Annotated in this window: 181 protein-coding genes and 2 pseudogenes (2 of these 183 running past the window's edge); 106 read left to right on the forward strand and 77 right to left on the reverse strand. The window is 45.0% G+C overall.

Annotated elements, in window-relative coordinates:
* The 5 genes from EYS00_RS01275 to EYS00_RS01295 form a co-directional block, all read right to left on the reverse strand.
* On the reverse strand, positions 1–915 hold the 5' portion of the coding sequence (locus EYS00_RS01275) for an alginate lyase family protein (protein ID WP_130634760.1). It extends 186 nt beyond the left edge of the window; 915 of the gene's 1,101 nt are visible here — the first part of the coding sequence; the start codon lies at positions 913–915; the stop codon falls past the left edge of the window.
* A gap of 120 nt (positions 916–1,035) precedes the next feature.
* Positions 1,036–2,511, reverse strand: coding sequence for a mannitol dehydrogenase family protein (locus EYS00_RS01280; RefSeq protein ID WP_130634761.1), 1,476 nt, complete (start codon positions 2,509–2,511; stop codon positions 1,036–1,038).
* Positions 2,512–2,513: 2 nt separating this feature from the next.
* A complete protein-coding gene (gene uxaC, locus EYS00_RS01285; RefSeq protein ID WP_130634762.1) occupies positions 2,514–3,920 on the reverse strand; it encodes a glucuronate isomerase in 1,407 nt (468 codons plus the stop codon).
* 16 nt (positions 3,921–3,936) lie between these two features.
* Positions 3,937–5,103: a mannonate dehydratase gene (gene uxuA / locus EYS00_RS01290; protein WP_307723726.1), complete on the reverse strand. Its 1,167-nt coding sequence runs from the start codon at positions 5,101–5,103 to the stop codon at positions 3,937–3,939.
* 136 nt (positions 5,104–5,239) lie between these two features.
* The gene (locus EYS00_RS01295) at positions 5,240–5,935 is read right to left on the reverse strand and encodes a FadR/GntR family transcriptional regulator (protein ID WP_130634764.1); all 696 of its coding nucleotides are present in this window, start codon (positions 5,933–5,935) and stop codon (positions 5,240–5,242) included.
* A gap of 178 nt (positions 5,936–6,113) precedes the next feature.
* On the opposite strand from EYS00_RS01295, the gene ppiC reads away from it, so the two are divergent.
* Positions 6,114–6,392, forward strand: a complete 279-nt coding sequence (gene ppiC, locus EYS00_RS01300; RefSeq protein ID WP_130634765.1) for a peptidylprolyl isomerase PpiC — start codon at positions 6,114–6,116, stop codon at positions 6,390–6,392.
* Here ppiC and EYS00_RS01305 read toward each other — a convergent pair.
* The 5 genes from EYS00_RS01305 to EYS00_RS01325 form a co-directional block, all read right to left on the reverse strand.
* Positions 6,389–7,072 carry a hypothetical protein gene (locus EYS00_RS01305; protein ID WP_130634766.1) on the reverse strand — a complete coding sequence of 228 codons (684 nt, stop codon included), beginning with the start codon at positions 7,070–7,072 and terminating at the stop codon, positions 6,389–6,391. The two genes, ppiC and EYS00_RS01305, sit on opposite strands and share 4 nt — an antisense overlap.
* A gap of 177 nt (positions 7,073–7,249) precedes the next feature.
* Positions 7,250–8,758, reverse strand: coding sequence for a tryptophan halogenase family protein (locus EYS00_RS01310; RefSeq protein ID WP_130634767.1), 1,509 nt, complete (start codon positions 8,756–8,758; stop codon positions 7,250–7,252).
* Complete coding sequence (locus EYS00_RS01315) at positions 8,748–10,247, reverse strand: tryptophan halogenase family protein (protein WP_130634768.1); 1,500 nt, start codon at positions 10,245–10,247, stop codon at positions 8,748–8,750. Before EYS00_RS01315 ends, EYS00_RS01310 begins: the two co-directional genes overlap by 11 nt.
* Before the next feature lies 1 nt (position 10,248).
* Complete coding sequence (locus tag EYS00_RS01320) at positions 10,249–11,661, reverse strand: tryptophan 7-halogenase (RefSeq protein ID WP_130634769.1); 1,413 nt, start codon at positions 11,659–11,661, stop codon at positions 10,249–10,251.
* 2 nt (positions 11,662–11,663) lie between these two features.
* Complete coding sequence (locus tag EYS00_RS01325) at positions 11,664–13,196, reverse strand: tryptophan halogenase family protein (RefSeq protein WP_130634770.1); 1,533 nt, start codon at positions 13,194–13,196, stop codon at positions 11,664–11,666.
* Between the two features lie 393 nt (positions 13,197–13,589).
* Between EYS00_RS01325 and EYS00_RS01330 the strand changes: the two genes are divergently transcribed.
* Positions 13,590–16,805, forward strand: a complete 3,216-nt coding sequence (locus tag EYS00_RS01330; RefSeq protein ID WP_130634771.1) for a TonB-dependent receptor — start codon at positions 13,590–13,592, stop codon at positions 16,803–16,805.
* A gap of 513 nt (positions 16,806–17,318) precedes the next feature.
* Here EYS00_RS01330 and EYS00_RS01335 read toward each other — a convergent pair.
* The 6 genes from EYS00_RS01335 to EYS00_RS01360 all read right to left on the reverse strand — a co-directional run bounded on the left by EYS00_RS01335 (position 17,319) and on the right by EYS00_RS01360 (position 23,077).
* Positions 17,319–17,657, reverse strand: coding sequence for a hypothetical protein (locus tag EYS00_RS01335; protein ID WP_130634772.1), 339 nt, complete (start codon positions 17,655–17,657; stop codon positions 17,319–17,321).
* Between the two features lie 384 nt (positions 17,658–18,041).
* Positions 18,042–18,713, reverse strand: a complete 672-nt coding sequence (locus EYS00_RS01340; RefSeq protein ID WP_130634773.1) for a hypothetical protein — start codon at positions 18,711–18,713, stop codon at positions 18,042–18,044.
* Positions 18,714–19,199: 486 nt separating this feature from the next.
* On the reverse strand, positions 19,200–19,733 hold the full coding sequence (locus tag EYS00_RS01345; RefSeq protein WP_130634774.1) for a hypothetical protein: 534 nt from the start codon (positions 19,731–19,733) through the stop codon (positions 19,200–19,202).
* A gap of 10 nt (positions 19,734–19,743) precedes the next feature.
* Positions 19,744–20,766 (reverse strand): glycoside hydrolase family 43 protein, encoded by a 1,023-nt coding sequence (locus tag EYS00_RS01350; RefSeq protein WP_130634775.1) that lies wholly within the window; start codon positions 20,764–20,766, stop codon positions 19,744–19,746.
* 23 nt (positions 20,767–20,789) lie between these two features.
* Entirely contained in the window at positions 20,790–22,262 is a 1,473-nt protein-coding gene (locus tag EYS00_RS01355; protein ID WP_130634776.1) for an MFS transporter, read from the reverse strand.
* Positions 22,263–22,357: 95 nt separating this feature from the next.
* Entirely contained in the window at positions 22,358–23,077 is a 720-nt protein-coding gene (locus EYS00_RS01360) for an NUDIX hydrolase (protein ID WP_130634777.1), read from the reverse strand.
* Positions 23,078–23,202: 125 nt separating this feature from the next.
* On the opposite strand from EYS00_RS01360, the gene EYS00_RS01365 reads away from it, so the two are divergent.
* The 6 genes from EYS00_RS01365 (at position 23,203) to speA (ending at position 30,268) form a co-directional block, all read left to right on the forward strand.
* Positions 23,203–24,327, forward strand: coding sequence for an endo-1,4-beta-xylanase (locus tag EYS00_RS01365; protein ID WP_130634778.1), 1,125 nt, complete (start codon positions 23,203–23,205; stop codon positions 24,325–24,327).
* 418 nt (positions 24,328–24,745) lie between these two features.
* Positions 24,746–25,903 carry an NAD(P) transhydrogenase subunit alpha gene (locus EYS00_RS01370; RefSeq protein WP_130634779.1) on the forward strand — a complete coding sequence of 386 codons (1,158 nt, stop codon included), beginning with the start codon at positions 24,746–24,748 and terminating at the stop codon, positions 25,901–25,903.
* A 4-nt stretch (positions 25,904–25,907) separates the two neighbouring features.
* Entirely contained in the window at positions 25,908–26,189 is a 282-nt protein-coding gene (locus tag EYS00_RS01375) for an NAD(P) transhydrogenase subunit alpha (protein ID WP_130634780.1), read from the forward strand.
* Between the two features lie 11 nt (positions 26,190–26,200).
* On the forward strand, positions 26,201–27,595 hold the full coding sequence (locus EYS00_RS01380; protein WP_130634781.1) for an NAD(P)(+) transhydrogenase (Re/Si-specific) subunit beta: 1,395 nt from the start codon (positions 26,201–26,203) through the stop codon (positions 27,593–27,595).
* 192 nt (positions 27,596–27,787) lie between these two features.
* Positions 27,788–28,243 (forward strand): arginine decarboxylase, encoded by a 456-nt coding sequence (locus tag EYS00_RS01385; protein ID WP_130634782.1) that lies wholly within the window; start codon positions 27,788–27,790, stop codon positions 28,241–28,243.
* Positions 28,244–28,354: 111 nt separating this feature from the next.
* Positions 28,355–30,268 (forward strand): biosynthetic arginine decarboxylase, encoded by a 1,914-nt coding sequence (speA, locus tag EYS00_RS01390; protein ID WP_130634783.1) that lies wholly within the window; start codon positions 28,355–28,357, stop codon positions 30,266–30,268.
* Between the two features lies 1 nt (position 30,269).
* Here the strand turns inward: speA and EYS00_RS01395 are convergent, their stop codons facing one another.
* Positions 30,270–31,418: a serine hydrolase gene (locus tag EYS00_RS01395; RefSeq protein ID WP_130634784.1), complete on the reverse strand. Its 1,149-nt coding sequence runs from the start codon at positions 31,416–31,418 to the stop codon at positions 30,270–30,272.
* 199 nt (positions 31,419–31,617) lie between these two features.
* Here EYS00_RS01395 and EYS00_RS01400 point away from each other — a divergent pair, with 199 nt between their 5' ends.
* From EYS00_RS01400 to EYS00_RS01410, 3 genes are read left to right on the forward strand one after another with little or no spacing between them, the layout of a single operon-like run.
* The gene (locus EYS00_RS01400) at positions 31,618–33,003 is read left to right on the forward strand and encodes a DNA-3-methyladenine glycosylase 2 family protein (RefSeq protein ID WP_130634785.1); all 1,386 of its coding nucleotides are present in this window, start codon (positions 31,618–31,620) and stop codon (positions 33,001–33,003) included.
* An 8-nt stretch (positions 33,004–33,011) separates the two neighbouring features.
* Positions 33,012–33,479, forward strand: a complete 468-nt coding sequence (locus EYS00_RS01405; RefSeq protein WP_130634786.1) for a methylated-DNA--[protein]-cysteine S-methyltransferase — start codon at positions 33,012–33,014, stop codon at positions 33,477–33,479.
* Positions 33,470–34,369: a DMT family transporter gene (locus tag EYS00_RS01410; protein ID WP_130634787.1), complete on the forward strand. Its 900-nt coding sequence runs from the start codon at positions 33,470–33,472 to the stop codon at positions 34,367–34,369. The genes EYS00_RS01405 and EYS00_RS01410 overlap by 10 nt, the downstream gene beginning before the upstream one ends.
* Here EYS00_RS01410 and EYS00_RS01415 read toward each other — a convergent pair.
* Positions 34,359–35,780, reverse strand: a complete 1,422-nt coding sequence (locus EYS00_RS01415) for a diguanylate cyclase domain-containing protein (protein ID WP_130634788.1) — start codon at positions 35,778–35,780, stop codon at positions 34,359–34,361. The two genes, EYS00_RS01410 and EYS00_RS01415, sit on opposite strands and share 11 nt — an antisense overlap.
* A gap of 238 nt (positions 35,781–36,018) precedes the next feature.
* Between EYS00_RS01415 and glmU the strand changes: the two genes are divergently transcribed.
* From glmU to glmS, 4 genes are all read left to right on the forward strand, one after another.
* The gene (glmU, locus tag EYS00_RS01420; RefSeq protein WP_130634789.1) at positions 36,019–37,380 is read left to right on the forward strand and encodes a bifunctional UDP-N-acetylglucosamine diphosphorylase/glucosamine-1-phosphate N-acetyltransferase GlmU; all 1,362 of its coding nucleotides are present in this window, start codon (positions 36,019–36,021) and stop codon (positions 37,378–37,380) included.
* A gap of 87 nt (positions 37,381–37,467) precedes the next feature.
* Entirely contained in the window at positions 37,468–38,499 is a 1,032-nt protein-coding gene (locus EYS00_RS01425; protein WP_130634790.1) for a Gfo/Idh/MocA family oxidoreductase, read from the forward strand.
* Positions 38,500–38,607: 108 nt separating this feature from the next.
* The gene (locus EYS00_RS01430) at positions 38,608–39,411 is read left to right on the forward strand and encodes a DeoR/GlpR family DNA-binding transcription regulator (RefSeq protein ID WP_242618610.1); all 804 of its coding nucleotides are present in this window, start codon (positions 38,608–38,610) and stop codon (positions 39,409–39,411) included.
* Between the two features lie 2 nt (positions 39,412–39,413).
* Entirely contained in the window at positions 39,414–41,246 is a 1,833-nt protein-coding gene (gene glmS / locus EYS00_RS01435) for a glutamine--fructose-6-phosphate transaminase (isomerizing) (protein WP_130634791.1), read from the forward strand.
* A gap of 208 nt (positions 41,247–41,454) precedes the next feature.
* Here the strand turns inward: glmS and EYS00_RS01440 are convergent, their stop codons facing one another.
* Positions 41,455–42,342 (reverse strand): hypothetical protein, encoded by an 888-nt coding sequence (locus tag EYS00_RS01440; RefSeq protein ID WP_130634792.1) that lies wholly within the window; start codon positions 42,340–42,342, stop codon positions 41,455–41,457.
* Between the two features lie 96 nt (positions 42,343–42,438).
* Positions 42,439–44,295, reverse strand: a complete 1,857-nt coding sequence (locus EYS00_RS01445; protein WP_130634793.1) for a bifunctional diguanylate cyclase/phosphodiesterase — start codon at positions 44,293–44,295, stop codon at positions 42,439–42,441.
* A gap of 160 nt (positions 44,296–44,455) precedes the next feature.
* Between EYS00_RS01445 and EYS00_RS01450 the strand changes: the two genes are divergently transcribed.
* A complete protein-coding gene (locus tag EYS00_RS01450; protein WP_130634794.1) occupies positions 44,456–45,226 on the forward strand; it encodes a ThuA domain-containing protein in 771 nt (256 codons plus the stop codon).
* 22 nt (positions 45,227–45,248) lie between these two features.
* On the opposite strand, the gene EYS00_RS01455 is transcribed toward EYS00_RS01450, so the two are convergent.
* A complete protein-coding gene (locus EYS00_RS01455; RefSeq protein ID WP_130634795.1) occupies positions 45,249–46,832 on the reverse strand; it encodes an amidase in 1,584 nt (527 codons plus the stop codon).
* Between the two features lie 227 nt (positions 46,833–47,059).
* Here EYS00_RS01455 and EYS00_RS01460 point away from each other — a divergent pair, with 227 nt between their 5' ends.
* Positions 47,060–47,674, forward strand: a complete 615-nt coding sequence (locus EYS00_RS01460) for a hypothetical protein (protein ID WP_130634796.1) — start codon at positions 47,060–47,062, stop codon at positions 47,672–47,674.
* Positions 47,675–47,714: 40 nt separating this feature from the next.
* Here the strand turns inward: EYS00_RS01460 and EYS00_RS01465 are convergent, their stop codons facing one another.
* On the reverse strand, positions 47,715–48,389 hold the full coding sequence (locus EYS00_RS01465; protein ID WP_130634797.1) for a nitroreductase family protein: 675 nt from the start codon (positions 48,387–48,389) through the stop codon (positions 47,715–47,717).
* A gap of 71 nt (positions 48,390–48,460) precedes the next feature.
* Positions 48,461–49,927, reverse strand: a complete 1,467-nt coding sequence (locus tag EYS00_RS01470) for a LytTR family DNA-binding domain-containing protein (RefSeq protein ID WP_130634798.1) — start codon at positions 49,925–49,927, stop codon at positions 48,461–48,463.
* Between the two features lie 139 nt (positions 49,928–50,066).
* On the opposite strand from EYS00_RS01470, the gene EYS00_RS01475 reads away from it, so the two are divergent.
* Together EYS00_RS01475 and EYS00_RS01480 are read left to right on the forward strand one after the other, a co-directional pair.
* Positions 50,067–51,320: a serine hydrolase gene (locus tag EYS00_RS01475; protein ID WP_165399279.1), complete on the forward strand. Its 1,254-nt coding sequence runs from the start codon at positions 50,067–50,069 to the stop codon at positions 51,318–51,320.
* A gap of 81 nt (positions 51,321–51,401) precedes the next feature.
* Positions 51,402–52,424: an isoaspartyl peptidase/L-asparaginase family protein gene (locus tag EYS00_RS01480; RefSeq protein ID WP_130634800.1), complete on the forward strand. Its 1,023-nt coding sequence runs from the start codon at positions 51,402–51,404 to the stop codon at positions 52,422–52,424.
* 15 nt (positions 52,425–52,439) lie between these two features.
* Here the strand turns inward: EYS00_RS01480 and EYS00_RS01485 are convergent, their stop codons facing one another.
* Positions 52,440–53,360 (reverse strand): AraC family transcriptional regulator, encoded by a 921-nt coding sequence (locus tag EYS00_RS01485; protein ID WP_130634801.1) that lies wholly within the window; start codon positions 53,358–53,360, stop codon positions 52,440–52,442.
* 126 nt (positions 53,361–53,486) lie between these two features.
* Between EYS00_RS01485 and EYS00_RS01490 the strand changes: the two genes are divergently transcribed.
* The 3 genes from EYS00_RS01490 to EYS00_RS01500 all read left to right on the forward strand — a co-directional run bounded on the left by EYS00_RS01490 (position 53,487) and on the right by EYS00_RS01500 (position 57,751).
* Entirely contained in the window at positions 53,487–53,738 is a 252-nt protein-coding gene (locus tag EYS00_RS01490) for a hypothetical protein (protein WP_130634802.1), read from the forward strand.
* 4 nt (positions 53,739–53,742) lie between these two features.
* Positions 53,743–55,482 carry a gamma-glutamyltransferase gene (ggt, locus tag EYS00_RS01495; RefSeq protein ID WP_130634803.1) on the forward strand — a complete coding sequence of 580 codons (1,740 nt, stop codon included), beginning with the start codon at positions 53,743–53,745 and terminating at the stop codon, positions 55,480–55,482.
* An 82-nt stretch (positions 55,483–55,564) separates the two neighbouring features.
* Positions 55,565–57,751, forward strand: a complete 2,187-nt coding sequence (locus EYS00_RS01500; protein WP_242618611.1) for a DUF1961 family protein — start codon at positions 55,565–55,567, stop codon at positions 57,749–57,751.
* Positions 57,752–57,758: 7 nt separating this feature from the next.
* Here EYS00_RS01500 and EYS00_RS01505 read toward each other — a convergent pair whose 3' ends face one another.
* The 3 genes from EYS00_RS01505 to EYS00_RS01515 form a co-directional block, all read right to left on the reverse strand.
* Positions 57,759–59,156, reverse strand: coding sequence for a sugar porter family MFS transporter (locus tag EYS00_RS01505; protein ID WP_130634804.1), 1,398 nt, complete (start codon positions 59,154–59,156; stop codon positions 57,759–57,761).
* Between the two features lie 76 nt (positions 59,157–59,232).
* Positions 59,233–60,261, reverse strand: a complete 1,029-nt coding sequence (locus EYS00_RS01510; RefSeq protein ID WP_130634805.1) for a FecR domain-containing protein — start codon at positions 60,259–60,261, stop codon at positions 59,233–59,235.
* The gene (locus EYS00_RS01515; RefSeq protein ID WP_130634806.1) at positions 60,258–60,839 is read right to left on the reverse strand and encodes an RNA polymerase sigma factor; all 582 of its coding nucleotides are present in this window, start codon (positions 60,837–60,839) and stop codon (positions 60,258–60,260) included. The genes EYS00_RS01510 and EYS00_RS01515 overlap by 4 nt, the downstream gene beginning before the upstream one ends.
* A 328-nt stretch (positions 60,840–61,167) precedes the next feature.
* Between EYS00_RS01515 and EYS00_RS01520 the strand changes: the two genes are divergently transcribed.
* Positions 61,168–64,305, forward strand: coding sequence for a TonB-dependent receptor (locus tag EYS00_RS01520; protein WP_130634807.1), 3,138 nt, complete (start codon positions 61,168–61,170; stop codon positions 64,303–64,305).
* Here EYS00_RS01520 and EYS00_RS01525 read toward each other — a convergent pair.
* The 4 genes from EYS00_RS01525 to EYS00_RS01540 all read right to left on the reverse strand — a co-directional run bounded on the left by EYS00_RS01525 (position 64,302) and on the right by EYS00_RS01540 (position 70,299).
* On the reverse strand, positions 64,302–65,036 hold the full coding sequence (locus EYS00_RS01525) for a DUF6445 family protein (RefSeq protein WP_130634808.1): 735 nt from the start codon (positions 65,034–65,036) through the stop codon (positions 64,302–64,304). The two genes, EYS00_RS01520 and EYS00_RS01525, sit on opposite strands and share 4 nt — an antisense overlap.
* A 17-nt stretch (positions 65,037–65,053) precedes the next feature.
* Positions 65,054–65,788 carry a SapC family protein gene (locus EYS00_RS01530; protein ID WP_130634809.1) on the reverse strand — a complete coding sequence of 245 codons (735 nt, stop codon included), beginning with the start codon at positions 65,786–65,788 and terminating at the stop codon, positions 65,054–65,056.
* A gap of 11 nt (positions 65,789–65,799) precedes the next feature.
* The gene (locus EYS00_RS01535; RefSeq protein ID WP_130634810.1) at positions 65,800–67,335 is read right to left on the reverse strand and encodes a tryptophan halogenase family protein; all 1,536 of its coding nucleotides are present in this window, start codon (positions 67,333–67,335) and stop codon (positions 65,800–65,802) included.
* A gap of 66 nt (positions 67,336–67,401) precedes the next feature.
* Positions 67,402–70,299 (reverse strand): TonB-dependent receptor, encoded by a 2,898-nt coding sequence (locus EYS00_RS01540; protein ID WP_130634811.1) that lies wholly within the window; start codon positions 70,297–70,299, stop codon positions 67,402–67,404.
* 578 nt (positions 70,300–70,877) lie between these two features.
* Between EYS00_RS01540 and EYS00_RS01545 the strand changes: the two genes are divergently transcribed.
* Positions 70,878–71,303 carry a hypothetical protein gene (locus EYS00_RS01545; protein ID WP_130634812.1) on the forward strand — a complete coding sequence of 142 codons (426 nt, stop codon included), beginning with the start codon at positions 70,878–70,880 and terminating at the stop codon, positions 71,301–71,303.
* Between the two features lie 60 nt (positions 71,304–71,363).
* Here EYS00_RS01545 and EYS00_RS01550 read toward each other — a convergent pair whose 3' ends face one another.
* The gene (locus EYS00_RS01550) at positions 71,364–72,440 is read right to left on the reverse strand and encodes a DUF5694 domain-containing protein (protein WP_130634813.1); all 1,077 of its coding nucleotides are present in this window, start codon (positions 72,438–72,440) and stop codon (positions 71,364–71,366) included.
* A gap of 205 nt (positions 72,441–72,645) precedes the next feature.
* Between EYS00_RS01550 and EYS00_RS01555 the strand changes: the two genes are divergently transcribed.
* Positions 72,646–73,407 carry an ABC transporter substrate-binding protein gene (locus EYS00_RS01555; protein WP_130634814.1) on the forward strand — a complete coding sequence of 254 codons (762 nt, stop codon included), beginning with the start codon at positions 72,646–72,648 and terminating at the stop codon, positions 73,405–73,407.
* On the opposite strand, the gene EYS00_RS01560 is transcribed toward EYS00_RS01555, so the two are convergent.
* Entirely contained in the window at positions 73,408–75,144 is a 1,737-nt protein-coding gene (locus EYS00_RS01560; protein ID WP_130634815.1) for an amidohydrolase, read from the reverse strand.
* Positions 75,145–75,291: 147 nt separating this feature from the next.
* On the opposite strand from EYS00_RS01560, the gene EYS00_RS01565 reads away from it, so the two are divergent.
* Complete coding sequence (locus EYS00_RS01565; protein ID WP_130634816.1) at positions 75,292–76,662, forward strand: hypothetical protein; 1,371 nt, start codon at positions 75,292–75,294, stop codon at positions 76,660–76,662.
* 23 nt (positions 76,663–76,685) lie between these two features.
* Complete coding sequence (locus EYS00_RS01570; RefSeq protein ID WP_130634817.1) at positions 76,686–77,471, forward strand: DUF481 domain-containing protein; 786 nt, start codon at positions 76,686–76,688, stop codon at positions 77,469–77,471.
* Between the two features lie 22 nt (positions 77,472–77,493).
* On the opposite strand, the gene EYS00_RS20650 is transcribed toward EYS00_RS01570, so the two are convergent.
* The 5 genes from EYS00_RS20650 to EYS00_RS01590 are packed head-to-tail and all read right to left on the reverse strand — an operon-like array spanning position 77,494 to position 84,453.
* Complete coding sequence (locus EYS00_RS20650) at positions 77,494–80,022, reverse strand: hypothetical protein (RefSeq protein ID WP_207301672.1); 2,529 nt, start codon at positions 80,020–80,022, stop codon at positions 77,494–77,496.
* A complete protein-coding gene (locus tag EYS00_RS20655) occupies positions 79,976–80,191 on the reverse strand; it encodes a hypothetical protein (RefSeq protein WP_207301673.1) in 216 nt (71 codons plus the stop codon). Before EYS00_RS20655 ends, EYS00_RS20650 begins: the two co-directional genes overlap by 47 nt.
* Entirely contained in the window at positions 80,191–81,414 is a 1,224-nt protein-coding gene (locus tag EYS00_RS01580) for an AGE family epimerase/isomerase (RefSeq protein ID WP_130634818.1), read from the reverse strand. Before EYS00_RS01580 ends, EYS00_RS20655 begins: the two co-directional genes overlap by 1 nt.
* The gene (locus EYS00_RS01585; RefSeq protein WP_130634819.1) at positions 81,414–82,592 is read right to left on the reverse strand and encodes a glycosidase; all 1,179 of its coding nucleotides are present in this window, start codon (positions 82,590–82,592) and stop codon (positions 81,414–81,416) included. Before EYS00_RS01585 ends, EYS00_RS01580 begins: the two co-directional genes overlap by 1 nt.
* A gap of 34 nt (positions 82,593–82,626) precedes the next feature.
* The gene (locus EYS00_RS01590; RefSeq protein ID WP_130634820.1) at positions 82,627–84,453 is read right to left on the reverse strand and encodes a sodium:solute symporter family protein; all 1,827 of its coding nucleotides are present in this window, start codon (positions 84,451–84,453) and stop codon (positions 82,627–82,629) included.
* Positions 84,454–84,716: 263 nt separating this feature from the next.
* Between EYS00_RS01590 and EYS00_RS01595 the strand changes: the two genes are divergently transcribed.
* The 6 genes from EYS00_RS01595 to EYS00_RS01615 all read left to right on the forward strand — a co-directional run bounded on the left by EYS00_RS01595 (position 84,717) and on the right by EYS00_RS01615 (position 90,649).
* Positions 84,717–85,709 (forward strand): LacI family DNA-binding transcriptional regulator, encoded by a 993-nt coding sequence (locus tag EYS00_RS01595; protein WP_130634821.1) that lies wholly within the window; start codon positions 84,717–84,719, stop codon positions 85,707–85,709.
* Positions 85,710–85,788: 79 nt separating this feature from the next.
* Entirely contained in the window at positions 85,789–86,949 is a 1,161-nt protein-coding gene (locus EYS00_RS01600; protein ID WP_130634822.1) for an AGE family epimerase/isomerase, read from the forward strand.
* Complete coding sequence (locus tag EYS00_RS20760) at positions 86,939–87,727, forward strand: sulfatase-like hydrolase/transferase (RefSeq protein ID WP_242618612.1); 789 nt, start codon at positions 86,939–86,941, stop codon at positions 87,725–87,727. Before EYS00_RS01600 ends, EYS00_RS20760 begins: the two co-directional genes overlap by 11 nt.
* A gap of 37 nt (positions 87,728–87,764) precedes the next feature.
* The gene (locus EYS00_RS20765; protein WP_242618613.1) at positions 87,765–88,799 is read left to right on the forward strand and encodes a hypothetical protein; all 1,035 of its coding nucleotides are present in this window, start codon (positions 87,765–87,767) and stop codon (positions 88,797–88,799) included.
* A 20-nt stretch (positions 88,800–88,819) separates the two neighbouring features.
* Positions 88,820–89,335: an NUDIX domain-containing protein gene (locus EYS00_RS01610; protein ID WP_165399280.1), complete on the forward strand. Its 516-nt coding sequence runs from the start codon at positions 88,820–88,822 to the stop codon at positions 89,333–89,335.
* 153 nt (positions 89,336–89,488) lie between these two features.
* Positions 89,489–90,649: an AGE family epimerase/isomerase gene (locus tag EYS00_RS01615; RefSeq protein WP_165399281.1), complete on the forward strand. Its 1,161-nt coding sequence runs from the start codon at positions 89,489–89,491 to the stop codon at positions 90,647–90,649.
* A 64-nt stretch (positions 90,650–90,713) separates the two neighbouring features.
* Here EYS00_RS01615 and EYS00_RS01620 read toward each other — a convergent pair whose 3' ends face one another.
* The 8 genes from EYS00_RS01620 to EYS00_RS01655 all read right to left on the reverse strand — a co-directional run bounded on the left by EYS00_RS01620 (position 90,714) and on the right by EYS00_RS01655 (position 109,577).
* On the reverse strand, positions 90,714–92,177 hold the full coding sequence (locus EYS00_RS01620; protein ID WP_130634825.1) for a phosphomannomutase CpsG: 1,464 nt from the start codon (positions 92,175–92,177) through the stop codon (positions 90,714–90,716).
* The gene (locus EYS00_RS01625) at positions 92,170–94,023 is read right to left on the reverse strand and encodes a cellulase family glycosylhydrolase (RefSeq protein ID WP_130634826.1); all 1,854 of its coding nucleotides are present in this window, start codon (positions 94,021–94,023) and stop codon (positions 92,170–92,172) included. Before EYS00_RS01625 ends, EYS00_RS01620 begins: the two co-directional genes overlap by 8 nt.
* A 48-nt stretch (positions 94,024–94,071) precedes the next feature.
* The gene (locus EYS00_RS01630) at positions 94,072–97,170 is read right to left on the reverse strand and encodes a TonB-dependent receptor (protein ID WP_130634827.1); all 3,099 of its coding nucleotides are present in this window, start codon (positions 97,168–97,170) and stop codon (positions 94,072–94,074) included.
* Positions 97,171–97,255: 85 nt separating this feature from the next.
* A complete protein-coding gene (locus EYS00_RS01635) occupies positions 97,256–100,531 on the reverse strand; it encodes a glycosyl hydrolase (protein WP_130634828.1) in 3,276 nt (1,091 codons plus the stop codon).
* Positions 100,532–100,814: 283 nt separating this feature from the next.
* The gene (locus tag EYS00_RS01640) at positions 100,815–105,866 is read right to left on the reverse strand and encodes a DNA repair ATPase (RefSeq protein WP_130634829.1); all 5,052 of its coding nucleotides are present in this window, start codon (positions 105,864–105,866) and stop codon (positions 100,815–100,817) included.
* A gap of 52 nt (positions 105,867–105,918) precedes the next feature.
* Positions 105,919–107,907 (reverse strand): flotillin family protein, encoded by a 1,989-nt coding sequence (locus EYS00_RS01645; RefSeq protein ID WP_130634830.1) that lies wholly within the window; start codon positions 107,905–107,907, stop codon positions 105,919–105,921.
* A 30-nt stretch (positions 107,908–107,937) separates the two neighbouring features.
* Complete coding sequence (locus EYS00_RS01650) at positions 107,938–108,573, reverse strand: OB-fold-containig protein (protein ID WP_130634831.1); 636 nt, start codon at positions 108,571–108,573, stop codon at positions 107,938–107,940.
* Between the two features lie 122 nt (positions 108,574–108,695).
* Positions 108,696–109,577 carry an ABC transporter substrate-binding protein gene (locus EYS00_RS01655; protein WP_141252462.1) on the reverse strand — a complete coding sequence of 294 codons (882 nt, stop codon included), beginning with the start codon at positions 109,575–109,577 and terminating at the stop codon, positions 108,696–108,698.
* A gap of 247 nt (positions 109,578–109,824) precedes the next feature.
* Between EYS00_RS01655 and EYS00_RS01660 the strand changes: the two genes are divergently transcribed.
* The 6 genes from EYS00_RS01660 to EYS00_RS21145 all read left to right on the forward strand — a co-directional run bounded on the left by EYS00_RS01660 (position 109,825) and on the right by EYS00_RS21145 (position 116,442).
* A complete protein-coding gene (locus tag EYS00_RS01660) occupies positions 109,825–112,629 on the forward strand; it encodes a trypsin-like peptidase domain-containing protein (RefSeq protein ID WP_165399282.1) in 2,805 nt (934 codons plus the stop codon).
* A gap of 254 nt (positions 112,630–112,883) precedes the next feature.
* Complete coding sequence (locus tag EYS00_RS01665; protein WP_130634834.1) at positions 112,884–114,005, forward strand: methyl-accepting chemotaxis protein; 1,122 nt, start codon at positions 112,884–112,886, stop codon at positions 114,003–114,005.
* Positions 114,006–114,031: 26 nt separating this feature from the next.
* Positions 114,032–114,859, forward strand: a complete 828-nt coding sequence (locus tag EYS00_RS01670) for a nitrate- and nitrite sensing domain-containing protein (RefSeq protein ID WP_130634835.1) — start codon at positions 114,032–114,034, stop codon at positions 114,857–114,859.
* Between the two features lie 315 nt (positions 114,860–115,174).
* The gene (locus EYS00_RS21135; protein WP_307723727.1) at positions 115,175–115,897 is read left to right on the forward strand and encodes a serine hydrolase; all 723 of its coding nucleotides are present in this window, start codon (positions 115,175–115,177) and stop codon (positions 115,895–115,897) included.
* 10 nt (positions 115,898–115,907) lie between these two features.
* A complete protein-coding gene (locus EYS00_RS21140; RefSeq protein WP_307723728.1) occupies positions 115,908–116,174 on the forward strand; it encodes a serine hydrolase in 267 nt (88 codons plus the stop codon).
* Complete coding sequence (locus EYS00_RS21145; RefSeq protein ID WP_307723729.1) at positions 116,164–116,442, forward strand: hypothetical protein; 279 nt, start codon at positions 116,164–116,166, stop codon at positions 116,440–116,442. Before EYS00_RS21140 ends, EYS00_RS21145 begins: the two co-directional genes overlap by 11 nt.
* A gap of 69 nt (positions 116,443–116,511) precedes the next feature.
* Here the strand turns inward: EYS00_RS21145 and EYS00_RS01680 are convergent, their stop codons facing one another.
* Positions 116,512–117,543: a phospholipase A gene (locus tag EYS00_RS01680; protein WP_130634836.1), complete on the reverse strand. Its 1,032-nt coding sequence runs from the start codon at positions 117,541–117,543 to the stop codon at positions 116,512–116,514.
* 241 nt (positions 117,544–117,784) lie between these two features.
* Between EYS00_RS01680 and EYS00_RS01685 the strand changes: the two genes are divergently transcribed.
* Complete coding sequence (locus EYS00_RS01685) at positions 117,785–118,798, forward strand: ABC transporter substrate-binding protein (protein WP_130634837.1); 1,014 nt, start codon at positions 117,785–117,787, stop codon at positions 118,796–118,798.
* A gap of 16 nt (positions 118,799–118,814) precedes the next feature.
* The gene (locus tag EYS00_RS01690; RefSeq protein WP_130634838.1) at positions 118,815–120,707 is read left to right on the forward strand and encodes an ATP-binding protein; all 1,893 of its coding nucleotides are present in this window, start codon (positions 118,815–118,817) and stop codon (positions 120,705–120,707) included.
* Between the two features lie 84 nt (positions 120,708–120,791).
* Here EYS00_RS01690 and EYS00_RS01695 read toward each other — a convergent pair whose 3' ends face one another.
* Complete coding sequence (locus EYS00_RS01695; RefSeq protein WP_130634839.1) at positions 120,792–121,676, reverse strand: LysR family transcriptional regulator; 885 nt, start codon at positions 121,674–121,676, stop codon at positions 120,792–120,794.
* 296 nt (positions 121,677–121,972) lie between these two features.
* On the opposite strand from EYS00_RS01695, the gene EYS00_RS01700 reads away from it, so the two are divergent.
* The 10 genes from EYS00_RS01700 to EYS00_RS01745 all read left to right on the forward strand — a co-directional run bounded on the left by EYS00_RS01700 (position 121,973) and on the right by EYS00_RS01745 (position 134,063).
* Positions 121,973–122,962, forward strand: a complete 990-nt coding sequence (locus EYS00_RS01700) for a 5'-methylthioadenosine/S-adenosylhomocysteine nucleosidase (RefSeq protein WP_130634840.1) — start codon at positions 121,973–121,975, stop codon at positions 122,960–122,962.
* A 201-nt stretch (positions 122,963–123,163) separates the two neighbouring features.
* Entirely contained in the window at positions 123,164–125,215 is a 2,052-nt protein-coding gene (locus tag EYS00_RS01705) for a TonB-dependent receptor (protein WP_130635117.1), read from the forward strand.
* 106 nt (positions 125,216–125,321) lie between these two features.
* Positions 125,322–125,714 carry an alternative ribosome rescue aminoacyl-tRNA hydrolase ArfB gene (gene arfB / locus EYS00_RS01710; protein ID WP_130634841.1) on the forward strand — a complete coding sequence of 131 codons (393 nt, stop codon included), beginning with the start codon at positions 125,322–125,324 and terminating at the stop codon, positions 125,712–125,714.
* Positions 125,715–125,828: 114 nt separating this feature from the next.
* Positions 125,829–126,251, forward strand: a complete 423-nt coding sequence (locus tag EYS00_RS01715; RefSeq protein WP_130634842.1) for a hypothetical protein — start codon at positions 125,829–125,831, stop codon at positions 126,249–126,251.
* A 342-nt stretch (positions 126,252–126,593) separates the two neighbouring features.
* Positions 126,594–129,134, forward strand: coding sequence for an RND family transporter (locus EYS00_RS01720; protein ID WP_242618614.1), 2,541 nt, complete (start codon positions 126,594–126,596; stop codon positions 129,132–129,134).
* Positions 129,135–129,143: 9 nt separating this feature from the next.
* Positions 129,144–129,968 (forward strand): outer membrane lipoprotein-sorting protein, encoded by an 825-nt coding sequence (locus EYS00_RS01725; RefSeq protein ID WP_130634844.1) that lies wholly within the window; start codon positions 129,144–129,146, stop codon positions 129,966–129,968.
* A 14-nt stretch (positions 129,969–129,982) separates the two neighbouring features.
* Positions 129,983–131,317: a hypothetical protein gene (locus EYS00_RS01730; RefSeq protein ID WP_130634845.1), complete on the forward strand. Its 1,335-nt coding sequence runs from the start codon at positions 129,983–129,985 to the stop codon at positions 131,315–131,317.
* Positions 131,318–131,331: 14 nt separating this feature from the next.
* Positions 131,332–131,547: a DUF2892 domain-containing protein gene (locus tag EYS00_RS01735; protein WP_130634846.1), complete on the forward strand. Its 216-nt coding sequence runs from the start codon at positions 131,332–131,334 to the stop codon at positions 131,545–131,547.
* A 78-nt stretch (positions 131,548–131,625) separates the two neighbouring features.
* On the forward strand, positions 131,626–132,561 hold the full coding sequence (locus tag EYS00_RS01740) for an alpha/beta hydrolase (RefSeq protein WP_130634847.1): 936 nt from the start codon (positions 131,626–131,628) through the stop codon (positions 132,559–132,561).
* Positions 132,562–132,665: 104 nt separating this feature from the next.
* On the forward strand, positions 132,666–134,063 hold the full coding sequence (locus EYS00_RS01745) for a sugar porter family MFS transporter (RefSeq protein ID WP_130634848.1): 1,398 nt from the start codon (positions 132,666–132,668) through the stop codon (positions 134,061–134,063).
* 14 nt (positions 134,064–134,077) lie between these two features.
* Here the strand turns inward: EYS00_RS01745 and EYS00_RS01750 are convergent, their stop codons facing one another.
* Positions 134,078–135,025, reverse strand: coding sequence for a family 43 glycosylhydrolase (locus tag EYS00_RS01750; RefSeq protein ID WP_130634849.1), 948 nt, complete (start codon positions 135,023–135,025; stop codon positions 134,078–134,080).
* A 429-nt stretch (positions 135,026–135,454) separates the two neighbouring features.
* Here EYS00_RS01750 and EYS00_RS01755 point away from each other — a divergent pair, with 429 nt between their 5' ends.
* The 6 genes from EYS00_RS01755 (at position 135,455) to EYS00_RS01780 (ending at position 143,352) form a co-directional block, all read left to right on the forward strand.
* Entirely contained in the window at positions 135,455–137,959 is a 2,505-nt protein-coding gene (locus EYS00_RS01755; protein ID WP_130634850.1) for a TonB-dependent receptor, read from the forward strand.
* Between the two features lie 130 nt (positions 137,960–138,089).
* Entirely contained in the window at positions 138,090–139,307 is a 1,218-nt protein-coding gene (locus tag EYS00_RS01760) for a sugar MFS transporter (protein WP_130635118.1), read from the forward strand.
* Positions 139,307–140,191, forward strand: coding sequence for an ROK family protein (locus EYS00_RS01765; RefSeq protein WP_130634851.1), 885 nt, complete (start codon positions 139,307–139,309; stop codon positions 140,189–140,191). The genes EYS00_RS01760 and EYS00_RS01765 overlap by 1 nt, the downstream gene beginning before the upstream one ends.
* A 14-nt stretch (positions 140,192–140,205) precedes the next feature.
* Entirely contained in the window at positions 140,206–141,681 is a 1,476-nt protein-coding gene (gene gtfA, locus EYS00_RS01770) for a sucrose phosphorylase (RefSeq protein ID WP_130634852.1), read from the forward strand.
* Between the two features lie 98 nt (positions 141,682–141,779).
* Positions 141,780–142,817, forward strand: coding sequence for a LacI family DNA-binding transcriptional regulator (locus tag EYS00_RS01775; protein WP_130634853.1), 1,038 nt, complete (start codon positions 141,780–141,782; stop codon positions 142,815–142,817).
* A gap of 16 nt (positions 142,818–142,833) precedes the next feature.
* Positions 142,834–143,352 carry a RidA family protein gene (locus EYS00_RS01780; protein WP_130634854.1) on the forward strand — a complete coding sequence of 173 codons (519 nt, stop codon included), beginning with the start codon at positions 142,834–142,836 and terminating at the stop codon, positions 143,350–143,352.
* Between the two features lie 78 nt (positions 143,353–143,430).
* Here EYS00_RS01780 and EYS00_RS01785 read toward each other — a convergent pair whose 3' ends face one another.
* The 7 genes from EYS00_RS01785 to EYS00_RS01815 form a co-directional block, all read right to left on the reverse strand.
* The gene (locus tag EYS00_RS01785) at positions 143,431–143,829 is read right to left on the reverse strand and encodes a DUF4440 domain-containing protein (RefSeq protein ID WP_130634855.1); all 399 of its coding nucleotides are present in this window, start codon (positions 143,827–143,829) and stop codon (positions 143,431–143,433) included.
* A 255-nt stretch (positions 143,830–144,084) separates the two neighbouring features.
* Entirely contained in the window at positions 144,085–145,380 is a 1,296-nt protein-coding gene (locus tag EYS00_RS01790) for a PAS domain-containing sensor histidine kinase (RefSeq protein ID WP_130634856.1), read from the reverse strand.
* Complete coding sequence (locus EYS00_RS01795) at positions 145,381–146,643, reverse strand: sigma-54 dependent transcriptional regulator (RefSeq protein WP_130634857.1); 1,263 nt, start codon at positions 146,641–146,643, stop codon at positions 145,381–145,383.
* 97 nt (positions 146,644–146,740) lie between these two features.
* A complete protein-coding gene (locus EYS00_RS01800) occupies positions 146,741–147,952 on the reverse strand; it encodes an ABC transporter permease (protein WP_130634858.1) in 1,212 nt (403 codons plus the stop codon).
* A 4-nt stretch (positions 147,953–147,956) separates the two neighbouring features.
* Entirely contained in the window at positions 147,957–149,243 is a 1,287-nt protein-coding gene (locus EYS00_RS01805) for an ABC transporter permease (protein ID WP_130634859.1), read from the reverse strand.
* Positions 149,244–149,252: 9 nt separating this feature from the next.
* Positions 149,253–149,966, reverse strand: coding sequence for an ABC transporter ATP-binding protein (locus EYS00_RS01810; RefSeq protein ID WP_130634860.1), 714 nt, complete (start codon positions 149,964–149,966; stop codon positions 149,253–149,255).
* 34 nt (positions 149,967–150,000) lie between these two features.
* Positions 150,001–151,275, reverse strand: a complete 1,275-nt coding sequence (locus EYS00_RS01815) for an efflux RND transporter periplasmic adaptor subunit (RefSeq protein WP_130634861.1) — start codon at positions 151,273–151,275, stop codon at positions 150,001–150,003.
* Positions 151,276–151,565: 290 nt separating this feature from the next.
* On the opposite strand from EYS00_RS01815, the pseudogene EYS00_RS01820 reads away from it, so the two are divergent.
* Positions 151,566–152,335 (forward strand): annotated as a pseudogene (locus EYS00_RS01820) (sulfite exporter TauE/SafE family protein).
* 3 nt (positions 152,336–152,338) lie between these two features.
* Here the strand turns inward: EYS00_RS01820 and EYS00_RS01825 are convergent.
* The 3 genes from EYS00_RS01825 to EYS00_RS01835 form a co-directional block, all read right to left on the reverse strand.
* Positions 152,339–152,809 carry a hypothetical protein gene (locus EYS00_RS01825; RefSeq protein ID WP_130634862.1) on the reverse strand — a complete coding sequence of 157 codons (471 nt, stop codon included), beginning with the start codon at positions 152,807–152,809 and terminating at the stop codon, positions 152,339–152,341.
* 141 nt (positions 152,810–152,950) lie between these two features.
* A complete protein-coding gene (locus tag EYS00_RS01830) occupies positions 152,951–155,032 on the reverse strand; it encodes a TonB-dependent receptor (RefSeq protein ID WP_130634863.1) in 2,082 nt (693 codons plus the stop codon).
* Between the two features lie 65 nt (positions 155,033–155,097).
* Positions 155,098–155,508, reverse strand: a complete 411-nt coding sequence (locus tag EYS00_RS01835) for a DUF2946 domain-containing protein (protein WP_130634864.1) — start codon at positions 155,506–155,508, stop codon at positions 155,098–155,100.
* Positions 155,509–155,810: 302 nt separating this feature from the next.
* On the opposite strand from EYS00_RS01835, the gene EYS00_RS01840 reads away from it, so the two are divergent.
* From EYS00_RS01840 to EYS00_RS01860, 5 genes are read left to right on the forward strand one after another with little or no spacing between them, the layout of a single operon-like run.
* Positions 155,811–157,388 carry a cytochrome ubiquinol oxidase subunit I gene (locus EYS00_RS01840; RefSeq protein ID WP_130634865.1) on the forward strand — a complete coding sequence of 526 codons (1,578 nt, stop codon included), beginning with the start codon at positions 155,811–155,813 and terminating at the stop codon, positions 157,386–157,388.
* Positions 157,385–158,521 carry a cytochrome d ubiquinol oxidase subunit II gene (cydB, locus tag EYS00_RS01845; protein ID WP_130634866.1) on the forward strand — a complete coding sequence of 379 codons (1,137 nt, stop codon included), beginning with the start codon at positions 157,385–157,387 and terminating at the stop codon, positions 158,519–158,521. The genes EYS00_RS01840 and cydB overlap by 4 nt, the downstream gene beginning before the upstream one ends.
* A gap of 10 nt (positions 158,522–158,531) precedes the next feature.
* Positions 158,532–158,645, forward strand: coding sequence for a cytochrome bd-I oxidase subunit CydX (cydX, locus tag EYS00_RS01850; protein WP_130634867.1), 114 nt, complete (start codon positions 158,532–158,534; stop codon positions 158,643–158,645).
* Positions 158,646–158,666: 21 nt separating this feature from the next.
* Positions 158,667–160,301 (forward strand): ATP-binding cassette domain-containing protein, encoded by a 1,635-nt coding sequence (locus EYS00_RS21150; RefSeq protein ID WP_130634868.1) that lies wholly within the window; start codon positions 158,667–158,669, stop codon positions 160,299–160,301.
* A complete protein-coding gene (locus tag EYS00_RS01860) occupies positions 160,294–161,847 on the forward strand; it encodes an ATP-binding cassette domain-containing protein (protein WP_130634869.1) in 1,554 nt (517 codons plus the stop codon). Before EYS00_RS21150 ends, EYS00_RS01860 begins: the two co-directional genes overlap by 8 nt.
* Here EYS00_RS01860 and EYS00_RS01865 read toward each other — a convergent pair.
* Entirely contained in the window at positions 161,844–162,590 is a 747-nt protein-coding gene (locus tag EYS00_RS01865; protein WP_130634870.1) for a sulfite exporter TauE/SafE family protein, read from the reverse strand. The genes EYS00_RS01860 and EYS00_RS01865 overlap by 4 nt on opposite strands.
* 141 nt (positions 162,591–162,731) lie before the next feature.
* On the opposite strand from EYS00_RS01865, the gene EYS00_RS01870 reads away from it, so the two are divergent.
* A complete protein-coding gene (locus tag EYS00_RS01870; protein WP_130634871.1) occupies positions 162,732–163,277 on the forward strand; it encodes an adenylate kinase in 546 nt (181 codons plus the stop codon).
* On the opposite strand, the gene EYS00_RS01875 is transcribed toward EYS00_RS01870, so the two are convergent.
* The 5 genes from EYS00_RS01875 to EYS00_RS01895 all read right to left on the reverse strand — a co-directional run bounded on the left by EYS00_RS01875 (position 163,274) and on the right by EYS00_RS01895 (position 172,361).
* Positions 163,274–164,122, reverse strand: coding sequence for a substrate-binding domain-containing protein (locus EYS00_RS01875; protein WP_130634872.1), 849 nt, complete (start codon positions 164,120–164,122; stop codon positions 163,274–163,276). The genes EYS00_RS01870 and EYS00_RS01875 overlap by 4 nt on opposite strands.
* Entirely contained in the window at positions 164,123–165,238 is a 1,116-nt protein-coding gene (locus tag EYS00_RS01880; RefSeq protein WP_130634873.1) for a DUF2891 domain-containing protein, read from the reverse strand. It abuts the gene before it with no gap.
* Between the two features lie 496 nt (positions 165,239–165,734).
* Complete coding sequence (locus EYS00_RS01885; protein ID WP_130634874.1) at positions 165,735–168,434, reverse strand: glycoside hydrolase family 16 protein; 2,700 nt, start codon at positions 168,432–168,434, stop codon at positions 165,735–165,737.
* Positions 168,435–168,565: 131 nt separating this feature from the next.
* A complete protein-coding gene (locus tag EYS00_RS01890) occupies positions 168,566–171,100 on the reverse strand; it encodes an exo 1,3/1,4-beta-D-glucan glucohydrolase (protein WP_130634875.1) in 2,535 nt (844 codons plus the stop codon).
* Between the two features lie 16 nt (positions 171,101–171,116).
* Positions 171,117–172,361: a sugar MFS transporter gene (locus EYS00_RS01895; protein WP_130634876.1), complete on the reverse strand. Its 1,245-nt coding sequence runs from the start codon at positions 172,359–172,361 to the stop codon at positions 171,117–171,119.
* Between the two features lie 618 nt (positions 172,362–172,979).
* Between EYS00_RS01895 and EYS00_RS01900 the strand changes: the two genes are divergently transcribed.
* From EYS00_RS01900 to EYS00_RS01945, 10 genes are all read left to right on the forward strand, one after another.
* Complete coding sequence (locus EYS00_RS01900) at positions 172,980–175,931, forward strand: TonB-dependent receptor (protein ID WP_130634877.1); 2,952 nt, start codon at positions 172,980–172,982, stop codon at positions 175,929–175,931.
* Positions 175,932–176,095: 164 nt separating this feature from the next.
* Positions 176,096–176,821, forward strand: coding sequence for a SapC family protein (locus tag EYS00_RS01905; protein WP_130634878.1), 726 nt, complete (start codon positions 176,096–176,098; stop codon positions 176,819–176,821).
* Between the two features lie 15 nt (positions 176,822–176,836).
* Positions 176,837–177,880 (forward strand): cupin-like domain-containing protein, encoded by a 1,044-nt coding sequence (locus tag EYS00_RS01910; protein WP_242618615.1) that lies wholly within the window; start codon positions 176,837–176,839, stop codon positions 177,878–177,880.
* 16 nt (positions 177,881–177,896) lie between these two features.
* The gene (locus EYS00_RS01915) at positions 177,897–179,381 is read left to right on the forward strand and encodes a tryptophan halogenase family protein (RefSeq protein ID WP_130634879.1); all 1,485 of its coding nucleotides are present in this window, start codon (positions 177,897–177,899) and stop codon (positions 179,379–179,381) included.
* A 188-nt stretch (positions 179,382–179,569) separates the two neighbouring features.
* Complete coding sequence (locus EYS00_RS01920) at positions 179,570–180,298, forward strand: HugZ family protein (protein WP_130634880.1); 729 nt, start codon at positions 179,570–179,572, stop codon at positions 180,296–180,298.
* Between the two features lie 316 nt (positions 180,299–180,614).
* On the forward strand, positions 180,615–181,970 hold the full coding sequence (locus EYS00_RS01925; RefSeq protein ID WP_130634881.1) for a GH1 family beta-glucosidase: 1,356 nt from the start codon (positions 180,615–180,617) through the stop codon (positions 181,968–181,970).
* 11 nt (positions 181,971–181,981) lie between these two features.
* Positions 181,982–183,310 (forward strand): glycoside-pentoside-hexuronide (GPH):cation symporter, encoded by a 1,329-nt coding sequence (locus tag EYS00_RS01930; protein WP_130634882.1) that lies wholly within the window; start codon positions 181,982–181,984, stop codon positions 183,308–183,310.
* 65 nt (positions 183,311–183,375) lie between these two features.
* Positions 183,376–184,377, forward strand: a complete 1,002-nt coding sequence (locus EYS00_RS01935) for a LacI family DNA-binding transcriptional regulator (protein ID WP_130634883.1) — start codon at positions 183,376–183,378, stop codon at positions 184,375–184,377.
* Positions 184,378–184,452: 75 nt separating this feature from the next.
* On the forward strand, positions 184,453–185,532 hold the full coding sequence (locus tag EYS00_RS01940; protein WP_130634884.1) for a methyl-accepting chemotaxis protein: 1,080 nt from the start codon (positions 184,453–184,455) through the stop codon (positions 185,530–185,532).
* Between the two features lie 214 nt (positions 185,533–185,746).
* Complete coding sequence (locus EYS00_RS01945) at positions 185,747–187,330, forward strand: PAS domain-containing methyl-accepting chemotaxis protein (RefSeq protein WP_130634885.1); 1,584 nt, start codon at positions 185,747–185,749, stop codon at positions 187,328–187,330.
* Positions 187,331–187,403: 73 nt separating this feature from the next.
* Here the strand turns inward: EYS00_RS01945 and EYS00_RS01950 are convergent, their stop codons facing one another.
* Positions 187,404–187,685 carry a YebG family protein gene (locus tag EYS00_RS01950; RefSeq protein ID WP_130634886.1) on the reverse strand — a complete coding sequence of 94 codons (282 nt, stop codon included), beginning with the start codon at positions 187,683–187,685 and terminating at the stop codon, positions 187,404–187,406.
* 452 nt (positions 187,686–188,137) lie between these two features.
* Here EYS00_RS01950 and rpsF point away from each other — a divergent pair, with 452 nt between their 5' ends.
* Genes rpsF through rplI form a run of 3 tightly spaced genes read left to right on the forward strand, consistent with a single transcriptional unit; the run spans position 188,138 to position 189,257 of the window.
* Positions 188,138–188,539: a 30S ribosomal protein S6 gene (rpsF, locus tag EYS00_RS01955; protein WP_130634887.1), complete on the forward strand. Its 402-nt coding sequence runs from the start codon at positions 188,138–188,140 to the stop codon at positions 188,537–188,539.
* 11 nt (positions 188,540–188,550) lie between these two features.
* Positions 188,551–188,778: a 30S ribosomal protein S18 gene (gene rpsR, locus EYS00_RS01960; RefSeq protein ID WP_013786397.1), complete on the forward strand. Its 228-nt coding sequence runs from the start codon at positions 188,551–188,553 to the stop codon at positions 188,776–188,778.
* A 26-nt stretch (positions 188,779–188,804) separates the two neighbouring features.
* Complete coding sequence (gene rplI, locus EYS00_RS01965; RefSeq protein ID WP_130634888.1) at positions 188,805–189,257, forward strand: 50S ribosomal protein L9; 453 nt, start codon at positions 188,805–188,807, stop codon at positions 189,255–189,257.
* A 140-nt stretch (positions 189,258–189,397) separates the two neighbouring features.
* On the opposite strand, the pseudogene EYS00_RS01970 reads toward rplI, so the two are convergent.
* A pseudogene (locus EYS00_RS01970) lies at positions 189,398–190,113 on the reverse strand (TorF family putative porin).
* A 594-nt stretch (positions 190,114–190,707) separates the two neighbouring features.
* Between EYS00_RS01970 and EYS00_RS01975 the strand changes: the two are divergent.
* Both EYS00_RS01975 and EYS00_RS01980 read left to right on the forward strand, forming a co-directional pair.
* Positions 190,708–193,833, forward strand: a complete 3,126-nt coding sequence (locus EYS00_RS01975; protein WP_130634889.1) for an efflux RND transporter permease subunit — start codon at positions 190,708–190,710, stop codon at positions 193,831–193,833.
* Between the two features lie 12 nt (positions 193,834–193,845).
* On the forward strand, positions 193,846–194,922 hold the full coding sequence (locus EYS00_RS01980; RefSeq protein ID WP_130634890.1) for an efflux RND transporter periplasmic adaptor subunit: 1,077 nt from the start codon (positions 193,846–193,848) through the stop codon (positions 194,920–194,922).
* A gap of 52 nt (positions 194,923–194,974) precedes the next feature.
* Here EYS00_RS01980 and EYS00_RS01985 read toward each other — a convergent pair whose 3' ends face one another.
* Positions 194,975–195,607 (reverse strand): MOSC domain-containing protein, encoded by a 633-nt coding sequence (locus EYS00_RS01985; RefSeq protein WP_130634891.1) that lies wholly within the window; start codon positions 195,605–195,607, stop codon positions 194,975–194,977.
* A gap of 112 nt (positions 195,608–195,719) precedes the next feature.
* Here EYS00_RS01985 and EYS00_RS01990 point away from each other — a divergent pair, with 112 nt between their 5' ends.
* The 4 genes from EYS00_RS01990 (at position 195,720) to dnaB (ending at position 199,339) form a co-directional block, all read left to right on the forward strand.
* Positions 195,720–196,295, forward strand: coding sequence for an RNA polymerase sigma factor (locus EYS00_RS01990; RefSeq protein WP_130634892.1), 576 nt, complete (start codon positions 195,720–195,722; stop codon positions 196,293–196,295).
* Positions 196,282–196,794, forward strand: a complete 513-nt coding sequence (locus tag EYS00_RS01995; RefSeq protein ID WP_242618616.1) for a hypothetical protein — start codon at positions 196,282–196,284, stop codon at positions 196,792–196,794. The genes EYS00_RS01990 and EYS00_RS01995 overlap by 14 nt, the downstream gene beginning before the upstream one ends.
* A gap of 11 nt (positions 196,795–196,805) precedes the next feature.
* Positions 196,806–197,789, forward strand: a complete 984-nt coding sequence (locus EYS00_RS02000) for a DUF4097 family beta strand repeat-containing protein (protein ID WP_165399283.1) — start codon at positions 196,806–196,808, stop codon at positions 197,787–197,789.
* A gap of 158 nt (positions 197,790–197,947) precedes the next feature.
* Complete coding sequence (gene dnaB / locus EYS00_RS02005; protein ID WP_130634894.1) at positions 197,948–199,339, forward strand: replicative DNA helicase; 1,392 nt, start codon at positions 197,948–197,950, stop codon at positions 199,337–199,339.
* Positions 199,340–199,392: 53 nt separating this feature from the next.
* Here dnaB and EYS00_RS02010 read toward each other — a convergent pair whose 3' ends face one another.
* The 4 genes from EYS00_RS02010 to EYS00_RS02025 form a co-directional block, all read right to left on the reverse strand.
* Positions 199,393–200,508, reverse strand: coding sequence for an OmpA family protein (locus tag EYS00_RS02010; RefSeq protein WP_130634895.1), 1,116 nt, complete (start codon positions 200,506–200,508; stop codon positions 199,393–199,395).
* Between the two features lie 100 nt (positions 200,509–200,608).
* The gene (locus tag EYS00_RS02015) at positions 200,609–201,049 is read right to left on the reverse strand and encodes a secondary thiamine-phosphate synthase enzyme YjbQ (protein ID WP_242618617.1); all 441 of its coding nucleotides are present in this window, start codon (positions 201,047–201,049) and stop codon (positions 200,609–200,611) included.
* Positions 201,039–201,503, reverse strand: coding sequence for a chemotaxis protein CheX (locus tag EYS00_RS02020; RefSeq protein WP_130634897.1), 465 nt, complete (start codon positions 201,501–201,503; stop codon positions 201,039–201,041). Before EYS00_RS02020 ends, EYS00_RS02015 begins: the two co-directional genes overlap by 11 nt.
* On the reverse strand, positions 201,493–201,966 hold the full coding sequence (locus EYS00_RS02025) for a transcriptional repressor (RefSeq protein WP_130634898.1): 474 nt from the start codon (positions 201,964–201,966) through the stop codon (positions 201,493–201,495). The genes EYS00_RS02020 and EYS00_RS02025 overlap by 11 nt, the downstream gene beginning before the upstream one ends.
* A 165-nt stretch (positions 201,967–202,131) precedes the next feature.
* Here EYS00_RS02025 and nudC point away from each other — a divergent pair, with 165 nt between their 5' ends.
* Together nudC and hemE are read left to right on the forward strand one after the other, a co-directional pair.
* Positions 202,132–202,980: an NAD(+) diphosphatase gene (nudC, locus tag EYS00_RS02030; protein ID WP_130634899.1), complete on the forward strand. Its 849-nt coding sequence runs from the start codon at positions 202,132–202,134 to the stop codon at positions 202,978–202,980.
* A 144-nt stretch (positions 202,981–203,124) separates the two neighbouring features.
* A complete protein-coding gene (hemE, locus tag EYS00_RS02035) occupies positions 203,125–204,219 on the forward strand; it encodes a uroporphyrinogen decarboxylase (RefSeq protein ID WP_130634900.1) in 1,095 nt (364 codons plus the stop codon).
* Positions 204,220–204,256: 37 nt separating this feature from the next.
* Here the strand turns inward: hemE and queG are convergent, their stop codons facing one another.
* On the reverse strand, positions 204,257–205,399 hold the full coding sequence (gene queG / locus EYS00_RS02040; RefSeq protein ID WP_130634901.1) for a tRNA epoxyqueuosine(34) reductase QueG: 1,143 nt from the start codon (positions 205,397–205,399) through the stop codon (positions 204,257–204,259).
* A gap of 6 nt (positions 205,400–205,405) precedes the next feature.
* Here queG and EYS00_RS02045 point away from each other — a divergent pair, with 6 nt between their 5' ends.
* The 16 genes from EYS00_RS02045 to EYS00_RS02120 all read left to right on the forward strand — a co-directional run bounded on the left by EYS00_RS02045 (position 205,406) and on the right by EYS00_RS02120 (position 222,447).
* A complete protein-coding gene (locus EYS00_RS02045) occupies positions 205,406–206,911 on the forward strand; it encodes an NAD(P)H-hydrate dehydratase (protein ID WP_130634902.1) in 1,506 nt (501 codons plus the stop codon).
* Positions 206,912–206,969: 58 nt separating this feature from the next.
* The gene (gene tsaE, locus EYS00_RS02050; protein ID WP_130634903.1) at positions 206,970–207,452 is read left to right on the forward strand and encodes a tRNA (adenosine(37)-N6)-threonylcarbamoyltransferase complex ATPase subunit type 1 TsaE; all 483 of its coding nucleotides are present in this window, start codon (positions 206,970–206,972) and stop codon (positions 207,450–207,452) included.
* An 83-nt stretch (positions 207,453–207,535) separates the two neighbouring features.
* Positions 207,536–208,858 carry an N-acetylmuramoyl-L-alanine amidase gene (locus EYS00_RS02055; RefSeq protein WP_130634904.1) on the forward strand — a complete coding sequence of 441 codons (1,323 nt, stop codon included), beginning with the start codon at positions 207,536–207,538 and terminating at the stop codon, positions 208,856–208,858.
* A 43-nt stretch (positions 208,859–208,901) separates the two neighbouring features.
* Positions 208,902–210,659 (forward strand): DNA mismatch repair endonuclease MutL, encoded by a 1,758-nt coding sequence (gene mutL / locus EYS00_RS02060; protein ID WP_130634905.1) that lies wholly within the window; start codon positions 208,902–208,904, stop codon positions 210,657–210,659.
* A complete protein-coding gene (gene miaA / locus EYS00_RS02065) occupies positions 210,649–211,584 on the forward strand; it encodes a tRNA (adenosine(37)-N6)-dimethylallyltransferase MiaA (RefSeq protein WP_130634906.1) in 936 nt (311 codons plus the stop codon). Before mutL ends, miaA begins: the two co-directional genes overlap by 11 nt.
* A 77-nt stretch (positions 211,585–211,661) precedes the next feature.
* On the forward strand, positions 211,662–211,913 hold the full coding sequence (hfq, locus tag EYS00_RS02070) for an RNA chaperone Hfq (protein WP_130634907.1): 252 nt from the start codon (positions 211,662–211,664) through the stop codon (positions 211,911–211,913).
* Between the two features lie 17 nt (positions 211,914–211,930).
* A complete protein-coding gene (gene hflX, locus EYS00_RS02075) occupies positions 211,931–213,220 on the forward strand; it encodes a ribosome rescue GTPase HflX (protein ID WP_130634908.1) in 1,290 nt (429 codons plus the stop codon).
* Positions 213,221–213,294: 74 nt separating this feature from the next.
* The gene (hflK, locus tag EYS00_RS02080) at positions 213,295–214,449 is read left to right on the forward strand and encodes an FtsH protease activity modulator HflK (RefSeq protein WP_130634909.1); all 1,155 of its coding nucleotides are present in this window, start codon (positions 213,295–213,297) and stop codon (positions 214,447–214,449) included.
* 6 nt (positions 214,450–214,455) lie between these two features.
* Positions 214,456–215,340, forward strand: coding sequence for a protease modulator HflC (gene hflC, locus EYS00_RS02085; RefSeq protein ID WP_130634910.1), 885 nt, complete (start codon positions 214,456–214,458; stop codon positions 215,338–215,340).
* 194 nt (positions 215,341–215,534) lie between these two features.
* Positions 215,535–217,136, forward strand: a complete 1,602-nt coding sequence (locus EYS00_RS02090; protein ID WP_130634911.1) for an AbgT family transporter — start codon at positions 215,535–215,537, stop codon at positions 217,134–217,136.
* A 155-nt stretch (positions 217,137–217,291) separates the two neighbouring features.
* Positions 217,292–218,608 (forward strand): alginate export family protein, encoded by a 1,317-nt coding sequence (locus tag EYS00_RS02095; protein WP_130634912.1) that lies wholly within the window; start codon positions 217,292–217,294, stop codon positions 218,606–218,608.
* Positions 218,609–218,702: 94 nt separating this feature from the next.
* Entirely contained in the window at positions 218,703–219,782 is a 1,080-nt protein-coding gene (gene hemH / locus EYS00_RS02100) for a ferrochelatase (RefSeq protein WP_130634913.1), read from the forward strand.
* A gap of 14 nt (positions 219,783–219,796) precedes the next feature.
* Positions 219,797–220,204, forward strand: a complete 408-nt coding sequence (locus tag EYS00_RS02105; RefSeq protein ID WP_130634914.1) for a DUF4112 domain-containing protein — start codon at positions 219,797–219,799, stop codon at positions 220,202–220,204.
* 64 nt (positions 220,205–220,268) lie between these two features.
* Positions 220,269–221,027, forward strand: coding sequence for a bifunctional 2-polyprenyl-6-hydroxyphenol methylase/3-demethylubiquinol 3-O-methyltransferase UbiG (gene ubiG / locus EYS00_RS02110; RefSeq protein WP_130634915.1), 759 nt, complete (start codon positions 220,269–220,271; stop codon positions 221,025–221,027).
* Positions 221,028–221,176: 149 nt separating this feature from the next.
* Positions 221,177–221,785 carry a glutathione S-transferase family protein gene (locus EYS00_RS02115; protein ID WP_130634916.1) on the forward strand — a complete coding sequence of 203 codons (609 nt, stop codon included), beginning with the start codon at positions 221,177–221,179 and terminating at the stop codon, positions 221,783–221,785.
* The gene (locus EYS00_RS02120; RefSeq protein ID WP_130634917.1) at positions 221,785–222,447 is read left to right on the forward strand and encodes a glutathione S-transferase family protein; all 663 of its coding nucleotides are present in this window, start codon (positions 221,785–221,787) and stop codon (positions 222,445–222,447) included. The genes EYS00_RS02115 and EYS00_RS02120 overlap by 1 nt, the downstream gene beginning before the upstream one ends.
* Positions 222,448–222,496: 49 nt before the next feature.
* Here EYS00_RS02120 and EYS00_RS02125 read toward each other — a convergent pair whose 3' ends face one another.
* The 3 genes from EYS00_RS02125 to folM form a co-directional block, all read right to left on the reverse strand.
* Positions 222,497–223,390, reverse strand: coding sequence for a carbon-nitrogen hydrolase (locus EYS00_RS02125; protein ID WP_130634918.1), 894 nt, complete (start codon positions 223,388–223,390; stop codon positions 222,497–222,499).
* The gene (locus EYS00_RS02130) at positions 223,371–224,441 is read right to left on the reverse strand and encodes an agmatine deiminase family protein (RefSeq protein WP_130634919.1); all 1,071 of its coding nucleotides are present in this window, start codon (positions 224,439–224,441) and stop codon (positions 223,371–223,373) included. Before EYS00_RS02130 ends, EYS00_RS02125 begins: the two co-directional genes overlap by 20 nt.
* An 88-nt stretch (positions 224,442–224,529) precedes the next feature.
* Positions 224,530–225,237, reverse strand: a complete 708-nt coding sequence (gene folM, locus EYS00_RS02135) for a dihydromonapterin reductase (RefSeq protein WP_130634920.1) — start codon at positions 225,235–225,237, stop codon at positions 224,530–224,532.
* Positions 225,238–225,389: 152 nt separating this feature from the next.
* Between folM and folE the strand changes: the two genes are divergently transcribed.
* Positions 225,390–226,073 (forward strand): GTP cyclohydrolase I FolE, encoded by a 684-nt coding sequence (folE, locus tag EYS00_RS02140; protein WP_130634921.1) that lies wholly within the window; start codon positions 225,390–225,392, stop codon positions 226,071–226,073.
* A gap of 20 nt (positions 226,074–226,093) precedes the next feature.
* Here the strand turns inward: folE and EYS00_RS02145 are convergent, their stop codons facing one another.
* Positions 226,094–226,303, reverse strand: coding sequence for a CPXCG motif-containing cysteine-rich protein (locus EYS00_RS02145; protein ID WP_130634922.1), 210 nt, complete (start codon positions 226,301–226,303; stop codon positions 226,094–226,096).
* A 341-nt stretch (positions 226,304–226,644) separates the two neighbouring features.
* On the opposite strand from EYS00_RS02145, the gene pyrC reads away from it, so the two are divergent.
* The 4 genes in view from pyrC to EYS00_RS02165 are tightly spaced (at most 35 nt apart) and all read left to right on the forward strand, a layout consistent with a single transcriptional unit that may run on beyond the window.
* Positions 226,645–227,694 (forward strand): dihydroorotase, encoded by a 1,050-nt coding sequence (pyrC, locus tag EYS00_RS02150; protein WP_130634923.1) that lies wholly within the window; start codon positions 226,645–226,647, stop codon positions 227,692–227,694.
* The gene (locus EYS00_RS02155) at positions 227,661–229,208 is read left to right on the forward strand and encodes an ABC transporter substrate-binding protein (protein WP_165399284.1); all 1,548 of its coding nucleotides are present in this window, start codon (positions 227,661–227,663) and stop codon (positions 229,206–229,208) included. The genes pyrC and EYS00_RS02155 overlap by 34 nt, the downstream gene beginning before the upstream one ends.
* Positions 229,208–230,590 (forward strand): ATP-dependent RNA helicase DbpA, encoded by a 1,383-nt coding sequence (gene dbpA / locus EYS00_RS02160; RefSeq protein ID WP_130634925.1) that lies wholly within the window; start codon positions 229,208–229,210, stop codon positions 230,588–230,590. The genes EYS00_RS02155 and dbpA overlap by 1 nt, the downstream gene beginning before the upstream one ends.
* Positions 230,591–230,625: 35 nt before the next feature.
* Positions 230,626–230,686: the 5' portion of an ACT domain-containing protein gene (locus EYS00_RS02165; RefSeq protein WP_130634926.1), read on the forward strand. 371 nt of this gene lie beyond the right edge of the window; 61 of the gene's 432 nt are visible here — the first part of the coding sequence; the start codon lies at positions 230,626–230,628; its stop codon lies beyond the right edge, outside the window.

A 230,686-nucleotide genomic window follows, 5' to 3' on the forward strand; every position in this document is an offset into this window, starting at 1 on the left:
TTGTTCAGCGCTGCCTTTCCACAAGGCTTTATTGTCGCTGTTAGCAAGAAGGTAGTTTATGGCCGAGATGAGACGGCTGTCGTCATCACTAGGGTAGCGCCACAGATCTTCTTCAAAATGCGTCGCAAGCGCCGCTAGTTGACTAAAGGCAAGTAAGTTAAATGCACTGTAGTGAAATGGGCGAGTTCTAGATAGTTCGTGTGGTTGCTCTCCATTAACCTTGATTTGGCTAACAATTCGGGCCTTGTTGCGTTCAATGGCCAGCATTACAACGTCTGATTTGCTCAGGTACACGCCAATGCCAGCCACTAGCGTATCGTGATACGTGCCATGATTATTGTGTTGGTTGGCTTCTTCCTGCCCCAATGGGCTTTCAAGCAACCAGGTTAAAAAGTCGCTCATCCAGGCATTAAGACTGTCATCAAAGCGCTTGTTTGTTGTGTTACTTATTAAAGTAACGCTATCGAGAATGGCCAGCAAATGGCGAAATTCAATGATACCGTAAGGTCTACCATTAGCCACACCGGGAACACCTTGCCCAAAGTTTAGGTGAGGTGACATTGCTGTGTCTTCATTGATAAACCAGTAATGAATGAGTTGCTCAACCTTTTCAGCGTACCGTGACTCGCCAGTGTAGTAATAGGCGAGTGATAGCCGCATGCTGGCATCAGCGAGACGATAAAACATCTTGTTGTCAGAGGTTTCACCTCGATAGGTATAGTTGCGCACACCGTCACGCTTTATCCATGGTAATCCATTCGACGTTTCAGGGTTAGGCCACCAATAGGGGCCAACGCTGTAATAGTCGTGGGCATTCCCGTCGGGTAGCAAAGGGGCGCTTTGAGTAACCGACAACAATGGCATGGCTAAGTCTCTGTCTGCCGAGGCTATCAACTCACTGAGGGCGTTTTGCAAATGTGGCTCAGTGCGTATGGTTTTTTTTAACCTGTTCCAGCGCCGCTTTATCAGTAAGAATCAATGGTGCAGCTAATACAGGCGTGCAGAGGGTGAGTAAAAGAATGAGTAACTTTTTCATTATTGGTTAATTTCTACAATGAGTTGCCTAAGTGGCAGTTCGTCTAGGGTGTATACATAGCGACTGACTAGCGCTAGAAATTCCTGATTTGACATGAGTTCGTCAGGAAATACCCCAGTTTGACTACCTAAATTCTTTACTAGTGCCATTGATGAGTAGCGGTACTTGTCCACTAATGTGTTTAATGGAGCAGAGAGTGGGTCGTTTATGGTGATGGCTTTACCCGTATTAGTACTTCCCTTGAGATAATGGATCCAAGCGGCAATAACTAGACACAAAGGTTTAGAGATCCGGCCTTTGTTAATGCACTCTAATAGAGGCTGTAAAATTCGCTGCGGCAGCTTTTTGGAGCCGTCGGTAGCCACTTGTTGTGTTGTATAGGGAATATCTGTATTGGCGAATCGGGTTTTGATAGACAACTGATATTTATCAAAATCGACACCTTCAATGGCGGGCAGTGTTGATGCTATATCTTCCATTAATGTATCGACAAATACAGACAAATCCTCATCTTGAATCGCTTGATAAATATAATCATGGTCGAGTAGCTTACCCATATACGCCAGCGCGGAATGACTGCCATTAAGTAGCCTTAGCTTCATCTTTTCGTAGTCGGACACATCAGCAACAAACTGTGCTCCAACTAAATGCCATGGCGGTTTTTCGTCGATAAAATTATCTTCAATTACCCACTGTCTGAAAGGTTCACAGCTCACCAAAGCATCATCACAAAACCCCATAGCATCGTGCAGCTGAGTTTTTTCCGCATCGGTAACTGCAGGAACAATACGGTCAACCATGGTGTTACAAAAACTCACATTCAGCGCTATCCATTCCGCCAATGTGCTATCGATACGTTCGGCGAGTTGAGATATGGCATAGCCCGCAGTTTTACCATTGTCAGGCAAGTTATCACAGCTGAGGAAAGTGAATCCCGGAAGTCCTCGTTGACGACGAATTAAACACGCGGCAACAACGTAGCCAGCCATGGTTTTCGGTGAGGACAAATTATTGATATCGTGGACGATGTCTGGATGGCGTAGATCGAGAACCGTGTTGCTAGGAGTAAGGCAGTAGCCTTTTTCCGTTATGCTGCAAGTAACCACCTTAGTTTTTATGTCGGCGAGTAATTCAATCACCGACAGAGGATTTTCTGGTGCAACTAAGACCTTGTTGATGGCGGCAATAACACGGTGTTCACTCTTACCATTATGCTTTTCGGTGACTGTGTAGAGATAGTCTTGCGGGGCAAGCTGGTCTCGCACAGTTGGACTGCGCAAGCTCACCGCATTGATACGCCAATCACCACCACATGCACTTAGTAAATCGTCGGTGTACACAGCTTGGTGCGCTTTGTGAAAAGCGCCAATACCTAAGTGAACAATCGAGGCACCATGTTCCGATGGTCGATAAGATGGCCCTTTTAAATGAGGGGGAAGCTCTTTAAGTAACTCATTATTTAATAACGCTGGCATAATCAAAACTTATACGCCTCTTTCGCTAGTCGATAACTCAAATCGTAAGCAAGTGCTTCAGCTTCGCTCATCGTTAATCTGTGATCAGCAACTAACTCAGCAAGAAAACTACAGTCCATTCTGCGAGCCAGGTCGTGACGAGCGGGAATAGAGAGAAAGGCGCGGGTATCGTCGTTAAAGCCAACGGTGTTATAAAAACCACCGGTTTCTAGGGTTTGTTGCCTGAAGCGTCTCATGCCTTCAGGACTATCGTGAAACCACCATGCAGGCCCCAAACGAAGTGCAGGATAGTGCCCTGCTAGCGGAGCAAGCTCCCGGCTGTAACTTGTCTCATCAAGTGTGAATAAGATAATCGTAATGTCGGGATTGTTGCCATACTTATTAAGCATTGGCTTCAGTGCATCGATGTATTCACAAGCAAGTGGAAGATCCGCCCCTTTGTCGGGCCCATAGTTTTCGAATACCCAATCATTGTGATTTCTATAGCAGCCATGGTGCAGCTGTATGACTAAACCATCATCAAGACTCATTGCCACCATTTCGGTAATCATTTGGCCGCGGAACAGTTCGGCTTCTTCTGGGGTGTAATTTCCTGCCCGAACTTTGAGATACAGTGCCTGTTTTTCTGTGTCACTTAAATCTGCAGTAAATGCCGTTGGGTGGCTGTGGTCAGTGGCTGTTGCACCTTGAGATTTAAAAAATGCCCTTCGTAACTTTATGGCAGCAAGAAAGCCTTCGAAATCACTGATGTCCATGCCTGTCATTGATTCAAGCTTGGTAACGCTCTCAGTAAATAAAGGATGTTCTGGATTGGTTAAATTGTCGGGTCTAAAGGTAGTCACCACCTTTCCCTGCCAACTGCTTTGCTTAATAGTTTGATGGTGTTCAAGTGTATCGAGCGGTTGCTCGGTGGTGGCAAGTACTTCTATGTTAAACCGGTCAAATAGTGCTCTAGGTTTAAAAGCTTCAGACTTTAATGCAGAGTTTATGACGTTATAGTAATGGTCAGCGGTTTGCTCTGATAGTGGTTCACTAATATTGAATACATCAGCGAACACATAATCTAGCCATAATTTACTGGGAGTACCTCTGAATAGATAATAGTGTTTGGCGAACAGCGACCATATTTGCTTTGACTGTTCGACGGTGAGTGATTTTCTACCTATACCCAGTGACTCGAGCGAGATACCTTGGCTGTAGAGCATGCGAAACACATAATGATCTGGTTGAATAAGCAAACTCGACGGGCAGCTGAAATTTTCGTTCTGGGCAAACCAACTCGGGTCGGTGTGACCGTGAGGGCTAATGATAGGTAAGTCTTTCACTTGACCATACAAAGTACGGGCTATTTCTCGGGCTTTGGTTTCGCTGGGAAACAAGCGATCAGGATGTAAGTACGCATGGCTCATAGTGTTCACACCTCTGTTATTGTTTTAGTGCAGAGTAGGCGTGGATGACGCCTCTTAGTTCAGCTAACCCTTTAAGTCGTCCCATATAAGAATAACCGGGTTTCACGCCGTCAGCGCCAATTTCGTCGGCCATCAAATGACCATGGTCTGGGCGCATTGGGATTTGGTTACCTGTGCGTTTTTCGGCGTCTAGTAGTGCACCAATAAGACCGACCATATCGTTGTCGCCGTCTAAGTGTTCGGATTCATAAAAGGAACCGTCAGCTTCGCGAATAACGTTACGCAAGTGTACAAAATAGATACGGTCAGCGAATTCATTCGCCATATCTACTAAGTTGTTGTCACATCTAGCACCATAAGACCCAGCACATAAAGTGAGACCATTCGATGGGCTAGGCACGGCTTCGAGTATTCGTCGCGCATCATCTTGGGTAGACACCACTCGAGGTAGTCCGAACAAAGAGAAGGGAGGATCATCAGGGTGGATACACATTTTCACCCCACTTTGCGCTGCGACAGGAATGACCTCAGCAAGGAACGCATTAAGATTAGCGCGTAAGCCCTCGGTTCCAAGAGTAATAAATTCACCAATCGCTTTTTTGATCGAGCCTCTATCATATGACCCTTCACCGCCCGGGAGACCAGCAATAATATTTTCTTCGAGCAGTTGTCGCTCTTCTTCTGATAGACGGTCGAAGGTCTCTTTGGCTTTGGTGAGTTGTTCAGTGGTGTAATCATCGGTAGCGTTTTCACGTTGCAACATAAAAACGTCATAGGCGATGAAATCACTCATCTCAAAACGCAGCGCATAGCTTTTGTTGTCGAGTTTGTAATTGAGGTTCGTGCGTGTCCAGTCGACAACAGGCATGAAGTTGTAACACACGAATTCGATGCCTGCTTTACCAAGGTTGATGAGAGATTGCTTATAATTTTGAATGTAGGTTTTATAGTTACCTGTCCGAGTTTTGATGTCGTTGTGAACAGGAACACTTTCCACCACAGACCAGGTTAATCCAGCATCTTCTATTTGTTGTTTTATAGTGCAAATGTCGTCGTATGACCAACACTCGCCAGTGGGTACATGGTGAAGGGCTGTTACTATGCCAGTGGCACCGGCTTGAACTATTTTGTCTAACGTAATTGAATCGTTGGGACCAAACCAACGCCAAGTCTCTTTCATCATTTTACCTTGTGCAATAAATCATCATCGGCCTTAAATTGGTAAGGCCGCTTGATTGATTAAAGCACATTATCGATGAAATTTACAATAATATGATTATTTTTGATTGGTTTTATGGTTTTTTATCGTAGCCTACCTACTATGACATTCCGTCAAAATAGGTAGTCGCTGCTTCTGTGGCAGCCTCGATGTGAAGTTTCATTGCTTCTCTTGCCCGTTCTGGATCCTGCTTCGCTAATGCGGTGACAATACGTTTGTGTTCGCGAATAGAGGGGTGTATCCCTTCTTTACGTAGTCGCTCCATAAATACTTGGCTAAGATGTGATTGATTTCGTAGTTCCCACAACCATTTGACCATGGCATAGATAGCCGAATTTTGAGTAGCTTTGGCAATAATCAAGTGGAAGTTCATATCAGCTCGCTCAGACGCATCCGCCCGTTTCTCTTCCTCTTCCATATCTTCTATTACTCGTTGTAGTTCCATTAGTTCGTCGGGTGTTATCAGCTTGGCGGCCATGGCGCAGGCCTCTGACTCCACTACATAACGAGCGTCGAGAATTTCATAAGGTCCAACACCACCATCTTGAATGGAAAGTGCCGGTTTTTGATCGGTAATATAAATTCCGGAACCCGTTCTAATCTCGACAATACCTGCAATTTCTAATGCAATCATCGATTCGCGTATTGTTGGGCGGCTAACGCCGAGTTTTTCAGCAAGTAAACGCTCAGAGGGAAGTTTTTCGCCGGGCTTTATTTCCCCGTCGTTAACCAAACGGGTGATTTGCTCTGCCACTTTTAAGTACAAACGTTGTGTTTTAACAATTTCTAACTGCACGGCTTTTCCTATGATTAGCAGGATCTATTGGTGGGGATAGGATAGAAATTGCATCGGTAGATGGCAAGGCCAAAATTGCGGTTTACATTTATCGCTTGGACATTAAAGGAGGTAAAAACATCTCAACAGCGTCGCAAGTGGGATATAATTGGAATAATTCAATGAGGTAGAGAAGATCATGGCAACGGCAGCAGCACTACACATTTTGGTGAAAACTGAAAAAGAGGCAAAAGAAATACTTATCCAATTACAAAAGGGTAAGAACTTCGGCACCTTGGCTAAGCGCCACTCGTTGTGTCCGTCGGGTAAGAAAGGTGGCGACCTAGGCGAATTTCGACGAGGTCAAATGGTTAAAGCCTTTGACGACGTTGTTTTTAAAAAAGAAATTCTCACTGTTCACGGGCCAGTTAAAACCCGCTTTGGCTATCACCTCATTAAAACTTTGTACCGCAATTAATCTTGAACGGGTTTCCACTCCTTTCCGCATAAGCCATTGGCCATCAATGGGTAGAAGGGATCTCTAGGCTGGTGCAATCCACGCTTTATCGACGCTAAGTGGTTAATTTCAATATAGGGTTCTTGCTCTGCATTGCCAGCGCTATCAAATAGGTAGTATTTGGTGGTGTATTCGGTAAGTAGCAGTGCGCTAGGTAATTGGGTATCTTCGACAAGCTTCACACTTGATACGGCTTTGAAGCGATTGACTGCGGGGTCGAGTGTTAACAGCTTACGATAAAAATATCCCTTATCAGATTGGCGCTGAGAAAAACTCGCCAGCAAATCTACCAGTGTTGTGCGGTTTATTGCTTCGCGCTGTAGCATAAAGCTGTGATATACCCCATCAGTATCTCTGCCAACGGTATAGGCTTGTTCTGACTCTAGCCCAGAAAGATAGTCCACGCCATCTTGGGTGTAATCGCTCAGTGCATCTGTGTTCATATTCACGTAATAGTCGCTGATCCCAGCAGGAATAACGTCGAATAGCAAAACATCGGGGGTTACTTTGTCCAGCGCTTCAGGGTCATTGGGCCCGCGTGCTTCACATTGGTCGGCAATGATGTAGTAGTACCTTCCGGCATTCATCGCCAGACTTTGACTGGAAAACAACAAACATAGACAGCAGAACAATAGGCGCATGTGTACTCTTAAATTTGAAAGTGTAGATTTATTAAAGACTGATTCCGACATTCGGCTTATTCAGCTACTCGGCAAGAATACTAAGGATTGGTGATGAAAACTATGCTGATGTTTGTCGGTGCATTCACATTGTGTTTGAATGTGAATGCACGCTCTGGGTTACTCTCTTAAACGTGTTTAGCTTTCAGCAATTATTCGAGAGAGATATGATTGGTGATCTGGCATGTGGTCTAAACACTTACTGGTCACCTTATGTATTTCCTCTAATCGTTTATCTAATTCGTAGACAGGTAGTTGGTTAGCAATCGGATTATAAGCTTTAGGAATAATCCCTTGCCCGTGAAAAACGGCAAACCAACTGACATGATTAAAAAGTTCATTATCGTGTCGGTACAGTCGGGCATTCTCTTTGTAGATAGCTATTCTTTGCTCCAATGAAGCGGGGATTGCCATATCTTTACAGTAGCGCCAAAACTCACTGTCATCGCGCGTTGTGGCTTTATAGTGCAAAATCAGAAAATCCCTAATCTGTTCATATTCCAATCTAGTGCGCGCATTGTAATAGTCGATATCCGGTTGATTGAAAGATTTGTCTGGGAAATTTGTCATCAAACGAGCAATAGCAGTTTGAATAAGATGAATAGAGGTGGACTCTAAGGGTTCCAGAAAACCTGCGGATAACCCGAGTGACACGACGTTTTTATTCCATACCTGTTTACGAATCCCAGTGGTAAATCTTAAATAGCGTGGGTCTGAAGTGGGTGCTTTGTCCAGCCCTGCATTTAGGGTAGTGAGTGCCTCTTCGTCGCTGATAAATTGGTTAGAGAATACATAGCCATTGCCAGTACGAGACTGCAATGGAATGCGCCATTGCCAACCCGCCGTTTTTGCTGTGGCACGGGTGTATGGTGGTAAATCATCTAGCCGTTCGCTCAACCGTGTCACTGCGCTATTGCACGGCAAGTAATGAGACCAATCGTCGTAACCAGTCTTCAGTGTTTTTTCTATTAGGAGTCCGTCGAACCCCGAGCAATCAATGAACAAATCACCCGATATCACTTCACCATTTTCTAGATGTACGGAGGAAACATGCCCATTGTCACTATTTACAGATGCATGAGTGATTTTGCCCTCTTTGCGGATGACGCCCCTTTTCTCGGCTACATTGCGCAAAAACTTAACGTATAGGGCGGCGTCAAACTGGAAAGCGTACGCAATGGTGCTTAACGGAGAGCCCTTCATGTCTGGCTTATCCCGCATAAACTTGCCCGCTTTTGCCGCCAGAATTTGCAAATTGAATTCATCTATTGGCTTGGCCTTGCCTTGTTTATGCTGCCTAAGCCATAAATGGTGAAAATGCATGCCTTCCATATCGAATCCATAGGGGCCAAACGGATGAATATAGCTGTCGCCGAGTTTGCCCCAGTCAACAAACTCGATTCCGAGTTTAAAGGTCGCATTGGTTTGACGGATAAAGTCGTTCTCATCCAGCCCAAGAAGGCGATTGAAATACAAAATATGCGGAATGGTGGCTTCACCGACGCCTACGGTGCCAATGGCTTCTGATTCGATCAATCTAATATTGATATCGTCTGCATAAAGCAATTTAGAAAGTGCCGCAGCGGCCATCCAACCGGCGGTGCCACCGCCTACTATCACTATGTTCTTAATGTCGTTACTTTGCATATTGTTTAATAAATTCAGCGTGAGTTTTCATCTTTTCAACCGCTGCGGTCATAGATACCGACATAGAGTTGAGGCTTCGTTGTATATCTGAGCGAGGAATATTCGCCAACATGGGATCATAATTGTCTGGATAGATATTTTGGCCGAGCATGACGGCTATCCAGCTGGGACGGGTAAACAATTCATTGTCGTCTCTGAATACTCGCCCTCCTGCTTTAAACAGATCGATTTTGTGTTGTAGCGTGTCAGGGATTGTCATGGCACTGCAATAGCGCCAGAACTCACTGTCATCTCTTTCAGTTGCCTTGTAGTGCAGAATAATAAAGTCTCTTACCTGTTCAAACTCGCGACACATCAAGCGGTTGTATTCATCAATAATGACTTCACTGGCGTTAAGGCTAGGAAACAGCGACATGAATCGACTAATACCTTGCTGAATAAGGTAGATGGATGTGGACTCCAATGGCTCTAAAAAACCTCCGGAAAGCCCAATAGCCACACAGTTTTTATACCAAAACTGGTCTCTACATCCGGTTGTAAAACGAATAGTGCGAGGCTCGCCGATAGGTTTAGCATCTACATTATCAAGCAATATCTGTGTGGCTTCCTCGTCATCAAGAAAGTCTCGGCTATATATATGACCATTACCTGTACGATGTTGAGTGGGAATACGCCACTGCCAACCGGCTTTTTGGGCAATGGCTTTGGTGAAAGGCAATAAAGGTTCAGTACGCTCAGTGGGTATAGCTTGAGCGCTATTACACGGTAGCCAATGAGACCAGTCTTTGTATTGAACACCCAGCGTTTTATCAATAAGTAATGCGCGTAAGCCAGAGCAATCAAAGAAAAAATCTGCTGTAATCCGTTGGCCACTTTCTAACTCTAGGGCGTCAATGTTGCCTGTTTTAGGGTTGGTTGATACCTGTCGAATGGTGCCTTCAACGCGATTCACTCCTCTTTGTTGAGCATATTCCCGAAGGAAGGTGGCGTACTTAATCGCATCAAAATGGTAGGCGTATCGTATAGATGATGTCACTGCTCGGGGGTTACTACTGGGGAAGCTGAATTTTGCTTGTTTGGCTGCAACAGCGCACATGCTGTAAGACTCTAGCGGCGGGTGGTTCGAGTCAGACAAGGAATGCAGCCAATACTGATGAAAGTCAATGCCATTCATGTCCACACCGTGTGTCCCAAAGGGATGGAAGTACTTGTCTCCCAATTTCCCCCAGTTGGAGAACTCGATACCCAGCTTAAAAGTACCACTGGTGGCTTTCAGAAAGTCAGCTTCTTGGATCCCTAGCATTTTGTTGAAATTAGCAATATCGGGAATAGTTGCTTCGCCAACACCAACGGTTCCAATGGCGTCAGATTCAACTAATGTGACGCTAACATGCTCTGGTTGCAGCATGCGCGAGAGTGCAGCTGCTGTCATCCAACCTGCTGTACCTCCGCCCACAATGACAAATGTTTTTATGGTGTTTTTCGTCATATTAAAACTGCTTATTTCTCAAATAAATTAAAAGTTTGTGAAGGTAGTCGGCATGGGTTGGCATTTTTGAAACAAGATGACGCAACCCTGCTTTTTGCTGTTTGAAATGCTCGTCAACCAAAGCAAGATCAAGCTCATCAACAAGCCTGTCATGAAACATAGGTGTGCGCCCCATACCTGCATGCTGAACAGCCCAGTCTTCTTTGTTAAACAATTCCAAATCGAAACTAACAAGCACACCGCGATGGAGGTATTGAGAGATTTTTCTGTCTAGTTTTGTCGCTAACGTTTTACCGTCAGTTCTGTAATCAAAAAATGCTTGGTGAAATAACAGGGAGGATTCAACATCGTTCTGATAACGCCGATTAAACTCTTTACGCTCGACTGCCATATCAACATCAATAGGAAAAAGCTCCATTAACCGCAGGATGTCTGCATGTAAGAGTCGCATTGGAGCATCTGTTAAGGGTTCGGCAACACACACAGAGTGACCAATGCCAATACAGTTGCCGTGCCAGGCACAGTTGCGATGGCCAACAGTAATACTTTTTGCCCAAGCGTGTTTGGGCGACCCTACGTCAAACTGCTCAGCTAACTCAATGACGTGACGCTCGACTTGAAGCGACCATTCAACTTGATAGCCATTCGAAGTTGCTTGGGCAACGCGACATGCAGCACCTATTACTCTATTTTGTTCGACGTGATGAATGTATTGCTTAGCGTGTTGGTGTTCGAACTCTCCGGCCAAAGCCGTTAGTAGCGGACTGTCTGGACCATGACAATCAATAAATAACTGCGCATTCACTACACTCCCATTATCGAGCCTGACTTCTTTGATATGTTGCTCACCGGTTTTCACGTCGACTATTGTTGCTTGCATAACATTTACACGGCGATGGTTTAGCTTTTCCCGCAGTAAGGCTTTTAGTCTCTGAGCATTAAAATGGTATCCGTATTCCGCCCGTGACAACGCATTGTTCGAATTATTCGTGGGGGGATGGGCAAACACGCCATGCTTTGCCGCTACTGCGCTAACCAGATATTCACCCATGTTTAGATCTAAACGGTTAACAAGCTGGTGAAAATCAACGCCGTGATCAGTAGCAAATGGCAGGTGATAACACTGAATCCAATTTCTTAAAGAGGGTCCCCAGCTTTTATATTCAGTACCAAACGAAAATCCCGTATTGGTTTTAAGTAGCAGGTCGGGCTCGCTAACTCCAAGTTTGAAATGAAAGTCATAGAAGTTTGGTGGAGCGATTCCGCCATACAAGATGTCGTTGCACGCGCTTGCTTTGGGTTCAACGAGCACAATGTCAATTGATGTATCTAAAGCAACGTCCAGCGCAAGTGCCGTATAGCTCGCTGCGATAGTGTTGCCGTATATTAAAATGCGCTGTACTTTCTGATTCATCTTTATACAGGCTCACCGTAGTATGCGCCAAATTTGCGCAGAAAAGCTTCGTGAGGAAGTGCTGCATCAACGGCGTTTTTGATGTCTTTTTTGATCGTTGCTGCATGTCGATGGAATTCATCCGATGAAATTGAAGCGCACCTAGGATCACAGTTTTCTGGAGAGATATTCTGACCTAGCAACACAGCGACCCAGCTTGGCGGTAAAAATGTACCGTGCTCATAACGCTGAACGTATGCGCGCTTTTTCCATAAATGAAGCTTTTCTACCAAACTACCGGGCAAAGACATACTGTTGAAGTATCGCCACATTTCGCTGTCATTACGGTCATTAGCCACGTAATGCAGTAACAAGAAATCTCGTATCCGTTCGAATTGTAATGCCATTCGCTGATTGTATTCGTCGCTGTCTAGTTCATTGATTTGTAAAACTCGTGCGCCGTCGATGTGAGCATAATTTTCATGAGGAAAAAGCGCTAATAGCTCGGTAATACCCTCTTGTATCAGGTGAATAGAGGTAGACTCCAGAGGCTCTAAAAATCCAGCGGATAAGCCTATTGCTATGACGTTGTTTTTCCAGAATGCATTGCGACGACCTGTTTTAAAATAAAGCTGTTTAGGCTCGGCGGTAGGTTTTCCATCTAACTGCATGATGAGTGTATCTAGTGCATCTTGGTCAGACGTAAATTCGCTCCAATAAACGTGACCATTGCCTGTGCGATGTTGCAGAGGTATACGCCAAATCCACCCTGCTTCCTGGGCTGTTGCCCGGGTGTATGGTGGTATGGAATCTTGGCGCTCGCAAGGTACTGCTACTGCTCTGTTGCAGGGGAGCCAAGAAGACCAGTCCTGATAACCTGTTTGGAGTGCTTGCTCTATCAGAAGGCCTCTAAAGCCGGAGCAATCGATAAATAGATCGGCTTTTACTACCCGATTATTCGACAAGGTTAAGCTTGTAACATTGCCGGAATTGGGTTCAATGGTGGTATCAACCACTTTACCTTCAATTCGTGTGACACGTAGGTTTTCAGCGAAACGCCGCAAAAACTTGGCATATAAACCTGAATCAAATTGGTAAGCATAACCAAACGAACGCTGTGCGCGTGTTTGGCCGCTGTGAGGAAACTGAAATTTGCCCTGTGTCGCTGCAACTGTGCCGAAAGCGTAATCCGATAAGTCTGAATTACTACGTGAACTTGGTTGACTAAGCCACGCTTGATAAAAATCTATGTTGTTTATTGACTGGCCAAAGTCACCAAATGGGTGGATGTAGCTTTGTCCGATCTTCCCCCAATCGACAAACTCTATTCCTAGCTTAAAGGTTGCGCGAGTTTCCTTCATAAACTCTCGTTCATCAATGCCGAGGGCTTGGTTGAAAAATCGAATGTGTGGCAGTGTTGCTTCACCCACACCCACCGTACCTATATCTTCAGATTCTACTAGCGTTACGTTTATTGATTGATTTTCAAACTTTTTCGCCATTGCAGAGGCAGCCATCCAGCCAGCTGTACCACCGCCGACAATACATACTTCCATAAGATTAATCTGACGCCTCAGGAGTTAAGGTTGTTAAAAAAATACATGCATTACTCATCAACTCAGTAAAAATCAAAGTCTATTTCCACCTCTAATAGTACATATGACAAAATCTTATAGTAAAAGTGAATATAATGTAAAGCTGGTAGAAAGTTAAGCCTTTTACAGCCAAATTAAGCTGTATATCCCATTAAAATGTCAATATACCCATCATTGAAAAGTGAAACCTCTAATATTTTACATATAGTACATTTGACAACAACTATTCCGGTATGTGAATATCATGTTAACCAAGTTGCAGTTTGAGCGATTAGAGAAAGATTTTAGTTTGCAAAAAATTCACAAGGCATACCCAGCGAGCTGGGTGAATGGGAAACACACTCGGAGACTTAAATGAAAACACAGAACAAAACGCTAATAGCATCGTCGGTGAAAGCGGCGCTATATGGCACTACAGCATTGCTATCCGTTCTCGGCGCAAACATGGCCTTCGCGCAGGAAAATCAAGATCAAGAGACTAGCGATGAAACCGTCGAAATCATCGAAGTAAAAGGTATCCGCGGTGCGCTAGCCACGGCTGCTGAATTAAAGCGAGAATCTAGTACTTTTGTGGACTCAATTACAGCGTCAGACGCAAATGCGTTACCTGATTTATCGGTCGCAGAGGCACTTTCTCGTGTTCCAGGGGTGACTGTTACTCGTGTTGGACTGGGTGGGAACTCAGGGGATTTTCCTTCACCTGAAGGCTCAGGTAACTTGATTCGAGGCCTGGGTTTTGTACGCTCAGAATTTAATGGGCGAGATGCGTTTTCTGCAAACGGTGGTCGTGCACTTGATTGGTCTGCAATTCCTCCACAGCTAATTGGTGGCGTAGATGTGTACAAAAACCAAGCTGCTAATCTCATTGAAGGTGGTATTGGTGGCACGATTAATCTGCGTACTCTTGAGCCCTTTGACAATCAAGATGGCATTGCTCTAGTTGCTGTAGATGGCACCTATACTGATTTAAGAGACGAGTGGGCGCCACAGGTCAGTGGCGTGTTTGGTAAGAATTTTGAGCTAGAATCTGGCAAGCTTGGCTTTGTTGCCTCGGTATCAACGTCAGAGTTGAAATCAATGATTCACGGCTACCAATCGGGTGCACCAATACCACGAAGTAATATTCCCGAATCGGCGTTTGTTGGAGACACTATTCCGACGGCGGGACAAACTGTGGGAATCATCGGTGCCTATCAGCTCAGAACTAACGAGGTCGATCGCGAAAGAGACAGCCTATATTTTGCAGGGCAGTTCAGAAGCGACGACGGTAACTTTGAAGCATTGGTCAAATATATCCGCGTAGAAAATGCGATAGACCGTTTAGAACGAACCACCGAATGGTTACCTGATGCCAATACCGTCAATAGTTTGCAAGTGAGTGACGTGGTTCTTACTCCCTTTAATTCAGAAGGTGTCGCTAGATGTAATGGTAGTAATGAGCCTTCACAAGGGGACTGCGACCAGTTGATTGGCATTGACGGTGGTTTGTTTGAACAAGGTATGGTCACTGATACTGACCGCTCTTGGTTTGGTGCCTATGGAACCGAGGTTACCAACCAGATTATCGGTCGTGACGATACCTCACAAACTGATGACGTGAGCATCAACTTGAAATGGCGACCAGCGGATCAGTGGGTGGTAGAGTTCGATGCGCATCACACTACCGCAGAAGCGACATTCAATGAATTAAGAGTAGGTACGCAAGGTTATCTTACTTTTTTCCACCGTCCAGATTTAGACAACCCTGTGCTTGAATTTGGTATTGACCCTAGAATGAACATTACCGGTAACGTTCGCGATGGTGGCTCGGTTCAGGTGCCGTTCCAAAACCCGACGTCTCCTACTGATTTATCGGGTTACCGCAATGGTTTTGCTAGCGATACCTTCCGCGAAGGTGACGGAAATCTCACGGCAGCCAAACTCGATCTCACCTATGAATTTGATGATAGCGAATGGTTTGAGTCGGTCAAATTTGGCGCAAGGCGTTCAGAGCGCGAGCAGTTAAATCAGGAGGTTGCAGAAAACTGGGCAGGGGTGAGTCAGCCTTGGATCGGCGGAGGCTATACGCCTTTGAATGCCCTCGAGCAAGACGTTGCGCAGCTAGTCGACTTCTCTGATTTCTTTAGAGGTGGAGTGGTACAGGGCGACAATAGACAATTCGTATTCCTACAAGATAGATTTGTGACTAATCCAGAAGAATACTGGCAGTTCATGTTAAACGAACCTGATTTTCAAGGGGCTGACTATAGTCCGTACACAGATGCGAGCGGTGCTCCTCGACGTTCTCAAGATGGCTCATTTACGCAACTTTACGATGGTGGCTCGGTTTCGGATATCGTTGAAACAACCACTAACTTATACGCCATGGTCAACTTTTCAGGCGAATTCGATAACGGCATGTGGTTGGATGGAAACATTGGTGTTAGATACGTAAAAACAAAAATAGAAAGCCAAGGTCAGTTGTCATCTACAGCCTTCGCTCCTGACGTCGACAATACGGTAAATCCCGATGGGACACCGAACCCGCTATACCCTCAAGCGGCGGAAGATAGAGATGCGCCACAAGACTTTCTACCCGAAACTACAGCGCTACTGTTATCACCCACGCAAGACCGGATAGTCGACGATGAAGAAGATTTCATACTACCGTCTATTAATCTTAAGCTAAATCTGAATGACGATATGTTAATTCGATTTGGTGCAAGTAAGGGAATTACTCGTCCAAACATTGGCGATGTTCGCTCTGGACAAACCATACAAGCTGAAACATCACGAGTAGAGTTCCCACCTGCAGATCCTAACGACCCGAACGCGGGAGTCGCTAGGGGGGCACAAGATATCACGCTTCAACGTTTCTTGATTCAAGGTGGAAATCCAAATCTAAAATCAACGGAAGCGGTAAACCTCGATATTTCGTATGAGTGGTACTGGGAAAATGGCGGCTTTCTCACTGTGGGTTTGTTCAAGAAAGATCTGAAAAACATCATTCAGTTTGGTGACGAAATTCGAGACCCAATAACCATTGATGGCGTTACAGTAAACACTGTTTATAGAGGCCAGATAAACCTATCAGAGGCTGATCTAAAGGGTACTGAAATCGCCTATCAAGACTTTTTTGATTCGCTGCCGGGAATTTGGCAACACTTTGGTGTTCAGGCTAACTACACCTACATCGATGCCAATGCCGTACCACCGACCGGAAATGGGCAGGAGTTCCGTTTTTCACCCACAAACTTGTTGGGGCAATCTAGGCATACCGCCAACCTCATCGGGATCTATCAGGATGACAAATTAGAGGTGAGACTCGCGTACAACTGGCGCTCAGAACACTTGAGCTCTTATCGAGAGTTTGTGACCGGTAACCCAGTATTCCAAAATGCCACTGGGCAGTTGGATGCATCGATAAGATACCAGGCCACTGAGAATTTGAACTTCAGCCTATTAATTGCAAATATCACCGATGAAAAAATTAAGTCTTCAACGCAAATCGACGCGTCTGGCAAACGTTACCAGCGTTCTAGCTTTATTAACGATCGCCGCTTCCAAGCGGGTATTACCTACAAGTTCTAGAAGCTAGACCAAGTTGCCCTGAAATGAGTGAATCACTTTTGGGGTGACTTGATTTGAGTGACAAGTTGTTTAATTGAAAGCACAACGTGCCTGTAATTAAGAGGGCGAGTACAGCTTTGACAAGCTTTACTCGCTCTTTTTACGTTTATGCACAGAAGCAACGTAGGGTAATACTCATATCAGTTGAGATTCTTATATGACGCGAGGTTGTGATGCAGATATGCTGAATAGTCCGAACGGCTGATGTGTACGTAAAGCGGAAGTTGCCACCTTTCTCAAGTAGAGGGCATTAATAGATTTAATTTAATCAACTATACAGTTATCTAGTACCCATCCAGCAGCATCTGCGGGCTTGCTATAAAACTGTGACTTCCCATTAGTACACTCCTCTACAGTTTCGGGCATGAACATTTCGGAAAATTCAATAGTTGTCTTTCAACCTCTCTCACTCAAGACTCTAGCCGCCGTCTCCATGATTGCGATTGTTTTTTCGTCATAACCTATCCCGTATTTCTATTTAACTGGATGACTCGATGGTGTTTTCCCATCTTGTTCACTTACATCCTGACATTTCTCTAGCGCCCAACCTGCGGCATCCGCTGGATTTCGATATCTTTGGGATTCATCACCGTAAATAACCTTGACAGTATTAAAAAGCAATTTTCCTCGATAGATTTTAGATGCATTACAACCTCTGTCTTGCAATACTCGGATTGCTGTATTAACCATATCCTCGTTGATATTAGTGCCATATTCCAACACCACTATTTCCTGTTTTTCGGTCGCAAAAATCGGGAGAGAAATAAGGGCAAATAAGAATAAAGATATAAAGTAGTTCAACATATAACCCATAACTGATAAATCCAATGATTAGTAGTTTTACATCTCTTACGGTAGATTGACAGAATCACTAAATTAATTCATTGGAATTTGGGGGCTGTAGCCGAACGACCGCTTCTTGTCTAAAGTGATCAGGCAATCCTAAGTTGACGACTGACCGCTAACGCCCATGTTCTGCCTTACCGCCAGTGGTCAGCAAACTGTGAGAAGCGGAAGTTCGAGCAAAATGTATTCAGTGATTACTATGTGCGTATAACAACCTGCCAGATTTTATAATAGCCTACATCTAAAAATATTTGTTTAAATATGAAACATAACAAACAACAGGGCTAAATCTTGACCTCACTTGTAGCTTTGATATGAGACTAGCCCTTTTGTTTGATTACAATCCCCACACTATTTAACTAAGTTTACTAGCTTTGATTTTTTGAGACTCCAAAGCAGCAAAATACTCAGAGTCATTAGAGTAATATTCCCTGGTTCGCGTATAGATGTTGAGCCAACTGAATCTGTAGCGGAGAATGTGATAGTTAGTGGTGTTATTTCAGAAGTCGAAGAGAAAACAAAACTTTCACCAGCGGCTAACTGGGGAATACCGAATTCGGAAATATCACGCAATAAACTTCCGCTCCCAGAGAACGTCAGAGTTTCTCCGTCGTCAAAACTGCCACCTGCAAACCAGCCAAAGTCATCATCACCTATATTTGAATCCCAATCTATATAAAGCCCATTTATTATGTGCTGACCCGACGTTGAACCATTAACCTGCGCTGATCCCGTTAATAGTGAAGAAGTGTCATTAAAGAATTCCGCATCTGCAAGTTCGCTTGTTGCTTCTCCAGACGAATGTTGAAAGTAATTAACTCCAGTAGATAATCTGGTTGAAGATGTAGAAGATTGAGACGGGTTTACGGTTATTTGATCAAAAGAAGTTGAGGACGTTGTGACATAACTACCTTCAAAAAACCAACTCGTTACACCACTTCCAACATCTCCAAAAACATCGATTATTAAAGCTGCGTGACATGAGTTTCCCCATAAAACAATCAGAAACAAATACTTTTTCATTTTTCCATATCCTTCAGTTCAGTGGTCCATATATGCATCAGGATACAAAGATAGTGCACATTCCTTATGCTCTAAAAAGACGATAGCACAGTCTAATTGTTTTTTCAGCCAGTGAGGAATCAGTCAAATCAAAGATACAATCACTACATTTGATTTAATCAACTGACTGCTATTCGCTAATAGCTACAAGTCACCGAGATCGTTGTGGCGGTTTGCTCACGCCCAACTTCGAGGATTTTCGCATGGAATAGAGAAGGCGAAGTAATCGGACCAATATCCATTCAAAAATCAATAATATGAACGACCGCTTTTTGTCTAAAGCAGAAATTCATAACGCAAAAAAAGACTCACATATGCGCTTGTGAGTCTCTTCAACTGATAGGTGTGTTGTTACGAATCACTGACTACTATTTTAAATCTACAGCAGCGGCAAACCAGTTACATCCACCCCTTTTCCTAAATTGAACACCAAGGTTGGACCTAGCTCTATTTTTGTTTTTGCTGGGATAGCTGCACGTGTAAACGAATTTCATTTTCTTGGTAAGACTGTCCAACTTTGACCGCCATTGCATAGGTTTGCCATTGGTCATTAAGTGCTAATTCCTCGGAAACAAGGTAACTATAGGGCTCGGCTGACAATTGAAGGCCTGCTGTCGCATCGACTGAGCTATCGGCTAGTCTGAGCCATAGAATCATGTAAATGATGTCGTCTTTTTCAATAGTTGTTTGAATGTTAGAAAACGCACCAACATCCCACGGATTTCTTCCTTTACGCTTCACGTCGACAAGTAATGAATCTCCGCCAGTGACTTCTCCGTTACTTAAAGACGTTACCGAATAATTGTCGCCATAGGTTTGCCAAGCGTTTGCGTAGGGGCTGTGAATGAGTTGCGCACTCTCAGGTAACAAACTCACTATTTTGGAATACGCCAAATCTATCTCTTTTTGCCTTTCCTGTGCTTCACCACTTGTACTACATGACAGGAGCAAGAGTAAGCAGAGCCAGTTGAATACCTTCATATCTACCCCGTTATTTGGTTAAATTTGGATAAGGCGTTACGGTTTTTATTGAGCCATCGGGTTGATGTTCGATAGGTGTGGCTTTCATCGAACGCAAATGGGTGATACCGCCAGACATTACCGAATCATGGTAGAACAAGTACCACTGGCCTTGATATTCAACAACCGAGTGATGGGTAGTCCAACCAACGACAGGCTCCAACAAGACCCCTTTGTAACTAAATGGACCATAAGGAGATTCGCTGGTGGCATAGCAAATAAGGTGGCTGTCACCGGTGGAATATGACAGGTAGTAAAGGTCGTTGAATTTATGTAGCCAAGGCCCTTCAAAATAACGACGTTGAATATCTCCAGCAGTCAGTGGTTCTCCATGTTCATCTAAGATGGTAATTTGCTTAGGCGAATGCTCGAAGGTCAACATATCGTCTGCAAGTTTAGCAACACGCGGACCAAGGGCTTGGTCCTCTGCTTTCAAATCGACTGGGGTGTTAGCGTAAGTATTCTCTGGGTAGTGCTCTAACTGTCCCCCCCATAATCCGCCAAAATATAAATAGTGGCTGCCGTCGTCATCTTCAAATACTGCAGGGTCGATAGAGTAGCTGCCTTCAATGGGTAACGGCTGGGCTGTGAATGGGCCTGCTGGGCTATTACCTACAGCTACACCTATTTGAAAAATACCGTCGGCTTTTTTGGCCGGAAAATAGAAATAGTATTTACCATTTTTTTGGGCGGCGTCCGGTGCCCACATTTGTCGCTCTGCCCACGGTACATCGTCAACATGCAATGCCACGCCATGGTCAATGACTTCACCGTTGACGTCAGACATTGAAAACACGTGGTAGTCTTCCATACCAAAGTGATCACCGTTGTCATTAAATGGGATCCCAGCATCGATGTCGTGTGACGGATAAACAAATATTCGTCCGTCAAATACATGTGCTGACGGATCGGCAGTATACACGTGGGTTACTAGAGGTTTAGAGATGGCAGCAGATTCAAACTGTGCTTTTTGATCGTGAGTAAGGTCGGTCATTTAGCTATCCGATGTAATGATGCTTAAGAAGACGCCGCGCGGCGTATAGAAAGTTCGTTTTCAATTTGTTGTTCTAGCGCCCGATTAATCTTGTAAGCGAACAAACATGCTGTGGCTACAAAGAATGGAACGGTCGGGAATACACTGACGATGAGCTTAATACCTTGTATGGTGTCATCAGATTGTGTTTGCAGTAGTGGGTCGTAACCAAAGTGCGCTAACAGTAAAGCAACACTTGCACCGCCAATACTCAACCCTAGCTTGAGCCCAAATATCATGGCTGAGAAAATGATGGCGGTAGCACGTCGTCGATAGCGCCATTCGGAATAGTCCGCAACGTCAGCAATCATCGCCCATAGCAGTGGAATAGTAACGCCATAAAACAAACCGTGAACGAGGTTGAGTCCAATGGCCAGCGCTGGATTATGACTAGGCACCCAAAATAACCCAAGAATGAACAGTGTAGAGAAAAAGAGCGCAGTCATGAATACGTCTCTTTTACCGAACCTATCGGCCAGTGGTTTTGAAAATCCAATTCCAACAATAGACGTGATTATGCCTACAGCGTTAAACAACGAGAATGCGGAGGTTGCTGGGTCTGAAGGCCATTCGAACTTGGTCAGACCTACTTGTGTTAACCATTGGTTTAACGCCGTAATTCCACCGTTGAAACCTGAACCTGAGAGAAAGTCACTCGTGGCAGAACGGTCTAAGTAATATTGAAAGAAGTAGATACTACTTCCGCCTTTAAGAGCCAAAGTTACAAAGACCAATACGGTAACAGACAACATGATCAGCCAAGGCTTGTTACCTATGAGGTCTTTAATGTCTTGATATACTGACCCGCTGTATTCACTGGGTAAAATGACCCGCTCTTTAGTAGTGAAAAAGGTAATAAGAAAGAAAACAGTACCTACAACACAAAACACTGTCATCAGACTATTGAATCCCGCAGCTTTGTCTCCGTCACCCAGTATTAGTACTAAAGGAAGCAGCAGTACTTGAATCACAAACTGGGCAATCATTACAGCAACAAAACGATAAGCAGAAAGGCTGTTTCGTTGCTTCATATTGCTGGTCATTACACCGCTTAGCGCAGCATAGGGTAAGTTGTTGGCAGAATAGATAATAACGAGTAACACGTAAGTGGTAAGGGCATATATCAACTTGCCTTCTGGAGAAAACGCGGGAGTGCTGAAGGCAAGTAATGCACTTACCCCAAATGGTACCGATGTCCAAAGGATCCAAGGTCGAAATTTACCCCAACGAGATACAGTTCGGTCGGCAATAATTCCCATGATGGGGTTAAAAAAGGCACCGACTAAACCACCCACAAAGATGATGGTGGCGGCCGCTGTTGCTGGTATTCCGTAAACATCGGTGTAAAAAAACGCAAGGAAAACAACAAGGGTTTGAAAGATCAGGTTAGCGGCTAGATCCCCTAAACTGTACCCCACTTTTTCTACCACCGATAGCGGCTTAGGCAAATCATTCATTGTGAAAGCTTTGTTATTGTCAATTTTACAATATGTGTAATTTGCGTGAAAAAGATCCCGATGTCAACAGACAAAGTCAGCGTAGGAGAGAGATATTAGTATTCGAAGCTAAACCCAAACTCTCTGAGTTTGTGGTATACGTCTAGATCAAAGCGATACAAAGACGCAGCTCTGTGAGCCACGTTTTTCTGGCGTTCTTTACAGTCTATGAGCAGATTCATTTTTAGAATTTTACGTCTGAAATTCGGCTTGTCTAACGGCTTCTGTAAGATAGCTTCGTAGATTTCTTGAAGTTGTAAGAGGGTGAATTTCTCAGGTAATAAGTTAAAACCTATAGGTTCGTGACGGACTTTGTATTTTAGGTGTTCAAGGCAAGAAGACAGAATGACATTGTGGTCAAAAATAAGGTTCGGTACTTCAAAAACGTCGAACCACGCCAACTCGTTGGTATTTTTGCCCCCAACAAGCTTTGCGTCGTCATAAATAACAAGGGAGTAAAAGGCGACTGTGATAATTCTGCGCTCTGGGTAACGATTAACTTGTCCGAAAGCTCCGAGTTGATCAAGAAACAAATTCTCTACACCACTGGTTTGCTTCACGATACGCGCTGCCGCGTCATTTAAGTTTTCGTCTAGTCGTGCCCAATGACCAATAAGACCCCATTGATTACTGGCGTATCCCTGTGTGTATTTAGCAAGGAGTACTTTTAGCTTTCCTTCATGCATAGAGAAAATTAGGTTGTCTACCGATATATTGTCGATGTAATCGTCACCTAGTATCTCTTCTTCTAAGTGAAGTACGCCTCTGTCGCTCATAGCATGTGTCCTGTAATACCCGCAGCTTACAAGCTTACACAAAATCATTCGCAGAGAAAAATCTCTTGCAGTAATAAACTACCGCGGTTAATAATATGTTATTGTCACATTAACAATAAGAGATTATGTTTAAACTTGCTACCACACTACTTTTAACAGGATTGGCGTGCGCAGCTTGCGTGAGCACGACCAATAACAACTCATCAACCTACTTGAAAGACGCCTTTGCGCCTCACTTCATGATGGGCACTGCTTTCAACGAACAACAAATATCTGGTCAAGCAACAGAAGATGTTCAGTTAGCACTGTCACACTTTAATGCGGTAACTCCAGAAAACATTATGAAATGGGAGGTCATCCACCCATCTCCCAATGAGTATAATTTTGCCGCATCTGACCAACTTGTAGCGCTTGCCAATGAGCACAACTTCTTTTTAATTGGCCATACACTCACCTGGCATTCGCAAACACCTGATTGGGTATTTAAAACGCCAGAAGGTAATCTGAAAGATAGAGAAGCGCTTTTAGCCTTGCTTAAAGAGCACATTTACACCGTTGCAGGCCGATATCGAGGAAAAATTCAAGCGTGGGACGTCGTTAATGAAGCATTAAACGAAGATGGAACACTACGAAATTCGTTGTGGCTGCAAATTATTGGTCCTGACTACATAGAGAAGGCTTTCCAATTCGCTCATGAGGCCGCACCTAACGCCAAGCTTTATTACAATGACTATAATTTGTTTAAACCAGAAAAGCGCGCTGGTGTTATAGATATGGTCAAACGACTACAGGCCAAAAATATTCCAATTGATGGTGTTGGATTACAGGGGCATTACGCGCTGGATTATCCAGATTTGAGTCTGCTAGAAGACTCGATTGTTGCCTATGGTGATTTAGGCGTAGAGGTAATGATTACGGAGCTCGATGTATCAGTGTTACCTTTTCCTGAAGAGGAAGAAATGGGCGCTGATGTGTCAATCAACTTAGCATTACAATCCAAGTTTAATCCCTATGCCAATGGTTTACCTTCGAGCATAAATTCGCAATTGAGCGATAGGTACGAGGAATTGTTCAAACTGTTTTTGAAGCATCAAGATAAAATATCTCGCGTAACTTTTTGGGGCGTAAATGACCGCCAAACCTGGCGTAATGATTGGCCGATGCAAGGCCGTAGCGACTACCCACTATTGTTCGATAGAAATAACCAACCGAAAGATGCAGCGCAATCAATTATTCGATTGACTCAATAAATATTTGAATTTTTCTTAAATAAAACACTAGTGATAAGCCACTTGTAACATTCAAGTGGCATCCTTCCTCTAATCTTCCCAAACTCTTTTTTCTCATTCATTTGTTGAATGAGAAGATATGTATTCCATTTCTCACCAGATGATATTATTGTATCAATGATGGTATCGGCATTTTATATAACCCATTGTTATGAAGCGTGATTAAATAATACTGGTTTTGATTGTTTTAATGCCGTACATTGACCGGATGATGAGTAATGTAGGCTCATCGTTGCATCCTTATCGACAGACAAAAGTTAAAAATAACAATAAAAATTAGGATATTAGTCCTTAACGGAATAATAGATAACGTGAATTGAAAGGCTAGGAAACACAGTTGGCGTGTCTCCTTCTGTCGCCTGGATGTAAGGAAAATAGCATGAAAATCATTGTGTTAAATGATTCGTCTTTGCCTGATCCCACAGGTAACGTCGAAAAACGGTGTGCAGCAACACCCGCGACAACAACACGACTATGTAAAAAAGGCATTTCGGTATACGTCGAATCGAATGCTGGATTGCTTTCTGGTTATTCAAATAAAGAATATGAAGAAACAGGAGCATCTATCATCGATGATGTGAATGATATGTTACCTGAGGCAGATATAGTTGTTGCCGTAAATAAGCCCACAGAAGAACAACTTGCCTTGCTTAAGAAAGGTGCAATCGTTGTTGGGCATCTAGACCCTTTCTTTGAGCAACCGCTAATTGAATCCATCGCACAAAAAGGTTTAACAGGGATTTCTGTGGAAATGATCCCGCGTTCCTCTCGTGCACAAAAAATGGATGCGTTGAGTTCACAAGCCAGTCTTGCTGGCTACGTTATGGTGATGCAGGCCGCGAGCTTATTGCCATCAATTTTGCCAATGATGATGACGCCTTCCGGCACTATTAAGCCTGCCAAGGTCTTTATTATTGGAGCTGGTGTTGCTGGTTTGCAGGCGATTGCAACGGCAAAACGCTTAGGTGCGTCAGTACTTGCTTACGATACCCGCCCTGTTGTCGCTGAACAAGTGGAATCATTGGGCGGTAAGTTCTTGCATATTGATATTGGCGAAACCGGTCAAACAAAAGATGGCTACGCCAAAGCCTTAACTGAAGAGCAAAAAGCGATTCAACAGGAAGCACAACGCGATGCCATAGCGAGCTCAGATATTGTCATTACTACTGCTCAGTTGTTCGGCCGCAAACCTCCTGTGTTGATTCAAAAAGACACCCTTGCCTTAATGAAGCCGGGTAGTGTTGTAGTCGATATGGCAGCGCAATCTGGCGGAAACGTCGAAGGCTCTGTTGCCGGTGAAGTAGCTAACGTTAATGGTGTTACCGTGGTTGGTACAGGCAACTGGAGTCAAAGCGTAGCGCGCGCTGCTACTGATATGTATGCGAACAATGTCTACAACCTAGTCGATGAATTTTATGACGCAGAATCGTCGGCATTCGGGCTAGATCTCGAAGACGATATTCTTTCAGGCTGCGTGATTACTCACGACGGTGCAATCACTAGTGACATGCTAACTAACGCTTACAAGGGAGCTTAAGGCAATGGAAATTATCTACCTTCTATTTATTGTATTGCTTGCAGCTTTCTTAGGCTTTGAGCTTATCCGGAAAGTACCAGCTACATTGCACACCCCGCTAATGTCTGGTTCAAACGCTATCTCTGGCATTACTCTAGTTGGCGCATTGGCGGCTGCAGGTGCTGAACAGAGCTTACTGACGACTATTTTGGGCACTGCTGCTGTAGCCTTGGCAAGCATCAATGTGGTTGGTGGTTATTTGGTTACCGACCGCATGCTTAGCATGTTCAAGAAGAAAGAAAAGTAAGGAGTATGCAAGTGAATGATATCATTACCATAATCAATATTGCATACGTTGTAGCGGCTGCACTTTTCATTCTTGGCCTTAAGTTACTGAGTCATCCTGATACCGCGAAAAAGGGTAACTTTGTATCTTCTTTAGGTATGTTGTTAGCTGTTGTTGTAACGCTTCTAGATCAACAAATCATTAGCTATCACTATATCTTGCTAGGTTTTGTGCTTGGTGGGGCCTTTGGTGCCTGGAAAGCCAAGTCGGTGCAAATGACTGATATGCCTCAGATGGTGTCTTTGTTTAACGGATTTGGTGGGGCTGCCTCATTATTGCTGGGCTGGGCAACGCTAAACGGTTTACAAGGTTCACTGCTTGGCGCGCAAACGGCGGGCGCGTTTGTTTATATTACTCTGTTTTTCACCGTACTAGTCGGGGGTATCACTTTCTCTGGCTCTGTCATTGCTTGGGGCAAGTTGTCTGGCACCATGTCATCGAAAGCCGTGGTATTTACTGGCCTCCGCGAGCTTAGCATCTTGCATTTAGTAGCAATGGTGGTCGTAGCCTATTTGTTTGTGACCGACCCTACTAATCCAGTATGGCTTTACTGCGCTATTGGCCTAGCACTTAGTTTTGGTTTGTGGGCCACTATTTCTATTGGTGGTGCTGACATGCCAGTGGTTATTGCGCTGCTTAACAGTTATTCAGGCATCGCTGCATCGGCTGCTGGTTTGGCAACAGGCAACACTATCTTGATAGTCACTGGCTTACTTGTTGGTGCGTCGGGTCTTATCCTAACCAATATTATGTGTAAGGCTATGAACCGCTCGCTGATGAATGTATTGCTGTCTGGCTTCTCGAAACCAGTGGAAGCCGCTGGAAAAATCGAAGGCGAAGTTAAAATTTTGCCTGCACAAGATGCGTTTTATGTATTAGAAGCAGCTCAAGCGGTATTGGTTATTCCTGGTTACGGTATGGCGGTTGCGCAAGCACAACATGCGGTGCGTGAGTTACAGTCATTGCTAGAAGATAATGGTTGTACCGTAGACTACGCCATTCACCCAGTGGCGGGCAGAATGCCTGGTCATATGAATGTATTGCTTGCCGAGGCAGATGTTCCTTATGACCAACTTTATGAAATGGACGACGTTAACCCGCGAATGGAGAACTATGACGTTGTTATCGTTATTGGTGCGAATGACGTGGTCAACCCTGCGGCGAAAGAGATGAAAGGTAGTCCAATATACGGTATGCCAGTTATCGAAGCTTACCGTGCTAAAACCGTGTTTGTGCTGAAACGATCTGCCAACGCTGGTTTCGCTGGTGTTGATAATCCGCTCTTTTTCAAAGACAACACTCGCATGGTATTGGGTGATGCAAAAGACACTATCAATACTATTATTCGTGAGTTTGGCGACGAATAAATTCATACCCATGGCGAGCATCAGCTCGCCATTCTTTTTTCTACCAGACATTTAACGCAATTTTCGACGTGATTGTCGAATTAATGTACGCGCTTACTAGATTCTTGTTGCAATCTCATTTTTGCACGCTACTATGGCGCCTGATTTTTAACCAGCCTGATTTTCCCGCACCCAAATGGAGTTGAGTTCGCCATGTCATCACCGCATTTTCGTATAGAACATGCTGGCAATTGTTTGCTTTGTACCCTTCGTGGAAAGTGGAGTTTGGCGACTGACATTCAGTATCTTGCGACGCTTGCTGAAGAAACGAAGAGCAAGAAAGGGCAAGCCTATATTCTGATTGCGGATATTCGCAGTTGGCAACCGCCTGAACCTGAACTTATCGAAAAAGTTGTATCTCCCCTTCAGTTCGACAGCCGGAATCAACAAGGTGAGTTTTGGTTAGAAGACGAGCACACTCGTGCAGATTATATCGCACAAAATCTAAAGCCCATGAAGAACGCTTCACTTATTCGGTCTCGCTCTCCCTCTGATTTACTGACTTTTGTTAGTGAAAATTGCGTTAAAGAGACTTATCAAGGAGTCGCTAAGTGGTTGCAAAATAACAACTATTTAATGAATTCTGAATCAAGTGATATTTTTGCGTAGCGCGTTTTAAATTGTTGTCTATAATACCGATCTTTATTGGTATTAAACTCTTATTACTGCCTAGGTCACTGATGTCCTAGCGGGTAAAGTTTCTATTGTAAGGTGACGATATTGTCTGATTGGAGCATTGACGCTGCAGAGCGTGTATATGGCGTATCCCAATGGGGCGGAGGCTATTTTCATATTGGTGAAAATGGCAATGTTCATGTAACGCCAGTACCCACTAACCCGAGTATTCGAATCGACTTTAAGTCGGTATTAGACGAAATACACCAAGAGGGTGTGCAGTTTCCTGTTGTAGTTAGGTTTCACGATATCTTGCGTTCGCAAGTTGCCAACTTAAACACCATATTCAAAGACACCATTGAAAGGGCGGAATATCAAGGACGTTATCAAGGTGTTTACCCAGTAAAAGTAAACCAAATGCGCGAAGTGGTAGAAGAGATCGTAGATGCGGGCGAACCGTTTAGCTATGGTCTTGAAGCTGGTTCAAAAGCTGAACTCATCACAGTGCTCGCCATGAATACTAACGAAGATTCGTTAACTGTATTGAACGGATATAAAGACGAAGAATTCATGCGCCTCGCCATGTTAGGCTGCAAGCTTGGTCGTAAAATGGTGGTTGTTGTTGAGAAGTACAGCGAACTACTTCTGTTGGTTAAAGTAGCAAAAGAGCTAGATGTAGAGCCTATTATCGGTGTTCGCGCCAAAATGACGGTCAAAGGTCGTGGAAAATGGGAAGGTTCTGCAGGCGACAGAGCTAAGTTTGGCTTGACGATTTCTGAAATCATTAAAACGGCCCGTTACTTAGAATCTCAAGGTATGGCACATTGCCTCAGCTTGCTGCACTTTCACATTGGTAGCCAACTCACCGATATTCGCGCTATTAAAGAAGCAATGACCGAAGCGGCACGTATCTATGCCGACCTACATAAGATGGGTTTTCCACTGGACTATGTGGATGTTGGCGGCGGGCTGGGTATTGACTACGATGGTAGTAACTCGACTAACGAGTCGTCTCGCAACTACAGCATGCAAGAATATGTGTCTGATGTAGTATATGGCCTTAAGGAAATGTGCGACCTAGAAGGCGTGCCTCATCCTAATATTGTGAGTGAAAGTGGTCGTGCGATTACCGCACATCACAGTTGCGTGGTCACAGAAATTGTTGGTGAAATCAAATCAGATGCAGCATCTGTTGATGTGACCGAGTGCGACAACGAACACGTATTTTTAAAGAATATTCGAGAGCTTGCTGAGCACTTTGAAGACCACAAAAATATGCACGAGGTTTTCAATGACGCCACTCAATACAAAGAGCAAGCGCTAGACGCCTTTAAGCTACGTGTATTGTCTCTTGAAGAGCTCGCAAAAATCGAAACCCTGTACTGGAATATCATGGCGCGCTTGCAAGCTTGGTACAGTACTCAAGAATATGTACCAGAAGAGCTACAAGAGCTAGATTACAGCTTGTCTTCACAGTATCTATGTAACTTCTCTGTGTTTCAGTCGGCCGCAGATACATGGGCGATCGACCAGTTACTGCCAGTAGTGCCCCTTACCCGTTTGGACGAGAAGCCTACGGTTAATTGCTCATTGGTAGATATTACCTGTGATAGCGACGGCAAAATCGACCAGTTTACTATCGGTCGTGAAATTACCGACGTACTGCCAGTACATCCATTGAAAGAAGACGAAAAGTACTTTATGGGGTTGTTTCTTACAGGCGCTTATCAAGATGTGATGGGCGATATGCACAACCTGTTCGGTCGTTTAAATGAAGTACATATCTTTAGTTATGACGACGATCCTGAAGATTTTTACATCGAAGAAGTCGTAAAAGGTTCATCGGTAGACGATGTACTCAATATCATGCAATACAATCCGAAAGCCATGGCATCTGACGTGAAGCGCGCCATTGATAAGCAAGTGGCAGCAGGTACTATTAAGCCGAGAGAAGGTGTGCGCTGGACCGACTTTTACGAAGATTGCCTAGGCGGTTATACCTACTTGAAAAACAAGTAAGTTAATTGTCTTCTACTTGTTCGAAGTAACGCTTCCAGAATTCTGCGGTAGTGGTGTTGATCATGTTGGTTTCGGCATTGGTCAGCATCACATACCCGGTTTTAAAGTCAGGGGCAAATGCGACATCGGCGCGATAGCCTTTTACCCAGCCGCCGTGATAATTAATGCGATGGCCATCAACATCGTAGATTCGCCAACCTAAACCGTAATGGGCATCTTTTAAAAAGCCTCGCCAACCCCTGCGATTTCTTTCGCGAACTGTTTTTACTCGTGGAGTAGTCACGGCGTCTATCATGTCTGATGAAATTACCGTTGGAAACTCGCCAAGTAACGCTTGTAAGTAAATCGTCATATCGGTGATGCTGGCATTAATCCCTGCCGCAGGTGCAAAGCGATAGTAGTTGTTTTCGACTTTGCCTTCGCGCCAGCGGTCGCGGGTAATGGCAATGTGAGGTCTAGCCCATGACTCAGACCCTTGCAAACTTGCACGCCCAGTACTTGCCGTGGACATACCCAATGGCGAAAATAGTTGTGTGTGAAGTTCACTGTGATACGACGTATTTTGATTACTCAAATAGTATTCAATGGCGCCAAATAAGGCGTTTTGGTAGGTATAGCAATCTCCGGGCGCGCAAATGGGATCAAGTTTGCCCAAAGCGGTGAGCACACGCTCCAGTGAATAATCTGCCTCAATCAAATTGTCGTAGGCATTACGCATAAATCCACTGGATTGACCCACAATATGCTGAAGTTGTAAGTCATCCATTCCCTCTGCAGAAAAGGGGATGTCGGGGAGAAGTGTGGTTATAGGTGTTTCCCAATGAAGACGCTCTTGCTCTACCATTTTGGCAGCTAATAGGCCGGTAAATGTTTTAGATACCGATGCCAACCTAAATACGGTATGTTCGGTGATCGGCGCGCCGTTTTTGTGGGTTTTGCCGTAAACAAAGACCTTGGGAACCTTGCCTTGTTCATAATAAACAAAGGCATAACCCGGTACATTGTGCTTGAGGGCTTCTTTTTTTACGTAATTGGCGTAGTCAGTAATCCAGTCGCTGGCATTGGCTTGCAATGCACAAAGGGCGCATACGCTGAGAAGCATTGTTGAGTGTAATAAACGCGAACCTACTGCGCGCAACATGGGTAACATTGTCAGAGCTCGTAAAACGACAGCCCTGAAGGTGGGTGTCTTTTTTATAATATTTGCGCCGTATTATGCGGTGAGTGTTGTTGATTATCAACTCACCCTCGACGTACAACATTAAACTCCGATTATGTCGCGTATTTCGTTATGTTCCGCGATAAACTCAATCAAGAATGATGAATGGTAGAGTTTGGGTATTAACAAGATGCAGCCATTGGACAATATAGAGCAGTATCACAAGGCGCGAATGAGTCGTGATCCGCGCTTTGATGGTCGTTTCTTTGTAGCAGTAAAAACTACGGGGATTTTCTGTCGCCCTATTTGCCCTGCACGTTTGCCCCAAGAGAAAAATGTGGACTATTACACTACAGCCGCTCAAGCCGTTAACGAAGGGTTTCGTCCGTGTTTGCGGTGCAGACCCGACAGTGCGCCTTTGTCTCCGGCATGGGAAGGCAGTAAAGCAACGTTAGCTCGCGCTCAAAAGTTGCTCAGTGAAATTCCCCTCCAATCTGTCGCACGCGTGGCTGAACGATTAGGTATAGGTGAGCGATACCTACACTCATTGGTGACTAAACACATTGGCTGTTCTCCCAAGCAGTATCAAGATATCCAACGGGTGCTATTTGCAAAACAATTGCTGCAGCAATCACGTTTACCTGTGGGTGATATTGCATTTATTGCGGGTTATGAATCCATGCGCCAGTTTCAGCGTGCGGTAAAACAGTATTTAAAAGTAACGCCGTCGGACATGCGAAAAAACACGTCGCCTAGTACTGAGCTGAAAACTGATATTCACGTGTCCATACACTTTCGCCCGCCGTATGACTGGGACAAGGTTCGCGAATTTCTTGCCCTTCGTGCAATGCATGGTGTGGAGGACGTTACGCTAAACAGTTACGCTCGATACTTTATTCATGAAGGGGTCAAAGGCTATTTGAAAGCGACCATCAATCCGGATAAAAACCGATTTGATGTGGTGATTCGTGTGGATGACTTAAAAATCATTCATGCCGTTATCACAGCGCTGAAAGGGATGTTAGACACCGACGCTGATCCCATGATGATACGTCAGAGCTTGATTGCCAGTGGTTACCCAGCCGCGGATATATGTGAGGGACTTCGACTCCCAACTACGTGGAATGTGTTCGAGAGTGGGTGTCGAGCCATACTTGGTCAACAGGTCAGTGTGAAAGCCGCCGTTGGACAACTCAACAAGGTAATAGAAGCCCTAGGTGAGCAGTATCAATCTGGCGTGTATTTCCCTTCGCCCGAAGCCATAGCGGCTAGTGATCTTTCGTTTTTACGTATGCCGTCCCGTCGCAAAGAGGCGCTTAAAGCCTTTGCTGAACTGTTCCTTCACGGAGCGACTCCCAGCCATGATGACATTTTAGACATTAAAGGTATTGGCGGTTGGACCCTCGATTACCTTAAAATGCGAGGTGAGCGTAATCCAGACGTTTACTTAGCGGGGGATCTTATCGTGAAGAAGATGGCTCAGGCATACAATTTAGTACCTGACGCTGCTGCACCTTGGCGAAGCTATCTCACCCTTCAGTTGTGGGAACGATACAATATTCAGGTACAACAATAGGTAAACCCATGGAATACAATCAATTAATGCCAACGCCCATCGGGTTACTCGAAGTACGAGCCAATGAGCTCGGCGTAACCTCCATCGCGTTTGTTGAAGCGTCTGTTGCTACCTTATCCAATGAGCTTACTGCCTTGGCATGTGAGCAGTTAAAGGAATACTTTGATAAACAGCGCACTGACTTTGATTTTCCCCTTGCTGCAAACGGGACTGAATTTCAGCGTCAGGTATGGGATGCGTTAGTGGATGTGCCCTATGGAGAGACGGTAAGTTATGCAGCTATTGCTAATGCTATAGACAACCCAAAAGCTGTCCGAGCGGTGGGCGCAGCCAATGGTAAAAACCCCATTGCTATTGTAGTGCCATGTCATAGAGTGATTGGCAGCAACAACACGCTCACTGGTTATGCTGGTGGATTAGATCGCAAACGATTTCTACTCAATTTAGAGGGAGCACAACAGGGATTATGGGATTAAAAGACCTCATTGCGTTGTTACTATTGGCCGCCATTTGGGGCGGCTCTTTTATTTTCATGCGAGTGGCAACGCCAGAGTTCGGCATTGTAGGCCTAGTGGCAGTAAGGACCTTACTGGCAACATTGGTGTTGTTACCCTTCTTACTCGCCATTCGTGGACTAGGTGATGTTGTGCGTTATTGGTGGCCCATTGCGCTGGTAGGGCTAGCCAACACAGCGGTTCCTTTCATGTTGTTCAACTACAGCAGCTTGCATTTAGAGGCTGGCGTAAATGCCATTTTAAATGCTACAGCACCTATGTTTGGTGCCATGGTTGCGTGGTTATGGTTAGGTGACAAACTGACTAAATCAGCTATATCAGGCTTGTTCATTGGTTTTGTTGGTGTTGCAGTTATCAGCCAGCATAAATTGGGTGAGGGAAGTATTAGCTTTTTGCCAATATTGACCGCCCTATTAGCCACTCTGGGCTACGGTATTGCCGCCAGCATGATGAAAAAGTGGCTACATTCAGTACGTCCACTGGTAGTGGCAACAGGAAGCCAGGCATTTGCTACGGTTATGCTTGCACCGTTCGCATTAGCTACCCTGCCAGAAACTATGCCGAGTCAAATAGCGTGGTTAAATACTATCGCGCTAGCGATTGGTGGGACTGGTATTGCTTACATCCTCTATTTTAAATTAATCGCTGATGTGGGACCTGCAAAGGCCATTACCGTTGCTTATCTGGTTCCGCTGTTTGGTTTGTTGTGGGGCGTGTTGTTCTTACAGGAGCATATTTCACTACAAACCCTGATTGGCGGTGGATTAATACTGTTAGGGGTAGCTATGACAACCGGTGTGTTACAGCGACTAAAAGGCTCATTAGGTCGTCGTCATGCGTCTAATCAATAAGCTGTAATCGCACTAGGTTTTTGCCATCACGTTTAGCTTGGTATAAGGCATCTTCTGCATGGGCTGTTACTTCGTTCATTGGGCGCATACTTGCAGTAAATGAAATACCAAACGACGCCGTTAACGGAAGCTGAGGATGAGAACTAACTGGAGTAAGTGTTGCTATACCGTGGCGCAGGTTTTGCGCCATTTCCCGTGCCTCATGTGGTCCGGTTTGCGGCAGTAATAAGATAAACTCGTCTTTATTCCAGCGACCCAGAATATCTTGCTCACGAGCATTGTCTGACAAGTAAGCAACGACTTTGTCTAATACTTCCTCGCCCGTTTCTTTGCCATAGGTGTCGCACATGGTGTAGTAATCATCAATACTGATGAGTGCAATACTGACAGACTTCTGATCTTTCACGAGTGAGTCATAGGCTAATTCGAGGTTTTCTCTTTCGGGTAATGTGCTTGCGTGTCTAACGATAATGTCTGGCTGCATGTCACGTCTGAAGTAGTACAGCAGATTGTAGATAAGCAGGAACAGCGAAAAAATAATGACCAAAATAGTCACTACGCTAAAGATAAATGCTTGAGATATTTCAGCTTGGCGATCGGTTAGCGGGCTTAATAAAAATACGGTCCAACCAAACTGATTTAGCTTAACTTCGGCAATGAGGTAATCTTTTTCGTTAATAGTTACCAATTTGTTATTTAACGCTTGGTCATTTTGTACGTTAAGCGGTAGCTCGGTGTACCACGGCAGTTCACGCAAGTTTGTGAAATTCGAATAGCTAGCGTTGAGGGATGCGTCAGACGACAGCATAATATCGCCAGTATTATCGACGAACAAAAAGTCATAGCCATATTCCTCTTTGTACGTTTCAAAAATCTCTAAAAAGCTCTTGAGACTTTTACCTACGCCAAAAAATCCAAGGAACTCTTCGTTGTCATTGTAGATTTTTATGTCGATATAAAAGTGAGTGTCTTCCCACTTTCCTATATCGGCAACGGCATCTGCCGGATAGTCTTTGTACTTAAAGTACCAACTCACATCACCTTCGACCAACGAAATGACCGAGCCGTCAGAGTTAAATTGCTTTCGTACGGTTTCACTGGCAATAAAAAAAGATAACCCAAACTCATCTTCCATACGGCTCAACGAACTCAAAACCGTTTGCTCGTCAATAATGTTACCTTCCATTAAGGCAACGAGTTCGCGAGAGTTTCCAAGGGCTTCGGAGGTGTGTAGCGGCTTAAGAATTTGTTCAACAATAAGGGAAATTGCAGGAGATAAAGACTGTTGCTGAGCGCGGCTCTGCTCTGCAACAATTTTAGAAATGCTGAAATGTACAAGAGTGACAATTGAAATAACCACCACGGCAAACAATATAAGAATACTTCGATGTAGTGTTCTAAATGTGTTCACTGTGATTGCATCTCCCTTGCACATAATATGTTTGCTGCCTTGCTTGGCGGATTATACCTGTTCAATAAGTGCACCGCTAGCAAAGGTGTAAATTACCTTCTAATAATGTGTTATTTATGAGGATTTTGTTAAAGCAACGCTTAAAAATAAAAACGGCATCTAACACGACACAAGTACTTTCCTTGGTTAAACTACTATAAAGTGCTAATTCTCATCTATTCGCTCTAAAGGAACAAACATGGCGTTTTCAGTGGTGATTCTAGCGGCCGGTAAAGGTACGCGTATGAAGTCTTCTAAGCCCAAGGTACTGCATAAAATCGGTGGTATTCCCATGGTACAGCGCATTATCAATACCGTTGATGCACTCGATGCTGACGCAATTCACTTAATATACGGACATGGTGGAGAGCAACTACAAGCAGAACTCACTGGCGACAACCTCAATTGGTGTTTACAACAAGAACAGTTGGGCACTGGGCACGCAGTGCAACAGGCCGTGCCTTTCATACAAGACAACGAGGATGTACTTGTTCTGGTGGGTGATGCACCACTGATCCAAAAAGATACCTTAGCGAGATTGAAAGCGGTAAAGGCTGAATGCGACGTAGCCTTGCTCACTGTGAATCTTGACGACCCAACAGGTATGGGCCGTATTATTCGCGAAGGCGAGAACATTACCGCGATTGTTGAGCACAAGGATGCCACAGAAGCGCAAAAAGCTATTACCGAAATCAATACTGGCATGATGATGATGCAAGGTGCTGATTTAAAACGCTGGTTAGGTAGCCTCAGCAATAACAATGCGCAAGGTGAATACTACTTAACAGATGTTATCGAAATGGCCGCTTCTGAAGGCAAGCAAATAAGAGCGGCGCACCCTGAAGAGGTGAGCGAAGTAGAGGGTATCAACAACCGCCTTCAGCTAGCTAATTTAGAGCGTGCTCTGCAATTCAGACAAGCCAAAGCGCTTATGACCGACGGCGTATATTTGGCTGATCCGCATCGTTTTGACTTACGCGGTGAAGTTACTCACGGTACTGACGTTGAGATCGACATCAACGTTGTTATCGAGGGAAAGGTAGCACTAGGTAGCAATGTGACTATTGGCCCTAACTGTATCTTAAAAGATTGCACCATTGCAGACGGCAGCGTCATTGAAGCTAATTCTATCATTGAGCAAGCGAGTGTCGGTGAAAGCTGCACCGTTGGTCCATTTGGGCGTTTGCGCCCGGGGGCTAAAATGCTCGCCAAGGCCAAAGTGGGCAACTTTGTTGAAATGAAAAAGGCGGTGTTAGGTGAGGGTGCAAAAGCTAATCACCTAACTTATCTGGGCGATGCCGAAGTTGGTGCTGGTGCAAACATTGGTGCGGGTACTATTACCTGTAATTATGATGGCGTGAACAAATCTAAAACCGAAATTGGTGAAAATGCCTTTATTGGATCGAATTCAGCGCTCGTTGCGCCAGTGTCTGTAGGCAAAGGGGCGACGGTGGGCGCTGGGTCGATTGTTACGTCAAATGTGGAAGACAATGCCCTCGCGGTAGCCAGAAGTAAGCAGCGTAATATTGCAAACTGGCCCCGTCCGACTAAAAAGAATTAGTCTCAAAAAGCTAGCCAATAAAACTGAGCAAAAAACAACACAATAAAAACAAATAACAAACCCTACTTAACAAAGGATCTAAGCCACATGATACGTACCTTATTAGTAGGGTTTGGTTTTTCCGCCACAACCTTTCATTTACCGTTTTTACGTCATTTAGACGCCTATGGCATTACTGGCGTTGTGTCATCAAGAGCAAATGATGTTAATGCTGTTCTGCCTGATGTTGACGTGTATCCCACGCTAGAGGAAGCGCTACAACAAAGCAGTTTTGATTTGGTGATCATTACTACGCCTAACGTGCTTCACGCCAAGCAGTCGCGTATAGCTCTAGAACACTGTTGTCATGTGCTCGTAGAGAAACCCTTTACTCTGTGTAGCAAAGAGGCCGAAGCCTTGGTGAACCTTGCCCGAAGAAAGCAGAAGAAGTTGTGTGTTTTCCACAATCGCAGGTTTGATAGTGACTTTCTAACGCTTCGCGCGCTAATAGAACAAGGAAAGTTTGGGCGCATTGCCCGTTTCGAGAGTCGTTTCGATAGATTCAGACCCGTACCTCGAAACCGATGGCGTGAAAATGCTGGGCCTGGCAGCGGTATTTTTTGGGACCTAGGACCTCATCTTATTGACCAAGCTCTTGTGCTATTTGGCGAACCTAATCAGGTGAGCGCGAATATTCTCACGCTGCGAGAAAACGGCCAATCAGATGATACCTTTGATATTACACTCTTTTACGACAATCTTGTGGTTAAGTTAGGTAGCTCGGCGTTTCAAGCGGGCAACACTTTGCGTTTTGATATGCAAGGCACGCTGGGTAGCTTTAGAAAATTTGGCTTAGACCCACAAGAAGACCAATTGAAAGCTAGCCTCGCTTTTGAACACAGCGACTGGGCACAAACACCTCAGGATGAACATGGAAACTTTTGCAATGAAAGTTTATGTCAAATAGTGCCAACCTTACCTGGCAATTACCTCGGATTCTTCAATCAATTGGCAGAAGCTATTGTTAATTCTCATGAAAACATTGATTTACCAGCTGATGCAAGTTCAGTTGTCGCGGTGATTAAGGTAATTGAAGCGGCAATTCGTGCGAATGAATCTGGTCAAAACGAAATTTTTTGATCTAATTTCTTGCATTGTGTAAATTATCGATCTAATTTTATTTCATATTGATATTTTATTTCTTTCGTTTTGAAAGTTTTGGTGTTGGCGAAGTAAGGTAGTCATGCGGTGAGTCAGAAGTATTCATTGAAACAACGACAAGACGGCATTGTTGATTGGGTTAACGCGAATGGGTTAACCCAAGTCGACGCATTAGCCGCTATGTTTAATACATCGGCTGTTACTATTCGAAAAGATCTGTCTATGCTTTCTAAAGCAGGGCGGTTAATTCGTCAGTTTGGCGGCGGCGCACCACTACCCAAAAGCGAACAGAATAACCTGAATGGCCCACAATCTTTGTTGGACGATACCGACGAATCTCATTCGGTGAAACAAGGCATTGGCGCTATTGCAGCTAAACAAGTAGCCAATAGTGCTCGCATTGTTATCGACAGCGGGTCAACCACTAAACACATGCTGCCCTTTTTAGACAAAGTGGCTAATTTGGTGGTGATGACTAATGCGCTGGATGTCGCAAATTACCTGACAAAGCGTGAACCCGAACCTACAGTGTTAATGACTGGCGGAACGTGGGACGCTAATTCGCAGTCATTTCAGGGGGCGATGGCTGAACAGCTGGTATCGGCCTATGACTATGACTTTGCATTTATTGGCGCAGCGGGTATTGACGTATCACGGGGCACAACGACCTTTAATGAGCTAACGGGGTTGTCGAGAACCATGGCAAAGTCAGCCAAGCAGGTGGTCGTTATGGCAACCTCAAGTAAGCTGTCTTATAAAATGCCCAATTTAGAATTGGGGTGGCAAAGTATTTCGATGTTGATCACCGACGACGGTATCAGTGAGCAAGACAAAACAACTATTGAACAACAGGGTGTAACGGTGCTTATCGCATCGCCCAGTGGAGAATAATCATGTGTGGAATTGTAGGTGCAGTAGCAGAACGTAATGTAGTAGAAATTCTGCTTGAAGGATTACAGCGACTGGAATATCGCGGCTATGACTCAGCAGGTGTTGCCTTGCTTACTCGCGACGGTGAACTCACGCGTATGCGTCGTACCGGCAAGGTAAAAGAACTCGCCGACGCGATTTCTACCGAAGAAGCGCTTGGCTCTACAGGTATTGCTCACACCCGCTGGGCTACCCATGGTGGTGTAACAGAGGCCAACGCTCACCCTCACTTCTCAAGTGATCGCATTGCGGTAGTACACAACGGTATTATCGAAAACTACGAAACCCTGCGTGCCGACCTTACCGAGAAAGGCTACACCTTCACAAGTGACACCGACACAGAAACCATTGCTCATACTATTAACGAAGCAATGAAAACCACCGACAGCTTGCTTACCGCGGTACAAGAGTCAGTTAAAACCTTTCACGGCGCCTATGGCACAGTCATCATGGACAAAGCTGACCCGAGCCGCGTGGTCGTTGCCCGTTCAGGCAGTCCACTTGTTATAGGTTTGGGTTTAGGTGAAAACTTTATTGCTTCTGACCAACTAGCACTACTTCCGGTTACTCGCCGTTTTATCTTCCTCGAAGAAGGCGACGTTGCAGAAATTACTCGTAGAAAAGTGAGTATTTTTGACAAAGACGGCAATGCGGTAACCCGTGAAATCATTGAATCAAATGTTGAGCACGACGCAGGTGACAAAGGTGGTTATCGCCACTACATGCTCAAAGAAATTCACGAACAGCCTGTGGTTGTGCGAAATGCACTTCAACACCGACTGACCGACACTGGCCTTGCCGCTGATGTATTCGGTAAAGGGGCAGATGCTATATTTGAAAACGTAAAACACGTACAAATTGTGGCCTGTGGCACCAGTTATCACGCTGGCATGACCGCCAGATACTGGTTGGAACAATACGCCAACGTAAGCTGTAACGTAGAGATAGCCTCTGAATTCCGCTACAGAAAATCCGTGGTGTATCCAAACAGCTTGTTAATCACTATTTCACAGTCGGGTGAAACCGCTGATACCCTCGCGGCCCTTCGCCTAGCCAAAGAACTGGGGTACATGGCGAGCCTTACAATATGTAACGTGCCTGGTTCATCACTGGTGCGTGAATCTGACTTGGCTTACATGACAAGAGCAGGCGCAGAGATTGGCGTAGCATCTACTAAAGCTTTCACTACTCAATTAACCGCATTTCTTATGCTCACTCTTGCCCTTGGCAAGCAAAATGGTATGAGTGATGAAGATGCCAGTTCTATTGTATCGGCGTTACACAGCTTGCCTGCCAAGCTAGAAGAAACCTTAGCCATTACCCAAGGTATCGAAGATCTCGCAGAAGAGTTTGCCGACAAAAATCACAGCTTGTTCCTTGGTCGCGGCGATCAATACCCCATCGCAATGGAAGGTGCGCTTAAGCTTAAGGAAATTTCTTATATTCACGCCGAAGCCTACGCATCGGGTGAACTTAAACACGGTCCACTCGCGCTGATTGACGACGAAATGCCAGTTATCGTTGTAGCGCCAAACAACGAGCTTTTAGAAAAGCTGAAGTCGAACGTAGAAGAAGTACGCGCTCGTGGCGGTATTATGTATGTATTCGCCGACAAGAAAGCGCCGTTTTCTGGTGACAGCACCATGCGAGTTATTTCAGTGCCCACTTGTGAAGCGCCTATCGCGCCAATCGTATACACGATTCCACTACAGTTGTTGTCTTACTACGTTGCCTTGATTAAAGGTACTGATGTAGACCAGCCGCGCAACTTGGCGAAGAGTGTGACGGTTGAGTGATTGACGTTTAATGGAAAACGGAAATATTTGGAAAGGCTCCAATTGAGCCTTTCTACGCGTAGCGCAACTTTTCTACTTTCCCATAGATATTTGACAAAAATGTCTGATTACGATTTCTCACAATACTGTGAGCATTAGTATTATCGACCGATTTGAAGTTTTCTGTCTGAAAGTATAGAAATTTCTTTATTGCTTCAGCTGCTGTTATTCAAATTTTATTGTCTGGCTTTCTTCTATACGCTGCAAAGAGTGCTAAGCCAGCAAAGACTAAAAGCTGAGAGCTAGGGCTATCAACGGTCACAGCGCTTTGTTGGACAAGGACGAATGCATCGCTTTGTCTTGCCCATGTTACATCTTGAATATCAGATATTGAGAATTGGTCTTCAATGGAGAGTCCAGATGAACCGAAGTTTAATGTTCTATTTGCGGAAGAATTGATTCCAAATGTGTTATTTTGGTCATCTAATCTCCAATAGGCACTGCCGTCGGAATAAAATCTATCGGCCACTACTTGAACAGAACCATCACTAGAAATTCGATAAGAACCTGTGTTTGTCTCTACAAACGCATCACTCTGTCTAGCCCATGTCACATTGATAATATCTGATATTGAAAACTGATCTTGTATGGAGATTCCAGAAGAGGTGAAGTTCAATGATGTATTGGCAGAAGAGTTAATTCCAAATGTGTTATTTAGGTCGTTTAATCTCCAATAAGCACTGCCGTCAGAATAAAATCTGTCGCTCATTAACTGAACAGAGCCGTTGTTGGAAATTTGAAATGAGCCAGAGTCGGTAATAACAAACGCATCAGTCTGTCTGGCCCACGTTACATCGGTAATGTCTGCTATCGAAAACTGATTTTCGATAGAGAGGCCGGAAGAACTGAAGTTTAACGATGTGTTCGCTGAGGAATTGACTCCAAATGTGTTATTTAAGTCATCTAGTCGCCAATAAGCACTGCCATCAGAATAAAATCTGTCGCTCATCAACTGAACGGAACCATCACTAGAGATTCGAAAAGACATTACACTGGCGTTTGCAACTAATGAGGTCATTAGAAGCGATACTATTGCTATTGTTTTAGAAACACTCATTTTGATACACCGCAAAATCAAAAACTATCTGGAGCAGATACAACACTACAGTGTAAAATATAAGCTACTCCTCAGTTTATGAAAATTACAATATCATTAACTTAACCACCCAGCCAATTCCTCTGCCGGCAAAGGCGTAGCCCAAAGAAAACCCTGACCTTCGTCGCACTGCAGCGCCATTAATTTGTCCAGTGTTGCTTGGTCTTCGATTCCTTCAGCAATGGTTTTTAGCCCTAAACTTGCGGCCATGTTGATTATCGCTTTTACCAGCGATTCTTGATCTTTTGATTCACATAGGCTGCTGATGAATGAACGGTCAATTTTTAGTTTACTGGCTTTGAAATCTCGCAGGTAACCCAAGTTAGAGTAGCCTGTGCCAAAGTCATCTATGGCGATAGTAATACCAAGTTGACTGAGCCTTTCTAGTTGCTGTCTGATAAGTAGTGTGTTGTCGATGAGTAAGGATTCGGTAAGCTCTAATTCTAATGCGTTTGGTGGTAAGCCTGCGTCATTCAGTGCTTTTTCAACCGTCTCTTGCAAGTGCCCACTTTTAAACTGCACCACCGATAAATTAATCGCTACTCGCAGGTCAGGCATGCCTTGTGATCGCAGTTGTGCGCAGAAAACGCAGGCTTGCTCAATAACCCAATTTCCAAGCTCGTTAATCAGGCCACTACTCTCAGCCAAAGGGATAAATCGGTCTGGACTTATCATACTGCCATCGGCTTGAGGCCAGCGCAGTAGCGCCTCAATGGTCGTAACTTTGCTGTTGCGCAAAGACATCATGGGCTGGTAATAGATTTCAAATTCTTTATTGTTCAGCGCGGGACGTAGTCGTTGTAGTAGCCTAAATTTATCGTCGTTGGTTTGGTCGAGACTTTTATCGTAGTAATGGAAAGTGTTGCGGCCATCTTGCTTGGCCTCATACATGGCTATGTCTGCTTTTCGGCAAAGTTGTCTAAAGTCGTTGCCGTCATCAGGGGCGCAGGCGATTCCAATAGAGGCAGATACCACGACTTGCGTATGCAGTATTTCAAATATTGAAGCGCACTGCTTAATAATGGCTTGAGCGAGTTCGTCGCACTGGTGTCTGTCACCGTCAAACGGCGCTAATACAATAAATTCATCGCCACCAAATCGAGTCAAATGGTGGCCCGGGGGGAGCATACTGGCTACTCGATGTGTCAAACGTTGGAGTAATTCGTCGCCTGCCGCATGGCCAAGGGCGTCATTTACTGGTTTAAAATTGTCTAGGTCTATGAACATGAGCGCGAGCTTTTGCTGTTTGCTGCGCATGTTATTTAATTCATTGTGGAAAAGATTTTCGGCATAAAATCGGTTGGGCAAGCCAGTTAACGCATCATGGTGAGCCAAGTGCTGCACTTCTCTCTGAGATTTTTGAACCTTGGCATTCTCTTTCTGCAAAGACACCATCAGCTTTTTAATGTCTCTCACCAAAATGTAAACACTAAAACCGGTAATAGTGATGATGACTGTGGAAAACACCAAATGTGCCCATGTCAACGTGGGAATATTTGGGTTAATAACGCCTTCAAGCGTCAGCCAAGTGAGCAACGCGCATTGTATTATGACGAACGAGAGCACAGTAAAGAACACACCTACGCCACCCAAGGTTGCAGCGAAAATAAGCAAGCCCGGATATCCGAGTATGGCTAAGTCGAACATACCTGCGCCAGTGAGCGCCAACGAGAACAGCATAGTGGCGAGCGAACCCAGCATGATGTAGGCAGAGAGATGCAAGCGGTCTTTAAATGCAAAAACAAGAGCAATGAAGAGGCAGCTGAGGGCCGCACAAAAAATATAAAGGGTAACGCCACGTGCAACCAACAAAGAGATAATCAAGCCGATCGAGGTGGCAATGCATATTTGCATTAACCGCTGGCGGCGGATTTGGCGGAAAGTGTCGGTATACTGCTCAACTCTCTCTGTCATAAAGTAGGTTCGCCTCAGGCTTATTCGATGTGATCATTATTTCACTAGGTCAACTTTACCTGTTTACTGGAAAAACACCAATCTGACAAGTAACCAGATACATGTAACTATGATGATGCTATCGTGTTACGCAATTGTATATTCTGCTGGGTTAATTAAGATGAATTTTTTCAAAACTAGTGTGCTCTTAGTGCTGTTAGGCTTCTCGTTGTCGGCTTACGCTGAACAATTCAAAGTGTTCTTGTTTACTAAAACGGCTGGATGGCACCACAGGTCGATCAGCGCAGGTGTCGATGCCATTGAAAGTTTGGGCCGTATGCATGACTTTGATGTTGAGTGGCAGGAAAACACTGATTTCTTTACAGATCAGCATTTAGCACAATTTGATTTGATCATTTTTCTCAATACCACCGCTGACATTCTTGACGATAAGCAGCAAGAGGTATTCAAAAGGTTCATCCGTGCAGGGAAAGGCTTTGTAGGGATCCATTCCGCGGCCGACACGGAATATGAGTGGCCTTGGTATGGCCAACTTGTTGGTCACTATTTTCTGATTCATCCCCAGATACAAACCGCGCGAATTAATGTGCTTAAACCAGACTTTCCTGGGATGGAATTTTTCTATGACAACCAGCTATGGACCGATGAGTGGTACGAATTCAAGCCAGCGAACATTGAATCACTCAACTATCTTATGACGGTAGACGAGAATACTTATGCGCCAGCAGCAGATTGGGGGCATACCCAAGGCGATGGCATGGGTGAGTTCCACCCTGTGGCGTGGTTTCACGAATTTGATGGTGGGCGAAGCTTCTATACATCACTGGGGCATTTGCCAGCAACCTACTCCAACCCACAATTTTTGAATCATCTCTATGGTGGCATTTACTGGGCTGCAACCGGGCGAGGGTTACAGCCAGATACACCTTGATAGAGCGTGCTAAATAGCGAGTCTATTGATTATAGACTCGCAACGCTTCACTGGTAGCGTCATGCTCAAAAGCATTGGGGGCAAAAGTGGGTGGTACTATTGCTTGGGTCTGTTGTTCTAACTGGTAAGCCAAGTTGAGTAGCAACCCTTCTGACCATGCGGTACCCATAAAACTGAAATTAACAGGTAAGCCTTTCATAGTACCCATGGGTATACTCACCTGAGGATAGCCCGCAATAGCCGCAAGCCAACCAGCGCCAGTACCACCATTGAAGTTGTCACCATACACTGCGTCGATAAGAAACGCCGGGTTCTGAGATGGTGCAACGATGGCGTCGACCTCATATTCACGAAGCAGCTTATCTATGCCTTCGTCACGGGTAGCTTTGCGTAAGAAGGCTCTAATATCTTCGTACGCTGCATTGTACCCATCGGTGGCTTGTGATTTTTCAAGAATATTCTGGTCGAAAAGCGCTAATTCTCGGGGTGAACTGCTGTTGAAAGCAATTAACTGTGCCAGTGTTTTTACGTTCACATTGTCACCAGTGGACGCTAGATACTTGTTTAGCTCCTCTTTAAACTCTATTAGAAGCAAATCATAGGCTTTGCTCCAAAATTCCTCTGGCATTTCAAAGCTATCAATATCGACCAACTCTACACCCATTGCCTCTAACGCGGCCAATGAGCTGTTAAATGCATCGATAATTTCTGGATGATTAGACTGTCGGCTTCGCAACACGCCTACTCTTACCCCTTCTACTGAACGCCCCAACAGATTGGTGTAGGCTTGCTTTTTCCCATCGGCGTCTTTTGTTGCTGGGTCAGCTTCGTCACTACCTGCCGCCACTTCGAGAAGCAATGCGGCATCATACACAGAACGCGTCATTGGGCCTGCCGTGTCTTGAGTCACTGAAATAGGAACAATGTGATATCTAGACCACAAACCTACCGTCGGTTTAACACCCACAATACCATTCATGGCGGCAGGGCAGATGATTGAACCATTAGTTTCGGTGCCTATGCCCATTGCTGCAAAGTTCGCTGCGATAGCTGCTCCCGTGCCCGATGATGAACCGCATGCCGTTCTGTCTAGACTGTGTGGATTTCTAGTTTGGCCGCCTACCGCACTCCATCCGCTAATACTACTTTCGCTGCGAAAGTTCGCCCATTCTGACAGGTTAGTTTTGCCTAAGATGATGGCTCCGGCATCTTTCAGCTTTTGAATGATAGGGGCATCTCTGCCTGTATCATTGTTTATCAGCGCTAGCGAGCCGGCTGTGGTAGGAAGTTCGCTCGTTTCAATATTATCTTTCGCAATCACTACCACCCCGTGCAATGGTCCCATGATATCGCCACTTTTTCGCATAGCGTCTAGTGCTTTGGCCTGGGCTAGCGCATTTGGGTTCAGGCTTATCATGGCTTGTATACTCGGCCCATTTCGATTCATCTTTTGAATACGGTCAATGTAAGCGGCCACTATCTGCTCAGAGGTAAGTTCACCGCTTTGCATAAGGTCAATTTGTTGCTTAGCCGAAAGCGATGTGATGTCAGTGACAGCACAGGCACTGGAAGCCAGAAGCACTAACATAAACGTGATTAAGCGCATGCTTTTTCCTTTTATTGTTTGAATGTGGTTTTTATTGTTTGTTGTATGACGTTATCGGTGTTTTATTACGCGCGCCATATCTTAATTCGTTCACTTCTTTTTTGTCTTTTTTACTGAGCTTTACCACGGCATTGCAACCGGCCGCGAAATACCACACTATCAACTCCGTTTGAGAAGTGCATCGGCAAATTATTAGTCATCCGGTGAAAGTAAAAAGAGAATCAAAAATGAATCAACTCATCAATACTGTAATTTGTTTAGCGCTTTTATCGAGTACATCGGTGCTGGCAAGTAGCATAGTTAAACCCGCGCCTTTGGTGTCGGTGCCAAGCCAAGACGCATTTTTTGAGGCTATTAGGCAGCATTGTGGTAAAGCCTTTGAAGGTAAGGTTACAGTTGATAACCAAGGGCCGAGCAGCTTCTCACAAGCGAAATTGGTCATGCATGTAAGAAAGTGTACGGATAGCCAACTGCAAATCCCGTTTCATGTGGGTGAAAATGCTTCTCGCACATGGATCATCACAAAAACTGGTAGCGGCCTGAGCTTAAAGCACGACCACAGGCATGAAGATGGTACCGACGATCCTGTTACCATGTACGGTGGGCATACCGTTGACGCAGGCTTTGCCCAAGTGCAGTCGTTTCCAGCGGATGCTTATTCAAAGCATATGTTCGCTGAAAAAGGGCTACCACAATCGCTGACGAACATCTGGCAAATGTATATCTACCCTGAAAAATTTACCTATCGGTTGATACGAGAGGGTCGAGAGTTTCGTGTTGATTTTGATTTAACACAGCCGATTCCCGCGCCGGCACCACCTTGGGGCTATACCGATATGTGAATGCCGACAAGTGAGTGCCGACATGTGATGATTGTCAGCCTTATAAAAAGCTGGAGATTTCGCCTAAGTCTTTTTTGATCTGTGCATGAGCAGGAATAGTGGCATCTTCAGCGGGGTATCCTGTAATGATTAACATATAGGGTCTTTCATTGTCAGGGCGCTGGCAAATTGACGATAAAAACTGCATGGGCTTAGGTGTATGAGTCAGGGTTGCCAGCCCAGCATTGTGAAGTGCAGTAATGAGCATGCCGGTGGCAATACCTACGGATTCGTGAACATAATAATTGGTTTTCTTCTCTTCCGTATTCACGCCGCCCTTCTTTTGGCTAAATATGGCAATAAGCCAAGGAGCGTGTTCTAAGTAGGGCTTGCTTGCATCGGTGCCTAATGGCTTTAGTGCTTCTAGCCACTCGTCGCCGGCACGGCCATCATAAAAACCTTGCTCGTGCAGTTCTGCGTGTTCTCTCACCTGCTTCTTTACATCATCTGAATGAATCGCGACAAAATGCCATGGCTGGTGATTTGCCCCACTAGGCGCAGTTCCCGCAGTTTTTATGCAGTTTTCAATGATTTCCTTCGGTACCGCTCTGTCGCTAAAGCTTCGAATACTGTGCCTGCGCTTCATATGGTCTAAAAACTCAGCAGAGCGTTCCAGCATTTCGCTTTGAGGGTACTCGATGAAATCATTTAACGGTGCACTGTCGTGTTGTTGCATACCTACCTCTTTCTTACCGCAATTTTTATAATAATAGTTTTAGCTGGTGATATTACACTTGTGCGCGGGCTTCACTCAAGCTGCCCTCTCAATTCGGCTACGCGATAGCGACTTACCGGTATGGTTTCGCCGTTTTGCATTTCGAGCCAGTATTTACTGCCAGTCGCCGATTTAAGTTTTACCACAGCACCAAGGTTTACTGCATATGATTTGTGTACGCGAACAAAACCGATGGGCTGGGAGTCCATGATGGCACCTAAACCGTCTTGATGAAGCAGGGATTCGCCATTGGCTAGAAGCACAGCGGTGTAATTACCTTCCCCTTTGAGTGCAAAGCATTGGTCTACAGAGATCGACGTTTCACCCGAGGCAGTTCTAATAACGAAGTGTTTTGTTTCTTCGGGACGGGTGATTTCAGGTCCGTCTGCTTTTACTTCCACATACACCCATACCCATGCACCACCAATCAATATTAATGCAGCGATGAAAATAAAGCTGTCTAAAAATAGCCCCACCGACCAATAACAAGATAACGCGCAGGCAAAGAAAAACAGAGGTAAGGTGGAGAAGTAGTTTACCTGCTTTCTGAATGCCAACACTAAGAAAACTGCTGCTGGCCCAAGTACAAATAGCACGAAATCCATAGCTAAGCGCATATCGCCACTACTCATAGGTAGGACGTGGCTGGCAACAACAATCAGTATGCCTGTAATAAGGATGAATTTGCGAAGCCGACCCGTGGTGACTTTAGCGCTGGTGTAGATGAGCGCGATGCCAGCAGCAATATTGCTCACCCATCCAAAAATACCGCGTAACTCATGGTAGTGATATGGGTAGTTCACAATGGCCCGTGATACTTCAGCCATTAACATAACAACAATGCTGAATCCGAAAAGTCCTAGCCCTATATGCATTGGGTTTCCGGCGTTGTGGCCAATTCGAAAGCTCTGGAAACTCAACACAATTAAAGCACTGAGAACAAATAGAGGTGCAAAGTAATAGCGGATATCCCGTCGACCACCTTCTCGGTATGGGCCTAGCCAAATGTAATGGAATACTGAATCATCAGGTTGAATTAAGTGGTGTGTTGAAATGCGAAGACGAATTTCATGCTGCCCGGGGGTTAGCATGCGAATGGGAATAAACACACTAACGTCGATAAGACCGATTTCCTCTTGTTCACGGGTATCTCCGGCCGCTCCCTTGTCACCAATTTTTTCTCCATCCCAATAAATATCGGCAGAGAACGGCCCGCCAATAAATAATCCTACCGGGCGTTGCCATTTTTCCGACTGGTCAATAGTCACCAAAAATCGAACATCGTGACTACTTACTGTGTCACCAATATTGAATCGATTCCCATCTACCCATTCACCTTGCTCATTGAGTTGCTCAAGGGAATATCCTGACCAGTAGATTTTTTCAAATACCGTGGTTTGGTGTGAAATTACGAGTCCGAGCCCATAAGCCAACGTGAGCAATAGGGCAAATTGCCAAATGCTCAATGAGCGTTTAACCCTTTTTTGTGAGCTACTCATCCACTTTCCGAGTCATTGGTCCATCTGTCCTTGTTCCCATGGCGCGTGGGGTTTATTGATTTACCGACAATATAAATTCATCAATTCGATATGTAAATCGACTCGATGGGACACGTTAGTAACAAAAGGTAGCAATCATATGACAACAAGCAGTAGTTCACGCAAACGAATCTTTGTAAAACTAGGTTGGGGAATAGGTGCAGTATTATTCGTTGTGGGGATGTATTTCGGCGCGATGCAATATTGGATGTGGAAATGGGACACTCCACATACACCACTACCGACAAATCATTTAAGCCATCAAGATTTAGCCAATGTAAGTGAAGGTTACATTGAGCTTTCCGACAACGCACAACAAGAAATGATAGCGCTAGCTACAGAATTACAATCGGTGTCTATGTCGGGCGCAATGATAAAAGAAGGCAATCTGGTATGGGCAGGAAGTGTAGGGCTAGCGAACGTTGAACAAGCAATACCAGCGAGTGTAGATACACAGTATCGAGTGGGTAGCGTGTCTAAAGCAATTACTGCGGTAGTGCTTATGCGCATGGTAGAAGAAGGTCTCATTGACCTAGATGCGCCAATACAGCGTTACTTACCCGACTATCCTCGCGCTCGAGGCGATATGACCGCTAGGCAGCTAGCGAGTCACATGGCTGGCGTGCGCCACTACCAATTTGATCTCACACGTTTCCCACCTACCGATGGCTACTCAAACCACGAGTATGAAAGCAGTATTGCCGCTCTCGATCAGTTTAAATGTGACGACCTGTTGTTCGCACCGGGACAAGGCTTTGCTTACTCCACACATGGCTACACCCTACTAAGTGCAGTAATGCAGGCGGCGGGTGGTAAGCGCTTCGAAGCGCTTATTGATGAGTTGGTTGCAATACCAAGTGGCCTATCGAGTACGTACGCCGAGCATTTGCTTACGAGTACCGAGCAGCTTGCCAACTTTTACACCTCCGATGACGGACTATATGGCGTAACGCCCGAGCAAAACCTATCTAACAAGGTTGCGGGTGGAGGTTTGGTGTCTACGTCCACAGATTTAGTAAAGTTAGGCGCTTTACTACTCAATGGAGGTTTGCTTCAAACATCCACACTTACCGAAATGGTGACAGTGCAGCCCATGTTCGATGGTAGTGAAAACCCACAATCTTATGGATTAGGGTGGCGACATTATGAAACCAGTCGGATCTTCGATGAAAACAACAAAGTCGATATTATTCATCACGGTGGCGTATCTGTGGGAGCCAATGCCTTTTTTATGCTGGTGCCTGAATACGATATTACTGTGGCTATCCTAACCAATGGCAAAGGACAAAGAAGCCGTGGTGAAATTCAAATGCTGGCCTATAGATTGGTCAGAATGGCTATAGAGCAACCCTAAAAGTCAGTCAGTTGCATAGTTCGCTGTTGCTGTTTACTCTGGGTATTCTTATTGGCATGTCTTGGTAAACAAGGAATTGTGATGAAACGATTATTTTTAACCGCGCTGTTAACTAGCGCATTGAGTATGGCAGGTGCGGCAACAGCAGAAGAGCAAGCGCCTGTTGCTATCGCAATTCATGGTGGCGCGGGCACTATTTTGAAAGCTAACTTAACGCCTGAGCAAGATCAGGCGTATCGCGATAAGTTAAATGAAGCCGTAATCGCAGGCTATGCAGTATTGAAAAACGGCGGCTCAAGCACCGATGCCATTATTGCCGCCATTGAAATCATGGAAGCGTCACCCTTGTTTAATGCCGGGGTAGGCGCGGTTTATACCTGGGAGGCAGAGCACGAGTTAGACGCCTCTATTATGGAAGGTGATACCTTAAACGCAGGGGCTGTGGCGGGTGTGAAAACTATCGCAAGCCCTATTGCCGCAGCCCGTGCAGTAATGGATCATTCAGTACATGTCATGCTTAGCGGTGAAGGTGCGCAAGCATTTGCAGTAGAGCAAGGGCTGGCTATGGTTGAAAATAGTCATTTTGATACCGAACGCAGAATGCGTGCACTTGAAAAGGTTAAAGCCCGTTTACTCGAGAATGACCATGCATCGTTAATTGTTGACCCAGCTACGGTGGATTACAAATTCGGCACTGTGGGCGCGGTCGCCCTAGATGCAAATGGCAATATTGCGGCGGGCACCTCAACGGGGGGGATGACTGCCAAGCGGTGGGGACGTGTGGGTGACTCGCCAATTATTGGTGCGGGAACATGGGCAGACAATAGCAGTTGTGCAGTGTCAGCCACAGGGCATGGTGAATTTTTTATTCGCAACCACGTGGCCGCAGATATTTGTTCAAGAGTGAAGTATCAAGGTGTGACCATAGCCGAAGCGGGTGAAACCGTGATGCAAGACGTACTCTTGCCCATGGGAGGTACCGGCGGTGTGATTATTATCGACGCCGAAGGAAACATTGCCATGCCGTTCAATACCGAAGGAATGTATCGCGCTTCTGTTGATGTAAACGGCGAAGTAACGGTGGCGATTTACAAAGAAAACTAACAGTCTGTTAGACTGCTAGTCTTTAAAAAACGTTCGGTAGCGCGCTGGGGTTACACCAACCATATGCTTGAAACTCTGCGTCATGTGGCTTTGATGTGTAAAACCCAACTGAGCGCTGATTTGTGAGAGAGGCAACTTAGTCTTGAGCTGCTTTTTTGCCTCTTCTATTCGCAACCAGCTAACGAAACTTGCCGGGGATTCACCAAAACTGAGCTTAAACATTTTGGCAAAATGGTGCGGACTTAGATTAACTTCCTTTGCCAATTCCGCAATAGTAATTTTATGGCCCAGTGAGTCCATGATATGAGCGAAAACTTGACGGCGATGTTGTGGTGAAAGTCCACCTACAACTTCTCTGGATTTAACGTTAAATCCATTAAATTCGCTGACTATCTTGTCGAGTAGTTTGTAGCTTACTTGTTCAGCAAATAGCTCACCGTTGGCGGTATTTAAACGTTTTGCTGAAAAGTATTTCAGAAATAACTGGTGTAGGTCGTCGTCTTTCAAAAATACTTTATCGGTGAGTTCGATAAAGCGAGTATCCATTTGGTGCGTGCTTGCGGCAAAGTGGTTGACTAGTGTTTTGCTAAAATAAATGTGTGCAAATTCAGTTCGTTGTTTAATTTGCCAGGTTGAATCTTGTGATTGAGCCATGAAGCAAAATTGGCCAGCGCTACCTTTCTTCGAAGGTTGATCAAGTCGAATATTGTTTTCGCCGCCTTGCAAATACAGGCTCAAAGTATGGAAGTCATCATTTTGATAAACAACGTTGTGGCCTTCTTCTACTTGCCAGTGCTTTAGACCAATATCACTCTTCAGCTCAGAATTCACCTTGGTTTGCGGTGTAACTAACGTATTAAAATGTCTAGTGTCCATATAGAAGTTGTTGAGCGCTGTTTGATTCAATAACCACAAGATTTTGATATTTCTAAGCACATTATAATGCCAAGCTCTAGGGTTAAAGATAACTAAACTGGATGATGAATAGAAGCTGTTTTACTTGTCAGTAGTGACAGTTGTCTGCAATCGAACCTGTTAGTAGTAGGTATAAGGACTACTCCAATGAAGAAGCGTACAGCACAATGCATTCTTATTAGTGCCCTGTTGGCACCTATGGGTGTTCATGTGTTTGCATACATGGACGATCAGCATCTAAAAAGCTATGACACACCGGAGTGCGAAGCTTTTGAAAGGATTGAAGTTCCTGAAACATACCGATGGCTACCCAGACGGTATAAGCAGGAAGATAGCGGTGTGTTTTTTACGACTAGAGAGCAATGTGAATCCTCGTTGCGATCTCATGGTGTAGGATAAAAAGATGCACCGGATAACACGTATTTTGTTATGGTTTGTCGCCATTTTAGTACTAGTAGCGGTATCTGCCCTTGTCGCTGGATTATCATTTAAAGCAGGGTTAGGCACCCCCTCCGACAACTATAAGAAAAATGCCGTGTATGCCCCTAACGGTGTTGTAGCAACCAGTCAGCCATTGGCAAGTCAAGCTGGGCTAACGGTGTTGAAAAATGGCGGTAATGCAGTGGACGCAGCAGTTACCGCGGCGGCAGTGTTGAGCGTAGTAGAGCCCCACATGACGGGTATCGGCGGCGACATGTTTGCCATTTTATGGTCCCAACAAGAGCAGCGTTTAATCGGTGTAGACGGCAGTGGTCATGCGGGCGCCCTCATGACCCGAGAAGCTATTGGTGATAGGGGTAGAGTTCCTGATGACGGTGCCAAGTCTATTACGCTTCCGGGGGCGTTGAGTGGTTGGGCAATGTTGTTAGAGTCCCACGGCACGATCTCATTGGCTCAAGCTTTGGCGCCGGCAATTGCACTAGCAGAGAACGGATTTCCCATTTCTGATGTTACCGCTACTGAGTGGGCGCTATTTGAGAGCAAGCTTAACTGGGATCAAGGGGCAAGAGCCACGTTTTTGATGAATGAAGCGAGAACACCCCACGTCGGTGAGTGGTTTTACAACCCAGACTATGCCAATACATTAACCTTGATTGCAGAGCAAGGGCCAGAGGTTCTGTATGGCGGGGCACTGGGCATAAAAATAGCAGACCGAGTGCAAGCGTTGGGCGGTTTTTTAACCCAAGAGGATTTTGCTAATTATCGTGCAAGATGGGTTACGCCTCTATCTGTACCTTTCAAAGATTATCAATTGTGGGAACTTCCGCCGAATGGTCAAGGCATCGCTGCATTGGAAATGTTAAAGATTCTTGAAGCCTACGATTTAGCTAAAATGGGACATAACTCAGTCGAGTATTTACACCATTTAATTGAAGCGAAAAAACTGGCATATGCTGATTTAGAAGCCTTTGTTGGCGACCCTGAGTTTATGCAAGTCACCCCACAGCAAATGTTATCAGATGAGGTTATTGCTAACAGACGTGCTCAGATTAATCCGCAGATGGCATTAGAAAGAGCAAATCCCGACCCTTCACTAAATACCAGTGAAACCACGTATTTAAGCGTGGCTGACAGTGAGGGAAATATGGTGTCGTTTATCAATAGTTTGGCCGGATCTTTTGGTTCAGGCATTGTGGTACCGGGAACGGGTTTTGCGTTGCAAAATAGAGGGGTTGGTTTGTCGATGCAGCCCAATCGCGCTAATTCAGTAGCGCCTGGTCGCAGACCGTTTCACACTATTATTCCAGGATTTGTCACTAAGACTAATGAGCGAGGTGAGCAAATCCCATGGTTGAGTTACGGTATCGTGGGTGGTGCGCAGCAACCTCAAGCCCATGTACAAGTGTTGTTGAACATCGTGTTGTTTGGTATGGACGTTCAAGAAGCCATTGATGCTCCAAGGTTTCGCCACTGGGAAGACAACAACGTAAGCTTTGAACAATCCATTCCTCAAAGCACCGTTGATACATTGATATCAATGGGTCATGCACCCCAAGATCCTCTCATGTCTACCGCGCAAAGGGTATTCCTAGGCAACAACCGAGGCCTGATATTTGGTGGTGGTCAAGGTGTTTTAAAATTAGAAAAAGGCTATGTGGCTGGATCTGACTCCAGACGAGATGGTGCAGCAGTCGCTCACTAGGGTAGCAATTTATCGCTATTTGCGCTTTTCATACATAACAATGCGATTTCAGCATTAAAATGTAGTGCTTAGCGGAGAATGTATGCGCGATATTAGAGTTATTGGATTAGTCTTTATCTGGTCTTTGTGGTTGTTCGCCTGCGGTAGCACTCAAAATGAGGTAGGTACCACATTACGACCAACACAGGTGGAAACTGTCGACTATTTTACCGACACCGGTCTGAGCAACCCAATAGCAAGCTTACAACATCCCGCCGGTGAACACGCCAATGGTGTGACTTACATCACCTACCAAGGCCTATACGAAGACCCTTACGTAGCGGCATATAATCACCACACCAGTGAGTGGCAGGGGCCTTTTAAGGCGGGAGTCAGCGATATGGGAAAAGATCCCAATCGCAAGATAGACAATCACGGTAAGCCCGCCATGATCATTGACGACCTAGGTTATATTCATATCGCTTTTGGTGGTCATGGTGGCGTTCCCTCAATGGGAGAAAATACCCTTGGCAACTACAATTATGGGCGGCTACAGCATGTAGTATCCAAGCGCCCCTACGATATTACAGAGTGGGAATATCTTGATAATGTCTCGCCTTTTGGTACCTACAATCAATGGGTGAAAATGAGCAATGGCGATCTCTATTTGATATATCGCCACGGCGCGCATCAAAGCGACTGGGTTTATCAAAAGTCGACAGATCATGGCCGCACGTTTTCACCACCGGTATCTATATTGAAAACTCAACGTCGTCAGGATGGGCAAGGAGTCGATGCTTGGTACGCTTGGTTTGGTGAGGCTGCAGACGACAACATTTTGGTCTCCTATAACTATCACCTATGTGGAAATAGTCATCCAAATGGACGTCATCTAGGTGCGCGTTTTAATGGTTACTACATGCAGCTTGATACTAAAACGGATACGTGGAGTAATGTGAATGATGTTCCTCTGTCTTTACCTGTAACACGAGATATTGCAAACGAGATGACCCAGGTCGTTAATACCGAAGGTACAGACGATTGGACAGGTTACTCAAGCGTATATTGGGACCAACTCAATCACCCGCACGTTAGGTTTTCGTTCGGCAATCATAGCAATCGTCACCAAGTGAGCCAATTGAAACCTCGCTATTTTCGTTGGGATGGTGAGCGTTGGAACATCAGTGAACCAAATCAACTCCCAGTGTCAAAGGGTGACGCCAATGTTATGTCTGATACTCACACCAGTTTGCTTTTAGCAAGCAAAGGCAAAAACAACACCCATGTTATCTCCTGGTGGAATACCTCAGATGGTGGGAATACCTTTACGCAAGGAGATGAAGTGCTATCAACCGCCAAAGGTAGCTTTGCTGTGAGTTCTTTTATCCGTAATGCTCACCCAGATGCATTACTGATTGCCTCAGAAAAGGTTAAAGGTACACATTTGAGAAGAATGTTTCTGGTGGGGGAAAATGGTCCCGTTCAGCGCAGCACTGCTACCGCCCATCACACCACTGAGGCACAACGGGCTTACTATGAGATTGGTAATGATACTAGCGATCCCAATGTAGCTTTCGAAAAGGCGAGTGGTGCACCTTGGCAGCAGGTTTTGTTTGATGAAGGTACTGGTGATTGGCAGGATCATTGGTTTTCTGACGGTCTTGTGGGAACGATTGAGAACACGCCAGATGGTATGCATATTAGTGCAGGCCCTGAAGCGGAAAATCACGCGCATCATTTTGTCGTGTGGTCAAAGCAAGCCTTTAGTGGAGATGTCAAAGTTGAGTACGACTTCACCCGTACCGATGACGCAGAGCTCTACGTGAACATTCTGTATCTACTGGCAACGGGAGAGAAAGCACTTGGGTTTGATGAAGATATTATGGCGTGGCGCAACTATCGCGATGAGCCCTACATGCGTCATTACTTCGACAATATGAACACCTATCACATCAGTTATGCTGCCTTTGGTTTGGGTGAACCAGATGCTCCTGATGATTATGTTCGCGCACGCCGTTACCTACCGTTAGCAAAAAGGCGTTTAGCCGGGACGGCACTAGAGGGTGACAATATCAACACCGGATTTTTCGAGAAGGGCGTACCCCACCATATTACCGTGATTAAGCGGGGCGATAACTTATGGATGCAGGTTGAGAATGCAGAGCAAAAACAAGTGTATCGATGGCAGACCAATAGCCACCCAAATGTTGAAGCGGGTAGAATTGGTCTTCGCCATATGTATACAAGAAGCGCACTCTACAAGAACTTTACGGTTTCGGTATTGAAGTAGTACAGTCTTATTGCATATCCTCAAGCTCGATGCCTTTGGTTTCGTGCACCATGAGGTAAACAAATACAATAGACGTTGCGGCACCCAGTAAATAGAGTCCGTAAGCACCTGCCAAACCTACACTGGTGAGAAGTATTGGGAAACTGATGGCAATAAGGAAGTTGCTTCCCCACTGGGCTAGCCCACTTACTGCAAGCCCTGAACCGCGAATACTATTGGGGAACATCTCTCCCAACATGACCCACATTACTGGCCCCCACGATAGGTTAAAGAAGAAGACGTAAGCGTTGGCCGCAATTAAGGTCAACGCGCCTTGTGTCCCTAAATTAAGGTTGCCGTTCACATCAACAGTGGCATTGGTAAAGGTAAATACCATGACAGCTAAGCATACTGTCATGCCCGCGGAGCCAATGATTAAAAAGGGTTTTCGTCCTAACTTGTCGATAAGCGCCATGGTAATCAAACAGGCGAGTATACTCACACCACCACTAATAATGTTGATGAGTAATGCATCTGATTCGGCAAAGCCCACCGCTTGCCACAGTACCGCGCCGTAGTAAAAGACGACATTGATTCCTACGAGTTGTTGGAAAGTTGCCAACCCCAAGCCGACCCAAACTATGGTTTTTAAACCTCCACTTTTGGCAATAAGCCCCGAAAATCCAAGTGCGCCCTGCGCTTCATTATCGAGGGATTGTTTGATGTCGTTGAGCTTGTGTTGAGCTTCAACCTCTCCGTAAAGTTTACTGAGGACCGCACTTGCTTCTCCGTGCTGATGGGTAGCTACTAGATAACGGGGGCTCTCAGGAATGACAAAGAGCAGAACAAAAAATAGGGTCGCCGGTATGAGTTCCATCCAGAACATCCAACGCCAAGCTTCGTAGTTAAGCCAGAAAGCTGTCGTTGAGTGGCCTGCTATTTCGGCTAAAAAGTAGTTGCTGATAAAAGCAGAAAACAACCCAACAATGATGGCAATTTGTTGCAAACTAGAGAGGCGACCGCGGTATTGGGCGGGAGCGATTTCACTGATATACGCAGGTGCCATTACCGAAGCGGCACCGACTGCAAGACCGCCCAAAATACGATAAATGACGAATGACATGGAAGAATCGGCAATACCAGAACCCCAGGCACTAACCACAAAAAGTACTGCCGAAACCTGCAAGAGTTTTTTCCGGCCAAATTTATCTGCCAATCGGCCTGCAGCTAGTGCGCCCGCTGCACAGCCCAATAGCATACTTGCTACGTTAAACCCTGTACCAACTGAGTCTGAGTTGAATGCGAGTTTTAAACCATCGACCGTGCCGTTGATCACACCGCTGTCGAACCCAAATAAGAAGCCACCAATAGTTGCCACCAAAGAGATGAGTACAACAAACTTCATATTATCGGCGCTATTGCTCATGAGGAATCCCCAATTATCCATTGAATTATGCTGAAAGAGTGGCCCAAAACGGAAGTGCTTTGGGCCTCGAGATAGGTTAGCGATGCAAGCGAATGACGTCGCCTTCGAGCTTTTGGTGAGAGATATCTAAGTTTTGCTCGATAGCTGCTAAAAGAGTGTCTACGTCTTGAGTTTTAAATAGGCCGGCAATACGCAGCGCTTTGATGTCATCGTCACTAAATTCAAAAGCGTATTGAGTGTAGCGGCTCACTTCTTGTAGCGCGTCTTCCAAGGATTCTCCACGAAAGATTAAGCTGCCCTGTTGCCACGATAAATTGGCATTCATGTCCTCATTACTGATTGGCGTAACGTCTGCATTTAACTCTCCGAGCTGCACCATTTGCCCTTGGCTAACGGCCAGTGAGCTAGTGGGGAGTGCTACGTTGTCCAACATTAACGGGTTTTGAGCGGGATTTTCTTCGGCTACAAGTACCTTACCGTCGGTAACAATGAGTTCTACTTCAGTATCTTGAATCTCTACATTAAATGCAGTACCGACCGCTTGAATTATCTGACCACCCGCATAGACCGACAAGGGTTGCGCTTTATTATGAGCAACAGTGACGTGTAACTCCCCGCGCTCTAATTCAAATAAGCGTTGTTTGTCGGTATAGGTGACTCTGACTTTACTGTCGGTGTTTAGTACTACCTTAGTTTTATCTTGCATGTAAAAAGTGGCTTGCTCACCCAATGTGGTTTCAAACTCTTGTTGAACAATAATCGATTGGGCTGGAGATACCTCTTGGCCAAGTTTAAAGAACACTCCACTTACCAGCATGGCAACGAGCACAAAACTGGCAGCCATAGCTTTAGCCTTGGTGCCCCAACCATTTTGCTCAGGTTCTGCTTCTGGCTCTGGGAATACTTCTGCGAGGGTACTAACTGCGTCCATTTTGTCCCACAACTTGGCGTATTTAAAAAATAGCGTGTGGTGTTGTGGTGACTGGTGTAGCCAAGAGCGAAAAGCTTTGCTTTCTTCTGGGCTGAGTTCTCTGTCGATTTTGACTATCCAATCAATGGCCTGATCTTCAATACTGGCAGTATTGAGGTTAATAACGTTGTTCATGCACGATTCCCCCTTGCGACTGCCTGACGTTTGTTCTGCGTGGTACTCATTGTTGATGTGTCGAACTGAAGCATATAGCTGGCACAGCGTTTGAACCCTGCTGAGATATGTTTTTCAACGGTGTTTTCGCTGATGTTCATTTTGCTGGCGATTTCCTTTTGTGAGTAGCCATATACTTTTTTCAATACAAACACCTTTCGGCATTGCACGGGGAGTTGTCTAATCGCTTCACAAAAATGGCCAAACTCCTCACAGCTTGCCACTTGTTCAAAAATGCCATCGGGCTCGTCAAACTCTGCTGTGTTGAATTGCCACTCTTCACCAATGTCTTCCGCTAAGCGAGTTTCCGCCCGCTTGAGGTGATCAAAGGCAAGATTGCGTGCAGTCTTCATCAAAAACGAACGTGGTTGCTGTATCTCATCTTCATGTCCCAACTGACAAACCCGCACATAGGTTTCTTGCACTATGTCTTCGATTTCTTTTGGGGGCACAATACGAGACACCATCCTGACAATGCTGTCTTTCGCGGCAACAAATACTTGATGCATGGTGGACTGTTCAGTAACGACTTTGTGCATACTCGCTCGTTTTTGGTGGCTTCATTTTCTGTTCACAGTGTCTATGACGATTGATGTTAAATAATCCGCCATAGAATTTAATGTTTTTTTAAAGAATTTGGTACAAGTTTGATAGGCAACGTATGTTTTCTATCGACAAAGTACACTTGAGAATAGAGTTTTATTACATGATGGCCTAAACATGATGTTTGTAATTTTATTGTTAACTTTGTTATGGTCGAAACACTGGGCTCTATGGCTTTAGCTTGCCTGCCTTGTCAAAAAGGCTGTGATTGCTAGCATGTAATCAATTGAATTAAAACAATAATACACATAACGCTAACGTGAAATGACACCTAGAATTCAACCGCTTTCAAACCCAAAAAGTTCACTGCGAACGACGTTGTCGCGGGTGGGTTTTGCAGTTGCGTTGGCATTCAGCAGTAATACAGTTGTCGCTCAATCCGCAAATACTCAATCTTTAGCTGAAGGGCCTTACTCACAAACCGTTACGGATTTCTCCATTGCTTCAATGCCTGTAGGAGATTCGCTCATTGCATTTGCTCAGCAAGCCAATTTAACTATCATTTTTCCTTTTGAGCGTGTGGAAGGCATGCAGTCTGCTGCGGTTTATGGCCAATTTTCACCGCAAGAAGCATTGCATAAATTGCTTGAGGGGACAGAGTTAGAAGCAACCTTTAGCAACAAAGGCGTAGTCTCCATATCTGAACGTAAAGTTGAGCATAATGTCGACATTTTATCTGCAATTAAGTCACTTTTAACCGATGATGGCGACAAAATGCTCACGACACCTGAGCCGTCTCCACCCCAAATTGAGTACGTCAAAGTGCGAGGCATTCGAGCCAGTGTACAACGTTCGCAAGACGTAAAATATCATGCACTAGGCATTGTAGATTCTATTCAAGCGGAAGAAATCGGTAAGTTTCCAGATTTAAACTTGGCTGAATCGTTACAGCGGATCACTGGGGTGTCTATTGACCGGTCCGAAGGTGAAGGGCAGTTTGTCACAGTGCGAGGATTTGGACCTGAATTTAACGCTGTGCTCATCAACGGGCGTAAGTTACCTACCGATAATTTAGGGCGGGAATTTAGCTTTGATACTTTACCCTCGGAGTTGGTTAGTGGTGTGTCTGTGTTTAAAACAACCAACGCAAGTCAAGTCACCGGTGGTGTGGGTTCTGTTATCGATATTCAAACTGCTCGCCCGATGCAAGCCAGAGGGTTTAAGGTGTCGGGTCATGTCAAAGCTATGTATGACACCAATCGTCGGTCGAGTGCTCCCCAAGGGGCCGTGGTGCTTAGTCACAGTAATCAGCGATTTGGCTGGTTGGTGTCATTATCCCATCAGGAGCGGGAAGCGCGTATTGACGAAGCGCAGATAGATGGATGGTTACCTAATACTGATGTTCCGCCAGAGGAATTGACGACCTCAGCGCCCCATTTGTTCGTGCCGCGAAACTATGACCATAGGGTACGTTTCGATACTCGCAAACGCACTAGTGGTGCCCTTGTGATGCAGTATCGTCCCAATGCTGATGTCGATATCACCCTCGACTATGTGGCGTCGTCATTTGATATTCAGACCGACTCCACGTCTATGGGGCATTGGTTTACCTCTAGTAATCTCGAAGATGTGTTGACCGATGACAATGGCACTGTAGTGCATTTTAGTCAGCAAGTCGGTCACGCCACAGATTTTCATGCACGCACCTTTAACCGCCCTTCTAAGATGGATGCCGTTGGATTTAACATCGAATGGCAGGCGACTAGAACACTGGCAGTTGAGCTTGATATTGGAAGTGCAAAGAACACTATTGACGATACCGCTGGTGGTGCGAATGCACTTACACTTATTGGTTATTTGAACCGCTCGACCTTTGATCATACCCTCGGCGACACTCTGCCAACCATCTCGGGTTTCGCATCAGCAGACCCTACTATTGTCAATGCTGAGGGCAGTGCTGCGGGTGTAGCGAACTACCTTGACCCAGCCAATGGGCGGGCACATGTCATGTTACGACGAGGATGGGAAATAGAAGACACGGTAGACCAAGTACGCTTTGATGGCGTGTATTCCCCCCGTGAGAGTGGTTCACTACTTGATGTTCAATTTGGTGCCATGTTTATTTCTCAAGAGAAGCAAAATAACCGTTGGGATAATGAGGCAAACGCTGTTCATTGTACTTACTGTGGTTATTTTTCTAACCCCGATATTCCCGACAGCTTTCAAACTGTTTTTAATACAGGGCAGGACTTTTTAGCCGGTATAAGCGGACACAGCGCAGCACCAAAAGTATGGCTAAGGCACAACGGTAACCAGTTACTCGATTATTTGGAAAGTGTGGATGGTGTGAGTTTCGCCCCTGTATTAAGGGATAGCTCTTTCGCCGTGAAAGAAGATATTACCAGTGCCTATGCACAATTTTTGTTGAATCATCAACTCGGCGACATAGAGATAGAAACCCAAGTGGGAATGAGATACGAAGCTACCGATACGCTGATTACAGGATTTGCATCTCAACTAGAACGACTGGAAATTCTGGATCAAACTGAGCTTGCACCCATTACCGTAAATACCCAGCCTGTGACTCATCAGAATAACTATCGTCATTGGTTGCCGAGTGTGCAATCTAAATGGCAGTTAAACGATGATGTTGTGATGCGGTTAGCCTATGCAAAAACCATTACTCGTCCGACGCTGACACAAATGTCACCTAGCCTTATTTTTAACACCACCCGACAAGGGGGAGATCTTCGCGCAAGCCAAGGAAACCCTATGCTCAAACCCTTCGAAGCGAGCAACATCGATGTTTCGTTAGAGTGGTATCTTAGTGCGCAAAGTTATGCGTCTTTGGCTTACTTTAGAAAGTCGGTGGATAACTTTATTGTGAGTAAAGTGGAGCAAGAGCCCTTCGACAACGTGGTGGATCCTAGCTCGGGCTCTGATGCTACGGCGCCTGATAGTGAGGACCAGCTAGCTCTTTTCGATGTTACTCGCCCAATCAATGGGCAAACAGCGGTGGTCGATGGGCTCGAGTTAGCGCTGCAATATCAGTTTAATAATGGCTTTGGCGTTATTGCCAACACTACGCTCATCAACAGTAATGCGGAATTAGATAGAGATGATTTGAGCCAAGCCTTTGCCCTTACCGGGCTGAGTGACACACAAAATGTCATTGTGTTCTACGACAGCCAACCATTGCAGGTGCGCTTGGCGTGGAATCGGAGAGGAGAATTCTTACAATCTTTGAATCAACGTCAAAGCAGTGAGCCAACCTACGTAGACAGTTACAGCCAAATTGACGCCAGTGTCAGTTATGCCCTTAGCGATAACATGAGTGTGTTTGTTGAAGGTATTAATATTACCGAGGCCTCGGTACTCAAACACGGGCGCTATGATAATCAGCTGCTTCTTGCTCAGTCTCCCGGAGCTCGCTATTCGCTTGGGGTCCGAGGTACTTTTTAACTTAGGGTAAAAAGGGCATTTCCAGTGAGGCGTTGATGGCCAGACTGAACGATATGCTTGTCATTCACTAATCCAGTGTGCAGCACGTGTGCTGGGTACAATACCGCACGATTAAACTTGCCTTCGACTTTACTCTGCAATGCAAAAAGAGGGTGGTCAGACTGTAAATAGGCCTGTTTGGGTTTTCCCGATTTGTAAATATCGTCATTTAACATGCGTTGATAGCGCTGAAGTGATTGTTTTGTGATTGCTTCTAGTCCTGAGCTTCGGTGACGAAAAAAGCCCGTTCCGCCCAGTGGCGCATCAAAAAGATAATGCACCAGCGCCCATTGCGTAGGTTGGTCTGATTGAGGATCGGTATCCTGAGCAATATCAAAATGTGGGATGCACTGAATGGGTAGTAGATCTTTTACTGGCGTGTTAGCCCTTGAATACAAACAAAAAGGAGAGGTGGTTTGTTTGACGTTGGTATCAACCGCACGTTGAAATTTCAATAGAGGTAGTGCCACGTCGTTCATCATAGCACTAAGAAATACAGTGTACTCAGTACTCGCTTTTGCGCGGGCTCCGGGATAGAGATCTTGGCTTTGATGAGTAAACTCGGCACAGTCTTTTATCGACCCAATGAGCTCATGTGGCGCTGGGTGAAAGTTGTCCATGATTAAAACAGGATGCTGACCTTGCCCCCAGCGTACTAACTGCATGTTGCCTTTGGCCTCGCCGTGACTCATTGTTTGGCGTCCTCAGGCTACTGCTGCATCCAAGGATTCGGCGCGCTGTCTCGCTGGTTCTTCTTTTGAATCAAACCATATATTTGTCCCAGCGATGCTACCTGCGTATAGGCGGCTTGTAAGTAGCCGTTGGCTTGAAGTTGGACTAGCTGATGTTCGTTGAGTGCGTTTAACTTGTCTTCATCAATACTGTACAGGCCTTTTATCGTCTTGCTCTCACCAGAGGCCAATGTGATTTCAAGGGCCAAGGGTACAAGCAAGTCTAGCGCGAGTAATACTTCGATAAATGCCGAGGTTTGCTTTTCACCAATGAGTAATTCAGAGAGTTGTTCTTGCGCGTTCACTAATACGGGCGACGCACTGCCGTCGGCGTTGAAAATAGCGTCGCCCTCTTCGGTGTTCAGTATCTGACTGTCGGTATCAAAGCAAATCACATAGTCATTGTTTTGAGTGTCGTCACTGCCGACGAAAAAGGGGTGTCTACTCACATTTAACGGAATGTACAGCGCATCAAATTCAGCGTTTTGCCAAAATAGGTTTTCCCCTTCCTCAAAACCGGTAAGGCAAATACAGGTAAAGGCGCCCGTGTCTGCATGTTTGGTAAATAATATGGGGAACTGCACCACTAATTTCATAAATTCAGAGACTACAACGGGGATCATGTGCAAATCGGCCCCCATCTCTTCAACTTTGGCGCTATTAAGCTTTAGATGTTTATGTAAGTTTGCGTCAAGTGCTACATGTGCAGTCATAGGAGTGTCCTTTAAATGGCTTGTAAGCCAAAAGCTTTGATTTTATTAATGAGCTCGCGGTTGGTTGGCAACATATCTACCGCTTTGGCGATGTTCATTTTATTGAGATGAAATTGCTCTTTCGCTAGTGCCATTTCAGCGTCGTTGGTGCGGTAAAGCGATAAATCAGTTTTGAAGCCCATACCGTAGAGTACGTATTGATAACTAGCCGCAGGAAATACCTCATTGTTGCTGGTAAAGTCGTGATCGTAGGGCGGGTGATAGCGCCACAAATGCATCAACTCTTTAAGTGATTCGGGAATAGAGTGTGCAGCGCGGTTTTCCTGCCAGAAAGCTTCTTCACGTTGGCTGGGTACATAATGTAGCTTGAGAAAATCGACGATTCTCAGCCAGCGATAAGTAAAAGTGTCGTTAAAGCGCTTAGCTATTATGTCCATTACACTGCGACAAGCGGGGAGTTGCTCGGCAATCATTTGTGCAGACAATTCAACGAGGACCAGCGAAGAGGCTTCGAGGGGCTCAACAAAACCCGCCGCTAACCCAACGGCAACACAGTTTCGGTGCCAAAATTTGTCTCTGTATCCACTGTCAAAACTGATTTTCTTCACCGATAAATCATCAATATTCCGACCAATATAGCGGCTGAGATCAGCGTAAGCTTGGTCTTCGCTGGTGAAGGCACTGGAATACACATGACCAATACCTCTGCGGTGCTGTAATCCGATATCCCAAATCCAACCGGCTTGTTGGGCAGTTGATATAGTATGTGAGGCGATAGGATCGTCTTCTTGTTCGTAAGGTACTTGAACGGCTAATGCGTTGTCGACAAACAGTACATCGTTACAGGAGTTAAAGGGTATCTGGTAGTGCTTGCCAATGAGCAGTGCGCTAAAGCCAGAACAATCAATAAATAAGTCGCCAGCAATATCCCCAGCTTGCTCGGTTGTCACGTGGGCTATGTCGCCCAATTCGTTTTCGGTCACGCTGCGCACATCGGCAAGTACATGTTTGACGCGTAAATTACTAGTGCAGTGTTTTTGCAGAAACTGAGAAAACTTCCCCGCGTTAAGGTGGTAGGCGTAATTTGCAACAGCGCCATATTGTGGGTTGCGAATGGTTTTTGGGGCTAGCCCCTTTTCGCACAGTGCTTCCTGAAAACACACGGCGTCAGAAAAAGATTGAGACACACCTTGTTGTTGCCAATGAGGCACTAGATTAACTTTGGAGAACCCTTGGGGTAACACCAGAGGGTGATAGTAAAAATCCTCCTCGATATTTTTGCTCCACTTGGCAAATTTTGCCCCTTGTTTGAAACTGACATCACATTGATTGATAAAGTCGTCTTCTCGGATCCCGAGTTTTATCAAGGTTGAGCGCATGGTCGGCCAGGTACCTTCTCCCACGCCCACAATAGGGACATTAGGCGATTCTACTAAAGTGACTTGAATAGCCTGGTTTTCTTTGTGCTCAGCGGCTATACGACCTGCGGTTAACCAACCGGCAGTACCTCCACCTACAACAACGATATGTTTTATTGATTCAGTCATATGTTTCGTTCCTAAAAACGGGCTGGTAGCTTAGGGACACGACTACCAGCCCAAGGAGTTACTCGTTTAGAAGCTACCTCTTACACCAAATGCCCATCGGCGTCCGCTGTCTTCAGCCAGAAGCAGGTGGTTGGCATAACGTCCACGCTTGTGCACGAACTCTTCTGTTAAGTTAATACCTTCAAAGAATATAGATACATTCTCAGTAACATCATAGCTGCCGCTAATATCCAACTGGTGATAGGCTTCAACAATCGTTGGGCCGTCACCTTGTACTTGGGTTAGCGACTGTACAAACTCGTCACGCCAGTTCCACGCTAAACGCGTTTGGAACGGGCCACTTTCATAAAAGGCCACTAGGTTAAGAGAATCACTTAAGCCCGTAACCGCAAAGACCTGATTAATATTTGCTGGGTCGAGTTCCGCATCGCTGTCGACAAAGGTGGCGTTGGCCATAAAACCAAAACCAGAGTCAAAAGAGTGTTGAGCAGCAAGTTCAAAACCGTCAACGCTGGCGTTTTCACCATTGTTAGGCAGGGTATTAGTAAATACCGCTTCAGCATCGTTTGCGTCTGGTGCACCCGCGTCACTGCCGGTTGATGGGTCTGTCAGTGTAGAGCCATCAGCTAATGTGAATGTTCTGTCTTCTTGAGAATTAACAATAAAGTTCGATACGTTCTTTTTGAAATAGCCGGCGGATAGGTAACTTGCTTCGCCGTAGTACCACTCAAGAGAGATATCAAAGTTGTCAGACTCAAAAGGTTTAAGCGCTGGATTACCACTGGTCGAAGTTAAGTCGCCGCCTTGGCGAGTCGTAGTGATTACCGTGACCGGTGACATGCTTTCCAGTGTAGGGCGAGTCAGTGACTTCGATGCTGCCATACGCGCTATCAAATCATCGGTGATTTCGAGTTTGAAGCTAATGTTTGGCAATATCGCATCGTAATCGTTACCTACATCAAAGCCTTGAGCGTCGCCAAATTGTGCGAGCATCTCTGTCTGATCCAGAATAGTAAGTCCTTGAATCGGGGCTTGCGTGCCAGTGACTGTTACGTCAGTGGTCTCTACTCGCAACCCTGTGGTGGAGTAAATAGGCATGTCTGCTAGTTCACCTTCAAATTCAAGTTCAAGGTACGCCGATAGTGTTTCTTCTTCTACTTCAAAGCTGTTGTTGCGACGTACAGCATCAAACGAAATACTCTCGCCATTTACGCTGGCGTAGTAGTCTTCAAGAAATGCAAAGTGTGCTTCGCCGTCATGGGCTAGCCACTGGGTGGGCATACGTCCACTGCCGCTCACATCTGACAAGAAATCACCGCCAGCATCGAAGATGTATTGTGATGCTGCAGGAATTTCAGGTAAATCAGGATAACCACAATAAGTACAATGGATACCAACGCCTTCGTTATCCCAACGAGTCAGCGTTTTAGTTTGAGAGGAATATTGAGCGCCAAATTTTGCACTGACAAAACCATTAGAGCCGCCAAAATAATCACCATCAATGCGGAATTGAGAAACTTCATCTTCTACCGCCCAGCCTCGGCGAAGCATAACGTGTGCACGGCTATTGGCTGTGTCTAAATGATTAGAGACACCGTCTGGCGCAATACTGGGGTCATAGGCAGCAAAACCATCTGTTGCATTACCTATAGCGCCATCAATTTCCTGCTGACCACTATAGATGTTAGCGTTGGCACCAGCGAACATGCTCGCATAAGGCAAGATGTTATCGTCTACTTGAAATCGAACGCGGTTCGCATAACCAATCAGTGAAAGTTGGTTTCCGCGCCCATTGTTTGCTTCGCGTTCAGCGGTTGAGTGAGAAAGGTCGAAGGAAAGATTTAAATCATCATTCACTTCCCAATCTACATTAAATCCAACCGAGGTGCTTTCCGTTAGACGATCAAATTTTTTGGCATGCATGTCAGTGGCTAAACCCACTTCTTGATACATGTCGACGATAGTGCCGTTGGCATCTACCGTTGGACGACGGCGATCGCCATTGTCATCAAATAGACTGCCATCATCTCCTACACCCTGGATATTAGGTGCAGTAAACCAGTGTCCGTAAGACGTAGCATCAGTTTCTACGTCAAAATCAGAGTAAAGTACGTCACCTGTAATAACCACAGAATCATTGGGTGCATACTGCAATACCAGGTTGGCGTTAGTTCGCGTACGTTCCTCAAAGGTGACTTTGTGGTCGTAGTTACGCGGTGAAAATACGTTTCCGGTCCAATCTCCACCAGACTGAGTTTGTGGATTGGGTACACCAACGTTCTCTAACCATCCGTCCATCTGGGCTTGGTTCAAACGGGTTTTACGCTGTTGGTGTGACAGGGCAAACAAAACACCGAAGGTGTCGTCATTAAAGGTATTGCTGATGAGACCAGATACTTGTGGTGTGGTTTCTTCGCTGTTCTCGTCGTAAACCCCTTTCACACTCCCCGCCACTTTAAATCCGCGAATGGCAAAAGGACGAGCTGTATTGATGTTAATGGTTGAACCCACGCCACCTGATTGCATTGTAGCTGTGGATGTTTTGTATACGTCTAAACTGCTGACAAGCTCTGATGCTATGGTGTCAAAACTAAATGCGCGGGAGTCGTTTTCAGAAGCGATTTGACGGCCGTTAACCAGCACGGTATTGAATTGAGGACCAAAACCACGCACTGTAATTAATTGGCCTTCACCGCCTGAGCGGTCAATTGAAACACCGGTAATACGTTGTAATGATTCTGCAAGGTTGGTGTCGGGGAACTTACCGATGTCTTCGGCAGAAATTGCGTCGACAACGCCGCTCGAGTCCCGTTTTACATCCATTGCTCGCGACATACTACCGCGAATACCGGTCACTTGAATCTGTTCAAATGCCGGGTCACTCTCTTGAGCATGTAGGTTCGGTGCTGCTGATGCTGCAAGTACCGTAAGCACAGCAGAAGCAAGTTTAGACTTTTTATACATTTTCCTGTCCTGTTAAATCCACAAGAGAAAAAACGTAACGTTTTTTCGTCTTGTTGAGTAAGTGGAGAGTGGTACCTGTCTCTGCACTCACGTTCGTGATTGAATGGCTTGATGCCGTCGCATCGATAACAAGGACGACGCAGAAATTATTTTCCGCCAATTTTTTTAACATTTTTTTACCATGAGAAATTTCAATCGACTTTAAAGCACGTCATATTGTTCCTATACATACTCGTGGTGGTTGGCTGCTTTTTACTGAGTTTTTCTATTGTATTTGCGATGTATTTTTTTCTTAGTGGTGTATGAATATTGCTCGAATGAATGTATTTCTCAGCTCCAAAGTAAAAATTATGTTAATTTTCAGCTCTCAAGTCGATGAAAAATAGGTATAAATAATTATTCACTCACTGTGATTATTTATTGTTCTGTATGTTTGTTATTCAATGTTGTATTTCAGATGCATTAGAAAAACTAATGCTTATGTGGGAATAATTCTCAATTGTCGAAATGAAATTCGGGCCTAGAATAGCCACCAAATTGTTTACCCAAATCTTTCAACGCTCACGGGAATTATTGTAATGAAAACTTTGATCGCTACTTTCGCACTTGGTCTTGCTTCTATGTCTGCTAACGCTATTGAGTTTGTAAACTCAGATGGTTCAGCACTTAGCCAAATTTGTATTGCTGCTGTTGAGTCTGACAAAGTACTTGACGCTGTAAGTGGTCAAGAGATGAAGCGCATTGCTTGTAACGATATGTCTTTGGAAGATTTTATTGCTACTTACCGTGCAACAGAAACTGTTGAGCCACAAAAGGCAGTTGCTTTTGAAAACGCTAACAGCACAGTAGAAGCGCGTTTGTGTATTGCTGCGGCAACATCTAACGAAGCATACACTCAAGAACTAAGCCGCATCGGTCGTAGCATAAACACTGCTACTGTTGCTTGTAATGGTGAGAGCTTGGTTGACTTTGCTAAGAGCTTCAACAAAACGTTCAACGGTTAATCCCGACCAAACCCATGTTGAAACGGACGGCGCTGAATTCAGCGCCGTTTTTGTTTGTAGTTACTCTTGAGGTAGATAGTCGTTAAATTGAACTACGCTGACACCGATCATGTTCTCAAGATATTGATCTAAATATGCTTTGTGACTCGCGCCAACAATAATTACGATATTGCCGCCAATGTGGCTGGCGACCACTCGCATGATGTTAGACGCCATATTGAGGTTTCTTACCTCCCAAAGTGCTACTCGTGCCAATGCAGGATTTACATCGAGATCTTTATCGATAAACATCCGCCACTCTTTGTCCAGTGTCTGCGAGATATATTCCTCGGAATTCATCCATGCATAAAGTGACAGCCAATCCCCAGTTTTCTCTGCTTCAGCGGCAAGAGCTACGGGCTTTGATACGTACTCACTGTTGGCAAATTCCACAGCGTATTCTGATGCTTTGTAAGAATCCATAAGTTGGGCAACTACCGTAGGATACATATCTTTATCTAAATGATCGTCGATGGGATAAAGTGTGTTGATCGCTGACGCTGTTGCAAGTGGATTTGCAAGATGATTTATCTCATTGTTCTTCTCGGCAAGTTGTTCTAAATAACGATTAATCTCCGGTGATATAACGTCGCTTCCTATCGGGGTGTTTAACCTCTGCCAGTGCAGCAACGCTACATATTTGTTGTAGCTCGCGATAGCTAGCGACACAGCCCGAGCGCGTTGTTCTTCTGACAGGTCACTTTGCGCCGTTAGCGCTTCTAGTTGCTGTATTGCTTGGTTGGCCGTTATACCCAATTGTTCTTGTGTTGCTCTGGCTAGTTTGATGAGTGCAGAGCCAACAAACCCTGTGATAACGTCTTGATAAGTGTCACCGCTATTTATCATAGTGATGATATCTTGCGGGCGAAGTGACTCTACACCTATTGCAGTAGGGTTAAATTTATTTATTGTATTCACTACTGATTGAAGTGAACTGGCATTCAACGGCGTGGTCACATTGCTGAGGTGGTAACTTCCTACGACCATAACTCTTGTTTGTGTGCGGGTGTTTTGTTGAAGGTCTTGAATAGTCGTTTTTGCAAAGATGCATTGAGATAGTAAGCAGCTACAGGCCACTATTATGTGAAAAGCATTCATGAATAAACTCCCTGTTATACCCGATGGTTATCGAGTGTTATTGACGTTCCATGGCAAATGAAGGGCAAATACTAAGTTGCATGTTTTTTAAACGCAACAATAAGGCGCTAATCTTTACTGGCAATATATGATTCACTATTTTTAATTAATTTACCCGCTGTTGTATTTGGTTATACTTAAATCACAGGCTCTTGCTAGTTTCATTATGACCCGACAATACTCAAAGTTTTTCATCTCAATCATCACTGTATGGTTTTTGCTGCCCTGGAGTATGGCGCGCAGTGAAACCGTATCTGCAGTTACTGAGTCTTTGGGAAAACTACAGTATGTCGATGACAATGGTCAGGTGACAGGATTTGCTACCGATGTAGCTCGTGCTGTGGCAGAGCGTGCCGGCGTAGAGTTAGATATTGCCGTGATGCCTTGGGCCCGTGCATACAAAGTGGCACAAGAGCAGAGTAATACGCTGATTTTTTCAATTGCTCGAACCCCTTCCCGCGAAGAACAGTTTCTTTGGGTAGGTATTCTTTGTCAGACGCCGATGTTTGTTTGGGGCACGCAAGAGCATGCTGATGCAAACTATCAAAGTTTTGAAGAGTTACGAACACAGTCCTTCGTAGTGACGCAGGGCTCAAGAATGGATGCGTATCTAAAGCAGCACCGCGTGAAGCAACTCACGTCGGTGGCAAATCAGGAGCAAATATTGGGGATGATCCTCCGAGGGCGTGTTGACTTTACCATTACCAGCGATTTCATGATGGCAGAGAAAATTGCCAAACATGGATTTGCGCCAAACGATTTTGTTCCAGTATTTAAGCTAGATGATATGGATAACCCTTTGAGTCTGGCTTTTGGTCTCGATACTTCATCAGAGCTATACGAGGCGTTTCTCAACGCCTTTAATGAACTTCAATCAGAAAACGTTATCGCCGATATTAGTAAAAAATGGGGAACCAGTTGTCGGTAGCTAGTTTTGCCTTTCGTTTGTGTTAAATACTACCACGCCATCTTTAATGGTGGTCGTTACGCTAATATCTTGTATCTCTGTGGCTTCTACACTGAGTGGATTGCTATCTAAAATCACGAAATCAGCGAGCTTGCCTTCAACTAAACTGCCCTTTAAGGCTTCATCAAATATCTGGTGCGCGGCATTTATCGTCACTGCTTTAAGCGCTTGATAAGGAGATACACGTTCCTGTTCACCGATAACCTGCCCCGTTCTACTTGTCCTATTTACCGCAGTGTACACGCTAAATAATGGATCGATAGGCGTGACAGTCTCGTCAGAGTGATTAGTGTAAATGAGTCCAAGACTACTGGCAGTTTGTATTGGGCTCAGAAAGTATGCGCGATCTGTTCCAAGATTGTTTACATGCACGTCACCGAAAAAGTAAGCGTGGTTAGTAAAAAATGAGGGCATTATGTTGTAGCGCTGGAAGGTTTGTAATTGGTCTTCTCTGATAAATTGAGAGTGAATGACCACAGTGCGTCGGTCTGCGTCTAGCGGTTGCTCTAGAGCGGTACTCGCCTTTTCGTGAGCTTCGATAATCATATCTATGGCAGCATCACCGTTGCCATGAATAAACATTTGAAAGCCATTTTTGTAACCCCGCAGTATCAATGCGTCTAGCTGTTCTTGCTTCATATGTGGGTAACCCACGCAGTCGTGCTCGCAACCCTCGACCTCAGTCAAATACGCCTCGGTGAAAAAGGCGGTTTTTCCTTGTGGAGAACCATCGGCGATTAATTTTATCCCCTGAGGTTTTAAATGGTTTTGATAAGTACCAAAATCAAGATCATTGGAAAGCATGCTATCCATGCCATGCACAGTAACCAAATCCATTATGAGATCACCTGATTGGGAAACACTTTGAAAAAAGCCCATATTGAGTGGGTCGGTCATACCGTCTTGAGCGGTGGTAACACCGTGTTCTAAGTAGTAGGCCTGAGCTTTTGGAAACAGTGCGCCTTTTAATGGAATAAAATCTTGAATGGCCTTGCCTGCAAAATAGTAAATAGCGACTTCTTGAACTTGTCCAGTAGGTTCATCACTGTTGGGGAAGCGAATGATTTTGCCGCCCTCAGGATCGGGGGTTGTCTCGTTGATCCCACCAAGAGAAAGTGCGAGTGAGTTGGCAATACCTAAATGTCCGCTGGTGTGTTGCAGATAGACAGGATTTTCAGGAAATGCGTTATCTAGTTCATGTCTGGAAATATGGCGCTGCTCGTCTAGCTGGGTCTCGTCGTAACCCCATGCGAAAATCCATTCGCCTTTTTTGATACCGAAGTCTGATTGGTATTTTTTCAGTGTTTCAATAACACCTTCAAAGTTAGTCACTGTACCCACCGGCGGCGGTGAAACATTGGCTTGGCCAATCGCGTTTATCACCATACCGAAGTGGCTATGTGGATCAATAAACCCCGGTAGTAAGGTCTGACCATTTAAATCGAAGATCTGCGCATTATTGTACTGTTCCATTGCCATACGCTTATCGCCAACAAATACTATTTTATTTCCCTCTGTCACCAAGGCTTCAGCATACTCTGGCTCTTCACCTTCCATCGTTAATACATAACCGTTGGTATACAAAATGGTTGATGCAGATTCGGCGATTGTAGAACGCTTAGCACAGCCTAAAGTTGACAAGCATATCATCAGTACTGTGAACAATAGTATGAGACGCTTTGAATGGTTCGAATTCATGCTTGGTTCCTTAAGGCTGTTTCACATAAGTTTTAGACTTTTTCAGAACATTAAACGTATGTAACTCGTAATCGGTTTATGAGCCTCCACCAAAAGGGTTTTATCGTGAAAAGGATGCTGAGGGGAAAAGATAAACAGATAATCTTAATGAGCATTGGATGCTTGGCGGCGTTCAGTACCTGTGCATCAGTGGAAGTCCAAAAACATCTTCAGGCGGGTGTAAATCTCGTTGCTGAAGATAACTTGTTTTGGAAGTTATCAGAGACCTTCGCACCCAACGTAGACTATTCAACAAACACCACGTATTTAGAAGGGTATGTAAAACCCGGAGCAAGTTTTGAGTATCTGACGGAATCGGCAAAATGGTATGGTAAGGGGTCTGCTGTACTGTCATATACCTCAGGGATCGATCCTTACGACGAGGGAAATACGGGACGGCTCACTCTTGAAGAGGCGTACGCGGGTTATACAGCGTCTATTGATGATAATCTGACCCTAGATATTTCCGTTGGTGCTCGCGAGTTTAAACTCGGGTCAGGAATGCTCATAGCGAATGGTGGCGTGAGCGGGTTTGAACGCGGAGCATTAAAACTTGGTCCGCGAAAAGCATGGGAACGCAGTGCGATTGTGAGGGTCAATTCGCCTTCTATTGCAGCTACTGCTTATTACATCGACCCGAATGAACTCGACTCTAATAATACCAACACTCAAATTTACGGTGTTGACGTCAATCTTCCTTTGACCAAAAGCGACGGAATATTGGGACTAACCTACGGGCACGTACTAGAGTCTGGCGCACCATATCCAAAAGCGGCGCCCAATGGTATTGGCCCTCCTGTAATTCTTGAAAACGCTCGCGATAATCTTTCTTTTGTTAATCACTACGGAAAAGCAACACTCTATCAAGACGAAGACATCAAGTATGTCGCTGAATGGGATGGTGCATACCAGTGGAATGATGACCTTGATCTAACATCATGGGGTGGAAGAATTAAGTTAGGTGTCACCTTGCTTAAAAAGAAGTGGGTACCTACGTTTACCTATTCTTGGCAGGCTTTTTCTGGTGATGACCCACTAACTGAGGGGGTGGAGCGGTTCGATCCCCTTTACTACGAAGGCTCGCCATCTGCATGGTCAACAGGCTCTAAGTCATCTATGGTGTTTATTAACTCTAATGTGGAAGCGCATCATTTTGCGCTTAACGTTATACCGTCTCCCCGACATATTTTGACATTTAGAGCCGCTCATATTCGCGTTAACGAATTGGGAAGCCCTGTTCAATTTGGTCAAGCAGCGAGGGTAGATTTTTCAGACGGTTTATCTACTGTTATTTCTGGCGTAACTGAAGCCCACTTGGCGGATGATATTTTCCTCGAATACACCTATCTAAAATCTGAGTCTGTGTTTATTACTCTGGGGTATTCAGTTTCTTTTCCCGGTGATGGCATAAATTCAGCGCTAGGACAACGTGCACCCAATTGGCCCGGTGGTTTCGCTAATGTGGTTGTGTATCTTTAATCTCACTCAACACTAGGTGAACAATGAAAACTTTTAGTGGTAGTAAAACTCTCACAACTACAACACTTTTTACTTCTGTGTTGGTCACAACAAATGCGTTCGCCATTGTACCGGTTAACGACTTGATCGACGTTGAAAAAGGTCTGTCTGGTACTTTTGGCTTGAGCCTTAACGGCCAATCAGGCAATAAAGATGAACAAGAATACGGCGTTGATGCATTACTGCAGTACGCAGAGGGGAACAATTTATTTGTTTTCATCGGTGATTATAATTACTCAGAAACTAACAATGTGAAAGATGAGGACGAACTGTATGTTCACGGTCGTTGGGTGAACCTGAACTTCTTCGGTGATTCATTAGATTCTGAGGTTTTCGTTCAATATCAGTATGATGATTTTGCGGACTTATCTGGCAGAGAACTGGTTGGGGCGAACGTGCGATGGCGGAATGAATTTAGTTCTGATGCCAGAAAGTCACAGATTATTCTTGGTTTAGGCGCATTTCATGAAAGTGAGGAGTCGGAGCAAACCACGCTGTCAGATAGTTTGGTAAGAGCCAATATTTATGCCCGTTACGTTTATGAAAAAATGGGTGAGTTTCCTTTCAAAGCTTATATTTCAACCTACATTCAGCCAGCTGTAGATGATATTCAAGATTTAAGAGGCCTGGTGGTATCCGGTATCAGCTTTCCCATTCAGCCTTCGCTTTCTATCGGGCTAGAGTTTGAAATAACGCATAACTCGACGCCCTTTATCGACGTCGAGAAAACGGATATTGATTATGGGATAACCCTAAACTATTCGTTTTAGTGGGGGGAGTTCCCCCCACTTCCTACAGCTGCTTACCCATTTGCTCTACAAGTTTCAATGTGGATACATCAGTTGAAAACACCGTGTTCAATCCTTGTGGTTCTTGTGCAGGATCGCCAAGATAGTCATCGCCTGCTTGCCAGATCCCATCGTCATCGCTGTTCGCTACACCCATACCACCGAATGCCCAGAAGTTGATTCCCGCAAATACTTTATTTGCGTTCTTACTCTCTAGAAGCGTATCGAGAATGGCCTGATAGAAGCGGTTTCGATATGTCACAGAACTATCTGGTGACAGAGACTCGTCGTCTCTAGGAAAACCAAATTCGGACAACACGATAGGCTTGTTCAACAGGGTGGCGAGTTCACTATGGGTTGCAATATAGTCTCGTGCGTTGTCAATGGATACCACAAGCGAAGCCTCTGGGTTTTTTGGGTCGAACCAAGACCAATTTTTGGGCCACGCGTGCATGGTTAGGTAATCAATATCAGGGTGTTGATGCATTTGGGCAAATAGCGTTGGGCTATTCAAACTCCCAGCGGCACCCTCACTCCCCGTTGACACAAGCTGATTAGGGGCGAGGTCTGAGATTAGCGAGGCGCTCGAGTGCAACCAATGTCTGTATGCCGCTTTGTTTTCTGGAATGAATATTCTGGGCTCGTTAGCCAGTTGCCAACTCATTATGGTGGCGTCGTCTCTGTAGTGCTTACCCGATACCGTATTGGTTCGGCCCATAATGAATTTTACATGATCGTGATAGGCTTCAACACAAGCTAGGCAGGAGTAGTACTGAGCAGCGTAATCCATGTAATCTTGCCATTCATTTTCCGCGTCAAATGGATTGGGTACCGGCCCATAACCATTCCAGCTGAGGTACTGAGAATACCCGCCAGACCAAATCCAGTTGTTGTTCATGTACAGCACGGCAACCATGTCTCGTTTGTCCATTTCGGCAATGAGTACATCCAAACCTTTCAGTAGGTCAGTATTGTATTTACCTTGCTCGGGTTGTAATGCTGGTTTAATGACAGCGTTTCCTACACTCCCTTCGGCACCGACTAACACTCTCAAGTTAGTGATGCCATATTGCTTGAGCTGGTCAAGTTCTTGAGTGAGTCTTTTCTTACCTGCTTCAGTTGCACCGAGCAGTGGTCCGTACCAATAGTTGGTGCCAGTGAAATAATACGGAGCACCGTAGCGATAAAACTGTCCATCAACCACAGAGACAAATCTGTCTGGCGCTGCCTCTACAATTGTAATGCTTTGCGTATTAGAGGGAGCTGACTCACCAGACTCGTTTTTTGCGATGACGCGATAGTGATAAGTGACACCGGCCTCTAACGTCGATGTATCGATAAACAGCGCGTCATGGGCTGGATCAAAGTCTTTGATACCGTCAGTAATATCAGGAGCAATGACTTCCCACGACAAGTTATTGCCTTTACGCCGCTCAATTCGATAAGTTCTTCCTGTTGGAGAGCCGAGCCAGTTTATCTTCCTATTCTGAAAAATGGGGCGAAGTGTGGGTGGTGTTGGGACAGAAAGAGGCTCAGGATTGTCTAGCCCATTCATTCTTGCTTGTGAGCGTCTAACTAAAGAGATAACCGCTAATTCTTCGTTGTCATCGCCCTCGGCAAAGCCCGGTAAGTGATAACTTGTATATCCGCTGTCACCTTCGTAGTGCCAGTAAAAACCACCATCATGACGTCGTCCTCTCATACCCCAAATGAACGCCCCCGAGGCTTTATGCCCATCTACTTGAGCATCTACTACTGTGTCCATGATTTGCGTCATTTCTTTAATAGGTAGCAGCCCAAACTCACCCACCATGTACGCTTTTTTACCTTCAATAGCGCTAAGATTATCAATAATGGTTTGTGGCTTGTTATTTCCGTTAACCGAGTAAAAATGGTTACTGATAATATCTACATTCGGGTCCTCTAGTGAGCTAGGTAGTATCGATAAATAGTTCCCGTCTACAACTAAGTGTTGTGGTGCTAATGCTTTAATAAGAGCAGCAGTTTTAGCGACAAATTCAGCGGTAGATGCCTTTAATTCATTACCTGTTTCCCACGCCATGATGGCTTTTTCTTGGTAGTAATAACGCCCAGTGATGGTGTTTTTTCGATTGATTACCTGATGAATAATGTGTTGATACGCTCGATACGTTTTGCTGGTAGTGTCGTATAGCGCGTTTTCATCTTCTTGGTAGAAATCTGCAAGCTCTTTTTTACCTCCCCACCAACTCCAATGGTCGATAAACGGTAATATCAATCGTATTTGATACTTATCTGCCAGTGAAATCATACGATCGTAAACCACCATTGCTTCTTCATTAAGCGAGGGCATATCATCGTATTGGGTTGGTGCTAGCACATGAGTCTGTCTACCACATGCTTTATCAGAAGGATGAGCCACCGACAGCACGTAAATGCGCATCGCTTTGTGGCCGGTGGCATTGAGTGAAGCAAACCAGTTTTCTTGCTCATCTGCACTAGGCCATTTAAAAAACCTGCCCCCACCCTCGGTCATCGGCCATACATTTTCCACGGGCGTCGTCTTCTATACGATGAAGCTCTGGCGCATGAATTCCAGCGAATCTGAATGCTTCACTACCGTCATATAACACACTACCGTCACGGGTGATAAAGTGAGTGAAGTTTGCCCACGTTGAAAATGAACAAGTCAACAGCATGAGGGCGAGAACACGTTTCATCATTATTGGCTTGCCTCTACCTGAACGAATAGCTTTTGGAGTTCCATCATGGCCCGCCCATTGTGATAGGGCGCCTTCCAGAATCCAGCTTTATAGATTTGCTCTGCACTGTTTTGGTCACACTTAGCAACCCAATGCCATTCACCGTGTTCTTTGTCCATATGTTGGTGTTGGATAAACTCCCAAATTTTAATGCACAGTTGAAAATAGCGTGGGTCAGAGGTGAGAGCATAAGCATTCATGAAACCAACCAAGGCCTCTGCCTGGACCCACCAATAGCTTTTTTCATCTTTGTGACCAGAAGAAAAGTCATAGTCATCACAAACCTGTCCATTGCTACCAATAGCTTCGTTGGCACAGACTTCTGCCATTTTAATGCTCACGTCCTTAACTTGTTCGGTCACTGACGCATCGCCAAGTACAAGCGCAGCTTCCCAGAGTAGCCAGCTGGCTTCAATATCGTGACCAAAAGAATAGGTTTGAGACTTGTCTTCCCAGTCCATCTCAAAAAATAGTTTTAGGTGGTGTGTTTCATCACATACTACGCGATCCAAGAAAACACTCAGCACATGTCTAAACGCTTCTTCAACTTGGGGTGTTGGATTGACTTTGTACAATGCCGTATATGCTTCCAATACATGCAACAAGGTGTTCATGGATTTAGGCAAGTTTAAATCTTTATCGCTGAGTCTATAGTCAGAAATAGGAAGCCATCGCCTATCACACGCTTCGACGTAGCCACCTGATTCATGGTCTCTGGCATGCTTCTCAACAAAACCAAAGCACGACATAGCAATAGCCAGTGCATTTGGGTCTCCGGTAAGGTGGTAGTAGCTACACAAAGCATAAATGCCGAAGGACTGGGCGTAAGTTTGCTTTTTGCCATCCGCAACTTCACCCGTTGGTGCTACACTCCAAACCAGCCCGCCGTACTCACTGTCGACGAGATTGTCTAATAGCCAGTTGTAGCTTCGTTTGGCTTGCTGAAGATGTTCAGCCTCGCCAGATTGACCGGCAAGTTCACTGAAGAACCACAAAATACGCGTGTTTAAAACACAACCCTTTTCCGCGGTGTGATTTGGTTTACCAAAAAAGTCTACCTCGCCGACAAAGCCACCATTGAACTTGTCTAACGCTCTCGACTGCCACCACTCACTAATGCTTGATAGCTCGTGGCTAATACTTTGCCTGTTGAATGAGGAAAGCTGTAGTTTTTCCGCTTCCATCACATCACCTTTAGGTTTTTGTCGATTAACGCGTTAATCGTTTGAACTGAGGCTGCTGAACGCAATCCGTCTTCAGGCGTGTTAACGCAATAGTCGATAAGTTGTTCTATCGATGATGTAGCCACATGTACGCGGGTATCTGAGCTGGCATAGTATATGAATACTTCGTCGTTGCTATTGGCTATCCAGCCGTTACAAAAGGCAACATTACTTACGTCACCGACGCGCTCCTCCCCTTCAGGCCCAATAAATAAACCACCTGGCTTGTGAGTGATTTTCCACGGCTCATGCAAATCAGTCATGAACATGTACAGAACATAACGAAGGCCTGCTGCCGTATTACGCACACCATGAGCGAGATGCAGCCACCCTTTATTGGTTTTTATTGGTGCTGGACCTTGTCCATTTTTGAGCTCAGAAATGGTGTGGTAAACCTTGTTGTCTATGATCAGTTCCTTTTCAACATGGGCATTTTCCATAGAGTCAGTTAAACCCCAGCCAATACCACCGCCGCCGCCAACACTGATAAAACCGTCTTGTGGACGAGTGTAGAGGGCGTATTTACCGTCTACAAATTCTGGGTGTAATACCACATTGCGCTGTTGTCCACTGTGTGTGATAAGGTCGGGTAGGCGCTCCCAAGTCACTAAGTCTTTTGTTCGAGCAATACCACATTGGGCCACAGCAGCAGATGTATCGTCAGGTTGGGTATGATCTTTTCGCTCGGTACAAAATAGTCCGTAAATCCAACCGTCTTCATGCTGGGTAAGGCGCATATCATACACGTTAGTGTCTGGTTCATCGGTTTCTGGCATGGTGACCGGCTTGTCCCAAAATTTAAATCCGTCTACGCCGTTTTCGCTTTCGGCTACGGCGAAATATGATTTGCGGTCACTCCCTTCAACGCGAACCACAAGTACGTAGCGTCCTTCAAAAAATATTGCGCCGGCATTGAGTGTGGCGTTTACGCCAATTCTCTCCATCAGCAACGGGTTGGTATTAGGATCAAAATCATAACGCCAGGTCAGTGGAATATGCTTTGCAGTAATCACTGGGTTTTCCCAACGTTGATAAATGCCGTTGCCTAATTCTTCTGCCTTGTTTTGCTTCAAAATCAAATTGTCGAAGCTAGTTTCGATGCGCTTCTTTCTGTCGATAAATGAGTGTTCTGCTGTCATAAAAAATACTCTAATAAGGTTGAGAATCTGGTTGTTAATGTGCTTTTGAACAAGCTGGGTAATCTTCCATTTTGTCCCACCAGAAAAACTTCAGATAAATGGAGGTTAGAACGATAACGATCATGCTAAGGGCAAACGGTTGCCACTGCTGAATCACCATAAATATGGGGGCTGCAGCTAGGCTTGTATGCCATATCAAACCAACAAATACGTTGCATAGGTCCCGTACCATGTCCTTGTTGATCACGAGGTTTTCATCTTCTTCTTGCAGTGCTTTGATAACCGGTGCCCAGAAACCCCAAGGGCGAGTTTTTAGGTAAAAGTTTTTGAGCGTAGCCATGTCATCAGGCGGCGTAAGTAAGCTCACTGCGACACAGGCGGTTAAGCAAATGCCGAACAAGATAGGAAATCCGAAGAGTGGGGATATATCGGTAAACATCATAGGTACTGCAACTAGCAAGCCTGCCACCATACCCGCGAAATAACCCATGCCGGTGAATCTCCACCAATACCATTTGAGTAGATTTGAGGCGGTATAACCACCATAAAGGGCCGACACCAACCACATAATGATGCTATTGAGCGACGGTACAAATAGGCCAATAGCGGTACCGGCCACAATGAAAAAGGCTGATACAGCATAACTGAGGTGTACGTAGTGTTTTTCGTCGGCGTCTTTCTTCATGTAGCGACGATAGATATCGTTAACTACATAAGCTGGCGCTGAGTTTGTGGTTGCTGCAAACGTCGACATGAAGGTAGCGAGTAAGCCAGCGACGACCAAGCCCAATAGACCCGCAGGAATAAAGTTAGCGAGTGCGAAGGGGAGAATTTGCTCGAAGTCCACATCAGGCCCCATGGCTTGAAGTTCGGGCATGAAATACACCAACGCAAGTACAGTAAGGCCAGTTATCATCATGTATCTGGGAAACAACAACACAACGCTAACAAACCAACTCATTTTTGCTGCGTCCGTAGGAGATTTTGAAGACAGAACTCTTTGCATGTCGAAGTTAGGTGCTGGTCCTGCCATGCTTTGTAGAATGCCTTTGAACAACACAAGCATCATGAATATGGAGAACAAACTCCAACCATCCGTCTGTATTTGTTTGTTTGCCTCATCCAAAATACCCGACCAATCTAGGTCTACATACCAACCGAAGCTGAGCTTGTCCCAACCCTCTGGAGTGACTTTGGCAAGCATTTCTGGCGACACTTGTTGCATGGCAATAATACCAATGGCGATACAAGCGAAGGTCATTATTACGAACTGAAGAACCTCGGTGAATACCACGCTGACCATGCCACCTTTTATCACGTAGAGTCCGGTCAAAAAGGTTAGGATTAAGCCGTAGATAATTTCATTGGTACGAGGGTCAGCGTGAAGCTCCCAAGGTAGGAATACCGCTGCAAATTTACCAATTCCCGCGAAACCGTAGGCCAGAAAGCCGAGCACACTGAGTAGGGCAAAAAGCACCACAATAAGATGGCTATAGGTTGCTCCTTTACCTTGACCAAAGCGGAAAGTAATCCACTCAGCACCTGTCATTACCCCAGAACGTCTCAACCAAATCGAAAGAAATACCATCAAAAATATCTGGTTAAAGCTTGGCCATAGCCAGGGGATAAAAACGCTCTTTAATCCATAAATGAATAGCAAATACACCATCCACATGGTGCCGCTGATATCAAACATGCCTGAAGCATTAGAAAGGCCTAAAAAAGGCCATGAAATAGAATTTCCACCTAAAAAATACCCTTTTGAGTCTTTTTGAGACGCTCTGGAGACATAAATTCCAAGCCCTACTACGGCAAGGAAATACAGCCCAATAATGAATATGTCGATGTTGGTTAAGCTCATGCGTTAACGTCCTAGCGTTCACACTTAGAAAAGGATGATTGAATGTAACATGTTAATAACATAAAGTGAACCGGTTCATTTATCAAGTTGAATTTTGTTTTAGCCACAAATTTTATAGTTAAAGGTGTGACTTCGAATGGAATTTATTATTGAAAGTAGTGTAAATATGAACCCGTATCATTATTTTCGTAAAAATGTTTGGTAATGTGGTAAATTCAGTACTAGAACAACAAAGATAAACACTGGTTAAGGAGCGAATTCTAGTGGCCACCATTCGCGATGTTGCAAAAGAAGCAGGACTCTCTACAGGTACTATTTCTAAGGCGCTTAGTCACCCTGAAAAAGTGACAAAAAAGAACTTAGTTAAAATAGAAGCTGCCATCAAAAAGCTAAACTATAAGCCAAACATGCTGGCGCAAAAGTTCAGAAGTAAGCAGTCAAACACGATTGTGGTGATGGTTCCAGATATTGCTAACCTCTTCTTTGCAAAAGTGATAAGTGGTATTGAGTCAGTTGCTCAACAAGAGGGATACAACGTATTACTCGGTGATACAAAAGACTCTGCAGACCGGGAAAAAGACTTTATCAGAATGGTTGAAACACGTCTGGCAGATGGTTTAGTTAACCTTCGTCCCTATAAAGCGTCAGATTCTCTACTACCCAAAAAAGGCGTTCCTGCGGTGAATGCGAGTAGTAGTATCCATACGCCCTATTGCTCGGTGAGAATTGATAATGTTGGCGCGGCTGAAAAAGTGGTCAACCATCTGATTAGCCTGGGTCACAAGAAAATCGGCGTAATATCCGGTTTAGCAGATAACCCTCACTCAGTGGACCGGATGCAGGGCTACAAACAAGCACTTGCAAAAGCTAATATTGATTTCGACCCGCAGATTGTTATCGAAGGTGATTTTAATTATTGGTCTGGCTTAAGTGCCGCTGAACAGTTCTGCCAAATGAAGGATAGGCCCACCGCAATTTTTTGTATGAACGATGAAATGGCCATTGCAGCCATGCGTGGCTTTATTGATAAAGGCCTTGAAATCCCCGGAGATATCTCGATAACGGGGTTCGACGATATGGACGTTTCCAAGTACGTTGTTCCTACACTAACCACGGTTTCTCAGCCCGCGGAGAAAATGGGTGAACGTTCAGCAGAACTCCTTTTCAATATGATCCAAGATAAACCTATACTTGTCGACGACCACATCTTGCCGTACGAATTTGTGATCAGAGAGAGTACTGCACCTCCGAGGTAAAATATTATTAACAAAAATTGAACCGGTTCATTTTTTATGTATGATAGTACACATTCAGTACGATTGTGGGTAACATCAAATGGTTCAATTGGCCGAAAAGTTCAACGCAGACTTAATGCGTTCGGTTTACAAGTATGATCAGTGGCTCAAAGAAGAGGTTGTTCCTCATTGGGTTGAAAGTGGTTTTTCCGATAATGGTGCTGCTATTGAGCGTTTTCTCGAAAATGGTGAGCCAGACATTTATGCGAACAAGCGTATTCGTGTGCAGGCAAGGCAGATGTTCTCATTTTCCTACGCACAGCACCATGGATGGATAAGCAATGGTCCGGCGCTTGTTCAAAAAATAGAGAGTTTTCTGACTGCCAAGACGGATAGCCAGATCCCCGGGTTTTATCCTCACGCACTAGATGCGTCAGATACGGTTATTCTTCCCCACCGAGATTTATACGATTGTGCATTTTTCTTACTCGCTTATGGCTGGCGTTATCACGTATTTAACGACCTTAATGCGCTAAACAACGCAGAGCGGCTTATCAGTCAGATTGAGTTGCAGCTCAAAGGCCTTAAAAGTGGCTGGGATGAAGGCACGATAGAAACCAGTGTACGTCGACAGAATCCACACATGCATTTGTTCGAAGCCTTTTTGACTTTGTATCAATTCACCAAAGATGGTCGATGGTTAGCCTATGCTGGAGAGATGTTCAGCTTGTTTGAAACTGTATTTTTTGATGCAGATAACAAGGTAGTTCGAGAATTCTTCAACGCGGATTGGAAGCTAAATGCCTACAAAGGGCATATCGTAGAGCCTGGTCACATGATGGAGTGGATTTGGTTGCTGATGCAATATCACAAGTTCACTAAAAAACCAGTCTTGCACTACTGCACAGCATTGTACCAGCAAGTCATCCAGATTGGTGTTGATGAAGATGCCTGTGTGCTTTTTGATGAGGTATCGCCAACAGGAGAGATACTCAAGGCGACTAAACGTTGCTGGCCAATGACAGAGTGGGTCAAAGCGGCGTTGGCCTTGTCTAAAGCAGGGGATACCAGTTTTGATTATGAGAGTCATGCCGCGTGGGCGCTTAACGTGTTGCTAACTAAGTATAGAAATACTCAAAACCCTGCACTGTATATCGATCAGTTGGGGGCTGATAATCAACCGCTTGAGTCTCAAGCACCAGCGAGTACGCTTTATCACTTGCTAATGGCACATGCTGAGGCCTTGAGTTATGTGGGATAAATACAAAATATACGCCGTTATTGTGGGTATGCTCGCTCTGGCGAGTTTTCAAACATTGGCAGAGCCAACACTCGAAAAACCCAATATTTTGATCATTATGGCAGATGATCTTGGGCATGATGATTTGTCTTTTCACGATCATCCGTCCATTGAAACGCCACACTTAGACGCCCTCGCTTCTCAATCGGTGAGGTTTTCTGATTTTACTGTTACGCCAGTATGCGCTACTACCAGAGCGGCTTTACTTACGGGGCGACACCCCTATAAAACTGGCGTTTCAGGTGTACATGGTGGTCGAGATTTTTTGAGCAAAGACGAATTACTCATGTCTGACTATCTTCGCGCCGAAGGATATCGCGCCGGCACGTGGGGAAAGTGGCATAGCGGAAAAACTGAGGGGTACTTTCCTTGGAACAGAGGCTTTGATGACGCTTACTATGCAGAGCTCTATCAACACGAGAATAGCTTTGGCTGGCACAATGGTGAGTACGTAGAACATGGTCAATGGGTGAGTGAAGTTATTACCGATTATGCCATTGATTTTATTGACGCTAGTGATGATTCACCATTTTTCGCTTATGCGAGTTATTTAGCACCTCACGAGCCATGGCTCGCTCCTCAACAATTTGTTGATAAGTATATTCAAAAAGGCTACCGACCTGCGATTGCCAACTTGTATGGCATGATTGAGGAAATGGACGCTCAGATTGGCAGATTACTGGCTCACCTAGAGAAGAGCGGTAAGCTGGACAACACAGTTGTGAGTTTTCCTCAGTGACAATGGTCCATGGTGGGACAGTAGTAATTATGGCGCTATGACAAAACAAGAGTGGTCAGAGCGCAATCCGAGTGGCATGCATGGAAACAAAGGACAGATATGGCAAAACGGCGTAAAGTCAGCGTTGTTCGTGTCGTTGCCGTCTCGATTTACTCCTAATGATGTCGATCGATACATTGATGTACAAGATATTTTACCCACAGTACTAGAGTTAACTGGCGCTAGACCTGTCGCCGACGCCCCACAGATTGATGGTCAGTCGTTTTTACCTTACTTACTGGGAAATACCGATGGTGAAAATACACGGACCACGCTTCTTGCTTCTCATGACGTACGGTCTGGTAAACTTTTGTTTAATCAGTGGACGCCTATTGACGATGATGCCAGAGCACAAATGCTTGTTGCTTCTCAGATCATTGGCCTTCGCACCGAAACCCATAAATTGATTTTAAACCCTGCGATGGATAGGCCACATTATCCTGAGCCGGTGGGGCGCTATCTATTGTTTGACATGCAGGCTGACCCACTGGAAACCACTAATATTATTGCTACCTCACCAGAGATTGCTGAAACGCTCATTGCAAAAATTGATTCAGTATTTAGCGACATACTAGCCAGTGAAACTAGCTTTCAAGTACCAGTGTACGTAATTAAGAAAGACAGTCCCGTCGCCATTATCAACGGCTTTGGTCCGAGTTCAACGTCTGGCAATACGCGCAGTCGTGCACATCATTTATCAGGTATGTCGTCAGCAGGTGACAAGGCGGTATACACTTTGGAAAGCGAGAGGGCGGGGAAGTATCATCTTTATGTTACTCAAGAAAGCACAGACGCGGCAGGCATTGCAGTGTCGTTTAGTTTGGGTAATCAACAACAAGTCATTGAGTTTGATGGAAGTCCTCAGCAGTATGTTGGTAGCTTTGATGTACCTGTGGGCATAATGACACTAGAGCTTTCTGTAGTGCAAAACAACAGCATTAAGCCATGGAGCGCTATTACCAAATTAAGGCGTTTAATCCTGATAAAAGACGGCGAGCAGTCTACCTTGGACACTTTGTCTAACCCCTATTAATCATCCGCGAGCTCATGTCTATGAAAAATGGCTTCAAGTATTGCCCACATTGCGGGAAACACCAGAATTCTTGTCGCCATTTAGTGCCTTTTGAATGCATTTATTGTGGGTTTACCTTCTATCAAAATGCAGCTGCCGCTGTGGCAGGCATCATTCAGTTTAACGATAAAATTCTATTTACTCGGCGAGAAAAAACACCTGGGAAAGGCATGCTGGATTTACCTGGGGGCTTTGTTGATCACTCTGAACCCCTAGAAGCTGCATTGACTCGAGAAGTTAGGGAAGAACTCGGTCTTAACATAGTCTCGTGGAGTTACTTATCATCCGGTGTTAACGATTACCTCTACAAGGACGTCTTGTACCACACCTGTGACGCTGTGTTTACCACCACCTTAACGTCGGCCCCAAAGATACAAAAAGAGGACGCAGAAATTAGCGATATTGTTTGGATTGATAAGAATAACGTCCCCTTCGATGAAATCGCATTTGATTCGTTGAGGGAGGCTTTGCGTTTGTATCTCAATGAGTTCTCTTAGTTGGGTAACCTACGCCTTGGTTTTTATTTAACAGAAAAACGAGATACCCCTATGAAACTGTCGAATACTTTAATTCTATTGTTCTGTATCGTAAGCCAGAGTTGTATCAGTTCACATCACAGTGAGGTTACAGCAGGACAAGTAGGAATAGAAATGACATCGCTCATTGGCTTTTTTAATGCCAATGCCTTCAACTCTCGCTCTGGTGCATATTATTCCGAAATTGATAATCGCGGTGAGGTAGTTTCAGATAAAGTCTACACCGTTGCATTAAGTCGTATGATATATGGCCTGGCATATAGCTCACCTACCAATCCGGAAAATCTTTTAAAAGCACAATTAGCCGCGCAGTTTCAACTAAATCATATGTTAGGAGAAGATGAGCACGGGAGTTATTTCTTGTCTTGGGTGAATGTGCCAAACAACAGCTCGTTCAATGGCAATGGTGTGTTGAAAGATGAGAGTCAACAGTTAGATGTATGGCAACAAGCCTATGGTTTGAATGGCTTGGTCGAATTGTACAGACAGACTAAAAACGAACAGCTTTTGTTTACTATAAGAGAGTTGCATAAAGCCTTTGTTAAGCGATTTCGAGACCCCATAAACCTCGGTTTTGTCGGCGCGTACGAAATAGGTCGAGGTCAAATCTCTCAGTCTAAATCTATTCAGTCATTAATGTACCCAGTGACCGCGTATATGGCGAATTTGTGGATGGCAGATGTAGAATATCGGCGAGAATATGAAACCATTCTTAATGAGCACATCACACTTCTCGGGGATATTGGTTGGAATGAGGATTTACACTGGATAAACGTTAAGTTTGACGAGCGCTGGCAGCCCTGTGAGTCTACTCAAGATAATACTTGTAGCAGTGTTAGCCCAGGTCATAATTTTCAATTGGCTGCGCTGTTTTTAAGGGCTTCAGAGTGGCCGTTTATAGCGGCGCAAAAGCGTGTGATACTGCAAGAAAAAGGGCAGAGAATTATTGAGGCCACTCTTGCTAAGCCTATTTATGGCGAGAACGGAATAGCGCAAGGTTTTGCTGGCGGTTTTAACCCGTTAACGAATCAACCAAGTGATATACGAAAAGCATGGTGGCAGCATTGTGAAGCGATTATAGCGCTCAGTCTACAGGATGAATATCACAACGAACGAGATGCATTGCTCGCGTTTTTCTTTGCGCATTTTTTCGATAAGGAATATGGCGGTGAGTTCTTCTTTCTTGATGAACACAACCAGCCTGTCACTTCAGAGTTAAAAGGTAGCATTGGAAAGTCGGTGTACCACACCGTTGAAATGATACGCTTTCTCTAACCTAGTGCGTCGCAATGACCGAAAAAAGCGCTATCAGTGAAAGATAGCGCCGTTGGCCGGTAATTTACTCAGTACCAATGAACTGTAACAGCATCTGAGTTTGTGTTTTCAATAGTTCAGTGTCTTGTCTTGTTTCAACATTGAGTCTGAGCAAGGGTTCGGTATTTGACTGACGTAGATTAAATCGCCAACTATCAAAATTGAACCCTATACCATCGGTAAAGTCTGCACTTGTTGCGGATTTTTCAAAGTGTTGCTTGATTCTCTCCATCGCTTCGTCAGGTGCTTTGTGCTTGATATTAATTTCTCCCGACGTAGGGAACGCGCTTATACGAGCTTCTATCATATCTGCTAAGGTGGTCTGTTTCTGACGCATCAAGTCGGCGATGAGCAACCATGGAATCATGCCAGAATCACAATAGGAAAAGGCTTTGAAGTAATGATGTGCACTCATTTCCCCACCATACACGGCGTTTTCTTTACGCATGCGTTCTTTGATAAATGCATGCCCTGTTTTACACATAACGCCCTTACCATTGTGACGAGTAATGATCCCTTGAGTATTCCAATACAGCCTAGGATCGAAAACAATCTTGTCAGAAGGATTCTTACTTAAGAAGGCATCAGCGAGTAGACCCACAATATAGTAGCCTTCTATAAAATTGCCCTTGTGATCAAATAAGAAACAACGGTCAAAATCACCGTCCCAAGCTACACCGAAGTCTGCGCCGTGTTCAATGACTGCGTCTTCTGTTGCTTTTCGACCCTCTTCTAGCATGGGGTTAGGGATGCCATTAGGAAAGTTGCCGTCAGGTGCGTGATGGACCTTGATAAAAGTAATAGGTACACCCAGCTCATTGAATTTTGACTCAACAGCATCTAGTGCTGGACCAGCAGCGCCGTTCCCCGCATTAACGACGATTTTTAAATGAGACAAGTTGCTGGGTGTAATGTAGGTCATTAAATGGTCGACATAGGCACTACGACTACTATCACGTATATACTTTCCTGAGGTGTGTAATTTTTCTTCATTGATGACGTCCTTGCCACTGATGAAATTATCTTCAGCGTATTGGCCGAGGAGCCAATAGGCTAGTTGAGCATCTATCCATTCACTGTCGTAGTTTTCAGCAATCGCTTTTATGGTATTTAAACCTGTATCTCCACTGACAGGTATGCCTTTTTCTCGCACCAATTTCATGCCGTTGTAGTCAATGGGATTATGACTCGCGGTAACTTCGATACCGCCATTAACTGGCAGGTGCATAGTGGCAAAATACACTTCTTCAGTGCCACACATGCCAATATCTATAACGTTTGTGTTGCCATCAATAAGGCCAGCAGCAAGAGAAAACTTTAGTGCCTCTGATGTGAGTCTTGCGTCTCCGCCCACAACAACAGATTCTGGGCTGAAATGCTCTGCATAGGCACGGCCAATTCTATAGGCAACGTCGGGTGTTAGTTGCGAGCCCAGTTGGCCGCGCACATCGTAGGCTTTAAAACAAGTAAGGGGGTTGGTATTAGTCACGATAAAACATCTCCACTCTGACAATATCAGCCGTATCGCTAAAATTTATAGTCACGTTATTGTGTCCGTCTAAAGACAAGTTGTAGCGACGGGGAATAAGGTAGTCATAGTTAGTTTCTGCAAGGGCGAAATCATCGACTTGTAGCTGGTCAGAATTAATTGGTGTTTTTGAATCACCCAACGCAAAGCTGAGTAAATTAGTATCGCCTCGCTCATAGGCATAAACAGTCATCCCTATTGCTTCTCCAGGTACAATGTAGCGAATACTGCTTCCCTCATTGCCGTGTAATCGACTGTATGCTTCTTTGAATGAGCGATAGTCTCGGGTTTTAATTTCAACTCCTTCACTGTCATCCAAAACAGATAAATTTCGAGCGCCATCAACTAACGTTTTGTAATCTATCGTGATTTCAACAAAGTTTGAGGGTGAAGACTCACCGGCTTGGTTACGTGCTACCACACGATAAAAGTAATGGGCGCCTGTTGATCCATTGGTATCACTGTACAGTGCGAACCCCGGTGTTTCGATATCATCGATATTGTGAGCTATGGTTTTCCAAGGGCCTTCAGCGGAGGTTGAACGTTGAATGTCATAGCCATAAGCACCTACTGACCCCTGCCAACTAAAAATGGGTGATTCAGAGAAGGGGAGGAGTGTTGGAGGCTCCGGCGGGACGATTTCTGGCACCTTTTGGTTTTGAATTTCAAATGCTTTCTGTTGATATAGCGCCAGTAAGTTTCGCTCATCATAGGATTCCCCATCGTCAAAACCAGGCCAGTGATACGCTCGATACAGACCATAACCTACAGGCTCTGAATGGTGGTAAAACCCTCCTTCAGGATGATGCCTACGCAGGCTCCAAATAAAACCGCCTGGAATGGCAGGTTCACTGATTACATAGTCTAAGATTCGCTCAATGCCAGTCGTGCTAATGAAACCAAACTCGCCCAAGAATACGGGCTTTTTACCACCAATCATTTCGACGGTTTTTTTGAGATTGGCAATTGTTTCAGTAGCGTTCGGTTCGTAGTGATGGGTATTGATCATATCTATTGCAGGCTCGTCGATTGAGTACTGCTGTATCCATACCGAATGATCTTCCAAGTGAATGGCGTGAAACCCATCGATGACGAGATGTTTGGGATCTATCGATTTTATATGGCGGGCTATTTCAACTCCCCATTCTGGTGGGTTTTGTAACTCGTTCCCTGTTTCCCATGCCATAATAGTAGGGTCGTCTTTGTAAGGGATCCCTGTGATTGTATTGACTCTGTTAAGTACGAAGGCAATGGTCTGTTTAAAGTCAGCGATAAGTTGTTCGTCAGTCCAAAATTCATCTTCAGTTTTACCACGAAAATCAGCGTAATTGGGCCTTCCGCCCATCCATTGCCAGTTGTTAAGTAATGGAATGACAAGCCTTATTTTGTACTCCCCCGCCAGTGCGATAACCTCATCAAGTTTGCGAAATGCTTCCTCATTGAAAACACCAGGAGCTTCTACATAAGTGATCGCTTCTTTAGGAAAATTTTTGTTGTGTACGGGAATGGTATACGAGCGTACTACGCGCCCACCAAGTTGGTTGATGGTTTTAAATACGTCGTGCAATTCGAATGATGATGGCAATCCATAGGGGTTGGGATTGGTAAATTGCATGTTGTCTTCAACGTAATTGAGTGTAGGCACGTTGAAAGATAAAAATCGAAAAGGCTCATCACCGTCATAAAGCATAGTACCCTCTACGGTAATAAAGTGTTCAAATGCAGGGGCGGTTTTCTCAACTTTCGTTGCGCAACTGGCAAAAGATAGAGAACAGCCCAAGAGAAATATGGCAGTTCGAAAGTTCATTGTAGATCCTTGAAGAAAAAACGGGGCGACAGCCCCGTTTGTTGATGATTACATGCGGTACTGCACACCGAGGGTGATTCGTCGTTCATTGAGGAAAACTTTGTCTAACATGTCTTCCCATTGATAGTACTGACGACGAGTCTCTTCGGTCAGGTTGGTGCCTTGTAGTAACACAGTAAAGTTGTCATTGATGTCGTAGCTCATTGACGCATCGAGATAGAAAGTCGCTTCTCGATATTGTGCTAATTCGTATTCGCCTAAGCGACGAATAGACAAGAAGGTCTCACTACGGTAGTTACCTGCCACTCTGAACTGAAGCTTGTCGTCTTCATACCACAACGCTAGGTTGGCTTGGTGTTCAGAGTTATCAAACATAGGCGTGTCTTCACCATAGTAGTCAGTCTCGTCACTGGTGCTAGGTGAGTAAGTGTAGTTTGCATTTACACCGAAGTTCTGCCAAATGCCATCAAGGAAATCGAAACCTTGTTGGTAGCCGAATTCGATACCTTCAACACTCGCGCCTTCGCCGTTGCCGATGGTGGTAGTTGGTACTAGACCGGTAAACTCCTCAGTGACTAGGTCATAACCACGCACTGTTCCGTCACTATCAGGGATAGGTAGCATCAGTGTCGTATTAGTAATAAACGACTCAATCTCGATGGCAAAAGCTGCAACACTAAGCATGCCTGTGTCACTAAAGTACCATTCGTAACTCGCGTCATAGTTAGTTGAACGCCAAGGTTCGAGTGACGGGTTACCTTGCTGCGACGCAGAGGTTGCACAGAAAACGTCTGAGCCGTCTGGGGCTTGCACATTACACGCTAATATACGAGTTACGTTGATACCGCCTGCCAAGTTATTAGTATTGTGAGGGGTTACCGTTTGACCGAATGACACTCTGAGCACCTGATCATCAGTGAGGTTGAATGCTAAGTTGATCGACGGTAAAAGGTCGTCATAATCTCTTGTCGTATTAATCACTGCTGAGGCAGGTGGAAGCATGCCTAACGCCCCAGACAAGGCGTATTCAACACCGTTGTAGGTGGCAAAACCGTTACTCGCAACATCAGACTGATTAATGTCTAGCTCGGTTTTGACGTAGCGAAGGCCAATATTGCCTCGGTACGTGATATCACCTAGTTCGCCGTCTAAGTTAAACTGAACGTAAGCCTCGGTAGACGTTTCTTCAAGATCATACGAGTTTGCACCATCAGGTGATTGAATGTTTTGACCGTACACTTCATTGTGCCAAGCGAGAGGGTCTGACATTGCATTGGGATCTGCAAAATACAGTGAGCCTAGACCACTGACGCCTTGGAAGTCGCTGATTTGTGTAATGAACCCTTTTTCTTGCAGTGAGGTAAATGAGATAGGGTCAATAAACGATTCTAGCGTTTCAGGCGCCTGACTTGCCGAATCTTTCCAGCGAGATAAGAACGCGTCGCCGTAGGCATTGGTACGCGCTACACCACCAATCCAAGCATTTTGTTCAATGTTGCGAACACCATAGCGCACACCAAAGTCCGCAGATACCACGGGGCCTAGGTCAAACATGTAGGTACCATCGAGGCGCAACACGTCTAGTTCAGCTTCTCGTTGACTACCTGTTAAGTTTGTTGATGTTAGTGAATAGCGATTAACGTTACTACCAAAGACTTCCGACACCATCTCTCCATTGATGTTTTGCTCAGTCGGGAGTGACCATATTTGTGTATCTCCTGAGTAACGAATGCCAACGGGTATCACAGTGAAACCGTCGACAGTGCTACCGTCAGGTAGGGTAGGTGCCACGCCGTCGTATCCCCATGGGTTTACGTCATCAATATCTACGCCACCTTCGCCTTTGTATGTTGCACCTACTTGTGAACCGCTATTGATATAGGCGTCAACAACACTGAGCGCATTGTCGTTTCTTGCTTCACCATGAACCCAACGGAAAGATGCCGTTAAGTTGTCGCCATTGTCATAGCGTAGCTCAAGGTTAGTATTTATAGATTCCTTTTCTATAGCGTCTGCTTCAGAGTGCACCATGGTTCTGCGCGCTTGTAGCACACCTGAATGAAAAGAGTTCAGTGTTCCGCCCAAATCGACTACGTTACCATCATCGTCTTTGGTGAAGTTCTCGTGAGAGGTGAATCCGTCTGCATCAGGGTTGAACCAGCCTGTCACATTCTGCCAAGCTTGAGAGGCAATAAAACCGGCTTGAGTACGAAACTCATCCATATCGGTGTAAAACACTTCACCTAACAATTCAATATTGTCGGTAAGTTGCCATTGAACAGAGCCGTTTATACCTATGCGATCACGCTCTATAAACTGATTAGACGCCTGATGTCCCTGAAAGGCATAGAACACGTCGTCTGTTGAGCCATTGCCGTTAGCATCTACATTGGCAGCTGCGAAATTTGACGCTTCTGCTGCAGCAAAGCCCCAATCATTACCGGTTGAGCCAAACAGATAGTCAGCGAGGTTTTTCTTTGATGCTGTTACCGTGAGTGTCGCACCGAACTCACGGTCTTTGTTATAGCCGATAAAGGTGGAAAAAAGGCTGTCCGTTTCATCGCCCATGGAGCCATCAGTCGCTTCAACTCTCGCGTTAACCGTGTAACCTTCTTCAAGGTCAAAAGGACGATAAGTTCTTAGGTTGATAACACCAGACATACCCGAGGAAATCATATTTGCCTCTCTAGACTTAAACACGTCTAGCCCAGATACCATGGTCGATGGAATGTCTGTAAAGTCTGGTTGAACAGAAGTGACACTACCCGCGGACAACATTTGCTCGCCATTAAGGGTCGTTCCCACCTGATTGATACCGCGAATATTGACCGATGAACCTTCACCACCCGAACGGTTTATTTGAATACCCGTAATACGTTGAAGAGAGTCAGCGATGGTGACGTCTGGCAGCTTACCAATATCTGTCGCAGAGATTGTGTCAGATACGGAATCTGCGTAGCGCTTTTCGTTCATCGACTTGACCAAAGAGCCACGCAGACCACGTACTTGAATTACCTCAACCACGTCTTCTGAAGATGCACTGGTTTCGTCACTTTGCGCGTTCACTGTTGTTGCTGTGCTCATTAGAGCGAGAGCAACACTACATGCCACTAGGCTTTTTTTACCCTGACATACTAAATATTTCATATTCTTTTCCTTATACATCGTGTGCTTAAACCTTGTCGTTTTATAGATTTAAAGACTGGGCGGGACACCCGCCCAATCAGCTCGGTTAATTGAAAACAAGGTTATCGATGTAAAACTTAGAGTGTTCACTGGTAAGGCCTTGGAATTGAACACCAAAACCTTGCAGTTCATTCAAATCAGAGATATCCAGTGATAGGTCAACACCACCACTTGTCACTGCGACCGCACCAGCGTCTCGCCATACACCATCTTGGTCTTTTGCCCACAACTTAGCGGTTACACCATCTGTTGCATCCGCAACGTTGGCCGTAAGTGATAGTGAGGTAACACCGTCAGCGAGTAATATGCCGCCACTTGGGTAGGTTTGAAGAATGACTTCTTGGCCATCTTCAATCGTGGTGTAGCCAGCTAGTGAACGGTTACCCGAAGCAGACCATGCATCAGAAAGTTGAAGTCCTGTCACTGGTGCCCAGTTGATTTGCAGCTCAAATTCACCTGTGTCTTCAAAGCTGTATAGCAGTGTTTCATTACCGTCTGCATTTACACCCATGATGGCGTCAATCAAGAATTTGGCTTGCGTGTTTGCACCGTCAATGCTTTGGAAACGAACACCCATTCCGTTCAATGAAGTTAAGCTGACCGCGTTACCATCACCATCAGTTTGATCCGTAAGGTCAATCATTAACTCAGTGCCACCGTCAGTCAGTGCTGTAGCTTCAGGCCAGCTTTGGTACGCATCACCCTCGCCAGCTTTGTAGAAGATATGTGCGTTAACTGAAGGGCCAGCGTCAATGGCGTTTGCATATACCTTAAGTGCAGTGAAGCCTGTTACATCAATGCCACCCTCTGGATAGGCTTGTAGTACCGCATTGTCAACACTCTCGTAGGCAGTTAAGTCTTTGTAGAGCCCAAATGACTGTCCACCCATGGCAGACCATGCCGATGAAAGTGTGGTGCCACTGGTAGGTCCCCAGTTGATTTGACCGTGCCAGAAAGGGACTTCGGGTTCAAAGTCGTACACCATAGACAGGTTACCGTCATTATCTACTGTTTCCACGCGATCCACGTAGAATTTAGCAGCGGTTTGAGTGGCATCCATACCTTGGAAGCGCACGCCAAGACCATTTAATGAGGTCAATCCTGCGTCAATCACATCTTGTAAAGAGATAGTGAGTTTTGCCATACCGTCAACAAGTGCGTCAGCTGCAGGCCAGCTCTGCACAGCGTCACCTTCACCCGCTTTATAGAAAATATGAGCATTAACTTCGCTGCCAGCGTCAACTGCGCCCACATAAACGTTGATTGCAACTTTGTCTGTAACGTCTAAGCCGCCCGCTGGATAGGTTTGGAACACGACGTTTTCAACAGCATCGTACGTGGTTAAGTCTTTAGTAAGGTTTAGTGCCATCGAACCAGACATTGCCCACATGTTGTTTACATTTAAGCCGTCCGTTGGTGACCAGTTAACCTGTCCTTCCCAGTGGTAAGTGTCAGCTTCGAAATCGGTATAGGTACCTGAAACTTGCTCTCTACCTCCAGGAACATCGGCTAAGTTAAGTACTTTATCGCCAGCATAGAAGGCATCAATATCAGATGGGTTCGCACCTTGTGGACCAATAACTGAGTCTGGGTTCCAGGTTTCAGAGTTCCACGTGATAAAGAATGACCAGTACGCTTTTTGTTCATGCATTAAGGTAACGTCTGGAATAGTGCCAGTTTCTGTTAACGCCACTAGCTTCACGCCGTCGTGACGATCTTTCAATGTGTTGTACTGACTAAAGAAAGTCGCTGATGTGTCATTACGAGGTTCGGCATAGCCGTCGTAACCAACGATGTCTACATAATTGTCACCTGGGTACCAATCGTTGCTTAGTGTTGAAGTATGCGTAAATGTCCAGATAAGGTTATTCAGACCATGAGTATTGGTATAGCGGTCGTACATTAATACCCAAAGGTCTTTAAACGTATCGGCACCAAAGTTACCCCACCAGAACCACGCGCCTTCAGCTTCGTGAATTGGACGCCACAATACCGGGATATCAGCATCAGCAAGCTTCTTCAATTCAACGGCAATAATATCCATATCATCAATAAGCTGTTGATATTCAGCGCTGTCGGTATCAGCCAATGCTGCGGCCAAATCGAAAGTAGTACCATCGCTGTAGAAACTGCCATCGCCGGTAGCTGTGTTACCGCTTGGCGCACGCCAATGCCACAGGGCTGATACGATAATATTACGCTCATTGTGGTGCTTAATGATAGATTCTGATAACCCTTCAAAACTGCCATTGCCGCCTGCATACGATGATGAGTAGTTCATGTAATCAAACGCTACAACTGCAGGCGCATCATCACCTGTGGCATCAAGGATCTTTTGAGTTTCGATAAGTGGGAATTCATCGCCTTCTTTGGTCGGAAACTCAGTTTGACCTGTCAGGGTGTAGTTGAGGTAGTTTTCTCCAAGGTAGCTGACAAGATCTTTTGCAGCTTGCGTTGCATTGGCATTAACTAGCTCTGGTACTACAGGCTTAGGCGGTGGTGTTTCCGCTGAAGGAATCAAAGAAATGCTGTCAATGCGGTAGTAGTTCCAGCCACCACCTACTTCAATGGTGTTTGCACCATCTTTAAGTTCAACAACGCCTACTCGAATTTCTTCCCATGAACCTGTGGCATCGAAGCTAAGTTCATAGTCTACGCCATTAACACTGACACCGGCCATTTTACCGCCGTAGTCTGACGGAATTGCATAGCGGACATTCAGAGTGAATGCACCTTGCACGTCATCTATATTGAAGATAACAGACATACCAGGCTCTAGATCAGCGGTGTGGGTATCCATGTTAGCGCCTAAGATGAATTGGTCATCACCTTCAACGACTAACGACGCACCATTAAGTACGGTAGATGTATCGCTTACATCCAATTGCACCACTGAATCCGGGTCGAATACCGTAATGCTAACAGTGTCGACCAGTGCATCACCATTCTCATCGGTTGCCGCGCTACCGTCGTCATTTAACGCATGAACGTTAAATACCAACGTAGCTGCAAGTACTGTGTCAGGTACGGTAAAAGAGATAGAGTCAGAATTGATATCACCGATATCCATAGTTGGGCCGGCGACTTGTTCCCACTGAATGTATTGACCTGAAACGGTGCCAACCAGTCGACTAGTGAGAGTGACTGAATCGCCAGGCTTCACTTCTTGCCCTTCTGGCGCAATGACATTGAGAGGTTTCGATTCTGGTTCGTAAACTGCGGTTTCTGTATTGAGAGATTCCCCACCTAAACATGCGGTTAGCGAGACGACTAACGCAGATACACCGAACCATCTTGTGAGTTGGTTTGCTTGGTTAAACATTTAATTATTTACCTCAACGCTTTTCACTATTCAGAGAAACTCGACGCATTTCCTTTGCTCCGGGCCATTGAGCATTATTTTGGCATCTAGCTTCTTCGTGGTTGTGCAAAGTGAACCGGTTCACTTTGCTTCTTTAAAAAAACCGGAAGCACTAGTGAAGATAAAGTGAACCGGTTTATTCATGAATGTAAATTAAATCAAAATTGTGAAATACACAACTCCTTTTTTTAACTTTCTGTTAACGATGGAGCTTGATTACATTTTTTTAAGCGAACTGAGGTTATTATTTTTCACTGTTTCCATCCCACGTATCGCTGAGCAATTTCATTGCCGCAGCCACGCGATTTATGGGGCGAATGAGGTCTCCAGTGTCTGATTGAAGCATGTCTTGTTTAATGACTTCTAAGGTGTTGGCCATACTCGCTAACTGCTGAACTGCCTGTACCGTAGGGTCACCCTCAACTTGAAGCTTTTGCTTACTTGAGTAGGTGTTGCATATGTGTTCCCAACGCTCTTGCTCTTGGGCATTCATAACGCCTCGTAAATAACTGAGCTTGAGTAAGTTTTCTTCTGCACCTGTGGTGAGGGTCTGCGCTTCACCTACGTAGTGATCACCAATCAACTGCATCAACTCTTCATGATTCATAACAGCGGAAACCTTTTCCGCCATTTTGTTCATGTTGCGGTAACTTCCCTGAAGTTTGAATGGGGGTTCTACCCGATAATCATCAGCCGTTGCCGCAGATTCAATGTACTGAAGGTTGACCTTGAGTATCACTTTTTGAATCTCTAACAAGTGTTTGAGTACTTGAGTGATCTCGTTTAACTCGGCACCACTGTATTGATGTGATAAATCGGTTGAGGCTATTTGCTCGCCTTCTGCCATAGCAATGAGTTTATACACATCATCCATGTTTCGAAGGGCTAATGGGGCGAGTACAGGGTTAGAGGTTAAGCAGTTCTCTAAATAGCTGAGTGCGAAAACTTTTTCTTTGCCGCCAAGCACATCACCTAGGTTGTAGATATCAGCACGGTTGGCCAACATGTCTGGAATGGTAAACACGTCACCGGATTCTGTGTATGGGTTACCTGCCATTACCACACAGAACTTTTTGCCGCGCATGTCATAGGTTTTACTCTGACCTTTCCACACACCTTCGATTCGACGTGTACCGTCACACAGCGCAATGAATTTCTGTAAAAACTCAGGGTGAGTATGCTGAATGTCGTCAAGATATAGCATGACGTTGTTGCCCATCTCTAGGCCAAGATTGAGTTTTTCTAGTTCTTGTCGCGCTGTGGCGTTAGGTGCGTTGGTCGGGTCGATAGAGGTAACATCATGCCCTAACGACGGGCAATTGATCTTCATGAAAATCAGCCCTAAGCGGTCAGCAATGTACTCCATCAATGTGGTTTTACCATAACCCGGTGGTGAAATTAGCAGTAACAAACCCATGAGGTCGGTACGTTTGTTTTCGCCTACGGTACCCATTTGTTTTGCAAGGTTGTCACCGATAATAGGTAAATATACCTGATCGATGAGCTGGTTTCGCACAAATGAACTCAAAGGCTTTGCCATAAAGCTTTCGAGCTGAAGTTCTTTTCTGCCTTGTTCCATCAGTTCGTGGCGAAGGTCGTGGTAACGCTTAAACTGAACAATGTCGTGGTTAACAAAACGGTTTAATCTGTCGTTAAATTCGTCCAGTGCCACGGTCAGTTTTCCATCGACAATGCGCTTGTGATCTGACAACAAATCACTGAGTGTGAGCTGCAGTTTGATATCAGATGGGCGAGTCGCAAGCCCTTCACCACACAACACCAAACAAGTAGCCTCATCGATATAGTGGGCGAGTTGGCTAAATTGGTCATTCTGTTCACATAAAGCGACCAACCATGCTTGTGTGAGGTTCCACTGCTCAAGTAGTCCCTGGTGCTGACTATGCAGTTCATTTAATTGTGATAAAGCGGTTTGAAACTCCCGCTCGTGCCCTAGTGTTTTTAGAGTATCCTGCATGCCTTGAACTAGCGTTCTCGCACTGGTGCTCGTCACAAAATCAACTTGAGGTTGAGCGAGTTCTAGGCTCAAGTAGTCTGCGCTGATACCAATGTCTGTGGCAGAAAAAGGTAAACCGAAGTTCTCAGTAAATTGCGCGATACTTGATGTTAACTCGGCAATGAGCTGGGTGTAGCCATTTCTGCTATGTAAGGTTTTGGCGAGTATGGCGGCACTGGCGGCCTGACTTTGCCAAATTTGTTGTTGCTGTTTAGTGTGCCCTGCAAATTGCCAAAATAGCACTGCAAGCGCTCGTCCTTTGGGCGAATAGCGCAATGGTCCTGCTTGCTGATGAACGGGTAACATCGCTTGCAGCAAAGCGCTGGTGTCGGCATCGTGAATACCTTTTTCGTAGCCTTCTTGATAGCGTTCTGCTACATATTCACGTATCAGCTTATTGAGTGCTTGTGGTTCAGATGTTAGAGCATAGAGCTTTTCTAAACTAATGCCGTTGCGACTGTGTTCCGCATCTTGAATGATCTGAAACGCTAAGTATTCAAACCGCGATACCTTGTCATTTTCCGACACCAATGCTTGCTGCCAGTAGGGCTGCAAAGCAAGCAATTCCTCAGACTCAATGACCTCGTAGTAGTCGGTACCAATTAGGTGTCGGTACAAGCCGTCATCTTTAGGCAGTAAGGTAAGGTCGAGTTGCTGGCTATTAACACTGAATTTGTGCTTACCGAGCTTGATGACCGAGCCACCGTCTTCAAAAATATCTGACTTATCGCGAAGGCTGCGAATAGCTTGTTCTTTTGCTGCTTTGAGCTTGGCTTGAATATCGTCTGCTTTTATCTGGTCATCTATTTCGCGTAAGCTAGCAACTAACTCACCACATTTGAGTACCATAGGATCGGCGGCGAAATAGGTGTTGAGTTCGTCGTTATCCTGAAAGCTGGTGGCGCGGCGTGTTACGCCTTTGAGAATGCGCTCTGCCGCAGAAAATAGATTCTGCGCTTTGCGCTGACGAGCCTCCATCAAGCTTTGTTTACGGCTTTCAAAAGCACTGTGAAGCTCATCACGCTGTGCCATGATTTCATCGAGGAACTCGTCGTATTCGCTGAACTTGGACTCTAGCTCTTCAAGTTGGATAACCAAACGAGACTGCTGTTCGTCGGCTTTTTCAGGAGTATCCGACACTGCCAATGCATTATTGATACTTTGTGAAAATAGGCGAAATTGGGCGGCAAACTCTGCTTTTGCTTCACCCGATCCCAGTTGAGAGCGGCGTTTGCGACCTTTGGCTTTGATTTGGTTGAGTTTGGCATAAAGCTCTGAAATCGCATCTAGAATTTGCGTACGAACGGTGGCGTCTTCTACCTTCAGACCATTGAGAACTTCAATCAGTAGATCTAAGCCTTCAGACAAGGTATCGAGTTGCTCATTGATAGGGTCAATTTCGACCACAAGTGTAACTTCAGTGATCTGCTTATCTAGATCGGCAATTTGCTGTTCAAAGGGGCCGAGTGCTTCATCAGACGATAAGAAATCTACGGTGGCATCGCTGACTTTATCGAAGGCTTCGGTAACTTCTTCATCCATCGCTTCGATGCGAGGTAAATCAATGTAGCGTTGTTCTTTTAGCGTTATTAGGTGACCGCGCTGTTTTCTCAATCCTGTCAGGCAGTCTACATATTGTTGAGGAGTGTCCCAATTTGCAATGCTGATACTGGATAGCAATGATAACTGGCTCTGTTCAGCTTGCTTAAGCGCTTCTGCCGCTTGTGCGCGGATTTGTTCAACTTTTTCAAATTCGTCGATAACCAGTTCCGCGGTTTCAACGATCTGTTTGATTACCTCGGCTGCGCCTTGCAGTTCATCACTTTCTAACCAGTAGTAGCTATCAAAGAGGCTTTTTGCCCCTCTGATAAGATCTTCATATAGATTTTTGCTAGGCGTTGGATTGGCAACCATACGAATAATGCTGGTGAGGTCGGAAATACCTCGTACTAACTCTTTATTGCCTATACGGCTCAAAAAGCTATCGGTGGTGGGTTGAGCGGCGGCGTATTCCTCACTACTGTAGGGTGTTTCCCACACTTGCATGGGGTGAATTCGAGTGGCCTCAGCTTCTGCATTAAATATTACCGCAGTGCCATTTTTAAATATGCTGTATCCGTGACCGTATATCGGGTTTTGAAGCTCTTTTCGAATAAGGTTGTAGGAATATAGCCCAACGAGTCCATTCTCTGGCTCGTAGAAAATGTACAACACATCCTCGCCATTGGGAGAGCGAATGCTGCGTTTAAAGTTCAACCCATCAATGCGATCAGGAAACGATTTGCTCTCACCGCTCTTAAGGTAATAGCCCCCGGGGAAAATAATGCCGTGGTCTTCGGGTAAAGAGACACAGGCATGCCCAATAGCATCTATTCGCTGTACTTGTAAGGTACGGCTGTTGTACACCAAGTAACGGGCTTCTTTTTCGCGATAAGGAATAATTTTTAGCAGAATCAAACTGCCCACTTGGGCATATGACACATCTGCATCTGCAAGAGACTGGGTTTTGTCTTCAACGGGTTCTTGATAAATGCCCAAACCGTCTTGAGTATTGTTTTCAACCTTTACCGTTAGGTTGCCACCTATGGTTTCAACAAATACAGTATCGAGAATATTGATATGAGGATGGCTGCCCGCTTCGTGCATTTCACGACCAGTGGAGTGCCATTCAAAATCGTGAGAAGGTGCTCGTTTAATGGCGCGTTCACCCCGATTGTCGATGTAATTCGCCGTGCCGTCTTTATTGACTCGCCACTGGAAAACCCGAACATCCTCTATCTTTCGGCCAATTTGAAATACGGCGAAAAGCAAGTCGCCTTGTACTTTGAGTTGAATAAGTCGAGCTTCTTTATAGTAAACGTAAAGCTCGGCAAATTCTTTTACAAACTCTGCTTGGTCGAGGAAGGTACTTGCAATGTCTTGCTCTTCTAACTCAAATCCGCTGTCTGACTGATTGAGCTTATACAGTGAAAATACGTCTTTAACTTGGGTCTCTTTTTTGAGCCCTAAATAAACGTTATAGCCAAACAGTAAGTAGTCACCAACTGGCACAATATCGCGGGCAATACAGTTGTTTTCTGTACGCACCCGCACTCGACCAAGTACGTCTAAACGGGCTTGGCCAAACTCATCAATACGTTGCTGATTAAGATTGTCTGTATGGACTTTTAGCTGGTTGCCTTGTTGTTCAAGACGACCTCTAATCACTTCATAAGCGCCACCCTCAGCAACAGCTGAGGTGACCTGTTCAGTGGCATCTGGTTGCGAATCTGTCGAAGCCATCGCTACTCCCTGTGAATACTCATTAACTGGGGGCTGTAACTTTGGTTACAGCTTACTTGTCTTTATTCCCAAGTAATGATTTCAACTGGTCTAAATCACCATTGTTTTGCAAAAACTTGGCGACCAACGCAGTAATGGCGGTGTCTTTAGCGTTACCGCTCGACTGTCCAAACCCAGCGACGAGCTCTTTAACGTCATCCACAAGACTGGCGTCACCTTCCATGTGTGGTGTAAGTGCTGTGGTTAAGGTATCACTCTTGTTGATGGTGCCATCGATCGCTTTACCTACCGACAGAGATTTTACGAATGAATCAAAGTAAGCGGTGTCACCACCCACAATATCAATATTGGCTTGTTTAAGTGCTTCACTGAGCACACTTGCTTGATGCGAGGCAATATCAACATTGGTGCGAATGGCTTCCATTTGTTCTTCGTGGCGCTTATCAAGTTCCATTCTGAACTCTTCGTGACTGCGCTGTTGTTCAGACATGGTACTCATGGCTTCAAACTTCTTCGTCATGCCTTCAGCTTCAGCAGCTGCCTTCTTCGCAGTGACTTCTGCTTCGGCCACACCCGACTTCTCGATAGCTTCTGCCATGGCTTCTTTTACGCGAACTTCTGCCATACCTTCTTGCTCAGTGGCAGACGCTTTGGCTTCCATAACTTTGGCTTCGGCTAAACCGTCCGCTGCGGCAATGGCCTCTAAACCTTCCGCCTCTTTGCGCTTAGCGATAGCGTTTTTCTCAGCCACTTCTAATTCGGCTTGAGCAATAATGGCCTTTTCTTTGGCAATGTGTTCAGCAGATTTCTCTGCTGCTTCTGCTGCTTTAATGTCTTTGACTAACGCTTCTTCTGCTTGCGCTTCGGCAGCAATAATTTGTGCTTGCTTGTTGCGGTCAGCTTCAGCCACTACGCGAAGTTCGTTAATTTCTTCTTCTTTTTCCGCTACTGTTTTGTCTACTTCAACTCGGCTGCGAATAACGTCAGCAATTTCACGTTTTTCGTGCTCTACCAATTTCTCATTGGCAATGCGTTGCAATGACGCCTCTTTTTCGCGGTCAATTTGCTCTAGCTCGCGGGCTCTTACCACTCGCTCTTCTTCAATCGCTACAGCACGCAATCGGTTATTTTCAGCTACTTCTATTTCGCGCTGTTTGTTTTGCTCTTGTACTTCAATTTCTTGCTCGGCTTGTACGCGAGCTTGCTCTGCTTTTAGCTTTTCTTCGTGTTGAACACGCTCGGTTTCTGCTGCTTCTCGCGCTTGTACGGTTTCTACTTCACGCTTTTGTTTCGCTTCTGCATCAGCTTGCTGACGCTCTAATTCTAGAATCGCTTCGCGAGTTTCCACATCTTTGCGCTTGATTTTCATTTGCTCATCGCGCTCAAAAATGTTGGTTTGAATGTGCTGTTCAGCGGTAAGTTCAGTGATTTTACGAATACCCTGAGAATCCAAAATGTTGTTTGGATCGAGCTTGCTTACAGGCGTTTGTTCAAGGTAGTCAATGGCCACGTCTTCAAGTACATAGCCGTTTAAGTCTGTGCCGATATTATCGATAATCAGATCGCGAAATTTGTCACGCTTGGCGTATAGGTCTTCGAAATCTAGCGACTTACCTACGGTTTTAAGTGCCTCAGAGAACTTGGCACTAAATAGCGCTTCAAGTGTTTCTATATTTGATGCTCGCTCACAACCAATGGCTTGGGCAACTTTTAGTACATCGTCGCTATTTTTATTCACGCGCACGAAAAAGCCTACTTTAATGTCGGCCCGAATGTTATCGCGACAAATCAACCCGTCAGAGCCGTTTCTGTCTACTTCGATGGTCTTCAGAGAGATATCCATCTCTTCCATTTTGTGGAATACAGGCAGTACCACGGAACCTGTGAAGGTGACTTTCGGCTCTGAACGCATAGTGTTTACGATCATTGCTTTCCCTTGCTCTACCTTTCTGTACAAGCTTGCTATTGAAAAGATTAGAATCAATAAAAAGACTAATATTCCACCAGCTAAGGCTAGCCAAAATACAAAATCAGTGCCCATCGAAGAGACTCCTGTTAACTAAGTGATTTATTAAATTGATGATGAACGCATAAGTTCTTCATGCGTTACCACTGAGTACCAGTCGTTTTCTGGTTGATACTCTAACAGCACCACTCGGGTACCTTTTGATATTTCATTGGGAAGTGTGGCGCGTATGGTCAGTACCATACCGTCGTCGGTAGTGGCTTGGCCAAAGGTATCTGTTACCGAGCCTGTTGTAACTGTGCACACAGTGCCAATCAGGCTGTCTTTGCGTACACCTTCGTGAGTAGCAAAAAAGCGCCTGAGCGGTTTGATACAAATAGCCGAAGCTGGAATGGCAAGCAGTAGCGAGACTAAAGCTATTGTTGCACCCGCTGCCGTGGCAGTGAGAATCGGGTCTAAAAAGGAGTTAAAAAACTTCTTACCCACGTAGGTAAACGCTAAGCCATACACATCCAAAAAGGTAATAGCAACGGTAAGTGGAACGCCGTCAAGACCAAGCTTGTTAAGCCAGTCACCAAAGAAGGACTCTCCGTCGGCGTCAATGTCGCCATCGCCAACGTCGAGGATCTCCAAATCAATCATTCCGAGTGCGGCAATAAGCCAAAAAGGCACAATGATCAGTAGTGGAAAGGTATATACAATTAGGGGGAAGCTAAAAAGCTCGCGTAGTAATATGTCCATAATGCGCTAACGACCGAAACGTCCTATTTCCTAATAGCTGGCTGTAAACATTATAATTGAGCGGTAATATTGTCAAAGCAATTTACGTTTCAAAAAATTAACAAGCCATCTGATACGTTAGTTTACAGACCAACATCAAACCAATAATTCGGGTTCTCGGTACCAAGTGCTGTAGGAGTATCCAGTCGAATAATGCGAGTATTTTGCCATTGCGAAAGTGGGAATACGCCTTTGCCGATGGGACTTTGCTTGATTAGCTCGTCTAGCTGACCGCTTTCTGCTAGCGTTGACAAGCCCTCGGATAATCGTTGCGCGAGCGCCAGGTTGCGTTTCCCCACAAAAAAATAGGTGGGAGAGCGGTATTGCAACATAACATCAGGAACAATGGCCAGGTTTGGATGGTCTTTTCTGAAGGCTTCAAACTCTGGTGTTATTTCCTGGATGGCGCGAGGGAAATAATCACAGCGCCCTCGAGAAACCATATCGAACATGGCCTCGAACTTGAGTACCCGCGCCACAATCATCTCGTTGTATTCAAGTATATCTGAGTCGGGCCAGTGAGTGCCCTGACAGGCGATGTAGGAGCGTAATTCATCAAGGTTTTTTACGCTGTTGAGTCGCCCTACATTTGATACATTGGTCAGCAATCGGCGATGACCCATTAGGCCTTTAAGCAGCGGCACTTTTATCGCTATGTATCGTTCTTCGCGTGATTGATTTGTCATAGTATGCATGACATCTAAACCGTTGGGGTCATCGAGAAAAGATAGTGACCGTTCTTGGGAATAGGGTAAATCGACGTTTTCGAGCTGATAGGGGCCGTATTTTTCTTCAGTGACATTCAGCGCATGTATCAATACCAATTTGAAATAATCAACGCTGTCTTGTTGATTTGCATTACTGCTGAGTACCTTTACGGTTGCGATGTTGGTTTCTTGGCTGATACTTGTGAATGAAATCAATAAAACACAGAGGTAAAGACTCGTTTTAACACCCTTTAACATTGGTAACTGCCCCAATTGATCCTGAGGTTAAGTATAGATTGTCTTTACAATTTTGCTCTGATTTGGTTGATGTAGGTTGTGGTTTATCACGTGAAGCCCTAAATAAAATCCACCGTCAAGATTGCTAAAATTTAAGAAATAAAGAGTAAAATCAATTGTCTGACATGACTCCATGGTGAATACTGACGTAGTGCACTATTTGTTGACTCAAAGTGATTTGGGCAAAGCTAAAAAAGGAATGAAAAACTTGAGCATTCGAACCCTATTTATCGTGTTCTCCGTATGTCTGATGTCATGTACTAATGAGACAAAAACGTGGAACGACACCCTCGATAGAATCTCCACAGGTATCGTCAACATACAATTTGATACTCCGGTTTACTTTGATGGAAAACGAAATGCCTCTAGTCAAGCAACGGGTTTTGTCGTCGATGCTGAGCGCGGAATTATTCTCACTAACCGGCACGTTGTGACGCCAGGACCAGCCACATCAGTTGCTATTTTTTCTAATAACGAGGAAGTAGAGCTGGTTCCACTCTATTTCGACCCAGTACATGATTTTGGCTTTTTCTCATACAAGCCAGAGACACTGCAAAATATCAATCCTTACGAGCTCACGCTAAACCCTGACGGCATTAAGGTGGGACAGGAAATACGAATTGTGGGTAATGATGCCGGACAAAAGCTGTCTATTCTCGATGGTACCATTTCTCGCTTAGACAGAAATGCGCCAAATTACGGAGCGAGCGGATATAACGACTTTAATACGTTTTATATTCAAGCGACTACCGCCTCAACAGGAGGGTCATCTGGTTCTCCAGTAGTGAATATTGATGGTGATGTTGTTGCGTTAAACGCAGGTAGCCGAAGAAACTCATCAACCGCTTTTTACTTGCCTCTTGAGCAAATTGTAGAGGCATTAACCCGTATTCAGAACAATGAATCTGTAGCTAGGGGAACAATTCAAACCACTTTCAGCCATACACCATTTTCAGAACTGAAGCGCTTGGGCTTATCCGATGAACAAGCAAATGAATATCGAAGCGCTAAGCCTAGCGCATCAGGTATGTTGGTCGTTGACAGTATTATTCCCCGCTCACCTGCCAGTGAATTCTTAGAAGTCGGAGATATTCTCCTAACGGTTAACAATGACAAGATCACAGACTTTCTCACTTACGAGACCTTTCTTGGAAGTAACGTGGGTGGCAACATTGATGTAACTGTGCTTCGTCACTCTGAAGTGTTGCAAGGCGTCATTGCCGTGGATGATTTAATTAGCTTTAATCCGGTCAAGTTATTCCAGTTTGACGACAGCACGTTCCATACACTTTCCTATCAGCAGGCACGACACTTTAACCGTCCTGTCGCAGGGGTCTATGTCGCTAATTCCTCCTCTGAATTTTCAAAAGCGGGAATCGGATCGGGTACGTTAATAGTGAGTTTAGATGGGGTGACACTCAATTCTGTTGAAGACTTTCAAGCGGAGTTGGCGAAAAAGCCTGAAGGAAGCGAAATGAGCATTCGCTACTTTTCGTTGAGAGATCCAAAGCAAACACACTCTGCTTCGGTAAGAAAAGACGATAAGTGGTTTGCACAACGAGAATGTCGGAAGAATGATGAAGACGGTTTGTGGACCTGTGAATTTCTTGATGACACGAGTCAAGCTTTAGCCGCAGAGGTAACAGAGCCTCACCAAATAAAGTTTTCATTCGATGAAGAGTGGGAAATTGCAAAATCACTGGTAAAAGTGCAGTTCTTCAGACCATTTGCTACTCAGGGCACGTCTGGTGTTGGTCATGCGTCAGGCACGGGACTCATTATCGACAAAGAAAAAGGCTGGGTTATTGTTGATAAGTCATCTGTGTCTAGCATTTTAGGTGATGTAGAAGTTATTTTTAACAATCGCCTCAAAGTCGAAGGAAAAGTGGTTTTTATACACCCACTGCACAACCTAGCGATAGTGAGCTACCCAGTGGAAGAAATAGACTCAGACTACATTGCAGAAGCCGTCATCAGTGATAAACCTGTGGAAATAGGAGCACAAATTATTCAAGTCGGTCTGGATTACGACGGCCGATTTGAAACGAGAGAAACTTATATCGAAACGACTTATGAGTTATGGCTCAACCGCTTTAACGTACCACAATACATTGATCAAAATATTGATGTTATCCATATAGTTGATGCCAATTACGATATTGAGGGAGCGATAGTTAACGAGCGGGAGGAAGTCATTGGTCTTTGGTCCTCATTTAAACATGCAGAAGAAGAAGGAAGCGGCTCTTCTTACAGTGCTGCGGGTATTCCCGCCGACTTGATTCGAGAAACCATTGCGCTCGCTGAAACACAAGCACCACTATATAGTTTAGATTTAACGATGACCTATATCGCTCCCTATGAAGCGATTCAATTAGGCATTCCCGACCACTGGTTAAATAGGATTCTCGAAAGCGACAAAGACAACCAAAAAGTCGTTTATGTGGTAAACGCGCCTTACCAAGAGGATGGAGTGTCAGGTATTCGCCGAGGTGATGTTGTTCTTGCCGTTGATGACGTGCCTGTATCAACCTTCCGAGCTATTGAACAGCTTTCACAGAAGCCGACGGTCATCGTATCTGTGCTAAGGGAGCGTGAAGTTCACTCTGTGGAAGTGGCGACTTCTGCACTCACTGGGATTGATATTGATCGCGTACTTTATTGGTCTGGAATGCGTCTGCACGAACCGCATAGAATGGCTATGCTTCAGCGCGGTATTGCTAATGACGGTGTTTATAGTGCGAGCTATCAGTTCGGCTCTCCAGCAGAGCGATTTAGTATTTACGCCACAAATCGCATAGTAGAGATTGACGGTCAGGCGGTGAATAGTTTGGATGATTTTATCGCCTTGGTAAAAAACCGAGATCACCGCGAAGCTATTACATTGAAGTTACTCGACTTGAATAACAAGCCAATGGTCAAGACAATGAAGTTAGATTATCGCTATTGGCCGTTTTATGAGATGAAGTACGACAATGGAGAATGGCGTAAGATCAACTATCCGGTCGAGCTTTAAATTTTTTGTAATTTTTTTCATACTTTAAAGGTGATAATTCCACCGTCTGCACTACACTTTATAAGGTGTAGTGCAGATAGATGCGGCGTCAACAACAGTAGAGTCCCCACTGTTGCCCCTGATTTTGTTCCAATATTCATCTTCTTTATAGCGTTTATTCATCTGTTAGATGATAACCGTTTGTTTTCTTTGTTAAATTTGTGGTAGTAATATTACTACTTACTGTATATCAGTGTGATTGGTAGAGGATTACCATGACTATATTTACATTTCCAAGTCAGTTCTTGATAAAGCACTTCGGATTGCGTCAAGGATCATATTTACTGCTGGCTGTATGTCTAGTAACCCTTGCGTGCCAGCTCTTGTCTCCGCATTTCTCGCTAGTCTTATTATTTGCCTATCTGATAATAAGTTACGTAATCACCATCATAGGTGGGATTCGAGACTACGAACGGGAGATCGCAACGCTTGTTGAAGGTGATAATCTTGCTCTATTCCCTAAATCTACATCGTTCATTGCGCTAGAACTGCCTTCTGTATACAACTACATAAAATCCCAATCTCGTTTGCTCAATAAGCTAGAAGAGAAGGCCTCTGAAATCGGCTTTTCCTCAGAGCAAGTGATTCAATCTGCTGCGCAGGTGTCAGAAAATGTCACTCATCAATCCGAGGCAACAACAGTTACTGCAGCAGCCATCTCTGAAATGACAGTGTCGTTAGAGCAAGTGGTGAGTAATATTCAGCGGGTTAACCAAAATGCGATAACTGCGAAAAATAATGCCCAGGCAGGTAGTCGTACTATCATCGATTTGTCGAAAGAGTTTGAGGTGGTGTACAAAGACGTTGAGCAAACCCAACAAGCCATGGGTGTGCTTGGTCGATATTCAGATGAAATGTTGACACTTACGGCGTCAATTCAAAGCATTGCTGAACAAACCAACTTACTTGCTTTAAATGCCTCCATTGAAGCCGCTCGTGCAGGTGACGCGGGCCGTGGATTTGCGGTAGTTGCCGATGAAGTGAGAAAGCTCGCAGATGATAGCCGCACATGTGCAGAGACTATTGGTTCAAGTATTAACTCAGTCAATGAACAGCGACAACACGTCATTTCGAGTTTGAACATGGTGATTGAACACGCAAATGATTGTCACGAGCGGGCGATGTCTGCGACCGGATTACTTGAGGGTATTCATCAAGAGTCTGAACAAGTGCAGCAGCAAATCATGGAAATCTCGACGAATACCGAACAGCAACAACAAGCCACTGCTGAAATATCCAATAGCATCGAAAAAGTGGCGGGCAGAGCAGCGGCTAATGCATCAATTGCCAATGAAACCAACGAGGTTGCCAATTACTTACGCGCTATTTCTGCGTAGTAGAGGGTATTTTTAGGAGAACAGTTATGATTTATGGACTCTATGGTGTACTGGCAATCGTTGGCATTATTTTGTTTTTTTCCCGTAAGTCGAGGCTCAAACGTTTACAGGTTGAAACCGTAACGAGTTTAACGAGCTTGCACCGTTTGATCGGCTTTGTGCAAAAGCACCGAGGGATGACAGCCAACTATCTTCAAGGTAATAAAAGTGTACTCAACACACTAAAAGATATTCGCAGAGAGGTTACTACACTTCGCCAGTCGCTTTTACAAAGTGAGACGCTAGTTGAAATGCATCGATGGAAAGCATTTGAAAAAGCTTGGCCTGCATTGGAAAGAGAGTGCGAAACTATGACTCCTCCAGAGAGTTTTAGTGCTCACAAATCGCTTATAGAAAACCTGCTATATTTGTTGGAAGACCTCGCCGATACTCAAACGCTCACGCTGGCTAGAGGTAAGTCTGCGGATGCGACTAATATGCTTTGGCGTGAAATGCCAATGTGTGTCGAGTTTGTTGGGCAGGCTCGGGCAATAGGTGTGGCCGTTACCGTTAAGGGCGAAAGTTCACAGATAGATAGGGTGAAACTAGGTTATCTAAAACAAAAAATAGATGAGCTATCTGTGGCTGTGTTCAGACGACTTTCAGCGTCTGGACATTACTCTGGCAGCCGATTTGATGTAACGGGCGCGAAGATAGCGTGTGAGAATCTAGTCTCCACCATCAACAGTGAATTTATCCGACATGGAAAGGTCGAATTGTCGAGTAATGATTACTTTGAAATGGCGAGTAAGACCATGGATGCAATGAATAAGATAATCAAAGTTGAGATGGCTTCTTTAGCTGCTAAAAGCTAGAACGTAATTTTTTTATATTTATTTAAAACTTTTTTGAACTAACTCACTTTTGTGTCGTCAGAGTATATGTAAGGTCGTTAATGTGTGGTGGCTTTACTGTGTGAAAGTGTGTTTTCTTTGTTAAATGTGTTTTCTTTCGGGGGCTTTTTAGCCCCCTTTCTTTTGCCTAACTGTTAGGTCTAAGCCTCTCCTTTCTGCTATACCTTATTGACTTTGCTTATCATCCCTAATCATTAATTGTCATGGGAGTGTTTGTGCATACAAGATATGCTAGACGCTTGTAATTATGGAATTATTCAACACAGGAACCTCGGTATGACGCGCTTTAAAAGCTCCGTTTTTCGCAAATACCTTTTTGCTTTGTCAGTGATGCCGTTATTTGCAAATGCGGCCATCGAAGATGTATCACCAGAAGCAGTTGGCTTGTCTTCTGATCGTCTAGAGCGCATAGCGCCGGCGATGCAGAGTTATATTGATAGTGGCAAGTTAGCGGGTATGTCTACCCTAATTGCTCGAAACGGGAAAATCGCTCATTTTGAAGTTCAGGGAAAGCGAAACATTGAGCAACAACTCCCTATGGAAAAAGACACCATCTTCCGCATTTACTCCATGACTAAGCCTATTACAGCAGTCGCAGCACTGACATTGTGGGAGCAAGGTAAGTTTCACATGGCCGATCCTATTGCTTGGTATTTGCCTGAGCTAGCTAACTTAAAAGTGTATGTGAGTGGCAGCGGCGAAAATATGGAGCTTGAAGATGCTGAGCAACCGATTCGTATTATTGATCTGTTTCTTCATACCGCAGGCTTTAGCTATGGGTTTACAGACAGTGAGGTAGATAAGTTATATCGCGAAAGCGTTCCTCTTATGGGATCTATGACGTCAGATGATGTACTCAAGCGTCTGGCAACACTACCTTTGAGTCACCAACCAGGAACCGCCTGGCAATACGGCGTGAACATTGATGTCTTAGGATTTCTGGTGGAGCGCCTCTCAGGTAAAAAGTTAGGCGAGTACATGCAGGAGAATAGTTTTTGAGCCTTTGGCAATGCATGACACTGCCTTCTATGTACCTGCGGAAAAGATGGATAGATTTGCAGAGGTGTATACGCCAGACCAAACGGGAAAAACCGTATGGATGGAGAATGAACCTCTCGGTGATTACTCTGTTGATCCCGTCAGCCAGAATGGTGGGGGTGGCTTGGTATCGACTATGTCTGATTATCTGCGTTTTTGCACAAATGCTCTTGAATGGTGGCGAGTTAGAGGGCAATCGAATTCTAGGTCCGAAAACCGTCGAGTATATGCGGACTAATCATCTGCCAAGTGAACTGGTTCCCTATGAAGCCACGGCACCAGGAGAAGGCTATGGCTTGGGGGTGTCTGTAACGGTAGATATTGAACAAACCCCTTTTATGGCCTCAACAGGTAATTTCGGCTGGGGAGGTATGGCGTCAACATATATGCGAATCGACCCGGTCGAAAATCTCATTATTTTGGGCATGGCACAATTTGTTCCTATCGGCTTTCATCGTTATCACGATGACCTGCGTAACCTGACTTACCAAGCTGTTATCGAGTAGCAGCTTGCCCAAAAGTAAAAGGGACGTTCGCCAGTGTGGTAAACGTCCCTTTTTTATTCCTTTTCGTTCTTAAAGTGTATTATTTAATGTCACACCTATGCCAAAACGCGTTTGTTTGTGATTGTAATCAATTAAACTCTCACCGTAGCCATTAAATGCAACGGCATAGCCCCGAAGCTTACCCCACAGCGGGAAGGTAATACCTAGCTCAGCAGCGCCATTTTTTGTACTGAAATTTCTGCGGCCACCAAAAGTGAACTCCAGATTTTCCCATTGATAAACCATACCCAGCTCAAAGTTGCCCATAAAATCTTCAATATCTGGGTTGTCGTCCCCGTCGGGGTCGAATTCAAACTCCTTTTCATCCTCAGATAGTCGAACCCAAGGCTTGATTGATAGAGCAAAGGCGTCTTTTTCGAACAACAAGTGCCCGTAAACTCGATTCCAGCTTCTCGACAATAAAGTGCCACGTCCGTTGGATTGATGCTCTATACCAACAACAAAGCCGGTGTTACCTCCAAAGGGGTGCCATTCCAGTGGTGCAATATAAAAAACCTCAGGTTGATAATTTGTTTCACGAAACGGCTTTGATAGATTTTCGGAATATATTTGCCACCACGCTTCTAGAGTAAAACCCAGATATAAACCATCGCCTTCTATAAATAAGCTCTTGTCGTACAGCGGTACTTTGAGGCTTAGCTGGAACTTAGCTTCAACATCAGCGAGGTTCTCTTCGTAGCCTTCAAATGAACTATATGCATCGGTATTAATGCCGTTTGTGGACATTACCGGCAAGATATAATTCATCTTGTGTGGTGTGAGTACGTAAGGGTTTCTCTCAGCCTGACGCTCGCCAATAATACGTCTTGAAATACTACCCATTTCGAGAGGAGCACCCTCAGGGGCCGCGCGCTCGATCTTAGCAACCTCTTCTTCAATCAAGGTTTCTGGTTTACACATCTCGCGCATTTCGGCGAGTGTTAAGCTGTCGTCACCAGTTGCAAACAGCGCGTTGAGGCACGCTTGAGTGTCATCATTTGCTGCTACAGGTGCAGACAATAATAAGCTGACGATTATTGCCTGGTAGGTTATGCGCTTCATTTCAAATCCCTTTTCCTACGGATAACGCGTAAAGTTAAACACAGTGTTAAAACTATACACCCTAAACAAAAATAAACTAACTGTGTTTTGCGCGTTGCTTAACTTCCCATCTGTAAAACAATGAAATACCCACAGTTTTTAACGACTAATGATACTTTGTTGTTCCTGTAGTCAAACGATCTTATTCACACTATTATTGGGTGGTGAGATTTTGTCACTGCATTTGTCCTGGAACTAATCAATGAAGCGAATATTAGGCGCTCTGCTAACTCTCGTAGCTTGCAGTTTTCATAGCGTGACACACGCAGAAGTTTATCGAATAGGGATTGTTGATACTGTGAGCTTACCTATTGTGGAAGGTTCACGGGATGCGTTTATTAAAGAGTTAGACCGAATAATGCCCGAAGATGATTTTGAGTTCGTCACAGTGAATGCAGAGGGCTCATTCGAAAAAGCCGCCGAACTAGTCACACGAGTGATAGCGAATGAGAACATAGATCTTCTTGTTACCGTCGCCACATTAGCTACCAGTGCCGCATTTAATCATTCAGATACGGGCACCACCCCCATGTTGTTTATGACGGTTGCCGATCCCATTGGTGAGGGAGTTGTCAATGCATTCGAGCAAACGTCAGCTAAAAATATCACCGGCCAATCTCATGTTCTGGCGGCCAGTGTAAAACTTGATATGCTCGACGGCTTGCTATCCGCCTCTGATATTACCAAACCAGTAAAAATTGCCCTGGTTCACTCGAGTTATCCCTCATCACGTAACCTTGCGCGAGAACTACTCGCCTTAGATACCGCCTATCCCAATGTTGAATTCATCAATGTAAGCACGCCATTCTTAACAGGCGATAATGCGTTATCGCATATGAGTACAGATATCGTTAATCAATTAGCTGAGCGTGCTCAAGCATTGGACGGATACTGGTTATCTACTGGCCCTTTGTCTCAGGCAGAGGGATTAGTTGAGGCAATCTATGCAAAAACCTCATTACTACCTATTTTTGGTGAAAATATCACATCGGTACAACAAGGTGCTCTTATGGGAGTAGTATCAGATGCAGAGAGCATTGGACAAACAGCGGCGAATACCGCAAAGCGAATTCTTCAGGGAGAAAGTCCAAACAGTATTCCAGTGAAACGAATGGACAAATACACTATGGCGGTCAATATATCGACAGCGATTACTTTGAATATTCCAATTCCGTCAGCGTACCTCAAGCTGGCAAAACATCACGTTTATCAATAAAGGGTGTTTTCTAGGAATGAAGATTAAGTTCAAACTACTCGCCACTTTCGTACCCATTCTATTTATAGGCATGACGACTACGGGATATTGGTCCTACCTTACTGCTTATGAGTCAGTTCGAGAAAAAGAATACCAGTTGCTAACGCAAACTCTGTCTCTCACTTTCATGGAATTAGTGAACGAGAGACACTTTCTGTTGGTAAATTCAGGGTTAGAGAATGTGCCTGTTTTTCGAGACGCCTATCAAAATGAGGTGTTTGACGAACTCAAGTTGCTGCACAGATCGACAGGTAAACACTACACAGTGACAAATGCTTCATCTAATGAAATTCTCTTCTCAACCCAGGAAACATGGAGTCGTCCCCCTACGGATAACGCGAGTATCGTTAGTGTTAATAGTTACAAGGTAGCTTTTGGAGAAGCAGAGCTCAACGGTGAAAAGGTGCTCTTCGCATGTACTAGTTTTGCGCCTTGGAATTGGAAATTGACCATTTCACAACCCACTAATGCACTAGAGCGCTCATTGGTAAAAATCACCTGGACTGCGTTACTAGTCACCTTATTGTCATTAATACTAGTGAGTTTTCTATTGGGGCGGGTAATTCATCACTTTGTTCTCAAACCTGTGAGCAAAATAAAACAAGCGACCGGCCATATTGCAGAAGAAAAATCTCAAGTGTCTATCTCTGTACAAGAACACGATGAACTTGGTGAGTTAGCCCGAGATGTAGAGGTGATGTCAGCAGATATTGCAGATTATGTCACTAAAGCACAATCTGCTAGCAAGGCCAAAACCGACTTCTTGGCCGTAATGAGTCATGAAATTAGAACGCCTCTTAATGGTATTCAAGGACTTGCAACACTGTTGTTAGAAACCCCTCTGGATGAAAAACAAAAGCAATACGCTACTGATTTGAAAACCTCTGCGGGAATCCTAGCGCAAGTTATCAATGATGTACTGGACTTATCTAAGATTGAGTCGGGTCGAACGGAAATGGATCTTACCGAGTTCAATCCCGATGACATGCTAAGAGATCTGGTGACCTTACTAGGTACTAATGCCAGCGCTAACAACACGCGTTTAGAGTACCGCAGTCGCGATTTAGGTAATGTAGTGATCACGTCAGATATCACTAAGCTCCGTCAAATAGTCATCAACCTCACCAGTAATGCGATCAAGTTTACCCGTGAGGGTACGGTAACCGTCTCTGCAAAGCTGAAAGGAAGAGAAACTGAAAACCCTCAACTGGTAGTGGCAGTCAAAGATACGGGTATAGGTATTGCCCCTGAGCGTCTACAACATATCTTCGAAAAATTTATGCAATCTGATACATCTATTTCTCGCCGCTACGGTGGAACGGGTTTGGGGTTATCAATTGCAAAAGAGCTTGCACAACTTTTGGGGGGCGACATCAAGGTTGTTAGTCGCGAAGGTGAAGGGTCTTGCTTTACGGTGAATGTGCAAGTGAAAGTGCGCAGTGCCGACGAACAGCAACAAGAGCAGCTACAAGAATTTGATGCCAGTGAAGCACAATTATCATCAGGGCTCAGGGTTTTGTTGGCTGAGGACAATGCGATAAATGCTGTGGTGGCTCAAGCCTTGCTCGAGCAATTAGGGTGTCATGTAGATACGGCAGAGAACGGATTGGAAGCGTCAATTAAAGTAGAATCAAATGCCTACGACGCCGTCTTTATGGATATTCATATGCCAGTAATGGATGGGGTAGAGGCGACTCAACGTATAAGAGCAGCTAAAAACAACAGCGCTAGTGTCCCAATCATCGGTTTAACCGCAGAAGCCTTCACCGAACGACATCAAGTGTTCATCCAAGCAGGCATGAATGACGTAGTTACAAAGCCAGTCACTCTTGAAGCATTGCGCAAAAGTTTACTCGTTACGCTTCACTAACTCCAAAACAACGAGTATTTAGCTAACTGCAAAATACTCGACGCTCAGCGATACATAAAACCAAACTTATTAGGTGAAAACAGGTTAGATAGATGAAAACCAGTCTTGTAGGTACGACACCGCCGCTCTAGTTTTGGCGGGTACTCTGTCACTTTTCGGTGTTACGGCGTATACCGTGTAGTCGGGTAGTGACCAGGACGGAAACAAATGACACATCTGTTTGTTAGCAAGTAAATGACGGACCTCTGGCTCAGGTAACACAGCGTAACCCAGTCCGTCTTGTGTGAGCTGAATCATAGTTTGCATTGAGTTTACGTCGATGCGAGCCGAAGTCAGTGAAACGTCTTCTTGTTTGTCCTTCTTCATCTGATAATCATCAATGTGACGGTGAGCGATGTAAGTATGGGATTGCAGTACTCGAGGGTCTGTGTGGTCCGCATCGGCTAGAGGGTGATCAGTAGCAACGCACAGGATCTGCTTCCACGTTGCTAACTTCAAACTACTGAAATTACTATCAGACATTGGTGCAAAACACAGCAATAGGTCCGCACCTGAACTAATGATATCGGTAGACTCATCAGTAAGGGTCAAAGATACATTGACTTGAGGGAAATCACTTACCAGTTTTTGAATGGGTTGACTCAATAAACCGCCGCCAAACCCTTCAGGCGCAACAATGTTTATTCGACCTGAAGGTGCGTCTTGCAATGATGCTATCTTATCCTGAGCAATGAGTGCGGTAGACAGCATGCTCTTACTCGTATCGTAATAGATGTGCCCTGCTTCGGTGAGACTCAAATTGCGAGTATTGCGGTTAAAAAGGCTCAAACCGATATCGTTTTCGAGCTTTCTTAATTGCTGGCTGATTGCCGACACCGTCATCTGTAAGTTACGCGCCGCTACACTCATGCTCCCGCTGTCTGCAACTTCAATAAATACTTGGAGTGAACGGAGTAATTTAATATTCATTTGTACCGCCTATACCAACACCACCATCGAATATTTCAAAGGTAATCGCTAATTTCTACATTTGGTACAATGCTAGCTTTCGTCCTTTAAATACTATGGGCATTATACCTTAGTCTATATTGCACCGTTATATCGTATTTTGAGGATGGGACAAGGACAAAAATCGCAATTCCAAGTTTTGATGGGCGCACAGAGGCATTGCTCCCTATCCTATTGATTAAAATATGCTAACGTAACGTTTCCTCTGTCATGCGCATTGCCTACAAAGCTATGCGACCAATTTAGGATCAATAATAATGAGAAAAGCGCTTATCTTGTTTTCTGCGGTTTGCATCATCGCGTTATCAGGTTGTGTTTCAACACAACCAAATTATGGGCCTCAACAATTTTCGGGTGAGGGTTTAACCGCGGTTGTTGTCGCTTATGAGCCGGAAATGGAAGGGATTTTAGCCCGTATAGACTCGGATCCAGACGCTGCTATCCACACTACCCTTGAGTTTAAGGGAGTTAAGTATCGATTGGGTACTTACAATGACGAACCTATCGTTGTTTTTGCCACTGGAATGAGTATTGCCAACGCTGCGATGACTATGCAGATGGCTTTAGACTACTTCCCGGTAAAACAAGTGGTGTATATGGGAATAGCAGGTGCTATCAACCCTGAGTGGCACCCTGGAGATGTTATCGTTCCAGCCCGCTGGTACTACCATGATGAAAGTGTGTACAGCAACGAAGACCCAAATAACCCTGGTTCGTACATCTTGCCTGATTACTATCAAACGTTTTTATCAGAACAAGAAGCTCGCAGAGCATTAGATCCTCATACACCTCACTATAAGCCGTTTAAATTTATTCATCCTGATGAAGTGTTAATTATCAAATCTGGTATGGATAAGCCTGAAGATACTTCGTATTTTTCGGCGACAACTAGTTTATTGGAAGCGGCATCTAGAGCAATAAGCACCATGCCTACCCAGAGAGTGCTTGACGAGCGAGATGCCAAACTCTTCGTAGGAGGAAACGGAGTTACTGGGTCTGTGTTCCTAGATAATAGAGATTATCGTCAATGGACAAGAGATGTTTTTAACGCTGAAGTCACTGAAATGGAATCAGCTGCTATTGGTCAGGTATGCACAATCAACGAGGTTGATTGGGTCATAGTGCGTGCAATTAGTGACTTAGCGGGCGGGCAAGAAGGCGTCAATGTTGAAAATAAGTACGATAAAGAAGTATCGCGTATTGGCGCTGAAGTCTTGTTCGCTTTATTGGACGAACTCGCTAAGTAGTCGACATAAATAGCTTGAAAGAAAGACCAAGGTTTTCACTGTAACCTTGGTCTTTTTGTTTTTTGGCACAGTATTAACTTTTTTTGATTACTGCTTTCAGGGTCGAGTGTTAACAGTTTACTATAGCGCCGACTGACTATTAAAAGTGTGTAAAAGGAATCCTTTGTGAAGTTTGATGTTACTCCGTCTTCGTTCATCTTGATGCTGTGTTTTGTGGGTAGTTCAATGGTATCAGCTCAATCTATCGACGAAACAAACCTTGAATCTATCGAAAATGTGGTAGTTACAACATCTCGGCTGAGTAATGACACTGCGCGTTTAAGAGATAATCTTGTACAAGTTGATGAGGAGACGATTCAATTCGTCGCACCCAGTCACACTCAAAGCTTGCTCAATTATGTCGCCGGTGCAGGTGTTCAACGGGGAAATGGTCAAGAATATTTGCCTGCGCTTCGCTCACCTGTGCTTACAGGGGCAAGCGCTTGTGGCGGGATTTTATCTGCTGAAGACGGTATACCTTTGAAAGCTGCTGGCTTGTGTAATATCAATGAGTTGTTCGAGGCCCATAGTGAGATGGCAGAGCGTATTGAGGTTGTCAAAGGACCTGCGTCAGTTCTTTTTGGTGCTAATGCCATTCACGGTGTTATCAACGTTATTACACCTGATACGACAGTTGATGGCGGTTTGCTAGGTATCGACTACGGCTCTTATGGATACCATAGAGCAAAGCTTCGCGCTGGAAAGGACTATGGCGATACTGGTGTAGGCATTAATACGAGCCTAACGCGAGATACCGGCTATCGCGACGGAGAAGGCGTTGATCAGCAAAAAGTTAATGTGCGCCATCGCTATTCTGGTAGTGACATGCTTGTTACAACCGGGTTGTCTTACACCAATCTGAATCAAGATACGGCTGGCTACATTACGGGAAAAGACAGTTACAAAGACAGACAAATTGCGCAGCAAAATTTCGACCCACTAGCGTTTCGCGATGCGAGCAGTTTTCGCCTGTGGTCGCGACTTGAGTGGCAAGTATCTGACGATAAGTTTTTATCACTAACGCCCTATATTCGCGATCAAGACATGACATTTAGAATGCATTTTTTACCGGGTACGCCGTTTGAAGAAAATTCACAATCGGGCGGTGGATTGCTCAGCCAATTTAGGGTCGAGATGAGTCACAATACTGTTTTTGATTGGGGGATCGATGCCGAGTATTCAAAAGGTAGCCTGCTACAGTATCAAGAGGGTGCTACGCTGGGCTCTGCTTTTCTGGTAGAGACTGTACCCTCTGGCAAACACTACGATTATGATGTTGATGTAAATATGATTGCGCCGTTTTTTGCCTTACAGTGGACCCAGGGACCATGGCAGCTAGACTTGGGCGGGCGCTACGAGCGAATTACCTATGATTACACCAACAATATGCTCTCAGGACGAACAAGAGAGGACGGTACTGAGTGTGGATTTGGTGGCTGTCGCTACTCTCGTCCAGAGAGTGGTAAAAATAGCTTTAATGCGTTTAGTCCAAAAATTTCATTAGGCTATATAACATCTGAAGGTACTCATTGGTTTGCGCGGGTATCTAGGGGCTATCGAGCTCCGCAAGCAAGTGAACTCTATCGATTGCAGCGAGAGCAACAAGTGACAGAACTCGATACGGTCACAGGCAACAACATCGAAATTGGAGTTGATGGTCGTTTATCAAATATTGATTACACATTAGCTATTTATCGACTGCTAAAGGAGAATGTGATTTATCGCGATAGCGACTTTTTCAATATTAACGGCGGAGAAACCCTGCACAAGGGAGTCGAGTTATCCTTTGATTATCAGATTTCGGCGGATTGGCGGCTACAGTTTGCGGGTACGTTAGCCGAGCATACCTATCAGCACTCTCAAGTCTTGGGTGATACTGATATTCGGGGCAACGATATGGATACCGCGCCAAAAACTCAGTTTAATACGCGACTGCAATACCAAGTGACAGCGAATAGCCATGCTGAGCTAGAGTGGCAGCACGTGTCTTCATATTATACCAATGCTGAAAATACAGCGCGTTACGATGGACACGATTTGGTGCATTTGCGCTTAGCACACATGCTTGGCGATGATTGGATAGTTAATCTTCGTATAAACAATCTGTTAGATACTGATTATGCGGAGAGAGCTGATTATACTAATTTTACCGGCGACAGATATTTCCCGGGACGACCACGCAATTTTATGGCGAGTGTTACCTATAGGTATTAGTCGTCATAAAATAGACATAAGTTTGATTAAAAATACATAAGGTCTTAGCGAGAGGCGGTATATTGTGTCCTTTTCGCTATGCACCGGGTGTAAGAGTGTTCTTCTAATGCAATTAAATCCTGATGATGTAGTCATGACCGCGATCAGAGCCCAGGGCGCGGGTGGTCAAAACGTCAATAAAGTGAGCTCTGCTGTACATCTCAGGTTCGATATACCAGCGTCCTCGCTGCCAGAGTCGGTGAAAGCGCGGTTGCTCGCAACACGAGATAGCCGAATTACCAGTGGCGGTGTTTTTGTGCTAAAAGCGCAGCAATACAGAACGTTGGCGCTGAATAAAGAAGACGCGATGGAGCGACTGACTCGTTGGATAGAATCTTCAACTAAAGTAAACAAGACCCGACGCCCGACTCGCTTGAGTCGAGCAACGAAAGTACGTCGATCTGATGCTAAAAAGCGCCAAAGTGAGAGGAAATCGTTGAGGAAAAGAGTAGATATTTGATGCCCTTTCGCCTAAAGTATAAATACTGCTAGAAAGATATTGACCATTCGGATGAAAATACATCGATATGGTGAAGTTTTTATCTTTTTACCAATAATCAGGGAAGCGAAAAACATGACTCGTTCAAATGCTATTCCTACGGTGTTGTTTATCGCTATTGCCATTTCTGTTGGGTTAAATCCACCAGAGGCAAACGAAGTTGTACCAAATTCAAGTGTGCAACAAACAAGTAATTCTTCAACGGACAGTGGAATTACTGATCTCGATAGTAATACTGTAGTCAATTCAACAACAATTTTTGCACCAATGACGTCGCACGGAAAATTCGTGGGCTTGTCTGCGCCTACAGAAAATGAAATGTCGTCTGAATTGGTCAGCGTACCCCACTTGGTACCACAAACAATATTTGGTGCGGAAAATGCGATAAGCGCAGAATTATTGCCGACGAGAACTTCAACTTCAGGAGTTGTGACGAGTGGAGATTTTACCCTCACCACCATTTACGGTGTGGGCGGTAATGTAATAGCTCAACCCTAGTTTTGGGCAGATAAAAATTTCGCGCAAAAAAATGGGGGCTAACCTAGCCCCCGAATCAACCACAACATTACTTGGAAAACACATTTACACACACTAAGGGAGTCACACACTTGTTGCCTTAGATGTGTATAAATATAAACCAATTTGAAAAAACTTCCGTCGTTTAAATAATAACCAGTTATATTTTTCATACCTAATAGATTGGAAATCTTCCTTTTCCATTGCTACGCCTACACTTTTCTATTTTCATGACTTAATAAGTTTACTCTAGGTACTCGATATTAGTGTTGATAAATATATTAGTTTAATCTAATATTAGATTTGTCTTATATGGGAGTGAGTATGAACTTTTTGCAGAAAAAGCTACTTTGGCTAAGTACCCAGCGTAGTCTGTGGGTTTATGGCTTACTGTTGGCAATTACCCTTCTCTCAGCAGTTCAGTTCGGTGCCATTGAAATTGATACCGATCCTGAAAATATGCTGCCTAGTGATCACTCTGCACGAGTGCATCACAATCAAGTTAAGTCAGACTTTTCCATGCACGACGTTATAGTTGTCGGGGTAATAGCGGGCGATAGTGCACAAGGCGTTTATACCCCTGAGGTATTAAAAGCGATACATGAGGTAAGTCGTTATGCAATTGACCTACCGAGTGTCATTGCCCATGACCTCATGTCTTTTTCTACAGTAGACAATATTTCTCAGGGAGAAAATGGGGAACTCGTTTTTTCTTGGTTGATGCACTCTCCTCCATCGAACACTGATGATGCATCTGCTATCTGGTCCGCAGTACAACGTCTACCCATGCTTTACAACACGCTTGCTGCTGAATCGGGCAAGGCGGCAGCAATATATATTCCCATTGAAGATAAAAATGAAAGTTACAGGATCGCAGAGTCAATTCGCGAATTTATTGCAGAGCGGTCATTGGTGGGGGAGTGGCACATTACTGGACTGCCTGTAGCCGAGGACCAATTCGGTGTGGAAATGTTTATTCAAATGGGCTTGGCAGCGCCTGCTGCGGGCATGATGATTTTCTTACTCTTGTATAGCTTCTTCAGAAACTGGACATTAGTGATAGCCCCCATGGTGGTTGCCATGGCCACTGTCATAGTCACCATGGGAGCGCTGATTGGCTGTGGTTTCACGGTGCACATCATGTCATCAATGATTGCCATTTTTCTTATGCCAATAGCCGTTGTAGATTCCGTTCACATATTGTCTGAGTTTACAGATAGATATAAGTCTGGTCAGAATGCCAGCGACACTATCACGGAAGTTGTTAAGCATCTTTTCACACCAATGTTTTATACGTCATTGACATCAGCTGCTGGTTTTTTCTCATTGATGTTGACACCTATTCCTCCAGTCCAGGTTTTTGGTGCATTTATTGGAAGTGGCATCCTTTTAGCGTTTCTTTTTACCTTACTGTTTGTTCCCGCGTATATTTCCCGCATGTCTGACTCATCCTTAGTTGCACTGCAACAAGCAGTTCATACCAAGCCAAAAGGCACAATTCGCTTGATGCACCTTAGTATTGGCAAAATAAAACATGTGGCTTTAAATTATCGCAGTGTTGTTTTAGCTTTTTTCGCTCTGCTAACCTTGATTTCAGCATGGGGAATCACACACATTTCAATTAATGACAACCCAGTGCGATGGTTCAAATCAGATCATGAAATACGACGAGCAGACCACGCGCTAAATCAAGAGTTTGCAGGCACTTACAATGGTTATCTTGTGTTGGAAAGTACCCAACGAGGGCCAGAATTATCTACCGTTTTTTCCCAGCTAACGCTCTCGGATGATCTGGCTGTATGGAAAAACAGTCTTATCCATTCGCTCTCTGGGGCACCTATGGAGGATAGACTGGACCTTGCGCTATCTGCTGTTGATGATGCCATTTTCGAAGCAAGTTCGAGCAGTGACCTATACGCATTAGAGCATGTATATAGCTCTCTAGAAGCAATACAGTCTACTCAACTCGTTTTTCAGCAACCTGAAGTGATGAATCAAATAGATGCACTGCAAAGGTATTTGGATGGCACTTCATTGGTAGGCAAAAGTCAGTCAGTGAGTGACGTAGTAAAAGTAGTCAATCGAGAGCTTCGCTCGGGTGATGACCAAGATTATGTTATTCCCTCGACGCAAGCAGGGGTAGCACAGACGTTGATGCAATTTCAGTCTTCACATCGCCCCCACGATTTATGGCATTTCGTGACGCCAGACTACAAAAAAGCATTGGTATGGTTACAGCTAACCAGTGGTGACAATCAAGACATGACCCGCGTTATTGGATTAGTTGACGATTACTTCAAGATGTATCCGTTACCTGAAAACATAAGCTATTCGTGGGCAGGCAAGGCTTACCTGAACGTGGTGTGGCAGCAGAACATGGTAGAGGGCATGATGGAAAGCTTACTTAGCGCTTTTGTTATTGTTTTTATTATGATGGTCCTGTTGTTCCGCTCGGTGATTTACGGTGTGTTAGCTATGTTGCCACTGACCATTACCATTGTTTTTATTTACGGCATGATAGGTATTGTGGGCAAAGATTACGATATGCCTATAGCCGTATTAAGTGCGCTAACATTGGGCTTATCCGTGGATTTTGCTATCCACTTTTTAGCTCGTGCAAAAGCGCTTCATCAAGTAACAAACAGTGTTAAAGCTACCTTAAATGCGCTGTTCGAAGAGCCGGCCAGTGCGATTTCCCGCAATGCTCTTGTGGTTGCTTTCGGATTTACTCCACTGCTTTTCGCGCCCTTAATGCCTTACGTAACGGTAGGCATATTTTTGGCCAGTATCATGGCAATTTCCGCGTTAGTTACGTTACTTGTTTTACCAAGTCTACTGACTTTGCTTAAGTCTAGAGTATTTTAGGAGCCCATCATGAATAGATCGTTAAACGCACTAGTAGGTATTGGGTTAATGATGGTATCTACACTGTTGACTGCTTCACAATCCGAAGCAGGGCTGAGTGCGATAGATATTATCGAAAAAGCTGAACAAGCCGCTTACTATGCCGGAGATAATGGACGCTCTAAAGCACGCATGATGATTGTTGATAGCCAAGGGCGTAAACAAATGCGCCAGTTCACGATATTCAGACAAGATCGCACTGATGCTTCGGGACTCGAGTCTGGCGATCAAGATATGTTGGTATTCTTTTCACGCCCGTCTGAAGTCAAAGGCATGGTCTTTCGCGTAGAAAAGTACAGCGACTTAAACACTGACGACAATCGCTGGTTGTATCTTCCGGCGCTTGATTTGGTGAAGCGTATTGCTGCTGGTGACAAGCGAACATCATTTGTGGGCTCTCACTTTTTCTATGAAGACGTGTCTGGACGTTCTATTGAGGAAGACACATTTGCAATCGTAGAAGAGACCCCTACGCATTATGTCCTAAAAGCCGTACCAAAATACGTGCAAACGGTTGAGTTTGCTTACTATATTGTGAGTATCGATAAGCGTACTTTTGTTCCTACCACTATTGATTTCTTTAACGAGAATGACGCCAATTACCGACGTGTTGAGGCACTGGCGGTGGAAGCTATTCAAGGTTTTCACACAGTAGTTAGAAGTAAGGTGTCTGACCTTGTAACCGGTGGCTATACCTTGATGGAGTTTCGTGGCGTAGAGTACAACTTAACGCTTCCTAGCGATTTGTTTACTGAACGTAGTTTGCGTGTGCCACCAAGAGCACTGTTAAACTGATGAATGCGTTACCCTTGCATCAAAAAACTGCCAAGCTAACAACTCTGCTTATTATGGTTGTTGTTGGTCTATTGGTGTTGCCCGCATACTCTCAAGAACAAGATATATGGCCAGATGATGAGTTTATCGCTTGGGATGATGAAACGCTTGAAGATGATCTTGGTTTCAGTGATGTGAGTGGTTTTCTCAGCGTGGATGCAGGTCTTCGTTTGCAAGACGACAGTGCTACCCCTACCAGAAAAACACTGCGAGACCTTCGCCTTCATCTAGAAACAGAATACCTTTTATCTGAGTCCTCATTTGTGTTTAAAGGGGATGTTTGGATTGATGGTGTACGCGAACAAACCCGAGCCCAGCTGCGAGAATTAGCATGGCAGGGGAGCCTATCTTCATTGGGTGAATGGGGGAGTTCATGGGATGCCAAGCTAGGCCAACAAGTGCTCACATGGGGCACAGGCGACTATGTATTTTTGAACGACCTCTTCCCAAAGGACTATCAGTCGTTTTTTGCTGGAAGGGCAGATGCTTACCTCAAAGCGCCATCCTTGGCGGCAAAATTTTCTGGGTATTTTGATACTTTTAATATCGATCTGGTGCTTATGCCAGAGTTTGAACCCGATATCAGTATTACCGGCGATAGTTTTTCTTTCTACAGCCCACTGCTTGAGCAAAACATCGCGCCAGAACTTAGGGTGAAAGTATATAACAGGCCAGATGATGGAGAAGTGGCTATACGTCTACACAGGTCGTTAGGTAGTTATGAAGTCGCCCTTTTTGGGTATCGAGGTTACACGAAACAACCCTTGGCAATGGACGACAATGGTGACCCAAGGTACGCGAGGCTCAATGTGTACGGTGCGAGTGTGTCTGCACCCGTGGGACGAGGATTGGGGAACATAGAATACGCCTACTATGACAGCCGAGAGGATGTTACCGGAGAGGACCCAATGGTTCCCAACACACATTCAAGAACGCTTATTGGCTATCAACAAGAGTTATCTATGAATGTTACCGGTGCGGTGCAGTGGTATGCCGAGTGGCAACATGATTACAGCGCATTGGTTGCCAATAGTCCGTTTCCAGAATATGAGCAAGAAAAAGTTCGCCATTGGGTCACTACGCGTGTGACTTGGCTAGGTATGCAACAACGCTGGCAAACCAATGCTTTTGTCTTCTATTCGCCCACCGATTCAGATGGCTACGCTAAGTTTAGCGTGTCTTATTCACCCACCGATACCTGGCAGTTAGCTGTGGGTGGCAATATGTTCTGGGGAGAAGAATCACATACATTCTTTTCCCAGTTTAAAGACGCCACCAATGCCTATGCGTCTTATCGTTATTATTTTTAATGGGAGTTGTCGTTATGTCTCAAGAACGTGCGTTGACCGCCTTTGCAGGTTTTATGGTGTTACTTTCAGTACTGCTTACACTGTGGGTTCACCCAAACTTTGTATGGTTTACGGTATTTGTTGGTGCCAATTTGTTTCAACAGAGTTTCACTGGCTTTTGCCCAGCCACCTTGTTCTTCAAACACGTTTGTGGATTGAAAAGTGAGCGTGAACTTGGATTGATAAAATAGCCCTTGTTTCATTAACCAATCAAGCCTAGGCTGAACATTTAGCACAATGAACGTTCGCTAGTATAAGGGCACGTTGGTATGAAGAATAAAATCATCAAATGGGTGTGGCTAGTTACAATGGGAGTGGTATCTGGTGTATTTGCCAGCGAGCCTCCCCAGGTGTCGACGGGCAGTGTAGAGCGTGTTGATGCGTTTGAATCAAAATATATTCCAGCGCGAAGCGTGGATGTGTGGTTGCCGCCTAGTTACGATCCCTCAAATTCTTATGCAGTGCTTTATATGCACGACGGGCAAATGCTATTTGATGCCAGTACTACATGGAATGGTCAAGAGTGGCGGGTGGACGAAGTTGCGGGTGAGTTAATATCTGCGGGTAAAGTTCGTCCATTTATTGTGGTTGGGGTGTTCAACGGTGGGGTCAACCGTCACAGTGAATACTTTCCGCAAAAACCTTTTGAATCCCTTAGTGAATCTCAGCAAGCTCAGCAGTATGAGTTACAGCGCAGTGAAACCCAACCTTTGTTCGCTGCTGAGGTGTATTCAGATCGTTACCTTAAGTTCTTGGTGGAAGAGTTAAAGCCATACATTCAGCAGAACTACCCTGTTAAATCTGAGGAATCCTACTTACTTGGTTCAAGTATGGGAGGCCTGATCTCCATGTATGGCTTGCTAGAGTATCCCACAGAGTTTAAGGGAGCCGCCTGTTTATCTACCCATTGGCCTGGAAGCTTTGAGGTTAATGGCAATCCCATCCCTCAAGCATTTAATGACTATATCGACAGTAAACTTGAAACGCTCACTTATCAAAAAATCTACTTTGATTTTGGCACTGAAACCCTAGATGCCCTTTACCCGCCATTACAAGCAAAAGTAGATGAGGTATTCATCGCACGAGACTTTCCCAAAGCGCAATGGGCATCTAAACGCTTTGAAGGCGCTGCGCATACCGAAGAAGCCTGGGCAGCTAGACTCCACATTCCACTGGAGTTTTTATTCGCTACAGCCCCCAAATGATTGTAAATTTTAGTTTTGCCGTTACGTAAAACGGCAAAACAACTTTACTTAGTTTGTCATTGTTATATTTTTGTAAAAAGTAATCGGTTACAAATGAGAACTCTATGGATAGCCAATCGCATAATCTTGGTTTTATTGTACTTATCAGTTTAGTCGCCACCATTGGTGGTTTTTTGTTTGGCTTTGATAGTGGGGTGATTAATGGCACCGTTGATGGACTTCAACAAGCATTTAACTCTGAAAGTATAGGCACTGGATTTAATGTATCTAGCATGTTGTTGGGGTGCGCATTCGGGGCCTTCTTTGCGGGTAGGTTAGCCGATAAATTCGGTCGCCGAAGTCTACTTATTGTCGCAGCAATACTGTTTATTGTTTCTGCGTGGGGCTCTGGTGTAGCGCAAAGTAGTATGGAGTTTGTTGTGTATCGCGTTATTGGCGGTTTAGCTGTAGGCGCCGCGTCGGTAATGTCTCCCGCTTACATCAGCGAAATAGCACCGGCAAAATACCGCGGTATGCTTATCACTATTCAACAGGTAGCGATTATTTCTGGGCTGTTCTGTGCGTTTGTTAGCAATTACTTACTCGCTGGGGCTGCCGGTTTATCCACTGAGGCATTCTGGCTAGATTATGAAGCATGGCGTTGGATGTTCTGGATGGAGTTAGCGCCCGCCCTTCTGTTTTTTGTAATGCTATTGTTTATTCCTGAAAGCCCACGCTTTCTGGTGTCGAGTGGTAAGCGTGAGCAAGCTACTCAGGTACTCAGTAAGCTGTTTGGAGAGGAAGAGGGCAGTACTAAAGTTAGCGAAATAGAGGCTTCATTGGCTGACGATCATGCTCCTCGATTGAGTGACCTTGTCGATAAGGCGGCAGGTCGAATTCGACCCATTGTGTGGATCGGCATCGGACTCGCTACTTTCCAACAGCTCGTGGGTATTAATGTGGTTTTCTACTACGGTGCTGTACTGTGGCAAGCGGTAGGTTTTTCTGAATCAGACGCACTACTTATTAATATTATTAGCGGAGCTGTGAGTATCGCCGCTTGTATCGTGACCATTATGGTTATCGATAAAATAGGCCGTAAACCACTGTTAAAGTGGGGTTCCATCGGAATGACAGTAGCACTTGGGCTCATGGTATATGTATTCGCTACTGCCTCTGTAGATACTGCGGGTGATCTCGTACTTGGCGATAATGGTGTTATCGCGCTAGTGGCCGCTAATATTTATGTGTTCTTTTTCAATATCTCTTGGGGGCCGGTCATGTGGGTAATGTTAGGCGAGATGTTCCCCAATCAAATTCGCGGTTCAGGGCTCGCCGTGAGCGGTTTCGCCCAGTGGGGAAGCAACTTCGCTATTACCATGACTTTCCCAATTTTACTCACCTCGGTAGGGTTAGCCGGCGCTTACGGTTTCTATGGGTTGAGTGCGCTAATCTCTGTGTTGTTTGTGGTGAAGTTTGTCCATGAAACTAAGGGCACTGAGCTTGAGAATATGCAAGGGTAGTAGAGGATAACCCTTTACTGAGCGGTAGATTCTAGAAGGCGTTGGCTAAATCGGCTAACGCCTTCGTCAGTTCTGACAACCGGTTTTATTGTGCCATCTGGGTTAAACTCAATGAATTCAGCGGCGGATCGTCGTTGGCGTTTGCGAGTTTCGCATTCAAGTTCGGGCGTTTCTACCCAGCGATGATAGAACAATATCCATTGCCCTTGGTATTCTACGATTGAATGATGGTTGTTACTCTCATGTTCCTGTTCCATAAACACCCCTTTGTATTCCCATGGTCCAGTAGGAGATTGGGAAGTGTAGTAAGTCAACACTCGGTTGTTTTCTGGCATGGTGAAGTAATATAGGTCGTTTCTTTTAAATACCCATGGACCCTCCATTTTGGGTTCGTATCCCCCCATATCCATTTTGATAAAGTCACCTTTGACACTGCGCAAATCATCGCTTAACTCAATAACCCTGTAGTCGAAGTCTTTGCCATGAAAATAGAGATAGGCTTTTCCGTTATCGTCAATAAATAGTGCAGGGTCATTGGCGTAGGGAGTTTGCCAAAGTGGGGCACCAATTTTGTCTTCAAATGGCCCTGTGGGAGAGTTACTTTCCGCAATACCAATACCCATCCATTTAGTACTATTTTCTGGGTTTATTCGATCTTTAAAACCGGTACCAGCGGGAAACACAAAGTAGTATTTACCATTTTTATAGGCAGCGTCTGGTGCCCAAGCAAAATTATCCGCCCAAGTAAGGTCTTCCACAGAAAGCACGGAACCGTGTGCAGTCCAGTCTTCGAGGTTGGTTGATGAAAATACGTGCCAATCTTGCATGAAAAAGTCTGGTTGACAGTTGAGGTCATGGGACGTGTATACGTACATTCGCCCATCATTCCATACATGAGCTGATGGATCTGCGGTAAGCAAATCGCTACCAAAGTCGAGTGGGTTGGTAGCATTGGCACTCATTGTTAAAGGTAAGGCAAACAGGCCTAGCAATGTGAAAATAGATTTTTTTTATACATGATGATTTTATCCCTCGCAAATTGCCACCGGTGGCAATTTTAAGTTTTACTATGATACTGCTACAAGTGAAAGTCTTTTTACTGTCCAATTAACCTTCATTTTTTAATGCTCTTGAACTACTTCTCAGGCCAACTCATAGACAATTTGTACTAGGTGACAACAATTTTATTTAAAATTATATGCTTTAAAAATAATAATTTAGGCCTAAGTTGATGAACGAATTAAAACAAGTTGTTTACAAAAAAAACAATGCCTGATAACTTTAACTTAATCGATTAAGAAGACGTTTTCACAATTGACAATACTGTTCTCATTTCGCTCAATAATATTTCCTGAGTGTTCGAGAGCTTCGTATGGCTTTGGAGAATACCGATGCACAACACATTTAAAAGACACACACTGAGCGTAGCGGTTTTAGTTGGTTTAAACGGCGCGGCTTATGCTCAAGATACACAAGAAAAAGAAGCTACCGAAAGCTTCGAACAGATTGTTGTTACCGCCAGTCCAGCGGGCGTTACCGCTCAAGAGGCTAGCGTTTCTGTAAGTTCCTTTGATGAAGAAGCGGTGGCTAAACTTGCTCCGCGCTCTACTGCTGAAGTATTCAGAGCGCTGCCAGGTATCCGTGCAGAATCTTCGGGTGGTGGCGGTAATGCCAACATCACTATCCGAGGAATTCCACTCGCCACTGGGGGCTCAAAGTTCATGCAAATTCATGAAGACGGCCTTCCAGTATTAGAATATGGCGATATTAACTTTGGTAATGCCGATAACTTTTTGCGTTACGATTGGTCCGTCGAGCGGGTAGAGTCTGTTCGTGGCGGTTCTGCGTCTACTTTTGCCAGCAATTCTCCTGGTGGTGTTATCAATATGATCAGCGCTACAGGTGAACAAGGTGGCGGTGCCATTGGTACTTCCTTTGGTTTAGATTACGAAGAGTTTAGATTAGATTTTGCCTACGGCGGCGAAATCAACGACGACCTTTATTTTCATATTGGTGGTTTTGCAAGAGGTGGAGAAGGCCCACGCGAAACAGGGTTCAATGGTGATCAAGGCGGACAAGTTAAGATCAACGTTACTCAGCTATTAGACAATGGCCACTTGCGTTTTTACTTCAAGCATTTAGATGACAGAGTAACCACCTATCTTCCGGCACCTGTACTTGTTGAAAGTAATGGTAGCTACGGTGCCGTTGAAAACTTTGATGCAAGTAGTCAAACGCTGCATTCTGCATATACCACTAACGTCTCTACCTTTGATGCGTTCGGAAATCCAGTGAATCGCGATCTGACCGACGGTATTGAATCACAAGTGACGTCTTTTGGCTTTGAAGCCGATATTGAAGTTGCTGAGGAGCTTTATTTACTCAACAAATTCCGTACGTCGGACGTGAGTGGTGGATTTGTATCGCCGTTCACAGATACCTTTGGTGCATATGGTCCACAATCGGCGAGCAGCATGGCCGATAGTATTTGTGCATCCGCACTTGATGGCGATGGCAATCCATTCAACTGCTCATCTACGTCTGTGACTTTGGCTAATGGCCCAGGTGCTGGTGAGGCCTATAACGGTCTTGCGTTTCTCAATCTGTTATTCGACACGACATTCAATGACTTAGGCAACATGATCAACGACCTAAGCCTACGCAAAGAGTTCGACAATGGTGTGTCAGTAACGGCTGGTTATTATTATTCGAAACAAGACATTGCTATTAGCTGGAATAGCTGGAATACCTTCATTCAAACGGTAGACGGCAGTAACTCTCAGTACCTTCATATTGAAGATGCAGACGGTAACGCGCTGGTAAATCAAGGTTTGTGGGCGCCTGGTTTCCTATCTTGGGATTGGGACCTTAATTACACGACCACTGCACCCTATGTGAACATTGGTTTTGAAGTTGGTGATAATTGGTTGTTTGATGTGAGTGCGCGCCGCGACACAGTGAAAGCCAATGGTGAACTTATTAACGCTTGCTGCGGTGGTAACACGGATTACGATCTCAATGGTGATGGTGTTATTTCTGGCAACACAGAAGATGCTTCGGCCTCTAATGGCTTTGGTTTTGGCGGTGGTGTCATTAACCTAAATCGCGCTGGTGCAGCGAGTCAAATGGTGAATTACGAAGCGAGCAATACCTCATTCTCTTTAGGTGGCTCGTACCTATTAAGTGATGAGATCACTCTCTTTGGTCGTTACAGTGAAGGTGGCCGTGCACTTGCAGATAGACTACTGCAGATTGCTGGCACGCTAAATGGCGATGGTAGCCTAACAAGCACCACATCAGGTTTCGACGAAACAGAACAGCTAGAAGTGGGTGTGAAATATGGTACTCGTGACTTCCATCTAAACGCCACTTTGTTTAATACAGTGACCCAAGACACTCAAGCGGAAGTGACAAGTGGACTAACGTTTATTCGTGAATACGAAGCTACCGGGCTTGAATTAGAAGGCCGCTATAATTTTGATAATGGCTTCTCTGTGTCAGGTAATGCAACTTGGACAGATGCTGAAATCAGTGACGATAAGTTTAACCCAGCACTTGTTGGTAAAACACCACGCCGTCAAGCCGATTTTATCTACACAGTTATCCCTCAATACGAGTTTGATGACTTTATAGTGGGAGCGTCATTCCAAGGTTCGACAGATTACTATGTTCAAGACTCAAACGAGCTTAAACAAGACGCATATGTAGTCACCAACTTGTTTGCTACTTGGTATGTGTCAGACCAGTTCTCTGTGTCTTTGAATGTCAATAATGCCACTGATGAGTTTGTTATTACAGAATCTGAGGAAGCATCGGCGCTTGCAGGTGACATTATTCGAGCAAGACCGATTAACGGTAGAACGTCTTCACTTCAGTTGAAATACACTTTCTACTAAATGAGTAAGAGTCACGGGAATAATCTCGTGGCTCACTGTCCTGTTAATCTTGAGTTTTTATAGGTAATTCATGACAACGCATAACACAGGTGAGCACAACCTAACGCTTATCCGCTGGCTAACCTATCTAATGTTCATGATGTTTGCGATGACGTCGGATTCTGTCGGTGAAATCATCAAAGAAGTAAAGATAGAGTTTGGGGTAACGAATACTCAAGCGAGCTTGATGCATTCTTTGTTTATGATTGGCATTGCCTTTTCAGGGTTATTTCTAGGGTTTCTGGCCGACAAATTTGGTCGTAAGAAGACTTTAGTGTTGGGGCTAGCGCTCTTTGCCTTGTCTTGTTACCTATTTCTAGTGGGAAGCACTTTCTCGTTTATATTAAGTTTAATCACTCTGTCGGGTCTTGCGGTAGGCGTGTTTAAAACTGCCGCACTTGCGCTAATTGGCGACATATCTCGCTCTACCAAGGAGCATACCGGCACTATGAATGGTGCTGAAGCTTTCTTTGGTGTTGGGGCGATTATTGGCCCTATCTTGGTCGCTTGGTTGATATCTCAAGGCGTTCATTGGACTTGGCTATACGTAATAGCGGGGGGGTTATGCACCGTTTTGATCGCAATGGCGTTGTTAGTGAAGTACCCAGAACATCAAAGCAAGCAAGTTAAGCCTACCCGACTCATTGACAGCTTAAAGCTCCTTAAAGACCCATATGCGCTTGGGTTCTCGTTGGGGGCCTTTCTTTATGTTGCAGCTGAAAGCGCAATATATGTGTGGATGCCTAGTTACCTTATTTGCGATGCTACTAGTGGCGCTGACATTTATGCCTGCTATAGCAATTCAAGTACTCAGATGTTAGCCATATATTCTGTGTCGGCTTTCTTTGCGTTGCGCGCGGCGGGTCGCTTTGTAGGTATCTGGATGATGCAACATTTTGAATGGACCAAGGTACTGTTGATTTTCAGTTTTGCCATCATGGCATGCTTCACGATTGGGTTGATCGCAGGTCCAACAATGGCTGTTTATCTATTCCCACTCAGCGGTATTTTCATGTCTGTTATTTATCCAACCTTTAATTCAAAAGGTATCAGCTGCTTTGAGAAGCGACAGCATGGGTCGGTAGCCGGTGTGATCTTGTTTTTTACTGCGGCTGGCGCTGCGGCGGGCCCTTTTATCATGGGGGTGGTAAGTGATGCTAATGGTGGTGATGCCAAGTACGGATTCATCGTCGCAACTGGGTTTTCGATACTGTTGTTTATTGGGTTGCTTTATAACGCGATTGTTCAGCCCACTAAAGAGCGACTCGCGCTTATTGAACAGCAAGAGTACGGTAATAGAGAAATATAATGAAGATATACGCAGCTATTGAAGCCGGTGGTACTAAATTCAATTGTGCTATTTTTGACGAAAATCGAAATAAGTTGGATTCCATACGGTTAGACACTACTACGCCAGATGAAACTTTGGCTTGGGTCATCGACTTTTTTCAAGCCCAGCGTGACAAGGGTATGCAATTTGAAGCGCTTGGAGTAGCTAGCTTTGGCCCACTGGACTTAGATAAAGGTTCTTCTACCTACGGGTATATCACAGCAACGCCAAAACCCAATTGGTCGAATGTTGATTTGATTGGCCCACTGGCTGACGCTTTGAATTGTCCTGTTGCACTAGACACTGATGTTAATGGCGCTGGTCTTGCCGAGTATACTTGGGGCGCAGGGCAAAACTGCGAAAGCTTAGTATACATCACCGTCGGTACCGGCTTAGGCGGTGGCGTTATTATCAATGGTAAGCCACTACATGGATTGGTTCATCCTGAAATTGGGCACATGTTACTCCCCAAAATCGACGGAGTAACAGGGCATTGTCCGTTCCATGAAAACTGCGCAGAGGGATACGCCTCTGGTCGCGCTATGGAGCATATGTGGGGCCAGCCAGCACATACCTTTGAGTCGAGTCACCCCGCGTGGACACGTCAGGTAGAAGTACTTGCGCAAGTTTGTCACAACTTGCTTGTGAGTCTATCACCACAAAAAATTGTTATGGGTGGTGGAGTTATGTCTCAGTCTCACCTGTTACCTAGAGTAATCGAGGCGACGAGTCAGTCTCTTAATGGCTATTTAACGCTGCCATCTCATTTGTCTATCAGTGACGTCATTGTATCTCCACAATTGGGAGATATCAGTGGCCTCTTCGGCGCTTTCGCACTCGCGAAGAACATCGCGCCAGCGTAATTGGAGATTTTTTCATGTCTGTACGTAACGGCGTTCAACTTATTACCTATGCCGATAGGTTGGGCGAGGGCACTATTTCTGGGCTTAATACCCTCCTGAACCAGCAGTTTCAGGGGCTATTCACGGGTGTTCATATTCTGCCTTTTTATTATCCATTTGATGGTGAAGATGCCGGCTTTGATCCTATAGATCACACCGCTGTCGACAGTAGGTTAGGGAATTGGGAAGACGTGAAACAAATGGGATCTTCGGTGAATATTATGGCCGATCTCATCGTTAATCATATGTCAGCGCAGAGTGACGAGTTTCAAGATGTCTTGAGTCGTGGCACTCACTCTGAGTATTGGCCTTTATTCCTGACAAAAGGGTCTATATTCAATGAAGACAATGCGTCAGATATCGACAAGGTGTTCCGTCCCCGTCCAACCCCCTGTTTTTCTGATTACACTGTGGGCGACAATGAGACTGTACCTTTCTGGACAACATTTACGTCGAATCAAATTGATATCGACGTAGAGTCTGATTTGGGACAGCGTTACCTAACATCCATTCTTAAAGCATTTACTACCAGCAATATTGATCTGATTCGCCTTGATGCGGCCGGTTATGCGATTAAGCGAGCAGGTAGCAGTTGTTTCATGTTAGAAGAAACCTTTGCCTTCATCGAAGACTTGAGCGATCGTGCAAGAAAAATGGATATGCAATGTTTGGTCGAAATACACAGTCATTATGAAACGCAAATAGCTATCGCCGAGCGTTGTGACAGTGTGTACGATTTTGCCTTACCGCCATTGGTTTTGCATACGCTGTTCAGCAAGAACGCGGATGCATTGGCCCATTGGTTGTCTATTTCACCTCGCAATTGTTTTACGGTATTGGACACTCACGATGGCATTGGCATTGTAGATGTTGGCCCCAGTGGTGATAAAGCTGGCTTGCTCACTGAAAGCCAAATCGACGCACTTGTTGAGGGTATTCACAAAAACTCAAAAGAGCAATCAAAGCAGGCGACAGGCGCTGCGGCGAGCAATGTGGATTTGTATCAAATCAACTGCACCTATTACGATGCACTTGGACAAGATGATTATCAGTATCTATTGGCTAGAGCGATTCAATTTTTCAGTCCTGGTATTCCACAAGTTTACTACGGTGGTTTTTTAGCGGCGACAAACGACATGGACTTGTTGGCTAAAACGAACGTGGGCCGTGATATTAATCGTCCTCACTTGAACACCGATTACATTGAAAGGGCTATGGAAAAACCAGTGGTAAAAGCATTGGTTAAACTGATAAAGCTTCGTAACCAAAGTCCAGCATTTGACGGAGAGTTTAGCGTGTCACTGAACGAAGGCTACTTAACTTTGCGTTGGGAGCAGGGTGAGGAAACCGCGCAATTGACCGTTAATATGGCCAATTTGGAAGCGTATATTGATATCGAAAAAAATAGTGTTAGAAGTAATATTTCGCTTAGTCACTTACTCTCTGCCTAAGGATTAAAAACGCAGCCAAATCTTGACCCGACTGACGATAAGGGTATTGTGTTTAAAGATCAGTCCAAGATTGGCTGCAATTGATCCATAGGAATAACGTGACTTCGGCAAAACTAACAATAAAAGAAGTAGCGCGGCGGCTAGACGTTTCTACTGCGACTATTTCAAACGCCTTTAATAGACCTGACCAGCTGTCTGCAAAAAAGCGAGAGAGCATTCTAAAAGCATGCGAGGAAATGGGGTATTTCGGCCCTAACAAAGCCGCTCGTTCTTTACGTCGGGGGCAAACCAATATTATCGCTCTCGTTTTACCCGATAGTTTGGATTACATGGTGAGCGATCCAGTAGCAAGCCAATTTATTCGTGGTGTGGCACAAGAGCTCAAAAATACCGACGCAAATTTGCTTTTGTTTTCTGGTAACAATGACAGCGTTAACGATGTTGTTGATTTCGTTGACGGGTTCATTTGTTATGGAGCGCCAAGAAACCATAATCTGCTAAAACAGCTTTCTAGTATTAGCAAACACGTCGTCACCGCCGACTTTGATATTGGAACTGCCCCTTCCGTTAATATTGATAATTATCAAGCCGCCTATGAAATAGGAAAAGTCGCCCTTGGTGATAGTGCCCAACGCGTCGCAATTTTAGGCCTTCGATTAATTGAGGGAAAATATACCTGTTCAGTCAATGATAGTCCTTTAATTGATTCAGAGTTCTCAGTATCACACCGTCGATTGGATGGTTATATGAAAGCGCTCACTGAGTGTAAAGTTATTGTGTCGAAAGAGGATATATGGCATATCCCTGAGAGCTCACAGAAATATGCAAAAGTGGCGGCTCAACACGTCTTATCTCAAACGCCGCGCCCGAATGTCTTATTGTGTATGAGTGATGTAATTGCATTAACCGCAATGCAAGAAGCACTGAAGCTGGGTTTGCGTGTACCCCAAGATATTCGTATTGTAGGTTTTGATGGGATCGACGAGGGCAGCCGTTACCATCCTACGTTGGCGACGGTTGAGCAGTTTAATGTGAAAAAAGGGGCGATGGCAGCAAGAATGTTTTTAGATCGCACGTCGCACAGTGAGATTTTACCATTCTCATTGGTAGACGGCGACAGCGCGCCGGCACAGTAATTTAAAAGGAACTGAAATGAAGAGAGTAATCTTGCTACTAGGCTTTCTCCTGTCTGCTATGCATTCACAGGCCAATGAAAGCGTAGATGAACGTTTGGCCGGCTTGGGTATCTCTTTAGTCGAAAAAGGAGCGCCAACGGCAAACTATGTTTATGCGGTGAAGTCTGGCAACCTACTCTTTACCGCAGGACATATTCCCCTTGATGAGCAAGGTCAGGTGATGACTGGGAAACTGGGCGATGACCTTACCACACAAGAGGGCGCTGCCGCTGCTCGCCAAGCGGGTATTTCGCTATTGAGCACTATTGCCGAGCATGTGGGCGGCTTAGATAAGGTGGTACGTATTGTAAAGGTCACGGGCATGGTTAATGCCACTGCTGATTACACTGAACACTCACAAGTGGTGAACGGTTTTTCCGACTTAATGGTAGAAGTTTTTGGCGAAAAGGGTAAACACGCCCGCTCTGCCGTGGGGATGTCGTCATTACCCTTGAACTCTGCGGTAGAAATTGAAGTGATTGTTGAATTTGAATGACACAACAATGAGCAGGCTGAACAGTAGCAGCCTGCTCTAGTGTGTATTTCAATCTATCGTTCCTCTTACTTTGTATTCCTAGGCAAAGTCGAGCAGGTCAGTACCAAAAAAGTTATCGATGATGCAGCGCCATTCACCAGTACTTTGCCGTTGCATCACATATACCGCTTTTTTAGGCTCACAAGGCAGCGCATCCGGTGTTGCTTTAGGCACTAGGTAGAGTTTAGTGATAACTAGTGCAATATCTCCCGCTTCGATAACGATTTCATCGCCTTGGGTAACATTATGCTGAGGCATAAATTTGCGTTGAAAGTCTAGGAGCGCGCGGACGCAGTCATGGGGATTATGCTGAGACTGCGCTAAAGGAGAGGCGACAACTTTAGCATTTTCGGCATAGCAGCTATTAACGACTTGGCTGTCGCCACAGTTAACGGCTGTATGTAGTTTTGCCAACAATTGGGTGATGGTGTCTGTCATTGTGATCATTCTCTTTTAAATTACCGCAACGACATTGCATTAAAAAACCCGCCGTTGCGGCGGGTTTTAGTGATTCTTTAGTTACACACTAGCACACCCGCCATTGCCTAATAATGACGAGAATCAGAATAGTGATTGGGTTGCAATTGACTAAGCGCATGGCGTAGTTATACCTTTTTGAAACCTGTGTTTACGTGTAACTCAACGGGGTCAGTGTTGATCTGGCTGGTGGTAAAGTCAACTGTTTTTGCGTGGTCAGTTTTCCAAAGGTAACGACAAGCTGGCAATCAGGCCGCCACCTTCCTTGTTGCGCAAGGTGAGGCTTCCACAATGGCCTTCGGCAACATTTTTGCAAATGGCGAGTCCAACTCCTGTGCCACCTTGTTTGGTACTGAAAAATGGCAGCATCACTTGATGGATGACATCATCGGGAATGCCTTGTCCGTCGTCTTCTACCATTATCGTTACCATAGTCGGCAGGACGTTTGCTGTTATGGCAACGGCAGGTGCTGCACTGGCTGCGTCGTTGGCATTCTTTACTAGGTTGATGAGTGCCTGTTCAACCTGTGCCTTATCGATATGTAATGGGGGTAAATGCTCAGGTACGTGCAAAGCACACTGGTAAAGTAGTTGTATATCTTGCAGTAGCTCAAGAGTATTGACTCGCTCTTTGTCGGGAGTGCCCAATCTGGCGAGTTTTCCATAACTTTTCACAAAATCATTTAGGTGATTGACGCGCCTAGATATTCCATTGAATACTCTTTCTAGTTTTTCTGCGTCGTACTCCACTGCATTGGGTTGGGACAATAAACGCCCGCTATGACATAAAGAGCTGATCGGTGCGATAGAGTTGTTTAATTCGTGACTTATCACTCGTATGGCTTTCTTCCAAATCTCCAGCTCTTGTTTGTTCAGCGCTTCGGTCATGGGTTTGAATAAATACAGAGTATGAGAAGCACCATTGAGTTTAAGCGGCGAACGACTCACATGCCACGATTGGGATCGAGCGTCTCCCATTTCTACTGTGCATATAGCGCTGCCTTGTTCACTAAGCTGCTGATAAAAAAGCGGTGTAATTTCTTGAAATAGTGGCGTCCAATTGGCACCTATCATGGCTTTAGAGCTTGGTTCGAACCATTGCTTTGCGGCGTGATTAGCGAACACGATAATGTCGTTGTGATTAACGAGCACGGTAACTACGCTAGATTCATTCACTACCTTATCAAGCAGTAATTCTCGTTGAAAAATGTGCTGACGCTCTACGCGAAGTTTGTCGGTAACCTGATTAAACAAGGAGAGTATTTTGGCAGAGTTTTTCGCGTTTTCTGAGGGCAAACTAATGGCAAAGTTGTTGTCCAACATGTGTAGTAGGCCATCTTCCAATAAATGTATTGTAGACGCTTGTTGCAGCAAGGTTCGTCGTAAAAACAAAACCGAGGTGACGACTCCCGCTGCGAGTAGTAACACGAAAAGTAATACATGTTGGTGCCACGACCATACTAGCCCAAGTACCCATACAAGATTAAAAACAACCAGTGCTGCTAGTGCCATTTACTCACTCTCTACATCAATCTTGTATTTTTCAATGCGGCGATAAAGGGCTTGTCTGCTCAGGCCGAGTGCTAGCGCGGTTTGTTTAATAACGCCTTTATGCGCTTTAAGTGCAGTCTCAATCTGAGCCTTTTCATCAACATTTACCGAGGCTTCAAGTTGGAAATCTTCCGGAGATAATAACTTTGACGAAGAGAAGACCTTGGCCCGTTCACAGGCATTTTGCAGTTCACGGACATTACCCGGCCAGGATTGTTGTTGGAGAAAACTTAGCGCATCATCACTCAAGGAAAATTCGGGATGTAGAAAGTGCTTGGCGAGTGGCGCTATGTCGTCTTTTCGTTCACGCAATGGCGGTAAATGAAGTTCAACGACGTTCAATCGAAACCATAAATCTTCTCGAAAGCTGCCGGCTTTAACCATAGCCGGTAGGTCGGCGTTGGTCGCACACAGTACCCTTACATTCACTTTTTGTGTGGTATTTGCACCAAGTTTTTCAAATTCACCAGTTTGCAGTACCCGTAATAACTTCATTTGCCCATTTAAGGACAAATTACCAATTTCATCTAAGAACAATGTTCCACCATCGGCAGCCTCAAAACGACCTATACGCTGTGAATTAGCGCCAGTAAACGCGCCTTTTTCTGCACCAAAAAGTTCGGCTTCCATCAAATCTGGCGGAATGGCACCAATGTTCACTTTTACGAATGGGGCGTTTTGTCGAGTTGAATGTTGGTGAATGTAATCCGCCAGTACTTCCTTACCACAGCCATTTTCACCTGTAATCATGACGTTGATATCGGCACTGGCGACACGCTGCGCCTGACCTATCAGTTGTCCCATTATTGCACTGTCGTAGATGAGAGTGGTTTTGTTCTGAGTTTTAACCGTGGTATTGGCGTATCTATCAACCAAGCTAAGCAGCTTCTCATCGTCCCAAGGTTTGGGCAGATAGTCTACTGCGCCAGCTTTAACCAGTTCTATGGCAGTGTCTAGGTGAGTCCATGCAGTCATCAATACAATGGGAATATTAGGTGTGACCTCCCTTAACTGATAAAACAGAGATTTGCCTTCATTACCGGATGTGAGGTCTTCGGTGAAGTTCATGTCTTGAATGACAAGATCTATCTGTTGGTGTTGGACCGCCATCATGGCGTCTTTGACAGTGCTCGCCAGCACTAATGTGTGACCGTGTAACCCCAGTAGCAAATCCAATGCATCTAAAACATCGGGGTTGTCGTCTACGACTAATACGCGTGCCATTTTCTCTCCATGCGCGTTTTTATAATGCAGCTAACGCTTTAGCCCCATCCTACATGTTATTACAGGTGGGGCGAAAGCATTATTCTAGTTCAAAGTATTACACCGTGCGTGTAGCAATGACGGGGGGGATCTTACTTGTTCGCCATGCAGGGAACCAGGTAGCAATGGTGCCAGAGGCAAATACGATAATAATCGACAAGGATACCAGTGCAATCGAAGGTTGGCTGATATCTATTTGCTCACCCAACAACATATTAAAGCCAACAATAAAGCCCATTCCTATAACCGCGCCAAGCAGAGTCACTAGCCAGTTTTCACTGAGCACATAAAGCAATACATCTCGCTTTTTCGCACCCAATGCGCGACGAATGCCAATGAGTTTCTTTTGGCGAGTAATGTGAAATTGCGCGTGGGCAAAACTACTGATAGCAGAAATGACTAGCATCAACACGCACAGCATAGCAAACAGACCGGCAAGTCCTGTGTCTTGCTCAAAAAACTCAGTGTGATGTTCTTCAAATGTGTAAACGCTAGAGATATCGCGTTCTGCTTGTACACCTAATATTGTGTCTTTGGCTGCGTGTCTAACCGCATCCATTTTCGCAGGATCTACATTTAATACATAGTACTGGGTAAATGAACTGTTGGTTACCGGTCCAATAGCAAAGAAGAAAAACTGCTTTTTTGGGTCAAGAAACGGGTTATTGATGAAGTCTTTAACCACTCCCACTACACGCCCGCGATTAGTAATTCGACCGACAGCTCCGTCAGGGTATAGAGTATTTGCTAAAGATTCACTGATGACTATGTTTCGTTCACTGCCCGTTTCGCCCGCATTTTCGTCGTCCCAAGTGAGTTTTCTGCCATCAACAAGCTCGAGTTCGAAGGTATCGAAAACATCGGGTGTCGAGTAGTAAACAGCCACAAAGTTGAGTAGACGTTCAAGAGCGGCATCGGGCGGTGTGTCTATGTCTTCCATATTCATGTTCCAACCGCCATTTTGAATGGGTACCTGGATTTGTGGCGATACTGCGTTTACCCCATCAAGCTGTGACAGTTTGAGTAAGTCTTCGTCGAGTATGGAGCGATAGTAGTCACTGTCTTTGTATGCACCTGATGTCGGCCATGACTCTAGCACGAGTAGTTTTTCGAGAGGTAAACCCGTGGGTTGAAGCAACTTCTCCCGTGCATCCAGCGCTAACACTACACTGTTGACAATGAGTCCAAGGGTGAGTGCGAGCTGAAGCACAAGTAGGCTAGAAGTGAAACGACGTAAAAGGAGTGACTTCAATAAAGCTTTAATATTCACGATGCTATCCTTTTAATTCAGTTGAAATGGCAACAGTACGAGAGCGTACTACGGGGTACAGTGAGCTAAGCAAAGTAGTGAAAAGCGCTAAAAGGAAGCCTAACAGGAGCATGTCTGCGCCCATTACCGCCACATATTCTAGGTTGGGAAGGAGCATTACAGAAACGTGGAGAAAGGCATAGGCGAGTAGTAGAGAAATTAAGCCAGAAATCACACCGGTAACAGCACCTTCAACCATACCTTGCATTAACAACTGCTGCTTACTCACACCTAAGGCACGCTTGAGCGCGGTATCAAAGTTGGTAGCACTGTAGCGAGCCAGTAGTAAACTACTGGCGTTAAAGATACACACCACCAAGAACAAACTTGTTGCAATGGCAAAGGCTGCCACACGGTTATCGACCACCTCGTTGTGCGCTAGCCACTCGTTTACATCATGCAATTGAGTAATGATTTCATTCGGAAACTGACCAGCGTCTTTGAGTGCCTGAGAGTGCCCTTGCATGGCAGCAATAAAGCGTTGTTTTTGTGCATCGTTGGTCAGTTCTACCCATCCTTGTAAATAGTAAACCCCTCTGTCTCTGGTTTCAGCCATAGTATCAAAGTTGTCAGTAGAGACGGTTCGAACAGTAGCCGCTAAGTTGCTGTCGAGGGCAGTTTCGATGGGAATGAATAAGTCTTCCGTTCCGCGAAACTCAAGTCCTTCATGTACATGATAAAACATGGGGCGAAGAGGCCACTCGTCAAGCACACCTACTACGGTATAAAGCTCGCCATTCACTTCTAAGGTTTTTCCAACGCTGTTTTCGCCCGCAAATAGGGTGTTGTTCATTGTCGCCCCAAGGACGACATTTCGACTGTTGTCATCGGTGTAGGTACTACCGTATTTGAATGGCGCATTGACCATGTTTAAGAATTGATGGGAAGAAGCTCTAACCGCACTTGAAAAGCGAGTCAGGCTTTTGGATTCGGCGTCGCGAATATATGCGTGAGAGCGGTAGTGAAGCACCGTACTATCGGCGAACTCCCCTTGTTTTAACGCCATCCCGTCTGAGTAGCGCAAGATATCTGTGATAGGGTCTCGGTTCGTCTCAACCGGCCATGTGTTTATGCTGATATGAAAAAGCTGTGCGCTTTTTTCAGGAATCGGATCGCTTGCCATGGTGTTCAAAATGGCAAGATTGGCAGTAAACACACCCACGCCAATCGCTAGAGTGAGTGTAACCAACCCGTAGAGAGTGGGAAATCGCTTGAGGTTCTTAATACTGAGCTGAAGATAATATTGAAACATGACAATTCCTTATGCGCTTGCTTCAATAGGTGAAACGTTCTGCGACGGTGCATAAATGCTAAAGTCAGAGACTTCGCCGTCAATAATTTGCACGTTGCGTTTTACGGCTCGGGCTTGATCAGGGTCGTGAGTTACCATGATGATCGTAGCGCCTTCACTGTTGAGCTCTTCGAGTAGCGTCATTACCTGACTTGCCATCAGTGAGTCTAAGTTTCCGGTGGGTTCGTCAGCTAAAAGGATTTTAGGTTCACCTGCCAATGCGCGAGCAATGGCCACCCGTTGTTGCTGACCACCAGATAACTGTTTTGGGTAATAGTCTTTACGAGCAATTAAGCCTACGCGCTCTAGTGATTTTTCAATGCGGTATTTACGGTCTTTGGCAGAAAAACCGCGATAGCGAAGTGGCATGTCAATATTGTCGTACAGAGAAAAGTCAGGGATCAGATTGTAATTTTGGAAGATAAAACCGATTTTCTCGTTACGTAGGCTAGAGAGCGCATTGTCATTGAGCCCCTGAATATTGACGCCATCAAGGGTGTATTGCCCTTGCTGAAAACTGTCTAGCAGCCCCGCGATATTCAAAAAGGTAGATTTTCCTGATCCAGAAGGCCCGGTTACCGCTACAAATTCTCCCTCTTGTACATCTAAGCTGAAGTTACGCAGTGCATGAGTTCTTACCGTACCTGTTTCGTAAATTCGACTAACGTTATTCATTTTAAGCATGATCTTTTCCTTGTAGATTCTCAGACGCGATAAATTATTGAGTAAGCTGCAAAACGTCTGCTTGATTAAATTCGTCGTAGGCTGACACTATGATGTGGTCACCTGCTGCTAAACCTTGCGTAATTTCAACGTATTCAACGCTGCTTACACCGGTAGTAATAGGGTGCTTGTACACACGGCCATCGTCGTTCAATCGATAGGCTTGTGTACCATTTTCAAACTGTAAAAAAGCGCCTCGCTTTACCATCAATACGTCCTCTCTGCTTTCAAACGCAATGCGAGCATTAAGACGTTGGTTCTGGCGTAGTCTTAAGTTCGTTGGTGTGCCGATAAGCTGCGCACGCACCACCACTTGGTTGTTTTCAATCTCTGGAGAGACCGACGCTATTTGTGCATTGATTGTTTGGCCTGATAGCGTGATGTTTACGGGTAAGCTCACTTGTAATTCGTCGGCGTAAAATTCTGGCACCGTGAGCTCAGCTTCGTATTGTGAAAGGTCGACCACAGTCATTAGTGCTTTTGATGAAGCCACATTTTCTTTTTGCGCGACCAACCAATTACCCACTACGCCATCTACAGGGGAACGAATGATAAGTGCGTGCTGGCGGCGCTCAAGCTCGGCAAGTACAAGCTTTTCAGCGTTAACGGCATTGGCTCGTATTTGTTGCTCAAACTGAAGTCTTTCACGAGTAAGGTCAACGTTATCCTTTGCATGAGAATAGAGGAGCTGTGCTTCTTGAAGTGAGTCTTGCGCCTCTGCCCACTCTACTTGGCTAATGACCTGTTTCTCAAAACTCAGGTCCGCACGTTGTTTTTCTCGCTTTGCTGCATTTAATGCTACTAACGCTGAGCCCAGTGCGCCTTCAAGCGCGAGTTCGGTTTCTTTATCTGCCAGCAAGCCACGCTTAGTATCAATTTCCATTTGTGTAATACGGGCGCGCTGTTGCTGAAGCAGTGCAGTCAGCTCTGGGCTCGCAATACTGGCTACCGCGTCATCGAGCATGACCTGGTCACCCGGCTTCACGTGCAGGGTCACTATTCCACTCTCTGTGCTGTAGAGTTGCGGTGCATTTGCTGCTACCAGTTTTCCTGATACCGCAATATCGCGAATAAGATCCCCACGAACAACTTCCGCGGTCACGACTTTACTCATATCTACTTGTTTTACGCCGTCTCTCCATGACGTAAACGAAGGCCACAAGAACACGATACAAATAGTCATGATGGCGAATACGATAATGCCGTTTTTCAACCAAGGCGAGCGCTTGGCGACAATTTGTTCGTCTTGTCCGGAAGTGTTAGCAATCATCTCAATGTCCTTAATACTGTTTTTAAACTTGGTGGCCTACTGTAGTGAACATAAGTGTTCGTAATGGCTCAATGCTTCGTATGAACGTACACTTGCTAAAAACGCAGAGGCCTCTTTTATCAACTGCAGTCTGTGTGCCAGCTTTTTGTTTTTTGTAAGTTTATGAATTTTATTGTTTTTATTTTGATTGGGTTATTGCGGCGTGTCCGATCGGACACGGTTGTGTGTCCGGCACTGTCCGAAGTTTTGTGGGCGGACACAGAGTGATGAATGATTAATTAGGGGACATTGTGGAATTACTTTTTGATTGGATAACGGGGTCTGGTGCTATTGAGTCATCTACTGCGTTATTGTTGATAGGTATGTCGGCATTGACCTCTTTGATTACGGCAACCCTAGGCATTGGTGGTGGGGTATTCTTGATTGCCGTCATGGCTAGCACTATGCCGGTGTCTGCGCTTATACCCGTGCACGGTTTGGTACAGCTTGGGTCAAACGGCAATCGCGCGCTGATGACCTACAAGTATTGCGATTGGAGTATGGTTAAGTTTTTTGTATCGGCGCACTGCTCGGGGCCGTGCTGGCGTCATTTATTGTTGTTCAATTGCCTTTAGTGATCATTCAATATGCCGTAGCCGGGTTTATTTTGTTTTTGGTGTGGGGGCAAAAACCTAAAGCAGCAGAAACTAGTGCATTAGGGCGCTGTGTGTCGGGCTTTTTCACCACGTTGGCGTCGATGTTTGTGGGCGCAACAGGTCCGTTAGTGGCAGCTTTTGTACACAGAAATAACAGTAGTAAAATGCAAATTACGGCAACCTTTGCTACCTGCATGACCTTTCAACACGGTCTTAAAGCATTTGTTTTTACGGCAGTTGGGTTTTCATTTGTTCAGTGGGCTGGGCTTATCGTAGCAATGATTGCCAGTGGCGCTTTGGGAACTTACATCGGCTTAAAGGTACTCAAAAAAATATCATCAGAAATATTTTCAGTACTATTTAAATGGGTTGTGACCTTACTGGCTTTGCGTCTTTTATGGCAGGCAGTGAGCGCTTCGTTTTGAATCTTAACCCGCTTTCTCACAAAGAGACGGTTGGTTGGCAATACTCAAGGCAGCTTTTAGACGTCGCGTTCCGCGCATTATTTTAAACCCACCGAGGAGAAAAAGTGCGACGGGAAATGCAGTATAAAGGTAAGCATCTTGGTAGACAGCATAACTACCGTAGAGTAACCCTATCAAGATAAGTAGCGCTGAAACTACTTTTCCTAATTTGATATTTCCACGAATAATTCTGACATCTCGAGTGGTATTTTGAAATATTATGGGGGTAATCACGCCTTTACTACTTTTGTTTCCAACCACTAATACATCGTCGCCATTCTCCAACGGTATTTGTTCGTTTTCTTCAATAGCAATAAGGGTCTTGTCCACATAGAAAGTGACTCGATCGAATCCATTCTTCACGTAGTGACGAATGTTTTCAACGTTACCAGACGCTTTATACAGCTTAAATTGTAAAGGCCCAGAGATTTGCACGATTCACTCTCTTAAATGTTTTATAGGTTACCGTTTTATAACGCTTTTTATAGTGAAAAAGCAACTGAAAACGACGCAATTTTCACTGCGTCGTTTAATATTGAATATAAATTTAAATCTATATATCTATCAATGGTTTGATTAAAATTGATAGCTTGCAGACAACTTCCATTCGGTACCAGTACCCGGTAGCTTTTCGCCTACAGGAACTGAGACTCCTGATACACGATTTATACCTGCTGTATGTGGTACGTAATTTTTGTCAAATAGGTTTCGAATTTGTGCTGTGAAAGTCCATTGATGTCCCAGCTCCCAGTCTGCACTTAAATGAACCAATCCATACCCAGCACTTTTACTTTCGTTTTGTAAGGCTGACACGTGATCTTGACTGGCGACAAGCTCTGAAGTTGCTTGCAGTGTTAAAGGTATCGAGCCCATACGGGTACGCCAGTTAATATGGGAAACTAGGGTAAATGGAGTGATGCGAAATAACGCATCATCAATGTCATTTCGAGTACCATGCACATAACTTGCGACTGCATTTAGGTTCACATTCTCTGTGATAACACCAGAGAGTTGAGCATCAAATCCTTTCAATGTGGCGTCGGTGTTGGTCCATTGGAAAGGTGTTGATGCTCCCATCATCCCTGCCACCATAATAGCTGCGGCATTGGTGGTAGGTGTGCCAGCAATATAGTCGTTTACGTCTTGATAGAACAAGCGAGGCGAGAAAGTCCAATGCTCTGTCGTATAGGTAAACCCAAGTTCTACTTGATGAGCGGTTTCGTGAGTTAAGTTTACGTCTCCGATATAAGTGAATCCATCAGCCATGCCACCAGAGATAGCCAAAGGCAACCAAGTGTAGCGCTCAAAGTAGTTTGGCGCGCGATTTTTCTGTGAAACACCGGCAAACACAGAGTTGCGCTCAGACAATTCAAATTGCGCAGTAATAGCAATATCTACCATAGTGTCGCTTTGATTTCTGTCCGTGCTGTTAAATGCATTGACCAGCATTGAAACGGCGTCACTCATCATCACCATGCTCGAATTTACGTCATCCGCATTTGATGATATTTGGGTTAAACGGGATCCCATTGTCACAGCAGCTTGGCCCACTGTGCCTTGCCATTCAACAAAACCACTATAGGTATCTTGTTCTACGTCCATGAAGTTATTGACGAAAAACATGGCATTATTGGGATTAGAAATGATGGAGTTATTCCCTAGGTGTTTGTGTGCCAATCCCGCAGTGAGTTCCCCGTCCATCAGTGGGGTAACATAGGTTATGTCACCGCCCTGCATAAGAGAATCAGTGTCATTTTGACGCGCCATCGACGCCATCATCAGCATACGTTGACTGATGTTGTCCATCGTATGCTGATTGCTGTTACCGAACCAGTTCACTGTGAGGTATTGATTATCCGATTGCTGATAGCGATAACCCAATCTGTACCATGCAGCATCGATAAATTTTATGTCCATAGCAAGCGCCGCAGTACCACTCTCATTGGTATCTAACTGTTGGTAGCGTACCTCAACACTATGTTTTCCTGTGGTAAATCCGCCGCCTAACTTAACGCCATTGCGTTGGTAGTTGGTATTCGGGATGAGGGTTCCGTCAGCAGCTTCTCTTTCGTCTCTTTGTTGGTGAGTAAATGCACCTGTGACAAAACCATCATCAAAGCCATAAAATGCGTTAACTTGATATTGCGCTCCCTCACCAGGCGATATTAACGCAGCGTTTCCTGATAATTGCAGTCCGTTTGGTTGTGAAAACAACATAGTCATATCTGACTGCATAACCAGTTGCCCACCCAGAGACTGAATACCCGCACTAACAGGAGCGATGCCTCGATAGAGCGTCGCTTGCATGCCAAGTTCAGGAAGCACATGGGATAAGGGAGAGTCCATTGCATTGGGGCCTGCACCTTGGATATCCACGCCATCCACGCTCACGCCAACGCGATCTCCAAACAATCCTCTGTACTGAATGAGCCCCGTGACCGGGCCATTTCTTGACACAGATATACCCGCAATATTAGAAAGTTGGTCGCCAAAATCCGCTTCCGTGTTACTGCTAGAGGAAACGCGAGCGTTGCTGATATGTTGGAGTGGGTTACCAATCACGGTAATTATTTCATTGTCATCATGGTCGGCATGCGCTACCTGCGCAGCAATAGAGTACGCCGCAAGCACTGCAACGGCTATTGATGTTTTGTTCATAACTGATCCAAAAAAATTGTAAAACCTTGGCGCTTCATGCGCCCATTATGGTGAGTTTTCGGCAGTTATATTGTGGGTGGCGCGCGAGAAAGTGGTGCCGCGTAGGCAAACGATATGTAGGGGCGTTGCGCAATTCGTGCACTATATGACGTGTATTCTACAAAGTGGGTGGATACTGAAATATCACTGGGAATTGGTGTTGATTGCGGTGTATCGGCCAAGACGCTGTTGGTGCAGTCGACGTGCTTTGAGTGAGTTTCGTCAAGGTCTGGAGTAACAAAGACGAACTTACCTTGCAATTGAGTAGCACTGACAGAAATCCAGTGCATGTCTTTACCGGTACAAATAAGCTCTATGTCATCACTTGCCAACGCCGAAACAGATGTCATCGAATACGCGGCCAAGCCCATCGCCATTGCATTTTGCATTAGCAACGACAGGCAAATTAACCAAGTGACGACGAAGCGTTGTTTCAATGTACCAAGCTCTTGTTAGACAGTATTACTATATTAATACACGACAACTATTATAACGCCAGCTTTGTTGTAAAAATATTGTAAATCTAAGGCGTTAGGTAACCAGAGCTCGTTGTTTTGATCTAGGTCATGTTTTCTTTGATTCACCACTTCCCTATTCATTCACCATTTTGTTTTTTGGCATAGATCAAAATTTACCTCCCTATAGCGTGGAAGAATATCAGTGTTTTCTGCAGGGGCTGAACATGTACCAGCCACACATACTTCACACACTAAACATTGAACCTATAGGGAGAGTTAACATGAGCGATACGTTGGTTGAACTGTCGCGATGGCAATTTGCGTTAACTGCCATGTTTCACTTTATTTTTGTCCCCTTAACCCTGGGACTGAGTTTTTTGCTTGCCATTATGGAATCGGTTTACGTGATGACTGGCAAAGAAATATACAAGCAGATGACTCAATTTTGGGGAAAGCTGTTTGGGATTAACTTTGCGATTGGCGTTGCGACGGGTCTGACTATGGAGTTCCAGTTTGGTATGAACTGGTCTTACTATTCCCATTACGTTGGTGACATTTTTGGCGCACCTTTAGCCATTGAAGGGTTAATGGCCTTTTTCTTAGAGTCTACCTTTGTTGGCTTGTTCTTTTTTGGCTGGAACAAGATGTCTAAGGTCAAACATCTAATGACCACGTGGTTGGTAGCCCTTGGGTCAAACTTTTCAGCGTTATGGATCCTTATTGCTAATGGCTGGATGCAATACCCTGTGGGCGCGGAGTTTAATTTTGAAGCTATGCGCATGGAGATGACAAGCTTTTCAGAGGTCATCTTTAACCCCGTAGCTCAAGTTAAGTTTGTTCATACTGTGTCTGCCGGATACGTCACAGGTGCATTATTTATTCTGGCGATTTCTAGCTACTACCTCCTCAATCACAAGCATATCGCCTTCGCCCGCCGCTCTTTTGCCATTGCTGCAAGTTTTGGTTTAGCGGCAACCTTGTCCGTAATTGTCTTGGGAGATGAAAGCGGCTACGAGCTTGGAGACGTGCAAAAAGTCAAATTGGCTGCTGTAGAAGCAGAATATGAGACTCACCCAGCACCCGCACCTTTTACCGTGATAGGTTTTCCCAACGACGAGACGCAAGAAACAGAGTATGCATTACAAATCCCTTGGGCCATGGGTATCATCGCTACTCGTTCACTCACCGAGGAAGTCGCGGGTATTAAAGACTTAAAAGAAGTTAACCGGGGTCGTATTCTAGAAGGAGTGCAAGCCTACGCAGTGCTCGATGAAGTGCGTGCAGGTACTGCCACACCAGAGCAACGTGCAACCTTTGAAGCGTACAAAGACAGCTTAGGTTACGCCATGCTGTTAGAACCTTTCACCACGGATATTACCAATCCTACTGATACCGCCATTCAAAAAGCGGTGGACTACAGTATTCCGCCTGTAGCGCCATTGTTTTGGAGTTTTCGAATTATGGTAGCCGCAGGGTTAGCCATGTTGGTGCTCTTTGCGTGTGCTTTTTACTACAGTACAAAGCATCGCATTACTAAACCTCGTTGGTTGTTGAAAGCGAGCTTATATTCCCTCCCATTACCATGGATTGCGTCGGAAGCTGGGTGGTTTGTTGCTGAGTATGGCCGCCAGCCGTGGTCTATTGCTGAAGTACTTCCTGTGCATGCCTCTGTGTCTAATTTATCCGTTGGTGAGGTCGTGACTACCTTGGTTGCGTATTCCGCCTTCTACACCGTGATGTTTATTGCTGCTTTCTACTTAATGAAAAAATTCGCTAAGAGGGGACCTGTTCCACCGAGCGATACCAGCTTAGAAAGTGATGACCTCATCGATGTTAACGTGAAAGGAGCAAACGCATGATTGATTACGAGATCCTCCGCGTCATTTGGTGGTGCCTTGTAGGTGTACTACTGATTGGATTTGCGGTTACCGATGGTTTTGATTTGGGTGTAGGCGCATTACTGACGCTTATCGGAAAAACCGACAAAGAACGTCGTGTGATGATAAATACTGTAGGACCTCATTGGGATGGCAATCAGGTATGGTTTATTACGGCGGGTGGTGCAATTTTCGCAGCTTGGCCCTTGATTTATGCCACCGCATTTTCGGGCTTTTACTTGGCCTTAGCACTTACTTTAATTGCTTTGTGGATGCGTCCTATTGGGTTTGACTACCGCAGTAAGTTACCCAGCCAAAAATGGCGTAATGCATGGGACTGGGCCTTGTTTGCTGGCGGAATTGTGCCCTCGCTGATTTTTGGGGTGGCCTTTGGCAATCTGCTGTTGGGCGTTCCTTTCGAGATGGACAACACTCTCAAATCCACCTATTCAGGGAACTTCTTTGGTTTACTCACCCCATTTGCCTTGTTGGCAGGGTTGTTATCAGTCGCCATGCTGTTAAATCACGGTGCGACCTGGTTACAGATGAAAACCGACGGTTTTATCGCCACTCGAGCTCGCGTGGTGTCTGTGATACTAAGCCTCGCAGGCGTGGTGTTTTTTGCGCTGGCAGGTGTTTGGATTGCATTTGGTATTGACGGATATGTTCTAACATCGGCTATTGATACTTCAGCAACGTCAAACCCGCTAAATAAAACCGTAGCCCTAGCCGCGGGTGGTTGGTTAAGTAACTACAGCGAATTTCCTTGGATGATAGTGGCTCCTGTGCTCGGTATTTTTGCAGGATTAGCTTGCGCATACTTCTCAAAAGTGGGTAATGCCGGGCTAGCATTTGTGTCTAGTGCCTTATTTATCACAGGAGTCATTCTGACTACTGGGTTCTCCATGTTTCCATTCTTGATGCCCAGCAGCACCATGCCCGAGGTCAGCCTAACGGTATGGGATGCAACCTCTAGCCAAATGACACTGAACATCATGTTTATTGTGGCATGTGTGTTTGTGCCAATAGTGCTGAGCTATACAGCCTATGGTTTTTATGTAATGCGTGGCCGCATTAAAACTACAGACTTAGACCAATCTCATACGATTTATTAAGGAGAATACTATGTGGTATTTCACTTGGATCCTGGGTGTTTCACTGGCCTGCGCTTTCGGCATTATCAACGTGATGTGGCTAGAGTCTACCGAAGACATGGATAGATCAGACAGCGTAGAATAATCGTCAGTAGGATAAACATCGATGACAACAAAACAAGAGCAGACACTAAGCGCATGGTTCAAGCAATTTGATAGGGCACATCAGTTGAGCGTGTCTAGGCAGTTAGCCGCTGTGGGGCTAGTGCGCTGTCTGTCTCTTGTTTTTTTGATTTTAGGTTTCTATTTTTTTGCGCTTGGGATACACACTTGGATAGTGCACCAACTGCCGTTTTCCAGCGATACCATATTAAAAATGGCACTGTGCTTCTTGGTAAGCTGGCTCATTCAAGGGGGGTCACACCTATTGGTGCAAAGATACAAGCAAGGCTTACTTATACGCTTAGAGCATCAGCTAGCCCGGTCATTGGCCTGGCAACAGCATGCGCTTATCCGACAACAGAGTCCCTTTTATTGGCAGTCGCTTTGGTTGAAGCATATACCTTCATTGGTAAATTGGTGCTTTGAATATCGGGTACAGCAGTTGGTGGCAACAGTGATGCCCCTATTAGTACTTGCTGTGATTTTCTCAGTAAATTACGTCATTGGTATTGGCTTGATATTCGCTCTTCCTGTGGTGCCGTTGTTTATGATCATTGTTGGCAAAGGTGCGGCCAGTCAACACAAGAAACACTTTACCGCACTAAACCGTTTGGGCAGTTTGTTCGCTGATAGACTTAATGCTTTACCGTTACTGGCCAGTTACCAAGCGCACAACAAACAGTCTCAACTGCTTACCAACGCCAGTACCCAGTTAAACGAACGCACGATGAAAGTGGTGAGCGTTGCTTTCTTATCGAATACCGTTCTCGACTTTTTTGCCACCCTTTCCGTAGCACTTGTTGCCGTGTTTATTGGCTTTACCTTGTTAGGTGAGCTAAAAATTGGACCCGAAATCTCGTTGCACCACGGGCTTTGGATCTTACTCACCGTGCCTTTGTTACTCAGCGAAATGAAAAGGCTGGGACAGGTATATCATCAGAAAGCAGAGGTAGAAGCGGCAAGAGCGCCACTAGACAAAGTGTTTGGTGAGCTTCCTCCTTCTAATCACGATAAACAAGAGCGATTTACCCATTTTTTCACTAATAAGTTTTCCGTCGACGGATTACTCACGGGCACTAATGTGAGTGTAACGCGAGGGGATAAAATTAGGGTTTGCGGGAAATCAGGTACTGGCAAAACGGTTTTGTTAGAAGCACTCGCAGGGCAGCGTTTGGCTTCAGCGCAGCTAGCGGGCACGTTTGTATGGATTCATCAGTCACCTTTGATCATGCCGGGAAGCTTGCGAAGTAACCTAACCGTTGGAAGAGTCCTTGACGATAATGCCTTGCGTGATGCCTTGCATCAGGTAGAGCTGACTGCGTGGTTTGAAGTACTTCCAAAGGGGCTGGATACCATAATGTCGAATTACCCAGCGTTATCGGGGGGCGAAGCCCAGCGTTTGTCATTGGCTAGAGCTTTACTGAGCAATGCTGATATTTGGTTTTTAGACGAGCCAACGGCTCATTTACCAGAAAATCAGCATCACAGATTATCTGCATTAATAGCGACCATTACTCGCGATAAAACCGTCTTTTGGGCCTCTCATAAGTACTTACCAGCAAACTATTTTAGCCAGCATTGGATCATCAGCAATAAACATATTATTTGTTGCCCAAGTGAGGGAAATTGCGATGAATAAACACGCGCTTATTACTGCTTTGCTTGCACTGATACACGGTGCAGCAGGGCTTACTATCCTGATTGTGTCATCTTGGTTTATTGCTATTAGCGCCATAGCGCCGGTGGGCTTTAACTATGTTATCCCGGCTGTTGTAATACGAGGGCTTGCCCTGTTGAGGATAGCTTCTGGTTATGCCTACATGTGGCTGGGGCACAGTGATTTACTCCGACGTGTTGCTGAGCAACGAATGTCGGTTTTTGCCACATTGAAACAGCAAAAGCTAAACAATAAAGCATGGACCATTGAAGCATTGGCTAATCACACCGAGCGACTCGCATCGGCTTGGATCGCTTGGGTCTCACCTTTGGGCTCTGTCTCTCTGATTATGTTGGGTTTGGTAACTACAGCCACTTTGTTTGCATTACCCGGTGTAGCTTTTTTGTGGACATTACTATTTGCGTGGACAGTATGCCTATGTAGGATGGGGATTTTTGCGATAGGTAAGGTTAGTAACCTTTCTCATGACGAGACTGAGTTTCGCCAGCAGTCAGAGGATTTTTTTAGCAACAGCGCTCTCTGGCATCTCGTGTGTCAGCAGCATGAGGACTATGAAGATTTTATACCTCAAACACCTAGCGCTGAAAAAGTGTGGATCAATAGCAGCCACCAGATAGCAGGGCTGCTGATAACCACATGGGTGTTCCAAGGCATGACACTCGCACTGGCTGTGGGTGCTGTCGTAGTAGGTAATCGATATGGCGTATATACACCCATAATGCTTGTTGTACCAATGGTGTTGTTGGCGGCGCCCGACTGGATAGGGAGTAGCTTTGGCGCTTTGCTTAAATGGACTGAATGGGTTCAGAGTAAAAAGGAACTCCAAAGTATTGATGCAGTCCCGCTGCTAACGCTGTGCCCAATACCGCCTAAAAATGACCTTGAAATTAAGGAGTTTTCCATTCATGGTCGCAATCGACTCCCGATAAATACTAAGTTTCCTGCCAAGGGGTGTGTGGTACTTACTGGTGAATCTGGTTGCGGTAAGTCGAGTGTATTGCAAGGGATCGCGGGGATGTTACCCTACTCGGGTACTAGGGCAGTTGATGGGCGAAGCTTATCAACAGGAATGGTGAGTGGATGGCTTTATGTAGAACAGCAGCCCATAGTTTTATCCGGCAGCATAAAGCTCAATTTAGATCCCTCGGGTTCTGGAATCACGGAGAGTGCAATGGGCAATGTGTTAGCCGCGCTTAGCCTGAATACCCTCAGCGATTTGTCAGAATGGGTAGGTAATGAGGCACGATTGCTCTCTGGCGGGGAATCAAAGCGCCTTACGCTAGCTAGAGCTTTGCTCGCTAAGCCAGATGTATTATTGGTAGACGAGCCTTTTGAAGGGTTGGATGAAGCCACGCAAAATGTAGTTGCACATGCACTGAATCGTTTTGCCGGTGAAAAACTCGTGGTCGTGGCCAGCCACGTTATTCCTGACAGTTTGGATTCTGGGAAGACTATCGATTTGTCGGAGCCAATGACTGCGTCGGCCTCTAGTATTGGCAGCACCTAGCCGGCAGTGGAGACAAGTGAGACCCCACTTAGCATGAGTAGCACAATAGCACTTTTTCTTACCCACATTATATTAACCTTCGGCGCTACCTTTCTGGCTAATCTTGTTGAAACAATTACAACGGGTATGCCTAACGCAATGGTGTAAAGCGTGGTGAGTTCAGGCCAGGTACCGAAGGGAACCAAGAGTATTCGTGTTGTGGCACTAATACTGAACACCATTAATAGTGTGCACTTGATTTGCTCCAATTCCCATGGCTGACGATACAGGTGGTAAACCACTGGCGGTCCTGAAGTTGCAAAAAGTCCACCGAGTAACCCACCTAAACTCCCCGCAAGGTAGAAGGAAAAGGGTGCACTTTGCTGTGTTTTAACTGACTTTTTGACCAAAAGCAGACCAGTTGCAACTAAAATGCACATACCTAAAGTGAGCTTTAGTGCACTGATATGCGCACTGGATAACCACTCAAGCAGCCAAAATCCCACTAAAATGGATGGAAATGCTGCGATTAATATGCGCTTTACTGTGATTCCATCTACGTGATGTCGTCCGCGATAAGCCAGCTCAAGCGAATTGAAAACACTCAGCACACAAACTAGTAATGCTGTCGACGTTATCGGTAGTAGATTGAATGCGGTAAAGGTAGACATGACGAGTAAGCCGAAACCGAATCCGGTTAATGACTGAATGAGCGTGGCAATGGACACTAGGCCGAGCAGCAAAATAAGATCGACGTCTAACATGTGAATAATCAAAAGTTTTTTACCATGATACAGTGAATGTGACAAATCGCTTTAGAATTAACTGCTTTTTTCATAAATCTATTGATTAAAAATTGCTCGGGCGTACTATGTGCGCCCCCGTTTTTTAAGAAGGATTTTGAGATGCAACGTATCAATGTAGTTGGGTCGAGTGGCAGTGGAAAAAGCACCTTTGCTAAGCGATTGTCTTCAGCGCTTGAAATACCTCACATAGAGATGGATAGATTGTACTGGAAGCCTTATTGGCAAGAGTCAAATGACGAAGAGTTTATTGATAAACTTCGTACACTACTATCACAAGAGTCATGGGTGCTCGACGGTAATTACAGTCGCACTGCGCCAGTAAAGTGGCAACGTGCTGATACGGTGATTTGGTTAGACTATTCATTCACTCGGACTTTGTATCAAGCACTAAAGCGTGCATTTATCCGATGTTACACGAAGCAAGAATTGTGGGGAAAAGAAGGGACATTCGAGACATTTCGACGGTCCTTTTTCAGCAAAGATTCAGTGGTGCTTTGGATGATCACTAATCACGCCACTATTCGTGAGCGTTACTTACAAGCTTTCGAGCAACAGGCGTACCCTAATATCAACTTTGTACAGCTAAAAAGCCCAAAAGAGGCTGAAGCCTTTCTGCGTCAAGCGTCTTTAAACGGTCAGTGTTAATCATTGGGCACAGCATTATTGTCAATAATAACTTGTTTGCCTTCATCACTTGTTAAGAAAGTCAAAAAGTCAGTAATTTTTGGAGTGGGCACTGCTCGGGTGATCAAATACATGTTCCTAGTTAACGAGTAGCTTCCATTGAGGACGTTATCAACGCTTGGTACGACACCATTGAGTGCGAGGGCGCTAATTTTTCCATGACTTTGTGCGACCCTTACCATGGTAGTTATACCGATTGCACCAGGTGTTTGAGCCAATGCTCTTGCCATCTGTCCTGATTTTTCAAATTCGATAATAGTCGGAGCTATGTCTAATGAAGAAAAACAAGGAATGTGTTTCATAACCACTTCGGCATCTATCTCAGAGTGAGGACGTATTAAGGGGGTGATTGTCTCAGTATTGGAGCCCAAACTCCGCCAATGCGTAAACCTACCACTGTATATGTCACATAGGTTTTGGTGGGATAGCGTGGTAATCGAAGTGTTTTCATTTACACCGATAACCACGGCCACTTTGGCAAACTGATATACTACCAAGCCCAGCTCGGTAATTTTATCCATATCTATACCATGACTTGCCATAGCAATATCTATATCACCATTGGCCAGTGCCTTAATGCGGAGTGTCGGGTTCATACCATCACCCACCTCAAAAGCTACGGCTGTATTGTCTTGCGCTGTGTAACGGTCGGTGAGCGCAACAACAAGCGGCCTTACACCTGTCGAACCATCGATTATGATAGTTTCCTCATTCACGGCATTAGCTTCTGGGGTAAAACAGACTACACAGATTGCAGTGAGCAACACGACGACTAATTTTGGCCAAAATGAGTGTTGTTCAATCACTTAGTTCAGTCCGCGCTTGGTCTGAAGATAAGTGGCGAAACTACCTAACCAATGACTACCCATGTAGTGCATGTCGCCCAATACGGCATTTAGCCCCGCTTGTCTGTGAGATTCAATGACCATTTGAAGCGGTTGTATGCGAGGATCGTCATGGGGTAAGCCACTGACGATTCCCTCTAACATCCATGCGCGACTTGTGTTTAGTCCATCTAGATGGGCTAGTTTGCCATCACTTTTGTCCGTGACTACTGCGGGGAGCAACCAATCGTCAGTGGTGTTAGCCGTAAGATTTGGGAAGAATGTGGAAAGCCATTGAGCATAGTCTGATGGATTCATCACCCGTCGCATAAGGTCTGCTTCTGCAATACAGGGAGATAAAAAGTCTTGTCCAGACGGCTCGTAAGACAGCGGACAATTGATATCGCTCTTGTACAGGGTATTGATACGTTCAACGAGTAAGTTTTCAAATGATGTATCTCCTGAAACACGGCTCCAATCGAGCATCAAGCCAAAGGCAAACGCAGTTTGACTGTGCTCTCCCGTTCTAATGGGAAAAGATAGTTTGGGTAGCCACTCAGCAATATTTTTTACCGCCTGTGCTTCCAGAGGTATTAGGTTTTTAAGCCACTGTTTGGCTTCTGGTCTATTTGATTGACGAAGCTCTGCGGTGAGTTGAAACAACCAAGCAATACCGTAAGGTCGTTCGAAAGATTTCATTCCATCACGCTGATAGTTTGCCAGTTCACCAGCGATATTCTCGGCACTTAAGCTCTGAGTGAGTTTGGTGACAATAGTTTTGACATCAACTTTATCACTACTTGTATTCAGCAATCTAACGAGCAGCCAGTGACCGTGCACCGATGAGTGCCAGTCAAAACAGCCATAAAAAGCGGGATAAAGTTCTCGCGGTGGCTTTATATCAGCATCGCTAGTAATAAAGTGGGCGATTTTATTGGTGTACTCTTTGTGAATGCAATCCAATGCCAAGCTAGAAAATACCACTTCATAACTGCGAGTAGTCTGTTCGTTTGTATGTGTTTGTTCAGATGCATGTGCAGTAAGAGTTGCGAAGCATACAAGTATGGCTTGCAGTAGAAAGTTGAGAGGTTTCTTCATTTTTCCTAACTAGCAGATGTCGGGGATTAATGAGTAAAAGCATCCTCTTTTTTAACGATTTAATCAATTCTTACTGCTTGAAAACTCTTGTAACCCTTGGCTTTCGCCTATTGCAGAAGTTATCGGTAGATAACAAGAGAAAGTCAGATGTAGGTGGGAAAGGCCTACACTTTTTACAGTCGGCATATTAAAGAGGGAGCGATGAACGTTTTATAGCCATCTGAGGCATGGATGCCGAAGCTGAGCCCCATGGATGGTACTGGCGAGCAATACTAGTTTATTACAGGAGTTAACGGTGGAGCATAAGAAAACGTCAGATATAGGTGGGAAAGAAATGTACTTTTTACAGCCGTCTGCGGCACGGATGCCGCAGCCGAGCCCCCATGGATGGGATTTCGGCGTGCAGTAAAAAGTGCATTTCTTTCCCATCATTTCTGGAGTTTGATCAAAAAAAAAGCCCGGCAGGTGCCGGGACTTTAACCAAAGGAACTAGGTTCTATTGCTTCCAAACAATGTTGTCGATACGGATAACAGTACCTTGCTCTGTACCCCAGTCAGGTGCAATAACAAAGGCTGCATCAACGCCGTTGATGTTGGCTGGTTGTTCCCAACTTGGTGTTGGGTTTGCCAGTAAATCGGCCACTGAAATAACGTAGCGTTTCCAAACACCTATCTCTGGTGGATCGATAGGGAAGGCACTGCTTGTACTTGGGTACACGCTATCAAACTTCACATAGAAGTTGGTGTTTGCAAGACCAACTTCTGGTTCGGCAATTAACTTCACATCGAATTCAATGGTTCCTGTGCTATACGCCGACAGGTCAATAGTAGAACCAGCAGGTTGTACAAAGTATGCTAGGTTTGTCTCGTTGATGTTGAACGCATATTCAGCAACTGTACCGTAACTTGTATCTTCGTCTTCCAATAATGTTTCTGTGACACCATTTAAGGTTGGTGTAAACATTGGATCAGGTGTGTCGGTACCATTGAATATGAGTAGGTCACCGCTAGGCGTTGGTGCAGGGTCTACTGGATCTTCAGGCTCAACAGGCTCTCCCGCTGTCCAAACAATATTGTCTAGCTGGAAGGTAACTCCACCTTGGTCGTCAGGCGCGGGGAATATCACTATACCAGTGTTGACCTTGGTGACATCAAGACCGCCGGCAATAAGTTGCTGTACAGGCACGTTAACTGTTTCCCAATTACCGTCGCCCACAACACCGAGAGACTGATCGCCACTAGTACACGGGAAGAAGCAGTCGATTTTCATTGCCATACCTGTGGTATTCGTACCGTAGTCAGTAACGCGAATGTCAAAGCTTACGTAGCCATTGGTGTATGCAGAAAGGTCTATCGTTGCTAGTGATTGAATGTAGAACACACCATTGACACTAGCATCGGCATCAAAGCTCACCTCAAGAACGGTATTGCCATCAAGATCAACGGTTTGCCAATTTACTTTATTGCCATCAACCGTACCGTCAAAGTAGTCAAATCCTGCTCGAGAATCCCATGCCCCAATACCTCGTGTCCACGCTTCGTCAACAGAATCAACAAACACGTTTAGCTCTTCTTGACTTACGAGCGGTGCTGGTGGGCGAATACCACAGCTGTTGTTACCCGGTGCGCCACACTTAAACTTGATATTGTCGAGCATAATATGTGCTGATGACGTAGGCTCTACAACGAATAGACTGACTACGCTGTTTACGTCAAGAGGGTTGCCACCGCCATTGTTTGGATTGGCGAGTAAGTCACTTAGCTTAAGGTGTATCGGCTGCCATGCATCCATGGTTAGCTCGCTTACAGGAAGGTTAATGTAACCGAGGTTGGGGAAGCCACTATCCATTTTGATTGCAATCACACCCTCAGGATCGGTTGATGCACTATCAACATATAGGTCGAATGAGAGCTCACCATTGTGTGGTGCCCATGGTTCAGCCGATGTTCCTACACCGTACAGTTCAAAGGTCTCTGCATCATCTGCGTAAATAGATACGTTACCGCTGTTGGTGGTAATAATCTCAAGCACAGTACCTTGGTCGCCACCAATATCAGGTGTATCGAAAGATAATGCTCCATCGTTGTTCCACCATGAATTTATACCCAGTGCACGAGTTTGGGTTTCGGTGCCTTCCCAAGTTAATGCGCCAATACCGTCGGCAAAGAGAGTATGTTCTTCTTCTGAATACACTGTTGATGCAGGCACATCGGCAGCATCGGAGAGATTTGAAGCACAACCTCTACCCGTTTCACTGTCAGCTGGACATTGGTAAACACGTACATAGTCGACTTCCATCTGTAGTGGAAGGGCTAAATCGTTTGACGGTGCACCAGGTAGGTTTCCACCTATGGCTACGTTCAGAATGATATGGAAGGGTGTATTAAACGGGGCATTTTCGTTAGTGGTGAAGCCAGTATCTTGTCCACCCCAATAGTAGCTAAACCAATTGTCATTAGTCATAGTAGCGTAGTGAGTATCGTCGATATACCAGCGAATTTCACCAGCTTCCCATTCGATAGCGTAGCGATGGAAATCGTCAGAAATAGTCTCACTTGGTGTGTAAGTATCTGAACTGTATCTATTTAAAGGCCAAAGAGAGCCGTAATGAACAGTACCCAAAATTTCATTCTTACCATCAACACCAAGGTTGGTGGCTTCAAGAATATCGATCTCACCACCAGCAGCCCATGCGCCGTAAGGTGAGTTGGTGGGAAGTAGCCAAAACGCTGGCCATGTACCCTGACCGGCAGGAAGCTTAATACTTGCTTCGATTCGGCCAAAAGTTACATCGACTTTCCCTTCCGTTGTTAAGCGTGCAGAGGTGTAATTGTAGCCGCCCACTGAATCAGATTCGGCTTGAATAACGAGCTTACCGTCTTGCAAAAATGCGTTGTCTGCCTCGTAGTATTGAAGTTCGTTGTTACCCCAGCCTGGGATGCCATATTCAGTACCATCACCAACCAATGCATTCCAATTGGCGTCATCGAGAGTATCTGCGTCGAATTCGTCAGCCCAAACTAGTTCCCAACCTGCTTCTTCAGGAGTTTGCGGAGTTTCTGGCGCTGGTGTCGGTGTCTCTACTGGTTCATCGACAGTCGTGCCCGAGCTTTCGATAACATCATTACACCCATAGAGTGTTGTGGTCAGCGCAGCAAGTAAGGCGACTGCGCAGGGACGTTTTTTCAAGTTCATTATTGTGCCCTCAGTGAGTTTTATCGACGCAGCGTGAGCATATACAACCGCGCCGGTGTTAATTTATGTTAGCGCTTACATTTGTGAGTGCTGGTTGCATAACTCCACAACCAGCGCGCTAACAAAATAGACTAGTTACACGCCATATCTCCCGTTGTTGATGGTTCCAGGCGAATATTTGAAATCGTTAAGCTAGTGCTTTTTATCGCTGATAGTGCAAAAGGTGAGTAAACCTCTGAAAGAGACATACCTTTATCAGCAAAACAGGATGTAGGAACAACCACGGTCTGCCACTCTGTGGAGGCATCTACGAAATTCGATAGTGGCAGTGTGGCACCGCAATCACCTCCACAGTTCATGGCAACAGAGAGGTTGTCGGCACTGGTGTCTAGCTTTACATCAAATACCAATGCGGCTGATTCTCCAGCAAAGTCGCGAAGATCTTCAGGAAACGGTGAATAGAATCCAACTGAACCTGCTCCACTAAACGTCAGTTGCAAGCTGTCTTCTTGCACGTTTCGGTCGGTGGTTCTCAAAGAAACCTGATCGCCTGATACTGTGTTGCTTAGCATTAATGTGTCGCCAGCGTCGTCTTTTACAATGACTTGCCATGGTTTTTGTGATGTAAGCACGTAAATACCATGGGGTTCAGATTGTCCTTGTTGATCAACGTCGTGGGATTCTGAAAGTGGTTCGTTCAGTGGGTCTATATCATCAAATCCAAGACCATACCCATAGGCGAATAGAGGAGTTTGACCATCTCCCTTGTTGACCACTTGTGTAGGAGACGCAGGCCAAGAAAAAGACAGCTTTCCTTGCATAGGGTACTGCACTTCGCCTTGTTGATTGGTAAAAATTACGTCAGCAATACCTTGCCCTTCTGACCCGGGTAACCAAGCGACAACAAAGGCGTCGCTTGCATTCAGTTCTGGGTTTACCCACAAAGGACGACCGGTGATAAATACAGAAACCACAGGAATACCCTGTGCTTTAAAACTATTGAGAAGGGCTAAATCAGATTTGTCACCACGCTGATATTCAACGTTAGAAATATCGCCATTACCCTCGGCATAAGGGTTTTCACCAAATACTACGATTGCCACATCGGGCTTTTCGTTATCGGTGTAATTTGCTGGCATTGATTCTAGTAATGTAGCACTCCCGCCCGCAGCGTTTACCGCGCTCTCTATACCCTGAAAGATTGATGTTGCACCGGGGAAGTCGCTATTTTCGTTGCCTGTGCCTTGCCAAGTAATTGTCCAGCCGCCAGATTGCTTGCCAATGTTGTGAGCACCGTCACCTGCAACGACAACGTTCATGTCGGGCGACAAAGGTAGTAGGCTGTTTTGGTTCTTAAGCATAACCAATGACTTACGTACTGCTTCTCGCGCAATATCTCTGTGGGCTTGTGCACCAATGACGCTCTGATCGCCAGATAACGCACGATTTGCCGGTGAAGGTTGTTCAAACAAGCCAACACGCATTTTTACACGCAACACTCTGCGTACCGCGTCATCTAAGCGTGACAACGGAATAACACCAGATTTCACCTGAGCTACGGTATTCTCGTAAAGGGGCTTCCATGCGCCGGTAGGAACCATGTAAACGTCCAAACCTGCATTGATGGCCTGAGGGCAGCTTTCGTTGGTACAACCTTCAATCTGACCGTGGCCATTCCAATCACCCACTACGAATCCATCAAAGCCCATTTTTTCTTTCAATACATTAGTTAGCAGGTACTTACTTCCATGGATCTTTTTACCGTGCCAACTGTTAAACGACGCCATCACTGATTGAGAACCAGCGTTCAAGCCATGGACATAGCCTTGCGCATGAATGTTGAAGAGTTCTTCTTCGCTAGCAATATTGTCGCCCTGATCGTCGCCACTTTGCGTACCGCCGTCGCCAATAAAATGCTTAACAGTTGATATCACATGGCTGTCATCAATGTAGCCACTGCTAATATCACCTTGCATACCGGTAACGATGGCATGGGCATACTGACCAACAACCTCTGGATCTTCCGAATAACTTTCATAGGTTCTTCCCCAGCGGTCATCGCGAGCGGTAGCAACGGTAGGTGCGAAAACCCAGTCTATACCTGTTGCTCTAACTTCTTTTGCAGTAGCGGCGGCAATTGCAGTAATGAGTGAAGGGTCACGCATGGCGCCCAATCCGATATTGTGCGGAAACAATGTAGCACCGATCACGTTATTGTGACCGTGTACGGCGTCCGTGCCCCACATGGTTGGGATCGCAATACCGTCGATACTGTCGTCTATGGAAGCTTCATGCATGGCCTCTGCAAGCGCCACCCAATCCTCTGGGGTTGCATGTTTATCTAAATTTGGAAACGAACCACCGCCATTTAAGTACGAGCCAAAGCCATACGTTCTCATGTCTTCAACGGTGACATCTCGAATTTCAGGCTGCATGATTTGTGCGACTTTCTGTTCCACAGTCATGGTAGCAAGTAGCGCATCTACACGGGCTTCAACTTCCTCTCTGTTGTGCGCTTTAAATGTGATTTGAGGCCAAAAGTCTGGAACTTGACTGTCAGCTACAGGTGGCATTGTAGTTGTCGTCACCTCATTTTGCGTGGTGGTTTTTTGGCAACCTACCGTTATTAGTGCGGCTACAGCGAGTGAAAGTGTTCTTTTTTTCATTGTTAGTATCCTTTGTTTATTGCGCGGCGCTGGTTTGGGGTTTTGAACCCCTGAGGCCGTAGTAGCCAATAAACAAATAGCAAAGTAATGGAAGTAGAAATGACAGCTGAACGCCAAAAATGTCTGCAATTACGCCTTGAAGCAAAGGTATGATTGCGCCACCGACGATAGCTAGACATAGAAGGCCAGATGCTTGAGCAGTTTGGTTGTTCAGATCTTTGAGCGCAAGGCTGAAAATTGTTGGGAACATTATGGAATTACACAAGCCTACCGCCAAGATAGACCACATAGCTAGGGGACCCGAGCTCATTACTGATAACAAAATAAGCGAGCAGCTCGCCACCGCGTTGAATGCTAATAATTTGCCAGCGGCTACCTTTTGCATCACAGCCGCACCAATAAATCGTCCTACCATAGCGCCGCCCCAATAATACGCTATGTAAGTTGACGCCTGTCCTTCGCTCATCCCCATAATGTTTGTCAGACCAAAATAGTTGACTAGAAAGCTGCCTATAGCTACTTCAGCGCCTACGTATAAAAAGATCCCTACGACACCCAAACTAAGATGGCGATGTTTTAGTGCGCTCAGTGACGATTGATTATTACTATGAGAGTCATTACTCGTTTGGTTTTCAGGCAAAGGGACTTTTGCCATAACCAATGCAAGCAAGACTAAGACGGTCGCGAGTACAAGGTAAGGAACTTTCACCGCGTCAGCATCAGCATCAGCTGCTATATGTTCACCTGCACCGAATAGAAGGATGCCCCCGATGATGGGTGCAATAGTTGTCCCCAGAGAATTAAAGGCCTGCGTCATGGTTAGGCGGCTTGAGGCGGTTTTGGGATCGCCCATTAATGTAACCAACGGATTAGCGGCAACTTGCAGGAGCGTAATGCCAGACGCGAGCACAAATAGCGCACCCAAGAACATCCAGTATTGCGTAAAAATGGCAGATGGAATAAAGAGAATACATCCAACTGCCGCTGTACATAACCCTATGGATATCCCTCTCTGATAGCCGATCGAGCTAACCAGCTTGCCTGCGGGTACTGATACAAGAAAGTATGCGCCAAAAAAGCATGACTGGACTAGCATGGCCTGCGTATAACTTAAGTCAAAAAGTGCCTTTAAGTGTGGGATAAGGATGTCGTTAAGTGCTGTGATAAATCCCCACATGAAAAATAAAGACGTTAGCGCCCAGAGCGCCATTTGAGAACGAGAAGGAGCAGGCGCTGATGTTACCTGCGTTGTATTAGTCATGATCTAACCCTAGTTTAGGTACTTGGTTTTAAAGCACTTTTTGAAAAAATTACCAAGTAAAAGTGTTAATAACTTGTTGGTCAGTATATATGCGATTGATATAAATGCAAGCGCTTACATTTTAATTGGATAACGATTATGTCAACTTTATTGTAATTCTATTGTGAATGGGTAAGGTTTTGTAGTGAATAGCTTTACCTATATTAAATATCTTTAATTTAATCTGTAGAGATATACTGATATTTATACTTTATCTATAATTATCATTGCTTTAATTGCTTATTTTGAGCGAGGTTTATTAGGCTAAAGTAGTACTGTTAATCACAAATTTTTTCACACTTAGCACTACAATTAACAAGTATTTTACAATTTATTTGTAATTAACATTAGGAAAACACTTGCATTACATTTCAATTGTTCGTACATTTTTAGTGAAAGCGCTTACAAGTTTTTGTTGTTTTATTTGTAAGCGCTTTCATTAAGAGCTTGGTTATTAGGGTACTCAAGCTTACACACAATAACGGACACAATTGCATAGAACCAAAGTGACGCATGGGCGGCGAGTGCACACCACAATTGCACGGTCGGAACGCCTCAAAAACGCGACTGGGGAAAAAAATGAAATCTACTACATTCAAGAGAACGCGGGTTGCAACAAGCCTGTCATTTATATTAGGGGCAATGTCTTTGCCTGTAATTGCGCAGGAAGCTGAAAGCGATGGCGCACAACCTGCAGACTTTGAGGTGATTGAAGTTAGCGGTATTCGAGAAAGCTTAACGAAAGCAATGCTTACCAAGAAGGCAGCATCAGGTGTCGTCGACGCTATTTCTGCAGAGGATATTGGTAAGTTTCCAGATACAAACTTGGCTGAATCACTTCAGCGTATTTCAGGTGTCTCTATTGACCGTAGCAATGGTGAAGGTAGCCGAGTAACGGTACGTGGCTGGGGGCCTGACTACAACTTGGTCACTCTAAACGGCCGTCAAATGCCAGCAGCAAATATCGAAGCAACATCAGCGTCTGCATCTCGTTCATTTGATTTTGGTAACCTTGCGTCTGAAGGTGTTGCAGCGGTAGAAGTGTATAAGACCAGCTTAGCCGGTCAGCCTACTGGTGGTATCGGCTCAGTCATTAACTTGGTGACTGCTAAACCATTAAGTAATCCAGGCGTTACGGCGAATTTCGGTGTAAAAGGTGTAGTTGATAACTCGTCACAAGAAGGCGACACAGTTACACCAGAAGTTTCGGGCATTTACAGCAAAACATTCAATGACGACACCTTTGGTATTCAACTTATTGGTTCTTATCAGCAACGTGACAGCGGTTTAGCAAGCGCTGAAACGAGCAGTGGTTGGTACACCATCAAAGGGAACGGTGGTGACTGGGGTTCATTGCCTCAGGATGGCAGTTTTATTAATCCTCCGGGCGAAAATGACCTATATTCTGTACCAAGAAACCTGGCATACAACTTTGATGAAGTAAGTCGTACCCGTGTTAACGGTCAGCTTACGTTGCAATATGCACCGAACGACGACATTACTGCAACTTTAGACTATACCTATTCAGAGCTCGAGACTCATACCCAACGTCAACAACTGTCGACGTGGTTTAACGGCGTTCCAACTTATGGTGAGTATACCCAAGGAAGCAACACTGTAGGCTCAATCATTGGTCCGGTTATTTATGCAGATGCGACATGCTGTGACGTGGGCCTAGGTACAAGTGATTACACTACGGTTAATGAGAACAAATCGCTTGGCTTTAACGTAGAGTGGATTGCTTCTGATAACCTAACCCTTGAGCTTGACGTTCACTCTTCACAAGCAGAAGGTGGGCCTAAGAATAATCTAGGTTCAAACAACGTTGTTAGTGCGGTTAGCTTTGACCGCGTATCAACAGAAGTGGATTACTCTCAAGACTTCCCTGTGATGGATATTACCTATGTAGATGGTGTAAGTGGTCTTGACCCTGCACGCATGTCTACGTCAGGTCTGTCTATTCGAAATAGTTACATGAAGTCTGAAATTGACCAAATGCAGTTCCGTGGTAACTATTACTTCGACGATAGCATAGTGACAAGTATTGATTTCGGTATCGCCGTTATGGACGCGAAAAACCGTTCTGCTTACTCAAACGCACAGCGTGATACTTGGGGTGGTTATGGTACGCCAGAAGACTATCCAGACGATATCTTTGTTCAAAAAGATCTCCCTAGCATGTTTGATGATGTGTTGGGAAGCAATGGTGCTGACTTAGAGCCTTTCTACTACGCCTCTAGTATGAGCGATCTGATCAACGCAATATCTGCGGTAGCAACGGCCAACGGTGAAACCATCAGTCCATGCGGTACGGTATTATGTATGGACCCTGAGTATGCTGTCGACCGTACGGTAAAGGAAACTCAGTACTCAGCTTACGTACAAGCTAACCTTGAATTTGATTTGGGCGAAATGCCAGCTTGGCTTTCAGTCGGTCTTCGTTACGAAGATACAGAAGTTGAATCCAGCGCAAAAGTTCCAAACGTGTCTTACCTAGCATGGGATGGCGCGAACGAGTTTGGTATTCGTGAAGAAGGTTTCACCTTTACGACTCTTGAAGGTGATTATGACCACTTACTACCGTCAATCGACTTTAAAGTTGAGGTGATGGAAGACTGGATCGCTCGTGCATCTTACAGCACGACAATTACACGTCCGGGATATGCAGATATTCAAGGTGGTCTAACGGTAAATCAACTCGCTCGATTCAATGGTGGCACAGGTCAATCAGGTAACCCAGGGCTACAGCCATATGAGTCAACCAACTATGACCTATCCACAGAGTATTACTATGGCGAAGGTAGCTATGTATCTGCGGGCTACTTCAAGAAAACCGTAGATAACTTTATCGGTCAGGCAACGTTCACAGATACCTTGTTTGACATTGCCAATCCGATTGGTGGTCCTCGTTACTTGGAAGCTGTTGATGCAACGGGCTCAGAAGACCTTGGCACGATTCGTCAATATTTCCTCGACCAAGGTTGGGTAAATGATGCGGGTGAAATTGTAGGTATCGATGGTGAAGATCCGTTGTTACCAATCACAGTGACTCAGGCCGTTAACGCTGATACTTCTCGCTCGGTAGATGGTTTTGAGTTCGCGGTTCAACACCTGTTCGGTGAGACTGGTTTTGGTGTCATCCTTAACTATACAGCGGTTGATGGTGACGTGAACTATGACAACTACAGTCAAGACACCCAGTTCGTATTGTTGGGTCTGAGTGACACGGCAAACGCGGTACTCTTCTATGAAAATGAAGGTTGGGAAGTTCGTGCTGCATGGAACTGGCGAGACGAGTTCCTTGCAGGAACTATCGATGGAAATGGTGGTAACAACCCTACTTACATCGAGGCTTACAACCAGTTAGATGTTAACGTTCGTTATCAAGTAACTGAAGACCTTGAGGTATTCGTTGAGGGTATAAACGTAACGGGTGAGTACGTTCGCTCTCATGGCCGTCATGAAAACATGGTGGTGGGTATCTACGATGTTGAACCACGCTACAACATCGGAGCTCGTTACAGCTTCTAATTGTCCCCGAAGCTGTAACTTCGAAGCGCAGGTTTATGGATGAATCTGCGTTTTGACTTTTAAATCGGGGTAACGATGAAAATCGTTGCCCATTTTCTCCAAAAAACAGCACCTGTGTTATCTTTACATAACAACCTATTCACAAATAAACGAGCAGTTACACAATGAATCACGCGCTATTGAATAACGTTGAGCACAAGAACCTAAAAGTTAAACAGGACTACAGTATTGGATTTGGCAATGACCAAATGTGTGTTCCCGTTTTCCCTGCTGAACTTCGCCATGCTCAAGGAGAATACCCTATCGTTTTTGCCAAAGACGCTGAGGGTAATATGCAGCTTGTTGCCTTGTTAGGGCTCGAAAAGGGAGAGAACCTTTACCTGAATGGCAAAGATTGGCTAGCATCTTATAAGCCTCTGCTCGTTGAGAAAGGCCCATTTCTAATTGGCAGAAACGCGAATGCAGACGACAATACACTGTCTATTCATGTTGATTTAGATGATCCTCGTATCATTGACTCTGCCGACGATGTTAGCGATTCAGATAGTGTATTTTTGCCCCATGGAGGCAATAGTGACTACATTGATAATATCGCTAATGTGCTGAGTACTATTCACGCAGGACAAGGTGAAAATAATGCTTTGGTGGAAGCGTGTAACGCCCTTGGTTTAATTGAATCGTTTGTGCTCGACATTAATCTTGGAGGTAGCAATGCTGCGCGCCTGTCTGGTTTTTACACCATAAACGAGGAAAAATTTAACGCTTTGAGCAAAGAGGATATTGCCGGCCTTTTCGAACAGGGGCAATTACAGGCAATTTATATGATTCTTGCGTCTATGGCTCAGATTCGCAGAGTGATTGAATTTAAAAAGCGCAAAATTACCCAGTAATACGAGAGCTATTTAGTGTCGACGTTTGATCAGTGTTCTTCTCCACTTGCGCTCACAGGGCAAGCATTTGATGCATTAAAGTCGTCTCCTAGTGACGTCTTTACCATGGCAAGTGTATGGTCACAACCCATGGTAATGCGACAACTCGTGGCTGATTGGCCCGCGGTAAAAGTGGCGCAGCAAGGTAGCCGAGCGTTTGTTGATTACTTGTTAGCCTTTGATAACCATAGAACCGTAGATGCGCTCGAGCTGTCCCATGAGGAGAATGGTCGAGTCTTCTACAACAGCGATATGACGGGTTTTAATTTTTCTCGACAACGGTTACCGTTTCAAGATGCATTATCGAAGCTACTTGATTTAGAAGCGCAGTCAGACCCACAGAGTTTTTATGTAGGTTCGACTTCAGTAGACGCCTGTTTACCCGGTTTCTTGTCAGAAAACACATTAGGACAAACAACAGCAAATCCGTTAGCGACACTTTGGATCGGAAATAAAAGTCGAATCGCCGCTCACTACGATGTGCCTGATAACGTTATTTGTGTGGTATCTGGTAAACGTAAAGTGACATTATTTCCGCCAGAGCAAGCAAAGAATTTGTACGTTGGGCCTTTGCATGTCACACCCGCTGGTCAAGCAATAAGTCTCGTTGATTTTCACAATCCAAATTTTTCACAATTTCCAAAATTTAAAGAAGCGATAAAACATGCCTTGGTAGTCGAGCTGATGCCAGGAGACGTTTTGTATATTCCTTCAATGTGGTGGCACCACATTGAAGGACTGGACAGTGTAAATACTTTAGTCAATTTTTGGTGGCGTGATGTTCCCGCCCATGTTGGGCGGCCTGATAATGCCCTTTTTCACGCACTATTGACCATTAAGCAGTTGCCGGCGTCACAGAGAGCTGCATGGAGACATCTGTTCGACCACTATGTTTTCGATGAAAATCATAGTAAAAACTTTGAACATATCCCGTCAGACAAACAAGGCCCCCTTGGCACCCTTGATGAAAATGCATTTCGCCAATTTTCTGCTTGGCTTCAAAACAGCTTAAAACAGTGATTTAGTAGAGGTAGATATGAATACATCATCCCAAAATAGAAAACAGCGCTTGGTGATAGCCGGTGGCGGTACCGCGGGATGGATGGCTGCAGCAGCCTTTTCCCGAATATTGGGTAAAGAGGTTGATGTTACCTTAATAGAAAGTTCCGATATCGGAACGGTGGGGGTTGGCGAAGCAACTATTCCTACGTTGGTATTCTTTCACAAACTACTGAAAATCAGTGAACAAGAGTTTATGGCGGCAACCAACGCCACTTTTAAGCTTGGTATCAATTTCGAAAACTGGAAGTCTCTTGACCACGCCTATTTACACGCCTTTGGTGTTACGGGTAAAGATTGCTGGGCCGCTGGATTTCAGCACTTTTGGCTGCGCGGTCTAAAAGAAGGGATTGCCTCTGACTTCGGTGATTACTGTTTAGAGCGGCAGGCCGCTGAGGCCAATAAGTTTGCACATCTACCGAACAATGGTCTGAATTACGCGTTCCATATTGATGCTAGTAAATATGCAAGCTTTCTGAGGGAGCATGCAGAAAAAGATGGTCTGAAACGCATTGATGCGACGATAGGCAGCGTAAACCTAAACGAAGAAAACGGCTTTATTGAAAGTCTTACACTAGACAATGGCGAAACTGTTCACGGTGATTTCTTTATCGATTGCACAGGTTTTAGAGGTCTACTCATCGAAAAAGCATTACACACTGGGTATGAGGATTGGTCTCATTGGCTACCCTGTGACAGTGCAGTAGCAGTGCAAACTAAATCAGTATCTGAGCCGATCCCATACACCCGTTGTATTGCCCACGAAGCTGGGTGGCAGTGGCGTATTCCGCTGCAACACCGTGTGGGCAACGGTATGGTGTATTGCAGCAACTATCTTTCTGATGATGAGGTGATAACTAAATTACTTGGGAATGTTGAGGGAGAGCCTCTAAATGATCCTCGCGTTATTCACTTTCGAACGGGAAGACGCCGTAAACAGTGGAATAGAAACTGTTTGGCGCTTGGCTTAGCCAGTGGATTTTTAGAGCCTTTGGAGTCAACAAGTATTCACCTTATTCAACAGGGTATTGTGCGCTTTTTACGTATGTTCCCAACCGCTGGAATTGTTGAAGAGGACGTGAATGAATTCAACAGACAAGCGGATTTTGATATTGAGCATATCCGTGATTTTATTATTTTGCACTACCATGTTACCCAAAGAACCGACACGCCGTTTTGGCGTCATTGTCGTCAAATGGATGTACCTGACTCCTTAAAACACCGTATCGATTTGTTTCAGAAAACGGGGCGAGTGTTCAGAGAGGGCAGTGAATTATTCGATGATTCCTGGCAGCAAGTCATGATTGGTCAAGGCTTAATGCCAACGAGCTACCATCCGATTGTAGACACTATGAGCCTGCAGGAACTTAAAGGTTTACTCAATGGTGTAACGCAACAAATTGATAGAACCGTAGGCAAACTCCCTCCTCACAACGATTACATTACGCGCTACTGCAGTTAGCGCGTATTTTCCATTTACCCATCTCTCTATATTTGTTTATTGCTTTTGATAATGATTTTATCGTATTCTAAATGCTAATCATTATCATTCATTTTGAGGGGCAGTAAAACTGTCCACTCAGCATATAAGCACAGCAATTACGCGTAAGTCTGGCTGATGCCTGATTTAGTATAACTAGAGAGAAAATTATGGGTCTTAGAGAGATTGCCCTTGAAGCTAAACAGTTTTCAAGAACACAACACAGCGGTGTATTGAGTACACATTCAACATCTATGCAAGGCTATCCTTTTGGCTCTGTAGTGCCGTTTTTTCTGACGCCACAGGGAGATGCCATTATATACATCAGTAATATTGCATTGCATACCCGTAATATTAAAGCCGATCCGAAAGTGAGCTTAACGATTTACGACGCTGGACAAGATGACTCTCAGGCTAATGGGCGTGTCACTATACTGGGTGATGCTGAACCGATTGAAGCGTCAGAAGTATCCGCGCAATACCTAGCTTTGTTTCCTCAAGCAAAAGCTTATGAGCAAACTCACGATTTCAATTTTTACCTCATTCGTACTCAACGTGTTCGATTCATCGGCGGCTTTGGTAAAATTCACTGGATTGAAAAAGCACTGTGGAAAGTAGAGCGCCAAGATTGGCACAGTGCATCAGAGGGCATGATTACTCATATGAACGAAGATCATGTTGATGCAATGGAGTTGATTTTGAGAGCGCAGTTTAATATTGACCCCACGAATGTAAAGATGTTGAGTGTATTTCCAGAGGGCGCACACTACCTAAGTAATGAGATCGTGTACTTTGTACCTTTTGACCTTGTGTGTGAATCGGGAATGGACGTTAGAAAGGCGCTTGTACAACAAACCAATCAAGCGAGAGACCAGCTGGGTATCAAAAAAGCCAGTTAGTCATTGCAGCAAGTTCTTTAAGCCAAAAAGACGTTTAAACTGCGCTGACAACAAACACATCATCTCTTCTGTACGCCGAACTCCAACAACGGGTTCGGCTTTCTTATTTGCCTCCCAATACTGCTGTAAAAAAATGTAAATACATTATCAATTTTGATAATGAAAGCGCTTACAATTTGTGGTACTCTGTTATCAAAGTTTCATTAATAACAAAGAACCTCAGAGCAATATGTTGCTTGTGCTGGCGCGTAAGAAATCATACTGGTTTTATTGCTATTGAGTTTCAACGGGTTTGATTGGCCTGAAGGAAGGCGTTATGGATATTATTGCAAAGCTGGGCTCACCTTTTTCGCATGCAGATTTTACTATTGGTGTGGCGACTTCATCGTTTCAAATCGAAGGCGACGGGGAAAACAGAGAAAAGAGTATCTGGGATACCTTCTGTGATACACCCGGAAAAATTGCTGATAACTCCAATGGTATCGTGGCTTGTGAGCATGTCAAAAGGTGGGAAAGTGACCTGGATATTATCGACTCATTGAATGTTGATGCTTACCGTTTTTCAATTAGTTGGCCAAGAGTTATACGCCAAGATGGTAGTGTCAACAATGACGGTCTGAGCTTTTACATCGCATTACTCGACAGGCTCAATGAAAAAGGGATAAAGCCCTATGTAACGCTTTATCATTGGGATTTACCCCAATACCTTGAAGATGAAGGCGGTTGGCTAAATCGACAGACTGCATTTGCATTTGAGCAATATGTGGAAGTAGTGGTTAAAGCCTTTGGTGACCGAGTGTTTTCTTACGCCACACTCAATGAACCTTTTTGCAGTGCTTACTTGGGGTATGAAGTGGGTATTCACGCTCCGGGTTTGGTCGGTAAAGAGTTCGGAAAGAAAGCCATACATCACCTTTTACTTGCCCACGGACTCGGTATGCGAGTGCTTAGAGAGCACGCACCTACTATTGAATCCGGTATTGTGCTTAATTTCACGCCCTTCTATCCGGCAAGTAATGATGAAAAAGACGTTGTCGCGACCAAGCTTGCTCACGATCATCACAATGATTGGTACATTAAGCCACTGATACACGGCGATTATCCAGAGTTAATCGATCATATTCCAGACCACCAAAAGCCGGACATACATCAAGGAGATATGGAGATTATTTCGGCATCTATCGATTTTCTTGGGGTAAATTATTACACCCGTGCTCGCGTTCAAGACAATGGCGGAGAAGATCCTTATCAAATGCCTCCAGCTGAGGGAACAGAGACCACAGCTATGGGGTGGGAAGTCTACCCACAAGGTCTCACTGACTTGTTGCTGCAACTGCATCGAGACTACGAACTTCCACCCATCATCATTACTGAAAATGGTTTGGCAAGTGATGATGAAATGACATCCGATGGCCACGTTCACGATATTCAACGGCAAGGTTACTTGAATACCCATATGAATGCAGTTGCTGCTGCAATGGCCGAAGGTGTAAATATTACCGGCTACTTTGTGTGGAGTCTAATGGATAACTTCGAATGGGCCCTTGGGTACGAAAAAAGGTTTGGCATTTTGTACGTAGATTACGACACGCAAAAAAGAACTTTGAAAGACAGTGCGAAATATCTTCAAACCATGCTAGCAAAGCGAAAGGCGTTAAATAATCAAGGATAGAGGTTGATTTGATGGTAAGTGCAAAGGAAAAAATAGCCTACGGTCTAGGCGATACGGCAAGTAACTTTATTTTTCAAACCGTGATGTTGTTTCTGACATTTTACTACACAGATGTGGTTGGGTTGTCACCAGCAGCAGTCGGAAGCATGTTCCTTATCGTCCGCGTATTTGACGCGGTTACCGATCCACTGATGGGTTCATTGGCAGACCGAACCAAGACTAAATGGGGCTCATATCGACCTTATTTATTATGGTTAGCCCTGCCATTTGCCCTGTGCAGCGTGTTGGCATTTACCTCACCGGAGTGGCTAACCGAGGAAGGGAAACTCTACTATGCCTTCATTACCTATACGCTATTAATGGTAATGTACACCGCAATCAACATCCCATACTCAGCCTTGGGTGGTGTGCTTACTGCTGATGCTTCTGAGCGAGTGTCGGTGCAGTCCTACCGTTTCGTGTTTGCCATGGGAGGAGGCCTACTTGTTACGTCATTCATGTTGCCATTAGTTTCTTATCTCGGGCAAGGGGATGATGCTTTGGGTTACCAAAGAGCAATGCTGGTGATGAGTGTTGTAGGCATGGTGTTGTTTGTACTGTGTTTTGCGGGCACAAAAGAGCGAATCAGCGTGACGCAAGAAACGCCTGCACCTATCAAGGCTCAGCTAACGTCGATTTGGCAGAATGATCAGTGTCGAGTGCTCTGCTTGGTTGCTGTAGTATTGCTTACAGGTATGGTGTTGAGAAATACCCTTGCACTTTATTATGTGAAGTATGTATTGCAGCGACCGGATGATGCTACCTTGTTTGTTACCGCGGGAATGATTGGCAGTATTATTGGTTGTGCATTGGCAAACCCGGTAGCTAAACGAGTCTCGAAAATAAAAGCTTATACCTTTCTACAGATTGCCAGTGCGGCAATCTGTATTATTAATTACTTCATTCCATCTCAAGCGTGGCTACTTGCCATATCTTTGCACTTTATGTGGGGATTATTGCTTCAAATGGCTACACCATTGCTTTGGTCTAAAATCGCCGACGTTGTTGATTACGGAGAGATAAAAACAGGCCTGAGAATGACGGGTTTAACGTATTCCACTGTCGTATTTTTCATCAAAGTTGGGCTTGCTTTGGGCGGAGCGCTGGCTGGTTGGTTACTCGCTACAATGGGCTACCAAGCCGATAGCTATGATGCAGTAGTGGCAAACGGAATCGTTGCCGTATTCTGTCTTGGCCCTGCGATCGCATCAATATGTGTTGCGATTATTATGCGCTGGTATACATTAGACGAACATAAGGTCGCGTCAATTCAGCAAAAACTCGGGTTGGCAGCACAATAAAACTGGTAGATCGTTGAGGGCTTTCTCAACGATTTTGCCCTAAGTAAGTGTGAAGTAGTTTATCCATGGTAACCATTAAACAAGTCAGTGAACGTGCTGGCGTTTCGTCAGCAACAGTATCTCGAGTTATTAACAACGCCGACTCGGTGAAAGAAAAAACGCGAGAACTTGTGCTCAATGCCATGGAAGAGTTGGGCTATCGCCACAATGTTATCGCTGCGGCGCTAGCTTCAAATAAAACTCACACGGTTGGTTATGTCGTACCTGAACTTCACGGTTCTTTCTTTGGTGCTATGATGGCAGGGTCTGAAAAGGTCTTACGCCAAGCAAACAAACATATGTTCGTTGTCACCGGACACAGTGATGAAGCCCTTGAAAAACAGGAAATAGAAGCCCTTCTCAGTCGTCGATGCGATGCGCTAATACTGCATGTCGAAGCAGTGAGTGATGACTACCTCATCGATCTTGCTAACCAAGATGTTCCCATAGTTATTGTCAACCGCTACATAGAAGCCATTGGTGAGAAGTGTATCAGTTTAGATAACGTCCTAGGCGGATATTTAGCGACTAAACACTTAATCGATAGTGGTCATATTGAAATAGCCTATGCCGCTGGTGCGTTGTTTAAGGCAGATGGTGTTAACCGCTTAACCGGGCATAAAAAAGCGCTTGAAGAAGCGGGTATTTACTATGATGAAAACACCATGGCTGAAGGTAACTTCCAAGCTTACTCTGGTGAGAACTGCGTAGAAACCTTGTTACAAAGAGGTGTGCACTTCACGGCGATTGCTTGCGCAAACGATGAAATGGCTTCTGGTGCTATTAATGCACTACGTAAGCATGGTAAGCGCGTACCCGAAGACGTATCTGTGATCGGATTCGATAATGTTGACTTTGCCAGTTATTTAACCCCAAAACTCACCACAGTGAACTATCCTGTAAGAGATATTGGTGCCATGGCTGCTCGATGGATCTTAAATCAAGCCTACGGCAACAATAAAGTGAGTATGAAGCATATTCTAAAGCCACATGTCATTGTTAGAGGTACTACGGCAGACCGCGTTTAGATACAACTTCCGGCTAATAGTGAAAATATTGATATTTCTGTTAATCTTAAGTGAAACAATACACAGGTAATAAGAATGTTTGTCAGCAGCACTAGATATGAACAAAAAGAAGCAGAGTTGGCTCAACTAAAACGCGACCATCAGGAAACACTCTCCAGAATGCGTGAGCTAGAAGCCGATAATACGGCGTTACAGCGACAGATAGATGAAGCTGAGTCAACGCGAAGCGGACAAAACGCCTCAGTACTCATGCAGTGTGTGATTGATTCATTGAAGCAAATATCAACGATTCGAGACACTGTTTTAGCGGCTTATGAACAAATAGATGCCGAGAATCACTCCATTGCCGACATCAATCAGTTGTTTTCTCAATCGTCAGGTGTACTTGAGAAAATTGTCCAAGACATGAGTGGTCTCAACACGCAGATGGGTAGCATGAGCGAGCGTATCTCTGGATTGTCTACTACTGCGGACAACATTAATAAATTTGTTACTACGATTACGAGCATCTCAGACCAGACTAACTTACTTGCGCTTAATGCGGCCATCGAGGCAGCGCGAGCCGGTGATGCAGGTCGAGGGTTTAGCGTAGTTGCTGATGAAGTTCGTGCACTTGCTACAGAAACTAACAAATCAGCCACCGAAGTCTCCGAGTTGGTTAACGGTATTATCCAATCTACCCAGCAAGCGGTGTCGGGTGTTAATGAGTTAAGAAGCAACAATGAAGAACTTGAAGGTGGAATAAATACCTTAAACACCAGCTACGATGAAATGGTGACGCATTGTGACAGTATGAGGCAGACTATCGGTGATGGTACTCAGAGAACTTTTATTCAAACGGTTAAGTTGGATAATGTAGTTTGGAAGTCCGAGGTATACGCCGTACTTTGTGGTCAAAGCGAACAGTCTATCTCAGAGTTTTCTGATCACTCTTCTAGCCGATTAGGTCAATGGCATTCGGCCAATGCTGGTAAACCTGTCTCTCAAACCTCTGCGTATCGTGAATTAGATGGCGTAAGCAGAAGTGTTTATGAAAATGGTATCGAAGCACTCAAAGCGCATCAGAAAGGTGACCAAGCGGCTGTTGAAAGTCGTATTGTGGCCATGGAGCGTGCAAGTGAGCGTGTATTGAGTTTGCTAGACTCATTGGCATAAATGTGAAACTGTGCAACAGATTGGTTTGTACCTATCTGTTGCATTTCCTTTGTTTTTTAACGCTTTAGTTTTCTTCCATTTTCTTATAGTCTCTCACCAATTTATTCTACTTTAGTTTAATAAATAGAATTATGTTCTACGCTTAAATAGTTAAGCGGTAACGTAGGTTTAGCCAGTACTGCGTAGTTAGTAACAGGAACAAGAGAGCGCATTCATGAGAAACAACCAGCCTGTAACCCAGCGCGAATATAAATATCCCAACAACTATCGTCTTATTTCATCAACGGATACCCGAGGTGTAATACAACATTGTAACGACGAATTTGTTGAAGTGAGTGGCTTCAAACGAGATGAGCTCATTGGTAAAAACCACAATTTGATTCGTCACCCCGATATTCCGCCAACGGTTTTCAAAGAAATGTGGTCAACACTGCGCTCTGGTCGTAGTTGGATCGGCTTAGTTAAAAACCGCAGAAAGAATGGTGACCACTACTGGGTGTCGGCGTTTGTTACGCCCGTATATGAAAAAAGCGAAATCGTTGGGTATGAATCTGTACGTGTACCTGCATTAGATTCTGAAATCCAACGTGCTGATGCAGTTTATGCAAGAATGCGTGCCGGAAAGATGCCTGTGTCGCTTGGCACAAGCGCAATCAATGTAGTCGGGCAACTCATGCCTATTATTGTTGTTGGCTTACTACTGACTATAGCTATGGGAGTAATGTATGGAGTACTCGCCGCAGCGATCGCATTTGCTAGCTTCGTCGCCGCAGCGTTTTTTCAAGACCTGAAGCAACGCAGTGTGTGGGCGGACTTTGTTAATATGAGCCCAGAAAGTTACAGCAACGACAAAGTCGCACAAACCTATTTTGATGATATTTCCTATGTTGCTCGCGGTAAATTGGCACTCGGATGTGAGCTCGCCCGTTCGCGAACGGCGCTGACTCGTATAGGTGATGCCTCTGGCGGGTTACATGAGGTTGCTAACAGTACTCATCATTTAGCAATGTCTACTAGCGCTGCAGTAGAGCAGCAAAACCAAGCGACACAGCAAATTGCCAATGCAGTAGCCGAAATGAGCCAAGCGATTCAAGAGGTAGCGCAGCGTGTAGAGAGTAATGCTGATAGCGCTAGCACTGCAGCTCATAACGTGGAGACGGGCAATCAAAAAGCAGAGCAAGCTATGCAGGCAATTCTATCGCTCAAAGAGGCTGTCGAGTCTATTTCTCATACCGTCACCGAGCTTGCTCAGTCGACCAATGATATCGGTGAAGCAGCGAGTATTATCTCTACAATTGCCGACCAGACGAATCTACTGGCATTGAACGCAGCTATTGAAGCGGCGAGAGCTGGAGAACAAGGGCGTGGATTTGCCGTTGTTGCTGATGAGGTAAGAACACTCGCGTCTAAAACTCGTGAATCCACCGATAAAATACATAATATTATTCAAGAGTTATCGGAACGTTCAGCTCGTGCTGTGAAAGTGTCTACTGAGGGATTGGCATCTGCTGAGCATGGCTCGGAGATCGTTGAGGAAACTCGTGGAGCATTGCAAGAAATCAATAACGCGGTTTCAGGAATAGCATCGGCGACGTTAGAGATGTCTTCGGCAGTAGAGCAACAAAGTGCAGTAGCAGACAATATCAACAACCAGCTGCTAGAAGTTGCCGAAGGCGCGAAAGAAACTCAGAAGGCGTCAAAATCTTCACTTCAAGCAAGTAATGATTTGAGTGATACGGTCAAAGAGGTTAATTCCTTGATCAATCGCTTTAATGTAGAAAAGCGGGTGGGAGAGTAAGTAACACCCGCCAATACCTATGGTTAAGCACCCCGTGAAACCATAGGTATAAAACTTTGCTTACTAGAGGCAATTAAGCCTTTAGTGCCACCACGTCTGCACTTTCTTCTTCAAGCACACTTTGCGCGGTAGCGCCCTTGAAGATTTTACCAATCTTGTCTTTGTTCTTGGCTAGCATGATGGTGAGTTCCTCGGTCATCTCGTCATCTAGCTTAATGCCTTTCGCTTGAATGTACTCAGCTAGATTGTCTGCTGCATCTAGCATTTTATCGTACTGATCCGCTTCCTTCTTGTCGGTAGTTACCAATTTTTCTACCCCTTTATGTGTTACTACATACTGTACGGTAATGGCCATGGTAGGTCCCCTGTATTTAATCAACACATTCACTGTACAATATTTATCTGTATAAATAAACAGTATTTGGGGGTGTTTTTACTTCGCAAATGTTTTTATGGTTTAAAAGGACATGTATTGATAGAAAAGAAATCAATTTGGTTGGCTAAATTAGGTGAGTCACTGTTCCAAATAACTCAGCGATCTGGAAAACGTCGCAGTGAAAATATTGAATAAAAGATGGGATGTTGTCTCTGACCTTCCATAGCATGGATGCTGTGGCAGAGCCCCAAGGACGGGTTCACGCGTGTCAGAGACAACAGCTCATCTTTTTCAATCTTCAAAGCCAATGATTACTGCTTGTACAATAAGACAACTATGCGTATAATGCGCGCCCTTACAGCCATACTCAACCGTTCCTTGTCTCTATACAGTCGGCTGTACTGTCGAGGCTACAACCGTAAGGAGCTATAATGCGTCATTACGAAATCGTATTTATGGTTCACCCTGATCAGAGTGAACAAGTACCTGGTATGATCGAGCGTTATACCACAATTCTTAAGCAAGACGGTGGTCAGATTCATCGTTTAGAAGATTGGGGCCGTCGTCAATTGGCATACCCAATCGAAAAGCTGCACAAAGCCCACTACGTACTTATCAACGCTGAAGCGACTGCTGAGTCTGTTGACGAGTTGGAAAACGCGTTCCGTTTTAACGACGTTATCCTACGTAACATGGTAATGCGCACTAAAAACGCTGTAACAGAGCCTTCTCCTATGATGAAAGAAGAGCCTCGTCGTGAGCGTCGTGACGATTCTGCTCCTCGCCAAGAGCGCGCAGAAAAGAAAACTGAAACCACTGAAGACAACGCTTAAGGAGATCACTCATGGCTCGTTTTTTCAGACGTCGTAAGTTCTGCCGTTTCACTGCAGACGGTGTGACTGAAATCGATTACAAAGATATCGCTACTTTGAAAAACTACATCACTGAGAGCGGTAAAATTGTCCCTAGCCGTATTACAGGTACAAGCGCGAAGTATCAGCGTCAGCTATCTTCTGCGATTAAGCGCGCCCGTTTCTTGGCTTTGCTTCCGTACACTGATTCACACAAGTAATTTGGCGAAAATAAGGGTTAGCTAAGATGAATATCATCCTACTAGATAAAATCGCCAACCTTGGCGGCTTGGGTGACCAAGTAACAGTTAAAGCTGGTTTCGCACGTAACTTCCTTTTCCCACAGGGTAAAGCAGTTCCTGCAACTAAAGACAACGTAGAAAAGTTTGAAGCACGTCGTGCAGAACTTGAAGCGAAAATCGCTGAGCAACTAGGCGCTGCAGAAGCACGCGCTGCTAAGATTGCTGAGCTTGCTGAAGTGACTATCGCTGCTCCAGCGGGTGACGAAGGTAAACTTTTCGGTTCTGTTGGTACTCGTGACATCGCAGAAGCAATCACTGCTGCTGGTGTTGAAGTATCAAAAGCTGAAGTTAAACTTCCTACTGGTACACTTCGTGAAACTGGTGAGTACGACATCGACTTACAAGTTCACTCTGACGTTATCACTTCAATCAAAGTGATCATCATTGCTGAAGCGTAATCGCTGACGTTAAGTTTGAAAAAGCCGCTCAATAGAGCGGCTTTTTTTTGTTTTGATGTAGCCAAACAGCCATAAAAAAAGCGAGTCCAAGACTCGCTTTTTCAATTGAAATACACGTCCTGTGTAAGTTCAAAAATCAATTATAGAGTGAAGTCTACAGAGTAACCTACAGTGAACTTAAGCTCGTCGTTGTCTAGCGCATCAGGGCCAGCATCGTCAAGGTCAGTACCTGTGATTGCAAAGCTGAAACCGTCTTTTGCAATGCTAACACCGTAGTCTACATAACCTTCAACGCCGTTGAACGCTTCTGCAAAGTCACCTTCGTGATAACCAACATGGAAACCAAGCTCAGTACCGTTAAGGATCTCAGTGCTGTAATCAAGAGAAGTATAAGTTGCTTTACCAAAACCGAAATCTTGACCATCAGCTTCATCCGCTTCTGTGTGCGCTAGAAGAGAAAGAGTTAGACTTAGGCCACCCATACCAATTGAGCCGTAAACTTCCGCGAAGTCGAAGTTAGCTTCTGCATCGTAGTTGTAGTAAAGGTAACCTACGTCATAGCTAAAGCTCTCAGTTTCGCCAGCGAAACCGAATAAACGTCATGCTCGTAAGAATAGATGTCATCGCTTTCGTAGCTTACGTTTGACGCCCAAGTACCAGCGTAGAAACCGCTCTCACTTGCGTAATCAATACCACCTGAAACCGCTGGTTCGTTAGTCGTCTGAGTAAGACCACGCCAGATGTAGTTGTTTGCAACAGCAGCGTTTGCAGTTACTTCTGCATAGGTAGGTAGTGCAGTCATTAGAGTTGCTGATGAGATAGCAGCAGCTAATAGTGTTTTTGTAGCTAGTTTCATGTGTGTTCTCCAGTCAAAATTTAACTTGTTGTAAATCGTTTTTCTGTCTGTAGTATTTTTTGAACTGGTTAACGCAAAGTTGATGCCCATTTATGGAACATCAAGAAAAATCAATTTTTTATCCTTAACTAATTAATTAATAACAATTTTATTGTTTTTCTAAAAACGCGAGCTAAACAAAAAAAAGCTTACCATGGATAATGTCGCTTCCAAGTTGGTGCATATTCATCATATTGGTGCAAAAGAATGCTGCATTTTGGGTATGTACAATATAAGTCATTGAATATCACTTTATGATCATTTCGATCCTAGAGTTGGAATGTGTACAGGTGCCCCAAAAGGCATCAACTTTTTAAGTTTCTAACCTAATTAATAAAAATCAGTGACTTTTCTAACAATTCTGCAAGGATTATTAAAACTTTGTTAAGTTGTCGATTTTTTACGACCAATTATCTGCGGTAAATTGCAGTTTTTTGACGAAGTAGAAATCCTATGTCATCCACCGCTACAAACCATCAAACTGTAGTTTTAAACTTTCTGTGGAATCTTCTCGACCTATAGTAAGCCGAAACGAAAAACAGCAGGTTTGCGAAGATGGACATTACGCGTGCAGCAATAAAAAACGCCTCTGGTGTGGGGATTTTTATCGCCATACTCACCTTCCTTGGGTTATACAGCTTGATGAATTTGCCGATTCAACTGTTCCCAGATATCGAACGGCCTAACATTAATATACAAACATCGTGGCGAGCGGCGTCACCTCAAGAAATTGAATCTGAAATTATCGAACCTCAAGAAGAGGTGCTTCAAGGTTTGCCCGGCTTAGAGTCTATGAGTGCATGGGCGAATCAGGGTAATGCATGGATTAACTTACAATTCAGTTTAGACACTGACATGCAGCAGACGTTGATCGAAGTCATCAGCCGAATGAATCGAATTCCACCTCTGCCGAGAGATGCGTTATCACCTAATATTACTTTGTCTGGTAGTGGCGACGATATGCCTGCCCTCACGTATTTCTTCCTCCAACGTTTGCCGGGTAACCCCAATGAAATAAACACTTACACCACATATTTTGCCGATGTTATAAAACCACAGCTTGAGTCGATTCCCGGTGTGGCTCGCGCACAAATGCAAAGCGGCGTTGGCGGTGAGGAGGAATTTCAAATTGTATTTGACCCATTTAAAGCCGCTCAACTGGGAATTGATTTAACGTCAGTAACCAATATGCTGGGTACCGCAAATGACGTCTCTGGTGGCTTTGTGGATGTGGGGCGTCGACGCTACACCCTGCGATTCGAGGGTAAGTATGAGCCTCAGCGCATGGGCGAGATGATTTTAGAGTGGCGGGATGGAAGCCCAGTAACGTTAAATGATATCGCGGAAATTAAAATTACCCGTGCAGACAGTGCCAACGCGAGTGTACAGAATGGCAATCCCGCTATTTCTATACGCATTGACCGTCAGAATGACGCTAATGTGCTTGCAACGCTTGAAGCTGTTAAAGAACGTGTTGACGAAATCAACGCATCAGAGTTGGCACCTCAGCAATTAGTGATGGTGCAGTCGTTTGACGCTTCTGTATTCATCTATCGTGCGGTGAATTTGGTCACTAGCAACTTGTTCATCGGTGTTGCGTTGGCTATTGGTATTTTGTGGTTGTTCATGCGACAACTTCGCGCCACCTTGATTGTCGCCTTGGCTATTCCTATCTCGTTGCTCAGTACTTTTGTGGTTCTTCAAATTACAGGTCGCTCGCTCAATATTATTTCACTGGCGGGATTGGCCTTTGCTGTGGGCATGGTGTTAGACGCTGCGATTGTGGTTCTCGAAAATATTGTGCGTAAGAACAAGCAAATCAACAATCGCATGGATGCGGCATACACGGCGACTAAAGAGGTTTTTGGCGCTCTTGTGGCCTCTACTGCAACAACAGTGGCCATCTTTGTTCCGGTAATGTTCTTGAGCGATGTCGAAGGTCAGTTATTCGCCGATTTAGCGCTTACTATTGCTATTGCCGTAAGTATTTCCATGGTAGTTGCCGTTACTGTACTTCCTGTCGTTGCAAGTCGATGGATGGGACAGGATATTCCTGAGGATAAGCTTGTACCATTGTGGCGTACCATTACTAATAAGGTTATGGCGCTATCATCCACGGGGATGCGCAGAGTAGTACTCGTTCTCGTGCTGATGGGCGTGCCAATTGGTGGCAGTTTTATGCTTATGCCCTCAATGGACTATTTACCGCCGGTGAAAAGAGATGCGGTTGATGCTTTCTTGAATTTACCCGCAGGTGCGAGTGAAAACTTTGTTGCTGACGAGGTTTTACCCCTTGTTGTTGAGCGTTTACAGCCATATATGGATGGCGAAAAACAACCAGCCCTTAAGAACTACTACATAATTACTTGGCCAAATGGCGGCACCCTTGGCGTTCGCGCACAAGACCAATCAAAAGTTAAAGAACTCGAAGCTGTCGTGAGAGATGAGGTACTAAAAGACCTTCCTGATACCCGAGCATTTGCACAACAAGGCAATTTATTTGGCGGGTTTGGCAACGGTCGATCTATTGCTATTCATTTACAAGGCACTGACCAAGACGGCCTAAGCGTAGCGGCGCAAGCGGGTTTAGATAAGATCCGCGAAGTGTTTCCAACAGCTAACGCCCGACCCAACCCTCCACTTGAGCAAGCAGAACCAGAATTGCAGTTTTACCCTAACGATAATCGTATGGTTGAGGTGGGGCTAAACCGCGGACGTATGGCAAATCTGGTTCGCTCCATGGGTGATGGTATGTACGTTGGTGAATACTTCGATGGCGTTAAACGAATGAATATTATCTTTCGTTCTGAGACATGGGATACCCCTGAGCAGCTTTCTACCCTACCAATCACTACGCCTACAGGGGAAATAGTACAACTCGGGGAGTTAGTCGATATTGAAAGGGCAGTAGGCCCAAGCCGTATTCAGCGCGTAGATGGTAAAAGAACACTCACACTCAATTTTAATCCGCCAGAGGGCATGAGCTTAGAAGAAGCGATGACAAAGGTAAAATCCGAAGTCGAGCCTGCCATTATGGCTATGATGCCACCTGATGGCGCTATTAATTACGGCGGCAGTGCGGATAGCCTGAAAGGAGCTATTGCTTCGATGGCTGACAATTTTCTATTCGCCATGATTCTGTTGCTACTTCTGATGGCTGGTTTGTTCAAGTCGCTTAAGGACAGTGCTCTTGTAGTACTTTCGATTCCGCTTGCGACAGTGGGAGGCATTATTGCCATTCGCATTATGAACACTTTCATGTTCCAGCCTATGGATTTGTTGACCATGATTGGCTTCATCATTCTTCTTGGACTAGTAGTAAACAACGCGATCCTTCTGGTACACCAAACAAGATTAGGCCAGCAAGAGGGTCTTAGTCGCGACGATGCGGTAAAGCAAGCCGTTGAACTTCGCCTTCGCCCAATATTCATGAGCACGTTAACGTCAATATTTGGCATGTTGCCACTGCTGTTACTCCCGGGAGCAGGCAGTGTTATCTATCGTGGTCTTGCTGCAGTTATCGTTGGTGGGATGACTATCAGCACACTATTCACACTTGTTTTACTACCCACACTATTAAGAATGAGCACAGCTGATTTTGGTATCAAACCTCGCGAAGAAAAAGCAGGTGGTATGACAACAGCAACTGCAAAGCTCAATAAGTTTACAGATTTGAATTAAGGACACGGCATTATGAAAACGTTTAAAGCTACTCTTGGCGTGATTGCATGCTTAATCAGTACTCATTCACTTTCACAGGAGGCGTCTGACACACCACCACCGGTACTAGTTCAAGTAGAAGAGGCCCGTGCTGAATCAATTACAGAGCTGACGTGGGTTCCCGGTACTGTATTGAGCCAAACCGACTCTAACATTGCCTCTGAAGTCGATGGCAGAATAACGTGGATGGCGCAAGTGGGAGATGTGGTTCAAGAAGGCGCGGTACTGGCTCGCATAGACGATACCCGACTTCAAATTACTTTAAATCAAAACCTTTCCAATATTACACAGTGGGAAGCTCAGGTAGATATGTATGAAAAGCGCTTAGCGCGATACGAAAATCTGCAAGCGAATAACAATACCTCCAGGGGTGAGTTAGAGACCGTTGTTGCCGAGCTTGAAAATGCTCGTCAAGCCCTCGAGCAAGCGAAACTGGATAAGCGCTTTACCGATTACCAAATAGCGCAAAGTAGCGTAAAAGCGCCCTTCTCTGCACTGGTCGTTGAACGTATTCAAATGCCTGGAGAGTACACCGCAGTGGGTCAAAATGTCATGCGAATTGTTAATCCAGACCAGATTGAAGTTCAGGTGAAAGCACCGCTAAACGTATTGCCGTTTATTGAACGAGGGATGCGCGTCAATGTGTCGAGTAGAGACAATATGGTCACCGAATCGGTTCGCGCCATTGTGCCCGTGGGTAATGAAGGGTCCCGTATGATGGAAATGCGTATTGCGCTGCAGTCAGGGGATTTCCCAATTGGTAGTGCAGTGCGTGTCGCTGTGCCAAGCAGCCATGAACACAATGGTGTGACTATCCCTCGCGATGCATTGGTACTTCGAAAAGCTGGTACGTTTGTTTATCAGCTTAATAGTGAGAATGAAGCACAGCAAATTAAAGTGGAAACAGGTGTGGGTATGGGGGATCGCATTGAAGTGTTTGGTGATATAGACCCCGACGCACTTGTTGTAGTTCGTGGTGCTGAACGCCTGAGACCAGGTCAAAAAGTTCGCCACGAACGAGGAGCTGACACTCTCACAGTAAGAAATTAACCTCCCCGGGTTTTTTGGGCCCCTCTTTTTCTCTTTTTGAGGGGCCGTTTTTTTAACTGTGTTTGGCTACCACCCGTTCACATTTCTCTCGCCATTCATCATCCAAAACATTCATTGCCGCTAGTTTTTTGGCTGTTGAAGGATCATCTTTAACATAGGCGCATTGCATCAGTGTTTGCACATTTACCGTGTTTGCAGGTCGATCAACTAAACTCACCTCGTCACCTAGACGAATGATTCCTGTATCGATAACGCGATAGTACCAACCGGTAATTCCTCTTTCGCCAACAAATCTATCTAGGTTTTTAACGTCAAAGCGTAGTGAAATTTTGTTGCATGGGGCACGGGGAGCACTTACTTGAAGTACTACCGAACCTAGCTTCCATATATCTCCGATAAATACGTTACTATCGTCCATACCTTCAATACTGATGTTCTCGCCAATACTGCCGACAGGAAACTGTGTATTACTGTAGCGCTCAGCTAGTGTTTGATAATGGGATGGCGCGAACTGATGAAGGACTTTTTCTGGGCCACCGTGCAGTCGCTTGTTGGCTTGCTCGTCCTCTAATGTGCCATCAATTTCAACCGTCAGGTAATCTACAGGCGTTTTTACAATACTACTTGGCGCCCCTCTAGGCCCCAATGGTTGTGGCTTACCAGCAAAAAGATCATTAACAAACATTATAAATTTCCAAAAAAAATTATATAGATTTAAACCTTAATCACTTAGGCTACGACTAACTCTTCAACAGTAACACATAAACTGGTGACTAAGTTGCTAAAACTGGTGAGCAATGGAAACTAGCCAACAACGTGTAATTAATGCCAATGAGGTCTTCAGCAAAGCACGGGAAGACGCATTGATATCTTCTGCGATACAGGGAGATAAAGCGGCATATCGGGCACTTTATGATGCACATATAGGGCGAGTGTATGCTCTGTGTCTTCGCTTGGCGGGCGATCGTGGGTTGGCAGAGGATGCAACTCAAGAGGTATTTATTCAACTTTGGTCAAAGTTGAAGAACTACAAAGGGCAAAGTCAGTTTTCAACATGGTTACATAGTGTTACCGCGAATGTGACGATATCTTACATTCGCAAGCAGCGAGGCTGGTTTCAACGCATGATGAATATTGAAACCTCTTCAGCTATGAATGCTGAAGCAGAGGCGCCAACCAGTGATGTGGATTTAGAATCCCTCGTGTTGAGACTCCCGGAGCGCGCTCGAATGGTGTTTGTATTGCACGCCATCGAAGGCTACAGACATGAGGAAGTGGCTGAAATGCTGGATATGGCCGTAGGGTCTAGTAAAGCGCAATTTCATCGCGCTAAGCAGCTTCTCAAAACGTGGATGGGTTATGACGATGAATAGTTTTGAACAACAGCTACAAGCAAAGATTAATGAGCTACCTGACACGGTTAATCCTGAAAAGGATTTGTGGAGAGGTATTGATAGAGGAATCGCTGCCGAGGAAATTGCGTCTTTGGACGGGGCTAACAAGGAGCCTACAAAACTCCATTGGGTAGCGATGGCAGCAAGTGTGGTATTGGTGAGCGTGCTGTGGGTTTTTGTTCCTTCTGTACTTGAGCCTCAGTCAGGTAAACTTGAAGGCTATGCCCTTGTAGAATCATTAAGTAAACAACAAAGTGAACAGCTATCAGGCTTGTTGGCTAGTTACGAAAGCTCAGAACCAGTAACAGAGAACTGGGAACAACAGTTAGCAGAATTAGAAGACGCGGCGCAAGCTATAAAGTTGGTTTTAAAGGAAGACCCATCTAACCCAGCGCTTTTGCAAATGCTGCAGCAAGTATACAACCAGCAAATTGCCTTAATAGAGCAAGTGCACGCGCCAAAATGGCAACAAATTTAAGGAGTAACGCTATGAACAATTTCACACGTTTTTTTAAAAAGTACGCATTAAGTGCGTCAGCCGTGGCGACTCTGATTGCTTTGCCATGTTCCGTTTATGCAGAAGAAGCGGTAGACCGTACGATTGAAACTGGTGACAGTCCTCGCGTAGACATTGAACACATCAATGGAAAGGCGGAAATCAGAGGTTGGGACAAATCAGAAGTCAGAGTAAGCGGCACCCTCGGGGATAACACCGAGGAGTTCGTATTCGAAAAACAAGGTAACGTTATTCTTATTCATGTAGAAGTGGAGCGCAGCGATAGACGTTGGGGTAACTATCAAACTGACGGTGATGATTTGCTTATTTACGTACCTTTCAACAGTTACATTGACTACGACTCGATTAATGCAGATGTTCGCATTGAAGACGTTAAAAAAGGCGTAAGTGTAGAAGTTGTCAACGGTGATGTGGATATTGAAAATGTAGATGCTGCGGTTGAAGCAGATGCAGTTAACGGCGATATCACTCTCGAGAATGTTACCGGTCGTTTAGCGGTAGAAACAGTGAATGGTAGTATTTCAGGTACCCATTCTGGTGATAAACAAACATCTCTAGAATCTGTGAACGGCGGTATTTCTGTCAGTACTACGAGTCCACGAGTTCAGGTAGAGACGGTGAACGGGAGGATTGAATTAAAGCTGGCTGAAATTGATATGCTTGAAGTTAACACGGTTAACGGGCGCTTATCTGCTCAGATGACGTTAAACAAAAACGGAGAGGTTTACGCAAGCTCTGTAGGTGGAGGTATTAACCTAACGTTCCAACCAGATGTTTCAGCGCGCTTCGACATTCAAGCCCATGCTGGTGGCAGCATTTCGAATGACATTACCAGCGATAAGATGCAAAAAGCAAAGTACGGCCCTCGCCGTTGGTTAGAATTTGTTCACGGTTCGGGTGATGCGAATGTGGATGTTTCGACGGTCAATGGTCGCGTTTCACTCGATATCGAGTAGTTAGCTAATCCTTTAAAAAGGCAGTTGAGTGGTAAGTCAGCTGCCTTTTTTTGTGCCTTCTTTCCGTTGTTATTTACATCAATGCTGTTGTTTAGATTGTTCTGTACTTTGCAAAAGCGCATAATACGAGATTAATTTAATTGTTCAGGTGATTGTTAGTGGCGTCGGTATCTCCTCCTCAAGGCGACAATAAGGTAGAGAAGCTTAAAATTCCTCCTCATAGTATTGAGGCCGAGCAGTCTGTGCTTGGAAGTATGCTCATTGATCCCGACACATGGGACAAAGTTGCCGAGCAAGTTACTGACACTGACTTCTACAATCGTTCACATCAGATAATTTACCGCGCTATCTTGCGATTATTGAATAACAGTCAGCCGGTAGATTTGATTACCGTATCTGAAGAACTGGAAAAACATGATGAGCTTGAAGACGCAGGTGGGTTTGCTTATTTAGGTGAACTTGCTAAAAACACCCCGAGTTCTGCTAACGTTGTTTCCTACGCCAAAATCATTAGTGAGCGAGCCATCACCCGAGAGCTCATCGGTGTGGCACATGATATCGCTGAAGTAGGCTACAACCCTGAAGGGCGTGATAGTGCCGATATTCTCGATTTGGCCGAGAGTAAAGTTTTTGAAATCGCCGAGCGACGAACAGGTGAAAACGAAGGCCCCAAAAATGTAGAGTCTGTATTAGGTAAAACCATAGATCGTTTAGAGATCTTATTGAAAACCAACAAAGAGGTTACAGGGGTTACCACAGGGTTTACCGACCTTGATAAAAAGACTAGTGGCTTGCAACCCTCAGACTTAATTATTGTTGCAGCCCGTCCGTCGATGGGTAAAACCACTTTTGCCATGAACTTGGTTGAAAATGCCATGATGGCAGAAGACAAGCCTGTTCTTGTTTTCAGTCTTGAGATGCCATCAGAGCAAATCATGATGCGTATGTTGGCCAGTTTGAGTCGTGTTGACCAAACCAAAATTCGTACTGCACAACTCGATGATGAAGATTGGGCCAGAATTTCAAATACCATGGCCATGCTCAAAGACAAAGATTCTTTGTTTGTTGATGACTCATCGGGACTAACACCTATGGATGTTAGAAGCCGTGCTCGTAAGCTAGCCAGAGAGCGGGGTGGAATCAGCCTGATCATGGTGGATTATTTGCAACTTATGCGTGTACCTTCCCTTAGCGATAATCGTACGTTAGAAATTGCGGAGATTTCTCGCTCATTAAAAGCGTTAGCTAAAGAACTCGAAGTGCCAGTGGTTGCACTCTCTCAGCTTAACCGTAGCTTGGAGCAGCGTGCAGATAAGCGACCGGTAAACTCGGACTTACGTGAATCGGGCTCCATCGAGCAGGACGCCGATTTGATCATGTTCATTTATCGAGACGAGGTCTATCACGAAAATAGTGAAGATAAGGGCGTCGCGGAGATTATTATCGGTAAGCAGCGTAATGGCCCAATTGGTACTTCTCGTTTGACCTTCCAAGGCCAGTTTTCCCGCTTTGATAATTACGCTGGACCTGCGGTTTCAGATGACTATTAAAAAAGGCGCCGGTAGGCGCCTTTTTACTATCTTAAACCGTAATTTCTAAGCGGTTATTTCATTTCTGGTACTTTAACTGTTTGTTCAACAGTTACAGAGATTCTACGGTTAACCATGTGAGCATCCGCAGTGTTTCCAGTGTCTAGAAGCTGAGTTTCACCATAGCCAACAGTGTCGATACGAACCGCATCAATACCATACATATCAACAAGTACCGCTTTGAAGGCTTCTGCACGTTCTTCTGACAACTTAAGGTTGTAAGTGGCAGAACCAGGCGCTGATGTATGACCTTCTACAACCGCAGTTGTGTCTTCGTACTGCGCCATGAACTCCGCAAATTCAACGATCTCTGGATCGCGAGGTTGCTTAACTACAGAGCTTTCGTTGTCAAACAATACGCGAAGCGTGATATTGACAGTTTCGTTGCCAAATACTGTGCAGCCTTTATCATCCACTTTAACGTCAGACGGTGAACTTGGACAGTTGTCCATATCATTACTAACACCATCGTTGTCATCGTCAGCCATTACCGCACAACCTACAGAATCAACGGCCTCGCCTGCTGCTGTCATAGGGCACTGATCTAAACGGTCAATAACACCATCATTGTCAGTATCGTATGCGGTAGCTGAAGTGGTAGTGTTTGCAGATTTTTTACCAAACGGCATTGCAAGACCCACTTTTACGCCTACATCAGTGAAATCAAAGTCTAGGTCGCGGTAAGTGGCAAGTTCGGTAATGATAGTTACATACTCATTCGGGCGCCAATGCTTACCTAGACCTAAGTCAAGTAGTGTCGTAGAGTCACCTACCGCTTGGCGACGAACACCACCGAACAGGTAGTATTTGTCTTCAGGTAGGAAGTACATTAAGTCTACGCCTGTCATTTCGCCGTCTTCACTACCAAGGTCTCTAATGTAGTCTAAATCCATTGAAGAGAATTCAGCACGCGCAGCCCAGCTTTGGGTAAAGCGATAGCCGTATTCTAATGTAATAGCTCGGCCATTGTTGAACGAAGTTCCGTTAGAGGTATGTTCACCTGATGCTCGATAATGCATGCCTGAAATACCAAGCCAACTAGAGTAGTCTGGTTCATCTGAGCTTTGAGCAATAGCAGTTGAAGACAACATAGCGGCAGTCAGTGCAGCCAGTGTAAAGTGCTTTTTCATAGTCACATCCTGTTTAATGTTGAGTGATTGATTGTCACATAATTTTTTAGTAGGTCTCGTTATGAAACCTATTCATGGCATATAGCTATTATTATTGTGCTCATACTGCTACTTGCCCTTGAACTGTGGCAATGATCTTGCGGGACCCACCGTGGTCGCGGTGTTCTCCTAGCATGATACCTTGCCATGTTCCAAGTTGCAGCCTTCCTTTTTGTGCAGGAAGGGTAACTTGGCAGCCCAGTATACTCGATTTAACATGAGCAGGCATATCGTCGCTGCCTTCATATGTGTGTCGATAAAATGGCAAATCTTCTTTAACGCAATAATTAAAGAACGCTTCCATGTCTTGGCGCACCGTTGGGTCCGCATTCTCATTGATAGTAAGGCTTGCACTAGTGTGTTGTAAACAAAGATGTACCAAACCTACGTCAATATCTCTTAATTGTGGCAATGCTTCAACAATTAGATGGGTTATTAAATGAAACCCTCTGGGTTTTGGTGGCAGTGTAATTGTTTCGGACCACCAAATACTATTTGTCAAAACAGATTTCCAAATGTGCAAAGCCGTCGTCACATTGGAAAGGAAGGATAATTTTAGCGCCATCTACCTGATGACTAATGGAGTGTTCCTTCCCTGATACAACAACGGGGGTTGCCATGGCAAATTCAAACCCTTTGTCAGCGAGATCCCTTTTGGCACCGCCACAAATCATATTGGTGACTTCGCCTACCATGTCGCCAACTTCGGCATCTACTTTTTCCGGACGCTCTCCTACCATGCGCTCCATGATAGTTAATGCCAAAGATTCGTCGAACGTGATAGACATAGAGCCTTTCACTTCAGGACCAACCATTCCGATGAGTCCAGATACATCACCTTTCGCTAAATCGTCTTGCTTACGTTTCGGTTTGCCTGGCGTAAGCTTAGTTTGCGCCATTGTTTCCATGACATTGAGAAACCCAGTAATAAATGGGTTTACGAACTCAGCATTCATTTGCATGCTCCTTGGGAGAAGTTACCTCAGCATTTTGGCATTCAGCGCACAAACCGTGAGCTTCAATGGTTTGCTTTATCACTTTAAAGCCATTTTCCTGTGCTTGATTGTCCAGCGTTTCCTTAAGTCCTTCTGATTGTATTTCTGCTACATCACCGCAACTGTCGCAAATCAAAAATTGTACTGGATGATGACAGCCAAAATGATAGCAAGCGACAAAAGCATTCGTGGACTCAAGTCGGTGAATCAGTCCAAAATCTAAAAGAAAATCCAGCGCGCGATATACTGTCGCTGGTTTCGCACTTGATTCGGTTTCTTTAAGTGCATCAAGCATATCGTATGCGCCCATTGGGCCGTGCTTATCAACGAGTATCTCATAAACTTTAGCACGTAGTGGCGTAAATCGAGCGCCTCTTTGCTCGCAATACGTGCGGGCCTTTTGTATTAAGGTCGAACTATTCATTCGTCAGTACCATAGTAACCTCAAGGTGTCCTTTAAAACCAATAAACGCAATGTTTACGCTAGTATAACACCCTACTAACGGTACACAAATGAACAAACGAAGAAGGTTAAGTCATTTATTGTGTTATCTTTATGCCATTACTGGATATGGGGACGACTCTCTTTATGATGATAAGAAAAACTCGCGCTCAGTTAGAGAATAATAGTGCACTATGGATTATTTTCAGCAAAGGAAGCGTAGTTGTTAGAGAAAATGAGTCTAGTTTACCTCACGCTGATGTCAGTGAGATGGCTTTCCTATCGGAATACCAAGATGATATTCACGAGTTACCTCCGCTCTCAGAGGCCGCTGAAAATGATGAAACAGTCTTTGTTGTCGATTTGGGAGGTGAAGTTGTAGAGTCAGTGGGCTGGACGACTTTATCACTGAGAGCACTTTTAATGGCCAACCAAGATATTGGTTTTTCAATCATAGGGCGAGCCTGGCAGTATACTCACTTTCTGCGTACTCATAGATTCTGTGGGCAGTGCGGTGCTAAAACCGAGCTAGTGACGTGGGAAATGGCAGTACAGTGTCATCAATGTGGCCACCGAAGCTATCCCAGAGTGTCTCCGTGCATCATTGTTGCTATTCATGACAATCAGCGCATTTTACTCGCCAAAGGTACCAGGCATAGAGAAACAAACATGTACTCCACACTTGCTGGCTTTGTGGAAAGTGGCGAGAGTCTAGTTCAGGCTACCCACAGGGAAGTTATGGAAGAAGTCGGTGTGAAAGTGAAAAATATTCAGTACTTTGACAGCCAGCCTTGGCCTTTTCCTCACTCACTAATGGTGGGTTTTATCGCAGAATACGATGGCGGAGAGATTCAGTGTCAGGAAAACGAAATTGATGACGCCCAGTGGTTCGATATTGACGATCTACCTATTATCCCCCCTAAGCTCTCTATTGCGGGACTATTGATTGAAAGGACAATCTCGATTATCCGAGAAAAGTCTTCAAGTGGTTCCTGAGAGAATACTTTGAGCAATAACTTGATCTCTAGCAAGTTATCATTGCTCCAAAGCACAATTTTTCATTAGGTTTTTAATACACGGTGTTGGGATAGCTGATATACTTCGGCGGTTTTTTATCATCGAATAGTTTTAGGTGAAACCATGTCACAAAGCGCTTCTAGTGTTGCAAAGCCAGAATTGAAAAATGATCGCTATCTTCGCGCGCTGCTTAAGCAGCCAGTAGACGCTACCCCCGTGTGGATGATGCGCCAAGCCGGTCGTTATCTTCCTGAATACAAAGCAACGCGCGCAGAGGCCGGTGACTTCATGTCATTGTGTAAAAATGCTGAGCTAGCATGTGAGGTAACGTTACAACCTCTTCGCCGATTCCCGTTAGATGCGGCGATATTATTTTCCGATATTCTTACTATCCCAGATGCTATGGGACTGGGTTTGTACTTTGAAACGGGCGAAGGCCCACGCTTTAAGTCACCGATCACCTGTAAGGCCGATGTAGATAAAATTGGTATCCCTGATCCTGAAGGTGAGTTGCAATATGTGATGAACGCAGTGCGTACTATTCGCCGAGAACTAAAAGGTGAAGTACCTCTTATAGGATTCTCAGGTAGTCCATGGACGCTGGCAACTTATATGGTTGAGGGTGGTTCGAGCAAGGCGTTCACTAAAATTAAGAAAATGGCGTTTGCTGAACCTGCAACGCTTCACGCATTGCTAGCAAAATTAGCTGACTCTGTGACAAGTTATCTCAATGCTCAAATTGCAGCGGGTGCCCAATCTGTCATGGTATTTGATACCTGGGGCGGCGTTTTGTCACCTCGAGACTACAAAGAATTTTCGTTGCAATATATGGAGCGGATCGTCAACGGACTTACCCGAGAAGCGGATGGCAGAAAAGTGCCTGTGACCTTGTTTACCAAGAATGGTGGCATGTGGTTAGAAGCTATTGCCGCGACTGGCTGTGATGCTGTTGGTTTAGATTGGACCATCGACATTGCCGATGCTAAAGCTCGTGTTGGCGACAAAGTGGCACTTCAAGGGAATATGGATCCGTCAATGCTTTATGCGCCAGCCTCTCGAATTCGACAAGAGGTGAGTACCATTCTTGAAGGTTTTGGTGAAGGTACCGGTCACGTATTTAATCTGGGCCACGGCATTCATCTAGATGTGCCGCCAGAAAATGCTGGTGTTTTCGTCAACGCAGTTCACGAGCTCAGTAAGCCGTATCACGCAAAATAATCGAACGAAGGCAATGACATAATACTCATTGCCTTTTTTATGCGTCTCGCGGAAGGCCCTTTTGTACAGTACGTACTAACCGCTGGTGTTTTCGGTTTTCTGACGTGCTCGCTATCGATTTTTGCGCTTGCTGCTCCATTGCCCACTTGATGTGCACGTCGACGTTCTGGTCCACTTTCCCTAGTGACTCACTTAGCGCATCTAGTGTTTTTGATGAATAGGGGCTGTTTCCAAGCGCAATAGCAATATTGCGTTTCCACTTTGCATAACCAATGCGTCTAATCGCTGAACCTTCAGTATATTTGAGAAACTCTTCCTCGGTCCAAGAAAATAAGGTGAGTAGGGATTGACCGTGGAGTTTGTCTCTCGGATGAAAATCTGGTTCTGTGGTTACTGAACTATAGCGGTTCCATGGGCAAATAAGCTGGCAATCATCACAGCCATAAATACGATTTCCCATCAGCGTGCGCAGTTCTTCAGGGATCTCGCCATCATACTCTATGGTTAAGTACGATACACAGCGCTTTGCATCGACTTGGTAAGGCGCAACTATAGCGTCAGTGGGGCAAATGGTAATGCATGCATTGCAGCTTCCGCATTCCGCCTCCACTGGCGTATCTGTCGGCAGGGGTAAGTTAATGAATAGTTCTCCCAGAAAGAACCATGAACCGGCTTCTTTACTCAAAGTCAGTGTGTGTTTACCCGTCCAACCAATACCCGCCTTCTCCGCAATGGCGTGTTCCAGTACGGGGGCAGAATCGACAAACGGCCGGTAAGCCGTTCCTTCTAACCTCGCAGATATCTTCTCACCGAGTTGCTTGAGCTTTTTGCGGATGACTTTGTGATAGTCACGCCCTAATGCATAGCGACTAATGTATCCCATGTTGGGGTCATTTAAATGCTTGGCGAATGAGGCATCGGGAGGAAGGTAATCCATTCTTACACTGATCACTCTTAATGTGCCCGGCACTAACTCCGCGGGGCGTGCTCGCATGAGCCCGTGGGTTGCCATGTAGGCCATAGTACCGTGATAACCGTTTTCCAACCACTTTACTAAGTGTTGTTCATGTTGCGATAGGTCAATATCACTAATGCCAACGTGTTGAAAGCCTAGCGCATGACCCCAAGCCTTGATATCGTTGGACAACTGGTTTAAATCGATGGAATTTATCGCGGACATGCATTTATGTTAGATACTCAACTCACTACCAGCTTATCACACAAACTCTTTCGCGCCGATCAAGTTCGCGCAAATGAGGAGGCCGCAGCCCAAAACTCGGGATGCGACATGTTTACGCTTATGCAACGGGCTGGCGAGTCTGTATTTCAGCACTGTATAGAATTATTCCCTAATCTAGATATCTTTTTGGTACTCGTTGGCCAAGGTAACAATGCGGGTGACGGCTACGTTACCGCATTAAATGCTAAAAAAGCGGGCAAACAAGTTTATGTGTGTGCCGTTGAACCCGACCGAATCTTGGAAGGGGATGCAGGTACTGCTCAAGCAAACTGGTTTGCTGCTGGAGGTAAACTCGTTGAGTTTAGCGAGGCCTTGGTAGAGAAAGCGGACATTATTATCGATGCTTTACTTGGTACGGGTATTAATAGTGTTATTCGCAATGAGTTTGCTGATGTTATAGACGTGATAAACAAGTCTAGTACCTATGTGGTGGCAGTCGATGTTCCCTCTGGCCTTGATGCCAATACGGGGCAGAGTCTGGGACGCTGCGTTCAAGCTGATGTTACTGTGACCTTCGTAGGAATTAAGCCTGGCTTGGTCACTGGTGCGGGTAAGCAGTCATGCGGGCAGCTTGTTTATGCTGATTTAGACATTGGAAAAGCTTTTCAGGCGTTGGCAAGACCCTTTGCCACTTTGCTCAAGATAGAGCACTTTAAGGGCTTGGCACCCAGAGACATACATAGTCATAAGGGGACGTATGGACGTTTACTCTGTGTGGGTGGTAATAAGGGAACTGCTGGTGCGATTAGGCTTGCGGGTGAAGCAGCATTGCGCAGTGGTGCTGGTATGGTTCGTACTTATGTGCATGAGTCTTCTGTCGTCCAAGTGAGCTCAGGACGCCCTGAATTAATGGTCACAGATTCAGATTTAGAAGCTGGGCTTGAGTGGGCCACATGTGTGGTCATTGGCCCTGGTTTAGGGCAGGACGAATGGGCAGAGAACGCCTTTGAAACTACAATGAAATATTGTCAGTCTACAAACACGCCTGTTGTTATTGACGCTGATGCGCTCAATTTATTGTGCAAGCAATCCACGGCTTATACGGTGAGTGATTGTATACTAACACCCCATGCTGCAGAGGGCGCAAGATTACTTGGTTTGACGGTGGAAGAGGTCGAAAGTAATCGATTTAATGCCGCTCGCCAATGCGCACAACGCTATCATGCGGTATGTGTTCTTAAAGGGGCTGGAACACTGATCGATAACGAAAAGGCCACGTGGGTATGTAGACATGGTAACCCGGGAATGGCAACCGCCGGAAGCGGTGATGTATTAAGTGGTATTCTTGGCGCATTGTTAGCCCAAGGTGTTCATGTGGATATGGCAGCTAAATATGGTGTTATATTGCATGCAAAAGCGGGTGATGATGTTGCCGAGCTATATGGTCAACGTGGTATGATTGCGAGTGACTTATTTGATGCAGTTCGCGCACTTATCAATCACCATGGTTAGTCATTGATGTTGCGTTGGGTTGATCAAATACCGCGGTAAATTGCAGGAATTCGGATTTATGTCATACCCAGAAACATCTTTCTTTGCCAATACGCCTGAAGAAACAGCGATACTAGCGCAAGACTTGGCGAGCGCTGTTTCGGCAGAGTCTTCTACTGAAGCGGTTATTTATCTCGATGGAGATTTAGGGGCAGGTAAAACAACCTTTAGTCGTTATTTTATTCAGTCATTTGGCCATACTGGCAGTGTGAAAAGTCCAACCTATACGCTGGTAGAGCCGTATGAATTGTCAGAAGTCTCTATTTTCCATTTCGACCTATACCGTCTGGCCGACCCAGAAGAATTGGAATTTATGGGGATACGCGACTATTTTGGCGAAGGGAACATTGCTTTGGTAGAGTGGTCTGAAAAAGGTGGGCAATTTTTGGCCTCGCCAGATTTAGTGATCAGTATTGAAATAACATCGACGGGACGACAGTTTTCTATCCAAGCAAAAAGTGCAAAGGGTGCACGAATTCTACAAAATTGTAAGTGTGCCTAATGATAGATAATGGTTTGAATATCCTTAAGTTGATAGTTGTATACGTTGTTTCGAGAGAATAAGAAGAGAAAAGTAGAATAAATATGGTGCGCAATATAGGGCTAATTTTGTGTATTTTGCTCGTGGCTTATCCACTGCATGCTGCGCAAAATGACATTGATGGTCTGCGAATTTGGCCGTCCCCCGCGAGTACTCGTGTAGTGCTCGACCTAGATGCTGCGCCAGAATTTACCTATTTCACTTTGAGTAACCCACATCGTCTAGTTATCGATTTATCTAACACTCGTCGTGATACCGACTTATCGGTGGCGCAAGACATGGGGGAGCTAGTTAAACGAGTGAGGTATTCGACGCCAAAAACTAACAAGGATGCCAGAATTGTCGTTGAGTTGAGTCGCAAGGCTGACCCTACGTTGTTCGCCATGACACCTACAGCGCCCTACGGACACAGGCTCGTAATAGATTTGCTGGATAGTAATCCGCCTGCGCCTGCCCCTATCGTTATTGACCAATCGAGCAACAATCGAGACCGAGACATTATCATTGCCATCGATGCTGGGCACGGTGGTGAAGATCCAGGCTCTATTGGGCCATCTGGCTCCTACGAAAAGCATATAACTTTGAGTATAGCCAAGAAGCTTGAAGCCATGATCAACAATGAGCGCGGTATGCGAGCTATCATGACCCGCACAGCTGATTACTACATTTCACCGAACCGACGGCCTGAAATTGCCCGTGAGAAAAAAGCTGATCTGTTTATTTCAGTGCACGCAGACGCTTTCACACAGCCAGAGCCCAGAGGAGGCTCTGTTTGGGTGCTGTCCATGCGAAGAGCTGATACAGAACTTGGTCGTTGGATGGAAAAAACTGAGCGACACTCTGAGCTGTTAGGTGGCGCAGCCGAAGTTATCAGTGACAAGTCGAGTGAGTTGTATCTCGCGGAAACTATTCTCGGCTTATCGATGGACCACAGTATGGCTACGAGTTTCGACCTCAGCAATGAGGTGATTAGTGAATTAAAGCAAATCACGCGTATGCACAAGCGCACTCCTCAAGCTGCAAGTCTAGCGGTGCTAACATCTCCTGATATTCCTTCGATACTCGTAGAAGTTGGCTTTATTTCTAATCCCGAAGAAGAAAAGAACCTCAATTGGTCCAAGCATCGCGAACGTTTAGCCCAGTCAATTTTTACTGCTACTAAGCGCTACTTTAAGCAAGTACCACCTGATGGGACATTGTGGGCGTCTGAGAGAGCGACAAATCGTACTCATAAAGTGCAAAGTGGCGAATCTCTCTCTTTGTTAGCACAGCGATATAATGTGGCTGTGAGTCGGATAAAAGAAGCCAATAACCTCAATAGTGATGTGGTTCGTATAGGTCAGGTTTTGACCATACCTAGCACTTAATCGAGTCACACTTCGATATCTTTTAGCGAACAGGTACTTTCCATTGCCAATAAAATTGTTGTCTCCTCAGCTCGCAAACCAAATAGCGGCAGGTGAAGTTGTCGAACGTCCTGCGTCGGTCGTAAAAGAACTCGTTGAAAATAGTTTAGACGCTGGCGCGGACCGCATTGAAATCGATATCGAGAAAGGTGGTCATAAGCGTATTCGCATCCGTGACAACGGTAGTGGTATTGCAAAAGATGAACTCACGCTCGCGTTGAGTCGCCATGCCACAAGTAAAATTATTACGCTGGATGATTTAGAGCAAATAATGTCGCTGGGTTTTCGGGGGGAAGCACTGGCGAGTATCAGTTCGGTGAGCCGCCTTACCCTAACTTCTCGTCCTGCGAATCAAGAACAGGCATGGGAGGCTTTCTGTGAAGGCCGAGATATGGCCGTTAGCATTCAGCCCGCAGCACATCCTGTGGGCACGACAATAGATGTCGTAGACCTTTTTTACAACACTCCCGCTCGCCGTAAATTTCTAAGAACTGAAAAAACTGAGTTTCATCATATAGAAGATGTGATTAAGCGTATCGCGTTGAGTCACCCCAATGTAGGGTTTGTACTTAAACACAATGGTAAAGCGATGCGCAGACATATGCCTGATAGCCAGTGCAGTTTGCCTCATCGAATCAGTTCCGTTGTGGGCCAGAAGTTTTTAAAAAATGCGATTCATACACAAGTGGCTTATGAAGGGATTCACCTAGAAGCGTGGTTAGGTAATGAAAGTCTACTTCGCAGCAGCAGTGATTGTCAGTTCAGTTTTATTAATGGTCGAGGTATGCGAGACAAACTGATGTTGCATGCGGTACGTCAAGCGTATGAATCTGTATGGGGCGTTTTGGAGCAACCCTCGTTTGTACTGTACTTAACCATTGATCCGAAAGAAGTCGACGTGAACGTACATCCAGCAAAACATGAAGTGCGTTTTCAGCAAAGCCGGTTGGTACACGATTTTATTTGTAAAGCCGTTTGTGATGCGCTGCATTCATTAACTCCCGAAGACTCACAATTGACACAAGAGACCGTTTCGAGCGAGCCATCTACGTTCGCATTTACGCCTGCTGAGTCGAGTCATGACTACATTCGACCACTGACACACGGTGCGGCTAATTCTGTGAGCGAATCTGGAGCGAGAGCTACCAACAACCTTGGACGTATTGGCGCCCCTCGCATAGGCGAGAGCTACAACACTCACTTCCAATCATTAATGACACCGAAAGTTATTGATGAAAAAAGAGACGTGGATGAAGGCGCTGTGGCCTATTTGTCGCTCGATGACGGTACGCGTTTATACGTTAAAGATAAGCGTGTATTTTTGCTGTCCGCTAATGCGTTGCAACCGGAGTGGTTAACCTCACTGTGCGAGCAGGCATCGAACAGTCAACCTTTGTTAATGCCAGTCGCGATTGCATTTGATAGTGTCTCAGAGCAGACCCTAGAGACGCTCGCAAAAATGCATTTCGACATTAATTATGTGGCAGGTAAATATCGACTACAGCAGGTACCCGCGGGCACGCGCCACCTACCTTGGTTGCGATGGTTTGAGTTAATGTTGATTAACAGTGCCAGTGAAGAAAATACTCCGCGAAAAATTTTTCAATTTTCCAATGCATTAGCACCAGAAAGTACTATGCTAATTTGGAAATGGTTAGAACAATTTAGTCCTTCTGAACAATGGGAATACATTCAGCGTTTTGGTAAAGTGCGCGACCTGAAAAGTGTGATGGCGCTATGGGATACCAATAATGGCGAGTAAGAATTATCCTGTCCTGCCTGTCGTTTCCATCATGGGGCCGACGGCATCCGGTAAAACAGGGTTAGCATTGGCGCTGGCGCAGGACATTGATTGTGAAATCATTAGTGTAGATTCCGCGCTCGTGTACAAACAGATGGATATTGGTACCGCAAAGCCCACTAAGGCAGAGTTAGAGGCGGTTCCCCATCATCTCGTAGACATTATTGACCCATCTGAAAGTTATTCCGTATCAGCATTCTGTAAGGATGCAGTTAGTCTGATTGGCGAAATTCATCGTAGAAATCGTGTACCAATATTGGTAGGAGGTACGATGATGTATTTTAATGCCTTGATAAATGGAATATCGCCACTACCTAAGTCAGACAAGAAAATGCGACAAGCCCTTGAAGAAGAAGCAAATCGCATAGGTTGGGACGCGTTGCATGTTCAATTGTGTGAGGTAGACCCAGTGAGTGGGGCTCGAATTCACCCCAATGACCCCCAACGTTTGACTAGGGCACTTGAAGTCTATCGGAGTACAGGTAAGACCTTAACTGAATGGCAACAGGAAAAGGGTGAAACTTGCCCCTATGACATAGTACAGTTTGCAATAGCGCCCGAAGATCGCGCGATATTGCATGAGCGAATCGCACAAAGATTCGACATTATGCTAGAGCAAAACTTTGAAAATGAAGTTCGCAAACTCCTTGAAAGAGGAGATTTGCATCCTGACCTACCATCAATAAGATCAGTAGGTTATCGTCAAATGTGGCAGTATTTAACAGGCGAGCTGTCATATGACGAAATGAGAGAAAGGGGCATTATCGCCACACGGCAATTGGCTAAACGTCAGCTCACCTGGCTGAGAGGGTGGGAGAATCTGACTTGGCTGGACACATTTGCTAACGATAATGCGACTAAAATAGCATCAAAATTAGCTCTCTAATTTGTCAGTGTAGTGTACAATTAGAGTTGGAGTAGCTGCGGTTAACGCTACAATAATAAAAACACTAAGGATATCAAATGGCTAAAGGGCAATCTTTACAAGACCCATTTTTAAATGCTTTGCGCAAGGAACGTATACCAGTGTCTATTTATCTGGTAAACGGCATTAAATTGCAGGGGCAAGTTGAATCTTTTGATCAGTTTGTCATTTTGCTGAAAAACACAGTGAGCCAAATGGTCTATAAGCACGCTATTTCTACGGTAGTTCCAGCGCGAGCTATCACAATGCCAAGCGCAACAGGAGATTCCGACAATAGCAAAGGTGAATAATTTAAAAGGTAGCGAGCTTGTTTGACCGTTATGAAGCCGGTGAACAGGCTGTACTTGTTCATGTTAATTTTGCTGACGAAAACAGCAAAGAAGATTTAGCCGAACTTGAGTTACTAGTGTCATCTGCTGGCGTTGATGCGGTGGATGTTATTACTACATCCCGTAGTGCACCACATGCGAAGTTTTTCGTTGGGTCAGGTAAGGCAGAGGAAATAGCTGCAGCGGTGAAGGCACATGATGCTAACGTCGTTATATTTAATCACGCTTTGTCGCCGTCTCAAGAGCGAAATCTTGAAGCCGCATGTAAGTGTCGCGTGCTCGATCGCACTGGCCTTATATTAGACATCTTTGCCCAAAGGGCGAGAACTCACGAGGGTAAGCTGCAAGTAGAACTTGCCCAGTTGCGTCACATATCAACACGCCTCATCAGAGGGTGGACCCACCTTGAAAGACAGAAAGGTGGGATAGGCTTGCGTGGACCTGGTGAAACGCAACTTGAGACTGACCGACGACTACTTCGCGCAAGAATTAGTGCCATTTTGAGGCGTTTAGCCAAGGTGCAAAAACAGCGAGAACAAGGCCGACGCTCTCGAAAACGTGCTGAAATTCCCACCGTTTCCCTAGTTGGGTATACCAACGCGGGTAAATCAACTCTCTTTAATACCATCACAGATGCCCATGTTTACGCAGCAGATCAACTGTTTGCCACACTTGATCCGACACTGCGAAAAATAGAACTGAATGACGTGGGAACTGCCATACTTGCTGATACGGTTGGGTTTATTCGACACTTACCTCACGATCTTGTGGCAGCGTTCAAAGCGACATTACAAGAGACTCAAGAGGCAGATTTACTGTTACACGTGGTGGATATTGCAGATGCAAATTATCGAGAAACCATGGACGAGGTTAACCTTGTTCTCGAGGAAATCGATGCGGGTGAAATTCAGCAGTTAATAATTTGTAACAAAATAGACAAACTAGAAGACACCCCGCCACGTATAGAAAGAAACGAAGACGGTGTACCGACGCGAGTATGGTTATCAGCCCAGAGCGGTGAAGGGGTTGAGTTGCTGAGTCAAGCACTTACCGAGTGTTTGGGCAAGAGCATGGTGAATTACACACTTAAAATACCTCCTGCTCAAAGTCGATTGCGTGGCGTGTTATATGAACTAAATTGTATCTCTCAAGAGCAGTACGATAACCATGGCGATTGGGTTGTCGACGTGAGAATGCCTACAGCTGACTGGAACAGACTTGAAAAACGGTTAGAAAACGGCATATCTGAATACGTGGTATCACATTGAGTTACACAAATCTTCAACATGTGTGACAATGTATAAGATTTCTTAAATAAAACCGTAATTTATGGAGTATCAACATGGCTTGGAATGAGCCGGGTGGTAATAACAACGACCCGTGGAAAAACCGTGGAGGCCGCGATCAAGGGCCCCCGGATTTGGATGATGTATTCAAAAACTTATTCGGTAAGTTTGGCAAAATGGGTAACGGTGGCAGCGGCCAAGGTAAAAGCCTAGGTGGCATTGGCGCAGGTATCCTTATTGGTCTCCTAGCAATTATCTGGTTTATCAGTGGTTTTTACACCATTCGTGAAGCAGAGCGTGGCGTGGTTTTACGCTTTGGTGAATATCACCAGCAAGTGGAGCCGGGTCTTCGCTGGGCGCCTACCTTCGTAGATACCATTGTCCCAGTAGATGTGCAGTCGATCCGCGACCAGTCGTCCTCTGGTTCAATGCTCACCGAAGATGAAAACGTGGTAAGCGTTCAGATGGAAATGCAGTTTCGCGTAGTCGACCCTTATCGCTGGGTATATGCGGTAGAGAACCCCGAGATGAGTTTGAGTCAATCGCTAGATAGTGCCATTCGCTACGTCGTTGGTCATTCTAAAATGGATGATGTGCTCACCGATGGTCGTGAACTGACTCGTCAACGTGTGTGGGAAGAGCTTCAGTCGATTATTGAACCTTACAACATGGGGGTTTCGATTATCGATATGAACTTCCGTGATGCACGTCCGCCAGAGCAAGTTAAAGAAGCCTTTGATGATGCGATTGCTGCGCAGGAAGACGAACAACGTTTTATTCGTGAAGCTGAAGCCTATGCTCGTGAAATTGAACCTCGCGCACGTGGTCAAGTTAACCGTATGAACGAAGAGGCACAAGCTTATCGTCAACGAGTAATTCTTGAAGCGCAAGGTGAAGTTGCTCGATTCGAAGAGTTATTACCTCAATACGAAAGAGCGCCTGAAGTGACGCGCGACCGGATCTACTTGGAAACGATGGAAGAAGTCTTTGGAAATACCAGTAAAATATTGGTTGATAGCCAAGGCGGTAACAGCATGATGTACCTTCCTTTAGATAAGATGATGGAGCGTCAACAGAATTCAACTGCACCACGTTCTCGTAATACACTAGAAGGTTTGCAGCAAATGCCAATCAATGACGACGCCGCTCGTAGCCGAAATTCTTCGCCTACCAGTGGTTTGCGCAGTGACAACTACAGAGAAGGGAGATAATTAGTCATGAAAAACTTAATTATTGCTTCACTGGTATTGGTTGCGATTTTAGCCTCAGGATCACTATTCGTGGTAAAAGAGGGCGAGAGAGCAATTGTAATTCAGTTCGGTAAGGTACAACGAGACGATGCGACTGGCGATACTCTTGTATATGAGCCTGGATTGCACTTTAAGCTGCCGTTTATCGACTCTGTCCGTCATTTAGATGCACGTATCCAAACACTAGATGACACGCCAGACCGTTTTGTGACCAGCGAGAAGAAAGACTTGATCGTAAACTCTTACGTTAAGTGGAGAATTAGCGATTTCGCCCGTTATTATCTTTCAACCGGTGGTAACAAGCTTCAAGCAGAAGCGTTGTTGAAACAGAAAGTAAACAACGGTTTGCGCTCTGAGTTCGGTACTCGTACTATCGCGCAAATAGTGTCAGGTGAACGTTCTGCACTGATGAACCAAGCAATGGAACAAGCATCTTCATCATCTGATGAGCTAGGTATCGAGATTGTCGATGTGCGAGTTAAGCAAATCAATCTACCTACTGAAGTCAGCAACTCTATCTTCCAGCGTATGCGTGCAGAGCGAGCAGCAGTGGCAAGGGAGCACCGTTCTGAGGGGCAGGAGCAAGCGGATATTATTCGTGCTGACATCGATGCAAAGGTTACAGTAATGTTAGCTGACGCTGAGCGTAACGCTCGTCAGTTGCGCGGTGAAGGTGATGCATCAGCTGCACAGATTTATGCCGATACTTACTCTAAGAACCCAGATTTCTATAGTTTCTTAAGAAGTATGGATGCTTACAAAGCTAGCTTTAATAGCAAACAAGACGTGCTTGTTATTGAACCTGATAGCGAATTTTTCCGCTACATGAATGTATCTAGTGGTGGCGAATAAGCTTAGTTTGTTTAAGTATTAATCCTTGAAAAGCCAGTCGAAAGACTGGCTTTTTTGTTCGTGGGTGCAAATACGCAAAGAATTCGGGTAAAATACGCACAAACATAAAAAGCAAATAGCCCCATTCACCATCAAGAGTAGCCCATTAAGAGGTATACCGGTTGTCTGGGAAATAAACGACAGAGAGAACTTCTTTGACATCTAATAGCTCAAATGCAAGCCCAGCCGAGAAGGCTCAGGGGCAAGGCGGGTTATTCTCGCGATTTTTAGCAACCGTTGAATGGTTGGGTAATCTTCTCCCACATCCAGTCACTCTTTTTGCCCTATTGTCGGTATTTATCGTCATTTTGAGCGGTATCTTAGGTTACTTTGATATTGCCGTAGCTGATCCTCGCCCAGAAGGTGCAAAAGGTAGAGATCCAGATGGCATGATCGAAGTCATATCATTGATGAGTGCCGACGGTCTACAGCGTATCGTTACAGGTTTGGTGACAAACTTTACCGGTTTTGCTCCCTTAGGAACGGTACTTGTAGCGTTGCTGGGCGTTTCTGTCGCAGAGCATTCAGGGCTTTTGTCTGCCACCATGCGCGCGCTAGTAATGAATGCCTCTAAACGAGCAGTCACCTTTGCCATTGTGTTTGCTGGTATTGTTTCTAACACTGCATCAGAGCTTGGCTATGTTGTGCTTATTCCCTTAGCAGCAATGATCTTCCACTCACTGGGCCGTCACCCTCTCGCAGGACTAGCCGCCGCATTCGCGGGAGTTTCAGCGGGGTACAGCGCGAACTTACTGTTGGGTACGGTAGATCCCCTCTTGTCAGGTATTACAGAATCTGCGGCACACATGATTGACCCAGACTATGTTGTTGGGCCAGAGGTAAACTGGTACTTCATGTTTATTAGTACCTTTGTTGTGGCGATAATGGGGGCGCTTGTTACAGAGAAAATCGTAGAGCCTCGACTTGGTAAGTTTAACGAGTCAGATGCCTCGATAGACTTAGGCAAGCAAACCATGGAAGCGCCAACTGACATTGAGAAAAAAGGCATGCGTTGGGCAGGTGTCTCATTTGTCGTGGTGTGTTTGATGCTGGCGGCTACGGTAGTACCTGAGAATGGTATTCTACGTCACCCTGAAACAGGACAAGTCGCAGGTTCGCCTTTCTTAAAGGGCATTGTAGCCTTTATCTTTATTACTTTTGCGGTGCCGGGGTTTGTGTACGGTCGCATTACAGGCACCATGCGCAATGATCGTGACGTCATAGATGCGATGGCAAAAAGTATGGGGGTCATGGGCCTTTATATTACTTTGGTGTTTTTTGCTGCTCAGTTTGTTGCGTTCTTTAAATGGACTAACTTAGGTACTGTACTTGCCGTCAAAGGGGCTGCCATGCTTCAAGCTGCAGGCCTAGATGGTCCAGCGATATTTATTTTGTTCATTCTTATGTGCGGTGTGGTTAACCTTTCACTGGGAAGTGCATCAGCACAGTGGGCGGTTACTGCTCCTATTTTTGTCCCTATGCTTATGTTGGTGGGGTATGCGCCAGAAGTGATTCAAGCGGCTTATCGCATCGGCGACTCAGTCACCAATGTTATCGCTCCTATGATGAGTTACTTCGGTCTCATTCTAGCCATGGCTGCCCGCTACAAGAAAGACCTGGGAATGGGCACGTTGATAGCTATGATGTTGCCTTACACCATGGTGTTCATCGTAGGCTGGACTCTATTGTTCTATCTTTGGGTATTTGTTTTAGGAATGCCTGTTGGGCCAGGTGCAGCAACTTATTATCAGCCTTAATTCCTATCAAAACTTAGCCTCAAAAACACCAGCATTGCTGGTGTTTTTTTTAGTGTTTTCAGCGCTATCTAGTATTCACTCGTTATTACAAGTATTAATGGCTAAACGATATAATAGGTGAGTTATCGCTACTTTTAACGGCCAAGGAAGCCCAAATGTCTTTGAAGAACGCCAAGCAAATCTTGTTGCTTACTCTGTATTTTTTTCATTGGTCGTGTGAAGCGCAGTGGGATTTCTCTGGTACTTATGCGTTGCGATACGAATATATTAAGAACTCTCCACGAATTAACGCTAGCACTACTGATAGGCTGTTAGGCTCTCGGCTTGAACTTGTCTCGACATACACTGCTGACAAATCATATTGGACGCTCGAAGTTCAAGATGCTCGCGTATTTTTGGATGATGCCAATTCACCTTTAGGTACGGATGATGTCAATACACTGGAACCCATACAAGCATACTGGGGATATCGTTGGGGGGCTTCGCAAGAAAACGATGTGAAGCTGGGGCGCTTTACCCTTGATTTAGGAAATCGCAGGTTGTTTGCTCGGCCACGTTTCAGAAACACCAGAAACTCCTTTACTGGCGGTTACGTTCGTTGGAAGAGCGACAGCACACAAATAGAATCGCTCATTGCCATGCCAGACAATCGATTTCCAAGAAACTTTGCAGACCTAGATGCCAATAAGGTACAGCTCGATAAAAACTATCCTGAAAACCTTGTTTGGAGTATTTATCTGACCCGAGAATTAACTAACAAAGATTTGTATGAGCTTTACTACTTTGGATTAAAAGAGTCTGACCAAGACGATGTGAATACAAGGAACAGGCGTTTGCACACATTTGGCGGACGATTGGTGCAGTCATTTTTAAGTGGTTTTCTGCACGTGGAGTCTGAGGGGGCATATCAATTAGGACGTGCTCGTGCATCGTCGAAACCTGAAGATTTAATGGACCTCGATATTAACGCGTGGTTTGGTTACGTAACGTTAGGCCACAAGTTCGATGATCTTTGGTCGTCGAAAGTTGATATCGAGCTCAATTATGCCAGCGGTGATAAAGATGAGGAAGATGATAAATTTCAGCAGTTTGACCCATTGTTTGGCGTTAGGCGTGCTGAGTTTAATGCTACTAACTTGTATGGTTTCTTTGCCCGTAAGAATCACAAAAGTGTGGGCATTCTGTTTCGCGCAAAGCCTTCAAGCGAAAGCTCTCTTTCGATGAGTTACCGTGCTTTATGGCTGGCAACGGCGGATGATAGTTTGCCATCGCTTAATTTATCTAACAGCAGTAATGAGGATTTCTTAGGCTATCAGTTAGAGGGTCGTTTTAGATATCAATTCAATCCAACAGTAATGTTAGAAACAGGGGGTATCTATTTGGCCAAAGGTGGATTTTTTGACAATGCTGACCAGAAAGTAAACAGCGATAATACGGTGTATCTATACTCTGAGGTGAGTTTAAAATTTTGACCGCATGGGTATCGTGAGTTGCTTTTTCAAAGAGATCAAATTCCCATTTAATTCAGTATAATATGCATATTAACGCTATTCTTCGGATTGAATAATGAAATACAAAAGCAACAAAGGGTTTAGCCACTCTCAAGCAGACAAGATTGGAGTATTGATTACCAACTTGGGCACGCCTGAAAGCCCAACAGCGGGAGCGCTTCGTCCTTACTTAAAAGAGTTCTTATCCGACCCCCGTGTTGTTGAAGTACCGAGGTTGCTTTGGTGGTTTATTTTAAACGGTATTATTCTGAATATCCGTCCAAAGCGTTCGGCCGAAGCTTATTCAACCGTATGGACCGATGAAGGTTCACCACTGCTCACGATTACTAAAGCGCAGAGTTTAGCCTTGGCGGAAAAGTGCAAAGACGCCTATGGTGACGACGTAATCGTTGATTTTGCAATGCGTTACGGCAATCCGTCAGTAACTAGTGTACTAGATAACATGCTGGAAAAAGGCGTGCGTAAACTGGTCGTACTGCCACTGTATCCCCAGTACAGCGCATCTACTACAGGCTCTACTTTTGATGCGGTTGCAAAAGATTTCACCCAACGCAGATGGCTACCCGAACTTCGTTTTGTCAATAGCTATAACGACAGAGATGATTACATTGAGGCGCTGGCGGATAAGGTGCGGGCGCATTGGCTGGAACATGGGAAAGCACAGCTCTTGGTACTGTCATATCATGGCATTCCTAAACGTTATCTAATGAACGGTGACCCGTATCATTGTGAATGTCACAAAACCTCTCGTTTGGTTGCACAAAAGCTGGGATTGTCCCACGATGAATATATGACTACCTTTCAGTCCCGGTTTGGTCGAGAAGAGTGGTTGAAGCCTTATACCGATGAGACCTTGAAGGGTTTGCCGGAAAAAGGCATCAAATCAATACAAGTGATGTGTCCGGGCTTCTCCTCTGACTGCTTAGAAACTATCGAAGAGATTGGTGAAGAAAATCGCGAATACTTCATGGACGCAGGCGGTGAAAAGTACCAATATATCGATGCGTTAAACAGTGATGAAGCTCACATAGACATGCTTTTCTCTATTGTCAAAGACAATCTCCATGGCTGGCACGTGAGCAGTGATAACTCAAAACGCGCCGGTTTAGCGAATATGCTTGGTGCTTCAAATTAGAGAGGAATAATGCCATGGAAGCAAAGGCGCCCAAAGCGTTAAGAAAAGCTCAGCGACTCGCCAACTTGCTCGATACAGCAATCAAAGTGCCTTTTATTCCATTGCGCATTGGTCTCGATTCTATTGTCGGGTTGTTTCCCGTTGTAGGCGACGCGCTTATGTTACTCGTCTCTCTTAGGATAGTTTGGTTAGGGAAGTCACTGGGCATGCCTAAAGCGTTAGTCGCGCAAATGGTCCGCAACTCGGTTATTGATTTTATTCTGGGCTTTTTCCCCATCGTCGGAGATATCGTTGACGTATTCTTCAAAGCGAATCAAAAAAACGTCAGGATCATGGAGCGATGGTGGATTTCAAACAACAAAGCTGCCGTAGATGTCGCGACTCAGGAAAAGCTAAAAGCGTGGGAAGCCTCATTGGAATGAGCTGATCTTCCTATTAGCGCATCGAGTATAGTCTTACTAGTTCATAATTTTTTTCAAACCTTCCATGTTAGATAAAAGCGTAAAAAGCGGTTCGATTAGTACTGCTAATGTTTCTTCGCAAGAAATTGCTCGATTTGATGCATTGGCACACAGTTGGTGGGACCCAAATGGTAAGTATAAAACCGCACTGTCGTTTAACGCAGCCCGTTTGGGAGTTATTGAAAGTCAGATCCGCGGCAAGTTTGGCTTGTCCGACAACGAAGCGCTGACTGATATTAGCGTGGTAGATATAGGAAGCGGCGGCGGGCTTATCAGTGAACCGCTAGCACTTCAAGGTGCAAAGGTGACAGGTATCGACGCTTCAAGTGTGAGTGTTGAGGTGGCTAAACGCCATGCATTGATGACCGGAGCGGAAGTCACTTACCGGCATATGCTTGCTGAGGAATTAGTTGCCGAGAAAACTCAATTCGACGTAGTCATCAATGCGGAGGTCGTCGAGCATGTACCTGACCAAGAGGCACTGATTAAGCAATGCGCTTCTTTGGTAAAGCCAGGTGGCATGCTGGTACTAGCAACGCTCAATAGAACGTGGCTAAGTTACCTCATTGCTATTGTTGGAGCAGAGTATGTCCTAAGGTATTTGCCAATAGGCACTCATGATTGGAAGAAATTCGTCAAGCCCAGTGAACTTCAACAGTGGCTTCCCAATAACTTCGTACTACGTCATCAAACGGGTATGTCACTGAACCCTTTATCAGGGCAATGGAAGCTCACATCAGGCGTTCCCGTGAATTATTTGATGTGCTTTGAACACGTAGACTAGTTCCTTTTCAATTCTCCGTACTGCTGCGCGGGATACAACCATCATCCATTCTGATAGTTTTCTGTGGGAGATGGTGATTTGTTATTCTATTCGTTGGCGCTTAGTCTGCTATCTTGATGTTTGTTAATTGAATGTTAAGGTGTGCTTGCATGAAAATCTATGAAACACGTACCGCCCCAAACCCTCGCAGAGTAAGAATGTTTCTCGCCGAAAAAGGGATCGACGTTGATTATGTTCAGGTTGATATTCAAAGTGGTGAAAACCTCTCGAAAGAGATGCGCAAAAAGAACCCCATTGGAAAGATTCCGATCCTTGAACTAGATGATGGCACATGTATCGCGGAAACTGACGCTATCTGCACTTATTTTGAATCTATTCAACCGGAGCCACCACTCATGGGTACTTCACCCATAGAGAAAGCAACAATCTCAATGTGGCAACGGCAAGTTGAGTTTGCCTTCATGCTGCAAATTGGTATGTGCTTTCAACACTCCACCGGCTATTTTAAAGACCGCATGGTTCCCGTTCCAGAATACGGCAAGCAAGCCGGCATCAATGCGGCTAAATATATGTCTATTCTTGAGCGCCGACTAGGTGAGTCTGAGTTTATTGCCGGAGATCAGTTTACCATTGCTGACATTACCGCATTGTGTTCTATGGACTTTGCAAGGGTAGTCAATATTCGCATGAAGGACGAGCAGGTTAATTTACAACGCTGGTATGAGAATGTGAGTAGCAGAGCGAGTGCAAAAGCCTAATGATAGATTTATACACAGCAGCTACCCCTAACGGGTGGAAAGCGTCGGTGGCCCTTGAAGAAATGGGGCTGGAATATAAGGTTCATGCCGTAAACCTGATGAAGGGAGAACAAAAGACCGCTGACTTTTTAGCGATGAATCCCAATGGGCGTATTCCCGTGATAGTCGATCATGATGTTGAAGATGGTCACACCGTCTTTGAGTCTGGTGCAATCATGTTGTATCTGGCCGAAAAAACTGGGTTATTTATGCCTAACTCCGTCACCGGTCGCAGTAAAGTCACCCAATGGCTGATGTTTCAAATGGGCGGTGTTGGGCCAATGATGGGACAGGCGAATGTGTTTTATCGTTACCTCGAAGAAAAGATCCCCATCGCCATCGATCGCTACCAAAATGAGGTGCGCCGTTTATTCACTGTGTTAGATGGTCATTTAGCTAAGCACGAATACTTGGTTGATGATTATAGTATTGCTGATATGGCGAATTGGTGTTGGGTACGGACCTATGAATGGTCTGGCGCGAGTATTGATGGGCTTGACCACTTAAAACGTTGGAAAAATAGTATTGAGGCAAGGCCAGCTGCTCGTCGAGGGGTAGAAGTGCCGAATAAAATAGACAAAGAAGCGTTGCTGAAAGGCGCCAGTAAAGTGGTAACCCGTTAACGCTTATCGTGATAGGTGGTGCAATTGCACCACCTAACCTATATACGAGCTAGTCTCTCCAGCGTTTGGTGAGGTCGTCATAGGCATCGATACGACGGTCTCGGAAGTAGGGCCAAATGCGCTTCACTTGTTCGGTGCGAGACATATCAAGAGTAACGGATAATGTGGCTTCTTCACCTGCTTCGGCTTTGGCAAGAATCTCTCCCTGCGGCCCTGCGATAAAGCTCTGTCCCCAAAATTCAATGCCGGGATCTCCATCTACGGGTGATGCTTCAAAGCCTGTGCGGTTCGCCACAATAACAGGCACCGAATTGGCTACCGCATGAGCGCGCTGCACTGTTTCCCATGCGCCATGTTGTCGTGCACGTTCCTCGGGCGTATCTGTCATATCCCAGCCAATGGCAGTAGGGTAGAAGAGAATATCCGCTCCTGCCATCGCCATTAATCTTGCGGCTTCTGGATACCATTGGTCCCAACATACCAGCACACCGAGCTTACCAACGCTAGTGTCTATAGGAGTAAATCCCATGTCTCCTGGGGTAAAGTAGAACTTTTCATAAAAACCGGGATCGTCAGGGATATGCATTTTCCGATACTTCCCTGCAATCTCTTTAGTACGGTCGAACACTACAGCGGTATTGTGATAGAGCCCTGAGCCTCGCTTCTCAAACAACGAGGTGACCAGTACGATGTTATGCTTTTCTGCCAGCGCTCCGAAGTATTCTGTCGCTTCTCCAGGAATGGGTTCAGCAAGATCAAAAACGCCAGTATCTTCTTGTTGGCAGAAATAAAGCGTACTGTGCAGCTCTTGAAGTAAAACGCACTCGCACCCTTGTTCTGCAAGTTCAGCAATGCGGTTGGCACTCTTTTGCCAATTTTCTAATTTGTTGTTGCTGGCAACCGATTGTTGAACTAAACCAATGTTAAGGCTTGATGGTCGCATGTATGCTAACTCCTTGATTAAGGCAAGACAGTGTTTCAGAGGTTAATGTATTTTTAGGGACTTGCATCGAAATACAGTGCAAGCTCCCGTATTGTTGCACGAGTACCGAGCAATCCACCGGAACTACATTAAAGTGTGGATAAGCCTCTTTCACTGTACTAATTGCTTCTGCGTCTTCTGGCTGCCCGTAAACAGGAAGCAGTACGTTACCGTTACAAATAAGGTAGTTAGCGTAAGACGCGGGTAGACGGTCACCGTCTTCACTCTCAATGAAAGGCAAGGGTAAGTGGAATTGACGGTGTTCGGGTAACTTTTCTGTGCATTCTTGGCTTAATGCCTCAAGACCTGCAAAGTGACTGTCATCTTTGCGGTTCTTCGCCCCTTGGAGTACTAAACCAGTGTTAGGAGTAAACCTCACTAAGGTATCTATGTGGCCGTCTGTATCGTCACCTTCTAAGTGACCATGCTCAAAAATGATAACCTTGCTACAGCCCAACGATGCTGAAAACAATTCTGCATAAGCTTCCAACGACAAGTCGCCATTTCGCTTGGGATTGGTCAAACACAGTTTGGTGCTGAGTAGTACGCCATTGCCATCAATCTCCAGCGCACCACCTTCCGCCACCAAGCTGATGGATGTCAAAGGCTGTTTGCACAGTGATGACAAATAACGAGAATTAACTTGGTTGTCAGCGCAAGCGTCAAATTTATCTCCCCATCCATTAAATGTAAACTCGACGGGGTGCCCCAAACCTTTTTCATCATTGACGGTTAAAAAACCATAGTCTCGAACCCAGGTATCATTGAAGTCGGCCGATACTATCAGTACGCGTGCATCATCCGATAGTTGTGAGGGAACACTTTCGATATCGTCTTTTGAACACAGCAATATAACGCCAGCACTTGCATTGTTTATCGCTTGGATGAGGTCGAGGTAGGTTTGTCTTGCTTTTGCTAGCCATGGGGCCCAGTCAGTGCCACTGTGGGGCCAAGCAAGAATTACGGCATCAATATCTGCCCATTCAGGAGCTAACCGCTTTTGTGTGTGCATTGGGTGTCTCTGCGTACTAAAACGCTAATTATAGCGAGTCACCCAAGCACCACCAATATCTAAATGTTCGAATATTACATTGGGAATGTTATTTCAGGTTACGGCCGCCGTTAAGGTGTACAGTTTGACCAGTGATATACGTACTGTTGAATAAGAAGTGCATCGCATTTACTGCCTCAATAGCGCCGGGCTCATTTTCAAGCAACGACTTCTTCAAGGCTTTCTTCTTGTATGCCTCGTCATCTCCTTCATTAAACATCAATAGGGCAGGAGCAATGCTATTTACTTTTACTTTGGGCGCGAGTTGTTGCGCAAAAGATAGGGTGAGGTTATGCAATGCCGCCTTACTAGCTGCGTATGCCATGTGCTTTGCGCTTCCTGTATCTTGTACATAATCAGTCATATGTATGATATCAGCAGGGCCTTCTCTTTCAGTCAGTGCACCAGTTAACGCTCTGTTGATTCGATACGGGGCCGTGGCGTGAATTGTCATCATGGCATCCATCAGTGCGTGATCATCCACTCCATCACTCTCTTTTGCCCAATCTGAAGCGTTATGAATAATAGCGCGATAGCTTTTACTGATTGCCTTAATCTCTACAATTGCTCGATCAATACCTGACTGAGTGCTAAAATCAGCGCAAATAGCGGTCGCTCCTTTAGAAATGAGCGATTCAACTGCGGGTTTGTGAGTTCTGTAAGTGAAGACAACAGGCTTACCTAGTGCGAGTAAGCTCTCTGCCATTGCAAGTCCGATGCGTTGACTGGCACCAGTGATTAAGACAGGGAACGACATACAACAACCTTTAAGCAAAAAATTTTGCTTATTGTGACAGACCCACTGTATTCAGCAATAGCATTAAACAAATGTAAATTTGCAGTCCAACAAATCTAAAAAGGCATGATGGACCGTATACCCTACATCAGTAGTTACAACAGGTTAAACGAATGTTAGCGAAAGAAGCGGTTATCGTGCGCGATGCACTAGAACCTTCATTATCCGAATCTGCGATTTTAGTTAGGAAAGCACTAGAAGAAGCTGGGCTAGAAACTCCTATGGTTTCGAACGGCCTATCTGACGAACAAAAGCGTCAGAAGATCGAAGCTTCTATGCTAGACATTATGACTACGTTGGGTTTGGACCTAACTGATGACAGTCTGTGTGATACACCCAGACGAATCGCGAAAATGTACGTCAACGAGATTTTTAGTGGTTTGGACTATCGCAATTTTCCAAAGATAACTCAAATCGAAAACAAGATGAAAATTGCGGAGCCTGTGCAAGTGAGCGACATTAGCTTAACGAGTACCTGCGAGCATCATTTTGTAACTATCGACGGCACGGCAACCGTATCTTATATTCCCAAGGATACGGTCATCGGCTTGTCTAAATTGAATAGGCTAGTGAGCTTCTTTGCTCAACGTCCTCAAGTTCAAGAGCGTTTAACGCAACAAGTATTAGTAGCGATACAGGCATTGGCTGGAACGGAAGATGTAGCGGTAACTATCAATGCTACACACTATTGTGTTAAGGCCAGAGGGATAAAAGATACTAATTCGTTCACACGAACATCAGCGCTTGGTGGACAATTTCTTACCGACAAAGACTTAAGAAGAGAGTTTTTTGCGTAAGTATCGAATAATGCGACGCACTATTTCACTTGTGCGTCGTACTCGTACTCGTCTATTACAAGATTAATTGCACCCTCAACACCATCCGCCGCCGTAAGCATCAGTGGCTTATCACAGCAGTCGCACTTCTCAATCTGTTCCTGATACATATCACGAATCATGTTTAGCGCAAATTCGTTTACTGCGCCGCAATACGGGCACAGATACTCTAATTTATCATTAGTTTTCATTTTTAATCCGTAGATGTATTCGTCGCCACTTCCGTTCGGCGAGCACAAAAAATGTCGGTGGCACAAACCCCCTCGATATGGCTTGAATTATAGTCAAAGATGAAGAAAATGCGGGTGAAAATTACGCAACGTGCGCTAGAGCACTGAAACTTATAACGAAATAGTAGTGAATTTTATTATTTTCTTATATGGGATTTGTTGAGTCCGTGAATTAGACTCGTTATTAGCGTCTAGAATCGTCGCTCACTATGATATACTTCCAGTCCAAGTAGGGCCTTTGTTTATCCGTAAAAACGAAGGCTTAAATTTGGTTAGAGAAATTACAGAGAGACTGTCAGTTTATGCAATCCTTAACTATCGTAACTCCAGATGATTGGCACTTACACTTCCGCGACAACGAGATGTTGGCCGAAACCGTTCCCGCAACGGCTCGTTGTTTTCAGCGCGCCATTGTAATGCCAAATTTGGTCCCGCCGGTGGTTAACGCTGAAATGGCAATGGCATATAAAAGTCGTATCGAGGCTGCCAGACCTGAAGGTAGTACATTCGAGCCGTTAATGACCTTATTTTTAACTAACACTACGACACCACAAGATATTGTCGACGCCAAAACCGCTGGGGTGACGGCATGTAAGCTCTATCCCGCAGGCGCCACGACAAATTCAGATGCAGCAGTTAAAGGTATCAAAGCCCTCTATCCTGTTTTTCAGGCAATGCAGGAACAAGGATTGCTACTGTTGATTCACGGTGAGGTCACAGAGCATCACATTGACATCTTTGACCGTGAGAAAGCGTTTATTGATACGCATCTGTCACACATTGTCGATGCGTTTCCAGATTTAAAAGTGGTTTTTGAACATATTACTACCGCCGATGCCGCTGAGTTTGTTAGCGGAGCAAACGATAAGGTCGGCGCAACAATTACACCGCAGCATTTATTACTCAATCGGAATGATTTGTTGGTTGGCGGTGTCAGACCTCACAATTATTGTTTACCCGTATTGAAGAGAAATACCCATCAAAAGGCATTACAAGATATGGTTGCTAGTGGCAATCCTAAGTTTTTCTTGGGCACTGACTCAGCGCCACATGCCAAACACAAAAAAGAGAACGCGTGCGGATGTGCGGGTTGTTATTCAGCGTGGTCTGCTATCGAGCTTTACGCTGAAATCTTCGATCAATTGGGTGTCATCGATAAACTTGAAGGGTTTGCGAGTCTGTATGGTCCAGACTTCTATGGCTTGCCTCGCAACACGACTACAACTACATTGATCAAAGAACCATGGCAGGTTCCAGATCAAGTAACGCTAGCGGATGGCACAGACATGGTACCATTCTATGCGGGGCAAACACTGCAGTGGAAACTCGAAAGCGCGTTTCAAAACGCTTAATACTTTGCATTTTACTGAGCCTGATTACTCTGCAGGCTCATGGAAATGCTAGTGCCCAGGGCCAGCCGGTTCTGGTTTCGCCATTGCCGGTTTTTGCTGAAGGTGATGAGGGTTTTTATTACAGCGCAGTAAGAGGCATTCTTGAAGAAGCAGACCTGACGCCAGAGTTTCTGACCTTGTCGTTCTCAGAACGTCTCATTCATGCCCAGCAGAAGAACAATACACTGACTGCCGGTATCGTCAGAACGCCCGAACGCGAAGACCAGTACTACTGGATCACTCCTCTGACGGCCAACTATGTGTCGTTCTTTACCACGACATCAGCGCTGGTGGAAAACAAAGTGCTTAGCCCTCGCGCTAACGTAGGTATTGTGAAGGGCGACTTTCGCGAGCACATTGCGATGGAGAATACCACTGAAGCGCAGCGGGTGTTTTATCCAGATTGGGCCGCTGTGGTTGAAGGGATTTTAGCCAAGGAAGTTGACGGAACTTTCTTTAATGCAGCGGGTTTAAAACTTATTTGCGAGCAAGCCACCCTTGATTGTTCCAGTATTGTGTCCACTGAACAGTATGGCTTGTTCTATGGTTACTTAGCTCTCCCTCGAACACCTGAGAATGCTGCATTGGCTGAGCGATTATCGTTGGCTGCGCCTGAATATAAGTCAAAGGCGGAGTTCTCCCAATTAGCCCAACGCACAGTGTCAGTGTTACAAGAGCACGGTTTGAACGCGAGTGTGTCTTACGGTGTATTGAGCTTTTCTGGAGAGTTGAATGCAGATACCAGCGATTTATGGGTGATTGCCGACATAGTTCCGTTTTTTAGTTACTTGGGCGAGCACGGCACGGTAAATGGTATAGCTGCCGACTTAGTAAGAGCGGTATTAACCCAAGCGGGAATGTCATCGAGAATGTTGACAGCACCAAGAGAGCGAATTGTAAAAGAAGCGCAATCTAAGTCGAACGTGGTCGCTTATGCAATCGCGCTTACACCAGAGCGCGAGCCCATTTTTGATTGGATTACCCCTATATCTCGAAACTTGCATGGTTTGTATGGTGTGGGCAAGGAGCGCTATTCGTCATTCGATGAACTACCAAAAACATTGCGTATTGGTACTCGGTATCAAGACTACCGAACCACAGTCGCTGAAAATGCGGGCTTTCAAGTGACTACCTACACGTCGTGGCATACATTGATGCAGGCGTTGTTAAATGGCGATATTGATGCAGCTTTTGCCTCTCAAGGGGCCGTCGGATTTGGTTGTGAGTCACTCCGCGATTCCTGTGAATCCGTGGAATTAGTAGCGCCATACAAAATAACAACCACCTACCTGGTGTTATCTAAGTCAGGCACATCTCCCATTGTAGCCGAGCAGCTCAAGCTCGCAGCAGTCGCTGTAAAAAGCAGTGAAGAATTTAGACAAACATCGCACGCATGGAGCGAGATGATGATGAATGAACACAATGTGATACACCACTTTGATAACGGGGTGGTCCACCTTTGGAAAAAACAGTAGTGAATGCAAAAACAATCAAAGACCTATCAATTAATAGTCAAATCTCTCGCGCTTTAGAAGCTCAAAAAATTTACGAGCTGTCAGAGATCCAATCGTTGTCACTACCTCACTCGCTGTCGGGTAAAGATGTCATAGGGCAGGCCCAGACTGGAAGTGGAAAAACCCTCTGCTTTGTTGTTCCTGCGCTCGAACTTATTGAACCCTCAGAGTTTTCTACCCAAGTGATCGTACTCTGTCCAACTCGAGAGCTAGCCGACCAAGTCGCAGAGCAGTTCCGTATGGCGGCAAAACATATTGGAAACATCAAAGTACTAACGCTGTGTGGCGGTCAGCCGATGGGCCCGCAGATTCAGTCGCTAAAACACGAAGCCCATGTGATTGTTGGGACTCCAGGGCGAGTCATGGATCACGTACAAAAACGTCGCCTATCTTTAGACAATGTCAAACTGCGTGTGTTGGACGAAGCTGATCGTATGTTAGATATGGGATTTGAGGATGACCTTAGGATTATCTTTTCACCTATTCCGAAACCGGTACAGACACTGTTGTTTTCAGCTACCTTTACCGATGAGATTGAGCGCATTGCTGGGCAATACCTCTCAACACCAGAAATCTGTAAAGTGGCATCAACAGAATCTAGTAAACCCAAAATTACACAATTGGGCTACAGTGTATTAGCGCATACTCGTTTACAAGCATTAAAAGCGGTACTGACCGAGCATCAACCTAAGAACGCCATCGTTTTTTGTAATCGCAGAGTTCAGGTAACAGAAGTCGTCGAATCACTGATTGATGAAGGTTTTAGCGCCGCGGGTTTGCAAGGCGATATGGAACAGCATGCGAGAACGGCGGTATTAACTCAATTTGCCAGCGATGCGTTGCAGGTGCTCGTAGCAACCGACGTAGCGGCCCGCGGACTGGATATTGATGACGTTGCTTGTGTGATTAACTACACAGTGAGTGAAGAACCAGAAACTCACATTCATCGCATTGGTAGAACCGCTCGCGCAGGTGCTCAGGGTATCGCTATTACTTTAGTAAGTGATGAAGATGAACACTTTTTGCGAAAAGTAGAGCTATTGCAAGCGTCAGATATCCCCTTAAAAGGTGCGCAGAGTTTACGTTTTCACAAAAATCGCATTAAACAGCCAGAGTTTACATGTATTGGTTTAAGCGCAGGTAAAAAGCAAAAACTACGTCCAGGTGATTTGGTCGGTGCCTTAACGAAAGACGCCGGAATACCGGGTGACGATTTGGGTAAAATTGCCGTACAAAACAGCCAAAGCTTCATTGCGGTCAAAACACGAAGTGTTAAGAAAGCAATGAACCAATTTCGTGAAGGTAAGATCAAGGGTAAGCGAGTAAGAGCAAGAAAGCTTTGATATCGCCAAATAATTCATACTGAAGAGAGAGTCTTATGACTGGAGAAACGGATTTAGCGAAGTTACTACAGGACTTAAAACCTGAGTTATCGAGTG

The sequence above is a fragment of the Alteromonas sp. KUL49 genome (assembly GCF_006538345.1).
In the GTDB taxonomy this organism is placed as follows: Bacteria; Pseudomonadota; Gammaproteobacteria; order Enterobacterales; family Alteromonadaceae; genus Alteromonas.

Bases quoted from the DNA above. Each gene is read 5' to 3' on its own strand.
- EYS00_RS01280 (WP_130634761.1), bottom strand. From the start codon at position 2,511: ATGCCAGCGTTATTAAATAATGAGTTACTTAAAGAGCTTCCCCCTCAT.
- uxaC (WP_130634762.1), bottom strand. From the start codon at position 3,920: ATGAGCCATGCGTACTTACATCCTGATCGCTTGTTTCCCAGCGAAACC.
- uxuA (WP_307723726.1), bottom strand. From the start codon at position 5,103: ATGATGAAAGAGACTTGGCGTTGGTTTGGTCCCAACGATTCAATTACG.
- ppiC (WP_130634765.1), top strand. From the start codon at position 6,114: ATGGCAACGGCAGCAGCACTACACATTTTGGTGAAAACTGAAAAAGAG.
- EYS00_RS01305 (WP_130634766.1), bottom strand. From the start codon at position 7,072: ATGCGCCTATTGTTCTGCTGTCTATGTTTGTTGTTTTCCAGTCAAAGT.
- EYS00_RS01310 (WP_130634767.1), bottom strand. From the start codon at position 8,758: ATGCAAAGTAACGACATTAAGAACATAGTGATAGTAGGCGGTGGCACC.
- EYS00_RS01315 (WP_130634768.1), bottom strand. From the start codon at position 10,247: ATGACGAAAAACACCATAAAAACATTTGTCATTGTGGGCGGAGGTACA.
- EYS00_RS01320 (WP_130634769.1), bottom strand. From the start codon at position 11,661: ATGAATCAGAAAGTACAGCGCATTTTAATATACGGCAACACTATCGCA.
- EYS00_RS01325 (WP_130634770.1), bottom strand. From the start codon at position 13,196: ATGGAAGTATGTATTGTCGGCGGTGGTACAGCTGGCTGGATGGCTGCC.
- EYS00_RS01330 (WP_130634771.1), top strand. From the start codon at position 13,590: ATGAAAACACAGAACAAAACGCTAATAGCATCGTCGGTGAAAGCGGCG.
- EYS00_RS01335 (WP_130634772.1), bottom strand. From the start codon at position 17,657: ATGGGTTATATGTTGAACTACTTTATATCTTTATTCTTATTTGCCCTT.
- EYS00_RS01340 (WP_130634773.1), bottom strand. From the start codon at position 18,713: ATGAAAAAGTATTTGTTTCTGATTGTTTTATGGGGAAACTCATGTCAC.
- EYS00_RS01345 (WP_130634774.1), bottom strand. From the start codon at position 19,733: ATGAAGGTATTCAACTGGCTCTGCTTACTCTTGCTCCTGTCATGTAGT.
- EYS00_RS01350 (WP_130634775.1), bottom strand. From the start codon at position 20,766: ATGACCGACCTTACTCACGATCAAAAAGCACAGTTTGAATCTGCTGCC.
- EYS00_RS01355 (WP_130634776.1), bottom strand. From the start codon at position 22,262: ATGAATGATTTGCCTAAGCCGCTATCGGTGGTAGAAAAAGTGGGGTAC.
- EYS00_RS01360 (WP_130634777.1), bottom strand. From the start codon at position 23,077: ATGAGCGACAGAGGCGTACTTCACTTAGAAGAAGAGATACTAGGTGAC.
- EYS00_RS01365 (WP_130634778.1), top strand. From the start codon at position 23,203: ATGTTTAAACTTGCTACCACACTACTTTTAACAGGATTGGCGTGCGCA.
- EYS00_RS01370 (WP_130634779.1), top strand. From the start codon at position 24,746: ATGAAAATCATTGTGTTAAATGATTCGTCTTTGCCTGATCCCACAGGT.
- EYS00_RS01375 (WP_130634780.1), top strand. From the start codon at position 25,908: ATGGAAATTATCTACCTTCTATTTATTGTATTGCTTGCAGCTTTCTTA.
- EYS00_RS01385 (WP_130634782.1), top strand. From the start codon at position 27,788: ATGTCATCACCGCATTTTCGTATAGAACATGCTGGCAATTGTTTGCTT.
- EYS00_RS01395 (WP_130634784.1), bottom strand. From the start codon at position 31,418: ATGTTACCCATGTTGCGCGCAGTAGGTTCGCGTTTATTACACTCAACA.
- EYS00_RS01400 (WP_130634785.1), top strand. From the start codon at position 31,618: ATGCAGCCATTGGACAATATAGAGCAGTATCACAAGGCGCGAATGAGT.
- EYS00_RS01405 (WP_130634786.1), top strand. From the start codon at position 33,012: ATGGAATACAATCAATTAATGCCAACGCCCATCGGGTTACTCGAAGTA.
- EYS00_RS01410 (WP_130634787.1), top strand. From the start codon at position 33,470: ATGGGATTAAAAGACCTCATTGCGTTGTTACTATTGGCCGCCATTTGG.
- glmU (WP_130634789.1), top strand. From the start codon at position 36,019: ATGGCGTTTTCAGTGGTGATTCTAGCGGCCGGTAAAGGTACGCGTATG.
- EYS00_RS01425 (WP_130634790.1), top strand. From the start codon at position 37,468: ATGATACGTACCTTATTAGTAGGGTTTGGTTTTTCCGCCACAACCTTT.
- glmS (WP_130634791.1), top strand. From the start codon at position 39,414: ATGTGTGGAATTGTAGGTGCAGTAGCAGAACGTAATGTAGTAGAAATT.
- EYS00_RS01440 (WP_130634792.1), bottom strand. From the start codon at position 42,342: ATGAGTGTTTCTAAAACAATAGCAATAGTATCGCTTCTAATGACCTCA.
- EYS00_RS01445 (WP_130634793.1), bottom strand. From the start codon at position 44,295: ATGACAGAGAGAGTTGAGCAGTATACCGACACTTTCCGCCAAATCCGC.
- EYS00_RS01450 (WP_130634794.1), top strand. From the start codon at position 44,456: ATGAATTTTTTCAAAACTAGTGTGCTCTTAGTGCTGTTAGGCTTCTCG.
- EYS00_RS01455 (WP_130634795.1), bottom strand. From the start codon at position 46,832: ATGCGCTTAATCACGTTTATGTTAGTGCTTCTGGCTTCCAGTGCCTGT.
- EYS00_RS01460 (WP_130634796.1), top strand. From the start codon at position 47,060: ATGAATCAACTCATCAATACTGTAATTTGTTTAGCGCTTTTATCGAGT.
- EYS00_RS01465 (WP_130634797.1), bottom strand. From the start codon at position 48,389: ATGCAACAACACGACAGTGCACCGTTAAATGATTTCATCGAGTACCCT.
- EYS00_RS01470 (WP_130634798.1), bottom strand. From the start codon at position 49,927: ATGAGTAGCTCACAAAAAAGGGTTAAACGCTCATTGAGCATTTGGCAA.
- EYS00_RS01475 (WP_165399279.1), top strand. From the start codon at position 50,067: ATGACAACAAGCAGTAGTTCACGCAAACGAATCTTTGTAAAACTAGGT.
- EYS00_RS01480 (WP_130634800.1), top strand. From the start codon at position 51,402: ATGAAACGATTATTTTTAACCGCGCTGTTAACTAGCGCATTGAGTATG.
- EYS00_RS01490 (WP_130634802.1), top strand. From the start codon at position 53,487: ATGAAGAAGCGTACAGCACAATGCATTCTTATTAGTGCCCTGTTGGCA.
- ggt (WP_130634803.1), top strand. From the start codon at position 53,743: ATGCACCGGATAACACGTATTTTGTTATGGTTTGTCGCCATTTTAGTA.
- EYS00_RS01500 (WP_242618611.1), top strand. From the start codon at position 55,565: ATGCGCGATATTAGAGTTATTGGATTAGTCTTTATCTGGTCTTTGTGG.
- EYS00_RS01505 (WP_130634804.1), bottom strand. From the start codon at position 59,156: ATGAGCAATAGCGCCGATAATATGAAGTTTGTTGTACTCATCTCTTTG.
- EYS00_RS01510 (WP_130634805.1), bottom strand. From the start codon at position 60,261: ATGAACAACGTTATTAACCTCAATACTGCCAGTATTGAAGATCAGGCC.
- EYS00_RS01515 (WP_130634806.1), bottom strand. From the start codon at position 60,839: ATGCACAAAGTCGTTACTGAACAGTCCACCATGCATCAAGTATTTGTT.
- EYS00_RS01520 (WP_130634807.1), top strand. From the start codon at position 61,168: ATGACACCTAGAATTCAACCGCTTTCAAACCCAAAAAGTTCACTGCGA.
- EYS00_RS01525 (WP_130634808.1), bottom strand. From the start codon at position 65,036: ATGAGTCACGGCGAGGCCAAAGGCAACATGCAGTTAGTACGCTGGGGG.
- EYS00_RS01530 (WP_130634809.1), bottom strand. From the start codon at position 65,788: ATGACTGCACATGTAGCACTTGACGCAAACTTACATAAACATCTAAAG.
- EYS00_RS01535 (WP_130634810.1), bottom strand. From the start codon at position 67,335: ATGACTGAATCAATAAAACATATCGTTGTTGTAGGTGGAGGTACTGCC.
- EYS00_RS01540 (WP_130634811.1), bottom strand. From the start codon at position 70,299: ATGTATAAAAAGTCTAAACTTGCTTCTGCTGTGCTTACGGTACTTGCA.
- EYS00_RS01545 (WP_130634812.1), top strand. From the start codon at position 70,878: ATGAAAACTTTGATCGCTACTTTCGCACTTGGTCTTGCTTCTATGTCT.
- EYS00_RS01550 (WP_130634813.1), bottom strand. From the start codon at position 72,440: ATGAATGCTTTTCACATAATAGTGGCCTGTAGCTGCTTACTATCTCAA.
- EYS00_RS01555 (WP_130634814.1), top strand. From the start codon at position 72,646: ATGACCCGACAATACTCAAAGTTTTTCATCTCAATCATCACTGTATGG.
- EYS00_RS01560 (WP_130634815.1), bottom strand. From the start codon at position 75,144: ATGAATTCGAACCATTCAAAGCGTCTCATACTATTGTTCACAGTACTG.
- EYS00_RS01565 (WP_130634816.1), top strand. From the start codon at position 75,292: ATGAGCATTGGATGCTTGGCGGCGTTCAGTACCTGTGCATCAGTGGAA.
- EYS00_RS01570 (WP_130634817.1), top strand. From the start codon at position 76,686: ATGAAAACTTTTAGTGGTAGTAAAACTCTCACAACTACAACACTTTTT.
- EYS00_RS20655 (WP_207301673.1), bottom strand. From the start codon at position 80,191: ATGATGAAACGTGTTCTCGCCCTCATGCTGTTGACTTGTTCATTTTCA.
- EYS00_RS01580 (WP_130634818.1), bottom strand. From the start codon at position 81,414: ATGGAAGCGGAAAAACTACAGCTTTCCTCATTCAACAGGCAAAGTATT.
- EYS00_RS01585 (WP_130634819.1), bottom strand. From the start codon at position 82,592: ATGACAGCAGAACACTCATTTATCGACAGAAAGAAGCGCATCGAAACT.
- EYS00_RS01590 (WP_130634820.1), bottom strand. From the start codon at position 84,453: ATGAGCTTAACCAACATCGACATATTCATTATTGGGCTGTATTTCCTT.
- EYS00_RS01600 (WP_130634822.1), top strand. From the start codon at position 85,789: ATGGTTCAATTGGCCGAAAAGTTCAACGCAGACTTAATGCGTTCGGTT.
- EYS00_RS20760 (WP_242618612.1), top strand. From the start codon at position 86,939: ATGTGGGATAAATACAAAATATACGCCGTTATTGTGGGTATGCTCGCT.
- EYS00_RS20765 (WP_242618613.1), top strand. From the start codon at position 87,765: ATGACAAAACAAGAGTGGTCAGAGCGCAATCCGAGTGGCATGCATGGA.
- EYS00_RS01610 (WP_165399280.1), top strand. From the start codon at position 88,820: ATGAAAAATGGCTTCAAGTATTGCCCACATTGCGGGAAACACCAGAAT.
- EYS00_RS01615 (WP_165399281.1), top strand. From the start codon at position 89,489: ATGACATCGCTCATTGGCTTTTTTAATGCCAATGCCTTCAACTCTCGC.
- EYS00_RS01625 (WP_130634826.1), bottom strand. From the start codon at position 94,023: ATGAACTTTCGAACTGCCATATTTCTCTTGGGCTGTTCTCTATCTTTT.
- EYS00_RS01630 (WP_130634827.1), bottom strand. From the start codon at position 97,170: ATGAAATATTTAGTATGTCAGGGTAAAAAAAGCCTAGTGGCATGTAGT.
- EYS00_RS01635 (WP_130634828.1), bottom strand. From the start codon at position 100,531: ATGTTTAACCAAGCAAACCAACTCACAAGATGGTTCGGTGTATCTGCG.
- EYS00_RS01640 (WP_130634829.1), bottom strand. From the start codon at position 105,866: ATGGCTTCGACAGATTCGCAACCAGATGCCACTGAACAGGTCACCTCA.
- EYS00_RS01645 (WP_130634830.1), bottom strand. From the start codon at position 107,907: ATGGGCACTGATTTTGTATTTTGGCTAGCCTTAGCTGGTGGAATATTA.
- EYS00_RS01650 (WP_130634831.1), bottom strand. From the start codon at position 108,573: ATGGACATATTACTACGCGAGCTTTTTAGCTTCCCCCTAATTGTATAT.
- EYS00_RS01655 (WP_141252462.1), bottom strand. From the start codon at position 109,577: ATGTTAAAGGGTGTTAAAACGAGTCTTTACCTCTGTGTTTTATTGATT.
- EYS00_RS01665 (WP_130634834.1), top strand. From the start codon at position 112,884: ATGACTATATTTACATTTCCAAGTCAGTTCTTGATAAAGCACTTCGGA.
- EYS00_RS01670 (WP_130634835.1), top strand. From the start codon at position 114,032: ATGATTTATGGACTCTATGGTGTACTGGCAATCGTTGGCATTATTTTG.
- EYS00_RS21135 (WP_307723727.1), top strand. From the start codon at position 115,175: ATGACGCGCTTTAAAAGCTCCGTTTTTCGCAAATACCTTTTTGCTTTG.
- EYS00_RS21140 (WP_307723728.1), top strand. From the start codon at position 115,908: ATGCATGACACTGCCTTCTATGTACCTGCGGAAAAGATGGATAGATTT.
- EYS00_RS21145 (WP_307723729.1), top strand. From the start codon at position 116,164: ATGCGGACTAATCATCTGCCAAGTGAACTGGTTCCCTATGAAGCCACG.
- EYS00_RS01680 (WP_130634836.1), bottom strand. From the start codon at position 117,543: ATGAAGCGCATAACCTACCAGGCAATAATCGTCAGCTTATTATTGTCT.
- EYS00_RS01685 (WP_130634837.1), top strand. From the start codon at position 117,785: ATGAAGCGAATATTAGGCGCTCTGCTAACTCTCGTAGCTTGCAGTTTT.
- EYS00_RS01690 (WP_130634838.1), top strand. From the start codon at position 118,815: ATGAAGATTAAGTTCAAACTACTCGCCACTTTCGTACCCATTCTATTT.
- EYS00_RS01695 (WP_130634839.1), bottom strand. From the start codon at position 121,676: ATGAATATTAAATTACTCCGTTCACTCCAAGTATTTATTGAAGTTGCA.
- EYS00_RS01700 (WP_130634840.1), top strand. From the start codon at position 121,973: ATGAGAAAAGCGCTTATCTTGTTTTCTGCGGTTTGCATCATCGCGTTA.
- EYS00_RS01705 (WP_130635117.1), top strand. From the start codon at position 123,164: ATGCTGTGTTTTGTGGGTAGTTCAATGGTATCAGCTCAATCTATCGAC.
- arfB (WP_130634841.1), top strand. From the start codon at position 125,322: ATGCAATTAAATCCTGATGATGTAGTCATGACCGCGATCAGAGCCCAG.
- EYS00_RS01715 (WP_130634842.1), top strand. From the start codon at position 125,829: ATGACTCGTTCAAATGCTATTCCTACGGTGTTGTTTATCGCTATTGCC.
- EYS00_RS01720 (WP_242618614.1), top strand. From the start codon at position 126,594: ATGAACTTTTTGCAGAAAAAGCTACTTTGGCTAAGTACCCAGCGTAGT.
- EYS00_RS01725 (WP_130634844.1), top strand. From the start codon at position 129,144: ATGAATAGATCGTTAAACGCACTAGTAGGTATTGGGTTAATGATGGTA.
- EYS00_RS01735 (WP_130634846.1), top strand. From the start codon at position 131,332: ATGTCTCAAGAACGTGCGTTGACCGCCTTTGCAGGTTTTATGGTGTTA.
- EYS00_RS01740 (WP_130634847.1), top strand. From the start codon at position 131,626: ATGAAGAATAAAATCATCAAATGGGTGTGGCTAGTTACAATGGGAGTG.
- EYS00_RS01745 (WP_130634848.1), top strand. From the start codon at position 132,666: ATGGATAGCCAATCGCATAATCTTGGTTTTATTGTACTTATCAGTTTA.
- EYS00_RS01750 (WP_130634849.1), bottom strand. From the start codon at position 135,025: ATGAGTGCCAATGCTACCAACCCACTCGACTTTGGTAGCGATTTGCTT.
- EYS00_RS01755 (WP_130634850.1), top strand. From the start codon at position 135,455: ATGCACAACACATTTAAAAGACACACACTGAGCGTAGCGGTTTTAGTT.
- EYS00_RS01760 (WP_130635118.1), top strand. From the start codon at position 138,090: ATGTTCATGATGTTTGCGATGACGTCGGATTCTGTCGGTGAAATCATC.
- EYS00_RS01765 (WP_130634851.1), top strand. From the start codon at position 139,307: ATGAAGATATACGCAGCTATTGAAGCCGGTGGTACTAAATTCAATTGT.
- gtfA (WP_130634852.1), top strand. From the start codon at position 140,206: ATGTCTGTACGTAACGGCGTTCAACTTATTACCTATGCCGATAGGTTG.
- EYS00_RS01780 (WP_130634854.1), top strand. From the start codon at position 142,834: ATGAAGAGAGTAATCTTGCTACTAGGCTTTCTCCTGTCTGCTATGCAT.
- EYS00_RS01785 (WP_130634855.1), bottom strand. From the start codon at position 143,829: ATGACAGACACCATCACCCAATTGTTGGCAAAACTACATACAGCCGTT.
- EYS00_RS01790 (WP_130634856.1), bottom strand. From the start codon at position 145,380: ATGGCACTAGCAGCACTGGTTGTTTTTAATCTTGTATGGGTACTTGGG.
- EYS00_RS01795 (WP_130634857.1), bottom strand. From the start codon at position 146,643: ATGGCACGCGTATTAGTCGTAGACGACAACCCCGATGTTTTAGATGCA.
- EYS00_RS01805 (WP_130634859.1), bottom strand. From the start codon at position 149,243: ATGTTTCAATATTATCTTCAGCTCAGTATTAAGAACCTCAAGCGATTT.
- EYS00_RS01810 (WP_130634860.1), bottom strand. From the start codon at position 149,966: ATGCTTAAAATGAATAACGTTAGTCGAATTTACGAAACAGGTACGGTA.
- EYS00_RS01815 (WP_130634861.1), bottom strand. From the start codon at position 151,275: ATGATTGCTAACACTTCCGGACAAGACGAACAAATTGTCGCCAAGCGC.
- EYS00_RS01830 (WP_130634863.1), bottom strand. From the start codon at position 155,032: ATGAACAAAACATCAATAGCCGTTGCAGTGCTTGCGGCGTACTCTATT.
- EYS00_RS01840 (WP_130634865.1), top strand. From the start codon at position 155,811: ATGAGCGATACGTTGGTTGAACTGTCGCGATGGCAATTTGCGTTAACT.
- cydB (WP_130634866.1), top strand. From the start codon at position 157,385: ATGATTGATTACGAGATCCTCCGCGTCATTTGGTGGTGCCTTGTAGGT.
- cydX (WP_130634867.1), top strand. From the start codon at position 158,532: ATGTGGTATTTCACTTGGATCCTGGGTGTTTCACTGGCCTGCGCTTTC.
- EYS00_RS21150 (WP_130634868.1), top strand. From the start codon at position 158,667: ATGACAACAAAACAAGAGCAGACACTAAGCGCATGGTTCAAGCAATTT.
- EYS00_RS01860 (WP_130634869.1), top strand. From the start codon at position 160,294: ATGAATAAACACGCGCTTATTACTGCTTTGCTTGCACTGATACACGGT.
- EYS00_RS01865 (WP_130634870.1), bottom strand. From the start codon at position 162,590: ATGTTAGACGTCGATCTTATTTTGCTGCTCGGCCTAGTGTCCATTGCC.
- EYS00_RS01870 (WP_130634871.1), top strand. From the start codon at position 162,732: ATGCAACGTATCAATGTAGTTGGGTCGAGTGGCAGTGGAAAAAGCACC.
- EYS00_RS01880 (WP_130634873.1), bottom strand. From the start codon at position 165,238: ATGAAGAAACCTCTCAACTTTCTACTGCAAGCCATACTTGTATGCTTC.
- EYS00_RS01885 (WP_130634874.1), bottom strand. From the start codon at position 168,434: ATGAACTTGAAAAAACGTCCCTGCGCAGTCGCCTTACTTGCTGCGCTG.
- EYS00_RS01890 (WP_130634875.1), bottom strand. From the start codon at position 171,100: ATGAAAAAAAGAACACTTTCACTCGCTGTAGCCGCACTAATAACGGTA.
- EYS00_RS01895 (WP_130634876.1), bottom strand. From the start codon at position 172,361: ATGACTAATACAACGCAGGTAACATCAGCGCCTGCTCCTTCTCGTTCT.
- EYS00_RS01900 (WP_130634877.1), top strand. From the start codon at position 172,980: ATGAAATCTACTACATTCAAGAGAACGCGGGTTGCAACAAGCCTGTCA.
- EYS00_RS01905 (WP_130634878.1), top strand. From the start codon at position 176,096: ATGAATCACGCGCTATTGAATAACGTTGAGCACAAGAACCTAAAAGTT.
- EYS00_RS01915 (WP_130634879.1), top strand. From the start codon at position 177,897: ATGAATACATCATCCCAAAATAGAAAACAGCGCTTGGTGATAGCCGGT.
- EYS00_RS01920 (WP_130634880.1), top strand. From the start codon at position 179,570: ATGGGTCTTAGAGAGATTGCCCTTGAAGCTAAACAGTTTTCAAGAACA.
- EYS00_RS01925 (WP_130634881.1), top strand. From the start codon at position 180,615: ATGGATATTATTGCAAAGCTGGGCTCACCTTTTTCGCATGCAGATTTT.
- EYS00_RS01930 (WP_130634882.1), top strand. From the start codon at position 181,982: ATGGTAAGTGCAAAGGAAAAAATAGCCTACGGTCTAGGCGATACGGCA.
- EYS00_RS01935 (WP_130634883.1), top strand. From the start codon at position 183,376: ATGGTAACCATTAAACAAGTCAGTGAACGTGCTGGCGTTTCGTCAGCA.
- EYS00_RS01940 (WP_130634884.1), top strand. From the start codon at position 184,453: ATGTTTGTCAGCAGCACTAGATATGAACAAAAAGAAGCAGAGTTGGCT.
- EYS00_RS01945 (WP_130634885.1), top strand. From the start codon at position 185,747: ATGAGAAACAACCAGCCTGTAACCCAGCGCGAATATAAATATCCCAAC.
- EYS00_RS01950 (WP_130634886.1), bottom strand. From the start codon at position 187,685: ATGGCCATTACCGTACAGTATGTAGTAACACATAAAGGGGTAGAAAAA.
- rpsF (WP_130634887.1), top strand. From the start codon at position 188,138: ATGCGTCATTACGAAATCGTATTTATGGTTCACCCTGATCAGAGTGAA.
- rpsR (WP_013786397.1), top strand. From the start codon at position 188,551: ATGGCTCGTTTTTTCAGACGTCGTAAGTTCTGCCGTTTCACTGCAGAC.
- rplI (WP_130634888.1), top strand. From the start codon at position 188,805: ATGAATATCATCCTACTAGATAAAATCGCCAACCTTGGCGGCTTGGGT.
- EYS00_RS01975 (WP_130634889.1), top strand. From the start codon at position 190,708: ATGGACATTACGCGTGCAGCAATAAAAAACGCCTCTGGTGTGGGGATT.
- EYS00_RS01980 (WP_130634890.1), top strand. From the start codon at position 193,846: ATGAAAACGTTTAAAGCTACTCTTGGCGTGATTGCATGCTTAATCAGT.
- EYS00_RS01985 (WP_130634891.1), bottom strand. From the start codon at position 195,607: ATGTTTGTTAATGATCTTTTTGCTGGTAAGCCACAACCATTGGGGCCT.
- EYS00_RS01990 (WP_130634892.1), top strand. From the start codon at position 195,720: ATGGAAACTAGCCAACAACGTGTAATTAATGCCAATGAGGTCTTCAGC.
- EYS00_RS01995 (WP_242618616.1), top strand. From the start codon at position 196,282: ATGACGATGAATAGTTTTGAACAACAGCTACAAGCAAAGATTAATGAG.
- EYS00_RS02000 (WP_165399283.1), top strand. From the start codon at position 196,806: ATGAACAATTTCACACGTTTTTTTAAAAAGTACGCATTAAGTGCGTCA.
- EYS00_RS02010 (WP_130634895.1), bottom strand. From the start codon at position 200,508: ATGAAAAAGCACTTTACACTGGCTGCACTGACTGCCGCTATGTTGTCT.
- EYS00_RS02020 (WP_130634897.1), bottom strand. From the start codon at position 201,503: ATGAATGCTGAGTTCGTAAACCCATTTATTACTGGGTTTCTCAATGTC.
- EYS00_RS02025 (WP_130634898.1), bottom strand. From the start codon at position 201,966: ATGAATAGTTCGACCTTAATACAAAAGGCCCGCACGTATTGCGAGCAA.
- nudC (WP_130634899.1), top strand. From the start codon at position 202,132: ATGATGATAAGAAAAACTCGCGCTCAGTTAGAGAATAATAGTGCACTA.
- hemE (WP_130634900.1), top strand. From the start codon at position 203,125: ATGTCACAAAGCGCTTCTAGTGTTGCAAAGCCAGAATTGAAAAATGAT.
- queG (WP_130634901.1), bottom strand. From the start codon at position 205,399: ATGTCCGCGATAAATTCCATCGATTTAAACCAGTTGTCCAACGATATC.
- EYS00_RS02045 (WP_130634902.1), top strand. From the start codon at position 205,406: ATGTTAGATACTCAACTCACTACCAGCTTATCACACAAACTCTTTCGC.
- tsaE (WP_130634903.1), top strand. From the start codon at position 206,970: ATGTCATACCCAGAAACATCTTTCTTTGCCAATACGCCTGAAGAAACA.
- EYS00_RS02055 (WP_130634904.1), top strand. From the start codon at position 207,536: ATGGTGCGCAATATAGGGCTAATTTTGTGTATTTTGCTCGTGGCTTAT.
- miaA (WP_130634906.1), top strand. From the start codon at position 210,649: ATGGCGAGTAAGAATTATCCTGTCCTGCCTGTCGTTTCCATCATGGGG.
- hfq (WP_130634907.1), top strand. From the start codon at position 211,662: ATGGCTAAAGGGCAATCTTTACAAGACCCATTTTTAAATGCTTTGCGC.
- hflK (WP_130634909.1), top strand. From the start codon at position 213,295: ATGGCTTGGAATGAGCCGGGTGGTAATAACAACGACCCGTGGAAAAAC.
- hflC (WP_130634910.1), top strand. From the start codon at position 214,456: ATGAAAAACTTAATTATTGCTTCACTGGTATTGGTTGCGATTTTAGCC.
- EYS00_RS02095 (WP_130634912.1), top strand. From the start codon at position 217,292: ATGTCTTTGAAGAACGCCAAGCAAATCTTGTTGCTTACTCTGTATTTT.
- hemH (WP_130634913.1), top strand. From the start codon at position 218,703: ATGAAATACAAAAGCAACAAAGGGTTTAGCCACTCTCAAGCAGACAAG.
- EYS00_RS02105 (WP_130634914.1), top strand. From the start codon at position 219,797: ATGGAAGCAAAGGCGCCCAAAGCGTTAAGAAAAGCTCAGCGACTCGCC.
- ubiG (WP_130634915.1), top strand. From the start codon at position 220,269: ATGTTAGATAAAAGCGTAAAAAGCGGTTCGATTAGTACTGCTAATGTT.
- EYS00_RS02115 (WP_130634916.1), top strand. From the start codon at position 221,177: ATGAAAATCTATGAAACACGTACCGCCCCAAACCCTCGCAGAGTAAGA.
- EYS00_RS02120 (WP_130634917.1), top strand. From the start codon at position 221,785: ATGATAGATTTATACACAGCAGCTACCCCTAACGGGTGGAAAGCGTCG.
- EYS00_RS02125 (WP_130634918.1), bottom strand. From the start codon at position 223,390: ATGCGACCATCAAGCCTTAACATTGGTTTAGTTCAACAATCGGTTGCC.
- EYS00_RS02130 (WP_130634919.1), bottom strand. From the start codon at position 224,441: ATGCACACACAAAAGCGGTTAGCTCCTGAATGGGCAGATATTGATGCC.
- folM (WP_130634920.1), bottom strand. From the start codon at position 225,237: ATGTCGTTCCCTGTCTTAATCACTGGTGCCAGTCAACGCATCGGACTT.
- folE (WP_130634921.1), top strand. From the start codon at position 225,390: ATGTTAGCGAAAGAAGCGGTTATCGTGCGCGATGCACTAGAACCTTCA.
- EYS00_RS02145 (WP_130634922.1), bottom strand. From the start codon at position 226,303: ATGAAAACTAATGATAAATTAGAGTATCTGTGCCCGTATTGCGGCGCA.
- pyrC (WP_130634923.1), top strand. From the start codon at position 226,645: ATGCAATCCTTAACTATCGTAACTCCAGATGATTGGCACTTACACTTC.